The 230,686-nt window shown below is 40.4% G+C and carries 179 protein-coding genes (1 of these 179 cut by a window edge); 125 read left to right on the top strand and 54 right to left on the bottom strand.

The window, feature by feature from the left end; all coding sequences use genetic code 11:
• Positions 1-620 precede the first annotated feature (620 nt).
• The 6 genes from pspA (at position 621) to Q4575_RS01715 (ending at position 4,143) form a co-directional block, all read left to right on the top strand.
• On the top strand, positions 621-1,283 hold the full coding sequence (gene pspA, locus Q4575_RS01690; protein ID WP_303521137.1) for a phage shock protein PspA: 663 nt from the start codon (positions 621-623) through the stop codon (positions 1,281-1,283).
• Positions 1,284-1,349: 66 nt separating this feature from the next.
• Entirely contained in the window at positions 1,350-1,556 is a 207-nt protein-coding gene (locus Q4575_RS01695) for a PspC domain-containing protein (RefSeq protein WP_215963216.1), read from the top strand.
• A gap of 12 nt (positions 1,557-1,568) precedes the next feature.
• Complete coding sequence (locus Q4575_RS01700; protein WP_303521138.1) at positions 1,569-1,904, top strand: hypothetical protein; 336 nt, start codon at positions 1,569-1,571, stop codon at positions 1,902-1,904.
• A gap of 57 nt (positions 1,905-1,961) precedes the next feature.
• Positions 1,962-2,411, top strand: a complete 450-nt coding sequence (locus tag Q4575_RS01705; RefSeq protein WP_215963218.1) for a copper chaperone PCu(A)C — start codon at positions 1,962-1,964, stop codon at positions 2,409-2,411.
• 13 nt (positions 2,412-2,424) lie between these two features.
• Positions 2,425-3,402, top strand: a complete 978-nt coding sequence (locus Q4575_RS01710; RefSeq protein WP_215963219.1) for a DUF2333 family protein — start codon at positions 2,425-2,427, stop codon at positions 3,400-3,402.
• A gap of 3 nt (positions 3,403-3,405) precedes the next feature.
• On the top strand, positions 3,406-4,143 hold the full coding sequence (locus Q4575_RS01715) for a TIGR04219 family outer membrane beta-barrel protein (RefSeq protein ID WP_303521139.1): 738 nt from the start codon (positions 3,406-3,408) through the stop codon (positions 4,141-4,143).
• Here the strand turns inward: Q4575_RS01715 and Q4575_RS01720 are convergent.
• A complete protein-coding gene (locus Q4575_RS01720) occupies positions 4,133-5,026 on the bottom strand; it encodes a TIGR03899 family protein (protein WP_215963221.1) in 894 nt (297 codons plus the stop codon). The two genes, Q4575_RS01715 and Q4575_RS01720, sit on opposite strands and share 11 nt — an antisense overlap.
• 160 nt (positions 5,027-5,186) lie before the next feature.
• Between Q4575_RS01720 and Q4575_RS01725 the strand changes: the two genes are divergently transcribed.
• The gene (locus Q4575_RS01725) at positions 5,187-7,439 is read left to right on the top strand and encodes an EAL domain-containing protein (RefSeq protein ID WP_303521140.1); all 2,253 of its coding nucleotides are present in this window, start codon (positions 5,187-5,189) and stop codon (positions 7,437-7,439) included.
• 133 nt (positions 7,440-7,572) lie between these two features.
• On the opposite strand, the gene uvrA is transcribed toward Q4575_RS01725, so the two are convergent.
• Positions 7,573-10,407: an excinuclease ABC subunit UvrA gene (uvrA, locus tag Q4575_RS01730; protein WP_215963223.1), complete on the bottom strand. Its 2,835-nt coding sequence runs from the start codon at positions 10,405-10,407 to the stop codon at positions 7,573-7,575.
• 327 nt (positions 10,408-10,734) lie between these two features.
• On the opposite strand from uvrA, the gene xdp1 reads away from it, so the two are divergent.
• The 5 genes from xdp1 to Q4575_RS01755 all read left to right on the top strand — a co-directional run bounded on the left by xdp1 (position 10,735) and on the right by Q4575_RS01755 (position 19,049).
• Complete coding sequence (gene xdp1 / locus Q4575_RS01735; RefSeq protein WP_303521141.1) at positions 10,735-11,583, top strand: exosortase-dependent surface protein XDP1; 849 nt, start codon at positions 10,735-10,737, stop codon at positions 11,581-11,583.
• A 109-nt stretch (positions 11,584-11,692) separates the two neighbouring features.
• Complete coding sequence (prsT, locus tag Q4575_RS01740) at positions 11,693-14,476, top strand: XrtA/PEP-CTERM system TPR-repeat protein PrsT (RefSeq protein ID WP_215963225.1); 2,784 nt, start codon at positions 11,693-11,695, stop codon at positions 14,474-14,476.
• A gap of 201 nt (positions 14,477-14,677) precedes the next feature.
• Positions 14,678-16,045 carry an MFS transporter gene (locus Q4575_RS01745; RefSeq protein WP_303521142.1) on the top strand — a complete coding sequence of 456 codons (1,368 nt, stop codon included), beginning with the start codon at positions 14,678-14,680 and terminating at the stop codon, positions 16,043-16,045.
• A gap of 17 nt (positions 16,046-16,062) precedes the next feature.
• Entirely contained in the window at positions 16,063-16,689 is a 627-nt protein-coding gene (ssb, locus tag Q4575_RS01750) for a single-stranded DNA-binding protein (protein WP_252736739.1), read from the top strand.
• 476 nt (positions 16,690-17,165) lie between these two features.
• Entirely contained in the window at positions 17,166-19,049 is a 1,884-nt protein-coding gene (locus Q4575_RS01755) for an EAL domain-containing protein (RefSeq protein WP_303521143.1), read from the top strand.
• Here the strand turns inward: Q4575_RS01755 and Q4575_RS01760 are convergent.
• Positions 18,976-19,914, bottom strand: a complete 939-nt coding sequence (locus Q4575_RS01760) for a 1-aminocyclopropane-1-carboxylate deaminase/D-cysteine desulfhydrase (protein ID WP_303521144.1) — start codon at positions 19,912-19,914, stop codon at positions 18,976-18,978. The genes Q4575_RS01755 and Q4575_RS01760 overlap by 74 nt on opposite strands.
• A gap of 71 nt (positions 19,915-19,985) precedes the next feature.
• On the opposite strand from Q4575_RS01760, the gene Q4575_RS01765 reads away from it, so the two are divergent.
• The 43 genes from Q4575_RS01765 (at position 19,986) to alr (ending at position 66,808) form a co-directional block, all read left to right on the top strand.
• Complete coding sequence (locus Q4575_RS01765; RefSeq protein ID WP_303521145.1) at positions 19,986-20,942, top strand: hypothetical protein; 957 nt, start codon at positions 19,986-19,988, stop codon at positions 20,940-20,942.
• The gene (locus Q4575_RS01770; RefSeq protein ID WP_303521146.1) at positions 20,939-21,550 is read left to right on the top strand and encodes a PilN domain-containing protein; all 612 of its coding nucleotides are present in this window, start codon (positions 20,939-20,941) and stop codon (positions 21,548-21,550) included. Before Q4575_RS01765 ends, Q4575_RS01770 begins: the two co-directional genes overlap by 4 nt.
• Complete coding sequence (gspM, locus tag Q4575_RS01775) at positions 21,550-22,209, top strand: type II secretion system protein GspM (RefSeq protein WP_215963231.1); 660 nt, start codon at positions 21,550-21,552, stop codon at positions 22,207-22,209. Before Q4575_RS01770 ends, gspM begins: the two co-directional genes overlap by 1 nt.
• A 7-nt stretch (positions 22,210-22,216) precedes the next feature.
• The gene (locus Q4575_RS01780; RefSeq protein WP_303521147.1) at positions 22,217-22,525 is read left to right on the top strand and encodes a hypothetical protein; all 309 of its coding nucleotides are present in this window, start codon (positions 22,217-22,219) and stop codon (positions 22,523-22,525) included.
• Positions 22,518-24,206 carry a pilus (MSHA type) biogenesis protein MshL gene (gene mshL, locus Q4575_RS01785; protein WP_303521148.1) on the top strand — a complete coding sequence of 563 codons (1,689 nt, stop codon included), beginning with the start codon at positions 22,518-22,520 and terminating at the stop codon, positions 24,204-24,206. The genes Q4575_RS01780 and mshL overlap by 8 nt, the downstream gene beginning before the upstream one ends.
• A gap of 2 nt (positions 24,207-24,208) precedes the next feature.
• On the top strand, positions 24,209-25,123 hold the full coding sequence (locus tag Q4575_RS01790; protein WP_215963234.1) for an ExeA family protein: 915 nt from the start codon (positions 24,209-24,211) through the stop codon (positions 25,121-25,123).
• The gene (locus Q4575_RS01795; RefSeq protein WP_303521149.1) at positions 25,123-26,367 is read left to right on the top strand and encodes a lipopolysaccharide assembly protein LapB; all 1,245 of its coding nucleotides are present in this window, start codon (positions 25,123-25,125) and stop codon (positions 26,365-26,367) included. Before Q4575_RS01790 ends, Q4575_RS01795 begins: the two co-directional genes overlap by 1 nt.
• Before the next feature lie 3 nt (positions 26,368-26,370).
• Entirely contained in the window at positions 26,371-28,098 is a 1,728-nt protein-coding gene (locus Q4575_RS01800; protein WP_303521150.1) for a GspE/PulE family protein, read from the top strand.
• A gap of 15 nt (positions 28,099-28,113) precedes the next feature.
• Positions 28,114-29,331 carry a type II secretion system F family protein gene (locus Q4575_RS01805; protein WP_215963237.1) on the top strand — a complete coding sequence of 406 codons (1,218 nt, stop codon included), beginning with the start codon at positions 28,114-28,116 and terminating at the stop codon, positions 29,329-29,331.
• A 3-nt stretch (positions 29,332-29,334) separates the two neighbouring features.
• Positions 29,335-29,856: a hypothetical protein gene (locus Q4575_RS01810; protein WP_303521152.1), complete on the top strand. Its 522-nt coding sequence runs from the start codon at positions 29,335-29,337 to the stop codon at positions 29,854-29,856.
• 101 nt (positions 29,857-29,957) lie between these two features.
• Positions 29,958-30,518 carry a prepilin-type N-terminal cleavage/methylation domain-containing protein gene (locus tag Q4575_RS01815; protein WP_272180987.1) on the top strand — a complete coding sequence of 187 codons (561 nt, stop codon included), beginning with the start codon at positions 29,958-29,960 and terminating at the stop codon, positions 30,516-30,518.
• A gap of 24 nt (positions 30,519-30,542) precedes the next feature.
• A complete protein-coding gene (locus Q4575_RS01820; RefSeq protein WP_215963240.1) occupies positions 30,543-31,058 on the top strand; it encodes a prepilin-type N-terminal cleavage/methylation domain-containing protein in 516 nt (171 codons plus the stop codon).
• 46 nt (positions 31,059-31,104) lie between these two features.
• Positions 31,105-31,602: a prepilin-type N-terminal cleavage/methylation domain-containing protein gene (locus Q4575_RS01825; protein WP_215963241.1), complete on the top strand. Its 498-nt coding sequence runs from the start codon at positions 31,105-31,107 to the stop codon at positions 31,600-31,602.
• Positions 31,589-32,179, top strand: coding sequence for a prepilin-type N-terminal cleavage/methylation domain-containing protein (locus Q4575_RS01830; RefSeq protein WP_303521153.1), 591 nt, complete (start codon positions 31,589-31,591; stop codon positions 32,177-32,179). Before Q4575_RS01825 ends, Q4575_RS01830 begins: the two co-directional genes overlap by 14 nt.
• Positions 32,179-33,012 carry a type II secretion system protein gene (locus Q4575_RS01835; protein WP_303521154.1) on the top strand — a complete coding sequence of 278 codons (834 nt, stop codon included), beginning with the start codon at positions 32,179-32,181 and terminating at the stop codon, positions 33,010-33,012. The genes Q4575_RS01830 and Q4575_RS01835 overlap by 1 nt, the downstream gene beginning before the upstream one ends.
• Complete coding sequence (locus tag Q4575_RS01840; RefSeq protein WP_303521155.1) at positions 33,002-33,502, top strand: MSHA biogenesis protein MshP; 501 nt, start codon at positions 33,002-33,004, stop codon at positions 33,500-33,502. The genes Q4575_RS01835 and Q4575_RS01840 overlap by 11 nt, the downstream gene beginning before the upstream one ends.
• Positions 33,503-33,516: 14 nt before the next feature.
• A complete protein-coding gene (locus tag Q4575_RS01845; protein WP_303521156.1) occupies positions 33,517-39,441 on the top strand; it encodes a DUF6701 domain-containing protein in 5,925 nt (1,974 codons plus the stop codon).
• Positions 39,442-39,601: 160 nt separating this feature from the next.
• Positions 39,602-40,645: a rod shape-determining protein gene (locus Q4575_RS01850; RefSeq protein ID WP_215963245.1), complete on the top strand. Its 1,044-nt coding sequence runs from the start codon at positions 39,602-39,604 to the stop codon at positions 40,643-40,645.
• Between the two features lie 67 nt (positions 40,646-40,712).
• Complete coding sequence (gene mreC, locus Q4575_RS01855) at positions 40,713-41,555, top strand: rod shape-determining protein MreC (RefSeq protein ID WP_303521157.1); 843 nt, start codon at positions 40,713-40,715, stop codon at positions 41,553-41,555.
• Positions 41,552-42,040 carry a rod shape-determining protein MreD gene (gene mreD, locus Q4575_RS01860; RefSeq protein WP_215963247.1) on the top strand — a complete coding sequence of 163 codons (489 nt, stop codon included), beginning with the start codon at positions 41,552-41,554 and terminating at the stop codon, positions 42,038-42,040. Before mreC ends, mreD begins: the two co-directional genes overlap by 4 nt.
• Positions 42,037-42,606 carry a nucleoside triphosphate pyrophosphatase gene (locus Q4575_RS01865; RefSeq protein ID WP_303521275.1) on the top strand — a complete coding sequence of 190 codons (570 nt, stop codon included), beginning with the start codon at positions 42,037-42,039 and terminating at the stop codon, positions 42,604-42,606. The genes mreD and Q4575_RS01865 overlap by 4 nt, the downstream gene beginning before the upstream one ends.
• Positions 42,603-44,075 (top strand): ribonuclease G, encoded by a 1,473-nt coding sequence (gene rng / locus Q4575_RS01870; protein ID WP_215963248.1) that lies wholly within the window; start codon positions 42,603-42,605, stop codon positions 44,073-44,075. The genes Q4575_RS01865 and rng overlap by 4 nt, the downstream gene beginning before the upstream one ends.
• Before the next feature lie 58 nt (positions 44,076-44,133).
• Complete coding sequence (gene tsaE / locus Q4575_RS01875; protein ID WP_303521276.1) at positions 44,134-44,601, top strand: tRNA (adenosine(37)-N6)-threonylcarbamoyltransferase complex ATPase subunit type 1 TsaE; 468 nt, start codon at positions 44,134-44,136, stop codon at positions 44,599-44,601.
• An 80-nt stretch (positions 44,602-44,681) separates the two neighbouring features.
• Positions 44,682-45,932, top strand: a complete 1,251-nt coding sequence (locus tag Q4575_RS01880; protein ID WP_303521159.1) for an N-acetylmuramoyl-L-alanine amidase — start codon at positions 44,682-44,684, stop codon at positions 45,930-45,932.
• 9 nt (positions 45,933-45,941) lie between these two features.
• Positions 45,942-48,032: a DNA mismatch repair endonuclease MutL gene (mutL, locus tag Q4575_RS01885; RefSeq protein WP_303521160.1), complete on the top strand. Its 2,091-nt coding sequence runs from the start codon at positions 45,942-45,944 to the stop codon at positions 48,030-48,032.
• Position 48,033: 1 nt separating this feature from the next.
• On the top strand, positions 48,034-48,966 hold the full coding sequence (gene miaA / locus Q4575_RS01890) for a tRNA (adenosine(37)-N6)-dimethylallyltransferase MiaA (RefSeq protein ID WP_303521161.1): 933 nt from the start codon (positions 48,034-48,036) through the stop codon (positions 48,964-48,966).
• A gap of 233 nt (positions 48,967-49,199) precedes the next feature.
• Positions 49,200-49,448, top strand: a complete 249-nt coding sequence (hfq, locus tag Q4575_RS01895; protein ID WP_215963252.1) for an RNA chaperone Hfq — start codon at positions 49,200-49,202, stop codon at positions 49,446-49,448.
• A gap of 108 nt (positions 49,449-49,556) precedes the next feature.
• Positions 49,557-50,846 carry a ribosome rescue GTPase HflX gene (hflX, locus tag Q4575_RS01900; RefSeq protein ID WP_303521162.1) on the top strand — a complete coding sequence of 430 codons (1,290 nt, stop codon included), beginning with the start codon at positions 49,557-49,559 and terminating at the stop codon, positions 50,844-50,846.
• Between the two features lie 101 nt (positions 50,847-50,947).
• A complete protein-coding gene (gene hflK / locus Q4575_RS01905) occupies positions 50,948-52,099 on the top strand; it encodes an FtsH protease activity modulator HflK (protein WP_215963254.1) in 1,152 nt (383 codons plus the stop codon).
• A 2-nt stretch (positions 52,100-52,101) separates the two neighbouring features.
• Positions 52,102-52,977, top strand: coding sequence for a protease modulator HflC (gene hflC / locus Q4575_RS01910; RefSeq protein WP_215963255.1), 876 nt, complete (start codon positions 52,102-52,104; stop codon positions 52,975-52,977).
• A gap of 100 nt (positions 52,978-53,077) precedes the next feature.
• Positions 53,078-53,260, top strand: coding sequence for a DUF2065 domain-containing protein (locus tag Q4575_RS01915; protein ID WP_215963256.1), 183 nt, complete (start codon positions 53,078-53,080; stop codon positions 53,258-53,260).
• A 126-nt stretch (positions 53,261-53,386) separates the two neighbouring features.
• Positions 53,387-54,682, top strand: a complete 1,296-nt coding sequence (locus tag Q4575_RS01920) for an adenylosuccinate synthase (protein ID WP_215963257.1) — start codon at positions 53,387-53,389, stop codon at positions 54,680-54,682.
• Positions 54,683-54,918: 236 nt separating this feature from the next.
• Positions 54,919-55,554: a hypothetical protein gene (locus tag Q4575_RS01925; protein ID WP_303521164.1), complete on the top strand. Its 636-nt coding sequence runs from the start codon at positions 54,919-54,921 to the stop codon at positions 55,552-55,554.
• Positions 55,555-55,691: 137 nt separating this feature from the next.
• Positions 55,692-57,038 (top strand): S41 family peptidase, encoded by a 1,347-nt coding sequence (locus tag Q4575_RS01930; RefSeq protein WP_215963259.1) that lies wholly within the window; start codon positions 55,692-55,694, stop codon positions 57,036-57,038.
• Between the two features lie 78 nt (positions 57,039-57,116).
• Complete coding sequence (locus Q4575_RS01935; RefSeq protein WP_215963260.1) at positions 57,117-57,734, top strand: tetratricopeptide repeat protein; 618 nt, start codon at positions 57,117-57,119, stop codon at positions 57,732-57,734.
• A gap of 141 nt (positions 57,735-57,875) precedes the next feature.
• Positions 57,876-60,422, top strand: coding sequence for a ribonuclease R (gene rnr, locus Q4575_RS01940; protein WP_303521166.1), 2,547 nt, complete (start codon positions 57,876-57,878; stop codon positions 60,420-60,422).
• Positions 60,423-60,434: 12 nt separating this feature from the next.
• Positions 60,435-61,187 carry a 23S rRNA (guanosine(2251)-2'-O)-methyltransferase RlmB gene (gene rlmB, locus Q4575_RS01945; RefSeq protein WP_303521167.1) on the top strand — a complete coding sequence of 251 codons (753 nt, stop codon included), beginning with the start codon at positions 60,435-60,437 and terminating at the stop codon, positions 61,185-61,187.
• Between the two features lie 157 nt (positions 61,188-61,344).
• Positions 61,345-61,875 carry a TlpA disulfide reductase family protein gene (locus tag Q4575_RS01950; protein ID WP_303521169.1) on the top strand — a complete coding sequence of 177 codons (531 nt, stop codon included), beginning with the start codon at positions 61,345-61,347 and terminating at the stop codon, positions 61,873-61,875.
• 186 nt (positions 61,876-62,061) lie between these two features.
• On the top strand, positions 62,062-62,691 hold the full coding sequence (locus tag Q4575_RS01955; protein WP_303521170.1) for an RNA polymerase sigma factor: 630 nt from the start codon (positions 62,062-62,064) through the stop codon (positions 62,689-62,691).
• Positions 62,691-63,203, top strand: a complete 513-nt coding sequence (locus Q4575_RS01960; RefSeq protein ID WP_303521171.1) for a hypothetical protein — start codon at positions 62,691-62,693, stop codon at positions 63,201-63,203. Before Q4575_RS01955 ends, Q4575_RS01960 begins: the two co-directional genes overlap by 1 nt.
• 23 nt (positions 63,204-63,226) lie before the next feature.
• Positions 63,227-64,171, top strand: a complete 945-nt coding sequence (locus Q4575_RS01965; RefSeq protein WP_215963265.1) for a DUF4097 family beta strand repeat-containing protein — start codon at positions 63,227-63,229, stop codon at positions 64,169-64,171.
• A 156-nt stretch (positions 64,172-64,327) separates the two neighbouring features.
• Complete coding sequence (gene dnaB / locus Q4575_RS01970; RefSeq protein WP_215963266.1) at positions 64,328-65,728, top strand: replicative DNA helicase; 1,401 nt, start codon at positions 64,328-64,330, stop codon at positions 65,726-65,728.
• Between the two features lie 3 nt (positions 65,729-65,731).
• A complete protein-coding gene (alr, locus tag Q4575_RS01975; protein WP_303521172.1) occupies positions 65,732-66,808 on the top strand; it encodes an alanine racemase in 1,077 nt (358 codons plus the stop codon).
• Between the two features lie 70 nt (positions 66,809-66,878).
• Here the strand turns inward: alr and Q4575_RS01980 are convergent, their stop codons facing one another.
• Positions 66,879-67,328, bottom strand: coding sequence for an Lrp/AsnC family transcriptional regulator (locus Q4575_RS01980; protein ID WP_303521173.1), 450 nt, complete (start codon positions 67,326-67,328; stop codon positions 66,879-66,881).
• Positions 67,329-67,468: 140 nt separating this feature from the next.
• Here Q4575_RS01980 and Q4575_RS01985 point away from each other — a divergent pair, with 140 nt between their 5' ends.
• A complete protein-coding gene (locus Q4575_RS01985; protein ID WP_215963269.1) occupies positions 67,469-68,059 on the top strand; it encodes a LysE family translocator in 591 nt (196 codons plus the stop codon).
• Between the two features lie 60 nt (positions 68,060-68,119).
• Here Q4575_RS01985 and Q4575_RS01990 read toward each other — a convergent pair whose 3' ends face one another.
• Positions 68,120-69,139: a LacI family DNA-binding transcriptional regulator gene (locus Q4575_RS01990; protein WP_215963270.1), complete on the bottom strand. Its 1,020-nt coding sequence runs from the start codon at positions 69,137-69,139 to the stop codon at positions 68,120-68,122.
• Positions 69,140-69,440: 301 nt separating this feature from the next.
• On the opposite strand from Q4575_RS01990, the gene Q4575_RS01995 reads away from it, so the two are divergent.
• Together Q4575_RS01995 and Q4575_RS02000 are read left to right on the top strand one after the other, a co-directional pair.
• Entirely contained in the window at positions 69,441-72,191 is a 2,751-nt protein-coding gene (locus Q4575_RS01995) for a TonB-dependent receptor (protein WP_215963271.1), read from the top strand.
• Positions 72,192-72,269: 78 nt separating this feature from the next.
• Positions 72,270-73,823 carry a tryptophan halogenase family protein gene (locus tag Q4575_RS02000; RefSeq protein ID WP_303521174.1) on the top strand — a complete coding sequence of 518 codons (1,554 nt, stop codon included), beginning with the start codon at positions 72,270-72,272 and terminating at the stop codon, positions 73,821-73,823.
• 83 nt (positions 73,824-73,906) lie between these two features.
• Here Q4575_RS02000 and Q4575_RS02005 read toward each other — a convergent pair whose 3' ends face one another.
• Both Q4575_RS02005 and Q4575_RS02010 read right to left on the bottom strand, forming a co-directional pair.
• Positions 73,907-75,586 carry a CRTAC1 family protein gene (locus Q4575_RS02005; RefSeq protein WP_303521175.1) on the bottom strand — a complete coding sequence of 560 codons (1,680 nt, stop codon included), beginning with the start codon at positions 75,584-75,586 and terminating at the stop codon, positions 73,907-73,909.
• Entirely contained in the window at positions 75,587-77,563 is a 1,977-nt protein-coding gene (locus tag Q4575_RS02010; protein WP_303521176.1) for a vanadium-dependent haloperoxidase, read from the bottom strand.
• A 413-nt stretch (positions 77,564-77,976) separates the two neighbouring features.
• On the opposite strand from Q4575_RS02010, the gene Q4575_RS02015 reads away from it, so the two are divergent.
• From Q4575_RS02015 to Q4575_RS02055, 9 genes are all read left to right on the top strand, one after another.
• Entirely contained in the window at positions 77,977-80,625 is a 2,649-nt protein-coding gene (locus tag Q4575_RS02015) for a family 20 glycosylhydrolase (RefSeq protein ID WP_303521177.1), read from the top strand.
• A 529-nt stretch (positions 80,626-81,154) separates the two neighbouring features.
• Positions 81,155-82,051: a BadF/BadG/BcrA/BcrD ATPase family protein gene (locus Q4575_RS02020; protein ID WP_215963275.1), complete on the top strand. Its 897-nt coding sequence runs from the start codon at positions 81,155-81,157 to the stop codon at positions 82,049-82,051.
• A gap of 35 nt (positions 82,052-82,086) precedes the next feature.
• Positions 82,087-83,088: a glucosamine-6-phosphate deaminase NagB-II gene (gene nagB-II / locus Q4575_RS02025; protein WP_272180952.1), complete on the top strand. Its 1,002-nt coding sequence runs from the start codon at positions 82,087-82,089 to the stop codon at positions 83,086-83,088.
• Positions 83,089-83,163: 75 nt separating this feature from the next.
• The gene (nagA, locus tag Q4575_RS02030) at positions 83,164-84,288 is read left to right on the top strand and encodes an N-acetylglucosamine-6-phosphate deacetylase (protein ID WP_215963277.1); all 1,125 of its coding nucleotides are present in this window, start codon (positions 83,164-83,166) and stop codon (positions 84,286-84,288) included.
• Between the two features lie 86 nt (positions 84,289-84,374).
• The gene (locus Q4575_RS02035) at positions 84,375-85,694 is read left to right on the top strand and encodes a sugar MFS transporter (RefSeq protein ID WP_303521178.1); all 1,320 of its coding nucleotides are present in this window, start codon (positions 84,375-84,377) and stop codon (positions 85,692-85,694) included.
• Between the two features lie 71 nt (positions 85,695-85,765).
• A complete protein-coding gene (acs, locus tag Q4575_RS02040) occupies positions 85,766-87,724 on the top strand; it encodes an acetate--CoA ligase (RefSeq protein ID WP_215963278.1) in 1,959 nt (652 codons plus the stop codon).
• A 120-nt stretch (positions 87,725-87,844) separates the two neighbouring features.
• Positions 87,845-88,783 carry a D-2-hydroxyacid dehydrogenase gene (locus Q4575_RS02045; RefSeq protein WP_303521179.1) on the top strand — a complete coding sequence of 313 codons (939 nt, stop codon included), beginning with the start codon at positions 87,845-87,847 and terminating at the stop codon, positions 88,781-88,783.
• A gap of 598 nt (positions 88,784-89,381) precedes the next feature.
• Positions 89,382-90,098, top strand: coding sequence for a hypothetical protein (locus Q4575_RS02050; protein ID WP_303521180.1), 717 nt, complete (start codon positions 89,382-89,384; stop codon positions 90,096-90,098).
• Positions 90,099-90,486: 388 nt separating this feature from the next.
• Positions 90,487-91,146 (top strand): transporter substrate-binding domain-containing protein, encoded by a 660-nt coding sequence (locus Q4575_RS02055; RefSeq protein ID WP_303521181.1) that lies wholly within the window; start codon positions 90,487-90,489, stop codon positions 91,144-91,146.
• Between the two features lie 8 nt (positions 91,147-91,154).
• Here the strand turns inward: Q4575_RS02055 and Q4575_RS02060 are convergent, their stop codons facing one another.
• The 4 genes from Q4575_RS02060 to Q4575_RS02075 all read right to left on the bottom strand — a co-directional run bounded on the left by Q4575_RS02060 (position 91,155) and on the right by Q4575_RS02075 (position 96,673).
• The gene (locus Q4575_RS02060) at positions 91,155-91,580 is read right to left on the bottom strand and encodes a secondary thiamine-phosphate synthase enzyme YjbQ (protein WP_303521182.1); all 426 of its coding nucleotides are present in this window, start codon (positions 91,578-91,580) and stop codon (positions 91,155-91,157) included.
• A 5-nt stretch (positions 91,581-91,585) separates the two neighbouring features.
• Positions 91,586-95,164, bottom strand: a complete 3,579-nt coding sequence (locus tag Q4575_RS02065; RefSeq protein ID WP_303521183.1) for a hypothetical protein — start codon at positions 95,162-95,164, stop codon at positions 91,586-91,588.
• A 50-nt stretch (positions 95,165-95,214) separates the two neighbouring features.
• Positions 95,215-95,691, bottom strand: coding sequence for a chemotaxis protein CheX (locus tag Q4575_RS02070; RefSeq protein ID WP_215963284.1), 477 nt, complete (start codon positions 95,689-95,691; stop codon positions 95,215-95,217).
• Between the two features lie 103 nt (positions 95,692-95,794).
• Complete coding sequence (locus Q4575_RS02075) at positions 95,795-96,673, bottom strand: sensor domain-containing diguanylate cyclase (RefSeq protein WP_215963285.1); 879 nt, start codon at positions 96,671-96,673, stop codon at positions 95,795-95,797.
• A 262-nt stretch (positions 96,674-96,935) separates the two neighbouring features.
• Between Q4575_RS02075 and typA the strand changes: the two genes are divergently transcribed.
• The 3 genes from typA to Q4575_RS02090 all read left to right on the top strand — a co-directional run bounded on the left by typA (position 96,936) and on the right by Q4575_RS02090 (position 100,192).
• A complete protein-coding gene (gene typA / locus Q4575_RS02080; RefSeq protein ID WP_215963286.1) occupies positions 96,936-98,774 on the top strand; it encodes a translational GTPase TypA in 1,839 nt (612 codons plus the stop codon).
• A 114-nt stretch (positions 98,775-98,888) separates the two neighbouring features.
• Positions 98,889-99,407, top strand: coding sequence for a hypothetical protein (locus tag Q4575_RS02085; protein WP_215963287.1), 519 nt, complete (start codon positions 98,889-98,891; stop codon positions 99,405-99,407).
• Positions 99,407-100,192: an ABC transporter substrate-binding protein gene (locus Q4575_RS02090; protein ID WP_303521184.1), complete on the top strand. Its 786-nt coding sequence runs from the start codon at positions 99,407-99,409 to the stop codon at positions 100,190-100,192. The genes Q4575_RS02085 and Q4575_RS02090 overlap by 1 nt, the downstream gene beginning before the upstream one ends.
• Before the next feature lie 110 nt (positions 100,193-100,302).
• Here Q4575_RS02090 and Q4575_RS02095 read toward each other — a convergent pair whose 3' ends face one another.
• From Q4575_RS02095 to coaBC, 3 genes are all read right to left on the bottom strand, one after another.
• Positions 100,303-101,622: a Xaa-Pro peptidase family protein gene (locus Q4575_RS02095; RefSeq protein ID WP_303521185.1), complete on the bottom strand. Its 1,320-nt coding sequence runs from the start codon at positions 101,620-101,622 to the stop codon at positions 100,303-100,305.
• Positions 101,623-101,882: 260 nt separating this feature from the next.
• Positions 101,883-102,467, bottom strand: a complete 585-nt coding sequence (slmA, locus tag Q4575_RS02100) for a nucleoid occlusion factor SlmA (RefSeq protein ID WP_215963289.1) — start codon at positions 102,465-102,467, stop codon at positions 101,883-101,885.
• A gap of 27 nt (positions 102,468-102,494) precedes the next feature.
• Positions 102,495-103,706: a bifunctional phosphopantothenoylcysteine decarboxylase/phosphopantothenate--cysteine ligase CoaBC gene (gene coaBC, locus Q4575_RS02105; protein ID WP_215963290.1), complete on the bottom strand. Its 1,212-nt coding sequence runs from the start codon at positions 103,704-103,706 to the stop codon at positions 102,495-102,497.
• A gap of 131 nt (positions 103,707-103,837) precedes the next feature.
• On the opposite strand from coaBC, the gene radC reads away from it, so the two are divergent.
• On the top strand, positions 103,838-104,506 hold the full coding sequence (gene radC / locus Q4575_RS02110) for a DNA repair protein RadC (protein WP_215963291.1): 669 nt from the start codon (positions 103,838-103,840) through the stop codon (positions 104,504-104,506).
• 102 nt (positions 104,507-104,608) lie between these two features.
• Here radC and Q4575_RS02115 read toward each other — a convergent pair whose 3' ends face one another.
• Together Q4575_RS02115 and Q4575_RS02120 are read right to left on the bottom strand one after the other, a co-directional pair.
• Positions 104,609-105,034 carry a DUF6691 family protein gene (locus tag Q4575_RS02115; protein WP_215963292.1) on the bottom strand — a complete coding sequence of 142 codons (426 nt, stop codon included), beginning with the start codon at positions 105,032-105,034 and terminating at the stop codon, positions 104,609-104,611.
• Positions 105,035-105,460, bottom strand: a complete 426-nt coding sequence (locus Q4575_RS02120) for a YeeE/YedE family protein (RefSeq protein ID WP_215963293.1) — start codon at positions 105,458-105,460, stop codon at positions 105,035-105,037.
• Positions 105,461-105,687: 227 nt separating this feature from the next.
• Between Q4575_RS02120 and Q4575_RS02125 the strand changes: the two genes are divergently transcribed.
• The 8 genes from Q4575_RS02125 (at position 105,688) to Q4575_RS02160 (ending at position 111,959) form a co-directional block, all read left to right on the top strand.
• Entirely contained in the window at positions 105,688-106,686 is a 999-nt protein-coding gene (locus tag Q4575_RS02125) for a hypothetical protein (protein ID WP_303521186.1), read from the top strand.
• A 104-nt stretch (positions 106,687-106,790) separates the two neighbouring features.
• Positions 106,791-107,876, top strand: a complete 1,086-nt coding sequence (locus tag Q4575_RS02130) for a CDP-glycerol glycerophosphotransferase family protein (protein ID WP_303521187.1) — start codon at positions 106,791-106,793, stop codon at positions 107,874-107,876.
• Positions 107,873-108,280, top strand: coding sequence for an adenylyltransferase/cytidyltransferase family protein (locus tag Q4575_RS02135; protein WP_215963296.1), 408 nt, complete (start codon positions 107,873-107,875; stop codon positions 108,278-108,280). The genes Q4575_RS02130 and Q4575_RS02135 overlap by 4 nt, the downstream gene beginning before the upstream one ends.
• Before the next feature lie 384 nt (positions 108,281-108,664).
• On the top strand, positions 108,665-108,901 hold the full coding sequence (gene rpmB, locus Q4575_RS02140) for a 50S ribosomal protein L28 (protein ID WP_215963297.1): 237 nt from the start codon (positions 108,665-108,667) through the stop codon (positions 108,899-108,901).
• Positions 108,902-108,912: 11 nt separating this feature from the next.
• Positions 108,913-109,068 (top strand): 50S ribosomal protein L33, encoded by a 156-nt coding sequence (rpmG, locus tag Q4575_RS02145; protein WP_105050859.1) that lies wholly within the window; start codon positions 108,913-108,915, stop codon positions 109,066-109,068.
• Positions 109,069-109,223: 155 nt separating this feature from the next.
• Positions 109,224-109,721: a hypothetical protein gene (locus Q4575_RS02150; protein WP_215963298.1), complete on the top strand. Its 498-nt coding sequence runs from the start codon at positions 109,224-109,226 to the stop codon at positions 109,719-109,721.
• A 5-nt stretch (positions 109,722-109,726) separates the two neighbouring features.
• Positions 109,727-110,536: a bifunctional DNA-formamidopyrimidine glycosylase/DNA-(apurinic or apyrimidinic site) lyase gene (mutM, locus tag Q4575_RS02155; protein ID WP_272180930.1), complete on the top strand. Its 810-nt coding sequence runs from the start codon at positions 109,727-109,729 to the stop codon at positions 110,534-110,536.
• Positions 110,537-110,588: 52 nt separating this feature from the next.
• Positions 110,589-111,959, top strand: coding sequence for an aldehyde dehydrogenase family protein (locus tag Q4575_RS02160; protein WP_303521189.1), 1,371 nt, complete (start codon positions 110,589-110,591; stop codon positions 111,957-111,959).
• Here Q4575_RS02160 and Q4575_RS02165 read toward each other — a convergent pair.
• A complete protein-coding gene (locus tag Q4575_RS02165) occupies positions 111,954-112,247 on the bottom strand; it encodes a hypothetical protein (RefSeq protein WP_303521191.1) in 294 nt (97 codons plus the stop codon). The two genes, Q4575_RS02160 and Q4575_RS02165, sit on opposite strands and share 6 nt — an antisense overlap.
• 452 nt (positions 112,248-112,699) lie before the next feature.
• Between Q4575_RS02165 and Q4575_RS02170 the strand changes: the two genes are divergently transcribed.
• Entirely contained in the window at positions 112,700-115,021 is a 2,322-nt protein-coding gene (locus Q4575_RS02170) for an ATP-binding protein (RefSeq protein WP_303521192.1), read from the top strand.
• Positions 115,008-116,177: an extracellular solute-binding protein gene (locus tag Q4575_RS02175; protein WP_303521193.1), complete on the top strand. Its 1,170-nt coding sequence runs from the start codon at positions 115,008-115,010 to the stop codon at positions 116,175-116,177. Before Q4575_RS02170 ends, Q4575_RS02175 begins: the two co-directional genes overlap by 14 nt.
• Positions 116,178-116,282: 105 nt before the next feature.
• Here the strand turns inward: Q4575_RS02175 and Q4575_RS02180 are convergent, their stop codons facing one another.
• Together Q4575_RS02180 and Q4575_RS02185 are read right to left on the bottom strand one after the other, a co-directional pair.
• A complete protein-coding gene (locus Q4575_RS02180) occupies positions 116,283-117,638 on the bottom strand; it encodes a sodium:alanine symporter family protein (protein ID WP_303521194.1) in 1,356 nt (451 codons plus the stop codon).
• 4 nt (positions 117,639-117,642) lie between these two features.
• On the bottom strand, positions 117,643-118,788 hold the full coding sequence (locus tag Q4575_RS02185; RefSeq protein WP_303521195.1) for an MFS transporter: 1,146 nt from the start codon (positions 118,786-118,788) through the stop codon (positions 117,643-117,645).
• 213 nt (positions 118,789-119,001) lie between these two features.
• Between Q4575_RS02185 and Q4575_RS02190 the strand changes: the two genes are divergently transcribed.
• Both Q4575_RS02190 and Q4575_RS02195 read left to right on the top strand, forming a co-directional pair.
• Complete coding sequence (locus tag Q4575_RS02190) at positions 119,002-119,541, top strand: DUF3016 domain-containing protein (RefSeq protein WP_303521196.1); 540 nt, start codon at positions 119,002-119,004, stop codon at positions 119,539-119,541.
• A gap of 169 nt (positions 119,542-119,710) precedes the next feature.
• Positions 119,711-120,325, top strand: coding sequence for a dUTP diphosphatase (locus Q4575_RS02195; RefSeq protein ID WP_303521197.1), 615 nt, complete (start codon positions 119,711-119,713; stop codon positions 120,323-120,325).
• A 68-nt stretch (positions 120,326-120,393) separates the two neighbouring features.
• Here Q4575_RS02195 and Q4575_RS02200 read toward each other — a convergent pair whose 3' ends face one another.
• Positions 120,394-120,702 carry a prephenate dehydrogenase gene (locus tag Q4575_RS02200; RefSeq protein ID WP_303521199.1) on the bottom strand — a complete coding sequence of 103 codons (309 nt, stop codon included), beginning with the start codon at positions 120,700-120,702 and terminating at the stop codon, positions 120,394-120,396.
• Between the two features lie 114 nt (positions 120,703-120,816).
• On the opposite strand from Q4575_RS02200, the gene Q4575_RS02205 reads away from it, so the two are divergent.
• Positions 120,817-121,026, top strand: coding sequence for a hypothetical protein (locus tag Q4575_RS02205; protein ID WP_215963309.1), 210 nt, complete (start codon positions 120,817-120,819; stop codon positions 121,024-121,026).
• Between the two features lie 8 nt (positions 121,027-121,034).
• Here the strand turns inward: Q4575_RS02205 and epmB are convergent, their stop codons facing one another.
• Complete coding sequence (gene epmB, locus Q4575_RS02210) at positions 121,035-122,042, bottom strand: EF-P beta-lysylation protein EpmB (protein WP_215963310.1); 1,008 nt, start codon at positions 122,040-122,042, stop codon at positions 121,035-121,037.
• Between the two features lie 39 nt (positions 122,043-122,081).
• Here epmB and efp point away from each other — a divergent pair, with 39 nt between their 5' ends.
• Complete coding sequence (gene efp / locus Q4575_RS02215) at positions 122,082-122,651, top strand: elongation factor P (protein WP_215963441.1); 570 nt, start codon at positions 122,082-122,084, stop codon at positions 122,649-122,651.
• A 50-nt stretch (positions 122,652-122,701) separates the two neighbouring features.
• Complete coding sequence (gene epmA / locus Q4575_RS02220; protein WP_303521200.1) at positions 122,702-123,670, top strand: elongation factor P--(R)-beta-lysine ligase; 969 nt, start codon at positions 122,702-122,704, stop codon at positions 123,668-123,670.
• 70 nt (positions 123,671-123,740) lie between these two features.
• Here the strand turns inward: epmA and Q4575_RS02225 are convergent, their stop codons facing one another.
• From Q4575_RS02225 to rsgA, 4 genes are read right to left on the bottom strand one after another with little or no spacing between them, the layout of a single operon-like run.
• Positions 123,741-124,454, bottom strand: a complete 714-nt coding sequence (locus tag Q4575_RS02225) for a glycerophosphodiester phosphodiesterase family protein (protein ID WP_303521201.1) — start codon at positions 124,452-124,454, stop codon at positions 123,741-123,743.
• Positions 124,455-124,463: 9 nt separating this feature from the next.
• A complete protein-coding gene (locus Q4575_RS02230; protein WP_303521202.1) occupies positions 124,464-125,351 on the bottom strand; it encodes a DMT family transporter in 888 nt (295 codons plus the stop codon).
• A gap of 24 nt (positions 125,352-125,375) precedes the next feature.
• Positions 125,376-126,239, bottom strand: a complete 864-nt coding sequence (asd, locus tag Q4575_RS02235; RefSeq protein WP_215963314.1) for an archaetidylserine decarboxylase — start codon at positions 126,237-126,239, stop codon at positions 125,376-125,378.
• Positions 126,240-126,277: 38 nt separating this feature from the next.
• Entirely contained in the window at positions 126,278-127,333 is a 1,056-nt protein-coding gene (gene rsgA, locus Q4575_RS02240; RefSeq protein WP_215963315.1) for a small ribosomal subunit biogenesis GTPase RsgA, read from the bottom strand.
• 113 nt (positions 127,334-127,446) lie between these two features.
• Between rsgA and orn the strand changes: the two genes are divergently transcribed.
• Both orn and Q4575_RS02250 read left to right on the top strand, forming a co-directional pair.
• Entirely contained in the window at positions 127,447-127,992 is a 546-nt protein-coding gene (orn, locus tag Q4575_RS02245) for an oligoribonuclease (protein ID WP_215963316.1), read from the top strand.
• 112 nt (positions 127,993-128,104) lie between these two features.
• The gene (locus tag Q4575_RS02250) at positions 128,105-128,986 is read left to right on the top strand and encodes a sulfite exporter TauE/SafE family protein (protein ID WP_215963317.1); all 882 of its coding nucleotides are present in this window, start codon (positions 128,105-128,107) and stop codon (positions 128,984-128,986) included.
• 108 nt (positions 128,987-129,094) lie between these two features.
• Here the strand turns inward: Q4575_RS02250 and Q4575_RS02255 are convergent, their stop codons facing one another.
• Positions 129,095-130,633, bottom strand: coding sequence for a DUF3369 domain-containing protein (locus Q4575_RS02255; RefSeq protein WP_303521203.1), 1,539 nt, complete (start codon positions 130,631-130,633; stop codon positions 129,095-129,097).
• A 78-nt stretch (positions 130,634-130,711) separates the two neighbouring features.
• Positions 130,712-131,092 carry a DUF2721 domain-containing protein gene (locus tag Q4575_RS02260; RefSeq protein WP_215963442.1) on the bottom strand — a complete coding sequence of 127 codons (381 nt, stop codon included), beginning with the start codon at positions 131,090-131,092 and terminating at the stop codon, positions 130,712-130,714.
• A 230-nt stretch (positions 131,093-131,322) separates the two neighbouring features.
• Between Q4575_RS02260 and Q4575_RS02265 the strand changes: the two genes are divergently transcribed.
• Both Q4575_RS02265 and Q4575_RS02270 read left to right on the top strand, forming a co-directional pair.
• Complete coding sequence (locus tag Q4575_RS02265) at positions 131,323-135,966, top strand: hypothetical protein (RefSeq protein ID WP_303521204.1); 4,644 nt, start codon at positions 131,323-131,325, stop codon at positions 135,964-135,966.
• Positions 135,967-135,979: 13 nt separating this feature from the next.
• Complete coding sequence (locus Q4575_RS02270) at positions 135,980-136,597, top strand: YjaG family protein (RefSeq protein WP_303521205.1); 618 nt, start codon at positions 135,980-135,982, stop codon at positions 136,595-136,597.
• A 105-nt stretch (positions 136,598-136,702) separates the two neighbouring features.
• On the opposite strand, the gene Q4575_RS02275 is transcribed toward Q4575_RS02270, so the two are convergent.
• Both Q4575_RS02275 and rsmD read right to left on the bottom strand, forming a co-directional pair.
• The gene (locus Q4575_RS02275) at positions 136,703-137,506 is read right to left on the bottom strand and encodes a DUF481 domain-containing protein (protein WP_303521206.1); all 804 of its coding nucleotides are present in this window, start codon (positions 137,504-137,506) and stop codon (positions 136,703-136,705) included.
• A 105-nt stretch (positions 137,507-137,611) separates the two neighbouring features.
• The gene (gene rsmD / locus Q4575_RS02280; RefSeq protein ID WP_272180901.1) at positions 137,612-138,247 is read right to left on the bottom strand and encodes a 16S rRNA (guanine(966)-N(2))-methyltransferase RsmD; all 636 of its coding nucleotides are present in this window, start codon (positions 138,245-138,247) and stop codon (positions 137,612-137,614) included.
• 115 nt (positions 138,248-138,362) lie between these two features.
• Here rsmD and ftsY point away from each other — a divergent pair, with 115 nt between their 5' ends.
• From ftsY to Q4575_RS02305, 5 genes are all read left to right on the top strand, one after another.
• The gene (ftsY, locus tag Q4575_RS02285) at positions 138,363-139,763 is read left to right on the top strand and encodes a signal recognition particle-docking protein FtsY (RefSeq protein ID WP_303521207.1); all 1,401 of its coding nucleotides are present in this window, start codon (positions 138,363-138,365) and stop codon (positions 139,761-139,763) included.
• 140 nt (positions 139,764-139,903) lie between these two features.
• Positions 139,904-140,590, top strand: coding sequence for a cell division ATP-binding protein FtsE (gene ftsE, locus Q4575_RS02290; RefSeq protein WP_215963324.1), 687 nt, complete (start codon positions 139,904-139,906; stop codon positions 140,588-140,590).
• 1 nt (position 140,591) lies between these two features.
• Positions 140,592-141,578, top strand: a complete 987-nt coding sequence (ftsX, locus tag Q4575_RS02295) for a permease-like cell division protein FtsX (RefSeq protein ID WP_272180899.1) — start codon at positions 140,592-140,594, stop codon at positions 141,576-141,578.
• Positions 141,579-142,020: 442 nt separating this feature from the next.
• A complete protein-coding gene (rpoH, locus tag Q4575_RS02300) occupies positions 142,021-142,887 on the top strand; it encodes an RNA polymerase sigma factor RpoH (protein WP_215963326.1) in 867 nt (288 codons plus the stop codon).
• Positions 142,888-143,054: 167 nt separating this feature from the next.
• Entirely contained in the window at positions 143,055-143,876 is an 822-nt protein-coding gene (locus Q4575_RS02305) for a DUF2797 domain-containing protein (protein WP_215963327.1), read from the top strand.
• A gap of 47 nt (positions 143,877-143,923) precedes the next feature.
• Here Q4575_RS02305 and Q4575_RS02310 read toward each other — a convergent pair whose 3' ends face one another.
• On the bottom strand, positions 143,924-144,727 hold the full coding sequence (locus tag Q4575_RS02310; protein WP_252738701.1) for a divergent polysaccharide deacetylase family protein: 804 nt from the start codon (positions 144,725-144,727) through the stop codon (positions 143,924-143,926).
• 279 nt (positions 144,728-145,006) lie between these two features.
• Between Q4575_RS02310 and Q4575_RS02315 the strand changes: the two genes are divergently transcribed.
• On the top strand, positions 145,007-145,540 hold the full coding sequence (locus Q4575_RS02315; protein ID WP_303521209.1) for a DUF1569 domain-containing protein: 534 nt from the start codon (positions 145,007-145,009) through the stop codon (positions 145,538-145,540).
• A gap of 19 nt (positions 145,541-145,559) precedes the next feature.
• Here Q4575_RS02315 and Q4575_RS02320 read toward each other — a convergent pair whose 3' ends face one another.
• On the bottom strand, positions 145,560-146,708 hold the full coding sequence (locus tag Q4575_RS02320; protein WP_272180895.1) for a murein hydrolase activator EnvC: 1,149 nt from the start codon (positions 146,706-146,708) through the stop codon (positions 145,560-145,562).
• Positions 146,709-146,805: 97 nt separating this feature from the next.
• Positions 146,806-148,335 carry a 2,3-bisphosphoglycerate-independent phosphoglycerate mutase gene (gpmM, locus tag Q4575_RS02325; protein ID WP_303521210.1) on the bottom strand — a complete coding sequence of 510 codons (1,530 nt, stop codon included), beginning with the start codon at positions 148,333-148,335 and terminating at the stop codon, positions 146,806-146,808.
• 216 nt (positions 148,336-148,551) lie between these two features.
• Here gpmM and Q4575_RS02330 point away from each other — a divergent pair, with 216 nt between their 5' ends.
• The 4 genes from Q4575_RS02330 to gpsA are packed head-to-tail and all read left to right on the top strand — an operon-like array spanning position 148,552 to position 150,815.
• Positions 148,552-148,983, top strand: coding sequence for a rhodanese-like domain-containing protein (locus Q4575_RS02330; RefSeq protein ID WP_215963331.1), 432 nt, complete (start codon positions 148,552-148,554; stop codon positions 148,981-148,983).
• Positions 148,984-148,996: 13 nt separating this feature from the next.
• Positions 148,997-149,254, top strand: coding sequence for a glutaredoxin 3 (gene grxC / locus Q4575_RS02335; protein ID WP_215963332.1), 258 nt, complete (start codon positions 148,997-148,999; stop codon positions 149,252-149,254).
• A gap of 15 nt (positions 149,255-149,269) precedes the next feature.
• Entirely contained in the window at positions 149,270-149,773 is a 504-nt protein-coding gene (gene secB, locus Q4575_RS02340) for a protein-export chaperone SecB (RefSeq protein ID WP_215963333.1), read from the top strand.
• Positions 149,774-149,804: 31 nt separating this feature from the next.
• Positions 149,805-150,815 (top strand): NAD(P)H-dependent glycerol-3-phosphate dehydrogenase, encoded by a 1,011-nt coding sequence (gene gpsA / locus Q4575_RS02345; RefSeq protein ID WP_215963444.1) that lies wholly within the window; start codon positions 149,805-149,807, stop codon positions 150,813-150,815.
• An 84-nt stretch (positions 150,816-150,899) separates the two neighbouring features.
• Here gpsA and Q4575_RS02350 read toward each other — a convergent pair whose 3' ends face one another.
• From Q4575_RS02350 to Q4575_RS02375, 6 genes are all read right to left on the bottom strand, one after another.
• On the bottom strand, positions 150,900-152,528 hold the full coding sequence (locus Q4575_RS02350; protein ID WP_303521215.1) for an HD domain-containing phosphohydrolase: 1,629 nt from the start codon (positions 152,526-152,528) through the stop codon (positions 150,900-150,902).
• A 104-nt stretch (positions 152,529-152,632) separates the two neighbouring features.
• Positions 152,633-153,460, bottom strand: coding sequence for an MBL fold metallo-hydrolase (locus tag Q4575_RS02355; RefSeq protein ID WP_215963335.1), 828 nt, complete (start codon positions 153,458-153,460; stop codon positions 152,633-152,635).
• Between the two features lie 7 nt (positions 153,461-153,467).
• The gene (locus tag Q4575_RS02360; RefSeq protein ID WP_303521217.1) at positions 153,468-169,817 is read right to left on the bottom strand and encodes an Ig-like domain-containing protein; all 16,350 of its coding nucleotides are present in this window, start codon (positions 169,815-169,817) and stop codon (positions 153,468-153,470) included.
• Positions 169,818-169,844: 27 nt separating this feature from the next.
• On the bottom strand, positions 169,845-171,125 hold the full coding sequence (locus Q4575_RS02365) for a FecR family protein (RefSeq protein WP_303521218.1): 1,281 nt from the start codon (positions 171,123-171,125) through the stop codon (positions 169,845-169,847).
• Positions 171,126-171,134: 9 nt separating this feature from the next.
• Positions 171,135-172,505 (bottom strand): surface lipoprotein assembly modifier, encoded by a 1,371-nt coding sequence (locus Q4575_RS02370; protein WP_303521219.1) that lies wholly within the window; start codon positions 172,503-172,505, stop codon positions 171,135-171,137.
• A gap of 49 nt (positions 172,506-172,554) precedes the next feature.
• A complete protein-coding gene (locus Q4575_RS02375; RefSeq protein WP_215963339.1) occupies positions 172,555-173,382 on the bottom strand; it encodes an MBL fold metallo-hydrolase in 828 nt (275 codons plus the stop codon).
• 266 nt (positions 173,383-173,648) lie between these two features.
• Between Q4575_RS02375 and Q4575_RS02380 the strand changes: the two genes are divergently transcribed.
• On the top strand, positions 173,649-175,532 hold the full coding sequence (locus Q4575_RS02380; protein WP_303521220.1) for a methyl-accepting chemotaxis protein: 1,884 nt from the start codon (positions 173,649-173,651) through the stop codon (positions 175,530-175,532).
• Positions 175,533-175,617: 85 nt separating this feature from the next.
• Here Q4575_RS02380 and Q4575_RS02385 read toward each other — a convergent pair whose 3' ends face one another.
• Positions 175,618-177,816 carry a malate synthase G gene (locus Q4575_RS02385; RefSeq protein WP_215963341.1) on the bottom strand — a complete coding sequence of 733 codons (2,199 nt, stop codon included), beginning with the start codon at positions 177,814-177,816 and terminating at the stop codon, positions 175,618-175,620.
• Between the two features lie 156 nt (positions 177,817-177,972).
• Entirely contained in the window at positions 177,973-178,908 is a 936-nt protein-coding gene (locus Q4575_RS02390; RefSeq protein ID WP_215963342.1) for a LysR family transcriptional regulator, read from the bottom strand.
• A gap of 150 nt (positions 178,909-179,058) precedes the next feature.
• Between Q4575_RS02390 and Q4575_RS02395 the strand changes: the two genes are divergently transcribed.
• The 8 genes from Q4575_RS02395 to Q4575_RS02430 all read left to right on the top strand — a co-directional run bounded on the left by Q4575_RS02395 (position 179,059) and on the right by Q4575_RS02430 (position 189,456).
• Positions 179,059-180,654, top strand: coding sequence for an isocitrate lyase (locus Q4575_RS02395; protein WP_215963343.1), 1,596 nt, complete (start codon positions 179,059-179,061; stop codon positions 180,652-180,654).
• A gap of 152 nt (positions 180,655-180,806) precedes the next feature.
• On the top strand, positions 180,807-181,214 hold the full coding sequence (locus Q4575_RS02400) for a VOC family protein (RefSeq protein WP_303521221.1): 408 nt from the start codon (positions 180,807-180,809) through the stop codon (positions 181,212-181,214).
• Between the two features lie 134 nt (positions 181,215-181,348).
• Complete coding sequence (locus tag Q4575_RS02405) at positions 181,349-183,055, top strand: lysophospholipid acyltransferase family protein (RefSeq protein ID WP_215963345.1); 1,707 nt, start codon at positions 181,349-181,351, stop codon at positions 183,053-183,055.
• Between the two features lie 62 nt (positions 183,056-183,117).
• Positions 183,118-183,948, top strand: a complete 831-nt coding sequence (locus Q4575_RS02410; RefSeq protein WP_215963346.1) for a UDP-2,3-diacylglucosamine diphosphatase — start codon at positions 183,118-183,120, stop codon at positions 183,946-183,948.
• Positions 183,949-184,146: 198 nt separating this feature from the next.
• Positions 184,147-186,237, top strand: a complete 2,091-nt coding sequence (gene ppk1 / locus Q4575_RS02415) for a polyphosphate kinase 1 (protein WP_252736730.1) — start codon at positions 184,147-184,149, stop codon at positions 186,235-186,237.
• Entirely contained in the window at positions 186,230-187,759 is a 1,530-nt protein-coding gene (locus Q4575_RS02420) for an exopolyphosphatase (protein ID WP_303521222.1), read from the top strand. The genes ppk1 and Q4575_RS02420 overlap by 8 nt, the downstream gene beginning before the upstream one ends.
• A gap of 105 nt (positions 187,760-187,864) precedes the next feature.
• Positions 187,865-188,398, top strand: coding sequence for a phosphatase PAP2 family protein (locus Q4575_RS02425; protein WP_215963348.1), 534 nt, complete (start codon positions 187,865-187,867; stop codon positions 188,396-188,398).
• Positions 188,399-188,412: 14 nt separating this feature from the next.
• The gene (locus Q4575_RS02430) at positions 188,413-189,456 is read left to right on the top strand and encodes an MJ1255/VC2487 family glycosyltransferase (protein ID WP_303521223.1); all 1,044 of its coding nucleotides are present in this window, start codon (positions 188,413-188,415) and stop codon (positions 189,454-189,456) included.
• Between the two features lie 48 nt (positions 189,457-189,504).
• On the opposite strand, the gene thpR is transcribed toward Q4575_RS02430, so the two are convergent.
• The gene (gene thpR, locus Q4575_RS02435; protein WP_215963350.1) at positions 189,505-190,056 is read right to left on the bottom strand and encodes an RNA 2',3'-cyclic phosphodiesterase; all 552 of its coding nucleotides are present in this window, start codon (positions 190,054-190,056) and stop codon (positions 189,505-189,507) included.
• 67 nt (positions 190,057-190,123) lie between these two features.
• On the opposite strand from thpR, the gene hrpB reads away from it, so the two are divergent.
• On the top strand, positions 190,124-192,586 hold the full coding sequence (gene hrpB / locus Q4575_RS02440) for an ATP-dependent helicase HrpB (protein ID WP_303521224.1): 2,463 nt from the start codon (positions 190,124-190,126) through the stop codon (positions 192,584-192,586).
• A gap of 89 nt (positions 192,587-192,675) precedes the next feature.
• On the opposite strand, the gene Q4575_RS02445 is transcribed toward hrpB, so the two are convergent.
• Complete coding sequence (locus Q4575_RS02445; RefSeq protein WP_303521225.1) at positions 192,676-194,751, bottom strand: trypsin-like serine protease; 2,076 nt, start codon at positions 194,749-194,751, stop codon at positions 192,676-192,678.
• A 435-nt stretch (positions 194,752-195,186) separates the two neighbouring features.
• On the opposite strand from Q4575_RS02445, the gene mrcB reads away from it, so the two are divergent.
• Positions 195,187-197,451 (top strand): penicillin-binding protein 1B, encoded by a 2,265-nt coding sequence (gene mrcB, locus Q4575_RS02450; protein ID WP_303521226.1) that lies wholly within the window; start codon positions 195,187-195,189, stop codon positions 197,449-197,451.
• A gap of 68 nt (positions 197,452-197,519) precedes the next feature.
• On the opposite strand, the gene hemL is transcribed toward mrcB, so the two are convergent.
• The 4 genes from hemL to Q4575_RS02470 form a co-directional block, all read right to left on the bottom strand.
• Positions 197,520-198,800, bottom strand: coding sequence for a glutamate-1-semialdehyde 2,1-aminomutase (gene hemL, locus Q4575_RS02455; protein ID WP_215963354.1), 1,281 nt, complete (start codon positions 198,798-198,800; stop codon positions 197,520-197,522).
• A gap of 30 nt (positions 198,801-198,830) precedes the next feature.
• Positions 198,831-199,835 carry an aspartate carbamoyltransferase gene (locus Q4575_RS02460; protein WP_303521228.1) on the bottom strand — a complete coding sequence of 335 codons (1,005 nt, stop codon included), beginning with the start codon at positions 199,833-199,835 and terminating at the stop codon, positions 198,831-198,833.
• Between the two features lie 81 nt (positions 199,836-199,916).
• Positions 199,917-200,345 (bottom strand): protoporphyrinogen oxidase HemJ, encoded by a 429-nt coding sequence (hemJ, locus tag Q4575_RS02465; RefSeq protein WP_215963356.1) that lies wholly within the window; start codon positions 200,343-200,345, stop codon positions 199,917-199,919.
• On the bottom strand, positions 200,342-202,033 hold the full coding sequence (locus Q4575_RS02470) for a chloride channel protein (RefSeq protein WP_303521229.1): 1,692 nt from the start codon (positions 202,031-202,033) through the stop codon (positions 200,342-200,344). Before Q4575_RS02470 ends, hemJ begins: the two co-directional genes overlap by 4 nt.
• A gap of 136 nt (positions 202,034-202,169) precedes the next feature.
• Here Q4575_RS02470 and Q4575_RS02475 point away from each other — a divergent pair, with 136 nt between their 5' ends.
• Complete coding sequence (locus tag Q4575_RS02475; RefSeq protein WP_215963358.1) at positions 202,170-202,886, top strand: DUF6776 family protein; 717 nt, start codon at positions 202,170-202,172, stop codon at positions 202,884-202,886.
• On the opposite strand, the gene Q4575_RS02480 is transcribed toward Q4575_RS02475, so the two are convergent.
• Together Q4575_RS02480 and Q4575_RS02485 are read right to left on the bottom strand one after the other, a co-directional pair.
• Complete coding sequence (locus Q4575_RS02480) at positions 202,875-205,535, bottom strand: tetratricopeptide repeat protein (RefSeq protein ID WP_303521230.1); 2,661 nt, start codon at positions 205,533-205,535, stop codon at positions 202,875-202,877. The genes Q4575_RS02475 and Q4575_RS02480 overlap by 12 nt on opposite strands.
• An 86-nt stretch (positions 205,536-205,621) precedes the next feature.
• Positions 205,622-208,372, bottom strand: coding sequence for a calcium-binding protein (locus Q4575_RS02485; protein ID WP_303521231.1), 2,751 nt, complete (start codon positions 208,370-208,372; stop codon positions 205,622-205,624).
• 391 nt (positions 208,373-208,763) lie between these two features.
• Between Q4575_RS02485 and erpA the strand changes: the two genes are divergently transcribed.
• The 3 genes from erpA to Q4575_RS02500 all read left to right on the top strand — a co-directional run bounded on the left by erpA (position 208,764) and on the right by Q4575_RS02500 (position 213,514).
• The gene (erpA, locus tag Q4575_RS02490; RefSeq protein ID WP_215963446.1) at positions 208,764-209,129 is read left to right on the top strand and encodes an iron-sulfur cluster insertion protein ErpA; all 366 of its coding nucleotides are present in this window, start codon (positions 208,764-208,766) and stop codon (positions 209,127-209,129) included.
• A 145-nt stretch (positions 209,130-209,274) separates the two neighbouring features.
• A complete protein-coding gene (locus Q4575_RS02495; RefSeq protein WP_303521233.1) occupies positions 209,275-210,363 on the top strand; it encodes an efflux RND transporter periplasmic adaptor subunit in 1,089 nt (362 codons plus the stop codon).
• A gap of 13 nt (positions 210,364-210,376) precedes the next feature.
• The gene (locus Q4575_RS02500) at positions 210,377-213,514 is read left to right on the top strand and encodes an efflux RND transporter permease subunit (RefSeq protein WP_303521234.1); all 3,138 of its coding nucleotides are present in this window, start codon (positions 210,377-210,379) and stop codon (positions 213,512-213,514) included.
• A gap of 381 nt (positions 213,515-213,895) precedes the next feature.
• Here the strand turns inward: Q4575_RS02500 and Q4575_RS02510 are convergent, their stop codons facing one another.
• From Q4575_RS02510 to Q4575_RS02520, 3 genes are all read right to left on the bottom strand, one after another.
• A complete protein-coding gene (locus Q4575_RS02510; RefSeq protein WP_368392616.1) occupies positions 213,896-215,227 on the bottom strand; it encodes an MFS transporter in 1,332 nt (443 codons plus the stop codon).
• A 79-nt stretch (positions 215,228-215,306) separates the two neighbouring features.
• Positions 215,307-215,630, bottom strand: a complete 324-nt coding sequence (locus Q4575_RS02515) for a hypothetical protein (protein ID WP_215963364.1) — start codon at positions 215,628-215,630, stop codon at positions 215,307-215,309.
• 89 nt (positions 215,631-215,719) lie between these two features.
• The gene (locus tag Q4575_RS02520) at positions 215,720-216,280 is read right to left on the bottom strand and encodes a peptidylprolyl isomerase (protein ID WP_252736747.1); all 561 of its coding nucleotides are present in this window, start codon (positions 216,278-216,280) and stop codon (positions 215,720-215,722) included.
• Positions 216,281-216,883: 603 nt separating this feature from the next.
• Here Q4575_RS02520 and Q4575_RS02525 point away from each other — a divergent pair.
• A complete protein-coding gene (locus Q4575_RS02525; protein WP_303521237.1) occupies positions 216,884-218,974 on the top strand; it encodes a hypothetical protein in 2,091 nt (696 codons plus the stop codon).
• A gap of 77 nt (positions 218,975-219,051) precedes the next feature.
• On the opposite strand, the gene Q4575_RS02530 is transcribed toward Q4575_RS02525, so the two are convergent.
• Entirely contained in the window at positions 219,052-219,600 is a 549-nt protein-coding gene (locus Q4575_RS02530; RefSeq protein WP_215963367.1) for a YajG family lipoprotein, read from the bottom strand.
• Between the two features lies 1 nt (position 219,601).
• Positions 219,602-220,762: a methyltransferase gene (locus Q4575_RS02535; protein WP_303521238.1), complete on the bottom strand. Its 1,161-nt coding sequence runs from the start codon at positions 220,760-220,762 to the stop codon at positions 219,602-219,604.
• A gap of 63 nt (positions 220,763-220,825) precedes the next feature.
• Here Q4575_RS02535 and Q4575_RS02540 point away from each other — a divergent pair, with 63 nt between their 5' ends.
• A complete protein-coding gene (locus Q4575_RS02540) occupies positions 220,826-221,437 on the top strand; it encodes an alpha-ketoglutarate-dependent dioxygenase AlkB (protein ID WP_303521239.1) in 612 nt (203 codons plus the stop codon).
• A 102-nt stretch (positions 221,438-221,539) separates the two neighbouring features.
• Entirely contained in the window at positions 221,540-221,854 is a 315-nt protein-coding gene (locus Q4575_RS02545) for a BolA family transcriptional regulator (RefSeq protein ID WP_215963370.1), read from the top strand.
• 104 nt (positions 221,855-221,958) lie between these two features.
• Here the strand turns inward: Q4575_RS02545 and Q4575_RS02550 are convergent, their stop codons facing one another.
• Positions 221,959-222,402: a hypothetical protein gene (locus Q4575_RS02550; RefSeq protein WP_215963371.1), complete on the bottom strand. Its 444-nt coding sequence runs from the start codon at positions 222,400-222,402 to the stop codon at positions 221,959-221,961.
• A 347-nt stretch (positions 222,403-222,749) separates the two neighbouring features.
• Here Q4575_RS02550 and Q4575_RS02555 point away from each other — a divergent pair, with 347 nt between their 5' ends.
• The 7 genes from Q4575_RS02555 to Q4575_RS02585 all read left to right on the top strand — a co-directional run.
• Positions 222,750-223,301 carry a TRAP transporter small permease subunit gene (locus tag Q4575_RS02555; protein WP_303521241.1) on the top strand — a complete coding sequence of 184 codons (552 nt, stop codon included), beginning with the start codon at positions 222,750-222,752 and terminating at the stop codon, positions 223,299-223,301.
• A gap of 2 nt (positions 223,302-223,303) precedes the next feature.
• Positions 223,304-224,668: a TRAP transporter large permease subunit gene (locus tag Q4575_RS02560; protein WP_303521242.1), complete on the top strand. Its 1,365-nt coding sequence runs from the start codon at positions 223,304-223,306 to the stop codon at positions 224,666-224,668.
• A gap of 20 nt (positions 224,669-224,688) precedes the next feature.
• The gene (locus Q4575_RS02565; protein ID WP_215963373.1) at positions 224,689-225,786 is read left to right on the top strand and encodes a TRAP transporter substrate-binding protein; all 1,098 of its coding nucleotides are present in this window, start codon (positions 224,689-224,691) and stop codon (positions 225,784-225,786) included.
• 113 nt (positions 225,787-225,899) lie between these two features.
• Positions 225,900-227,090 carry an enoyl-ACP reductase FabV gene (fabV, locus tag Q4575_RS02570; protein WP_215963374.1) on the top strand — a complete coding sequence of 397 codons (1,191 nt, stop codon included), beginning with the start codon at positions 225,900-225,902 and terminating at the stop codon, positions 227,088-227,090.
• A 356-nt stretch (positions 227,091-227,446) separates the two neighbouring features.
• Complete coding sequence (locus tag Q4575_RS02575) at positions 227,447-228,787, top strand: Na(+)-translocating NADH-quinone reductase subunit A (protein WP_215963375.1); 1,341 nt, start codon at positions 227,447-227,449, stop codon at positions 228,785-228,787.
• 2 nt (positions 228,788-228,789) lie between these two features.
• Complete coding sequence (locus Q4575_RS02580; protein WP_303521243.1) at positions 228,790-229,992, top strand: NADH:ubiquinone reductase (Na(+)-transporting) subunit B; 1,203 nt, start codon at positions 228,790-228,792, stop codon at positions 229,990-229,992.
• Positions 229,985-230,686: the 5' portion of a Na(+)-translocating NADH-quinone reductase subunit C gene (locus Q4575_RS02585; protein ID WP_215963377.1), read on the top strand. The gene runs 63 nt beyond the window's last position; only the first 702 of its 765 coding nucleotides appear in the window; it begins with the start codon at positions 229,985-229,987; its stop codon lies beyond the right edge, outside the window. The genes Q4575_RS02580 and Q4575_RS02585 overlap by 8 nt, the downstream gene beginning before the upstream one ends.

Below are 230,686 nucleotides of genomic sequence, written 5' to 3' on the forward strand. Positions count from 1 at the left end.
CAAAAATCCAAAAATCCAAAAATCCAAAAATCCAAAAATCCAAAAATCCAAAAATCCAAAAATCCAAAAATCCAAAATTCTATAGCGTACGAAATCAACCCTAGTTAATTATTAGGATTAGTATTATTTAATGTCTTATTAAGTTATCGATTTCGGTCGACTATCCCCACCTATTAGCGGCTGATCAACAACTTAGCGCCTCTACTTGTAATATCCATTTCCGCTGTTTCGCATATTTTTGATCCATCGTTAGAGCTGGTCTACCTAACCATTTATTTCCAGAGGAAGGTCTGTTTTCGCGATAAATTTGCGGAGCATATTATCCAATTGTTTGCCGCAGGTTTATAAAACGTTAATCACACTTTATTAACGTAAAAATGCCTCAGTTCTTTGCAATAAATGTGTTGGTCAATTGCGCTATATAGGTGGTTAATTTAGCCACTATATGCAGTTGTTAAAATTGTGATAATAGGAGGATTCTTTAAATAATAAATAAAAACAATAACTTATGTGTTGGCACGATGATTGGAATAAGAACAGAGTAGTTAAACAAATAAATTGTTAAAAACACAAAACAAAAACTGCTTAGCAGAATATTTGAGTATCAATAGGAGGCCGTCATGGGCGTTATCACTCGATTTGTAGACATAGTAAATTCAAACTTAAATTCAGCATTAGATAGTGCAGAAAAACCTGAAAAGATGTTACGTATGATCATCCAGGAAATGGAAGAAGCATTGGTTGATATACGTTGTCAGGCAGCGCAGTTTATTGCAGAGAAAAAAGTGATGGAACGTAAAATCACTAAGTTAACTTCTCAAAGCACAGACTGGCATCACAAAGCCGAACTTGCGGTAAATAAAGAGCGTGAAGATCTTGCACGCCAGGCACTCATTGCTAAATCTGAATGTGAAAATGAAATTTCAGAAATTCAAGCGCAGCTAAATGTTGTTGAAACAAGCCTTGCCGCCATTACTAACGACGCTTCTTCGTTACAGACTAAATTGTCAGAAGCAAAACAGAAACAAAACACACTAATGAAACGTGAACAAGCAGCAGTCGTTCAATTGCATACACGTCGTCAAATAGACAGCAGTAAGCTAGAAAGTGTCAGCCAACGTTACGAGCAGTTACATCAGAAAATTGAAAACCTAGAAAGCCAAGTGGAAGCTTACGATGTTACTTCTAATCCGTCACTTGAAGAGCAATTTAGAAAACTTGAAGCGGACTCAAAAGTAGAAACTGAATTACAAGAACTTAAAGCAAAAGTTGCAAACGGCTAATCTTAAAATTAACTATTTATTGGTGAGCGACCAACTAAAAGTCGCTCCAATTATCGGAGAAATATCATGAAATCAGAATATCTAGGTAAACCTTTGGCGAAAGATTATTTAAATCGTAAATTGTCGGGTGTATGTGCGGGAATCGCTGCACATTATGGTCAACCGACGTGGTTAGTTCGGGCGGCAACAATTGGGTTTGGTTTGTTTTTCCCCGCAGCTGCAATCTTTGGTTATTTGTTGGCGGTTATTTTGATGCCAACAAAACGTTATTAGGAGGCCATAGTCATGAAATCATTAATGAAAGTAATTTTGGTATTTTTAGCATTGAGTATATTTTGGCATATGAGCCCATTTAGCAATGGCCATATTACTTACAGTGGTGATATTGAAGGATTTGACTGGCTAATCTCAAATGCGTTGATAGTTGGCGTGGTCTTTTTTGCCGCCGCTTTAGTGTTAGTTTTATTTATAAGTGTATTCAGTGCTGTGATTTTCTTTGCGGGCTTGGTTTGTGCAACTATGCTATTTGTTGGAGTGTCATTTTTCTGGCCAATAATTTTGGTCGCAATGGTGTTGTATTGGATTTTTTCTGACTCAAATGAACCTGCATATAATAAATGAGGTCCAAATTAAATTTGGATCGGGTAAGATAGACAAATCTCATTATTGGAGGTTTGTATGTCGTTAAAAATATGGAAAATTGTGGCACTTAGTGCGGCAATTCTTTGGAGTAATATTAGCTTTGGTCATCACTTAGTTATGGTTGAACCTGTAATTAGAGCCGCGATTCCTGGGATGCCAAGCACAGCAGGATTCTTTTCATTAACCAATAGCTCTGATACAGATGAATATTTGATTAATGCAAGCTCCACAATATCCGAAAGAGTCGAGTTTCATAACCACATTATGAATGGCGACAACATGCGAATGGTAAAAGTGGATCAAATCCTGCTTCCTGCTAATGACTCAATTAAATTTGAAAGCGGTGGAATGCACTTAATGTTTATAAACTTAACTAATTATCCAAAAGCCGGTTCGAAAGTAGACGTTGAATTTACCACCAGTTCAGGTCGAAAGTTTCAAATTACGTTTTCGGTAAAGTCGATACTTGACGAACATAAACACTAAAAAGGCGAATTTTATGTATAAATGGATAGCGACCGCTGTCGGGACTGTCTCGTTGCTAATGTTAGTGTTAGCACAGTATTGGAGTTTTATGCCCGACGTATTTAACGTGCAACATCGCGCAGTTGAAGAGGCCAAAAAACTTAATGTTGAGGTTGTAACCGGTTTTACAACAACGCATACATTAATCGAAGTGACGAACACGCTTTTACATAAACCAGGTGGGTACTTGTCTAATGACATCATGCCGCCAAGTGTCATGCTGGATAATATGCCAGCGTTCGAATTTGGTGCATTGGAAATGGTTCGTGATCTGGCCTTGTCATTGCGTAAAGATTTTAGTCGCTCTCAGTCACAGTCTCTAGAAAACCCATATCTTAAAATTGCACAACCGCAGTTTAATATAGACCATAGATCTTGGGCGTGGCCAAGTGCTGAGTCGGAATATGGAAAAGCAGTTGAAGCCCTTATTAGTTACCGAAACTCACTTGCTGATAAAAGTCAGAATACCGCGCAGTTTTATGCCCGGGCAGATAATCTAAGAGAGTGGCTTAATGAAGTTGAAAAACGCTTAGGTAGTTTGAGTCAACGACTCAGTGCAAGTGTAGGCCAGGAGCGTTCAAATACCGACTTAGCCGGTGAACAGTCTGCAAAACAGTCAACATCTGCGCCTTCGACTATGCAAGTGAAAACCAGTTGGTGGAAAATAGATGATGTGTTTTATGAAACGCGAGGCGCAAGTTGGGCTTTATTACATTTTTTGAAAGCCATAGAAGTTGATTTTGCCGAAACACTACGAAAAAAAGGTGCAACGACAAGCCTTAAACAAATCATTCGGGAATTAGAGTCGAGTCAAGAAGCCATATGGAGTCCGATGGTTTTGAACGGCAGCGGTTTTGGTTTATTAGCCAATCATTCATTAGTAATGGCCAATTATATTTCCCGGGCAAATGCCGCGATCATTGATTTGAACAAGTTGTTGATACAGGGGTAACCAATGAACAGCAAATGGCTAGCAATTTTATTGATGATGGCAAGTTGTGGTGCATTTGCTGATACCTTGGGTGTTAAATTTGGGCTACAACATTGGCAGGCGGATAATACGGGTTACGTTGGCGAAGCTGATGATGCCGTTTTGAGTTGGAGTAGCGATTCACAAAACCAAATCCGAATTTACGGTAGCATAGAACATCCGATATTTTTAATTCCAAATGTGAAGATGGGTTACTCAAAATTTGATTTTGAAGACATCGCGTTACTCGATCAAACGTATCGTTTGGGCGGCCAACTATATAGTATTGCAAGTGAATTGAACTATGGCGGCGAATATGAAATTGTCGATTTTATTTCTTATTATGAAATTGTCGACAGAGACATATTGAGCTTTGATTTGGGCGTCAATTTTCGATTTCAAGATACGGAATATCAGGTTGCAGACGTAAATTCCGGTGCTAACTCCCAAACGAGCGTGTCCTCAATTGAACCTTTATTTTATGCTAAATTGACAAGTAGTTTGCCGTTAATGGGTTTGTTCTCCTATTTTGAATATCAAACAGGAGATAAAAACCATGATTACGAAACAGCGATTGGCTATCAATTTTCAGAAAATATGTTGGCAGCCATTACCGTCTATATCGGTTATAAAGACCAACAGATATCTTATCAATATGAAGACGGAATCGTAGCAAAAGCAGAATGGAATTCTGTATTTGTCTCACTCGAATCTAGCTTTTAACATTAACCTCAGATTGAAAATCAACTAGCCCTCTGAAATCTGAAATCAAGGTTTTTAGATAGTTGTTATCTTTGTCTGAGGCGACTAATTTACTTAATTCATAGCCCGTTTGGGTAAATTTGTAATAGGTAAATATCACTTCTTTTTGCTGTATTGTCATACCAATAGATTGGCCATGGTAATTTAACTGGATTTTGTCGTTAAATGAATATGGTGCAGACTCAATCTCTTGAGTATAAAGCAAGCCCAACTCACCGAGCGTCATTAATTGGGGATACGAAAGTCCAAATTTGTTGAGGTTTATCACCATTCGATTAGAACCGCTAAATATCGACATCAACGTTGGTTTTTTATAAATTCCAGTTAAAATTTTAGCGCCTTTTTCCTCCCCAATACGACACGCTAAAGACACCGAACGATAAAATGTCATTGCCTCATTACTGCTGATCTCAGAAAGTGTTTTAAGACTACGGAATGAAAAAGTACCGACCTGACTTAACTCTACAGCCAAAATTTTCGCCCACAGCTCTTGTTTGGTTGAAGAAAAACTCGACTTTGCAAATTCAGTAAATTTCATTAACCAATCTAAGTCTAAGCGTTCAAATTGGGCATCTTGATTGACATACTCAAGTGCCAAACTAAAAATTTGCTCTAGATTATTTTGTTGACGAGAGAGCAGAATTTGCTCACGTTTGTGCCCGCGTTGCAACAAATTGGACTCTGGATTTTTAATATAAATTTGGTCGCCCGCATTGGTTGTACGGATTGCTTTATGCTCTAGCTGCGGTTCAGCTTCAGGCACAAGTGCAAATTCGATCCCGGTTGTTTGTTTTAACAACGCAAGGTATTTAGTGCGACTTGGATGCAACGCTTGGTTAGCCATGATATTCCTTTAACAAAGTTTCACTTATAGTTAAGAAAATTTAATACAATGTCAAAAAGATAAAATTTAATTTAGGATGGTTTTAATTAAAAATACTATCTACACTTGTTATAACAAGTAATTTTTTACTTACGGGTTTGGGAAATGGAATAGGACATTCGTGAATAGACATGCAACCAATATGGTAGAAGACGATACATTTATTTTCGCTGACAACGAAAATGAACCAGACTTTGCGGATGAAGCTAAAGTTACAGGCTCATGGAAAATATTAATTGTTGATGACGAACCTGAGATCCATAAAATAACTGAATTGGCTTTAGCCAATACCTTAGTTGGCAATTGCCGATTGGAATTTTTACATGCGTATTCAGGAAAAGAGGCATTAGACATTCTCACAACTGTAAAAGATATCGCTGTTATTTTACTTGATGTGGTTATGGAATCTGACGATGCTGGATTAATGGCTGTCAGAAAAATTCGAGAAAATTTAAAACTGACGGATGTCAGAATTATTCTACGAACAGGACAACCGGGTTATGCTCCAGAAGAGAGCGTGATCATGGAATACGATATTAACGATTACAAAACCAAGACTGAGCTTACGCGAAATAAGCTTTTAACGTCTGTTTTCTCTGCTATACGGTCTTTTCAGCAATTATCAGTCATAAGCCAATCCAGAAACTTTTTAGAACAAATTAACACGCTAAATCAAGAGTTAATATCCACAGAGCAGTTTCAAGAATTTACCGACTTACTTGTTGGTAATTCAAATAAGTTGTTTGCCGGCGGAACCGACGCAGCACTGTTATTAAACTATTCAAAAGACAAAAAGTTTGTGCCGGAGGATGGTTTTTGGGTCAATCGTGGAATTGGTGCTTACCAACAATATACAGATATGCGCTTTGAATGTGTCATGAGTGAAAATGTGGTTCATTTAATTAGCAAAGCAATTAAAACCAGCGGTCACGTTTTTGAAGATGATATTGAAATTATTTATATCGAAGCGAAGTCCTGCACGGCTATTTTGGTTTTAAATAACTCGATTGTTGAAACAATATCAGCGGCTTTACTGCAAACCTATTGTGCAAACGTTGGTTCGTCGTTAGACAACTCTATTCTCATTAAACAAGTTAGTCAGGTCGCTTACCAAGATCGATTAACGGGCTTAGCAAACCGCTCGCGTTTTATCCAATTGCTCGATCTGTACACAAAAAACAGGTTGTCAGGGGATAGGGTGATGTTGCTAGATATTGACCACTTTTCTGATATCAATGATGGACTTGGTCAAGAGGCGGGCAACGCCTTGTTATTATGTGTGACAGAGCGATTAAAAAATTCATTGGACCCAAGTGTGACTATTGCACGGATCGGGGCCGATATATTTGGATTTATTGGAACTACAAAAACATTAGATACCAATGTTGTTTTGCCCCTGTTTAATCAATCTTTTCAAGCCGAAGAGCATCTAATCCCTATCAATGCGACTTTGGGGATTTGCGATAAATTGAATGGCGGAAAAAATGGTTTATCGGTACTAAAACATACAAACATTGCACTAAACAAAGCGAAAAAAGACACTCAATCTCGGTATCGGTTTTATGAAACCGAAATGGAAGATGAAACAAGTTGGCGACTCGGTATGATCCGCAGTTTAGTTAATGACTTTAATCACGGTAAATTACAGGTTTGGTATCAACCGCAATTAAATGTTAAAACTGGCCGATTTGATGGCATGGAGGCGTTATTACGTTGGCCAAATAGCGATGGTGGATTTATTTCACCACTGATTTTTATTCCACTCGCTGAATATTCCGGCCTTATCGTTGAATTAGGTATGTGGGTGCTAGAACAGTCTTGTGAGCAAGTTAAAAAACTTGAGCAACTCGGGCTTACTGGATTGCGTGTTGCGGTGAATATATCGATGCCTCAATTCCGTAATTCTAATTTTGTTCAAAACGTCATTGAGACCGCCAAAAAATACGACGTTGACCCAGAGCAAATTGAATTAGAGATCACCGAAAGTGTTGTTATGGATGATCCAAAACTGGTGATCATTGCGCTTGAAGAGCTTAAAAAGAATAAGTTTGCGATTGCGATCGACGATTTTGGAACAGGATTTTCGTCGCTAAGTTATTTACAACAGTTGCCGTTGGATAGAATTAAAGTTGATAGAGAGTTTATTAAAGATATCGGCGAGGGTGGCGATGGCATTATTGCTGAGACTGTTATCACACTAAGTCAAAAGTTAGGTAAAGAAACTGTCGCAGAAGGGATTGAGACACAATTCCAGTTGGACTTTATTCGTAATTTAAATTGTGATGTTTCTCAAGGCTATTTCCACGCGAAGCCGATGCCCGCTGAGCAATTAGAGACATTTTTACTTGGACAACAGCCGGACGTCGAACCGTAGTGACAAGTTCAGACCATATTATAACTATTAATTGTCCCGACGAAGACGTGTGAGCACATTTTAGGATGGGACAAAAATAACAAAAAAGGGTTAATTGTTAATTAACCCTTTTTGTTTGCTTAAAACCAGAAACTTATATGGTTTTGCCAACCAAAAGTTCTTTTAAGTATTTAGCTGTATGAGAGGTTGTATTTTCACATACTTCTTCAGGCGTACCGGCGACCAAAATCTCACCGCCACCTGAACCCCCTTCAGGACCCAAATCGACAATCCAGTCCGCTGTTTTCACAACATCCAAATTGTGCTCGATAATCACCAGTGTATTACCGTGATCCCGCAGACGATGCAAGACGGTTAGTAGTTGCTCAATATCGTAAAAGTGCAAGCCAGTTGTAGGTTCATCAAGAATATACAGCGTTTGACCTGTATCTCTTTTGGACAACTCTTTTGCGAGTTTCACTCGTTGGGCTTCACCACCAGATAATGTTGTCGCTGACTGACCTAAACGGATGTAGCTTAAACCAACGTCCATAAGTGTTTGCAGTTTTCTCGAAATCGCTGGGATCGCATCGAAAAATTCTCTGGCGTCTTCAACCGTCATATCGAGAACTTGATGAATATTTTTGTTTTTGTAAGTTACTTCCAGGGTTTCACGGTTATAACGTTGGCTTTTACAAACATCACAAGGTACATACACATCCGGTAAAAAATGCATTTCCACTTTGATCATGCCGTCACCCTGACAGGCTTCACAACGACCACCTTTAACATTGAAACTAAAGCGACCCGCTTTGTAACCGCGGGAGCGTGCTTCCTGCGTACCGGCAAACATGTCACGTATATTGGTAAAAATACCAGTGTATGTTGCTGGATTAGATCTTGGTGTTCGACCAATTGGACTTTGGTCAATGTCGATGACTTTGTCTAGCTGATCCATACCTGTAATATCGCGATACGGACTTGGTTCAGAGGTAGTTGCGTTATTGAGTTCACGATGCGCAATTGGGTATAACGTACTATTTATTAACGTTGATTTACCTGAACCTGACACACCCGTTACACAAGTCATTAAGCCGAGAGGGATTTCTATCGTCACATCTTTTAAGTTGTTGCCAGTCGCACCGGATAGCGTCAACATCTTTTTGCGGTCGATTGGCGTTCTGGTTTTAGGGACTGCGATTTCCCGAGCGCCAGAAAGGTATTCACCCGTTAATGAACCCGGTGTGTTTTCAACTTCATCAGGCGTACCCTGGGCGATGATTTCGCCACCGTGAACTCCAGCGCCTGGGCCGATGTCGATAACATGGTCAGCTGCTCGAATGGCGTCTTCATCGTGTTCTACAACAATTACTGTGTTTCCTAAGTCTCTTAAGTGCACTAAAGTTTGCAATAGACGATCGTTGTCTCGTTGATGCAAACCTATGGAAGGTTCATCAAGTACATACATGACGCCCACTAAGCCAGCACCTATTTGACTGGCGAGTCTTATTCGCTGAGCTTCACCGCCTGACAGGGTCTCTGCGCTTCTCGAAATAGATAAATAATTGAGTCCAACATTGACTAGAAACCCGAGTCGTTGGCAGATCTCTTTTAGGATTTTTTCAGCGATTTGGGCTTTTTGGCCAGTCAGTTCCATGTTTTGGAAAAACTCGCTCGCTTCACCAATCGACATATCTGAAATTGTTGGCAAGTTAACGCCAGTAACAAAGACATTTCTCGCTTCTTCACGAAGTCGGCTACCATCACATGAAGGGCAATGCTGAGTACTAATATACTTAGTAAGTTCTTCACGCACAGAATTAGATTCTGTTTCGCGATAACGCCTTTCCATATTAGTTAATATGCCTTCAAAAGGATGATTTCTAACAACTACATCGCCTCTGTCGTTCATATATTTAAATTCGATTGGCTGTTGGCCACTGCCATTTAAGATCACGTGGCGATGGTCGTCTGACAATTCTGAAAATGGTAATGACAAGTCGATTTTGTAGTGGTCAGCAAGTGACTTAAGCATTTGGAAATAGTAGAAGTTACGTTTATCCCAACCGCGTATTGCACCGCCTATTAGACTTAGTTCACTATTAATAACGACTTTTTCTTGGTCGAAAAACTGCTTAACACCAAGTCCATCACAGCTTGAACATGCCCCAGCAGGGTTATTAAACGAGAACATCCGAGGTTCTAATTCTTGCATGGAGTAGCCACATTTAGGGCAAGCAAAGTTTGCGCTAAATGTGAGCTCTTCTTTATCTTCATCCATGTAAGCGACTTGGACATTGCCACTACTGAGTTCTAAACACGTTTCTATCGACTCGGCAAGGCGTTGTTGAATATCGTCGCGGACTTTTAAACGGTCTACAACGACCTCAATGGTATGCTTTTTGTGAAGTTCTAAATCTGGAGGATCGGATAAGTCACATACTTCACCGTCGATACGCGCACGAATAAAGCCTTGAGCCGCTAAGTTTTCTAGTGTCTTAACGTGCTCACCCTTACGGTCTCTAACAATAGGAGCTAACAGCATGATTTTGCTGCCTTCAGGCAACGCTAGAATGCGGTCGACCATTTGCGAAACGGTTTGTGCTTCTAGTTTTTCGCCGTGAGTAGGACATGTTGGCGTCCCTATGCGTGCAAAGAGCAGTCTTAGGTAGTCGTAAATTTCGGTAATTGTACCTACGGTTGAGCGTGGGTTATGAGACGTTGATTTTTGTTCAATTGATATTGCTGGACTAAGGCCTTCTATATGATCAACGTCAGGCTTTTCCATTAATGACAAAAACTGACGAGCATAGGCTGATAAAGACTCAACGTAACGTCGTTGGCCCTCGGCATACAATGTATCAAAAGCTAGAGATGATTTTCCTGAACCGGATAGTCCAGTGATGACAATGAGTTTGTCGCGTGGAATCGTTAAAGAAACATCTTTTAGATTGTGGGTTCTCGCACCCCTAACTTCTATTTTATCCATATTACCGTCATAACCTCATAATTTGACCGGTCAGTATGCCATCATTTGGTGAATAATTTAATAACAATGCTCGTTTTCTTAAACTTAAATAGGAAAGACCGTCGAGCTTTTGTATAGTGACTGTAAAATAAGTAACTAGTTAATGACAATTTTAGCCATTAGGTTAAAATGGCTAAAAATTTAAGTGTCTATATTTTTTACAGTTCAAATTGGTTGACCATTAAAGTTGTTGTAAAACAATAATTTAAATGTTGGCTTGTATATTGCTTTACCAGTGTAGACGAAATTAATTTAAACTCGGTTTTAGTAGAGTTGAAGGAAGTACATATGTTAAGAACATTGGCAATTATCGCGGCGATCACAGCGTCGGCAAATGCTACAGCAACATCGACTAGTATCGATTGGGATTTGCAATCATCAAACATAACTACAGATGGTACATGGGTAGCTGGCTCTAATAGTAGCACTTGGAACGATGCAGAATCGATTGCACTTACTAGTGATGGCGTCGAAGTTGTTGTTACTGGTTGGTCCGATTCAGAAGGTGATACTAGCGCATCAAACAGTAAAGAGTATTACGACCAAATAGTGGAGCAAGGTGATCTTTATTATTGGGGTGATAGTAACGGTTGGGGTGTTGTGAACGGTGATGAAAATTCAAACTCTGTGCCTGATCATTCAATTGATAACTACAGCAGCAGTTTAATGTATTCTGACCAAGACATGGTATTGCTGTCGTTTTCAGAAGCAGTAAGTTTAGAAGGTATTAGTGTCGGTTGGTATAGCGATGGTCAAAACAACATTCTTGATGTTGGTGCAGTTGCAATTTCTTCTCAAGATGTAGCCAATATGTCAAATGGCACGTCAACTTGGGATGATATCTACAGCGAAGTTGATATGTCTACTATTTCAAAACAAGGTTCAAGTAATTATTATGCTTTGGATAGTGATGCTGGTTCTTCTACCTTTTGGTTGGTCGGACTTTACAACGAGATGGAAAATTGTGATTACGACGCATTCAAATTGATGGGTGTAACGGCAAAAACAAGTAACGGCGGCGGTGGTACACCACCAGTTGACGTACCTGAGCCTTCTTCAATTGCAATATTCGCACTTGGTTTAGCCTTTATCGTTAGACAGAAAAAATTATCATCGAAATTTAAATTAAACTTCTAAATTTAAATTTTGTTTAAAATAAAAAAAGATGGCCTTTGCCATCTTTTTTGTTTTCTTTTACAGTAAAATTAATTCTCTTTCTCTAAGTTAAGCAACAGAGGCTTCTACGATGTTTCACCGTGCCCTAATTTCTGCATCGATTTCATTTTTACTTTTATTTTCATTCGCCGCTAAAGCGGCAAATAGTTATTATGAGCAAGCTGTTCAAGCATTTTATGAAGAGAAATATGAATCCAGCTTTATCTATCTAAAAAATGCCTTAGATGCGCAACCAGACAACTTGCCTGCAAAGATATTAATGGGAAAGATTTTTTTAAGGCGTGGCTATTTCAACGAAGCAATTAAGCAATTTGAAGAATCATTAGCCTATAAAGCCGACATTAATTTAATATTATCTGATTACGCCACGGCACTAAACTTTGCCAAACGTTACAAAGAGGTTTTAGTGTTTGCCGATGGTTACAAGCTAAATGATAGCTCGGCATATGAGCTTTATATCAATAAAGCGATAGCGTACCAAAATCTAGATTTAACCGTATTGAGTCGTAAGTCCTATCAAAACGCCATTGCTTTGAATGCTAAAGACACTCGGGCATTAAATAGCTTAGCGTCTTTAGAATCTTCATTGGGGAATATTGAAGAAGCGCAAAAACTAATTTCACGTTCACTGATTATCAATCCAAACGACCATCGTACCTACCACCTTCAAGGCCAAATTAGAATGTCAAAAAACGACTATCAAGGAGCGATAGAGTCGTACAATAAAGCTTTAAATTATGTAAATAATGACCCCGTGGTTCAACGTTCAATTATCTCTGCATTTATAAAAGTGGGTAGAATTGATGACGCCGAAAAAATGATCAATGATATTTTGGCCGTAACCCCTGAAGACCCACATATTATGTTGCTTTCAAGTTGGATGATGTCAATTAGAAAACAAGATGAACAATCGGCTTCAATGTTAGAATCGTTGTCTAATACCACCTCAATGATCCCGGAAGACGAGTTTATTAATAAACCATCTCTCATTTTTGTCACTGCCTTGTCTTCATATTTACAAGGTAATATAGAGCAAGCGTCAAAAGAACTTAGCAAATACTTAAATCTTGCACCTGGTGATTTACGCGCTATTTCGATGTTGACTAACGTTTATCTTAAACAAGACAAATCTCGCGAAGCAACTTATCTACTTGAGCGCCACGAATCCGCTGTGATCAGTGATTTGAAACTAGCCATACGTTTGGTCGATTTATATTTAAGTAATGGTCAAAAATTTGAAGCTGAGATGTTGTTAGAGAAACTTGAACTTGAATACCCAAATGAACTCGATGTTACGTTGCGTTTAGTCTCTATTTACAACCAATCTGGTCGTTCTGGACAGGCTAGGTTGCTGATTGAAAGAGTTAAAAATGACAAGTCTGATATTCGATTAGACATAGCTCGTGGCCTTATGTTCCTGCAAAACGGTGATATTCCTCAAGCATATGACGTTGTTGAAAAGTTATCTGAGCAATTTCCAGATAATTTTGATCTACAAAATTTTAAATCTGCGGTATTAATTAAGCAAAATAAAGCAGCCGAAGCGCAAAAAATTATTGTGAAGTTACTCGAAACTCGCCCTGATTTTTTTGAAGCTCGCTTTAACTTAGCAACAACCCACAAGATGTTGGGTCGTTTTGATGTTGCAAAAAATATTTTAGAAGAACTTCATGCAGAGCGTTCGACGCATGCAGACGTTAAATATATGTTGGCTCAAATATATGCTGAATACAAAAACTTCGACCAAGCAATACCTTTGTTGGTCACTGTTCAGGCCAAAAAAACAGGACGGTTGAGTCAAGAGTTGTTGTACGACATTTACTTTGAGCAAAAAGAATATCAATCGGCCTATAAAGTGATTAAAGAGTTATCTGCGTCATATATGTTTAACCCGCCATATTTGTTTAAACAGGTGGCTGTATTAGACAAGCTTGGCAAAAAAGACGAAGCAGCTAAACAGTTAGGCATATTATATGGATTGGCGGAAGGCAAACCTAAGATGATTTATGACGTTGCTGTGTTACAACGTCAGGTCGGCGATTTTGAAGGTGCTGGGAAGTCTATCGCTAAGCTTAAAAGTTTAATTCCTAATAACCTTAGAGTTAATATAGAGTCGATTCGACTTGAGTTAGATAAACAAGAAATACAACAAGCTCAGCTAGCAGCGGAAAAACTGTATAAAGAAGTGAAAAACGAACCTAATGTTCTTTTATTATTAGGTGATATTGCCAGCACTAGACGCGATACTCCTAAAGCGTTTGACTATTATTGGCAGGCAATAGAAATAAACCCAGAGTTTAATTTAGCATTGTTAAATTTGTATCAAATCGCCAAAGAAAATTATAAAGCGGCTGAATTTGAGACCTTGGTTAAAGCATCTATCCCCACGTACCCTAAACAAGTTTGGCGTATTAGGTTGTTAGCCGATCACTATATGAACTTGAATAAATTTCAATCGGCAAAACCGCTATACCAGAAGTTAATGGATTTAGGTCACTATAAAGATGATGCCTTTCTACTAAATAATATGGCAATGATAAATATGGATTCATCGTTGGAAACTGCCATGGAGTTTGCCCGTAAAGCGTTTGACTTAAATGATTCAAATGCATCTATTAAAGACACGTTAGGGTGGGGCTTTTATCACCAAGCACGTTATGATGCCGCACTCGAAATGTTAAGAAGTGCCCATGCTATGGATTCTAATAACGCGACTATTCGTTATCATCTAGCACAGGTACTTATAAAACTTGAACGTACCGCGGAGGCCAAACGAGAGCTAGATGCAGCTTTGTCTAACGGCGAAAAAGAAATTTGGTTTGCTCAAGCCAAGCAGATCCGAAGCCAACTCTAAGCTAAGATTTGGTTGTTGCTTGTAAATCAACACAACCTTCGGTTCTTCTGATCATGCACACTTCAACTATTCTTTTTTGTAGTTGAAGTCGTTATGTTTGATTTATCCGAAAAACTAGACCTCAAACACCTTTTTTAATATTGGTTTACCAGTATACTGTGCGGTCTGTCAAAGTTTGGAACATTCTTTTAAGTTAACAACATGCAGTCTACCCGTTTAAATAATTTAGAAAAAAGAGCTGCCGTCTCTTTAGCTCTCATATTCTCCATGAGAATGTTGGGCTTGTTCATGCTAATGCCTATATTAGCCATATATGGACAAGAACTGTCAGGTGTAACGCCTATGTGGATTGGTTTAGCCATTGGCGCCTATGGTTTAACCCAGGCACTTTTTCAAATACCAATGGGTTGGCTTTCAGATCGTTATGGACGTCGAAGAATAATTGTATTGGGTCTAATTATCTTTGCCATTGGTAGTATAATTGCTGGCTTAGCCGAAAGCATTGAAATGGTTACTTTTGGTAGAGCAATTCAAGGGATGGGAGCAATTGCCAGTGCGGTATTGGCGCTAGCATCAGATGTTACTCGTGAAGAACAAAGGCCAAAGGTTATGGCTGTTATTGGCATGTGTATCGGCATGAGCTTTGCTGCGGCATTAGTTTTAGGCCCTATGGTGGCAAAATCATTTGGTTTAGCCGGTGTTTTTAACCTGACGGCTATTATGGCGGTTGTCGGCATTATAATTGTGTTAACTATCGTCCCTGTTTCTTATACTCGTGGGCACAGCGGTGAAGTGACAGCGACCTCTAGCCGATTAATTTCGATGTTATGCCATCCACAACTTATTAGACTTGATTTTGGCGTCTTGATATTACACATGATGATGACATCATTGTTTATCGCTTTACCTGTGTTGTTAACCGACGCAGGCTTAGCCATTGATAATCATTGGCAAATTTATCTTCCAGTGTTGTTTTTATCATTTGTTTTTATGGTACCGATGATCATTATCGCTGCCAAAAAGTCTTTAGAAAAAGTGATGTTTTTAGCAGCTATAGGCATGTTAATTATTGCCTTAAGCGCTATGGTTTTAACACAGTCGTTTTGGCCGCTTATTTTAACGTTGTTTTTATTTTTTATTGGTTTCAATTTTTTGGAAGCAAGTTTACCAGCGCATGTCGCACGATTGTCGCCAGCTGGACAAAAAGGCAGTGCGATGGGAGTCTATTCAAGCAGTCAATTTTTTGGTGCTTTTTTAGGTGGAATAACAGGCGGTTACCTCGTACAAAATTTTGGCTTCAGTTATTTGTTTGCGGCAAATGCCGTACTTGCGTTACTATGGCTGATTATCGCATCCTCTATGGTATTACCGGCAAGTTCGAAACGAGTTTCAATCCCAATCGAACCTGTTGACGGTGGTCAATGGCAACAATTAATTGATAACATTAGTGATTGCTCAGGTGTTATGGAAGCGACCTTAGTTGAAGACGAACATCGAATTTATCTTAAAGTAGAAAAATCTAATTACGACAGGGATTCTGTCGACAGATTAATACGTGAATTTATTTAGTTTGCAGGAGAAATATTATGGCTCGCGGAGTCAATAAAGTAATTTTAATTGGTACTTTGGGTGCAGATCCTGAAGTAAGATTTATGCCGAATGGCAACGCGGTTGCAAATATTAGTTTAGCAACAAACGAAAGTTGGAAAGACAAAAATACCGGTCAAATGCAGGAAAAAACTGAATGGCACCGTATTGTTGTTTTTGGCAAACTTGCTGAAGTTGCAGGCGAATATTTACGTAAAGGCTCACAGGCTTACTTTGAAGGGAAACTTCAAACGCGTAAATGGCAAGATCAAGCGACTGGTCAAGATAAATTCACCACAGAAGTTGTGGTTGATTTTGGCGGACAAATGCAAATGTTAGGTGGTCGTAACGATGGTCAAAGCGCACCAGCGGGGAACTTCCAAAAGCCAGCACAGCAACCTGGTGGATTCCAGCAAGCTGCGCCTCAACAAGCCCAACAGCCTCAGCAGCAGGCACAGCAACCTATGCAACAACAAGCTCCGGCGCAAGGTGGATACCAACAGTCTCCACAAGGTGGTTTCCAACCACAACAGCGTCAAGCTCAACAAGGTGGATTTCAGCCGCAACAAGCACCGGCAGCGCCACCTGAACCTAGCATGGACTTTGATGACGACATTCCGTTCTAATTCAAGACAAAATTTAGAATGTTGAAAAGTTACATTGAAAGCCGCTACTAAGCGGCTTTTTATTTTGTTGAAAAAAATGAATTGGACCTTCAATCTTAATTTTTGATTCTGGTATAAAGCGTAAAGAGTACCTTCGAATTATTAATCCAATAAAGCCACGCAGAGCTAATTTTTAATTACGTTCCAGTTCTTTCGTCATCCTTTGCTAGGATTGATAAGGCAGTAAAATCAATAGATTTAAAACAATAAATAGCCGGTCTAATTATTTGGTATTTTATTAAAATTAATAAAAATCAAAGGGTTCAATCTTAATGTACGAAGGACTTCAATATTTGGCGTCCGGATCTGAAGGTGTTATGTCAATATTGAGGTACTTTAAACAATATTTTTTTTTGTATTCTTAAAGCAGAACGCTTGCCAAACGCGTTATAGCCTATTAGATTGAATGGCATAATAAAAATAATTAGCGCAGGGATATGCAACTTTCACGGACTATTTATCGAAGCTTAATGCGTTCAGCTATCGTATTAGTATTCTCGATATTTTTGTTATTCAATATTGTCATTATCGTTGACGGTGAGTCCGATCTTGCTGAGCAAGTGCAAGCTCAAAGTACCTTTTTAGCTAACCTAACACCTTCCGAAATTAAATCTGCTCCCGCTCTGTTTGACACGATATTAGCTTGGCGTTTAACCGATGATTATGGCGAAGTTCTCGCTACAAAATCGGTGGATTTTAGTTGGTATCCAGAAAATATAGAGTTCGAATCCGATTACGGCACCATTTATTTATCTCACGAATCACTCCTCGCAGCTATTTTATTTGAGTTGGCACTCGCTAACTCCGTTCTGCTTGTTCTATTAATGATTAATTTGGCGAGCAGCCATAGAAAAGTTTATGGCGCGTGGCATGTATTTATGCAACTGGAAGCTTGGGCGAATCGATACACTAAAAGTGGCGACTTTCGTTTTTTTGTTAAAAATACGGATTACAATTTAGTAAATACCGTACGGACCTTACATCAAAATAAACAAGACGCTCAGCAAGGTGGCAATAAAGTTGATCATTCAATAAGAAGCCAAACCTTTTTGGATAACGCGACTGGTTTAGGTAATCGGCTTTATTTTGAACAAAGATTAGAGTCATTATTACAGCAAGAAGATGAAGCATATGGAGCCGTGTTAATTGTGCAATTTGGCGCACTCGACGACTTCGAAGATGACGAAGGTGAGTTTGATTTACTGCTATCCCAATACTCCGGAATTTTGAAACAATACGTGGATGACACTCAGCAAAGTCTGGTATCGCGTATTAGTCACTCAGATTTTGCAATTTTATTGCCATTTGTTGATATTAAAGAAGTTGAACGTGTCGCCATGAATATTCTACGAATGGGACAAAAAATAGAACTGCCTGAAAAGTATGATAAAAATGCAATCTGTCATATTGGAGCGGATTTGTTCACTGTGCGAGATTCGTCGTTTCAAATTTTGGCTGAAGCCGACATGGCTTTGCGTGCAGCTCAGCTACATGGTCCATCAGGCTGGTTTGTGTATGAAACGGATTCGCTGCCACAGTCCGATATTAAGGGCTCTGTGCGGTGGCGTACCGCTATCGAAAATGCAATTACAAACAACAAATTTAAATTGTACTTTCAACCTGTTTCCGATTATGACAGGCATGTTCATCACTTCGAGGTGTTTGTCCGCATGGAGGATGACAAACAAGGGTTGATTAATGCACAGGTATTTTTACCTATGGCTCGTAAGAGTGGTTTGATCCCTGAAGTCGACAAGCAAATGTTAACCTTGTTAATTGAAACGTTAAAAACCGACGTAACTCATATGATCTCGGTGAATATTCACATTGATAGTTGGTTAAATAGAAAATTTGTAAATTGGCTAATATCGTTTGTTAAAGCTAATCGTAACGTAATTGACCATATAATATTTGAAATTTCTGAGTTTGAGTTGGCTCAAAATGCTAAAAAGCTAACCACAATATTTGCCGCATTAAATCGTTACAATGCCAGAATTATGGTCGATCAAGTGGGGCTATACGTTCTTGATACAAGCTACGTAAATTACATTAAGTTGGATTATGTCAAATTGCACCAGAGCATTGTCAATAACATACATGACCGCCCAGAAAATCAAATGTTTATACGGAGTTTGCTTGCAATTACCAATCAAAAATCCTTAACAATGTTTGCTGTAGGCGTAGAAAAACATGAAGAAATTAGAGTGTTACAGCGTTTAGGGATTTCTGGGATCCAGGGTCACTATGTTAGTTCGCCGTTGCTTCAATTACCGAAATCCAATCAGATGCTGAAATTTTCTGGCGATAAATTAAACCACTAATCCCTTGTAATCCTCCGGTATGAATCACCAAAATTTTCTCGTCATCTGGAATATTTAGATACTCTCGATGTAAACAAAGGTTAAACAATAGTTTTCCTGTATAAATAGGTTCGACAGGAATACCTGTTTGTGTAAAAAAATCGAGACAAAATTCCGCAAGTTCTGGGGTTACTTTTCCGTATTTACCACTTATTGGGTTGTATTTGAGCGTCAATCGATTGCCATATTTCTTGGTTAAATTAGTTATTAAAGTGTCGTCTCTAACAACTGCTACGCCAATACCGTTATGGGGTAAGTTGTCCATTAAACCACTGACGGTACCGCCGGAACCTACGGCTACAGCAAATCGGTCGAATTCACATTGCTGGCTAATTTCATCCGCCAGTTCTTTTAAGCCTGCGCCAGCGGCTTCATTGCTGCCGCCTTCAGGAACAAATAGATAATCTGGGTATTGCACCTTTAAAGACGTTATGAAGCCGGGGTCGTTGCGTAAACGGTATTCTTGTCGCGTCAACTTGATTAGCGTCATACCGCGATCTTTTGCTAAACGCAAAGTTGGGTTTTTGCTATCAATGTGATCTGTTCGAATAAAGCCAATGGTTGGAAATTCGGCCTGGTGGCCGAGAGCAGAGAGCGCCGCAATATGATTAGAAAAAGCGCCCCCAAAGCTCGCAATCCCTGCAAAATTGGCATTTTGTGCTAGATTTAAGTTGTATTTCAACTTTCGCCATTTGTTGCCAGAAACAAGGGGGTGAATTAAATCATCACGTTTGACCAAAAAAGTAAGTTTTTTTTTGTCGCTCCGTTGATAAGATACTTGTTGTACAGGAGTAACCGGTTGAAAATTAAAAAAATCAGTATTCATAGATGATTAGTGTTGAAGTTGAATAGCGTAACAGGATACATTACAAGGCTATGACGGAGTAACAAAAATAAATGAAATCAATGCTTCCAGCCTTTTTGCAAAAGTTGTTAAATCGTAAATCGAATGGCCTACATGTTGGGATTGCCATCCATAAAGAAGTTGTGCGCGTTGTTATGTTGGAACAAGGCGAAAAAGGAATGCTTTTAAATAAGCATTTTGATGTTGCTTACTCGTCTGAAGATCAACTACCAAATGTACTAGAAACCATTATAAAAGAAAATGATATCGTCTCTGGGTCAATCTCCATCGTATTACCGAGTCATCGTTCTCAAAGTACCCAGATAGAAATTACTGAGTTGCCTGAGCAAGATATTCAAGAAGCATTGCCCTGGAAGCTTAAAGATTTAATTTCGATTCCGCCTCTTGATATGGTGTGTGACTATATAGATATGCCGCTGCAACCTTTTGGGCAAACACCAAAAGCACAAATAATTGCAACATCGCGAAGCTACCTAGAAAAAATATTAGAGCCATTTCATGATGCTGGCGCGAATGTCCTAGAAATATTCACTGAACAATTTGCGGTAGCAAAGTTGCAAAGAAGTGAAAATACAGCGCAGTTAGTTTTTTTACAGCACGCTAAAAGTGATGCCATTATTTTAATATTAAAAAACCAACAAATTTGTTTTGCTCGTAAAATTCGTGGTGCAGAAGCACTCAATACAATGACGCCAGAGCAAATTCAGATGGGCGGCACAGATAATGTGGCAGTTGAAATTCAACGTTCTATTGATTATTACGAAGGTCAGCTAAAGCAGCCCCCGATTAAAAATGTATTTATAGCGATAGACAGCGCCAATATTCAAGCCATTGTCGATGCATTAGATTTAAGTTTACCGGTTAAAAGTAAACCCTTTTCATTTGATGAAATAGCTAATAATTTACAACTGAGTCTTAAGTTTATCCCGGCATTAGGTGCTGCAATGTCGACCGTAGTCGAACGTCATGAAGAGGACGTTTCAGAATGAAGATAACGATTAATCTATACCAAGATTCGCTTAGACCACAAAAAAATTATTTTACGTTAACAAATGTGCTTATTGCCAGTGCGGCATCACTTTTGATTATGCTGAGTTGGGCCGGTTCTATTTATTTGAAGAATTTAGATGTGATAACTGCGGCAGATAAAGTGAATATGGAATTAGGTTATGTTGAGCAGGAACTTGCCAATTACCAGCAAGCATTAATCAAGCATAATGATTCCGCAACATTTACGTCACAAAAAATAAAATTTGAGCGCGAATACCAAGTTAAGAATATTTTGTTAAGCAAAATAATGCACAAACAATCCGGCAAGGGTGTCAATTTTTATCACGTTATGAAAGATTTAACGGAACATCATGATCACGAAATTTGGTTAACAGATTTTATGTTTAATGAAAATGACGTGGTATTTAACGGATTCACCACACATTCAAATGCTGTTACACGTTGGCTGACATTTTTACAAACTACAGAATCATTTAAAGATAGAGAATTTAGTCATTTAAGGATTGCGGCAGTTGATGAACAGTTGTTGGGGTTTGAGGCTGCAACGTCAGCTGGACTAATAACTCCTGAAGAAGGGCGTGAATAATGTCGAAATGGCAAGAGTACAGTGACAAGTTTTTAGAACTTTCTCAGCGTGAAAAAATAATCATTTCAGGGTGTGGCGTATTTTTAACGGCTTATTTGGTTTTTATATTGCTGATCGAATCTCAAGTGGCTGTACTGAATAAAAGTCAAAGTGCTCTGTTAAAACATAACGCAAGTTTAGCTAATGTTCGGGCGCAGATTGAAGAAGTTAAACAAGCGCTAAAAAACGATCCTAACGACCAAGTAAAAAAAGATATTGAACGACTAAAAGCGCAACTTGATGACGTTAATCGCAAGCTAGATAAAACTTTGGTCGATTATGTAGCACCGAAAGAAATGGCAAAGGAACTTACAAGTTTGTTAAGTACCTCTAGTGATGTTCGAATAATTGGTGTAACGATTTTAGCACCTGAAAAAATTGATATTGATGTAAAAGATATAGAACAATCTGACGCCTTACCTGAATATTATCGACATGGGTTTGAAGTTGTTGTTTCTGGTGAGTATTTCAACCTAATGAATCTTGTTAAAAAAATATTGTCTCAGAACAATAAGTTCTCAGTCACTAATCTCGACTATCATGTAACGACCCATCCTACGGCGGACATGACATTATCCTTGGTAACCGTGAGCGACAGTAAAAATGTTATTCGATTATAAGAAATATTTGGTCATCATAATTATCAGTATTTTTCCAAACACTGTGTTTTCTGACACAGTGCATGATCCCACTGCACCAAAGATATTTGGTAACGTGGATTCTGCAGGTACATTTAATCGCGCGACCGCAGCAGTTGAAGAAGAGTTGACCTTGCAGGGAATTGTAAATAAAAAAGACACCCGTATGGCTATTATTAGTGGCCAATTGCACCGCGTCGGTGAAATGGTTAATGGGTATAAAATCAGCCAAGTTAATAACAATAACGTGGTTTTGACAAAATCAGGGTCACAAAAAAGACTATATGTTTATGAATAATATTATGCCGAAATTTAATGTAATTTTATCAGTGGCGATAGCGACTAGTTTGTTAGCTAGTTGTAGTTTAACGCCTACACCTGAAAGATCAGAAGAAGTTCATGAAGTTTTTGACGAAACTAAAAATGCGCCTTTAGTGATCCCAGACTCGGTTAATGCTGATCTTATGGCATCAAACTCAAATTCGGTTGAAATGGCTGTCATAGAAGAGCGTTTTAACGTTTCAGCAAACAACGTCCCCGTTAAACCATTTTTGCAAGGTTTAGTCGAAGACTCACCTTACAGTGTGGCTTTTCATTCAGGGGTTGAAGCAAATGTGAGTCTTGATTTAAAAGACGTCACAATAAATGAAGTAATGAACGTATTAACAAGTCTTTATCCACTTGACGTTCAATATCACGGCAAAGTAATCCAAATTTTTCCAGCCAAAATTAAAACAGAAACATTAGCAATAAATTACCTAATGCTTAAACGTTTTGGCATGACCTCTACAAGTATTAATTCCGGCGGCATTGTTCAACAAAATGGCCAAAATGGCCAAAACGGTCAAAGCGGCCAAAGCAGTCAGAGCGGCCAAAATTTTGGTAGTAGCAATAGCAATAGTAATCAAGGAAGCACACAATCTGGCTCGAGTAGCATGAATAACATGGGACAAAGTGCGGGCTCGAACATTCAAACTACGTCAGAGAGCGATTTTTGGCAAGAGCTTGAAGACACTTTGAAAATGATTATGAGTGCAAGTAGCGATGACGACAACGCCGTTGTTATTAGTCCTCAATCGGGTTTGATTACCGTCCGTGGTTTTCCATCTGAAATCATGGCAGTGAAAAACTTTGTGAAGCTTTCCGAAGAAAGTTTAACTCGGCAGGTTGTGCTAGAAGCCAAAATAGTTGAAGTCGCATTAGATGATAACTATAAGCAAGGTATTAACTGGCAAAATGTTTTAGCGGATAAAAATGGGACTGATTTTGCGTTTAATACGTCTTCAAGTGGTTCATTTGGTGATGAAATCTCTGCGGCATTAGGCGGAGTTACAAGCTTAACCATTAATAATGTCGACTTTGGCGGTGTTGTGAGTTTGCTTAAAACTCAAGGTAATGTGCAAGTTCTATCGTCACCGCGTGTTACAGCGACAAATAATCAAAAAGCGGTTATTAAAGTGGGTGAGGACGAGTATTTCGTAACAGACGTTTCAAATACAACCGTTACTGGTACTGCGACGTCAAGTACACCAGAAATTAACTTAGAACCATTCTTCTCGGGAATTGCGCTGGATGTAACGCCACAAATTAGTGAACAGGGTGACGTGATATTGCATGTGCATCCGTCAGTAACAGAAATTGCTGAACAGCAAAAGGTCGTCACGCTTAATGAAGAGCAATATGTGTTGCCATTAGCGAAAAGTAACATTCGTGAATCAGATACGGTAATTCGGGCCAAAAGCGGTGAAATTGTTGTTATCGGTGGCCTGATGCAATCGGCTAAAACAGATGAAGAGTCTCGAGTACCATTTTTAGGTGCCATACCATTTTTAGGTAATTTGTTTAAATCGAAACAAGATTCAGAACGTAAGAAAGAGTTGGTCATTTTAATCAGACCAACGGTTGTTGGAACCGGTACATGGAAGGAACAAATGCAACGCAGTGCGGATGTGCTGAATCGTTGGTATGGTGACAAATAAACATGTATTTGTACCACTTTGGGATGCGAGAACTGCCGTTTTCGCTTACCCCTAATACAAATTTTTATTTTGGCCTCCCGAGCCATAATGAAGCAATGCAAGTTTTGATGACCGCATTAAAGACTGGCGAAGGCTTTATCAAAGTGACGGGCGAAGTAGGGACGGGTAAAACGTTGCTTTGTAGAAAACTTCTTAATGAAATGCCAGATGCATTTGAAGTTGCCTACCTACCAAACCCATGTCTCTCACCTGAAGAAATCCGTTATGCATTTGCAAGCGAGTTGGGGATTAAAGGGCTAACCCGAATTAACCAACAACAATTAAGTCAGAAGATTCAATTGAAACTGGTTGAGTTAAATCAGCAAGGGAAGGGAGTTGTGCTTGTTATTGATGAGGCACAAACCATCCCGTGGGAAAGTTTTGAAGCTTTGAGATTGTTTACCAATCTGGAAACTGAGTCAAGAAAACTAGTGCAGGTCGTTTTGTTTGGCCAACCGGAACTTGATGAGATGTTGGCGTCTGAACGTTTAAGACAACTTCGTCAGAGAATTACTTTTTCATATAAATTACGCAGTTTAAATATCGATGAAATGAACGCTTATGTAAAGCATCGGATGGTTATGGCTGGTTATCAAGGGGCGAATGTTTTCACACCGAATGCCCTGAAAGCCGTATTCAAATACAGTACAGGTGTACCAAGATTGGCCAATATTATTTGTCATAAGGCACTAATGTTAACTTATGGTGAAGGGGATCATAGCGTCGACAAAAAGCATATTGTTGCCGCCGCAAATGATACTGACGGCGTTATTAAATCGTCGAGACGAAATGTCTGGTTGTTGGTATTTAGCGTTTTACTGTCATGCATTGCAGCAGTTGCGATTTGGCAAGCGCCATATTTGCAAGGAGCAAATTGATGAGTGTAATTAATAAGATGTTAAAAGATTTAGATCAGCGCCAATCCGAGGCTCCTGATGAAAATCAATCCAATATAAACCGAAACTATGTGCCAGTTGTAAAATCAAAAACGAATTGGTTGCTAGTGGTCATGTGCTTAATTTTGGTTGCTTTAGTGGTCATCGGTTGGAAGTTAAGTTTTTCAAATAATGAAAGCCAACCAGCATCAAATAACTATCCTGCGACTGGAGTGTCTCAAAACGAGCAATCTAGTCTTAAAATAACTGCGCTCAAAGCCCCAGTTAAAAACGAACAATTGACCGCTCAAAGCGAAATTAACCGCGTACAAAGTAGCCCTGCATTAGATTCAGAACAAAGAAGTAAAGCTGAGGCTGAACTTAGCAATCAATTGTCGAATATTGTGCAAGAGCAAGAACTTATGGAAACCAAAGTTTCCAACCCTATAACATCAAGTCAAACGGCAACTGAACAAGAACCTGCACCGGTTAAAAAGCTTGCGTCAGCCGAGGCTAAAGTTGTTGAGAATAACCGAAAAGAACAACTACCTGAGACAACCTCCGTGGCTTCAATTCGTCAGGATAGTGCGCAAGCGAGTGAACAGTCAAACGCAGTAGACGAACCTTCAAACATAAACGAATCTAGCTTTGTCATAGAGCGTACAAATGTGTCGTTAACACCTGAACAGCGTGTCGAGAAGCTACTTGTTTCGGCTAAAAAGTCATTTGATAAAGGTTATATCAGCGAAGGTATTACACAGCTTGAACAGCTATTGAAGATGTCTGACGGACACATAGAAGCTCGTAGTTTGTTAGCTGGTGCTTGGTATGGTCGAGGTGAATCTAACCGTGCTATTTCTATTCTTAACAATGGCTTACAACGCTACCCCAATATCGAATTGTGGCGCTTAACGGCAGCGAAGATCTTCTTTAAAGAAAATAACGCTGCGGGAGCTTTGTCGTATCTTGATGTACAAATAAACGATGCGTCTATTGAGTTTTTAACGATGAAAGGCAGTCTCGGGCGTCAACTACAGCAGTTTGATAAAGCCGAGCAGGCGTATTTACAACTTATCGAATTACAGCCTAAAAAAGGCAACTGGTGGTTAGGGCTAGCCATAGCGCAAGACAGTCAAGGTAAGTTTGAACAAGCGTTAGAAAGTTATACAACATTATTGCAGTTAGGCGGCGTATCAAAAGATTCGATGACCTTCGCCAAACAACGCAGCACGGAATTGAAGGGTTAAATCATGGCAGCTCCAAAACTCAAAAAACGACTAGGTGATTTACTTGTCGATGAAGACATAATCACCGAAGCGCAATTGATGTCGGCCTTATCGGCGCAAAAAGAGACTGGCCGTAAGTTAGGTACCGTATTAATTGAGTCGGGGATTATCAGTGAAGAGCAGTTGCTACGCTTTTTGGCGCAACAGCTAAACCTGCCTTTCCTAAATATATCTGATGTTCAAATTGATGAGAAACTCGCTAGTGAATTATCCGAAGTTCATGCTAGACGACTACGCGCAATTATTTTAGAAAGTTCGGACCAACATATCACTGTAGGTATGTCTGACCCAGCGGATTTAGCGGCAATCGAGCAACTAGATAGTTTGATTGGTGAAAAACGATTAGAAATAGTCGTGGTAAGAGAAAGCCAAATTTTAGCGGCATTTGACGGCCTATATCGCCGAACAAAAGAAATTGAACAATTTGCGCATCAGCTTCAGGCAGAATACGAGGAAAGTGCTGATTTTGACTTCGCCACAATCGATGGTGATGGCGAAGGCGATACTGTAGTTGCGAAACTTTTACGGTCTCTGTTTGAGGATGCTGTTCAAGTTAGAGCGTCGGATATACATATCGAACCTGATAAAAATTGCCTTCGAATTAGAACTCGTGTTGATGGTATTTTACAAGAAAGCATACTCGGTGAAGTTAATATTGCGCCGGCACTGGTACTTCGTTTGAAGTTGGTGGCTGGCTTGGATATTTCAGAAAAACGTATACCGCAGGATGGTCGTTTTCATATCAAAGTAAAAGGCCACGAGATCGACGTTCGTATTTCAACGATGCCTATCCAACACGGTGAATCGGTTGTAATGCGTTTATTGGATCAAAGTGCGGGTTTGTTGACGTTAGAAACAACAGGTATGCCAGCGAAAATTTTGGCAAAAGTGCGAAAGCTAGTAAAAAGTCCCAACGGTATGTTTTTAGTCACGGGACCAACGGGTTCTGGTAAAACAACAACGTTATATGGTTGCTTAAGTGAATTAAATACCTCGTCTAGTAAGATTATTACGGTTGAAGATCCGGTGGAATATCAGTTACCTCGGATTAACCAAGTACAAATTAATACTAAAATTGACCTGTCATTTTCTCGAGTGCTAAGAACCGCGTTACGTCAAGATCCAGATGTCATAATGGTTGGTGAAATACGAGACCAAGAAACCGCTGAAATTGGCTTGCGGGCTGCATTAACCGGTCACATGGTTTTATCTACGCTCCATACTAATGATGCGATATCAACCGCGCTGCGATTGATTGATATGGGAGCGGCTCCTTATTTGGTGGCAAGTTCGCTGCGTGCGGTATTGGCTCAACGATTAATTAGAAGAATATGCAACGCCTGTAAAGTGGAATATAAACCAGAGCCACAGGAAATTATTTGGGTATCCAATATTGCTAAACAAGATAAAAACAATGTTGTTTTTCATCATGGTAAAGGCTGTCAAACGTGTAATGGTACAGGCTACAAAGGGCGTATCGGTGTATATGAGTTGCTGGAAATGACTAATGAAGATTTGATTGGCGCGTTAAGAAATGGCGATACGGAATTATTTTCGTCAATAGCGAAGTCAATGCCAGGTTATCAAACACTTGGGCAAGCGACATTAGAATATGCTGAACAAGGTATCACAACGATAAAAGAAGTCCTTCGGATTTCTGATGTTGTTTCCGATACTGTGACGTATAACTAAAGGGTGCTGAAGTAGATGCCGTTTTTTCTTTATCAAGCTCGGGATGCAAAGGGTAAACTGACCAAAGGTCAGGTCGAAGCCCCTAATGAAAGTGCTGCGGCTGAAGTCTTGGTAGCACGGCAGGAGATCCCACTAAAAATTACGTTAACAGATGAAGCGGGTTCACAAGTAGATTTTCTTGAGGGAATTTTAAACCGGATTAATACTCAGCATCTGGTGGTGTTTTCTCGGCAAATGTATTCGTTGACTAAAGCTGGTATTCCAATGATCAGAGCGATTGTTGGTTTAGCTGATAGTTCGCAAAACCCTGTATTGAAAAAGACATTACGAGATATCGCACAGCAACTTGAACGCGGAAGATCATTATCCGCAGCATTTTCAAGTCATCACAAAGTATTCCCTAGGTTAGCTGTCAGTATTGTTCATGTGGGGGAAAATACGGGTCGTTTGGAAGAGGCATTTTTACAGTTAGCTGAATATTTTGAACGAGATGAAGAAACTCGAAAACGCATTAAATCGGCGATGAATTATCCGACAACCGTTCTGATTGTTATCTGTATTGCCATGGTTGTTCTAAATATGTTGGTTATACCGCAGTTCGCAGAGATGTTTTTAAAACTGGGATCAGATCTACCGTTTACCACCAAGTTATTGATGAGCTCGTCCAGCTTTTTTGTAAATTATTGGCAATTGTTGTTAGTGGCTGTTGTGTCAGCGATATTGGGCTTTAGAGCTTACAAAGACACAGAAAAAGGTAAATTAAATTGGGATAGAATTAAATTAAAAATCCCATTTGTTGGCTCAATTATTGAAAGGAGTTTACTAGGTCGTTATGCCCGTAGCTTTTCAATGATTTTAAACTCAGGTGTGCCTATGACTACGGGGTTAACTTTAGTCGCCGAGGCTGTTGATAATAAGTATATGGAAAAACGAATTATCGAAATGAGAAAAAATATTGAACGTGGTGATTCATTGTTAAGGTCTTCTGTAGCGAGCGAGTTGTTTTCACCGCTTGTGTTGCAAATGGTTGCAGTTGGTGAAGAAACCGGCCGAGTGGACGAGTTGCTTAAAGAAGCAGCTGATTATTATGAACGCGAAGTCGATTTCGATTTAAAGAGTTTAACCGCCAAAATAGAACCCGTATTAATCTCATTTGTAGCGGTAATGGTCGGTGTATTAGCGCTTGGTATATTTACCCCAATGTGGGATATGATGGGTGCGTTTAAAGGATAGTTAATGTTTCGACAACAATACACGGACAACGATGCAATTAATGGGCATACGCTCACCAAGTTTGTTGTTTCGGCGGTATTGGTGTCAGGTTTAGTTTTTGGCGGACTAAAGGCATTTAATTTAATCATCAGTGATACTGAATTGTTAACGTTAGAGTTAAAACAAGAGCGGCTGGAAAGAGCCTTAGCTTATATCCATCAACAGTGGAACCAACGTGGACAACCGCGGCAGCTAACGCTCAAGTTTCAATTTAGCACTGGAGAACTCTATAACTGGGTGGTGAATGTGAATAAATTTGGGTGGCCTGTGGTTATTGGCGACTCTAAAGGTGATGTAGTAAAAAATTTAGATTGTGACAACATTTGGCGATTTTTAGTGTTGGAACAAACAAATGAACCGGTAGATTTAGACGGAGTGCAAGTTTTGCAATCTCGAAATAAATGCCAATTTGAAAAGAAATTAAGCAAACAACGATTATGGAAAGTCGAATACAACACTGAAAACGGACGTTTGCTCAATAATTGATTATTATTTGAAAAATAAACGTAAAATTCGCAGTTTTATAGTTTTCAAACACGTCTTTTTTTATATAGACTAAAATTATCGTGATTAGAGGTTAATTAAAAATGAAAAAACAACAAGGCTTTACCATAATTGAATTGATTATTGTAATAGTAATCATTGGTTTACTAGGCGCAAATGCACTGCCTCGTTTCTTAGGGGCGACAGATGACGCAAAAGATGCATCTGTAGAGGGGGTTGCAGGTGGATTTGCAAGTGCCGTTGGACTTGTTCGTGCCGAATGGGAGCTAGCTGGTCGTCCAAGCGGCGATACGAATGTTGTATATGACACCGTATCAATTGATGTTAATGATTTGGGTTATCCGGTAGCAACTGCTAATGTTACTACACAGGGTGATGATTTAACGGTCGCGAATTGCATTCAAGTTTTTAATGCAATTTTACAACAGCCGCCTACACACATTGCTTTGGGTAGTAGCTATTCAAGTGAGCGTTATCTTGTTAACGCGGGGAGTGCAACTACTCAAGATTGTATTTTTGCATTAGCAAATGGCACAAGTATCGAGTCTGGTGACACTGTTGCAGCAAGTCATTTTACAGCAACTGGTGTTCAGGGTTTTTATTATGACGCAGACGCTGGTCAAATTAGTATTTTTGAAAATTAGGCAATAAAAGGTTAGGAATTAAAGATGAAAAATAAAGCAAACCAAGCTGGTTTTACGTTAATTGAGTTAATCATAGTCATTGTGATTTTAGGTATTTTAGCGGTTACAGCTTCGCCTAAATTTTTAGACATTCAAGGTGATGCGCGTAAATCGACATTACAAGGAATGGCGGGATCATTAAAAGGTGCAGTAAATATAGTGTATTCTAAAGCACTTGTAGCTGGCGAAGCGATTGCAAAAGACCAAACATTAACGAGTAATACTGCTATTACCGTTGATTTTGGTTATCCACAAGCGGACGCAGCGACAATTAAAGCTATGCTTGATTTAGCCAGTACCGATTGGGAAGTTGGCGTTACATCAGCAGCAGCCACCAATACAACGTTGCGTATTTACCCAGTTGGTCAGTATGACGGCCTTGCAACAGGCGAAGATACGTTGATCACTACTAATACGGACCTTGGGTGCTACGTTCAGTATGTAATGACAGAAACAGCAACAAGCGTACCTGCTATCACAGTAGTTGATACGGACTGTTAATTGTCTATCAATTGACTAAAGCGTTAAAACCAGTAAGTAGAAAAACATGACAACACAAAGAGGTTTTACTCTCGTTGAACTCGTGATTGTCATTGTTGTCTTAGCAATACTCGCGGTATCTGTGATACCGCGTCTTACCTCCATATCGGGTTATGAACAAACGGCTCAGCGCGATGAAACCATTGGTTTGCTGCGCAATGTTCAACAACGAGCAATGCAAAATACCCAATCAAATTATCCGACTTGCCACCGCGTACTATTTTTGGCGACCGAGTTAGGTTTGGCGGCACAACAAATTGGTGGTGAATGTGATACTGGCTTAGCTTCAAGTTCTGGTGCTATTGACGACTTTAATCTCGTTAGTGGGCTTGAAAGTTACACGGCTCTCAATGCGGGGGGCGACAGTATTTCGTCGTTAGATTTTAATTCAATGGGAGTGCCTAGCGTTAATACGGGGAGTTGTGCGCCAGGAGGTTGCCGCATTAATTTTGGGGCCGATGCTGTTTGTATTGAATCGGAAGGATATATACGTGTTTGCCCGTAAACTCAGATTAGCTGACTCGATGGTAAGTTCCAAGCTGAACTCGGCTAAAGGCTTTACACTTATCGAGCTAATTATAGGCATAGTACTACTCGCTTATGCCTTAGTTTTTTTGACATCCGCGTTATTCCCACAGGCAAAAAAAAGCACAGACCCATGGTTTCAAGTACGCTCTGCAGAACTTGCACAATCTTTTGTTAATGAAATTTTGGCCCGACGGTTTGATGAAAACTCACCGCTTTCTGGAAACGATCCAAGGTGTGACGAAGCAGGCGGCACGGCTTGTATCTCAGATTTACCCGATTGCTCGTTAGCCAATGTGTGGACTGAAGAGAGTAGCCGATTATCCTACGATGATGTAGACGATTTTCATTGCTTTAGTGCATCGGGTGATGAGATTACCAATATAAAGAATGTAAAGCTAGTAGACGTTTATAAGCAATTTACAGTTTTGGTTGAAGTTCGATATGCGGGACTTGATATTGGACTTGCCGCACGTGAAGCAAAAAAAATTGTGGTCACAGTTACACCTCCCTCCGGTGGTCCAATTCAATATGCTGCTTATAAGGCCAATTATTAATGATTGGGCCTAAGTGGGTTACGCCAAAACAAAAAAATATTAGCGGATTTACGCTAATCGAACTCGTCGCCGTAATTGTAATTTTGGGGATTCTCGGTACCGCTACGGCAAAATTTTTGGTGTTTGGCACACAGGTATACGTAGACTCTACAACTCGACAAAGTACCTTAAGTCAGGCTCGGTTTGTGGTAGAACGTTTAACCAGAGAAATACGAGATTCAATACCAAACAGCATTAGGATTACGGCAGATAAGCGATGTGTGGAATTTATACCTATTAAAGCATCCGGTACCTATCGAACGGATTTTGATGCGGTATCACCTGCGTCATTTGCGCCACAAAGTGGTACTAAAGCTGACGTGATTAGCTTTAATGGTGAGTATGACTCCGGTGACCGATTTTATATATATGGATTAAAAGCCAATCACCTTTACCGCGATACAGATCGATATAGTGTTATAGATAATGTGACAGGGACAGCGCCTGAGCTCACAGTGGAATTTACAGAGAGTGACTCGTTTGCCCAGAAATCTCCTATTGAACGTTATTATACTGCGGATCATTCCGTTATTTATTGCATAAACAATAGCAATTTATATCGATTAAAAATTAATACAATACGTGCTGGTCAGCGCGATTATTATACTGTGAGTTTGTTAGGCGTTTTAATGGCAGAGGGCATTACTAATTCTCTTCCTGGAGAAGCTCCATTTAATTATAGTTCAGGAGTTTTGTATAGAAACTCTGTTTTTAATCTATACTTAGAATTTGCAGCAAACCAAAACGAAAATATGTTTTTTAACCAAGAGGTGCATATTCCTAATGTACCCTAATCGTAGTGTTAATATGTTTACCCAAAAGTTTGGCTTAGCGGGTAAGCAACTCGGCAGTTCTTTGATAATTGCAGTGTTTATCATCGTTGTAATGTCACTTTTAGCGGCATCATTGAGCCGCAATATTTCGTCAAGCAGTGCGCAAGTAAATAACGAGGTTTTAGGCACAAGAGCACTATTTGCAGCGGAGTCTGGAAATGAAAAAGCGCTCGCTCAAATTTTTCCAACGGCAACGGGAGCAGTTTCAAGTTGCGTAGCAAGTCAGCAAATGTATTTAACGACGATTGGATTTGGTCAATGTACAGTGATTTCGACCTGTACTACCCAAATTTCCGGCGGCGTCAGCTATTATTATGTATCTAGTACAGGGGCCTGTAAGGCAGGCATGTCTGGAAATAATAGTTCTCCAAATAGTACCGATGCACTATGTTTGTCGAGTGATAAAGTATGCGTCAGCAGAACCGTAGATGTTGAAGCTAAAGCGTTTTAATACGGCGAGGTAGTATGTTGAAATTTGTCAGAATCGTATGTGCTTTAATGTTATCTTTAGTGTCGTTAGACGCTATGGCCGGTCGCGCCGTAAACTCAGTTAAACTCAATGGGCAGACGACATTAACTGTTACCGCAGGCGATACGGTTACGGTTGACGTTAATGTTACGACGAATAACAACTGGTTTGGCAACCAATGGCAGTCGTCAATATTCACCTTTAATGGTTCATCTTATTGCGTTGATACTGCTGACGTCGGTAGTAATCAAAATGCGACGCGTAGCTTTAATTTTACCGCGCCATCCACGGCTGGAACCTATAACATAACTGTTTCAGCACATCGATATAGTGACTGTTCTTGGGGATTTTGGTCCTTAAATGGCAGTATAACTGCGAGTGCAGTTCTGATCGTCGAAGCTGGTAACCAGCCTCCATCGGACATAACACTGAGTAATGATCAGGTGTATGTCGGCAATGCGACAACATCGGCCAATATTGGATCATTCACGAGTACAGACGCTGATAGCATCGCGTCGTTTGTTTACAGTTTTGTCGATGCTGGTACTGCAACCGATGCAGGTAGTTGTAGTTCTAGTTCAGATAATAGTCGTTTTAATCTCATAGGGGCTTATTTACAAGTGGGCTCCGCACCTCTAGCAGTTGGTAATTACAATATTTGTGTTCAAAGCTCTGATACCTCTGGCGCAACCTATAAAGAACAATTTACTATCCAGTCAACTAACCAAGCCCCATCGGCGATTAGCATTAATAATAGCACTGTGTCTAAGTCAGGCGCAGTAAGTGGCGCCCCTGTTGGAACGTTTAATTCTACCGATCCGGATAATTCTACACCTTATACTTATACATTAGTCGGAACATCGCAGTCGACTACTGCAGGTTCGTGCAGTACTTCAAATGGAAATAGTGAATTTACTATAAGTGGCGGTGCTTTAATTCTAGCCACAAATCCAGCTGTGGGAAATTATCAAATTTGTGTTCAAAGCAAAGACAACTATGGGGCGTCCTTTAAACAGAATTTAACCATATCTATTACTAATTTGCCGCCAACAGCAATTTCAATTAGCAATTCGAGTGTCGCAAAACCCGACGTTGCCGTGAATTCAACAATCGGCACTTTATCGGTCACAGATAATGATGGTGGTACGCCTGTAACGTACGCTTTAGTAAATGCCACTGCGTCAACCACGTCAGGGACATGTGCAACAGCGAGCGGTAATAGCCAGTTTTCAATAAATGGCACCGAATTACGTTTTGCCCAAAACTCAGTCGCGGGAACGTACGCAGCTTGTGTCAAAGCAACGGACTCTTATGGTGCTTCTTTTAAACAGGTTTTGAATATATCAGTCACTAATGAAACTCCAACAGATATTAGTCTAGATAACTCGACAATCGAAGTCGGGAATACTGGTGTTGGTGCGACCGTAGGGTTATTGACGACAACAGATGCAGATACTAACGATTCATTCACATATTCTCTTATTTCTAGTGGCGCTTCTACTAATGGCGGTTCCTGTTCAGCTAGCAGCGGTAATAGTTATTTCCAAATCGACAATGATGGTCTCGAAACCCAATCTAATCTAACTTCAGGTGACTACGTTGTTTGTGTCCAAACGCAGGACATAGCAGGCAAAAAATTTAAAAAGTCATTTACGATTACGGTAGACGAAACTATTACAGCGACTTATTTAGACAAGTTTGATACCCAAAGTTACGGTAACAATGACGGCGATCTACCATGGGCTAGTGATTGGATTGAAAGCGGAGACGATGGGGATGACGAATTTGGAGACATTTTAATTACCGGCAACCAACTATTGGTGAGTAATAACAGCAACAGTATTCGTCGTGCTGTTGACTTAAGCAGTTATGGAACAGCAACCATTAGTTTTGATTTTCGTTTAGAGGATACTGTGGGTGGTGGCGAATCATTTGATTTGGATATCTCTCATAACGGCAGTACTTGGACAACTTTAAAATCGTTTTCAGATGATGACGCAGACGGGTCATTTAGTATAAATATTGATGACTATTTAACTGCAGACACTCAAGTGCGCATTAATACCCAGTCAAATATGGAAAGTACCGATCATTTTTATATCAACAACTTTGCGATAAATGCATCCGGCACACCTGTTGTTCCAGAACATTCCTATTTGGATCTTTTTAATACTGCTGCATATAACAATAATGACGGGCAATTAAATTGGGCAACCGACTGGGAAGAAACCGGGGACGACAATGATGCTACGGACGGTAACATTCAGATTATAGGGTCTGAGTTATTGGTATCAAATGCAAATACGTCTATTACCCGTACATTAGATTTAACCAATGCTGAAACGGCAGTATTGAGTTTTGACTATCGACTAGAAGACACAGTGGAAACTGGCGAGTCCTTTGATTTAGAAGTCTCTACCGATGGAATAATTTGGACATTACTTAAAGCATTTAATTCGTCAACTCCAGGTGGCAGTTATAGCGTTGACTTAAACGATTATAGAGAAATTAAAACGGAACTAAGAATAAGCACCAAAGCGATTATGGAGCCGACAGATAAGTTTTATATCGATACTTTTGCAGTGGATGTAACAGTCAAAGTAGATGCGTGTTACAACGTGTGGCCTAGCCCAGTAAATAAATCCTCAACCAGTTATTTTAATATTACTCAGGATATGGAAAATGCGACGGATAATTTTTCTGTTGAATTACCTGTGCTTACAACTTCTTTACCAACTGGAACCTTGGTTTACGACAATTTCGAAGTTAATGGTTCAACAGTAGACTTTGCTGGAACTGACCCTGTGATAATTTATGCTAACAATGTCACTATTACTGGCGGTGCATTAAATTTAGACTCACCAAACCCACTTATTATTGTCGCTTTAAACAACCTCGATTTAACGGGTAGCGTCATCCAGGGGGCGATATATACAAAAGACCCATTAGCTGCGATTACTGGAACAGCGATATTTGGCGCGATCACCGGCACAGAAAATATAAATTACATCTATGATAATTCCGATGACACGGTAAACAATCTGTTTTACGACCCATATTATTTCGAGGAAGCTAGCTTAAATGAAGAGTGCGAAATTTTGCCTCAAAGCTGCCCTGATACAACGAGCTATACTGAGATTTTCAGTGATGACTTTAGTACCACAAACGATAATTGGCAGGCGATAACATTCGATAAATCAGGGGCAAACGCAGTTAACCTTTGGCCAGGTGAAACTATCTATTCATCAAGTAACGAAGAACAAGATGTTTTATTTAATATTAGCGGCGGAAAAATTAACATCGCCGGTGGGGTATCGTCTGGCGGCGACAACGAATATGGCGTGATCTTACATGATGTTAGTAACGAAGGGTTTGATCCAACCTCTATTGATAGCTATACAGTTGAAGCTTCACTCACATCAAATTCAAGTGGCACCACCAATAACGACGCGGGCTTAGTATTTGGATATGAAGACCATGATAATTTTTATTTAATCAGATGGACTAAATTTGCACAGGGGTATGCGACGGATACGACTTTCCCTGGTACTCATCGTTCACTTGATTTGCTCAAAGTCGTTGATGGTGTAACGACAATTTTGACGGCAGATTCTTTTTACGATGTTGATGACATTGATATAAAGGTAACGGTAAATGCAGCTGGAATTTCTATTTGTGTCAATGGCATTTCCACGTTGTTTGCCGCAGCCGAACGTCCGGTGTTAGGCGATGTCGGTTTCTTTTCTTACGACAACGATGTTGGCGTGAGTTTTGATGATTTTGTAGTTAAATGTCTAGATTGTGAAGCCAATGTAATTGACCATTACCGTATTGAACACGATGGCAATGGTTTAACGTGTTTAGCCGATACGGTGAAAGTTAAAGCCTGTAAAGACGCAAGTTGCAGTGAGCTTGTCGTTACAGATGTTATCGGTAATATTATTTCTTCAGGCACGCAAGGCACAACAGGCCTTTCATTTGATAATGGGGTGCAGCAACTCAATTTGACGCAAACCAATTCTGGAACGATAAGTTTGTCACTCAGTGGAATGTCACCGGCAGCCACTAATGATATGCAATGTTTAAATACCAGTGATTCTACAGCGAGCTGTAATATGGTGTTTGCTGACTCCGGGTATCTAGTTTCTATCCCCGATTTTGTAGCGGGTTCGATAACGTATGCCCAGTCTAACGGCGGCACATTGGCAAGCGTACAAGCGATAAAGGCGGATGACGCAGGGACAACTTGTGTTCCGGCCTATACCGGCAATCAATCTGTAAATGTGTCATTTAATTATGTTTCGCCAAACACAGGGACTCAAGCATTAGGGTTCTCCACTGACGACAGCAGTTACACCCCGCTTACAGCCGGTGTGGCGTCAAATAGTACATTAAACTTTAGCAATGCTAATGCGACCGCCGAATTTTATTTGGCTTATCCGGATGCTGGGCAGTTAAACCTAACATTTACCGATCCGAATGGTGTTCTTGTTGCTGGAAGTGTTGCAACGGGGAACGATTCATTTGTGATTCGCCCGGCTGAATTACAGATAAAGATGCAAGACAGCAGTGGAACTGATCTCGCTGGTGGTACTTATATGGCTGGGCGGCCATTTAATTTGGCCATTCAAGCGGTGAACCTTGATGGTACGATTACACCTAATTATCAAGCTTCTGCACTGGAAATTAATCCACTTATGTTAGGACCAAGTGTGTCTTCTGGCGCCAATCCAAGTCCTTTCTTCTATGGCAGTTTGGTCTCTACAACAGCAGGAAACTCTGATAATTGGACAGGCATTTCGACAACATTCAGTAATGGTGTTTACTCAAGTAATGTTGCTTCCTTTGATGAGGTTGGTGAGTTTACGTTAAATGCCCGAGACACCTATTTGGGGACTGAAATATCAGCGGCATCGACGGTATCAGCAGGACGTTTTACCCCAGCGTATTTCTCGATTATAGAAACCGAAGCTGGTGATATTGGTGACACTCATACTGCGGGTACAAACGAATTTTCATATATTGGCGAGACGTTAAGTTATGCCACGAATCCGACTTATCAAGTCGTCGCTAGAAGCTACAAAGATGTCACTGTCTTGAATTACGACGGCGGTTACAATCAATTTTCAGGAGCAAACGAGTTTGACTTAACCCTTAGGAAATACACTGACAACGGCACCTCTGGGTTATTTGATGGCGGTTCCTTAAATGCTATTACCGTAACTGACGCAACAGATTGGGATGGTGTCTTTGAATTTTCTCTTGATGATTCGTTTAGCTTTGACAAAACGGCGACTCCAATAAACAAGTTTGATGTTGATTTAGCACTCGAGTTACTGGCCAGTGATTTGACGGATGCAGACGGTATTGGATATGACTCCGATGGCAGTGTAAATGGTATTGCGTATGAAGATTATGATGTGGCTAATATCATAGGCGCCGAAGTCCGCTACGGAAGGGTGAAAACCGAAAACAATTATGGCCCTGAAACCGAAGTGTTAGATTGGACTGCAAGCGTTGAAGAATATGATGAAAGTACAGGGTGGACAACAAACCTGGATGATATCGAAACCATATTTTTAGAGACGTTTGTCACCATCGATGGTTTAAATGACTTTGATGTCGAAACGGCTTCAACTCAATATACGTTGGACGATTCGACTGGTAAAACATATATTGTTGGCCATTCGGGCGTAAGCTCCGTAACGCCTAATTTGGGTGAAGTTATTTTGTCATTTGCGGCACCAGGTGATGGGTTAGTAGGCGGGATTAATATTGGCATAGATTTAAGTACCGACTTGCCTTGGTTGCAGTTCGATTGGGACGGTGATGGTACATTAGATACAAGTGTTCCTACAACGTCCGTTGTATTTGGACGATACCGTGGAAATGACCGAATTATCTATCGTCGAGAACGATAATTACAGTAGACTTGTTATTTATAGAAAAAAAAGGCCGATTTAGGTCTTTTTTTTATAGTTTTATCGTAATTGCCCGAATCCCCGCTTGCTCAGATACAGCGGGTTAGGTAAAGTTACCCGTTGTTTAAAAAATTCAAGTTTCTGAAGGAATAAAAGCGCCATGTTTAAGAGTTTGCGCGGTATGTTTTCAAACGATCTGTCGATCGACCTTGGTACGGCAAATACGTTAATTTATGTAAAAGATCAGGGTATTGTTCTAAACGAACCTTCGGTTGTAGCAATTCGTCAGGAACGAGCTGGTGGACCAAAAAGTGTCGCATCAGTGGGGACCGAAGCAAAACGAATGTTAGGTCGTACGCCTGGAAATATTAAAGCAATCCGTCCTATGAAAGACGGTGTTATTGCCGATTTTTATGTTACCGAAAAAATGCTACAACACTTTATCAAACAAGTGCACAGCAATAACTTTTTACGCCCGTCTCCGCGTGTTTTGGTTTGTGTGCCATGTGGCGCGACACAAGTTGAGCAACGTGCGATAAAAGAGTCGGCACTAGGTGCTGGGGCTCGTGAAGTATTTTTAATTGAAGAACCAATGGCCGCGGCAATCGGTGCAGGTTTACCTGTTTCTGAAGCAACGGGTTCAATGGTTGTTGATATTGGTGGTGGTACAACAGAAGTTGCAATTATCTCGCTTAACGGTGTTGTCTATTCTTCTTCAGTTCGCATCGGTGGTGACCGCTTTGATGAAGCAATTATCAATTATGTTCGACGCAATTTCGGAAGCTTAATTGGTGAAGCAACCGCTGAACGGATCAAGCAAGAAATTGGTTTTGCGTATCCATCGAGTGATGTTAAAGAACTAGAAGTTCGAGGTCGTAACTTAGCGGAAGGTGTACCTCGTTCATTTACGCTTAATTCCAATGAAATACTTGAAGCATTACAAGAACCGTTGTCAGGAATTGTGAGCGCGGTAATGGTTGCTTTAGAACAGTCACCGCCAGAATTAGCGTCTGATATTTCAGAACGCGGTATGGTATTAACCGGTGGTGGTGCACTTTTACGTGACCTAGACCGCTTGTTAATGGAAGAAACCGGGATCCCAGTTATCATTGCTGACGATCCACTAACGTGTGTTGCACGTGGTGGTGGTAAAGCACTAGAGATGATCGATGTTCACGGTGGAGATGTATTTAGCTACGATTAATCGTAGCGGTGCTTTTTAGTTATAAATAGACGGCAGTTTCCACTGCCGTTTTAGTTTAAGTAGGGTTATGAATCCAATATTCGGTGCTGGGCCATCATTATCATTAAGAATGTTATTTGCATTGATATTTAGTGTCATTGCAATGGTTGCTGATACCCGCACTGAGGGCTCTAAACAGATCAGGAGCTTTTTGATTACTGTGGTATCGCCAATTCAATATTTGGCGTCTCTGCCTGAAAGCACAATTGATAGCTTTGCTACCCATTTGGCAAGTAAAAACTCGTTGCTTGAAGAAAATCAAAAACTACGAAAATTACAACTTCTGCAAAATCAAAAGTTACAGCAATACGAAATGCTGAAAACTGAAAATGACAAACTCCGATCGCTATTAAAAACAAATCTACGCAGTGACTCCCGCAAACAAGTTGCCGAAATTATTTCTGTTGCAAGTCATCCATTTGCTCATAATGTTGTTATCGACAAGGGGTTGACTGACGATGTTTTTATAGGGCAACCGGTATTAGACGACTTAGGGGTGGTTGGACAAATTACCTCAGTTGGAAATACCACGTCGCGGGTTATTTTGATTACCGATCAAACGCACGCTATCCCAATTCGAGTTTTGCGTAACGATATTCGTGGAATACTTACCGGTTCAGGCAACTTAACTAAAATGGAATTGTCTAATTTATCGCACAATACCGATGTAAAGGTAGGTGATAAGTTAATTACTTCTGGTCTTGGCGGGGTTTTTCCTGATGGTTATCCTGTTGCCGAAATTACCCAAATATCACCAGATGTTACTAAGCCATTTATGCAAGTCGTGGCACGTCCAATCGCGCAGGTGGACCGTCTTAAACACGTATTACTGCTATGGCAAGATACAAATGATCGGGAAAGTGACCAATGACACGCGTATTTCGCTCCGCTTGGTGGTATATATCATTAAGTATTTTAGCGGCTATTATTTTAAGCATTATGCCACTCCCACTAGCCATTAAGTCATTTCGACCAGATTGGCTTGCGCTTGTGTTGTTATATTGGACAATCGCTTTACCGCATCGAGTTAACATAGGTACGGCCTGGGTTGTTGGTTTTTTACTGGATATTTTACTCGGTACTGTGCTCGGCGTACATGCGCTGGCACTCTCTGTGGTTGTTTTCGTGACGGCGAGTAATTTTCAAAAACTGCGAAACTTTTCTGTTTGGCAACAAGCCATATTAATTGGTGTGTTTTTAGTTCTGTATCACATTATTATTTTTTGGTTAAATCGATTCCTATTGGACGTACATCTGTCGGCAGAGCAAATGTATCCAGTGATCACAAGCTCGCTATTTTGGCTTTGGCTATTTCCAGTATTGCGTGGCTATCGCCGTAAATTTAGAGTTAGATAAAAATGCGAATCGTATTAGCAAGTCAGTCGCCTAGGCGTAAACAATTATTAGCCTATATCGTTGACGATTTTGACATCGCCGCAGCCGACATTGATGAAACGCCCTACAAGAATGAATTGCCAATTGACTACGTTACTCGCTTAGCTAAGAGTAAAGCGGTAAAAGTTCAAGAGTTAGGGAATATCGATGATATTGTTATCGGGTCTGATACGGCGGTTGTATGTGACAATGAAATTTTAGGTAAACCTGTCGACTTAAATGACAGTTTACAAATTTTACAAAAACTGTCGGGTCGTACACATCAAGTAATGACCAGTTTTTGCATTATAAAAAATCAGCAAGTCGTAACGGAAGTTGTAACAACCGACGTGCTGTTTAAAACTTTAACCGACGACGAAATAATTCGTTATTGGCAAACTCAAGAACCCGTTGATAAAGCAGGTTCATATGCGATTCAAGGCATTGGTGGTAAGTTTGTAACCCGTATTTCTGGCAGTGTTTCGGCTGTCATTGGATTACCACTCGTTGAATTAGAACACGCATTGCAGGAAATATTAGACCAATGAGCATTGAACTTTTAATAAATGTTACCCCGAGTGAAACACGAGTCGGCCAGGTAGAAAATGGCATGCTGCAAGAATTGCATTTAGAACGCCAAAGTACAGTGGGCATTGTTGGCAACATTTATTTAGGTAAGGTAAGTCGTGTTTTACCGGGTATGCAAGCCGCGTTTGTGGATATAGGATTAGAAAAAGCTGCCTTTTTGCACGCGTCGGACATCATCACCTACGACGACGAAAAAGACCAAATTAAATCTCATTTAACAACGACACGAGACATTATTGAATTGGTTCGTGAAGGCCAAAAAATTATTGTGCAAGTGGTTAAAGACCCACTCGGAACCAAAGGGGCACGGCTAACGACAGATATTACGTTGCCGTCTCGTTATTTGGTATTTATGCCTGACGCAAAACATGTAGGTGTCTCGCAACGTATAGAAAAAGACGAAGAACGATTACGCTTAAAAACCATTGTTGAATCTCATTATGAAGAAGGGAACGGTGGTTTTATTGTTCGCACGGCCGCTGAGGGTGCCCATGCAGATGAACTTGCACAGGACGCCGTTTTTCTTAAAAAGCTGTGGGGCAAGATCATCAAAAAGAAAAAGAAGACTCGCCACCAGTCAGTACTGCATGAAGATTTGAGTTTAGCATTTAGGGTGATTAGAGATTTTATCGCCAATGAACTAGAGCGAGTACGAGTCGACTCAAAATTAATGTTTGGCGAACTCAGGGCGTTTACCGATGAATTTTGTCCAGAGATCACCGACAAGTTAGAATATTATCCGGGTGAACGTCCTATTTTCGATATGTTTGATGTCGAATCTGAAATCAAACGAGCGTTGGATAAAAAGGTCGAATTAAAATCAGGTGGATATTTGATCATTGACCAAACTGAAGCGATGACAACAATTGATGTTAATACAGGGGCGTTTGTTGGTCATCGCAGTTTAGAAGATACAATTTTTAATACCAACAGCGAAGCGACTCAAGCGATTGCTCGGCAATTAAGATTGAGAAATCTTGGCGGCATCATTATTATCGATTTTATCGACATGGAAAGCGAAGACCATCGCCGCCGTGTTTTGCACAGTTTAGAAGTTGCTTTATCTAAAGACCGTTCTAAAACCAATATTAATGGCTTCTCCGCGCTTGGATTAGTTGAAATGACGCGTAAACGTACACGTGAAAGCCTTGAACATGTGCTTTGTGGTGAATGCCCAGCATGTAATGGTCGTGGTTATGTGAAAACCGTAGAGACGATTTGTGCTGAATTATTACGCGAAATAGTGCGCGTAAATCGCGCTTATGACGCCGATAAGTTTGTTGTTTATGCTTCGCCAACGGTAGCAGAGTCACTGGTTAATGATGAATATCATAACCTTGCGGAGCTTGAAGTTTTTATTGGCAAACAGATTAAAGTTAAAACTGAGTCGTTATATAATCAAGATCAGTTTGACGTAGTAATGATGTAACGGTAATTAACGTTAATTAAACTACGATGTAAGTGTTTACTATTGGTCGATACAAGTGATAAAAATATATTCAGAAATTTTACCTGATCAAGATGCAACTGTTGTTATGGGCTGTCGACTGGCAAAGTCATTAACGAGCTCAACAATTATATTTTTGCATGGCGACTTGGGAGCAGGAAAAACGACATTTAGTCGTGGTGTCATTCAAGGGTTAGGGCATAACGGCAATGTAAAGAGTCCAACTTATACCTTGGTTGAACCTTATGAGTTATCGGGATTGAATGCGTATCACTTTGACTTATATCGCCTGTCGGAGCCAGAAGAGCTCGAATATATGGGATTTCGGGATTATTTGAATGATCACGCCGTATGTTTAATCGAGTGGCCAGAAAAGGGCGCAGGTTTACTGCCTAAACCAGATCTAGTTATTGAATTGCAATACGCAGAACAACAACGCGAAGTGACATTCAAGGCCGGTACTGAGTTAGGTGAGACAATTTTACAACGATTGAAAGACGAGATTTAAACAACACTATGCAGCTTGTGAAAAGTTTTCAAATAATGAAAAACCTAGTCATTACTATTTTGGTGATTGGGAGCGCTTGCGTGTCTGCTGCAATAGATGTCAAAAATGTTCGAGTATGGCCGTCTCCAGATTCTACTCGCGTGGTACTAGACTTATCTAAACCTGTTGAATACAGCTATTTTACTTTGAACAACCCTGAACGACTGGTTATTGATTTGCATGATACAAAAATCAGTGCAGTGTTAACTGATCTTGCAAAAGATACCAATCTGTTAAATACAGTGCGTACCAGTACACCTAAAAAGAAAGGTGATGCTCGTTTAGTGCTCGACTTAAATAAAAAAGTTGAAGCCATGATTTTTGCCTTAAAACCAACCGCGCCATATAGCGACCGGCTGGTTATTGATTTAGTTGATTCCGTGGCGAAAGTGGCGCACACCAAAAAACAATTCAAAACTGACCGAGACATTGTTATTGCGATTGATGCAGGTCATGGTGGTGAAGATCCAGGCTCAATAGGCGGTCGAGGCAACTATGAAAAACGAGTTACATTAGGTATTGCGAAAAAATTAGAAGATTTAATTACCAAAGAGCCCGGAATGCGGGCCGTAATGACGCGTACGGGCGATTATTATTTAAGCGTCCATAAACGAACTGAAAAGGCGCGAGACTCTGATGCCGACCTTTTAATTTCAATTCACGCCGATGCATTCACTTCGCCAGAACCAAATGGTGCATCTGTCTGGGTTCTTAATTTACGACGGGCTAATTCAGAAATAGGTAAGTGGTTAGAGCAAAAAGAGAAGCATTCACAATTATTAGGTGGTGCGGCGGAAGTCATTAAAAATACGACGTCGGAGCGATATTTAGCGCGAACGTTACTTGATATGTCGATGGATCATTCGATGGATCAAGCGCATGGTGTGGCCAATAGCGTTTTAAGTGAATTAAAGTCGATTACAAAATTGCACAAACGCTCGCCACAGGCGGCAAGTTTAGGGGTGCTTAAATCACCTGATATTCCAAGCATATTAGTTGAAACAGGGTTTATTTCTAATCTAAAAGAAGAAAAACTGTTAACGAATGGCTGGCATCAATCAAGATTAGCTAATTCTATTTTCAAAGCAGTGCGTGGTTATTTTAAACATAATCCACCAGACGGCACATTATTCGCGCGGACTAAAGATCTTAAACACAAAGTAAAAAGTGGCGAGTCTTTGTCGTTAGTAGCACAAAGTTATAATGTTTCTATTTCATCGATTAAAAAAGCCAATAAACTTAAGTCAAATATGATCCGTGTGGGTCAAGTTTTGTCCATTCCGCAATCATAAGTCTGATCCATGCCTATTCAAATATTACCACCGCAATTAGCTAACCAAATTGCGGCTGGCGAAGTTGTCGAACGTCCCGCGTCAGTTGTAAAAGAGTTAGTTGAAAACGCGTTAGATGCTGGCGCCACTAAAGTGGAAGTGGAAATAGATCGTGGCGGTCAGAAACGCATTTTGATCCGTGATAATGGTAAAGGCATTGTCAAAGACGAACTTGCATTGGCATTGTCACGACATGCAACAAGCAAGATTAGCTGCCTTGACGACTTGGAAGCAATTCACAGTTTGGGTTTTAGAGGCGAAGCGTTAGCCTCTATTAGCTCGGTTTCTCGGTTGACTTTAACATCTAAACCACAAAGTCAAAACGAAGCCTGGGCAGCAAGTGCTGAAGGTCTAAACATGGCCGTGGCGGTTAAACCTGCGGCACATCCAAATGGCACCAGTATTGAAGTGCTAGATCTCTTTTTTAATACGCCTGCACGTCGCAAATTTCTTCGAGCTGACAAAACTGAATTTAACCATATTGAATTGTTAATAAAACGAATCGCGATGAGTCGGCCTGAGATTAGTTTTGTACTCAAACATAATGGTAAAACAATTAAACGATACCGAGGACAAGGTAACGAGTCTGATTGGCAACAACAAATGTCGGGTCGGTTGGCCGAAGTCATTAACCAAAGGTTTGTAGATCAATGTCAGTATGGATATTTGCAGTATGATGACGTTGAAATATCGGTTTGGGTTAATCAACCTGAGCTTTGCGCAGGTGTTAACCCATCGCAATATGCGTTTGTAAATGGCCGTATGATGCGCGACAAATTGTTGCAACATGCAATACGCCAAGGTTATGGCGATTCGTTGCATTCGGAGCAACAGCCGGAATATGTCATTACGGTAAATTTGCCAGCGACTGATGTTGACGTGAATGTACATCCAGCCAAACATGAGGTTAGGTTCCACCATTCGCGTCTTATTCATGATCTGGTTGTGCGCACAGTGCAGGAAGCAATTGAACATTTTTACCAGTTACCTGAAACGGGTAAGGGTGACGGAACAAAATTGGAAGGCGGGTTGGGATCTGCCCCTGATGATTATCAAAAAGCATTTGAGCAGACTGAAATTCAAAAATCGTGTTTGACTTCACTTGATGATCAACCCCAGTCAGCTGAAGGCTCTTTATTTAGAAGAGACGCTGACGGCTTTTTGCTTAAAAGAGACGCTGACGGCTCTTTGCTTAAAAGAGACGCTGAAGGCTCTTTACCGAGTGAGGCTGAAGGCTCTTTGTTTACAGGAGCAGCGGAAGGCTCTGAACAAAGAAACGAGAGTGATGGAGAGTTGCCGGTTGGGGATGAAGCAATTAGGCGAGTAAATGAGCGTGCAGACAACGAATATGCACCTACTGCGCAAAAACCTAGAATGAACCATGGTCATTCAGTGCAAATTTCTAATCGTCAGCGCCAGGCATTTGATAATTTTGCGAATTCTGTGGACGAGCTAACCGCAGATACCGATGCGCATCATCAGCAAGTTCCGACGTCAGAACGTGGACTAAGAGACAGTGTTGCCGAGATTAATACGCCTACCAACAACCTACTGTCCATTTGTTATATCGAACAAGACAGGTATGTCTATTTTATTTGGCAAAATACCTTCTATTTGTTTGATATGTTATCGACGATGAAGCTAAATCCAGCAACGCCAATCAATCTGACACCAGCACCTTTATTGGTGCCGGTTCGATTAAAGCTAACAAAAGACGAACTACAATGGTGTTCGCAGCATATTGAACAGCTTAAAAACAGTGGCTTTGAAACAAAATTACACGGGCAATACATTATCATTAAGCAAGTGCCAAGTGTCTTACGGTCCTCGGAAGTCGGTCGAACATTGCCTCGTTTTTTTGAAAATTTAATGGCAACGGAAACGTTAACCGAGACGATACTTGTAAATATCTTAAAACAAACCAGTGCGCAGCCAATTTCAGGTGAACAGATCCGTACAACATTTAATGAATATATTAAAAACGGGAGTCTTGATGTCAATGTGCTACAACATTCAGCTAAACTCTCTGCTTCTGCAATATTAACCAAATTAGTGAATTAAAATGAGCCAGTCAGTGCAATATCCGGTCATAACGATAATGGGGCCAACAGCCTCGGGCAAAACCGATTTAGCGATGGAATTAGCCGATCGTATTAATGGCCAGCTGATAAGTGTGGATTCGGCCCTCATTTATAAAGACATGGATATTGGAACAGCCAAGCCAACGGCCGAAGAATTAGCTCGGCATCCTCATCAGTTAATCAGCTTTTTAGATCCATTAGAGACTTATTCAGCTGCTGACTTTTGTCGAGATGCATTGAAGGAAATTGAGTCGGCATACCAAAATGGTAAAACGCCAATTTTAGTGGGCGGCACTATGATGTATTACAAATCTCTGATTGACGGAATATCGACATTACCTGTCGCCCAAGCCGAAACCCGAGCTGAGATTGAGCAATTGGCAAGTAAAATTGGTTGGGAAGGTGTGCATCAAAAGTTAGCTGAAATTGATCCAGAATCCGCTTTACGTATTCATCCTAATGACCCGCAGCGTATTAACCGAGCCTATGAGATTTATCTAATTAGTGGTGAAACGATGACGGCATTAATGAAAAAAGAAAAAAAGCCGATACCGTATAAAGTAAAGCAGTTTGCTTTTATGTGTGAAGACAAAACATTGCTCCATCATCGAATTGAACAACGATTTCTGAACATGGTAGAACAAGGTTTTGAACAAGAAGTTAGGTCGCTTTATGAACGAGGCGATTTGCATTTAGACTTACCTTCCATGCGTTGCGTTGGCTATCGACAAATGTGGGAATATTTTGACGGCAAACATGACTGGGATGAAATGATTTTCAGGGGCGTTGTAGCGACTCGTCAATTGGCTAAGAGGCAACTCACGTGGTTACGAAGCTGGCCCGATGTGACGCACCTAAGCATAGGTAAAGAAAAAGAAAACTTGCATCGAATGATAAACTCGCTAAGCTTATAAGTAGATAGGAAGATATTGCTTAAATTATGAAGTAATGGTTGAAATTTGATCGATTTACTTGAATTTAAAGTTATTACCCCAATAATATTGTGGTAACTTGCATAAGCAACACCCGATAACGTGATATTAAGGAAAAATAGACGTTGGCGATGACAAGGGGTTGCATAGAACATGACATTAAACATGTTCTACATTTTGTATAAAAATAACAGAATAACAATAAGGAATGAACAATGGCTAAGGGGCAATCTTTACAAGACCCGTTTTTAAATGCGTTACGACGTGAGCGTATTCCTGTATCAATTTATCTTGTAAATGGGATTAAATTGCAGGGCCAAGTGGAGTCTTTTGATCAGTTTGTGATTTTACTTAAAAATACCTTAAGTCAAATGGTCTACAAACACGCAATATCAACGATAGTGCCTGCTCGTCCTTTCCAGACAAATCCACACTACCAAGGTAGTGGAGAAGACGCAGAATAAATGCCTATCCAGGGCTTACGCCTACACGGGTAAATTAATGCATACCATAAAGGAAATATGTCATACGATGTATTTCCTTTTTGTGTTTTTTAAAAACAGGAAATACATTTGTTTGATAGATATGAAGGCGGTGAACAAGCAATCCTTGTTCACGTGAACTTTTCCAATGAAAACGACCGAGAAGACTTAGAAGAACTTGGTCTATTAGTGTCATCTGCCGGCGTTTCTTCGTTAGGCGTTATAACAACAACGCGACGCTCACCAGACGCAAAATATTATGTTGGCACCGGCAAAGCGCAAGAAATAGCTGATGCGGTGCAACGTGACGGCGCTGATATCGTAATTTTTAACCACGCCTTATCGCCTTCCCAAGAAAGAAACCTTGAAGCGTTGTTTAAGTGCCGAGTTTTAGATCGCACAGGACTTATTCTCGATATTTTTGCTCAACGAGCAAGAACACACGAAGGTAAATTGCAGGTCGAACTTGCACAACTACGTCATATTTCTACAAGGCTTATTCGCGGTTGGACTCATTTAGAGCGCCAAAAAGGTGGTATTGGTCTTCGTGGTCCTGGTGAAACGCAGTTAGAAACTGACAGACGACTACTACGTGCTCGTATAACGCACATTCTGGGACGGTTAGAAAAAGTATCAAAGCAGCGCGAACAGGGTAGACGTTCACGTAAAAAAGCAGAGGTGCCGACAGTGTCATTAGTTGGTTATACCAATGCCGGTAAATCAACATTATTTAACGCGGTAACAAATGCCGAGGTGTATGCCGCTGACCAATTGTTTGCGACATTAGATCCAACCCTACGAAAAATAGAAGTTGAAGACGTAGGCGAAGTTATTTTAGCTGATACGGTTGGCTTTATACGCCATCTACCACACGATCTCGTTGCCGCATTTAAAGCAACATTAACAGAAACTCGCGAGTCTGATTTACAGTTGCACGTAGTTGATGTTGCAGATGCCCGCCGTGCTGATAATATGGAGCAGGTTCAAGAAGTATTGAAAGAAATCGACGCTGATCATATTCCGCAATTGCTGGTATTTAATAAAGTCGATTTGTTAGAAGATATTCGACCACATATTGAACGCGATGATGAAGGCAAGCCAATCTCAGTTTGGTTGTCTGCACAGAATAAATTGGGGTTAGACCTGTTATTCGACGCAATGTCTGAGCTGTTGGGCCTTTCTATGTTGGATATCACTTTGTGTATTCCACCATCAGAGGGTAAGTTAAGAGCGGCACTTTATGCACTTAATGGTATATTAGATGAAAAAATAAATGATAAGGGTGAATGGGTGCTACAAGTACGTATCACCACTGTCGATCATCAAAAGTTAAATAAACAAATGAGCTATGCCATTGAAAAATGGCAACTGGATGACTAAATAGAGTTATGTTTGTGTCATTCACTGATATTCGTCTTTAACTACACGTTATGATGCGAATTTAATAATTTATTGATTACTAATAGGTACTGGAGAAAGGTATGGCCTGGAACGAGCCGGGAAAAAACGACAACGATCCGTGGAAAAATCGCGGTGGGAAAGATCAGGGTCCTCCTGATTTGGATGAACTTTTCAAAGATTTAGGCAACCGTTTTAACGGCATGTTTGGTGGTAAATCCTCCAATCAAGGTGGTAAAGCACAGAGCCCATTTGGATTTGGACTTATTGCGATTGTGGCTTTAGGTATTTGGGCACTTTCTGGTATTTATACCATTAAAGAAGCTGAAAAAGGCGTGGTTTTAACGTTTGGTGAATACACCGGGTTAGTTGATCCAGGTATTCAGTGGAAGATGACCTTTATTCAAGAAGTTATTCCTGTGAATGTACAAACTATTCGTACAATTCCAGCGTCAGGCTTTATGTTAACGAAAGACGAAAACGTCGTTCAAGTAGATATGGAAGTTCAATATAAGGTTATTGATCCGAAATTTTACTTATTCTCTACTCCTGATCCTGACTCAAGTTTACGTCAAGCTACAGATAGTGCGTTACGACTGGTAATTGGCCATTCAAACATGGATGCCATCTTAACAGCTGGTCGTGAAACAGTTCGTCGCAACACTTGGGATGAATTAAACACAGTTATTGAACCATACAAACTCGGTGTCAGCGTTGTTGACGTCAACTTTAAAGATGCACGCCCACCAGAACAGGTGAAAGATGCATTTGATGATGCTATCGCTGCGCAGGAAGATGAGATTCGTTATATCAACGAAGCTAAAGCTTATGCTAGTGAAGTTGAGCCAAGTGCTCGTGGTCGAGTTAACCGAATGGGTCAAGAAGCTGAGGCATACAAACAAGGCAAAATTTTATCAGCACAGGGTCAAGTTGCTAAGTTTGAGCAGTTACTTCCAGAATACAAAGCGTCTCCTGAAGTGACTCGTAATCGTCTTTACCTAGAAACGATGGAACAAGTGTATGCAAATACATCTAAAGTTTTAGTCGATACAAAAGGCAGTGGCAACATGTTGTATTTGCCACTGGATAAAATTATGCAGCAGCAAAACATTCAGACTCCTGTGATGTCTAATCGTCCAGAAGATGGCTATAACGCGGGCTCTTCAAGTCCAACTAATCAGCCACAACCGTCCCGTTCGGGCCGTGGCGACAGATTTAATGGAGGCGGGAACTAGATATGAAAAACTTTAGTATTGTAGCCCTAATATTTATTGGTCTTATGTCCTTCTCTTCACTATTTGTTGTGAAAGAAGGTCAAAGAGCTATTGTTATTCAGTTTGGTAAAGTTGAGCGTGATGCTTCTGGTACCACATTGGTGAAAGAGCCTGGTTTGCACTTCAAACTGCCGTTTGTTGAAAAAGTACGAATGATAGATGCTCGTATTCAAACGCTGGACGATGTGCCAGACCGTTTTGTAACAGCAGAGAAAAAAGACTTAATAGTTGATTCATTTATCAAATATCGTGTTTCTGACTTTGCAACGTACTACCTTTCTACCGGTGGCGTTAAAGCAAATGCAGAACAGTTACTTAAGCAAAAAGTAAACAACGCGTTAAGAACTGAATTTGGTACTCGTACAATTAAAGAGATTGTTTCTGGTGAACGCACAGAGCTTATGGAAGCTGCTATTATTGCCGCTAAAAGTTCTAGTGATTTAGGTTTGGAAGTATTGGATGTTCGTGTAAAACAAATCAATCTACCACTTGAAGTCAGTAACTATATTTTTGAACGTATGAGAACAGAACGATTAAAAGTAGCTAAAGCTCACCGCTCAGAGGGTCGTGAACAAGCTGAAATTATTCGAGCTGATGTCGATGCAAGAATTACCATTATGATTGCAGAAGCAGAGAAAAATTCGCAGACTTTACGTGGTGAAGGTGATGCACAAGCAGCACGCGTATATGCTGATGCGTTTAGCAAAAACGCGGAATTTTTTAGTTTCGTTCGTAGTTTAGACGCGTATCGAAATAGCTTTAATAGTCGTCAAGATATTATGGTTATCGAACCAGACAGCGATTTCTTCAAATATATGAAATCAACCTCAGGTAAATAACCTTACCACTAGTTAAAGGGCCCTACGGGGCCTTTTTTGTTGGTACCGTATAAATACATGAAATTTTGGTATTTATGCCACGTAATGTAGTGAGATAAAAATGCAGATAGAATGGTTAACCGTAATTGGACTTGTATTAATAGTTGAAGGAATGATGCCGTTATTGTTCCCAAAAATATGGCAAAACTACATTAGAAAGTTAGCAGATGAACCAATAAGTGGCATCCGATTTGTTGGTGGTGTGTTGTTTGTACTTGGAATCGTGCTTTTAATGTTTCGTTAAGTTTAATTTTTATCTAATAAATTCAGATATTTAATAAACAATGTGAATCTTTTTTGCCAAATCGGGTGATCTTTACCCCGCAATTTTGATAGAATCCCCGCCTAATTTTTTCTGAGTGAAAATGAAATGGGCAAAAACGTTGTAGTTTTAGGCACCCAATGGGGTGACGAAGGTAAAGGTAAAGTAGTTGATTTACTAACTGACAAGGCTGATTACGTTGTACGTTATCAAGGTGGCCACAATGCGGGTCACACGTTAGTAATAGACGGTGAGAAAACAGTACTGCATTTAATCCCTTCTGGGGTATTACGCGATGGCGTAAAATGTATTATTGGTAATGGCGTTGTATTATCTCCAGACGCTTTGATGACTGAAATCAAAATGTTGGAAGAAAGAGGCGTTCCTGTTAAAGAGCGTTTACTTATCTCTGAAGCTTGCCCGCTTATCCTTCCATATCATATCGCTCTAGACCAAGCCCGTGAAATCGCACGTGGTAATAAAGCAATCGGCACAACCGGCCGTGGCATTGGGCCAGCTTATGAAGACAAAGTAGCACGTCGTGGCCTACGTGTTGGCGATTTGTTTAATCCAGAGCAATTTAAAGAAAAACTAAAAGAAGTTCTTGAGTACCATAACTTCTCATTAGTTAATTATTACAAAGTTGACCCTGTCGATTTTGATAAGACATTTAATGATGCTATGGCAATTGCCGACATACTTAAAGCTATGGTTGTTGATGTAACGTCGTTATTAGACGCTGCACGCCTTGCTGGTGAGTCAATCTTGTTTGAAGGTGCCCAAGGTACACTTCTTGACATTGACCACGGTACATATCCGTATGTGACGTCTTCAAACACAACTGTTGGTGGTGTTGCAACTGGTGCAGGTTTTGGTCCGTGTTACTTAGACTATGTACTTGGTATTGTAAAAGCATACACAACACGCGTTGGTTCAGGCCCATTCCCAACAGAACTTGATTGTGAAGTTGGCCAACACTTAGGCATTAAAGGTCATGAGTTTGGCGCTACAACAGGCCGTAAACGCCGCACAGGTTGGTTTGACGCCGTTGCAATGAAACGTGCAGTGCAAATTAACTCAATTACAGGTTTCTGCTTAACAAAACTTGATGTACTTGATGGTCTAGAAGAAATAAAAATCTGTATAGGTTATCAATTAGCAGATGGTTCAGTTGTTGACGTTCCACCTATGGCCGCTGAAGGGTATGATGCTGTTGTGCCTTTATATGAAAGTGTTCCAGGTTGGTCTGAAAACTCTTTTGGCGTTACAACTTTTGAAGGTTTGCCACAAGCTGCGCAAAACTACATTAAACGTTTAGAAGAAATCACTGGCGTGCCAATGGATATCATATCTACTGGTCCTGACAGAAATGAAACAATGATTTTACGTAACCCGTTTTCGTAAGTAGAATTGTTTTTAAGAACCGCCATCATGGCGGTTTTTTTGTATTTACTAAGTGTCGATAAATTTTACACTTGGCTTTTTTTATATTTTCGGTAATACTTATATTGTTGTATTTAAAGAGTTTGTTTTTGTTGGCTCATTAATTGCTTTGTTATTGATATATTAAAACTACATTCGACGAATGATAGTTGTTTATTCAACATGGATTGTTCATTTCCTAATTTAGAGGTTGTTGTATGAAAATTTTGTCAATCGCAATGTTGCTTTGCATTTTAGTCACGGGTAAAGCCCAGGCTGTTCCAATTGTTGAATTTATCGACAATGGTAGAACTACGATTACTAACATCGAAGGTCAAATGACCGAATGGTTAGATTTAACAGAAACGCTAGACATAAGCTTCAATGACATCACCGCTGACCTAGCGGACTCAGTTTTAGATGACACGTTAAGCGAAACTTCAGAGTTTTCGACTGGCTGGCGCTACGCACAAATGTTTGAAATTCAAATTATGGCATTTAACTTTTTTGCTGATATTTCAGGCACACCTATTTTAAACGAAAGTAATATGTTTGATTTTATCCAATTATTTGGCAACACGTTAGATGACGTAGGCAATGGTGCACTCGCTACAATGGGTATGTCGGGAACTGATGTTGCTGGTGTGCCAGGTGAAATAGAAGCTGTCCAGTTTATTGGTGGCGCTGCACCTGAAATGGTTGATTGGGTTTGGGACAAAGATACGCCTTTAGCTGGTGGTAGTTGGTTAATTCGCGACTATACGCCGGTATTTGCTGCAGTATCTGCACCAGCGTCTATTGCATTGTTTGTATTTGGTTTGATGGGTATTCATTACCGTAGAAAAAACGCCTAAATTTATTAGAGTTAAAATAAAGCCACCGGAAGGTGGCTTTTTTGTTTACAGCATTCGCGAAATTTCTTTCTATAATTAGATGTACTCCTAGGTTTTTTTCGATAATCTAATGATGAATTAGTTTAAGGATAAAATACATGTACATAAAATCCCTCTTTGTCGCTCTTATAAGTATTAGCTTATCCGGTTGTTTGGAAACTGACGATGACGTTACTTATGGTCAGTGTTCAGCACCGGATGCCAACAATCGATTATATGACTTTCTGGACGATGAATATTTTTGGTATGGCGATTTAGCACAGTCGTTTAACCCTGAAAAGCATTCTGATATCAAAGAAGCACTTGCGAGTCTTCGCGTTCCTCAAGACCGATTTAGCTTTGCAATGACTACAGCAGAATATGACGATTATCAAAAGTCAGTGTTCTTTGGCTATGGCTTTTCTCATTCGGCCACAGAAAATAATGATGGTCTTAAGATCAGATATGTTTTTGAAGAGGGTTCGGCAGCGCAGAATGGTCTTCGTCGCGGTGATACCATCGTTGGCGTCGAAGGTGTTGATATGGCGACAATATTGTCTCAGGTTGCAGCAGGCACAACGACGTTGAATACCGTATTTGGCCCTAATGAAGCAGGGCATACTATTGATGTTGAAATTTTAAAACCAGACGGCTCAATAATAGATACTCAGTTTAGTAAAGGCTCGATAACGGCCAATACTGTAATGGCGACTCAGGTTAAAGATGTCACTATCGCAGGCGAAGCTAAGAAAGTTGGATATCTCGTTTTCGATTCGTTTGATTCTCGATCTGAACAGGAGCTTAACGTCGCGTTTGATGAGTTTGCTGATCAAAACATCGACGAAATGATATTAGACGTTAGATACAACGGCGGCGGTTTAATCCGTGTCGCAAAGCAATTGAGTACTCAAATCGCGGGAGATGAAGTTGAGAATGAAGTTTTTGTAAAGTACGTTCACAATGATAAACAATCGAGTCGCGACCAAACGTCGTACTTTAGTTTAGGGGCCGGCTTTGAAAAAATGAATCTCGACAGAGTTATTGTGTTAACCACTGGTGGCAGTTGTTCAGCGAGTGAATTAGTTATCAATGCGTTAGACCCATTCGTAGAAGTTGTCATCGTAGGCGAAAATACCTGTGGTAAACCAGTTGGTATGTATCCAGAAGAAATATGCGACCATGTGGTTTTTGCAATTAACTTCCAAACTCAGAACGCAGTAGGCTTTGGTGACTACTTTGATGGTCTGAGTGTTGACTGCCCAGTGAATGATGTCGTTACAGGGGATTGGGGTGTTGATTCTGATCCATTGTTGGCAGAAGGGCTATATTACCTTGCCAATGACAGTTGTAGTGCGAGTGCCGTAGCGTCGCCTCAAAATCGAAATGGCGGGGCAAAAGCTAAATTTATTCCTTCTCCACCCGTCGACTTTTCCAAAGGGCCGATTAAAGCCAAAAACTTACTTTAGGGAATGGCCTAGTACTTGCTTTCAATTAACCAATAAATCGGTTAATTGAAAGCAACACTACAATTTGGTCTGGCGCACATGAAATATATTCTGACACTACTGCTTGTTTTTTCTGCTTATAGTTTTTCTTATAACGAGAATAAATTGAAAGTCGTGCAAATTTATACTCAAGATGAATTGTTAGCTTTAATAAAAGAAAACAAGCATTTAGATAAAGTAAAAGCCGATCGGTGCCAGTTAAATCGAGATATTGAAGACCATGCAGTAAAACTCCATATACCGGCTTATGAATTTCTTTATGGGGACATGCTCGCGTGGGGAGTTTGCATTGAAAAAGACGCAGAGCTGGGAATTTATTATATTCGTAAGTCGGCAAAACAAGGCCTAGTTGCGGCAATAGAACAGATGGGACGCTATTATCATGAAGGCATATTTGTTCAAAAGGACATCGATAAAGCTCACACGTTAATATTTCGAGCCGCGGAATTAGGAAACCTCAATGCGCAAATGAGGTTGGTACAAATGCATTTAGATGGGGTTGGTAGCCCATATGATTACGAACAAAGTTATAAGTGGCTACATCACGCTATAATTGAAGACTCAACCACCCACCAAAAAGTGGCCACCTTGTTGGCTAAACTCGCAAAACTGATGCATCCTAAAGCGTTAAAGAGGGCGAAACACACGCCAATTTAACGTATTTGTTCAGGCGTTCATTTTATTAAACGTTATTTATAAAAAAAATTGACAAAAACGATAGTTATTAACTTGTTTGTCTTCATATGGTGTTAAACTAACGACTTAACATTATTTTTTAATTTTTATAAGTGAAACTGAATGCCAAAATTTGACCCGAATCACGATCGGGAAGTTGCTAAATACGGAACCCCTATCGCGAGCCGCGAATTTATCTTAGAACAAATCGAAAAGAACGACTCCCCCCTTTCGTATGGCGAATTATTGAAAATTTGTCAGGTCTCCAGCGATGATTTAAAAGTTGCCTTAAAAAGGCGCCTCAGAGCGATGGAACGTGACGGCCAGTTATTATTTACAAAGTTTAAAAAATACGCGATCCCCGATCAGAAAGATTTTATTGTCGGTCAAGTGATTGGTCACCGCGATGGTTTTGGTTTTTTACAACCTGAAAACGCTAAGAATAACCGCAGCGACTGGTATATAAGCCACAGCCAGATGCGGAGCTATATCCATGGCGATATCGTAAGAGCGCAATCATTAGGCGAATTTAAAGGCAAAACCGAAGCCCGCATTGTTGACTTAGTCACAGCTCGTTCAGCGCCGCTAATAGGCCGTTATTTTGTTGAGTCTGGTGTGCAATCTGTAGTACCAGATGACAGTCGTATTAAACACGAAATCATTATCCCGAAAGGATCAGAAAACGGTGCTCGACATGGCCAGATGGTTATTGTCGAAATAGAATCGCGTCCAAATAGATCATCAAGTGCAACTGGTTCAATTAGAGAAGTTTTAGGCGAGCATATGGCGCCAGGAATGGAAATTGATATCGCGCTACGTAATTATGAAATTCCATTTGAATGGTCTGACACAATTGTCAACTTGGCTAAAAAACTGTCACCAGAAGTTTCAGAACAAGACAAGTTAGGCCGCGTTGATCTGCGTAATTTACCGTTAGTCACTATTGATGGTGAAGATTCCCGTGACTTTGATGACGCGGTTTATTGTGAGCGTAAAAAATCCGGTGGGTGGCGTCTATATGTTGCCATAGCCGACGTTTCTCATTACGTAAAACATAACTCAGCATTGGACAGAGAAGCTATCGATAGAGGAAATTCTGTATATTTCCCATCGCAAGTTATCCCAATGTTACCAGAGGCACTATCAAACGGATTATGTTCATTAAATCCACAAGTTGACCGTTTGTGTTTAGTGGCTGAGATGACAGTCGCCGATAGTGGTAAATTATCAGGCTTTAAATTTTACGAAGCTGTCATGCATTCCCATGCCCGACTAACGTATACCAAAGTGGCCGCTATCTTAGCTGGTGATGCGACTATGATTGACCGTTATCAAGCGGTCTATCCGCATTTGATGGATTTATTTGATCTTTACAAAGCGCTTAAACTTAGACGTGCTGAACGTGGTGCTTTTGAATTTGATACTATCGAAGCTAAGTTTATTTTTAACGCCAATAAAAAAATTGATTCGGTTGAAACTGTTGAGCGTAATGACGCCCATAAATTGATCGAAGAATGTATGATTTTAGCCAACGTAGCGACAGCTAAGTTCCTAGAAAAAAATGATGCAGGCGCGCTATTTAGGGTACATGACAAACCCGACCCAACAAAACTTGCTAGTTTTCGAGCATTTTTAGCAGAACTTGGTGGCGAACTGACATTTAGTGATCAACCTACACCTAAAGAACTCAGCGATCAGGTTAATCCATTTTTGAATCGTCCAGATTCAGAACTTATTCAAACCATGATGATCAGGTCAATGCGCCAAGCGGTATATCAGCCTGACAACATCGGTCACTTTGGTTTAGCGTTAGACGGCTATGCGCATTTTACATCGCCAATTCGTCGTTACCCAGACTTAATCGTCCATCGTGCAATTAAAGGCGTTTTGCATAAACAAGGTGAAAAAACGTCTGGTCACTACGTTTATTCCAGCGAAGAATTAGAGCATTTAGGTGAACAGTGTTCAAAGACCGAACGTCGTGCTGATGAAGCAACACGAGACGTAGAGTCTTGGTTGAAATGTGAATTTATGCAGGACCACATTGACCGCGAATACGAAGGCATTATTGCTTCTGTCACCTCATTTGGCGTGTTTGTCAGACTTAAAGAATTGCATATTGAAGGCCTGGTTCACATCACTGGATTAGGAAACGACTACTTTAATTATGACCAAGGACGCCATGTTTTAGTGGGTGAACGAACACGTCAGGTATTCAAACTCGGTGATGAGTTAGACGTACGAGTTCGTTCGGTAGACTTAGATGGAAGACAGATTGATTTTGAGTTGGCTGATTTGCCACGGGGCTCATCGCGTGACAGGTTGGCAGGAAAATCACGTAAACCGCAGGCTAAAAATACTCGCCCAACGGGCAAAGGCAGTAGTGACAAAGACCGCAAAGAACCGTCTAAACCTAGACGCAGTGGTTCAATTAGAGAACGTTTGAAACGTGGTGACGTGCCTGGCGATATACAATCTGAAGTGGCCCAAAAAGAAGGGACATCTAAGGGGAAAAATTCTGCGGACGGCGCGGTTGGTCAAAATAAAAAACCAACAACAAAACCAAAAGCAACAAAGAAAAAACACGCTAAGAAAAAAGCCAGCACGAGTAAACCTAAAACGCGTGCAGCTAAGCGAATTGCCGCCAAAAAAGCTAAAAAAAGTCAATAAGAGAAGTAAGATATGAGTTCAGAAATCGCCTACGGCATCCATTCCATTAGCGCCATAATGGCCAATGAGCCAGAGCGCCTAATTGAAGTATATGCGTTAAAAGATCGTAAAGATGACCGTATGGCACCACTGATTAGCCAAGCTCATTCCCTTGGGGTATCTGTTCAATATATGTCGCGTAAAGTATTAGACGATAAAAGTGACGGCGAACAGCATCAAGGTATTATTGCTCGTGTTAAAGCAGCTAAACAAAAAGACGAAGCCGATCTGTCAGATCTATTAGCCAGATTGAACCAACAAAACATTGCTCCATTATTGTTAATTCTTGACGGGGTAACTGACCCACATAATTTGGGTGCTGTTCTCCGTACCGCTGATGCCGCGGGTGTTCATGGCGTTATTGTTCCTAAAGATAGGTCGGCGAAATTGACAGGTACAGCGCGTAAAGTTGCATGTGGCGCAGCTGAAGTTATGCCATTATTTGTCGTTACAAATCTAGCTCGTAGTTTAAAGTCTTTACAAAATGAAGGTGTTTGGATTGTTGGTACTGCGGGTGAAGCTGAGCAAGACGTATTTCAAAAATCTATGACTGGCCCGTTGGCTTTAGTTATGGGGGCTGAGGGTACTGGAATGCGTCGACTTACACGAGAAAACTGTGACGACTTAGTTAAAATACCGATGGCAGGTTCTGTCTCAAGTTTAAATGTTTCAGTTGCAACGGGTGTCATTTTGTTTGAAACCGTACGCCAACGAACATTAGCATAACGCTTAATAAGAAACCTTGGTTAGCTAAATAGCAATCGTATTTATTTGTATAATCACGAATTAATACTCCAATATTTTTTCATCATGTATTTGTAACATATAGGCCGTTTTAGAGGTCTATATCAACAACGCGTTGTATTAGGAAATGTCAGCCCAAATGAAACATATTATTCTCACAACTCTACTGCTTATTTGTTGTTTTTCGCTTTACGCTGATGAACCCGAGCTTGACGAAGACGGTAATCCGATTATTTTACCAGACCTAGCCTCGCCTTGGTCTTTATCGAATGGTCAAGGTTTAGAGGTTGATTCTGAGGACTTAAAGGGTAAACCTTATGTCTTGCATTTTTGGGCCACTTGGTGTCCTTATTGTAAAAAATTGCAACCAGGTTTAGATGTCATTTCTAAGGGGTATGTGGACAAAGGTATTCCAACTTACGCGGTGAGTTTTTGGGAAAATCCAAGAGCAAAGCCTGTTAAAGAAATGAAAAGTCGAGGCTTAACCTTGCCGGTACTAATTGAAGGTGATGCCGTGGCTAAGCAATTTAGCGTTATGGGTACACCAACGACAATATTTATTAATGGTGAAGGTGAAATTGTATACGTACATATGTTATCGAATCCAAACGATCCACAAATTAGAGTCGCCTACGAATCACTTCTCAAATCCATGGCAATAGACGATTAACACAAAGGAGCGAAAGCGCCTTTTTTGTTAACGATAAGCAGCGCTTTTCAATCTTTTGGTTTACCGAAACTAGCTCGCTATTACGGGCTTTTTGACAAAATAAATAATTCTCCTTTAAACCTTTTTCTATTCCCCTGATACTAAGTAAATAACAACACAGTAGTTCAACAATAAAAGAAGAATATTTTGGTTGGAAACGTAATTTCGCCTCAGCAATTTCAACAGGTTGATGTCAATCGTGTCGACGATGATGCACAGCTTGTCGTTTTGCTTAAACAAGGCAACCAAAATGCACTTAAACAACTTTACGATAAATACATAAATCGAACCTACGCCTTAAGTTTACGATTGTCAGGTGACCGTGAGATTGCAGAAGATATTACTCAGGAAGTTTACGTGCAGGTTTGGCAGAAAATTCACAACTTTCGTGGCGATAGCAAATTCTCAACATGGCTACAGTCGGTGACCAGTAATGTTGCTATTTCTCATATGCGAAAACAAAAGCCGTGGTGGCGCAGCTGGTTTGGTTCAGACGAAAAAAACCAACAGGCCCTCGATGCTCAGGAAATATCTGACGATTATTCGGATTATGATCTGAGCCGCAGTGGTCTAGATAAACATATTGCTAGTCTGCCAGAACAAGCTCGAGTGGTATTTGTGCTGTTCGCTATTGAAGGCTGGCGACACGAAGAAATTAGCAAAGAGCTAGGGATCGCTGTTGGTAGCAGTAAAGCGCAATATCACAGAGCCAAGCAATTGCTGCAGAAGCAACTATTGGCAGAAGACGAACAATCACAAACGAGGGGAGGGCATTAATGATGACATCTAAAGACAAACAATTTGATGACCTAATCAGCGATTTGGAACCAGAATTGGCACCAAAACGAGATTTGTGGGCTGGTATTGAGCAAGCCATTACAAATGTGCCACAGCAAACAACAAGTGAACTAAGTAGCTCGACAATTAAATCAACTCCGTGGCTTAAAGTTGCGGCTATGTTTGCTCCAGTGGCGCTAGTCACTGGGCTTTGGTTAGGATTGCCGAAAGGTATCGATCAACAAATTGAAGAACCGAGTTGGTTAACACCGGTTTCGGCCAGTTTTGAATTGCAAAAACAGCAACTGTTGCAACGGGTCAGTAATACCAATGTGGTCTCGCCAAACTGGCGTTCATCACTTACCGAATTGGAGTTGGCGGAAAAGGCCTTGAAAAAAGCCCTTATTCATCAACCAGAAGACGCAGTGTTGATGAAAATGTTAACCCAGATCCATCAACAACAATTGGCATTGATCAGTAAGTCGCATCAATCCAAATTTACACAAATTTAATGAAACGTTAACAAGGTATATTTATGAAAAACTTATTAGTCATAACCGCGCTGCTTGTTTTGTCCATCGGTCAGGTTGCCGCGGGTGAAAAAGTAGACAAGGTATTAACGACGACTGAAAACGGGAAAGTCTTAATTGATGTGCAATCAGGTAAAGTGACAATTAAAACGTGGGATAAAAACGAAGTTAAGGTTGTTGGTGAGCTGGATAAGGACGCAGAGGGTTATCAGTTTGAAAATAATGAAAATGGACGAGTTGTTTTTAAGGTTCATATGCCAAGCCAAAAATGGAACAACTGGAAAGAAGAAGGCTCAAAATTGGTGTTTTGGATACCCGTTAAAAACGGCGTTAAATTTGAAGGTGTCACTGTTGATGTCAAAGTGGCAAATGTATTAGGCGGCGCTCGGATAAACACAGTGAACGGTTATATTGATGCTTCAAAATTAGAAGGCCGAATTGCATTAGGCACAGTCAATGGCGATATCAAATCGGAAGGATTAAAGGGCAATATTAATTTGAATTCGGTTAATGGTGAAATTGACGATTCTGGTAGCGAAGGTGACTTGGAAATTGAAACCGTGAACGGCGATATTAATACCAACAGTAAAGTTAACGAGCTAAAAATCACCAATGTTAATGGTGATATGGACTTGGACTTAAAGTCCATCAAAGAAATTGAGATAAGTACCGTGAACGGTGACATCAATTTGCGAGCTGATCTTTCTAACATCAAAACGTTATTTATCACTTCAGTCGGTGGCGATACTGACCTTAAATTTGGTGGCGATATTTCTGCGGAATTTAGAATTGAAGCCCACTCTGGCGGTGATATTGAAAATAACTTAAGCGGAGATAAAGTAAGAAAAGACAAATATGGTCCGGGAGAGTCACTCCGTTTTACACTAGGTAGTGGTAAAGCTGAAGTTGAAATTAATACTGTAAACGGCGACATTCGCATCGGAAAATAGAGCAAGTTACACTTTTGAAGTTGTCCCATTAGGGGCGAAGTAACTCGCCCCATTTTTGATCTTAAATCACTAACATAAGTTGCTATCAAGCGTCTAAATCCCTAGAATAGTATGCCTAAATTACCCCTCGTAATGTCTCAACCAGCAGAGTATTAAATGGCGAAATCGTCTTATAAACCGACCAGAGAACAACAAGCTCAAGTGGACTCGTTAAAAGTCCCACCGCATTCTATTGAGGCCGAACAATCGGTTTTAGGTGGTTTGATGCTGGACAATAATGCGTGGGATAGAGTCGCAGAAAAAGTCGTAAAAGGTGATTTCTATTTAAAGCAACATAGAGATATTTTTGCAGCGATGGCCATGTTGATGATCCAGAATCATCCTATTGACTTAATCACGGTATCTGAAGCTTTAGAAAAAGATAAAAAACTTGAAGGCGTTGGTGGCTTTTCTTATTTAGGGGAAATTGCCAAAAATACACCGAGTGCAGCAAACATTGTAGCTTATGCTGCAATTGTTCGAGAAAGAGCGGTTGTCCGTGAACTTATCGGCACAGCCAATGAAATGGCCGACGCGTGTTATAACCCCGAAGGGCGGAGCAGTGAAGAACTATTGGACTTTGCTGAATCCCGGGTTTTCAAAATCGCCGAGCAGCGTGAAAATAAAAATGACGGACCTAAAGACCTACAATCAATATTAACTTCTACCGTTGATAAGATTGAAGAACTTATGCGTACCGACAACGACGGTATCACGGGCTTAACAAGTGGCTTCACCGATCTCGATAAAATGACCAGCGGTTTTCAACCATCTGATCTGATTATCGTGGCCGCTCGACCTTCAATGGGTAAAACCACGTTTGCTATGAATTTAGTTGAAACGGCAGCACTTACCTCAGATTACCCAGCACTTGTATTTAGCTTAGAGATGCCGTCTGACTCAATAATGATGAGAATGCTGGCGTCGCTAGGTCGAATCGATCAAACTAAAGTTCGTACCGGTAACTTAGACGATGACGATTGGGCTCGATTGGCTAGTACACTTGGTATTATGCAGGAAAAAGGTAAGCTTTATATTGATGACTCATCGGGATTAACGCCTACCGAGGTTCGTTCTAGAGCGCGTCGTATCGCCCGGGAACACGGTGGCCTATCCATGATAATGATCGATTACCTTCAGCTGATGCGATCCCCTGAATTTAAAGATAATCGAACCTTGGAAATTGCCGATATTTCTGCGTCATTAAAAGCTTTAGCAAAAGAATTGAACATTCCGGTTATTGCCCTAGCACAGCTTAACCGTGGATTGGAGCAACGAGCAGACAAACGCCCAATCAACTCAGACTTACGTGAGTCTGGCTCAATAGAGCAAGATGCTGACTTAATCATGTTTATTTATCGTGATGAAGTTTATCACGAAGACTCAGCGGACAAAGGTACGGCAGAGATTATTATTGGTAAACACCGTAATGGTCCAATTGGGCGAATTAGGTTAACAACTCAACTGCATTATTCTCGATTCGATAATTATGCTGGCAATGCTTTCATAGACGACTAAATCATGTATCAGCCAACAGTAGACATTAACTTGTCTGCGCTAAACCACAATTTAACGCAGATCAAAAAGCGGGTAAAACACGCTAACGTACTAGCTATGGTAAAAGCTGACGGTTATGGTCATGGCATTGTGCCGGTTGCCCAAAGTTTAGCCGCAGCGAATGCATTTGGTGTTGCGCGGGCGAGCGAAGCAAAAGAGTTGGTTGATGCCCAAATAAATAAACCTGTAGTGTTGGTTGAAGGGTGTTTTGATCTAGACGAATATCAATGGGCGTTGCAAAGTGGGGTACAAGTCGCTATCCATACTCCAGTGCAGCTAGAACAATTTTTAAGTTTAAAAACATCAAAGCGGATAACCGTTTGGTTAAAATTAGACACTGGTATGCATCGACTTGGATTTAGTCCAACACAATTTAAGACCGCTTTTCAACAATTAGAACAGTGCCAACATTGTGTCGATATTATCTCAATGACGCACTTTGCCTGCGCTGACGACTTAGAGAATCCACTAAACGAGATGCAGCTCAGCGAGTTTGAACAAACCTGTTCAGGACTTGAAGGACAGCAGTCAGTCGCAAATTCAGCATTGATCTTGTCTCGTCCTGATAAAATTAAAGACTGGGTTCGTCCCGGTATTGCGCTTTACGGCTCATCGCCTATTGAAGGCAGTCAATCTCAAGATTTTGACCTTCGCCCCGTAATGACATTCAAGGCTAATATCATTGCGATTAATGCTATTCCAAAGGGACATACCGTTGGATATGGTTGTGGTTGGACTGCAGATAAAGATAGCACGATAGCCGTGGTGGCCGTTGGATATGGAGATGGTTATCCACGACATGCTCAAAATGGCACACCAGTGTTAATCAATAACCAAAAAGCGCCTTTAGTTGGTCGCGTTTCCATGGACATGATTACTGTCGATATTAGTGAGTTAACCAATGTAAATATTGGTGATTCTGTCGTCTTGTGGGGGGAGGGATTACCAGCAGAAGAAATTGCCATCTGTGCGTCTACTATTAGCTATACCTTGTTTTGCGGTATCACTCGACGAGTAAAACGTAATTATATCAGCGCCTAAACTGGTTAAAATAGTGAATGTCAGTGTCACTGAAAAATGACGTTTTGACTCCGAATTAATCTTAAATCAGTTATTGTCTTTCATCTTTAGGAGAGTCCATTACCACATGTGTACTTATTGTTGCGACCTGTGGCAAATCCCCAAGTACGTCAGTGTGAAACGTCTTATAACTCACTAAATCTTGAGTTTCGACTCTCAGTAAATATTCAAAAGCCCCAGTGACATTATGGCACTCTAATACTTCGGTAGAGCCTGATATTGCCTGTTCAAAGGCTTGTTGTGCGTCTTTAGTGTGAGTCTTTAATCCAACGGTGACATAGGCTACAAAGCCAATCCCTAAACGCTGATTATTTAACACAGCTCGATATGACTGAATAACGCCGGACTGCTCCAACTCCTGAACTCGACGTAAACAGGCGGAAGGAGATAAACCCACTTTTTCTGCAAGTTGAATATTGGCGATCCGGCCGTCGGATTTTAACTCGCGCAATATTTGTTGGTTGTATCGGTCTAATTTCATGATTAATTGCAATTTATCTTTTATACAAACAATAAACGCAATTTAATTCGATTGGAAGCGCAGTAAACTACTAATTCAGAATCACTTGAACAGAACGAAGCTGAGCAAGTGAAAAACGTCCTAATTTAAATGGAGCTCAAATGGAAACGTTAATGACGTTGGCACTTTTTGCGTTTGTTTCGTCAATCACCCCAGGTCCCAACAACTTGATGTTATTAAGTTCAGGAGTGAACTTTGGCTGGCGCAGAACATTACCACATATGATAGGTGTCGCCAGTGGTTTTACTTTAATGGTGTTTTTGGTGGGGATTGGTGTAATTCAACTGTTTGACATGGTGCCGCAAAGCTATGTTGTTCTAAAATGGTTTTGTATTGTCTATTTGTCTTATCTTGCTGTAAAAATCGCGCGTTCTGGTAATGCTGTCGCGAGAGAAAGTGGTAGTGTTAAGCCAATGACCTTTATGCAAGCTGTCTTATTCCAATGGGTTAATCCAAAAGCCTGGACCATGGCGTTAAGTGCAATTAGTGTTTATGCGCCCGAACGAGACTTAATATCTGTAATCTGGGTGTCATTAATTTTTGCGGCCATTAATTTGCCGTCGATTACGGTTTGGGTCGTTGTTGGAGACCGACTTCAACAATTTTTGACTAGCGCTGTCAAATTGAAAGTGTTTAATTACTCGATGGCGACATTACTGATATTGTCTTTGTTCCCAGTCATTATGGAATAAGGCGTAGCGGGAGTTTTAATGTTAAAAAAGGCGTCTATCAGACGCCTTTTTTATGCGATGCTATTTAGGACTAAACGCCGTTGTTGAATCTCTAACCAGTAAAGTTGGATTAAACTCAATAACATCTTCAATAACTTGGTTTCGGATCTGCTTAAGTAACAATTCAGTTGCGGATTTTGCAATCAAGGATGTCGGCTGCTCTGCTGTTGTTAGCTTAGGCCAAGTTTGTCTAGAGAATGGACTGTTTTCGAATCCAACAATAGAAATTTGGTTCGGAATATCGATACCTTCTAATCGACACGCAAATAATGCACCGGCTGCGATTTCATCGTTACTTGCGAAGATGGCGGTTGGCATTTTTTTCAACGTGAGCAGTTGTTTAGCTCCATTTACACCTGATTCGAATGAGTATTCACCGTCGACAATAAAATTCGGTTTGACCGAGATCCCACGTTGTTTTAAGGCTTGTTGATAACCTTCTAAACGTTCATGACTCGACTTATGTTCAGGGTCACCACAAATAAACGCAATATCGTTATGTCCTAAATCAATTAAGTACTCAGTGATAGATAAACTTGCCGCTCGGTCATTAACATAAACGCATTGGTTTGCTTGCTCTAATGAGCCTTTTCCTGAAATGACTCGAACAAACTTCACGCCTTTTTTTTGAAGTTCGAAAATTAGCTTTTGATTTTCTGAAAGAGGAGGCGTCAATACCAAACCATCAAGGTTTGAGCGTGCTACTAAGCGTAAAATCTCTTGAATTATATTAGGTGCGTGGGCGTCACAGGGGTGGATCAGCAATTCAAAGTTTTGTTCACGACAAACATCCAAAATACCATTTTGCATATCGATTATGTAATACGCATTAGGGTTGTCGTATATAAAGCCTATCTCAAACGATTGAGTGCTAGCTAAGCTACGGGCCGCTTGACTCGGACGGTAGTTTAACTCTGCCATTGCTGCTTGTACTTTGTCTTTAGTGGCCTGGCGGACACCTTGTTCGTTATTAATGACACGCGAAACAGTCTTGATTGACACGCTTGCTTTTTCCGCAACTTCGCTAATAGTTATTTTCATTAAGTGATTCCTCTGATTGCAAGCTAAGACTAGCACAGTGGAGTCTGACAACGATAGCCAATTTTGATGTTTTATTGTTCATTTATTTGGTTTTTGATTGAAAGTGTAAATATTTTATAAAACTTAAATGATAATAAATACAAACAGATGTGGTTTTTTGTGGTAAAAAAATGAACTATTTTTTGTAAATACGATTGCCTTTTAAATAATCTTGTATTAGTTTAATGACAACGCTGTCATTTTAAATAAAAGTTAGTGTACTAAAAAAACAACAACAATATTGATGAGCTTGGGAGCCATTATGAAAAATTCTCGTCTTAAACTATCCGCATTAGCGTTGGCAATCGCTAGTTCACTTACTGCTACAGCAGTTACAGCCGCAGAAGCTGATGAACAAGTAAAAGCTGACGACGATGTTGAAGTTATTCAAATACGTGGTATTCGTGCCAGTACTAAGAAAAACTTAAATCAAAAACGTTTTGCAATGGCAATTGTAGATACAATCACACCGGAAGATATCGGTAAATTCCCTGATAAAAACGTTGCAGATACGTTATCTCGAATTCCTGGTGTAACGATTAGCCGTGACTTTGGTGAAGGCGAAGGCGTAACAATTCGTGGTTTTACCCCTAATCAAAACGTAACATTATTGAATGGTCAAGGTGTTGGTACTGCTCAGTGGTTTGTACTAAACAATACTGGCCGTAACTTCAACTTTGAAATGTTAGCATCAGAAATGGTTGGTGGCCTTGAAGTTTACAAATCGCCACAAGCCGATATCGAAGAAGGTGCGCTTGGTGGTACGGTAATCGTTAATACTCGCAAACCATTAGAAATGGAGTCAGGCACAATCGCTGGTTCTGTCGATATGCAGTACTCTGAACTTCCTGACGAATGGGATCCAAGTGCTTCAATCGTAACCGCTTGGTTAAATGAAGACGAAACATTTGGTATTAACGTTTCAGCGGCAATACAAAACAGAACAGTAGAACGTCATTCTCAAGAGTCTGATTTTGGTTGGTTTGGCCCTGGTATTGCGAGAATCGCGGTTACACCACCTAAAAATGACACGCCACAAGAACAAGGCTCAACTCCTTGGGGTGTAGGTTCTGCGGTATTTAAACAAGACCGCGAACGTGTAAACTTTGATATGACGGCTCAATGGATGCTTTCCGATCAACTTGATGTAAGTGTTCATTACTTATTTTCTGAAATGGAAGCGTCAAACGTAAACTCAAATATGATTGGTATTCCTTTCCGTGGTATCGCTGTAGGTGATGATTATGCTCGCGAAGGTACAACATCTGGTGGTTATTTAACGCATCTTGAATATTACGGCGATCCGGCTCAAGGTGGATGGGTACCTCAGTTCTTAGCTTACGATAATATCTATCGTGATGGTTCAAAAATGGGTACTCAGGTACTTGATTTTGAAGTGAACTACGAAGCTGATTTTGGTCAAGTGCATTTCCAAGCCGGTACAACAACGGGTAAAGGCGATATTTATGACTTCTTTACTGAATTCTGGGCAGATCCACTAGATTCTCGCGCTGGTATTATCTTTGATAATCCAAATCCTTCATCACATGGTCCTGCGATTGACTTCGAACGGGCAAACCCTTGGATGTCTAACCCAACAGACCAAATGTACTTAGGTGGTATTTTCAACCAGTACAATGAAGTTACCGACTCAGAAAATTACGCACAAGTTGACGTAACGATGGATCTAGAATTAGGTCTAATCAATCAAGTTAAATTTGGCGGTAAAATTAAAGACCGTAGTTTTGAACAAGAGCGTCATCAAGACAACTTGTCTAACCTTGCTGGTTGGGGTGCAGGTAGTTTAGGCCCTGTGTCTGATTTTTGGTCAGGAGACCTACTTAACATTGAACATGCGGGTAACTCGTTACAAAGCCAGACGTATTTTGATCCAGACCGCTCTAAAATGTTTGACGCTTTGTATGCTCAACCTGCTTGTACATCTGCGTTAGTTGATGCAGGTACAACATGTTTGAATCGCGATCAATTCCAACCGTTAGCTTCGTTTAACATTGAAGAAACAATCACTTCATTGTACGCCATGGCAAACTTTGAAGGTGATAATTTCCGTGGTAACTTCGGTGTTCGTTATGTTAGCACTGATGCGACTTCAAACGGTTATGACGCGTCAGCAACAGCTGTTGCCATAGATAATAGTTACAGCAACTTATTACCAAGTGTTAATGTTACTTATACTTTGTCTGACGATTTATTGTTACGTGCTGCGGCATCTAAAACAATATCTCGACCTTCGCCTTTCTCTATGGCACCTGCATTTAACTTAACGCCTGAAACAGGTCGTGGTGATGCTGGTAACCCAGATTTAAAACCGACTAAAGCGACGTCGTATGACTTAGGTATGGAATATTACTTCACTGAATCATCGTTGTTGGCTGCAACGTATTTCTATAAAGATATTACTGACTTCCAATTCAACAATGTCATCCAAAAAGAAATCAACGGTGTTCAATACAACCAATTGAATAGCCCAGATAACGGTGACAGCTCTAGTTATTCAGGTTTTGAACTACAAGTCCAACATATTTTCGATAATGGGTTTGGTGGTTTTGCTAACTATACGTTTGTTGACGCATCGGAAGGTAAATATACATCTGCTGAAGTCGACGGTGATGGTAACGTAACTATGGTTGATGGTAGCGTTCAGTTCCCAGACGTTTCTGAAAATGCATATAACTTAGGTGTGTTCTACGAAACGGATACATATAGCGCACGTTTGAACTACAACTACCGTAGTGAGTATTTCACAACGCAAACTGAATTTGGTCCAACATTCCGTGACGCAACTAGTCAAATGGATGCGCAAATCAGCTATGACGTTTCAGAAAACATCACAGTTAAATTTGAAGTGGTTAATTTGACGGACGAGTCATTTAACAACTACTTAATTAATGACGGTGATGTGGCTGGCTATCAGTACACAGGTACAAAAGTTGTATCGACTGAAAGCCAAAATGGTCGTCGCTTCTACGTTGGTGCAAACTTCAAATTTTAATTTGAATTAATACCAACTCCAACATAGCATTAAAGGCCAATCACTTGATTGGCCTTTTCATTTTTATGAGGTAGTACCTTGGATCCTAAATCTATTTTAATTTGTGGTGGTGGCACGGCGGGCTGGATGGCGGCAAATATGTTTCAGCATCGTTGGCCAAAAACACATATAACCTTAATAGAATCAGATAATGTCGGGATCATTGGCGTTGGCGAGGGTTCGACACCTTATTTAAAACACTTTTTCGCCCAACTTGGCATTAAAGACAGTGATTGGATGCCTCAATGTAATGCGACTTATAAGGTTGGAATAAGTTTTCCAAACTGGTCCACACGCAAAGGGCATGAACAATATTTTCATCCATTTTTTTCAGAGCTGGACATTGAGCCTGGCGAACCATTTTTTCATAACGCTAAATTGCAAAGATCAGGTGTAGAGGCGAATGCCCACCCAGATCATTATTTTGTCACAGCCCAAATGGCACGTGATTGTTCTGCGCCAATCTCTAATAAATACCCCGACCTAAATATTGATTATGGTTACCATTTTGACTCTGGATTATTGGGCGAATATCTAAAAAAACGCGCCATTGGTCTTGGGTTAACACATATCGTAGCCGATATTGAAAACGTCAATGTAGATGATAATTTGTATATCAATTCTGTTCAGTCTAATGCGGGAAGTCATACTGCTGAGGTCTATGTCGACTGCACAGGGTTCCGAAGTTTATTAATGCAACAGGCATTGGCAGAACCTTTTATATCCTATGAAGACAACCTGTTTAATGATTCTGCAATTGCCATAGCGACAGATTTGAACCTCGATGAGCCTATCACACCCCAGACTCGCTCAAGCGCGCTGACATGTGGTTGGGCGTGGCAAATACCGTTGACCAATCGTTATGGTAACGGTTATGTTTATAGCTCCAAATACATTTCAGACGACGATGCAGAACAAGAACTTCGAGCACACTTAGGCATTGAAGATAAACCCGAGATAAAAGCTCGCCGCCTAAAAATGAAAATTGGCCGAATAGAACATCATTGGAAAGGCAATTGTCTGGCAGTGGGATTGTCTCAAGGCTTTATCGAACCGCTTGAGGCTACTGCACTGATGTTAGTGCAATACACCATAGATAATTTTATCGAACATTATGTGCATATTGAACATAACTCCCCTAACAAACAACGTAATCATTTAGCCGCGCAAGAGAGCTTTAACAGCAATGTTAATAAAATGATGGAAGGTATTCGAGATTACATTGTGACTCACTACGTAACAAATACTCGTGACGACTCTGCGTACTGGGCAGATTGCCGTAATGCATTGAAATCCAAGCGATTAGAACGACTGTTGAAGGTGTGGGATGACAATGGTGACTTCGAGTCAGTTTTAAACGAGTTAGATGATGGTCTCGTTTATCTAAGACCATCTTGGTATGTTTTACTTATGGGGGTGGGTCGATTTACAACTAAATTAGAGCAAGTTGCGCCTGCAGCGAAACCCGTATTGGACTATAAAAATTCCCGTGGTTATTGTGAGCAATTAGTGGCAGATGTTTTTCCGCAACACAACCAGTATTTACAATCCATATATGGCGACAAGTGGCCAGATAAAATGTCATTAATCTAATGACGTTTTTCAGTTAGGGGCTTAAGCCCCTACCATCCAGATTCTAGTGCCTATTACCTATTACCTATTACGTAGCACCTAGATTACTGATTAGTTATAACAAGAACTTGTCCGAGGTTAACGCCTTTTTGCTGGGTTATAGAGCCGTCAGGCCAAGTAACGTCGATAATAACTTGGCCATTGTATTGACCAAAACCAAAGTGCAGTTCGTTGGCGTTTTGTGACACAAAATTATTGTCCAGTCTGACTTCTTTAGTTTGAACTAGGTTGTCAGTCGTAGTTACTTGAACCCGAGCACCAATCGCTGCGGTATTAGGGTTTTTACCCTTTAATCTAATTTTAAGATAACTATGACCTGTGGTCAGTTGATTTTTGTAGTACTTTGCCGGGCCTTGATTATTGGATATGACAATGTCGATATCTCCGTCGTTATCCATGTCGTTACAGCTTAATCCTCGCCCTTGATTTGTGTCATTAACACCAGAAACTGCTGCGATATCGCTAAACGTATTATCACCATTATTGATAAACAGTCGTGATTCATCTTGTTGAAACATTGAAAATAACTGTCCATTTTGACCCCAACCATTTACATGATAAATATCGGGCAAACCATCGTTATTAAAGTCAGCAATACACGCACCCCAACCCCAGCCGCCGTCAGCAACTTTTCTACTTGCCGACGCATTGGCAAAGTTACCTGTACCGTCGTTTAAATATAAGGTATTGCCGCGGTAACCTGCAGTTGGGTTTTTGTCCTCGCCGTCGTATTCCCGTTCAGCAATACTCGTGACATACCAGTCCATGTCGCCGTCATTATCGATATCGGCAATTGCTGAACCCATTCCAAACTGGTCGATTAACGCGTCACTAATAATTTGATTAAATGTGCCGTTGTCATTGCGAAACAGTTTGGTTAAGCCGTAATCTGAGACCAGTAGTAGGTCAAAATCACCGTCATTGTCGATGTCGGACAAACTTGGCACAAATGAAGAATCTTCTTCGCCATCAGGATTAGACTCAGTATCAAATTGGTTAAAATAGGCGTCGTTAAGTCCCATAGAATTACTGATATCAACAAACTTAATGTCGCCGACATTAGAGTCGTTACGCCAAATTAACTCTAGACTGTCACCGTCATCGATATCGTGTCCCCAGTGACTCATAAATAAGTCTAAATCACCGTCAAAATCGATATCGCCCGCTGTTACTGAAACCGTGTTGGGCGCAGTTAATATCAATCCGGTTTCAGTCGTAACATCTTTAAACTGACCATTGCCGATGTTTTGAAATACAAATATAGGGTCGTAATCAACTGAACCGATAAATAGGTCGAGCAAGCCGTCACCGTCAAAATCAGCAAACACGGGGCCACTGCCTTTGACACCTTCAATGGCGACACCTGCGGTTTCAGCCACATCGACAAAACTGCCATTGCCTTGATTTTGATAAAGTTTGTTGGTGCCTGATTCACCGGCAATTAAGTAAAAATCTAAGTCGCCGTCATTATCATAGTCTTCCGTTGCGACCCCTGCAGCAAACATTGAGGGCATCGTTGGATTAGAACCAAATCGATTAGCATGAAATAGTGAAATCCCCGTCGTTGATGTGGCATCAGAAAAGGAAAGTACAACAGTTTGTTGTTTGTCTTCTTCAACAACTGGCTTGTTATTTGTAGATGAAGAATCACTTCCACCACAGCCAGATAAGGCAAGTATTGTAAAAATGATTATAGGACTAAACAGTAACTGGTTTTTCATCATTTAGTTTCCGTTAAACATCGATTGCACTTTATTGAATGCCTCAGGACCAATTTTCATACCCATTCTACGGCCAGGTAAATCATCTGCTGGTGGATGAATTCCACCCCAAATGCGAGATAAACTGCACTGATCCGAAGCATCTTGATAAGTTGCCCATTGAAGAGTCATGTCTGCACTTGGGCCTTGTTCAAACACTAAAAAGTCATTAGCCTTAATTTTGAATTCGCTCATCCCGCCCGGGAAATATTCACTTCCCGTGACTAAGGTCATTAACTCTGCTGCTGCTCTTGAAAATGTTGAATGGCCTGACACATAACCGGCAAATGGTGGTGTAACAAATGATGGACGTTGATATGACCACCAGTGTTCCGCCAATATCCATTGCGCACCAGCTTGATCGGTTGCCGGCGATTCAATATAAGCCGGTCCGCGCCATGCATACAATTTGATTTTACCAATGTGTTCGTTGTTGTCGCCTGCAAGTGGATCACCAGCATTTACCAATTCAATGTGATTAGGTACTAAAGGTAGTCCATTTTTGTGATAAGAAGGTAGCAAAGGGTCGGTACTTTGGCCTAAGTCGGCCATTGCTCTAATTGCTGACACTGGACGAATATAGTCATACCAGCCTTTTACACCCCAAGCAGTAACAGCAGCGTCGTGCATGGTTCCACCCATTGCAAAGTAGGTCTTTATATCCCACTCCAAATTACCCAAAATGTCGCCTTCTCCAGCCCAGCGCTTTTCCATAAGTGGGTGGTCACTTACTGAGTTTAGAATGACAAACCAATGACCCGGAGGGGTTTCAGATTTTGGCCCGTCCGCCCAAAACTCTGCCAATACTCGTGCGTAATCGCCTCTTGGTACAAGTTGTTCTTCATATTCCTTGCCAGTTGCTGGGTTAATGGAATAACCCTGACTTGCGTCACCTCCATCAACCAATGAGTAAAATTGGTCAAAGTCTTCAAAATTTTCTGGAAATGAGTTTATGTTCCCTAAGCTACGCGGAGAAATATCCCACATAACATCATCACTTTGATCTAAATGTCCTGACCAAATCGCAACTAGAGCAAAGCCCCATTTGTACTCGTCGGATAATTCGTTATCAATTAGTGGCGGTGAACCCGGGTCGTGGAATACTTGGTAATCAAATCCGTCTCGCTGGAAAACTTGCTTGTCGTTTTCAGATAATGAAAATGGCACGACTTGCCCCCATTCAGCGCCTAAAAAATCTGGAATGTCGGTGACTAAATTCCCCGATTGGTCGATAAAATTCTCCAATGCAATTCGTTGCCAACGATTTAAGTCTGTAATGTCCGGGTTACCAGCGAGTTCGTAATTTAATTTTATGTCGGCATTGACTGGTTTGTAGACAGTGTTTGCGTAGTCATTTTGTTCGTTAGAGCCGTCAGTTAAACCAAACTCGATATAGCAATTTGCAATGTAATTACCAAGCGCAGCCGCTGGGTCTGTGGCATTTTGATAATCGATGGATGTAAATGTTGAATCAAAACCGAGCTCAACCATAAGTTCCTCAGCTTGATGTAGAGTAAAACCAGCACCAGGGGACGTCGCAAAACGATGCTTCAACAGGCTAAATGTGGCGTAACTTATGGTTTTTTCTTGAGCCGGTAAGGTATCGACTGGCACATCAAAATCGGTTTTATTGCAGTTATAGCCATTGAGTGATTGGCCAAAAAGCAGTGGTGTCTCAGTTTTTCTGTATGCGGTCCAACTGTCATACATCGCTGATGAAATGTGAAATAGGTTTCTGGCATGAACCGTTGGGCGGGCATAATCGTTGCGAATGGCATCGAGCACGACTTCATTCCATAATCTAGCAACAGAATGGCCGTCACGTTCAGCAGTCAGTTCAACTTCCTGGATGACTTTAGGATCATCACTGTTGGTACATGCTGTAATAACATAAGCGAGAATTAACGTGGTTATTAGCTTAAGGCTATATTTGTTTTTCATACTACTATACCCAAAATGTATTTATTCAGAGACGCTAATCGCCTCAGGTATACAACGCGGAGTTAATATAAAAGCCGTAGCTTGACTTTCTTTACTAACTTATCCATCAAACAGAGAATGCGTTGCGACAATAGACAGCGTTGTCATTGGTGGTTCATAAATTACGCTTGTTTGACAAAATATCAACCAGTTTTTGATGGTTTTGTTCTCTCTCTTGCTTGGTGTTATGTGTTTGTGACTGAATTTAAACAATTTATTATGAATTTGATATTAGCTAAATAAATATTAATGACAGCGTTGTCTATATTTGGTATGTTCAATTTTAATGCGATGATATTTGCAGCGTTAGCTGCGACATTTTGCGAATTCAGGGTCAGTGTTTCGCAAAGCTGAACGACTTTTACTGGGTATTTATGATGAAAAACGTTTTACATTCTGCGATTATTTTAATAGCAACCTTAGCAGGTGCGACTGGCTGTGATTCTAATTCAATGTCCGCTTCGTCCGGAGCATCAGTTGGTTCTGAGCCCATTAGTGCAAAAAAGTTTGCTGCAATTTTGGATGTGAAAACTCGAGTCATTACAAATCGTTCTACAGATGAGTGTGATAAAACCAAAGTAGATGGCCTATGTTATCAAGCCGAGCTTGTATTGACCTCTCCGGAATCGTTTATTGAACGTAACTGGCAAATTAAATTCAGTAATATGTCACCTGTCCAACAAGACTCCAGCGAGTTGTTTGACATTGTTCATATTAACGGTGATCTCCACAAACTAGTCCCAACCGAAAAGTTTTCTGGCTTTAAAGCTGGTGAAGTTTACGTTATTCCGTTTCAAGCTGGCTTTTGGGCATTATCTCAAACGGACCGTATGCCGAATTACTATTTGGTTGATAGCACGGATAATGCCTTTCTCATCGAGAGTACGGTTCCTAAAGTTGATGTGGAAACTGGATTGGAAATACTGCCCCACGTTGTGCCTTTAAGTTTGGACGATAAACATTTTAAGCGTACACCAGCCGATAATACGTCACCTGCGACTGCTGAATGGCTGTTTCAAGAAAATAACCAGTTTTATGAAAACGTTGATGTGACGTATTCAATTTTACCAACCCCTAAATCTATTAAAGCCCCGCGTATGGCAGGTAACCTCGATCTCACACGTGGCATTGCGATCGAGGTTAATGGAATTGAACTCAGTGGTATCGAAGCGGCAATTGAGCGACTGGCTTATTTGGGTGTTGAGCAAGCCGAAGACGGGCTTAAAGTTGTTCTAACAAAAGCCGCAGGCTTATCTCTAGAGGGATACCAATTGGCAACAACGCGAAGTGGAATTGAAATAGTTGCTTCTACAGAAGTTGGTGCATTCTACGGCTTGCAATCTATTGCGAGTTTACTCGACCCAAATTCCCTGACGGTGCCATTTATTGTGATTGAAGATGAGCCTAGATTTGAGTTCCGGGGGATGCATATCGATGTTTCTCGAAACTTTAAATCAAAAGAATTTATTCTTTCGGTGTTAGATCAGATGGCCGCGTATAAATTGAATAAATTTCATTTTCATTTGGCGGACGACGAAGGTTGGCGAGTCGCTATCCCTGGATTACCGGAGCTTACCGATGTTGGCGCATTTCGTTGTCATGAAGCAACGGAGAAAAATTGTTTGTTGCCTCAATTAGGAGTAGGGCCAAATCGTGATTCGAAGATGAATGGATATTATAGCTTTGAAGACTATAAAGAAATACTGGCTTATGCGGCTAAACGACATATTCAAGTCATTCCATCAATGGACATGCCAGGCCATTCTCGAGCTGCAATAAAGTCAATGGCAGTGCGTTATTCAAACCTTGCTAAACAGGGCAAGTTAGAGCAAGCAAAACAGTATTTGTTACATGACATAGAAGATACAACTCAGTATGAGTCAATCCAATTTTATAACGACAATACGCTTAATGCGTGCATGGATTCGTCGTATGACTTTATTGGAAAAGTAGTTGATGAACTGCAAATTATGCACGCTGAAGCAGGTAATCCATTAACTAAATACCATATTGGTGCTGACGAAACTGCCGGAGCTTGGGTAGAGTCAAGTGCGTGTGAAGCCTTACTAAAAAACAATGTGATGGGCATTTCCGAAGCAGAAGATATCGCAGCTTATTTTGTCGAGCGAGTCTCTCAACTGTTGGCTAAGCGTAATATTGAAGCGGCGGGCTGGAACGATGGTATGGGTCATACCAACGCAAGGCGAATGCCAGAAGTGGTGCAATCAAACGCGTGGACACCATTATTTTGGGGCGGACATAGTGCGGCGCATGAACAGGCTAATCGTGGATGGCAACTCGTTGTGTCATCGCCAGATGCTCTTTATTTCGATTTCCCATATGAAGCAGATGCCAATGAACGTGGTTATTACTGGGCTGCGCGTCGCCTCAATTCCCGAAAAGTGTTTAGCATGATGCCAGAAAACTTACCCGCTCATGCCGAGTATTGGTTGGATAGAGAAGAAAACCCCTATGTCGCAGACGATACAAAAAAACTGAACGATGATGGCACGATAAAACAGCAGCCAATGGGCAAAGAATTTAAATTTTACGGTATGCAGGGGCAGTTGTGGTCGGAGACCGTACGTACCGACAACCAGGCGTCTTACATGATATTTCCACGGCTATATGCACTTGCGGAACGAGCATGGCATAAAGCCAATTGGGAACTTGATTACAATTATCAAGGTGCGGTATACGGACCTGATACAAATCACTTTACCAAAGATAAGCGACTTTCCCAGGGTAAAGACTGGATCAGGTTTTCAAACCACATCGGCAAAAAAACGCTTAGTAAAGCTGACAGCGTTGGACTTTTTTATCGATTGCCAACGCCAGGTGCTGTAATTCAGGATGGTCAATTGCTTGTAAATACTATGTATTTTGGCTTACCGGTCGAATATAGGACGGAACAAAGTGACTGGCAGTTATATTCTGGTCCTACCGTTGTTAGCGGGTTAGTAGAAGTTAGAACAACAACACTAGATGGTAGCCGAAAAGGCCGATCAATAGCCGTTCGTTAGAACATTAGAGCTAGGTAAATGCAGTGACTTATTGCACTGCATTTACCTATAAAGCCTATTTTATTTGCGTTCTATGCGTATCGTCGGGTTGTGTTTAGTTTTGCTTTGAACCAAAAAAATCGAATAAAATGGTGTTCAAAATTGTCTCATTTCCAGTTTTATACTGTTTGATATTTCTTAATTATTTTAAATGAAAGACTAATGCACTTAGCTGTGAATGGTTTTGTCACCTAATTTCTGCACTCATTTCAGACTCAAATATCCAAGTTTTCCATATTTCCATCTATTTAATTAGGTAGAAAAATTTACTATTTTATAATGACATATAGTTTTTTATAAAAAATTACACGAATCTTTCTTGATCTTATTTATTGTTGTGATAACTTAAATGACAGCGCTGTCATTTATGGCTGGGCAATAAAATTTCCATATTGGGTTTTATTGCTAGCAAAGTGTTATTTCATGTTGTGGTGAAGTTTGCTCAGGGATGAGCGTTTTTTTAACAAAAATAGAATTTGTTGGATTGAAGATGAGTAAAGATAAATATAATAACAAACAGCTTTATTTAGGTGTCGACGGCGGCGGAAGTAAATGTCGAGCTGTTCTTTATTCGGAACAAGACGGTGTTATAGGTGATGCTATATCTGGTCCAGCAAATGCGCTTCGTGGTGTTGCTCAGGCTCAGAAACATATTGTAGAAGCTACAGATGCAGCACTGGCTCAAGCCGGTTTGCCTGCAGAATATAAATCAAACCTAATCGCAGGTATCGGACTTGCTGGCCTCAATTTAGAAGCTTGCATGAATGAAATGAAACTGTGGGCATCTCCTTTTAAAAATACTTTTTACACCACTGATTTACATATTGCTTGTATCGGCGCTCACGGTGGCGAAGATGGCGCAGTAATGATTATAGGTACAGGTTCGAGTGCATTGGTGTCTGAAAATAACGAATTATTTGAACTTGGGGGTCACGGATTCCCAGTTGGCGACGCTGGTAGCGGTGCATGGTTAGGTTTTAAGTCAATTGAGTTGACCTTAAGAGTGATGGAAGGTTTGGTGAAAACAAGTGATTTTATCGACGAAATAGTATCGATTTATAAAATAAACAAAGCTGTAGATCTTGCTCAACTTGTCTCTGGGTATAGCCCAACCGATTTTGGTAAGTTAGCGCCTGTTGTTGTTAAACATGCCCTACAGAAAGATGCTCATGCGTTGGCAATTATGCAAGCCGGGGCTCAATATCTTTCACAGCTTGCAAAGAAATTACTGGATGGCAGAGACGTAAAACTGTCATTGATTGGGGGGTTGTCACCCCTTGTAGAAAAATATTTAGACGCTGATGTTGTTGCCAAGTTAACTCCGGCAAAACAGCCACCGGAAATAGGTGCGGTATTTTTTGCACAGCAACAAATTAAAGCGCTTTAACCAGCATTACATTTACCTAACGTAGGAATAAAAATATGTTAACAAATACCATTATGGAACGAGAAGCAAGAGAAGCACCTGCTCGCATTCAACAGCAATTAGAGAAAAACAAAGCTGTAGTTGAAAAACTAGGTGAAACGCTACGTGCCCTTGCGCCAAAATTTGTTTTCATGGTTGGCCGTGGTTCCTCTGATCACGCAGGTGTTTTTGGTAAATATTTGATTGAAGTTGAAACTGGAACACCAGTAGTGGCCGCAGCCCCTTCGGTCAAAAGTGTTTATGGTTCAACAGTTAGTTTAGCCGGTAGCGCTGTAATTGTTATTTCGCAATCGGGTCGCAGCCCAGACATTTTATCTCAGGCTGAATTGGCTAAAGCTCAAGGTGCACTTTGTATCGCACTTGTTAATGATCAAACTTCGCCATTGGCTGAGTTGGCAGATGTTGTCGTCCCACTTAATGTTGGTGAAGAAAAAGCTGTTGCAGCAACCAAAAGTTACCTTGCAACCTTAAGTGCCTTTTTACAGATAGTGGCGCATTGGAAAAACGACCCAGCATTAATTGCTGCTGTGGACGAATTACCTGCTGTTCTTGCAAAAACAGTTGATGAACCAGTGCAACTCAAGCCAGAATCTTTGACTAATGTTGACCACTTGGTTGTTATGGGGCGTGGTTTTGGTTATGCCTTGTCACGTGAAGTTGCATTAAAACTAAAAGAAGTATGCGGTATTCAGGCTGAGTCATTTTCATCGGCAGAATTTTTGCACGGTCCGGTGACATTAGTTGAGGGCGGGTTAGACATTATCAGCTTAGATATCGATGATGAGTCAAAACAAAGCCATGACGAACAAATTAACGAAGTGAAAAAACGTGGTGCAACTGTGTCTCACATTTCACAAACAAGTAATACTATTCCAAATCGAATTGCGCCGTTGACTATTTTACAGCGATTTTATATTGATGTAGCGAATGTCGCTGTGAGTCGTGGTGTTGACCCAGACGCACCGGCTGGCTTAAACAAAGTCACAAAAACGCTATAGATAGAAGGTGTTTGGTTTATTAAGACTTAATAAACCAAACAGGCTAAGATAACTTTTTTAAATGTGGGCGTAGCTATGTTATTAACAGCAGACAAAATATTTGATGGTAATCAATTTCTTAGTGATAAAACGTTAGAAGTTGAGGATGGCAAAATCGTGGCAATTCACGATGGGGTTTTACCACAGACTCAAATATTGACAGGAACATTAACTGCTGGTTTTATCGATTATCATGTGAATGGTGGTGGCGGTAAATTATTTAACTTTGAGCCCACAATAGAGACGTTAAAAGCTATGGTAGCAGCGCATGCCAAGTTTGGTACTACTGCTATGGTTCCTACCTTAATTACTGATACTGCAGAGGTTATGATTCAGGCGGCAGATGCGACGGCAGAGGCCATAGCCAATTCCCTACCTGGCGTCCTTGGCGTGCATTATGAAGGCCCACATTTGTCTATCCCTAAAAAGGGTGTGCATGAAGAAAGCTTAGTTCGACCAATTGGTGATGTCGAACGCGAGCTGTTTTCTAGACAAGATTTGGGCGTAAAAATTATCACCCTAGCGCCTGAAAACGTATCAGACGAAGACATTCAGTTTTTAGTTTCAACCAAGAATAAAGTTTCTCTTGGGCACAGCAATGCGACCTTTGCGCGAGCCAAAGAAGGGGTAGTGCTTGGTGCCGATGGTTTTACCCATTTATTTAATGCCATGTCCCCATTTACGAGCCGCGAGCCAGGTGTGTTGGGAGCAGCGTTACAAAGCGATGCAGCCTGGTGTGGCATTATTATTGATGGGCATCATATGCATTATGGTTCAGCGCAAGTGGCTTATGCAGCTAAGCCCAAGGGAAAACTTTTACTGGTCACGGACGCTATGTCTACCGTTGGAAGTGACCAACAGGGCTTTGAATTTTTTGGTGTGGAGGTCATTCGCGACGGCGATAAACTTGCGACGCCGGAAGGCACATTGGCCGGCTCAGCACTTGATATGATTACAGCGGTCAAAAATGCGGTTGTGCATTGCAATATTCCACTATCTGAAGCGCTCAATATGGCGTCATTATATCCGGCAGAATACCTTGGTGTCGCCGACACTATGGGCAGCATAGAAATCGGTAAAAACGCCGACCTAACGCTTTATACCGACGACTTTAACGTTACCAAAACGTGGATCTTAGGCGAGTTAGTCCATACGAATTAATTTAATATAATCCTCACTATGTGGGGATTTTTGTATAACAAAAAAATAACTATAACTACAAATAAAAGCAAAATTGGGAGAGTCATATGACTTCAATATCAACCACGCAACCGGCTACGGATGCAAAATCGAACTTTATGCCGATGGTTATTATCGGTGTGTTGTTTTTTATCTTTGGCTTCGTCACTTGGTTAAATGGCTCTTTAATCCCATTTTTAAAAATAATATGTGAGCTAAATGAGTTTCAGGCCTTATTAGTGACATTTGCGTTTTACATTGCGTATACCGTGATGGCCTTTCCAATGTCATTATTATTGGATAAAACGGGTTATAAAAATGGTATGGCACTTGGTTTAGCCGTCATGGTTGTGGGGGCGTTATTGTTTATTCCGGCAGCTAAAACGGGTCATTATTTTGTGTTTCTAACGGCATTGTTTGTTTTGGGTTCCGGTTTAACTATTTTGCAAACTGCCTCTAATCCTTATGTTGTTAAAATTGGCCCAGAAAGCAGCGCTGCAATGCGTATAAGTATTATGGGTCTTATTAACAAAGCAGCCGGTGTTTTGGCTCCAATGTTATTCACGGCGCTCGTTTTGTCAGGGATGGGAGATTATTCTGAAACACATATTGCTTCTTTAGATGCGGCGTCTCGTGCGGCAAAAATTGACGAGTTGTCTAACGCGCTTATCGTGCCTTATATCGGTATGGCAATCGCTTTATCTTTGCTTGTTGCCTTTGTTAAGTTTTCAAACTTGCCAGAACTTGAGCTCGAAGATGATGCAGAGGATGATAGTGCCCATAACATTATGTCTTTTCCACATACGGTTCTAGGTGCCGTGGCTATATTCTTTTATGTCGGTATCGAAGTTATCGCAGGCGACACAATTGGTTTATATGGTCAGGCGTTGAACGTCGAAAATTTTGCCAGCCTCACTTCTTATACTATGGTCTTTATGGTTATTGGGTATGTTATTGGTGCTACATGTATTCCGCGTTATATTAGTCAACAACAAGCCTTACTGGGTTCTGCAATAGCAGGGATGTTGTGTTTGGTTGGCGTACTAACTGCGTCGGTTGAAAGCCATGCAATATCTAGTGTTTTGTGGGGTTGGAGCGGTATAGCAACGATCCCTGATAGCGTAACGTTTGTTGCTATGCTTGGTCTGGCTCATGCTTTAGTTTGGCCAGCGGTGTGGCCGCTTGCTCTTAATGGATTAGGCAAGTATACAGCGCAGGGTTCAGCACTTATGATAATGGGTATAGCAGGTGGTGCGATTCTACCTTTGGCGTTTGGTCAGATCGCCCATGTAACAGAAGAGACTAGCTTAGGTTATTTAGTTGGTTTCATCTGCTATGGTTACCTTCTATATTATGGATTGATTGGACATAAAAAAAGAAGTTGGTAATACCAACTCGTTAAATAGCTAGCCAGTAGGCTAGCTACCGATAGGGTTTAACAAAAATAAGAGAGAGGGACATGACAGATATATTCCAAGTTCCAGCGCATTATGAAGCACATACTTTGCTTAATAATGATGAGTATTTAGCCATGTATCAGGAGTCGATCAAAAATCCTGATAGTTTCTGGCAAGAACAAGCGCAAAATCTAGATTGGAGCAAGCCGTTTACTAAGGTCAAAAATACCAGTTTTGCGAAAGGCAATGTTGATATTAAATGGTTTGAAGATGGAGAGTTAAACGTAAGTTACAACTGTATCGACCGCCATTTAGCAACCCGTGCCAATGACACCGCTATTATTTGGGAGAGTGATGATGGCGAAGCATCAGAGTATATCTCATTTCAGAAACTCCACGACGAAGTTGCAAAAATTGCGAATGGCCTAAAAAAACTAGGGATAGAAAAAGGCGACCGAGTTGCTATTTATATGCCGATGATCCCAGAAGCGGCTTACGCGATGTTAGCCTGTGCGCGGATTGGCGCAGTCCATTCTGTCATTTTCGCTGGTTTTTCTCCCCATGCAATTGCTGACCGCATAAATGATTGCCAATCGAAGGTAATTATAACCGCTGATGAAGGTTTCCGCGGTGGAAGTTTGATCCCACTTAAAGCCAATGTCGATGAAGCCTTAGAGCGTCCAGACACTGCTTGTTTAGAATCGGTTGTTTGTTTTAAATATACTGGCCAAGACATTGCGTGGCATGACGGAACAACAAGTCGTGCTGGCAAAGATATTTGGTGGCATGAGTTAACAGCAGATTGTGAAGCTGTTTGCGAACCCACTGCAATGAATGCTGAAGATCCACTATTCATATTGTATACCTCTGGCTCGACGGGCAAACCCAAAGGTGTTTTACATACCACCGGCGGATATTTAGTCTACGCAGCGTTAACGCATAAATATGTTTTTGATTGTAAACCTGGTGATATTTATTGGTGCGGTGCAGATGTAGGCTGGGTAACTGGTCACAGTTATTTAATCTACGGACCATTAGCCAATGGCGTAACCACACTTGTTTTTGAAGGGATCCCTGTATACCCAAATGTTTCTCGATTAAGTGAGATCGTTGATAAGCATAAGGTTGATGTGTTGTATACCGCACCAACAGCTATCAGAGCATTGATGGCAAAGGGTGATGCGGTAATTGCTGGAACTCATCGAAAATCCCTTAGATTATTAGGCTCGGTCGGTGAACCAATTAATCCAGAAGCATGGAGTTGGTATCACAAAACAATTGGCAATGAAAACTGCCCAATAGTTGATACGTGGTGGCAAACGGAAACCGGTGGCATCTTAATTACCCCTTTACCTGGGGCAACAGACTTAAAACCGGGTTCTGCTACGCGGCCATTTTTTGGCGTCCAACCTGCGTTAGTGAGTAATGAAGGCGAAATTGTTGAAGGAGCAACCGAAGGCAATTTAGTTATGTTAGACAGTTGGCCGGGTCAGGCTCGTACGTTATTTGGTGATCACGAACGTTTTGAGCAAACGTACTTCTCTACCTATGAAGGCATGTATTTTTCTGGTGACGGTGCACGCCGTGATGAAGATGGGTATTACTGGATCACAGGTCGAGTTGACGATGTTTTAAATGTATCTGGCCATCGATTAGGTACTGCTGAAATTGAAAGCTCGTTGGTTGCACATGCTGCAACGGCAGAAGCGGCTGTTGTTGGGTATCCACACGACATAAAAGGTCAGGGAATTTATGTATATTTAATTCCAAAAGACGGCGTTGAAGTTACAGACGAACTGACTAAAGAAGTGCGCGATTGGGTTGCTAAAGACTTAAGTCCAATAGCCAAACCAGACGTAATTCAATGGACAGACGGTTTACCTAAGACGCGTTCTGGTAAAATAATGCGTCGAATTTTGCGCAAAATTGCGGCAAATGAACACGATAGTTTAGGTGACACCAGTACTTTGGCTGACCCGAGTGTGGTGCCACGTTTAATCGAAAATAGAAAAGGTAAATAGTAGCGCTTAGCGACTGGTTACAAATTTAAATGAAACCCGCTTTTTGCGGGTTTTTTTATGCGAGACAGAATCGAAGTGGTATAACTGAACGATTGATATCTTTCATAATTGGAGAAAAACGTGAAAGGGGTATTTTTAGATTCAGCAACATTAGGCCCAGATATAGACATATCTGAACTAAAATCTTTACCTGTAGATTGGCAGTTTTTTTCATTCACATCAAACGAAGAGGTGCTTGAACGAAGCCTTGGAGCCGACATTATAATAACCAATAAAGTCGTTATAGATGCCGAACTTATTGGTAAATTGCCGACGCTAAAATTAATTTGCGTGGCTGCAACCGGTATGAACAATATCGATATGGTCGCAGCAGATAAAAATAATATCACTGTAAAAAACGTCACCAATTACGCCGGTAATTCAGTAGCTCAAGTTGTTTTTGCTAGTGTTATGCAATTACTTACCAATACACTTAATTACAATGCAATAGTGGCAGAGGGTAAATGGAGCCAGAGTCGCAGTTTTTGTTTATTTGATTTTCCTATCACGGAACTGACTGGAAAAACCCTTGGGTTAGTAGGGTATGGAACGCTTGCAAAGACTGTAGAGAATATTGCTCGGGCATTTGATATGGAAATCCTCATAAGTGAACACAAAGGCTTAGATAAGGTTAGAGAAGGCCGCACAGCCTTCAATGATGTTATTGCAAAGTCTGATATCATTAGTCTGCATTGCCCGTTAACAACAGAAACTGAAAATTTAATTGCGGTTACTGAATTTGAATTAATGAAGTCCAGTGCAATTATTGTTAATACAGCTCGAGGCGGCATAGTAAATGAAGCCGACTTAATGGCAGCGTTAACTAATAACGTTATAGGTGGCGCTATTGTCGATGTGATCAGACAGGAACCACCTGATATAAATTATCCACTTGTTAACTTTACCCATCCCAATCTAATTATTACACCTCATATTGCTTGGGCAAGTAAGGAAGCTAGACAAAGACTGACAAATCAATTAGCCCAAAATGTTCAACAATTTATAGTTGAACCTTTTTAATGTGATGTTAATAAAATTGAAACTAAACTGTGAGTGTATTTTCTAGTATAAAAAATAAAGCAGTTTTCCAGTGTTTCGTTCATTTTATTTCTTCTGAATAGAAATTAAGGGCAAATAAAATAGGGCCGATATCAACCTGGCTAAAATGATTTGTAGTATTCAAATACTACAAATCTACACAAAATGCTTATAAATCCCAAACGCCTCTTGAATGCTTCTCTTATGAATGTGTCGGTATTTTTTACATAAAAAGACAGGTTTTAGTCATATGAAAGAATTTTTCTAATTTATAATATTGGGATTTTCTTAGTCTGGCCTCTAAAGCTATGGCTTGTAGCGGTTTTAGGTACTAATTCTTTGAAATTAATTTGAGCGCTAAACACTTTCCAACCTAATGTTTGTCGGCTTTTTTTACAGCCAATATTTGTGGCATTACCAATTGCTTGTTTTTTGCTCGTGTTTTTGTGTTTTATATGTTTAACCTGCTGTTATTTAAAGTTAATTTAATGTTGGTTTGGTTTTTGCTCTATCCGAGTACAAGTGATTTTTATCAAGTAGATATAAAGATTACATAATTGTCGTAAAAATGGAGAGTAAAATGAATACAAAATCTAAAATGTTAAACAAATGGATGCTTGGGGCTGCTTTGTCAGTGACGACTCTATTTTCAAACGCAAGTGTAATAACAGATTATGATACTTTGATCACCGGTGCAGATATGACTGGCCTTAAAGTCACATTAAATACATCAGGTGGCACTGAAACTTTAGATTGGGCAATGTTAACGAATACTTTGAATCCAGTGACTGGTGGAGGCTTAACACCGGCACAAGAAAATATCGTAGCTAGTGAAGGATTAAGTGGTGGCGTTTCTGGTTCTGACTGGTCACTAGTACAGCAAGGTTTTACTGGTGGTGATTTTGATTTACCAAATATTTATGGCTTGTGGACTTTTGTTTATAGCGGAAGTGATATATTAGAGTCACTTGTACTAGATGCGTTTGGTACAGATTTAGTTTTTGATACCCAGTTAACTTCAGCATTTGCACCAAATAACAGTGGTGTAGGACGTGAGTTTGTAGCTTTTGAAGCGGCATTAAATGGGATTTCTACAGATGTTTCAGCGACATACTTAGATCAAGTTGCTAGTGATGAATTGTATCGTAAGGTGTCAATTGACTTTAATCAACAAGCTCCAGAGTTTTCATTTTTGATTGACGTAGATAAAGCAGTTAACGTTTCAGAACCGTCTATGTTACTTGTGTTTTTATCTGGTTTAGCATTAGTTGTGCGTCGTAAATACAACGCTAAATAATATAAGTCTAACGACTCGTTACGAGTGATAGACTTATAAATTTATACTTCCCTTATTGAGGAAGATATTAAAAAGGCAGTAATTTTCGAATTACTGCCTTTTTTCGTATTAGTCATGGAAGTCGCCATTGAACTAGCCATAGGTTGCGGGTTTGCCCAGACAGTGGCTTTGAATACGTAATTCATCTGTCATCAATCGAATTGCCGTTGGATTTGTTTTGCGTTAGCCGCCATAGCGGATTGTATTTTTCAGATACGGTCGTTTTAATTAAGTGACAACTTTCTTGTTTGTTTATTCACAGCCTAAAAATTAGCTACCCCATTCGATATAACAGTGTGTTAGGTTAGTACTATTATAGGGTACGCCGCCTACTGGGATAAGTAATTACATGACCAAAGTATTTGTATTGTTTTTCATCTTTGTGCTGAGCTTCAAGCTGACGGTATCTGCTGAGTCGTTTCGTGTTTTTTATTCGTCTCTGCCACCCTATGAGCAAATTAGTAGTGACGGTGAAGCTGAGGGCTTAGGGATAGATAAGATCCAATCTTATTTTAATCTTTACGGGCATATTGTCGATTTTAAATATAACTCGATGGCGAGGGGGATTGCGGCGCTACACAGTGGTCGTGTTGATTTTTCGACTGCAGCTCAACCTAATGAGGCATTAACTGAGGCTTTTTGGATTAGCGAAAAACCACTGTATTATATTAATGTTGGCGTTTTTCGACGTGAAGTGGTTGCTGAAATTGTTAGCTTTGATGAATTAGCCAAGTTATCAACGGTTTCATTGAAAGACAGTAATTTTTACTTTCTTAATATCCCTGAATTTACCGAATCAACAAACCATTACAAAGTGGATGACTTTGCCGTTGCTTCTAAATTGATCCGAACAGATCGCTTTGACTACTTTTTGAGTTATTACAACCCACAAAAGCACAGTGAAAATATCGATTTAGAATTTGATCAGCTAAAATCAGTTCCCGTTTTTTTGATTTTGTCTAAGCAACATCCAAATGCTAAACAATTAAAACCGCTACTAAATTTGTGATCTCAAACTTAACTCCCAACATAAGTCGCTATTATCCGACGACTGCCGCCATGGTCGCGATGCTCACCTAAATATACTCCCTGCCACGTCCCTAATAACAAACGGCCTTGGTTTACAGGTATCGAAACCGAACTGCCCAATGTGGACGCTTTAATATGGGCTGGCATATCATCTGAACCTTCATAGGTGTGTCGATAATACGGTGCGTTTTCAGGTACGAACTTATTAAAATGTGACTCCATATCAACTCTTACGGTAGGGTCGGCATTTTCGTTTATTGTTATTGATGCGCTAGAATGCTGGATAAACAAATGCAAAATACCAATTTGACTTTGGGTCAGTTTAGGTAATTGAACAAGGATTTCATCGTCAATCAGATGAAATCCACGTTTGCGAGGCTTTAATGTGATTTGAGTTTGCCAATTACTGCTCATCTCGTTTATTTGATCCAATACATGACGTCGTTTGTAGATAGCTGGATCTCTAACTTGTCATTTTTTAATCGTGTTTTAAGACCGTGTGGCGTTGGCTTTCCGACTAATGCGGCACTAGACCAAACAAGAAGCCCAGTGTGAGAGATCTTTCTAATTTGATATTTATTGTCATCATCCCACACGCTAGAATCTGTCCCTTGCTGTGTCGTAATAATTAATGACTGCTCTGATGTGGTGCTTAAATCAACAGCCATGTCTAAAACAACAAACGGAAGTTCAATACGTTTAATCTCGCTTAATGTGCTGTTGTCAGTATCGTAAATGACTATTTTTTTACCTTCGGTATTCCAATAATGAGTCGATACGATACAAGCTAATTCTAATTCAGGGTCAGTATCAAAATTTATCATTTCAAGTCGACCACAATTTTCAGTTATGAAGCTTTGCTCGGATAACGCACCATCAACAAGTTTCATAACGCTTAATTTGTCACCGTGAGAAACATAGAAATAAGCCGTATCTTTGTAATCTAATTCAAAATCATTGAGCCCATTATTGAACGTATAATTCGCGATGAATAATTGATTTTCAATGTCTATTGCCTTTAGGCTTGTACCGTCCATGTAAACTGCGTCTGGATAGTCATCATTATTTAAGTCGAAGGCCCGAATTATCCCGATATCTGAATCGTAATCACCATTTAATGACCAAATTTCCGAGTAGTCGTTAAGTTGTAATGCCGAAAATGAGCCATCGTAAAGCGCAGTGGAAGGTAGAAATATATCGCCAATACCATCTTTATTAAAATCGGTAGCAATAGCATAACGGCTTCTATCCCAATTCGAAGAAATCTCCTCACTGAGTTGAAACTCGCCGGTATCAGTCATTTCTAATACTCTGCTGCCATCGTATCCACTACCCGTTTCTGGGATAAAAAATATCGCCCTGTCATTATTACCATCGGTTGATGCCCAGCCTGCACTGCTATAACTATCTAATTGTATTGTTCGGGTCCAGTTATCTACCGTTGCTATCCCGTCTTCGATGTCCGCAATAACCAATACGTCTTCACCGCTTGAGCTTTGTCCAGAACCCCACAGTACTTCCAATTTTCCGTCGTTGTCTGCGTCACCGATAGCTATTGATTTTGAGCCATGTTCCTGCATGTCGACCGACCACTTTTTAACTAGGGCATTATTTACAAAGTCGTAAGCCGTAATTGACCCCCACTGGCAATCTCCAATGATCAACTCATCTGCCATATCATCGTCGATGTTTGCAGTTGTTATACTACACGTATTAAAATTGTCGAAACTAAACAGTTGCGACTTGTTCACGGCTGAATAGAGGGCGATTGCTCCCCAGCTGTCAGCGCCAGCAATTTCATCAATTCCGTCACCATTGTAATCACCCGTTGACACGATGGAACTTCCAAATTTGTTACTGCTAAGCCATTCATTTAAATACGTCTTCCCGTCATAGACTAAGCCGTTACTCAACACAATTTCTAACTGGTCGTCTTCATCGGTATTGGCAATTGAAAAGTCCATAGAGTCAAGAGCATCAGTACTAAACAAAGTCACATGCGGGGTAAGAAGTGGGGCAACTATAAGTTTTGTGCTGTTAGAATAATTGCTATCACTAATGAGATAGATGAGCTCCAACGAACCGTCAGCATTTAAATCGGCAATGTCGATACTTGATATATAACCTTCAGTTTCTAATAGGGCGATTGCGTGGCTTGTAAGACCATTTATTAAACTGATCCCACGTTCGGTAGCCACCAATATCTCCAGTTCAACATCATCATCATATTGCACGGGGATGACTTGATTTATATTGCCAGCTGTTGGCAACGCATAGGGATAAAGCCAGCTATGCTTAAATTCGCCATTTATACTTTTAAGTAAATATACGGACTTTCTAGAATTTGTTGTCAAGATTCTTTTGTTACCGTCGCCGCTAAAATCACCTACCCACATTGATTTATTGGTGCTAGGAATATCAAAAGAAGCGCTTGCAATTGGCAATGGTTTATCAGCTGTTACCGTTATTGATTGGCTGAATTGTTGTGAATTTGCCTCTTCGTTTACAAATCCAAACACAAAGTCGACTTCTTGACTTGAGAACATCATGTCCCCCGCCACATTCCAACTTACAGTACCATTCTCATCTATAGTAGCCCCCTCAGGTGCTGAAATAAGTGAGGCGGCAACTCCGTTACTTTCCTTAAAGTCGGGGTCTTGTACCACTGCACTAAACTGTAGATAATCACCGGTTTTAGCAGCGTTTGGCAGGTTACTTACTTGTAAAATTGCTGGTGAATCTTGTATTTCAAAGGAAGTTCTACCCCCCTCGATGATATTGACGCCATCCGACACAACCATGCTGACTTCGACTGAATCACCATAAATCGCCGTAAATGCGGGTAAAGTATTTGAGGTATTATTCTCAACAACTTGGCCGTTTATGTACCAACGATATGAAAGTGTTAGTTCGCTTTCTGGGGTATCCGGGTCTGAAAAATAACCCTGTTCTGCCACGATATCTGATGTTGTAAATAGATTCCAATAATCATAAACATTAGGGGAATTAACACTTGGAGGCAGTGAAAGTAAGTCTATAGGGGCTAGTGTTTTTTCGCTGAGGTCAGCATACATTAATTCATCATTAGAGCCAAAGTAAGCGCCGGTTTCATATATGTTGTCATTATTGGCATCTTCGAGATATTTGATGTGATCATACGAAAATTCGATTTTGATGGTTTTATCGGCTTCAAAGGTGATGGTTCTATATACATTAGTTTCGTTATTATTAAGCAACGCAAATTGCGTCTTCCCATATTCACCATCATATAAAGTGCCTGAATATGTATGTGAAAAGGAATCTAGTTGATCATTTATTTCTGACTCAATTTCAATTATGTATTGGTTATTATTTGAGTCGGATACTAAAAGTTTTGAAGAAACAGTATAGGTGAGTTCATACGGGTTATCTTGTTCTATGCGGGAAGAAAAGACGTAACCTGTGTAAGAATAAGACTCATCATCACGAGACCAACGGAAGTTATCAAAGTAAAATCCTGCGACCTCATAGATGCTATTACTAATTTCACTGGCGACATTACCGTTAAGTACTGGGGAATAGTAATCCTGTTTGCAGTCAATAAATTGCATACTAATATTGCCAGTTTGATCGCTACTCAACTTACCTGAATAGGCAATCGAACCACCATAATTACAGGCAAAAGAAATGTCAATATTGCCATTTGCGTCTGCTCTTGGCGCGACTGAATCGACATTAAAATCAGGTAGAGATGAGCCATTATCACCAAAAGTTGATACATAAGCTCTTTGAACACTCTCTAAATTTAAAACGGCAGTGTCTGTTTTGCCTTTATAGCGAATATCGATTAATGAATTAACATGGGCCTGTAATTCTGCCTTTGAATAGGCGCTGGCATTCATTATGACATCGTTAGTTGCTTCTTTGGTGTCGTCCGAAGTTGATTTTTCGTCTGAACTGCAACCTGATAAGGTAAGTAATAAAGTCGTTGTGAGGTAATAAAGCGAGCGGAATTTCATGCTTCTTCCTTAAGCCTTTGAAAGCCGCTTTAGAGCGGCTGCTTTTAAAGTTAGCCTTGTTCTAATACATCAAAAGAGACTTCAATATAGGCATTGCCGTCGTCTGATGTGAATGGAATGATTAACGTTGTGCTTTCGCATTTGTGGTTAATTGTATGATCTTTTCCTGAGACGACCACTGGCGTGGCCATGTCGAATTCATAGCCTTTTTCAGCAAGAATTTGTTTTGCACCGCCGGTAACCATATTTGTTATTTCACCAACCATGTCTGTTACTTCTTCGTCGATTGAATCTGGACGTTCGCCTAACATGCGTTCCATGATGGCCAGCGCTAAACCAGCCTCAAAAGTAACTGATAATGAACCTCGAGTTTGTGGCGACGCCATACCGATTAGGCCAGAAACATCACCACGAGAGATTTGCTGTTTCTTTAAAGCTGGTTTGCCTGGGGTAAGTTTTGTCATTGCCATTGTTTCAAGTACGTTCATCAGTGAACTTAAAAATGGGTTAATAAATTCTACATTCATATTTGTTTGGCTATATTTAGGTTATGTTCCATAAATGGAAATTTTAGTTCAAAAAGTACGTTACCACATTATTATTTAAATTTAGACCAATGATTGTATTTTCCTAGATTTTTGCATTTTTGCAGCTATACATTCGTTGGTCGGCAATTTCAAATAGCGCTTCTTTGCTTGTCGCTACATCAGGGTATATCGCAACACCGATACTCATCCCCAAACTAATTTTGTTACCAGAAATATCAAATGGCTTGGAAATAACCGCCTCAATTTTATTTTGAATAATTGAAATGATTTGTTCATCAAGAAGAGGTGTGATCAAAATTGCAAATTCGTCACCGCCATATCTAGCAAGGATATCTTCATCTCTAACTAATTTATTTAAGCGATTGGCGACTTGGTACAATATTTTGTCACCCACGGCGTGACCATAGGTGTCATTTACTTGTTTAAAACCGTCTAAGTCACAAAACATCAATGCGAAGCGGTCTGAGCGACGGGCGGTGCTTTTTGTTAATTTAGAAAGTTTGTTCTCTAAAAATAATCGGTTTGGAATGTTTGTTAGTGCATCGGTATTTGCTGACTTTGACAAAAGACCTTCGGCACGTTTGAATTCCGTTACATCTTTTGCCATCACAATCATGCCCACGACTTCGCCGGTGGTTTTCGATATATGCGGCAAATACGTTGTATACATATAGCAAGGGCTGTTGGCCTTTTTAGGCATAAGCCAGGCTTGATAATTTACTGGGACTGCCTCTAACCAACATTTATCTAAATTTGGTTTGATTACCTGTTCGTACGTTTCTGTATCAAATACACTTTGTGGTCGGTTACCAATTAATTCTTTGGATTCAAAGCCATAAAAATTGGAGTAACTTTTACTCACAAATTCATATTTGTTTTCTTTGTCAAGGTAAGCGAAGAGATCTAGGCTATAATCCATTACCGTCGATATAACTTCATTAAAAAAAGACAGTTTGCTCATTACCACTCCATTCCCGGGTGCTAAGTGTCATTAATTTATAAACATTTATTAAATTTTAGCGCGCAATAATGACACTTTTTTTAGGGTTTTTGCAATAAAAACGCAAAAAATAACCAATATCGTTACCAACTTTGCTCGAAGGTAGGTACAATGCGCGCAAAATTTCGCACATATTTTATGTGTTAGCAAGTTGAAGCGCTCTTTGTTTTATCAGTTTTGCCTTTACTTGTAATTACAGTTGAATATTTAAGGATTCAAATAAATGACAGATGAAAACCGTAAAGGTTTAAGAAACGTTGCAATCATTGCACACGTTGACCACGGTAAAACGACATTGGTTGACAAATTGTTAGCCCAGTCTGGCACATTAGATTCACGCGTTAACGCTGAAGAGCGTGTAATGGACTCGAATGACATCGAGAAAGAGCGTGGGATCACAATCCTTGCTAAAAATACAGCTATCGATTGGCAGGACTATCGCGTAAATATCGTAGACACTCCAGGACACGCTGACTTCGGTGGTGAAGTTGAACGTGTCATGTCGATGGTTGACTCAGTATTGCTTATCGTTGATGCGCAAGAAGGGCCAATGCCGCAAACTCGTTTTGTAACGCAAAAAGCGTTCGCACAGGGTTTGAAGCCAATTTTAGTTATCAATAAAATTGATAAGCCAGGTTCTCGTCCTGATTGGGTTATGGACCAAGTATTCGACTTGTTCGATAACTTAGGCGCAACTGATGAACAGTTGGACTTTAAAGTTGTTTACGCATCTGCGCTTAACGGTTGGGCTTCTCATGAAGAAGGCGTAACTGGCACAGACATGACGCCGTTATTTGAAACTATCATTGATCAAGTTCCTGAACCTGATGCAGATGTTGATGGCCCTTTCCAAATGCAGATCTCTCAGCTTGATTACAGCTCGTACTTAGGTGTAATTGGTATCGGTCGTGTTAAACGCGGTACGGTTAAGCCTAACCAACAAGTGACAATTCAAACAGCCGCAGGTCCTGTACATAACGGTAAAGTAGGTAAAGTATTTGGTTACTTAGGTCTAGACCGTTATGAAGCTGATAGTGCCCATGCTGGTGATATCATTGCGATTACAGGTCTTGGCGAACTTAAAATTTCTGACACTATTTGTTGTCCATCAGAAGTTGAAGGTCTACCTTTGTTGTCTGTTGACGAACCAACAGTAACAATGACTTTCCAAGTAAACACATCTCCATTTGCTGGTAAAGAAGGTAAATTTGTTACTTCTCGTAACATCAAAGAGCGTTTGGACAAAGAACTTGTACATAACGTTGCGTTACGTGTTGAACAACTCGCCGACGCCGACAAATTCAAAGTATCTGGCCGTGGTGAATTACACTTAGGTATTTTAATTGAAAACATGCGTCGTGAAGGATTCGAGTTAGCAGTATCTCGCCCTGAAGTAATCATGCGTGAAGTTAACGGTGAAACCCAAGAACCTTATGAAACAGTGACTATTGATGTTGAAGAACAGCATCAGGGTTCTATCATGGAAAAAATGGGTATCCGTAAAGCGGAACTTACTGATATGGCTCCAGATGGAAAAGGCCGTATTCGTATGGACTTCATCATGCCTAGTCGTGGTTTAATCGGATTCCAAACTGAATTTATGACGTTAACGTCTGGTTCTGGTTTGATCTACCATACATTCTACGAATATGGTCCACACAAAGGTGGCGAAATCGGTCAGCGTCTTAACGGTGTTCTTATTGCTAACGCAACTGGTAAAGCACTTACAAATGCAATCTTTAACTTGCAATCACGTGGCCGCATGATGATTGGACACGCTACTGATATCTATGAAGGTCAAGTAGTTGGTATCCATAGCCGTGACAATGACTTAACAGTTAACGTTCTTAAAGGTAAGCAGTTAACAAACGTACGTTCATCTGGTACAGATGAAGCGCAAACGTTAACACCGCATATCGTTATGACACTAGAACAAGCTCTTGAGTTTATCGACGACGATGAATTAGTAGAAGTGACACCGCTAAGCATTCGTATCCGTAAGAAATTCCTTACTGAAAACGAACGTAAGCGTAATTCACGTGTTAAACCAAACGACATTTAGTCGCACGGTTTAAATTAAAAGGCTCTTAGGAGCCTTTTTTTTCGACCTGCGTTTATATTTATCATTTCGACTATAAGTCATTTGATTAGTCGAAGGCTTACTATTGAGAAAAACATGTTAGCAAGTGGTTTTGGTCATGTATCACCTAAGTGGGTTTTGCACATCGCGAATCGTCCAGACTTACCTGAATTTCACCACGATGATTTTCGAGTACTAGCGGAAGGTGAAGTTGCGAGCATTATCCAAAATACGTCTAATCACTGGCGTAAAGTGTTTTCAATTATGGCGAAAATATCCTTTGCTTTGTATGACACCGGTTGCGAAAGTTGGCAGCAATATCGTGATACTAAACTGTTAACAGGTGCAGGGTTTGAGGCTTTGAACTATTTGCACTATGCTAAAGAAGGTGCTGATAATTATTTTTCGATTGTAGCGGGGTTCCAATACGCAGCAACTCAATTGAATCTGGATAAATTAATTACCCACCAAAGCACCAGTAAGCTGTTACGAATTGAAGGACGTGATTGCATCGTAACCCCGTATTTTGATTGGCGTCAGTTAAATAATGAATTACTCGATAAGTTGATTGGTGTTATGTCGTCATCAATGCTTAAGAATACAGTAGATAAATAATGGTTCGAATTAGAAATAGCCTTTTAGCGGTTGCGTTGTACCTTTTCAGTTATGGCGTTAATGCCTTTGATACATTGCCTAAAGTGATTAAATTAGCGACAACAAACTGGTGTCCCTACGCCTGTGAAAACTTAAATTCATCACAAGGTATGGTATATGAGTATGTCCAATATATTGGTGAACAACTAGGAACACGCATTGAAATTGAATTTTTACCTTGGTCTAGAGCGGTTAAATCGGTTGAGTCTGGGGTTTATGACGGGTTGCTTAGTGCAATTAAAACGGAAGCCCCAAGTCTAAAATTCACTACAACGCCGACGATGGAATACCAAGTTTGCTTTTTTAATCGTATGGAAGATGTTTCGAAATACCATGGAATTGATTCGTTAAAAAGTAAGCGGCTTGGGGCCATCGCAAGTTATGGCTATGGCGAGCCTATTGATAGTTATATTGCGGAAACAGAAAACACAGAAAGAGTGATAAAACTAACTGGATCAGCTGGCGTATCACGCTTGATCTCATTATTGAACAAAAAACGTATCGACTTATTTTTAGAAGATAAAAACGTGCTGGTATGGAACATTAAGAACCAAAGTCGATTTAAACGTAACCAGTTAAAAGAAGCCGGGTGCTTGCCAAAAACGCCATTTTTTATCGCCGTTAATCCAAAGTTGATCTGGGCCGATAGTTTTATTGATGCGTTAAATACCTCACTCAAGCTAATGGCAAATAAACAATATTTGAATAACGAAATTAAACCCAAATACCTGCGACTAAGACATTAGTAAGTCGATGGACCTCTTGAACAAGTAGTACGCGGATAAATAGGCGTAAATCCTGATTGAATTTACTTAACTAATTATCCACGTTAATTATGTTATGGCTTTTATAAGAGCTATTTATCCGATGAAATTAAGATTAACTCCTGCTGCGGAGGAATTAGGTATTCAGCCCCTTGCTCGGTAATTACTGCCATTTCTTCCACTGAAACTGTTTTAAATGTCCCATCAGCTCTTTTCCAACTATGAAAGCCATCAAACGCAAAGACCATACCTACCTTTAATCGCTTTAATGCTGTGGGCCTAATCGTTTCACTGCGGGCTCCACTTAAACTTGGTCCGGTGTCGTGGGCAACATAACCAACAGGGTGGCCTGTACTCCACATGACATATTCCGAACCGGTTTCATTCATTATTTTAGTTTGTGCTTGATCTACTTCAAGTCCAGTGACCCCAGGTTTCATGGCGGCAAATGCGGCAAATCCGCCGTCTCGTCCGCTGTCCCAATAATGCTGAATGTTTTTAGGTGGTTTTGTTGTACCTGGTTCAAGTACATAGGCAAAGCGTTGTATGTCGCTCACCCATCTGTCGTGGAGTTTAACGCCAAAATCTATTTGAATCATGTCTCCAGGCATGATGACTTTGTTTGTTGGGTGAGAATGTCCTCGGTCAGGTCCAGAATTGACATTCGGGTTTTGATCCGGTGCCCATCCGTCTTTAACGCCATGTTGAGCCATTTTTTGTTTCAAAAATCTCGCGACATCTGCGTCTGTTGTTTTACCCGGAATCACCATTTGGTACGCCTCAATTTGCCAAATAGATGCCAAACGAGCCGCTTCTTTCATAATCTCGACTTCTTCTGGCAATTTTACTGATAACCATTCATAAACAACATCGTCAGAACTCACTAAGCGCTTTGTAAACTCTTCGCCTAGGGCTTTAGTGAGTCGACTATATTGGGAGTAGCTCAAGCCATCGGCTTGGGCGTTTGAGTTAGACATATTAATTGCAATTTTACCGAACCCTTGATCGTGGATAAAGTTCGCAGCACTGTCGATGGCCTGCTGACCACGAGGGACAGGGATTACTTTCTGATGGATCTTTAAGTCAGCCAAAGCGGTGGCTTCACTTGATGGCGAAAATACCAGCGAATGAAAAACGCCATTTCGATTATAAAAAAGGTAAGCGGCTTCACCACCTGCATTTTCACAGCCGATATGGTCGGCGAGTGGATCATTATTATTTTCCCGGCACAAAACCAGCCACAAATCTACGTTTGCTGCTGTTAATGCGGCGGGTAGCAGTGTGCTGATCCGAGTTTTTCTAATTTCAGGCCAGGGTGATTGTGATTGTGCCGTACTCATAAAACTTGATAATGCCAACAGACCAACAACGAGTGGTCCACATAAAGCGCTCAATTTACTAACTTTTTTCAATTGGAGGTCCTCAAATAAAAATACGGAAAATCCGTTATGGAGATGAGGTTCACACTACGACATCAAACAAATTGCGTCTATTAGCGCAAGTTGGTTAACAGCAAAATCAAGACGAAATGAAGTTAGGGGAAAAATAACAAATGAAAATGGGGGAATTTTGTAATTAAGGGGCGAACTCATATTTGGATATGAAGTCCACCACTTACTTTATTCGCGCTAATCTAAACAGTGATAAAAAGAGCGCTAACATAGTTTGGGGGTTACCAGAATAACTTCCAACCCGCCCATTGAACATCAAAACCTTCCATTGGGCTACGTTTAAACCCCGATCGAACAAATTGATTCATTTTACCTTCGGTATAGGCAAGTAACATATTTGCAAGTGCGGCGTCATCAATTGGAAAAGACTTACCTTCACGTAACTTTCGTTCGCGTAGAACTTGTTTTAATTGGGTTTCTAACTTTTCAAATAAGGTCGCTACTCGTTCACGCAGACGATCATGCTCTCCCATCAAAGCATCTCCAGTTAAGATTGAAGTTATGCCCCTGTTCATTTCAGCAAACCCCAAAATTAGTTTTAAGATATTTGAAACGCGCCCTTCGGTTGTTTTATCTTTTTCTAGGATGATATTGATACGCGACAACAAAGTGCCTTCAATAAATTCAATTAACCCTTCAAACATCCGAGCTTTGCTAGGAAAGTGTCTATATAGCGCTGCTTCCGATACGCCAACTTTTTCGGCGAGTTTTGCCGTCGTAATTCTTTGACCAGAGTGACTTTCCAACATTTCTGCTAAACATTGCAGTATCTGTTCCTTACGATTCCCTTTTTTTGCGGCAGGCATAGTTTTCCCCAGCTCATTTATTATTAGTTAATTTGACGGTAATAGAGTCGAAATGATCTGCATTAGCTCATCTCCTAACTCACTTTTTGTATTAAGAGGTAAGTCCTTACTACCGCCAGCATAGAATACTTTAAGCGCATTTTGATCTGAATTAAAGCCTTGTCCGGAGATAGATACATCATTTGCACAGATCATGTCCAATTTTTTACGATTCATCTTGTCTATGGCGTACTGTTCAATATTTTGCGTTTCTGCAGCAAACCCTACAACAAAAGGGCGATTAGACTCTAGTTGCGCCACACTAGCGACAATGTCTGGGTTTTGGATAAGCGAGATAGTCAAACTGTCATCGCCTGACTTTTTTAACTTGTGATCTGATTGCTCAGCGACTCGATAATCAGCTACAGCAGCACAAGCAATAAAGACATCAGTATGTTCAGCAAGAGACATCACCATGGCATGCATATCGACAGCGCTTTCAACATCATGTCGCATAACACCATTTGGTGTGGCTAAATTAACTGGGCCTGCGACCAAAGTTACATCGGCACCTAACTTGGCGGCAGCTTCGGCAATGGCAAAGCCCATTTTACCACTGCTGTGGTTTGATATATATCGAACCGGATCAATTGCTTCTCTAGTTGGGCCCGCTGTTATTACAACGGCTTTACCTTTGAGTATTTGTTCTGCAGGCGTTAAGAAGTTAACAACATGTTCGACTATCTGCATAGGTTCAATCATTCGACCATGACCAATATCACCACAGGCTTGTTCACCACTGGCAGGGCCCCATATATGAACGCCTCTGTTGGCCAGTAACGCTAAGTTACTTTGAGTCGCAGCATGAGCATACATCTGCTGATTCATTGCCGGACAAATCGCGACAGGGGCTGGAGTGGCTAAAAGCAGAGTAGATGCTAAGTCCCCGGCAAGTCCCGCTGCCATTTTGGCTATGACGTCAGCGCTGGCAGGCGCAACAACAATTAAGTCGGCCCATTTTGCGAATTCAATATGGCCCATGGCCGCTTCTGCATTGGTATCGAGTAGATCTTCAGCGACGGGTTCGCCACTAACAGCTTGCAAAGTTAACGGCGTAATAAATGCTTTGGCACCAGAGGTCATAACAACTTTAACCTGAGCGCCTTGCTCTTTTACCCGTCGAACAAACTCGGGGGTTTTATAAGCAGCAATGCCACCTGTAACTATGAGTAAAATATTTTTATTTAATAACTGGACCATGCCGCCTAGCCAATCTGGTATAAGTATAAAGTTTGATGGCACATACCTTATCTTCTTTCTGTGATTTTCACCATAGAGGAGTGACAAAATTGTGCCTTAATACTGCTAAATTATAAGGGAAGGAAAATAACATGGATGATTGTGTTAGTGAGTATTTACCTCGGGAAAAGTTGTTGAATAATGGTGCACATTCGCTGTCGGATGTTGAATTGTTAGCGATATTCCTGCGAGTAGGAATTGCTGGGAAACCAGTATTGACTCTTGCTCATGACCTGCTTAAAGAGTTTGGAACATTACGCCATCTAATGTCAGTTGAGTGTAGTCAAATGTGTAAAATTAAGGGGCTTGGTCCTGCTAAGTTTGTGCAATTACAAGCGGCTCTTGAGATGTCTAAGCGTTATTTAAAAGAAGTCATGTTTGAGAAACCACTTATGGATTCTCCAAATGCAGTACGTGATTATTTGCATCAGTTGTTAAGCGATGAGCCTTATGAGCAGTTTTGGTTAGTACATCTAGACAATCAACATCGGGTGCTAAATGCAGAAGTGCTATTTAAAGGCACTATTGATGCGGCAGCGGTTTACCCAAGAGTGGTTATAGACTCAATTATAAAGAATAAAACTGCAGCGGTTATTTTCGCCCATAACCACCCATCAGGGATTTGTGAACCAAGCCACTCGGACATTCAACTAACTAAAAGGCTTAAAGAAATTTTACAAATGATTGATGTGCGAACGCTCGATCACTTTGTAGTAGGTCACAATACGGTAACGTCATTTGCAGAACGTGGTCTGTTGTAGCGCTACTTAACTCAAGATTTAGTGTGCATGTTATGAATTAAATAGAGCTAGGTAGCCAGCATTCTGCAATCTCGGATTTCTAGGCAGTTTCCAAAATTATACTTAAGTGAATTTTCTGGCAATCCACGAACCTACGAGCATAGCGACAACGAACACAAAGGTTTGCCAATAACCATAAATGAGTGACGCTATTGCAGGTCCTGGGCAATAACCTACAATTGCCCAGCCTGCGCCAAACATTGCGGCACCGGTTAATAATTTAGAGTCGATATCTTTGCTTGTTGGGATTTCAAACTTGTCGTGAAAAATTGGTTTGTCGTTTTTTAGGACAAAGCGAAATGCGACGAAAGACACAATTAATGCGCCAGCCATTACAAAACCAAGAGTAATATCCCACTCGCCAAATAAGTCTAAAAATGACTGAACTTTTACCGTATTTGTCATGCCCGAGATTGCCAGACCTGCGCCAAATAGGCTACCGGCGATAATTGCAAATAAGTTTATTTTACTAAGCCATTTATTGTTCATCTATATAACACCCCATATGTGTCGCAAAACAAAAACGGTGATAAACCCAATCGCCATAAATGTAATTGTCGCAATAATTGAACGGGGAGACTTTCTAGCAATTCCACAGATACCGTGACCACTTGTGCAGCCGTTTCCGAGCTGCGTACCGAACCCAACCAAAAGTCCGGCAATTATTAGCAAGTAGATATTGTCAGTTGGTGCTGCTGGAATTGCGATTGGCGTTAGCAAATGAATTAAAAAAGCACCTGAGACTAAACCAAGAATAAACGTAATCCGCCACTTTTTATCAGTTATCTGAGGCATAAAAAGTGAAAATGTAATACCGCAGATGCCTGCAATTCTGCCAAGTGTATATAGCAATAGCGTTGCGGATAAGCCAATTAAGCCACCACCTACTAAGGCCAATAGATAGATATGTTCCATCGCTTTGTTCTCGTGTTCTATAATTGATAAATTAGAGTTAATTACTGCATAGTCTAAATCATATTGACGCCTTAAGATTGTAATTTAAGGCAATACGGTAAAATTACTGTGAAAACGGAGCGTAAAAATTTATCATTGGTGCATCAAACCTATCTGCATGGCATGTTATGACGTCAAAAACTTTACTTTTTGTTCCTGTATCTTCTAAAAAAGGTATAGGAGAGTATATGCGTTCCAATATTATTGCATCGCATTTCAAAAGTTTACACAGCGACGTTGATATCCATTTTGTTTTAAGTGAACAAGCCCCTTATAAACATGACTGTCAGTTTCCTGTTCATTTGACACCATCGTCGCCCACCAACTGTACCGACGAAGTTAATCAAATCATTGATAAACTAAAGCCTGACATCGTTATTTTTGACGCGGCAGGACGGGGTCAGCAAATGAAGCATGCAATGAATACGGGCGCTAAAGTTGTTTTTATTAGCCAACACCCAAAAAAGCGAGCAAAAGGGCTTATGTTAAGTCGTTTGCCTTTTATTACTCAACATTGGATAGCACAACCTGAATTTGCCATGCCTGCACTGAGTATATGGGAAAGAGTCAAACTCGCGTTATATCGAAAGCCTTTGCCCACTTATCTTGGTTGCCTATATCAGCAACCGAGTTTAACAGAAGAAAAAACGACTTTAGCGTCGTTTGGATTAGATGAAAATGACTACGTTTTGTTGAGTGCAGGCTCTGGAGGCCATACGCTGGATGGTCAGCCTGCGTCAGTTGTCTTTAGCGATATCGCAATCAAAGTCAGTAGAGAGTTGAAGCTTAAATGTATTGTGGTACTCGGGTCTAGTTTTACCGGTACAGTTCCCGCTAATACAGCATCTGTTTATTTTGTTAAAAAGTTGGAAAATAATAGTTTTATCGCGCTTTTGGCCAATTGTCGGTTTGCGTTATTAAGTGGTGGCGGTTCGTTATTACAAGGCATTTCGATGAAAAAAATGGTGGTAACGACACCGGTTGCTAAAGATCAACCTGCTAGGATCCGCGCCTGTGAGAAAGAACAATTAGTCTTAAGTGCAGAGCCTAATAGTCGGGATATTTATGCGGCGGTACAGCAAATTTTACAGCCAGAAACCAATTTAGCCCTTAACAACGCTCTTACTAAATGCTCATTAACAAACGGCATTGGACAAACTGAAAAGTTACTTTCGGGTCTTCTATAGAAGGTGTCGTGAATAAAATCCTCCGACTATTAATGAGTACCTTCTAAACCTGAATTGCATTACAATTTAATCATACGCGAAATTAAAATTAACAAGAGTTTTATATGAATGTCATATTTGATGTATTGCACCTCTATTACTTGCCTCAATATTTACCTGTTTTAAAAACGTTGCAAGCGGCAAGTGCAGATGTTCATTTTGTATTTTACAAACAGGGTGATGAGCCGCTAAATCAAGTGTGTCGAGAAGTGATAGAGCAAGAAAAATTAACGGCGACTTGGGTGGATGATTGGGAGGAAGCATTGGCTTTTTACCTATCTCAAAAAGCCGACTGGTTAATTTTTGGTAATAAAGTCGCTAATTTAGATGAACTTCACGCGGTAAGTAAGACAGTGATGATGCAACATGGCATTGGGCCTAAGCGTTGCTATTATCAAAATTCAGAATCACCTACAACCGTACGTTTTATCGAAGGTCAGCATAGACTAAAACGTTTGTTGGATTTATATCCTGACGGTAGCTTTATCGATACCGGTTATGCCAAGCTAGATCCCTTATTCCAACAGTTAGAAAATTCGATGACACTTGAGTCGTTAGGACTTGACCCATCGAAAAAAACGATATTATACGCGCCAACATTTTACCCAAGTTCTATTGAGTGTTTTTCAAAAAAGTTTGCTAAAGAATTCGCTGATTTTAACATTATTCTAAAACCTCACTTTTTTAGCTTAACTAAGAAAAAATACCATAAACAACGAAAACTGTTAGAAAATTGGGCGACACATGACAATGTGTATCTAGCCACTGTAAGCGACTATAACCTTATCCCATTTATGGCAATATCTGACTTAATGTTATCAGACGCATCATCAGCGATATTTGAGTTCGCAGCTTTAGGTAAACCTGTGGTTTGGTGTGATTTTTACAAATTACGTTGGAGTTATCGTGGCATATTTAAATATCGATTTGACCGAAGAATAGACGAAGATATCCAGTATTTTAATCAAGTTGCTTATCGAGCTGCGGATTATAGCGAACTTGTTGTAACTGTTCGTACTGCGGTAGATGCCGGTGCTAAGGCTGGTACAGCCGATGTAATCGAAAAGTTAGCAGGCAGTATCGATGGCCATTGTTCAAATCGAATTGTTGAGTATTTATTAGCTAATACAAAGTCAGGGAGTGACTCATGAAAAAAGTAATTACTTTTGGAACCTTTGATGTGTTTCACGCAGGTCATGTAAAAATCCTAGAACGGGCAAAATCGCTCGGCGATTATCTTATCGTTGGTGTGTCATCAGATGCATTAAACAAAAGTAAAAAAGATCGTTTCCCAATTTATTCACAAGCCGACAGATTACATATCGTTGAGTCTCTAAGATGTGTTGATGCTGTATTTGTCGAAGAATCTCTAGATTTAAAAGCAACCTACATCAAAATGTTTGATGCTGACGTCCTGGTTATGGGAGACGATTGGAAAGGAAAATTTGATCACTTTAGTGATATTTGCGAAGTCACGTATTTCGAACGAACACCGTCTATTTCAACAACCGAAATTATAGAAGTGGTGCGAAGCGGGGTATATGAGAAAAATTAGGCTTGGCTAATTTATCTATGGCTTTTATTTACTCGATATCGATCGCATTAAACAGAAAAGATCATTAATTGAACATTTAAAATTGTCGATTTACAATACGGTTTCAAGGGCAAAATTTTGCACCAAAAGTTTCGCATAATTCACAATGTATGTAACGACCAAATTGAACCGCTTTAATTTAAATTTGGGGGATAAATGCTAAAAACAGTGATTCTGCGTCATATTCGTACAAATATAGCGTGTTTAGTCTAAAATTCTCAAGAATCGCTTGATCTTCTCAACCAAAAACTGTATAAATTGCGCCCTTTCGAATGCCCGGACAAATTAATTGGCCAATAGGGCTAATTAGATTGACGTCAGAATTTTTGTTTTGGAGTAAATGACATGGCTAAAGTTTGCCAAGTAACAGGTAAGCGCCCAACGGTTGGTAACAATCGTTCACATGCGCGTAACGCTACTCGACGTCGTTTCTTGCCTAACCTACAAACTCACCGTTTTTGGGTTGAAAGCGAGAAGCGCTTCGTTAAATTACGTTTATCTACTAAAGGTATGCGTATTATTGATAAAAAAGGTATTGATACAGTGCTTGCAGATATGCGTGCAGCTGGTCAAAAAATCTAAGGAACTAAATCATGCGTGATAAAATTCGTTTAGTTTCAACGGCTGGAACTGGTTATTTTTATACTACTGATAAAAATAAAAAGCTAATGCCTGAAAAGATGGAAATCAAAAAATTTGATCCAAAGATCCGTAAGCACGTGATCTTCAAAGAAGCTAAAATTAAGTAAGCTTTTTGAATTCTATTGAAACTTTTGCAAAAGTTTAAAAACCCAATCATTGATTGGGTTTTTTTATGCCTGAAATCTCCGTAAATGATTCAGCTCTTTCTCCTAAAGCTCATTTCTTGTAATCTAGCTACAACTTCCTTTTTGATATGAAAAGCATGCGTATAAAACTGTCACGAATGGGCTGGAATAACGTCCTCATCTTTGCATCAATGTTTATGATCTTGTTATTTAATTATTCCCATCGAATGATGACACAAGGGCATGAAAGCGGAGAAACTAATACTTTGGTGGGCGCGAATACGATTATTCAAAGCATCGATTTTAATGGCATTAAAATCGAACGTTTAGGCGCAACATGGCGCTCGGTCAGTACGATTGAGCTCACTAAGCCTTTAAATACGGATTTAATTGTTGAAACATGGACGCAACAGCCTTTTGTTGCATTGCAATCGCCCCCTTTAATGTTAGACACCACTGAAATATATCTTGTGGTTGTCTGGGCCGCTGGTGAGTCGAGTGGTTGGGTCTATGAGTTCGCAGTGGATAAAGTTGAGCAGACGACTTATGTGAAAAATCACCAGCAAAATACTTGGTTCTATGTTGAACCAGCATCATTAACGCATTTAATACCTGAATCCTTGTTAGAGTTGTAATAGTCATGCCTGAGTTACCGGAAGTTGAAGTCAGTCGCATGGGGATAGAACCCCATGTATTGGATCAAAAAGTCGTTGCAGTTGTTATTCGTAACAAACAGCTACGCTGGCCAATACCTGATGAGGTTCATTTACTCGTAGGTTCGCCAATAACAGCGGTTACTCGTCGGGCTAAGTATCTGATGTTAGAAAGTGAAAAAGGCTCAGCCATTTTACACTTAGGTATGTCTGGCAAATTGCGGATCATTGATAAGGCGGTTCCAGTTGAAAAGCATGACCACGTTGACATCGAATTTGAAAATGGTTTAGTTTTACGGTTAAACGACCCAAGACGGTTTGGTGCTTTTTTGTGGCAGGAGGCAGGCCAGCAACATTCGTTATTGTTGAAACTTGGTCCAGAGCCTTTAACAGACGAATTTGATGACAAAAGATTATTCGAAAAATCCCGCAACAAAACGGGGCCAGTAAAAAACTTTATTATGGATAATCATGTAGTTGTTGGTGTTGGTAATATTTACGCCAATGAAAGCTTGTTTAAAGCTGGGATAGATCCTCGACGACCGGCAGGAAAAATATCAAAAAAGCGTTATCAGTTATTGACCGAAAAGATTAAAGAGACGCTTGCTTTAGCTATTAAACAAGGCGGGACTACATTAAAAGATTTTACTCAAAGTGATGGTAATCCAGGTTACTTTGCGCAGGAGTTATTGGTTTACGGTCGGGGTGGAAAGGCTTGTACTAACTGCGAATCGACATTACTTGAAGTAAAAATTGGTCAACGAGCGACTGTGTTTTGTAAAGGTTGCCAACGTTAATATTTCACGATATGGTCGGAGCAGTTAACTAATATAGATACAAGTGAATACCATGGAATTTATTTCACAACTCAACCATACATTTAATTTAGGTGTGACAAAGCCTATTGGCTGGCGTAAAGGCCAACTTCTTGCCCTAAAACGACTTATGGTCGAAAATGAAAATGCGATTTATCGAGCGCTAAAAGCGGATCTCAACAAATCACAAACTGAAGCCCATGCGTCTGAATTCTCATACGTGCTAAATGACATCAAATACTTTATCAAACACCTTAAGTCTTTGAGTAAACCACGGGCAATAGGTACGCCTATGCTAACCCAACCTGGCCGCTCTTATTTGGTTCCTGAACCCTATGGCACAGTGTTAATTATGGGCGCGTGGAACTATCCAATCCAACTTGTATTAAGTCCGATGATAGCAGCAATCAGTGCTGGGAATTGTGTGGTACTAAAACCGTCAGAACTCGCTATGAACGTTTCAAATTTAATTGCTGAGCTCATCCCCAAATATATGGATAAATCCGCTGTAGCTGTTTATGAGGGTGGGATAGAAGCGACTACGGCGTTATTGCAGCAGCGTTTCGATTACATAATGTACACCGGAAGTGAAACCGTAGGTAAAATCGTTATGCGCGCAGCAAGTGAGCATTTAACCCCGGTGGCATTAGAGTTAGGTGGTAAGAGTCCGTGTATCGTCGATGACAAAACTAATATGTCGGTGACAGCAGACCGTATCATTTGGGCCAAGTATTTAAATGCCGGGCAGACGTGTATCGCCCCAGATTATATTTTGGTGACTAAAAAAACACGACCGCTATTAATCGAAGCCCTCAAAAAGAGTGTAGTAAAGCAATATGGTGAAGATCCTAAACGATCGAATGATTTCGGGCGCATTGTAAACGACAGGCACTTTGCAAGAATATCGGGCTATTTGGCGGCGCAAAATGAAAATGTCGTATTTGGTGGGGAAAGTGATTCAAAAGATAATTACATTTCACCGACATTCGTATTAAATCCCGACTTAATGAGTGATCTGATGGTGGAAGAAATTTTCGGCCCAGTGTTGCCTATTGTTGAAGTTGATTCGATGCAGGAAGCCAAAGACTTTGTTAATCAACGCGAGAAACCATTAGCCTTGTATTTGTTCAGCCAAGACAACCAAACAGTTGAAATGATTAAGCAGCAGACAAGCTCAGGTACACTTTGTATCAATGATGCTGTCATCTTTATGGTGAATCATGAAATGCCGTTTGGTGGCGTCGGGAATTCAGGTATGGGCTGTTATCATGGCAAATGGGGATTTGATACATTTAGTCATATCAAGCCTGTGATGCATAGGAGTTTTTTTGCTGACATGCCAATCAGATATGCACCATTTACAAAATTAAAATCAATGATGTTAAAACTGGCAACCAAATTATAATTTAGGCTTGTCGGATACGACAGAAGTTGTGATGTCGGCGAGGTCCTCGCGGAAACCACTGTATTGGCAATAGACGCTGTCATCAAATTTAGCGATGACATTAGATGTGCAATACTTGTGGGCGACATCACTGTCGATATAAATAAGATCTCCAGCATTACACGGGTGCGGACTTTTACGCACGTAAACACTCGCACAGCGCGTGTACTGTGGTTTATATGCTTGTGGATCCCATTTGTTTGTCATTCGTTCGTATTGAAAAATCGCAATGATCGAAAAAACAAACATTAGGCAGATGTAAAAAACAAATTTATACATGGTTACCTAGTTCAAATGGAGCTAAGGAAGTAAATCTTCCACACTCCTAAGACTCATATTTAAAAGTGAAATTGTAAAGCATTCCCCATAATCTCGACAATTGGGAATTGGCATAAAATTAATGCTAGAGGGAATAAAATACATCGAATCTCTTCCCCCCACTTAACTAATTTTAGCGTAAATAACAGGCCATAAAAAAGTCTGAGGAAATGCAGGTTTTCGACTAAAATTGGTTAATGTAACGTCAATTTAACACATACTGGTTCTACTTCAAAATTAGCTATTTAAGTATATGTGCGTTTAGATTAAGGCAAATGAATCACTTTTGTTTTATATTAAAACTATTTAGTAGTGACGACTTATTAAGCAGTGATAAGTAAATTGTTGATTAATCAGGGATAGAACACGCCAAAAGGAGATAATTGGCTGTAATTAAGTCGATAGAAAATTACCGTCGATTATTCGGCATTCGATGTGGTTATTTTAGGGAACTTCATTTGTCAGATTTACAATCTAAGCCTCGTTTTTTAACGGTACTGTCGATATCAATATTATTATTTGTATTTATACCGGTTACTTTTTCAGCGGTTTATTTTATTAATAATACCTATCAAGATGCGTTAGTTCGGGCACAAAACAATGTTGATTTAGAAGCTAAAACGACGGCCCTTGAAGTTAAAAATAAGCTAGCGACGTTACATTACGAACTACTCACGTTTAGTCAAAGCCCAGTTATGGGTGAAGTTGCCGTTAATCTGCTGTACTCACAGTTTGTGGTAAAACAGTTGCAAAAATTGGTGCAACGCAACACTTTAATCACTGGCGCCTTTATCGCAGATGGTTCGGATTTTATTGTTGAAGGGTATCCCTACGAGATTCTACGTATAGGCACTGGTGAATTTCAGAAAATGACCAATAAACTAATATCCATTGCGGTTGATGATAATACCTCTAAGTTATTAATATTGGATCATCAGACCCTTACAACGGACTATATGGAGTTACTCAATGACGGCGCTAACATCTTATTTTATTTACCTTTAAAGAAAAAAGTCGACTCTTTAGTAAGCCCATTAAAAGTCACTGCTGGTTTATTTGTTTTAATTGACACCGATAAATTAACGACCGCAAAATTATCATCTGATGGGCTGCCAGATATAATAGAAATGGATATCGGTGGAAGAAAAGTCATGGCCGATGAAAAGCAAACCGGTGTTGATTATCTGGTGGCTAATACCTCAACTGATCTCACGTTATCGCATTTCGATAAAGAAGAACCACATCAACTCAACCTGACTTATTATAGCGCTACGAGTCATTACACAACAGACATCGAGTCTGCTGTCATAAATACATTAATATTTATGCTCATCATGTTAATTGTTGTTTTGCTCGCCTTAGCATTTTTCGCTTCTCATATTACCGGACCGCTACGTCATCTACTTGATTTTAGTCGCCGGTTGTCTAAAGGCAATTATACCGAATTTGACTACGATGCAAATTATCAAGAGTTTAATGAACTCATCAGCCATTTAAACGGTATGGCGACCACGATTCAAAAGCAGTTGTCAGGATTGGAAAAAGAAAAAGAAAATGCCGAGGCGTCAGAGAAGATAAAAGCTCGCTTTTTAGCAAATATGAGTCACGAAATCCGAACACCACTCAACGGGATCTTAGGGTTACTTAATATGCTAGATAAGCATGAGCTGGATCACCAAGCTAAAGATTGGGTAACAGCCTCGTTATCAACGTCAAACTTATTGCTTCATATCGTTAACGACATACTCGATTTTTCTAAACTAGAAGAAGACAAAGTAGAAATAGAAAGTACAACCTTTTCAGTTAGGGAAATCGTGGCGTCGGTTATCAATCCGCATGAAAGCTTAATCGAAGATAAAGGGCTTAGTTTAACCATTAATTTTGAACATAATATGCGTGAGTTTTGGATTGGCGACCCGATGAGGATCAGTCAGGTTCTATTAAACCTTATTTCCAATGCGACAAAGTTTACCAATGTTGGTGGCATTAGACTCAATGTATCAGCAATATTTATACATCACCAATGGTTTCTCGAATTGGAGATCGTCGATACTGGCATTGGGATCTCGGCGGAACAACAAAGTAAACTGTTTCAGTCATTCCAACAAGCCGATATTTCGACCACTAGAAAGTTTGGTGGTACAGGCTTAGGGCTGTCTATTGCACATAAACTTGTTCATTTAATGGGGGGCGAGATCAGCGTTAAAAGTGAAGTCGGTAAAGGTACCACTTTTAAAGTATCAGTGGCTGTACTCGAAACACAGCAAAAAGAACAGTCTGAAGATATACATGTTTACGTGCCAGATTTAACTCATATCACTATTTTAGTCGCAGAAGACAATAAAATTAATCAGTTGATTATTAGCCATATATTAAAACCGACAATGGTGAAACTTGTTATTGTCGAAGATGGTAAACAAGCAGTAGAAGCTTGTAAAACGCAAAATTTCGATATCATTCTTATGGATGTTCAAATGCCTATAATGGATGGGTTACAGGCAACTGTAGCGCTTAGAAAACAAGGTTTTGAAATGCCCATTATTATGCAAACCGCCAACGTATTAGTGGATGAAATCGATTCATATTTGAAAAGTGGCGCCACCGCTCATATCGCCAAGCCTATCGTTGACTCTGTGCTTTATAAAACGATACAGCATTGTTTAACCCCAGAGTTATTCGAGGGACAAATCTTTGAACAAGAGTAGATGTCTAGGTTTTATATTATTGTTGACGAGTCACTTTACGCTTTACAGTGAAGAACTTACCGTTGCCTTTACGCAAGAAACTTATGATTTAACATCAATGTTTAATCGTTTTTCTAAGCAAACGGGTACTCAAATCAGAATTGCGACGTTAGGTTCAGAGGATTTGAAAGTTGAACTGTTACAACGAGCCGGCGAAAACATGTTGCCGGACGCCATTGTTGTCCCAGCCGATTACATAGGACTAGAAGAGATAAAATATAGCCCAATCCCCGCCTCATTAAATCATCCAGATACAAATAAAAGTTTGATAAACGGGCTAAGACTTGACGGCAGACAAGTCGCTATCCCGATAATTGCCGGTAATCATTTGGTCTTATATTTTAATAAAACTCATATTGCCGACCCAGCTAAAGAGTGGCGTGAGTTGATTGAGCAAAGATCTATATTAACAACAGGGACAAGCTTGATTGGTTGGAGCTATAACGAGATGTATTGGTTTTTACCATTTTTGACGGCATTTGGGGAGCCACCATTAGTGAACCAAAAAATCCAACTAAATACACAGGGCATGAAAAACGCATTGTCATATTATTGGTCGTTTTCGCAGCAAAATGTTGTGGATGAGAAATGCGATTACCAGTGTACTTTTGACCGATTTTCCGACGGTAATATGGCCTATATGATTAACGGCGTATGGGCCAGCGGAAAATTGATAAAAAATATGGGGGACAATGTTGGGATTGCTGAATTGCCCCACATCGAAAATAAAATCATGCGGCCTTATTATTCTGCTTACGTTATTGCCTTTCCAAACAACTCATTATCGTCAAACAAGGCAGCAATTTTGAAAAAGCTTGCGATGTTTTTTCAATCGCACGAAACCCAAACACTGTTGTGGTCAGAGATACATGCATTGCCGGTCAATCAAGTCGTTAGCAAAGAAATCTATAACAATGCGAATAGCAATGAAAAGGCCATATTTAAGCAATTGGAACATGCTATTCCGTTGCCAACAACACGGGAGATGGCCATAGCTTGGGCGGCAATGGGGAAAGGGATCGGACGTTATCGTGCGGGTATCCTTGATTTAGAACAGGTGGCCGACTATATGCAACATGTGGCGGACAAATCGCTCAAAGAACTCGATGAGAATTAGCCAATTCAGAAGGCAACTAAACGTATAAAGGCTAACAAGATATAAAAACGACGAGTGATGTTAAGTCTCTCGTCGTTGATATAAATTACTACTGTCTAACGGCAATCAATTAGCTAATTTTTTGAAATAGATATTGGCAGCCGCTTTTACTTTGGGCGCTAATATGAAGGCTGACAACATTGTCGGAATTGCCATTAACCCGTACATTCCCATCATGAAATTAAAGACGACATCGAGCGTCACAATACAACCGACAATGATCATAAACAAATAAAACCACTTGTAGTATTTTCGGCTAGATTCACCCCACAAAAAGACAAAGCATTTTTCACCATAATACCAATAGGTAAACATAGTGCTCGCGGCTAAGAAAAGTATTTGAATTGCCAACAAGATTTGACCAGTTAAGCCTAATTCTTGGCCAAAGACCTGCATTGTTAGTTCAACCCCTTTGACTCCTTCAACGCCCTGCCACATGCCCGACGCTAATATGACAAGAGCGGTACAAGTACAAATGATAAGTGTGTCGACAATTGGACCTAACATGCCAACAAGGCCTTCACGGATCGGTTCGTTGGTTTTTGCTGCACCGTGGGCCATGACTTCAGTGCCGATACCAGCTTCATTAGAAAATACGCCCCGGGAAACGCCAATGATAATCACGCCTATAATGCCACCAGAGATAGCCTTAGGGTTAAATGCTTCGGTAAAAATAGACCCGATGAGTGCTGGGATTTCACCAATATGGTTAAATAACACAGCAAGCGTCATTAGCAGATAAGTAATAGCCATTGTTGGGACAAGTCGACTCGTGACATATGCAACACGTTGTAGGCCACCGAGAATAACACCCGCAACAAGTGTAGTGACAATCGCAGCCATTATATAATTAAACATTTCAGGAGAAGAAATCCAGTTTTCTGGGATTAACTCCTCACGGAATGCAGCAGTAAGCTGATTGGCTTGAAACGACGGAATTGTGCCGAACAAACCGGCAAAGGCGAATAGCATAGCCAGTGGTTTCCAGTTTTTTCCTAGACCTTCCATGATGACATACATTGGTCCGCCTTGAAGTTCACCATTTGCATCCTTTTGACGAAACATAACGCCCAACGAACAGGTAAAAAACTTGGTCGAAACACCCAGTAACGCTGTTAACCACATCCAAAATACGGCACCGGGACCACCGGCTGTAATGGCTAATGCAACACCGGATATATTGCCCATGCCAACGGTACCCGCTAGTGCCGCAGATAAGGCTTGAGAATGGGTAAGTTGTCCGTCTTCAGAGTCTTTGTCGTGTTTGCCCGTCAATAGGCTTATGCCGTGGCCAATATAACGAAATGGCACTAATCGTGAGTAAAGTGAAAAGAATAATCCACCGCCGACTAATAAAATAATGAGAGGTGGCCCCCAAACAAAATTGACAAATGCCGCGGTGATTTCTGATAAAAAGTCCATTGAACTAACCTTCTTGGATTTTGAGACTACGTTGCCACCAAATAATGACAAATAACGTGATTAATAACAGTGGTAAACACAAACTTAACATGGTCGTCCAACCAAACTGTTGGATGATCCAACCCGCTGAAAGTGACGCAATTGCTTGGCAACTAAACATAATTAAGTCGTTAAACCCTTGGATTTTAAATTTTTCCTCTGGCTTATAACTCATCGGTAATAATGCTGTTGCAGTTACAAACAGGAAGTTCCAACCAATGCCTAGTAGGACCAAAGCGAGCCAGTAATGTACGTATTGTTGGCCAATGAATCCGATGGTTAAGCAAACTAAAAAGGCCAATAAACCAGCAAATAATACATTTTTGTGGCCAAACTTACGGATTAATATTCCAGTAAAAAAAGACGGTAAATACATAGCGATTATATGTGACTGAATAACCCACTTAGTTTCTGCCAAATCAAAGTGATGATGCACGTGCATGCTTATTGGGGTTGCCGTCATAATAAAGCTCATGACACTAAAACCCACCGTTCCTGACAGTATTGCGACGACAAATATTGGTTGTTTTATTATTTCACTTAATGCACGACCTTGGTAACGACCGACTGTTTTTACAGCCGCAGGAGCATTAAAAAATTGGATAAAAATGAGGGATAATGAAAATAACACAGTTAGGCCAATAAATGAGCCTACATACTCAGTGCTAAACCAGTCTTTACCAACAAAGGCAATTTCGGGGCCTAAAAATGCCGCAAATAAACCAGCAATTAGCAGTACCGAAACGGCCAAACCGCTGTGCTGTTCATCAACCGATTCCATGGCTGCGAATCTGAATTGCTGTGCGCTAGCGATAAGCCCACCATATAGCAGGACACTCAAGCAAAATAGCCAAAAACTTTGAATATAAATTGCATAAGCACTAAATAACGTATTGGCTATCCCCCACAAAATAGCGAGTTGAAATCCTCTTTTTCGACCGACGGATGCTAATATTTTGACGACAGGCAACATAAATAAAGCGGTACCAACGATCATAAAGGCAATGGGCAATGTCGCGAATTTTTCATCAGGTGCGAGCTTAATGCCAATAAAACCCCCAACAAACACAACAACAGGGCCAATAGAACCTATTAGTGATTGAGCGCACATTAACATCCAAACATTACGATTTAGGTGGCTGAAATTAGAAAAAAAAGATGGCAATTTGGAACTCTTGTGCTTGAATTGATTCTAATAGAATATACAAATCAAAACCGTCTGTCCGCAAATAATCGGACTAGCATTCCATTTAAAGCATAAGTAAATAGCGAATTATGCATTTTACTGTTTGTTATCATGGTCACTTTAAAAAGGAGAGACACAATGAAATTAGGATTGCTGATAATTTTTTTCCTGACTCTGCCCACTGCAGCTTACTTTGACGAAAATGCCAAGAATGTGAATGTTACGTGGCATCAACCTGCTAAATATACCGATGTTCGAGGCACCAACGAGTCAAAAGCTCGGTTTCAAAAAAGGGTATTTAATCAACTAGAAAAACACATTGTTAAGCTCGCTGCGTCTTTGCCTAAAGACATTCAATTGGATATGACCATTACGGATGTTAATTTGGCGGGCGATGTTCAATTTAACTTTTCGATGAACCGAGAGATCCGCATCGTAAAAAGTATTTATTGGCCTAAGATCGCCTTTGACTTTAAAATTACCCAAAGCGACAAGCTACTCGATCAAGGTTCCGTTGTTATAAAAGATATGTCGTTTATGCACCGAGGCGGACTATTGAGAAGTTCATCTGATTCATTTAAATATGACAAGCGACTGCTTACAAATTGGTTTAACAATGAGTTGCAACAAAAAGTCACAAATTTTGGAAAGATCAATTCTGCAGTTATGTCTGAGTGAGTGCATAAATATGAATGCGCGAAGTGAATGTTTAGCTTAATCTCGTGTCGTTAATTTACGTCAAGCGGCTAATGATAAGTGATAATGGTGCTGTGAATTTTCTTCAACATATGATTGAAGCTCTGTTATTATACCGCACAATTATCCTCTGAACCGAACGTGTAGGCTTATGAAACAACAAATTTTAACCATGTTGCAAATGCAAGATGACATGAACACGAAAGTGCATCCTCAGTGGCGCGAGCAGGGTTTTGCTTGGCACCGTGCAATTTGGGTTGAATTAGCAGAAATGTTAGATCATTACGGTTGGAAATGGTGGAAACATCAATCCCCAGATATTGAACAAGTACACTTAGAACTCATCGATATTTTTCATTTTGGTTTGAGCGCGCGTCTAGTTACCGGCCAATCTGTGTCTGAGATTGCAGACGAAATTGCGGCGGAGTTATTAACGCCGAAACCAGCAGATTCGTTTGCTGAGACAATAGAAGCAATGGTTGCAAGCACGTTGGCGACTAAAAGCTTCGATGTACTGACGTTTGCCGGATTAATGCAACAGACTGACTTGAGCTTTGAAGAATTGTTCCGCCATTATGTAGGGAAAAATGTACTCAACTTTTTCCGTCAAGATCACGGATATAAAACAGGTGAGTACATAAAAATTTGGAACGGCAAGGAAGACAATGAGGTATTGATGGACGTTTTGCGTGCGACTGATGCCACTGCTGAAGACTTTAAAGATAAAGTGTATAACGGATTAAAAGCGGCTTACCCAGCTTCATAATTGATGATAAATAATCATAAAAAATGCGCCACTAGGCGCATTTTTTGTTTCCAAAGTCGCAAAGCGACTTAAACCACAGCTTTAAACTCAGCTAAGGTTTTATGCAGTAAATGCAGTTGTTTTACAACCGTCTCCAATTCATCTTGATGACTGGTTAAGTCCCCAGATTCTTTTAGATGTAAAATTTTAGCCGCGGTTTCTTCTAGATAAGGCATGAATTTATTCGCTTTAATTGAAAATAAATCCTCCTGTTTAAAAATGTGCCCAAACTTTCCATGACCTTGTTTTTTAAGGTCATTTATACGAATGTCTGCATCAACAGCTTTACGGTATAACGATTTTAAATTCTCTTCTAAGCTCGAGATAATATTTTCCACTCAAGTACTCTTTGTTTTGTCCGATAAATCAATATGGCTAGTTTACACTTTTTAATCTTATTAGTTGAGGTTATAAATAAAATTAGCTTGTTCCATTAATATAGGTGTTCATTTATGAATTTATCTCCAATGGGGCCAGGTACGCCAATCTCGGGTGCGATGGAAGGTGGTGAAGCATTAAGCGCCAATTTGGCTAAGAGTGCGCAAGAACTCGAAGGCAAAGCGGTATTAGCTTTACTTTCTGCGTCTGCCCAAGTTAGTACTCAGGCATCTGTGGGTAGCACGGGTAGTGTTATCGGCCAGCACATTAACATTAAAGTGTAGGTCAATTTTTAATAGGGGAGAACAGGTGTCTTGCTTGTTTCTCCTCCTATTTCCCGCACAAGTTTTGGTACTAAAAATCCAGGTAATTCAGCTAACATACCTCGATATATTTGTTTAACTTCATCCTCAGGGACATCAAAATGTGCCGCGCCGACGACTTTATCTAACAGGTGCAAATAATACGGCAGGATATCAACATCGTATAACCGTTCGCTTAATTCCACCTGTTGTTTAATCGTATTGTTAATCCCTTTTAATATGACGGCCTGATTAAACAAATGAATGCCTTGGATTCTTAGCTGGTGGCATTTTCCTGCTAACATATCGCTGATCTCGTTTTGATGATTGATATGAAAAACAATGGACGACTTAAGCCTAGTTTTACTTAGAATTGCTATTAACTTTTCTGTTATTCTATTTGGCATAACTACAGGTAAACGGGTATGAAGTCGTAGTCGTTTGATGTGTTTTATCAATTCAAGTTGCTCGACAAACCAAGCGATGTGCTCGTCTTTTGCCATTAATGGGTCGCCGCCACTTAGTATCACTTCATTTATTTCTGGGTGCGATTCGATATACGCTAAATGTTGCAGTAATTGCTGTTTGTTAACTTGGTTCTCTTCGTATGGGAAGTCGCGTCTAAAACAATACCGGCAATTAACCGCACAACCGCTTTTAAAGATAATCAAAACCCTAGAGCGGTATTTATGTAGGAGGCCAGGAGTCGAATTGTTCTGTTCTAACAAGGGATCCGAAGTAAAACCGTCTACTTGTTTAAATTCACTTTTACGTGGTAACACCTGTAATAATAAGGGATCGGTAGGGTTGTTTTTTTGCATAAGTTCAGCGAAAAAGCGCGGAACACGCATCGGAAATAGTTTTCTAGCGTCAATGTCAGCAGCAAAATCTAAAGGGTCAAGAGACAAAAAATTAAGTAGTGCTAGTGGATCACTGAAACTTTGCTTCAATTCTTTTTGCCATAGGGACTCTACAGAGCGCTCAGCTTGATGTATCATTCGTCTCACTTTCATTTAGGTAATTATTCAGAGGGTGAAATGGCAACATTTAGCACCAACCAATTTAAAGCTGGCCTTAAGTTAATGATTGACGGCGAGCCTTGCAACATTTTAGAGAATGAAATCGTAAAGCCGGGCAAAGGCCAAGCGTTTAACCGCGTTAAGATCCGTAAACTGGTCAGCGGTAAAGTTCTAGAAAAAACCTTCAAATCAGGCGAATCTGTTGAAGGCGCTGATGTCATGGATACTGACTTAGCGTATCTATATACAGATGGCGAATTTTGGCATTTCATGAACAACGAAACATTTGAACAGATCGCTGCCGATGAAAAAGCGGTAGCTGACTGTGTAAAATGGTTAGTAGAAGGTGATGTTTGTACTATCACTTTATGGAATGGTAACCCAATTGCCGTATTGTCACCAAATTTTGTTGAACTTGAAATCACGGAAACGGATCCAGGTCTAAAAGGTGATACGGCCGGAACGGGTGGTAAACCTGCAACATTATCTACCGGTGCCGTTGTCCGCGTTCCACTATTTGTGCAAATTGGCGAAGTTATTCGTGTAGATACACGTAATGGCGAATACGTCGGTCGCGCGCAAAAGTAAACTTTAAGCGGCCTGTCACCTGTGACAGGCCGAATTTATTACGGTTTAAAATGAATTGGCAACCTACTGCAACCCATTCCACTTTAATAAAAAGAGCCAAGTTTATCGCTCAGATAAGAGCGTTTTTTACCAGCCGCAATGTACTTGAAGTTGAGACTCCGTTACTGAGTCGAAATACCATCACAGATCTCCATTTAGACCCATTTGAAACACATTTTGAATATGCAGCAGAAGAACGTTTAGCGCGACTTTATTTGCAAACCTCACCTGAATTTCATATGAAACGATTGTTAGCGGCGGGCAGTGGTCCTATATTCCAGATATGCAAAGCGTTTCGAAACGAAGCTGCGGGAACTTTGCATAACCCAGAATTTACGATGTTGGAATGGTATAGACTCGGATTTGACGACCACCAACTTATGTCTGAATTAGACGAGTTGGTTCAGTTACTACTAAATACCAAGCCAGCGTTGAAGCTTTCTTACCAAAGCGTATTTCAGCGTTTGATTAAAATTGACCCTTTGACCATCACGTTAGAGCAATTAAAACAAACCATAACCACTTACTCACAAGATGACTGGTTACAGCAAGAATCAAGTCGAGACACACTTCTACAGTGGTTGTTTAGCATGGTCATTGAACCACAATTAGGTGACGACATAACACCCTGTTTTGTCTTTGACTTTCCCGCTACACAGGCAGCTTTAGCAAAGATTAATCAAACCAATACCCAGGTTGCACATCGGTTTGAGTTGTATTTCAAAGGTATTGAGTTGGCTAATGGGTATTTTGAACTCCAAGACAGTAAAGAACAACAATGCCGATTTATCTCTGATAATAGACAGCGTGAAATCGAAGGCAAACCTCAACGCGGTGCCGATCAGTTTTTATTGGCTGCGTTAGACAGTGGATTGCCAAGTTGTGCTGGGGTTGCGTTAGGTGTTGACCGATTATTTATGTTGGCGGCGCAGTTACCGACAATAAGCCAAGCCTTATCTTTTGACATTTCCAATGCTTAGATACCTGTTTATAAAGATATCGGAGTTGAGGAACCAATAGACGTACTAAAAATTCGACCCACTTATGTGATTAATCAAGCGCTACTTGGCGAAGTGCGGAATTAGATATCTGGCGCGGGTTATTGGCAAAAATACCATCTACATTCATTTCATAAAGCCAGTCTATTTCTTCTTCTTGATCAACGGTAAACACATAGATATGAACACCGAGTTGCTGATAGCGGCGAATTAGTACTTCGGAGATATTGTCCATATCTAAATGAACACTATAGATTGGAAAATCCGGAAGCAGCAGGTCGTCGCCGGCGGGATGAGTACCGAGCAAAAGGCCTAGTTTGATAAAGGAGCTCAGTTTGGCAAAGTCGGCTAAATATTGATGATTAAAAGACGAGATAATAATTAGGTTCAAGTCAAACTGAGACTGCTCACAACCTTCAAGTAGCTGCCGATAAAACAACTCTATATTGTGGATGTTTTTGAGTTCTATATTTAGAATCAATCCTGAATTGGCTAAGGCGGCCAAAGTCCAAGCTAAGGTCGGCAGCGGTTTGTCATCTTTACCATTAAGTTGTGCTAAGTCGCTTGCGGTTAAGTCAACAGTACGTTTATTGAGACCAAGTATCCGTGTCATCCATCGGTCATGAAAAACGACAAATTGATCGTCGACAGTTTGATACAAATCGATTTCAATGCCGTCCATACCGTCACGACTACATTGTTGTATTGCCGTTTGACTGTTTTCTGGGTAAATAGCGGATTCACCGCGGTGTGCAAAGACCTTCATGTAAACCTCTTACACTTTTGACTTTTTATGACCTTGTGTCGTTTCAAATATGGCGGCGGAAATAATGATTAAGCCACCAATGAGTGTCATCATGTTTGGAACTTCAGCTAAAATAAACATCGACAATATTACGCCATATAATGGTTGTAAGCAGGCCACTAATCCGGCCGTTTTGGCTCCTGTTACATTGATAGAAGAGGCAAACAAAACATGTGCCATAGCCGAAAAGAAGATGGCAAAAACAATAAGCAATTGAATATTGTTCATTTCAAGTTCAAGTGGGGTTGTGTCACTAAACGGCAGGAATATGATGGCCGTTACTAAAAACTGATAAAACATCCCTTGAGTCCCGGAATAGCCTTTAAAGTGATGTTGAATACCAATATTCCTAAGTGCAAAACACAAAGCTGAAAACAAACCCGCTAAAACGCCGACCACAAACTGATCATCTACAACGACAGAATCTAACCAAATATTAGGAAACAATAGACTAATCGCAAATAAAACTAAGACACTGATTATAATGTCTGTTTTTGACGGTCGTCGACCGTAGATAAGTGGTTCTAAAATGACAACCATCACGGGGTAAGTAAACATAGAAATCATACCGATAGCGACAGTGGTGTATTGAATACTAATGAAGTAGGTTAACCAATGCAGAGCTGCCAAAATACCTAAAATGACGGCAACCAAATAGTCCTTTTTATTGTTTAGTTTTAACGTTGACTTTGTGACCCACAGAAATAGACCAAGACATACCGCAGTAAATAAACCGCGGTATGCGATAATGTCGAGCGCAGATAAATCGATTAATTTCGCGAATAACCCTGATACACCTAATAACGCTACTCCGAGGTGCAATTGCAACATCGGAGATATACTAAAATTTGATTTCAAAAACGTTGCTCGCGTTTAATTTGGTTATTTTATGTTAGCGAAGTGCTCACCCATACGCGTAACTGTTTCGTTAGTTACCGACTCTAAAAACTCAACTTTGTCTTTAGGGAATAAACAAACCACAGTGGAGCCGAGCTTAAATCGACCCATTTCTTCACCTTTTTCAAGGGTGATCACATTGTCGCCTTCACTTGGATATTGCCAGCGATTTACGCTTTTTCCTCTAGGCGGTGTAATTTCACCAGCCCATACAGTTTCAATACTTCGCACAATCGTTGCGCCAACTAAAACCATTGCCATTGGGCCAATTTCAGTTTCAAACACTGCAACGACACGTTCGTTTCTTGCAAATAGATTTGGCACATTTGCCGCTGTTAGCGGATTTACAGAAAAAGCATCACCAGGAACATAAACCATATCAGTTAATGTACCTGTAAGGGGCATGTGTAAACGATGGTAGTCGCTTGGTGCCAAATAAATAGTGGCAAATATACCGTCGTCGAACTTGTCAGCTAAATCCTGATCGCCGCCGAGCAATTCTAACGTCGTATAATAATGATGTTTGGCTTGAACGAGTGTACCGTCTTTTATTGGCCCTAATTGACTAACCTTGCCATCAACAGGGTGTGCTACTGTCTTCTCACCTTCAACAATTGGACGAACGCCAGGTGCCAGTGCACGGGTAAAGAAATCGTTAAACGTCTTGTATTCTGACGGATCAGGTTGAGCCGCTTCGTTCATATCAATATCGTATGCCTTAATAAAGCCTTTTATCAGACCTGTGGATAAAATGCCTAACTTAGCTTTCGCTAAGAATCCAACAAGTTTAGACACTCCATGTTTTGGAAGGGCGTATTGAAAAGCGATTTTTAAATTATCTAAATTCACGTTAAAACCTATTTACTTGTAAGGGGTTTGTAATAAACCTATTTTGATTCTTTTGACTGATGACGCAAGGTAATATCTGTTACGGTTTGTAAAATTTTCAAATAACTTTGATATCTTGTGTCACTGACTAAGCCATCGGCTATTGCTTTTTGCAATGCACAGCCTGGATCTTTTTGGTGTTTGCAGTCTCGAAATTTACATTGATGGAGGTAAGGTCGAAATTCGACAAACCCATGTAATATTTGTTCATTCTCTAAGTGCCACATAGCAAATTCGCGTACACCCGGTGAATCAATAATTGAACCACCATTTTCTAATCGATAAAGTCTAGAGGCCGTTGTTGTATGTACGCCCAAACGACTGTTGTCAGAGACTTGTTTAGTTTCGATATCTACTGACGGCAAGATAGCGTTAACAATAGACGACTTACCGACACCCGACTGACCAACAAAAACGCTAGTTTTATCAACGAGTAGAGATTTTATTTGTTCGATACCTTGCTCAAGCTTGGCTGATAATACAACCACCTTATAGCCAATTGACTCATACATATGCTGAATATCGGCAACTAACTCTCGGTTAGTGTCGTCAATTAAGTCGAGTTTATTTATAAGGAGCACTGGCGTAATGTCGAGTTGTTCTACTGCAATCAAGTAACGGTCAATAATATTGGGTGCTAAATCTGGCAATAACGCAGCAACAATTAGAATTTGGTCAATATTTGCAGCGACAGGCTTTAAACCGTCGTAAAAATCGGGACGAACAAATTCACTTTCCCTTGGTTCAACAGCTTCGATGATCCCGGCAAAGTCAGAGTCGCTTTGATTATAAGGCCGCCAAATAACTTTGTCGCCACAGACTAAGGACCCAGCAGTGCGGCGAATATGGCATTTAACATTTTCTCCAGCCGGATTTTCAACATCTGCATGTTGTCCATAGCGAGTTATAACTTGACCAAATGTTTGCGGGCCTAACAAGTTATCTTCAAGAAAATCATCGTCTTCTTGGGGTTTTTTGGCTTTCGCAATACGCTTATTATGGTTGTCTCGAATTCTTCTTGATTGAGAATGCGATAATTTCTTTTGTTTTGCCACTTTTGCTCTATGATTTAATTATAAAAACTTGTGAAAGTAATGAAAAACATTAACAATGTGATGTATCTTATACGTAAGTAAGCGTGATCAAAAGGATTGAGTAGGGCCTTTGTATGACATTTAGTGAAAATAATCTAATTTGGATTGATTTAGAAATGACAGGATTGGAACCTCGCACTGATAAAGTGCTAGAGGTAGCGACGATTGTCACTGATAGTGACTTAAATATCTTAGCTGAAGGTCCTGAAATTGCGATTCATCAACCGGATGAAGTGTTAGACAACATGGATGAATGGTGCATTGCACAGCATGGTAAGTCAGGATTAACTGACCGTTGCCGTAAAAGTACTGTGTCAGAGCAGCAAGCGTGTGAAATTACCATCGACTTTTTGAAAGATTTTGTACCCGCAGGGAAATCACCTATGTGCGGTAACAGTATCTGTCAAGACAGACGTTTTATGCATGTACATATGTTGACGTTGGAAGAGTTTTTCCATTATCGAAATATTGATGTCAGTACAATTAAAGAATTGTCTCGTCGCTGGAAACCTGAACTTGTAGATAACTACAAGAAAAAAGGATTCCACTTAGCGCTTGAAGATATTCGTGAAAGCATCGAAGAGTTAAAGCGTTATAAAGAAAAGTTTTTTGTCCTTTAGCGGTTTTTGAATGCAGTTAAAAGCTACACTTAGTGTGGCTTTTTTTATGTCTACTGTTCAGTAATTCTAAACGCTTGCATTTAAATTCGGTTTGAATAGAATCAATGCACTTATGATAACCAAGTATGTTCCTTTGTTTGATCTAATTAAATCTTCACCCATGCGGTTTGTCTTCCTTTTTCTGCTGTGTTTTTCAGTATTTTCGTTGACGTTTGATGATTATTCTCCATTTGCTTTGTTGGGCATGATAGGGGCGTTATTTGCCAATGTAACGGGCGCTGGTGGTGGGGTTGTTTTTATTCCAGCTTTCCAGAACTTAGGTTTATCTGAATCTCAATCAGTTGCGACCAGTTTTGCTATTCAATGTTTTGGGATGACAACGGGAGCGATTGTTTGGCTTAAGCATGTAAGAGTAGATATTCACCAACACCGTGATTGGCAATTACTGGTACCATTTTTAGCTGTTTGTGTGCCTACCAGTATGGTTGGACTGTGGTCTGTTTATCTTTTTGATATTCAACCTCCTGCATCCTTGACGCAGTTTTTTGCTTGGTTCTCTGTCATGTTGGGTTCGGCTTTATTTATTACCATTTATTTGAAGTATAAAAAACATCAACAAGAGCAACTTACGGCTATTGGCCATAAATCGGATTTGCTTATACTTGCGCTAATTAGTTTTATTGGTGGCGTTATTACGGCGTTTTTATCTGTTGGTGTTGGTGAGTTTGTGGCGTTTTATCTCATCCTCAGAGGTTACAGAGTGACACTCGCTGTTGCCGTTGCCGTTGTATTATCTGCGACCACGGTTTGGGCTGGGGTTGGTCATCATATCGCCAATGGCAATATTTATTATGAAGTACTATGGTATGCCGGGCCGGGCGCGGTGATTGGCGGTATCGTTGCAAAAATGGTCGCAACAAGGCTACCAGTGCTGCAACTCAAATTACTCTTTGCCGGCTGGGTTTTTGTCGTCGGTTGTATTGAATTTGTGTAATACGATTTACTCGTTGTTGTAGGTAGCTTTTAGAAAAGTTGCTGTAAAACAACAGACAAATGTACAGTGATCTGCCTGTTATATTACTGACTAAAAATTAGTTGTTTATTATTCTTCCATGGAATCAGGAAAAGCGTCGCGAATTGCAATAAATTCATCGACATGTTCGAGTAAGATATCAACCAGCTTCGGTTCAAATTGCTTACCACGCTCTTCTTTTAACAGATTAAGCACTTTGTCCAGTGGCCAAGCCGGTTTATAACAACGTTCAGATGCTAATGCGTCAAACACGTCAGCAATGGCCGTGATTCTGCCAGCAATTTCGATGTTTTCTTTGGCGAGTCCTGCCGGATACCCCTTTCCGTCCCAACGTTCATGGTGTTGTTGGGCGATTATGGCACCTAATTGCAATATCTCGTTTTGCGATTGGGTCAAAATATCAAAGCCAAGCTGCGCATGGGTTTGCATAATTGCCCATTCTTCGGGATCCAATTTTGCCGGTTTATTTAGAATACTATCGGGGATCCCAATTTTTCCAACGTCGTGCAATGGCGAAGCCATTTTTAGTTGTTCGGCTTGTTTTGCTGGTAACCCATAATAAATCGCCAACATATAGCTGAAATTCGCGACCCGTTTAACATGACTTCCCGTTTCTTTCGAACGCTTCTCTACTGCTTCACCTAGTATATAACTAAGTTCTTTTTGCGAATGTTCAACGACTTCACGCATTCGAATATTGTCATAGGCCACGGCAATATTATTGGTAAAAAACTCCAAAATATTGTGATCAGTATCGGTTAAGTCGTGATCGTGACTGACATAGAGTAAATTTTCCAAGCCACTATTATTTACAAAATAGCCGACAAAATGATCCTTTTCGCGAATTGATGATTGTGTCGCATGGGCTTTTTCAAGCAGAGCTCTGATACCGGGTGGCATAGGCGTTTCGTCGTGAATTGTTGCTCTTGATTGCACGCCACTTAGGGCCAATAATCTAAAATCGACTGCCTTTTTAGGGTTGTTGAGTGCAGCACAACACATTATTTTTGAATGATTTAATCCCATTACATTAGCAACTTGGTCTAAAACAGCCGATGCAAATTCGGTCAAGGATGAGCAATCTAAAAAATTTATAGTCGCAGATATTATGCGTTCTAATCCGAGCTTGTGGTGTTCGATAGTTTGAATATCTCGATAAGATCGCAATGTCGCGAACATCAAAGTTTTCATTTTGCTGGCAGTGAGCTCGGTTTTGTTTTTGTAATCGTTGATGTCGTAATCTTTTATAACGGTATCTTCTGGCGCTTCGCCAGGCTGACCTGTCCGCAAGACGAGTCTCATAGTGTGGTTATTTACCACGTCACGTATAAATTTGATTAACTTTAATCCAGCGTCGTTTGTTTCCATAACGACGTCAATGAAACCGACTGCAATGTCGGACTGTTCTAATATTATTTTTTCAGCTTCCGCAGCGGAATAAGCATGGAGCAGTTCAAGCCCTTGACCGTCAAGTTCAAAACCCATTAAAACCAATTTTGTTACATTATGAATATCAGGCTCGTCATCAACAATAAGCACCTTCCAAGGCCTTTTATTAGATGCTTCATCATCGTTGATCGTTTCGTCTGCAAATAAAAAATCGTTCACTAATTTCTACCCTGATGTTGTTTTAAAACACGTTTGTTGGAGGCAAAATATCGCTTTCGCTTTTATAAATGTAGTCGTTTACTCCATAGATTCCAGTTCTATTTCAATTGCTTTTGTACTAATTCGAACTTCATACAATGAGATAATCAAAGACATCATTAAGGTGAATAAACTGAGGCCAAAAATCACAGTGCCAATTTGGGACATCTCCAAAAACAAAAGGAACATGGCAACAGTGCACAATAAAAAGCTGAGTACTCCAGCCGTTTGCATCGCCCTGATCAACAGTAAACGCATGCGTAAATTAGATATTTGCCGTTTAACTACTTGCTCTAATCCCTTGTTATTACGTTGATTTAGTTCTCGAATTAGCTGGGCCAAAACCAAAAACCGATTGGTGTAAGCAAGCAGTAAAAGTGAGATTGCAGGGAACAGCAAAGCTGGGGTCGTGATATTCATTATGATCATTTGCGAATACTTATCGTTGTGGAATTTAAATAATACGCATATGCATGCTTAATTATCAATTATATGGCATTAAAAAGTGTTTATATTTTAATGGTTTTATTGTTATTGTGTAGAGTGTAAATTTTACAAAATATTTAGCACTGATAGTTACTTAAAAAATAGTCTAAACTATTATTATTTAAACTCAGTTGTCGTTCCAATTTTAATTAGGGGTTAGGAAATTGTCGCAAAAGAAGCCTGTTCAAAATCCATTTGAGGATTTAACATTTGAACAGTTTGTAGCCTTAGATGAAAGAGCTTTTATTAAAGTTCGATCTAGTATCGCATCGCTTCTAGACGAGTTAACCGAATCTCAAACTCAACTTCAAAGTCAGCTTGAAGATGTGGAAGCAGAAAAGCAAGAAATTGAAGACGCTTTACTATCATTATCACAGCAACTCACCGACCAAGAATCTCATGATGAAGTTACTTTTTCGGCGACTGAAATTTCCACCGATATCCAAACTTTGCAAAAACGTCTAGCTAAAGCTGAACAAGAAGCCGAATATTACTCGGAACAATTATTTGCAAAAGACCTTTCACTGAGCCAGTTAACAACCCAAATTGGTGACTTAAACGACCAGCTTGAAGAGTTGTCACCTAAAGCAGACGATGACAGTGAAAATCGTTTGGAGAGTCTGACCGCGCAACTTAACTTAACTAAAGAAGAGCTTGCCGAACGCAACGCAGAACTTAATTCGCTGCGCCAGTCTTATCAGCAGGACGCTGACAAATACGCTTCTTTGGAGCAGCAATTAAATTCAGCACAGACGTCTGAACGAGATTCAGAATCGGATTTTCAATCTCAAATATCTCAATTGCATTCACAACTCAGTGGTGAACAAGCCGCTAAAATCGAATTGCAAAAACAATACGATGAGTTGCAACAACAATGTGAAGAAAAAGCTCTGAATATTGATGAATTGCAGGCAGAGGTTAATCAAAGTCAAATTGATTTAGCGTCTTTAACACAGCAGGTGGCTCAATTAGAAATTGAAGTCGCAGAAGGCGCAAAAAGCCATGTAGACGATAAAACTGCTTACTTAAGTGAAATTCGAGAACTTAAAGATCTACTGGACCGTAAAGAAAAGCAGCGCCTCACATTTGAAAGTAATCTCAATGATGATGCCAAGCAATTTTCGCAATTAACGTCACAAATTGACCAATTGAAGAGTCAGTTAGCTGAACTTGAACATTCTAAATTGCAGCAAGACGAAGAGCTAAAACAACTTCATGGAGACAATGCTAATCTCCAACTTGAACGCGATACAAATATTGCCGGCCTTAGTGCCCTTCAGTCTGAGCATGCAAAACAACGTAACGAGTTTGAACAATTAAAAAACGAATTGGCTAACAGCAGCCAAAGCGAAATTGAAAAAAGTGAACTTATTCAATCCTTGGAACTTCAACTTAGTTCTTTAAGCGACACTAAAACTCAGCTTGAGACGACAATTAGTGAACAAGCTGAACGGCTCGAAATCCTTGAAGCACGAAGTATCGAGCTGACAGAAATCAAATTGCAGTCGCAGCATACTAAGTCAAATCTTGATGATCTGAGCAGCGAACTAAGATTTGCAAAATCTCAACACCAAGAAGACGTCAAAAAGCTTGAAGACAACTTTAGTGTTGAGCTTGAAAAGCAATTAAACGAACAAAGGCTGCTACTCGAACAAGATTTTCAAGAGGACAAAGTCACCTCAATTGACAAAGTTCAAGCGGAGCAAAATACCCGTTACGGTGAGTTAGAAAGCCAATTTAATGATGCGCAAAGCGATATTGTTAAGCTTCAAACTGAGGCGGCAGCACAACTTGAAGCATTTGAATCGGCTAAAAAAGATGCCGAAGAAAATACAAATAAAGTTAAGCAGACCTACGATAGGCAAATCGCGGATTTAGAGCGTGAACTTCAAGTTAAAGAATCTCAAATATTAGAACTCAGCGAGCAAAGCAATACGTTAGCTGCTCAACAAAGTGCAACTCAAGGCGAATTAGCAAGTCGCATTGAAAGTGAACAAAGTAAGATTGAACAACTTGAGCAACAGGCTAAGTCATTAGCAGAATTGGATGAAGTTAAATCTGAACAAGGCAAACAACTTGAGTTTCTAACGAGTGAAAAAAGTGAACTCGAGCTCGAGTTATCCTCATTGCAAGAACAGTTGGCTAGTGCTGAGTCAACCAGTGCTTTAGCTAAAAGTAACCATGAGTCAGAAATTAAGGCCATTAATTCTCAAGTAGATGACTTACAGCAACAGATCACTAAATTGACAGCCGATGCCACTGAATTAGAAGAGCGACGAGCTTTAGTTCAGCAGCAGCTTGAAGCAACAACTCATGACCTGAGCACAAAGCAAAATGAAGTTGACGCTCTAGCGGAAAAACTCGCGGAGCAAGTCGCAGAAAATAGCCAAGTTAATGCTGAGTTAGCGGATTTAAAAGAGTCACATTCTGAGCAAGTAACAAGCCTTGAAGCAGAAAAAGCGCAGCAACTTGTTCAGCTTAATGCCGTTGAAACAGAATTAGAATTAAAAGCACAAACGATTGATCAAGTTACGGCGCAAGTTGAGGATTTAAATCAGACTTTAGAGGTTAATGTTGCAGCTCATAAAGAGGCCCAGGCACAAATAACTACGGAAAATGCCATTTTGCAGCACCAACTTCACATTGTTGAAGCGAAACGAGATGAATTTGAAAGTCATATTGAAACCCTCGAATCTCGTATAGTTGAATTGCAAAATGAGCAAACTGAATTACATCAAGCGCTAGAGCAAATTAAAGACGAAAAGCGCGAGCAGTTTAGTCAACAACAACTCGCCCACTCGGATCTGTCGGATGAACTTATTGGAGTTCAAAATCAGTTAAATAAAACCAGTAAAGAACGTGATTTATTAGCTCAGCAATACGAATCATTGCAAAAGCAACGTGATGATTTGAGCGGTATATTAGATGAAACTCGCGACGCAAATAGTGACGCGTTCCAGCGTCTAACGAAACAAAATAACGAGTTACAGGCCCAACTTGAAGTAACCTATTCTGATATTCAACAACGCGAAACTGAAATTGAAACGCTTAAAGAATCGTTGACTGAAAGTGAGAATACGCAATCCGTTCTCGCTGAGATCATTAGTAAATCAGACAGTAAATATACAGCGATGCGAAATGAATTTGAGCGGGCTGAATTAAATTTTGAGGTTGAGATTTCCAAAGTCAATGCAGCCTTAGAAACTGCAAACGTTGAGTACCAAGCCTTACTCACTGATAAAGCGCAATTGGAAAATGAAATCCAACAGTTGTCTGATAAAAACAGCCAACTAGAACTGAATTTACAAACAGAAAAAGATCAGCTCGCCGAGACAAAACAGACCTTAGAGCAACAAGCAAACTTGTTGCAATCACAGCTCGACGAGAAAATAGCTGAACTAAATTTACAAATTCAAAACTTTGAGCAACTCGAACTGCAATCACAAGCTAAAACGGCCGAGTTTGACGCGTTTAGACTGACTGTTGAAGAAGAGAAAAAGATACATCAGCAAGTTATTGAAAGTTGGGAAAGCAAGCTTACCCAGGAGCAAAATCGTTTTGCAGAGCAAGCTAAGGAAGTTGCAAGACTGGACACTGAGCTTAATGCACGGTTTGAATTCCAAGATCAGCTTATTGCCGAGAATGACCAACTCACGTTACAAATTGACAATTTGCAAGAACAAGCCAAAACGTTTGCAGATTCAGCGTTAAAAACTGAACAGGCATTACGACATGATATTGCAGAACTAAAAATTGAGATTGATAATTCTCAACAAGCTGATAGTGATCAAATCGATCATTTAATGCGTGAGAATCGTCGCTTCCAGCAGTTACTAAAAACCGCGGAAACCGAAAATCAAGAACAACTTGATGATAAAGAACGACTGCAAAGTGAACTCTTTAAAGCTCAGCAGGAAGTTGCTCGATTAGCCTCATCGCAGGCTGACAGTGACAATTCAAATGACGAACAAATAATTATGTTACAAGAGGCAAATGTTGATCTCAGTAACTTAGTTAAACTTGCAAATAATAACGATGAAAAACAACGTGAAGACATTAAGCGACTAACTGAAGAATTGTTGTCAGCTAAAAAGTTAACAACGGAGCTGCAAGAACAAGTAGACCTAAACCACAGTCTCGATGAGCAGGAAGTTAAAGTACTTAAACAGGCTAAACGTGAAGCTGAGCAGCGGAGTGACGAATTACAAAAAGACGCAGTGAAGCTAGAGCAAGCGAATGAAGCCGCGGATAAGAAGATCCATATGTTGCAAGCTCAACTAAGCTCAATACAGAGCTTTAGTAATGAGCAATCGGATCAGCTATTCCAAACCAATATTGAACTGACTGAAATGATCGAGGCATTAAAAGGTACGAATAGTCGCCTGAAGATGGAACACGACCAATTAAAAGTTCGATTAGAAGATTCACTAGGTCAATTGTCTCATGTTGATGAAGAGTTTGTCGCAACGCAGTCTGAGTTAACTCAAACGAAAGCCGATTTAACAAAGCAGCAGCGTCGTTCGCAAATATTGATGGAGCAACTTAATGTTGCTAATGAAGAAGAACAAAAAGCAAAATCGAAACTCAAAGAATTAACCATGCAGCGCATAACGTTAAACTCTGAAAAATCCGCAGCGGATGTTGAGCAAGCGCGTGAGGTGATTAAACAACTTCGTTCTGAAAATAACGATTTGCAATTAGAATTAACTGAAAAAGTAGGTGCATTGGAAACCCAAGTGACGGAATATCGGTTAAAATTCAATTTTGCCCAACAGCAACTCGAGGCTTTACAGAAGCCGAAGCCATAATGAGAGGAACATTTTGTCTAAATTAACCAACGACAAACCGAAAACCAACAACTTCCAACGTATTCGAGAGTTAGGTTACAAGCAACAAGGCATCATATCTTTGATGTTAATTGAACGCATGAAACCTAATTATTATCTATTTGCCCACGTAACCGATTTTCCTCAAGAACATAATCTCGACAACATGATTAATAGTTTGTGGGAGCGTTTGTTGGTGAAGGGGGCAAAAGTCAGCTTGTCGGCAATGGAAGATAAAATAGAATTGCTGACACCGGACGAACATGAATTTGATATGTATGGTGTTTATCCAGCGTTGTATTTTTGTACCGCTGTTTTATCGTACATCAATGGCTTACAAAGTGAAGATGACTTAGATCCGGTTGCTGTAGCAAAAATATCTCAAGGATGTATTGTGCACCTTATTGAATATCAAGCCGACACCGAACTTGATAATGACGCCGTTCGCGAACATGAGCTGATGCAAAATGAAATGGCATTTTTAAGCAGTGCCATCGATTTTGTTGAAAGCCTGCCTTTGAAACAGCTTGATGCAAAATCGATTCGCCAAAAAGCAATTGAATTTGCCCTTGCCGATGGTGTTACTAATATTGGTATCGAGTTCGAGGTCTAAAGGCCATTGGATTATAGGCGCTCAAAGCAACACTCTGAAACGAGAGCTTAGAAAGGCAAAATAAAAGAGGGTTATTCAAACCCTCTTTTTTTAATGAGTAAAAAACTAAAACTCGAATTCAAATCCTGCACGGTAGCTGATGTCTGTTTTTTCTACATCTAAAACAGGCTGACTGTTATGTTCAATCAAAACACCAAATTTAAGATATAAATTTTCAGTTAATGCCGAATTAATCGAAAACTTATTAAAGGCCCGCCAGTCGCCAAACTCTTCTATATTTGGTTGGTAATACAGGGTATTCGCCAAGTTTGCATATTTACTTAATGGTTTTGCAAATACCCAATAAAGATTGGCACGGGTTTGGGTAAAGTTGGTTGGATCATCATTTACTAAGTACTTTTCGTGCTCGTTAAACAACCCGGCTCCAAAAGCGTGGGTTTTATGGAATTCTTGGCGATAGGATATCCCTAATAAATTTCTCGATTCAAGTGAACGAAAATCGTCAAAGTTACTTTGAGTAAATAGCTCAAACGACTTCTCTTTAGCAAAGTAGTAATTGTATCTAAAGTGCAAAAACGAGCTGTTGGCGCTTTCTGCACCATTACTTTTTGCATATTCACGTGAAGCCATTATAAATCCAAAATGTTTATCATGACGCTGTGAGTGGTAAAGACCGAACTCAAAATTTTCGGTGTCTGAGTTACCACTTTTTCCGGATAAATCTAAAGACAGATTGGTAAATAGGGTTTTATCTTGCGAACGTTGTCGAAGTGATTCGGTCTCATCAATCGCCATAGTATGTGCGCTGAAGGTGAATAAAAACAAAGCAGTAAGGTCTTTACTATTTAAGGTTGTAAGGGGTTTTGCTTTGCTGAAATTTGAATAAAACGATTGGCATTGTTGAAGCATAGGTAATTTAATTCTTATTAATTTTGACTATTTATATTGAATGAATGTCAGTCCGTTGAGTCTCTTCGTGTTTTACAGGGGTTTTACAGATGTTGTTCTGTAAACTCAAGCGTCGTTACCAATAAATCGATATAAAGTGGCAGAGACTTGTCCCGCGGATTTATTTTTAATTTGTTCAAATTGTTCAGACCACGCATTTGTCGTCAAGTCAAAATCAGATGTCGTTTCCTGTTCGATATAAACTAAAGCTCCTGTAGCAATGAGTTTGTGGTCAATCAAGTACGGTACAACTTTGTCCATGAAACCTTTGTTAAAAGGGGGATCAATAAAAATAAGGTCAAACTGAAAATTTAAAATTTGCTGCTGCGTAAAAAAGTCACCCTGCAAAACGGTAATTTGTTGTTGCGCACCGAGAAGTTTGACATTGCTCGTTAACTGGGATGCCGCGGTTTTATCTTTTTCAATGCAATACACCTGCTTTGCGTGACGTGAAGCAGCCTCGAATCCAAGAGAACCTGCGCCAGCAAAACAATCGAGAACTAAAGCGTCACGAGTGTGGGTCATCAGCCAGTTAAAAACGGTTTCTTTTAACCTATCTGTTGTTGGGCGTAAGCCCTCTTTGTCGTGAACTTTTAATTTTCGTCCCCGCCATTGGCCACCAATAATTCTGATCTCACCTGATTGTGCTGATTTTGACCTTTGATTTTTGCCACGTTTTGCTGAGTTAGTCGTTGGTTTCAAAGTTTTACCTCAATTTTGGGGTTGAAATTCATCAGGTGGTTATTATTTAGTTTGTTTTAAGATAATATACGCGCCAATTATCCCGCGCCTAACACATCATTTAAAGGTTTTTTTAATGGCTAAAAAGTCTGGTTTTTTATCTTGGTTTAAAAAAGGTGCTCAGGAACCTCAGAAACAACCTGAAAATACGGAACAGAGCCAGCTTGTAGAGTCGGACAGTACAACTGAAATTGGCGAAAAATCAAACCAAGAGAAGGATGTTGTCGGGTCTGAAACAACCCCTTCTAACAACGGAGCTTTGCAAGAAGCAAATGTTGATGCTGATGAAGCGGGATCAAGTATTGTCGAAGATATCGCACCAATCACACCTTCATCGGAAGAATTTGCCGTTGCAGAAACTGGTATTGACGAGCCAGTCGCTACTGACAATAGCGAAGTCGCATCAACTGAGCCCAGTATACCTGAAGAAGATCAGGACACGAGGACTGAAACAAGCGAAGTAACAGATGATGCGACATTGGTTGATGATGTTGATGCTGAAGCTGCTGAGGCGACAGAAAATGACAACGAGAGCACGCCAGCTGAGCCAAAAATAGGTTTCTTCGAACGTCTAAAACGAGGTTTAAGTAAAACACGTCAGCAAATCGGTGGTGGCTTTTTATCTTTATTTAAAGGCAAACAAATTGATGATGACCTTTATGAAGAGCTAGAAACTCAATTATTAATGGCTGATGTTGGGATGGATACCACGGTTAAGTTGATTAACCGACTGACTGAACACGCAGACCGAAAGCAGTTAAAAGATGCAGATGCGCTGTACGGTTTATTAAAATCTGAAATGTCAGACATATTGAAAAAATCTGATGCGCCATTAGTTGTTGATAACGACGATGGACCATTTGTCATTTTAATGGTTGGTGTTAATGGGGTTGGTAAAACAACTACTATCGGCAAAATGGCCAAACAGTTTCAGCAACAAGGCAAGTCTGTCATGTTGGCTGCAGGTGATACGTTCAGAGCGGCAGCTGTTGAGCAATTGCAAGTATGGGGTGACCGTAACAACGTGCCGGTTATTGCACAGCATACTGGAGCTGACAGTGCGTCAGTTATTTTTGACGCTTACCAAGCTGCGAAGGCGCGTAAAGCCGATGTGCTTATTGCAGACACTGCGGGTCGATTGCAGAATAAAGATAACTTAATGCAAGAGCTTGAAAAAATTGTACGAGTGTTGAAAAAACTTGATGCCAATATTCCACACGAAATCATGTTAACTATTGATGCAACAACTGGCCAAAACGCCATAAGCCAAACTAAATTATTTAATCAAGCGGTTGGTCTAACGGGTATATCATTAACGAAACTCGACGGCACTGCCAAAGGTGGCGTTATCTTTGCGGTTGCAGAACAATTTGAAATTCCAATCCGCTATATCGGGGTTGGTGAAGGAATTGAAGATTTACGAACCTTTGAGCATCAATCTTTTATTGATGCCTTGTTTGATGAAAGTGAAAATTAATACTGAATTTATTCAAGTGTAGGTAAAACAGCGAAAATACCAAAAGCCCATTCAAGTAATGGGCTTTTATCTATCCTGACCTTGGGGTAATCTATGACCAGTTCAAAAACAATAATAAAGAATGAAGGGAAGTAGCGCTAATGATCCGATTTGAGCAGGTCAGTAAAACCTATCCTGGTGGGTTTCGAGCTCTTGAAAAAGTATCGTTTCATCTTGAGCGTGGAGAAATGGCGTTTCTCACAGGCCACTCCGGAGCGGGTAAAAGTACGCTATTAAAACTGATCAGCATGATTGAACGACCTTCAATCGGTAATGTCTTTATTAATGACAAAAATTTAAATCTCATTACTCCGAACCAAGTGCCTTACGCGCGCCGTGACATTGGTATGATTTTTCAAAATCATCGACTGTTACAAGAACACACCGTATTTGACAATGTTGCTTTGCCATTAGTTATCGAAGGTTATACCCAAGGTGAAATAGCGAAACGGGTTCACGCTGCTTTGGATAAAGTTGGTTTATTAGATAAAGCCAAATGTTTCCCGAAAATCCTGTCTGGCGGCGAGCAACAAAGAGTTGGTATTGCGCGCGCTGTCGTAAATAAACCACCTTTGTTATTGGCCGATGAGCCAACAGGAAATTTAGACCCTGAGTTATCAAAAGAAATCATCAATGTATTTGAGCAATTTAATGATGTGGGTGTTTCAGTATTAATTGCTACCCATGATTTAGGATTGATTGCCCGTATGCGTTATCGCACATTAAGTTTAAAACAAGGTCGAATGACCAATGATGGCTTATCTGCTGAAAACGGTTTGGGGATGTAAAATGAGCATTTTATTTAGTTCTGAACAAAAGGGTGCAACAAAACGCGGTGTTAACCCGCTGCAACGTTTTGTATACTTTTGGATTAATAACCTTAGACAAATTGTAACGAGTTTAGGTGAGATTTGGCGTACCCCAGTCGCCTCTGTTATGACGATATTAGTCATGGGGTTAAGTTTAACGCTTCCTGCTACTTTGCACATCATAGTCAAAAATGTTCAATCTATTAATGTTGAATGGGACAGTGCCTCTGAGATCAGTTTATTTTTAAACGAAGGATTGTCAGAGCAACAAATTGCCAGCGCCATTAGACGAATTAGTGCCTATGACGAAGTGGATGAACTTAGATACATTAGTAAAAATGACGCTATTGAAGAGTTTAAAACGCTTTCAGGTTTTGGTCAGGCGTTGTCATATTTAGAATCTAATCCACTGCCAGCGTCATTTGTAATCACGCCTACAGCCCGTTTTCGTCAAGCTGAAAGTGCTAAAAACCTATTACTTAAACTGCAGAAAGAACGCGAAGTTGATTTTGGTAAACTTGATATAGATTGGTTAACGCGACTCAACGCCATTGTTAATATGTTGCAGGAGTCCGTAATTACCGTTGCCATTTTATTATTGGTATCTGTGGTGTTAATCATCGGCAATACGATTAGGCTATCGATAATCTCTAGACGAGAAGAAATAGAAGTAATGAAACTGGTAGGGGCGACGGAAGCATTTATCCAGCGACCTTTTGTCTATACCGGTTTGTGGTACGGACTGATGGGCGGCTTTATAGCGTTTATCGTTGTAAACTTTGTTGTCTGGTGGATGCAATCTGCTTTAGTCGAAATCTCTGGCTTGTATGTCAACGACTTTGAAATTGAGGGCCTATCATTTGCCGAGTTCGGTTGGTTAATGGCAATAGCTTCGTTTTTAGGATTCTCAGGCGCTTTCTGGTCTGTGCATCGTCATATTAAAGAAATTGAACCAAACATTGATTAAGCATTCTTTTACGTAAAAATTGCCGTGATGCCTCAAACGGTTGAGCGGCAGGACTCAATGCTCTATGCGCTAGCAGTCGACAACGCAGGCTCCTCATTGTTCTACTTTTATACTCAGATAGTCACGGTTGTTGTTGACTAATAACTATCCGCAATCAGCAAGACGTTTCTTGTCAAAAAGTACAGCACTTAATTTAGCGCTAAAGCGTAACAAAGTGTTTCAATCTGCGTTTTTTTGAACAATATTCTTCAAATATTTTGATTTACCAGCTGGTTTTTCCGCAAAATTTCATTTTATCTATCTGTATTTAAAGGTTATTTCTAAATCTTATATTAGGCTTATAGCCATAGATCTAATCGATCTATAAATAGCGAAAAATAAATTAGCACTCTATCAGCTTGAGTGCTAAGATGCCTTTCAGTTAATTAAAGGAGGTTTAAATATGAGCCGAAAAAATCAATCAATGGCATTGGCGATAACGCCTCAAAGCGGCAGCATTGAGTCTTATGTTTCTTACGTGACAAGCATTGATATGTTAGCTGCTCAGGAAGAGAGAGAACTGGCATTCAAACTATATGAAAACGAAGATTTGGAATCTGCGCGCAAACTTATCATGTCGCACCTTCGTTTTGTTGTACATATTGCACGAAGCTATTCAGGTTACGGTTTACCTCAAGCGGATTTAATCCAAGAAGGTAATATCGGCCTTATGAAAGCGGTAAAACGTTTCAACCCTGAGGTTGGCGTACGTTTAGTTTCTTTTGCAGTACATTGGATTAAAGCTGAAATCCACGAATTTGTATTAAAAAATTGGCGCATCGTTAAAGTTGCGACAACGAAAGCACAACGTAAATTATTCTTTAACTTACGTAAGTCGAAAAAACGTCTTGGCTGGTTTAGCAACGAGGAAGTTTCAACTGTTGCAGAAACTTTAGGCGTGTCAGAAAAAGAAGTGTTAGAGATGGAATCTCGCATGAGTAATTACGACATGGCGTTTGATATCGGTAATGATGAAGATGATTCTGATTCTGCAGCGTATTCACCGTCAATGTATTTACAGACAAATAATTCTGACTTAGCGGCAAACGTTGAAAAAGAACAGTACGTTGAACATACTAACAACCGTTTGATGTCTGCAATTAAAACATTAGACGACCGTAGTCAGGATATATTGCACAGCCGTTGGTTAGACGATAACAACAAAACAACGTTGCAAGAGTTGGCTGACAAATACGGTGTTTCTGCTGAACGTGTTCGTCAGTTAGAAAAAAATGCAATGAAAAAAGTTCAAGCGTTGTTAGTTGCTTAAAGCGGTTACGCGATTAGCAGTTTATAGCACCTCAACTGTTGTAATTAGAACCAGCCAATGTGGCTGGTTTTTTTTTGCCCTGAGAATTGCATTATGAATTACGTTGGTCTGGCTGCCAATTCGCTTTATACTTCTAATAATTAACGTAAACACTAAGAACATCATTTATGTTGGGACACCTCAAAAAAATGCGTGCAAGTCTAGACACGCAAACAAATCAAGTAACTTATTTATTGCCAGTAGGCGATGAAGAACTACCGTTAAATGACTTTATTGGTAAGTCATTAACACTTACTCATACCGGCAATATTAATTGCAGCAGTTGCGGAAAAAAGACGAAAAAGAGTTTCTCTCAAGGACATTGTTTTCCGTGTATGAGGAAACTTGCGTCATGCGATATGTGCATCATGAAACCGGAAACCTGCCACCACGCCGAAGGCACATGCCGAGAGCCTCAATGGGGTGAAGAGAATTGCATGATCCCACATTATGTTTATCTAGCGAATACCTCAGGGTTAAAAGTGGGTATAACACGCCATACCCAAATACCAACAAGGTGGATTGATCAGGGCGCAACACAGGCGATTCCGTTGTTTAAAGTTAAGACCCGTTTACAGTCTGGTTTAGTGGAGATCGCGTTAGCGGAATTTATCGCTGATAAAACCAATTGGCGAGCAATGTTGAAGGGCGAAAATCCAGAACTCGATTTAAAACAAAAAGCCCTAGAGTTAGTGCCACAAATATCGGAACGACTTGACGAAATTAGACTAAAATTTGGTGAAGACTCGGTAGAATTATTGGATCAGGAATTGGTCACGATTGATTATCCAGTGACGCAATACCCAACCAAAATAGCCTCACACAACTTTGACAAAAATGTTGAAGTCAACGGCGTGTTACTGGGAATTAAGGGGCAATACCTTATTTTTGATACCGGCGTGATTAATGTTCGAAAATTTACGTCATATGAAATTGAAGTGAGTTATTAAGGCGTCTTTTATGGGATCGGCGCACTAATTAAACTTTTTATTGTGAATTAGTGTGTTGCGTCTTTGGTTGCAAGGGCAGGGGCTTTTAATATGTCAGCTTCGTCATCTTTAACCAAAAACACAGGAACTGTTGTCGGTTTTAGTAATGTCGAAAGCGGCACCAATTCTATCCCTTCCTTCTCCAATCGTTTAAGTTGACTTTTTAGTACTTGATACGTCTCTGGGTAAGGGTGCCCAATGGCAATTGCTGAACCGTGTTGTTTAGCGATTTTTATTAATTTATTAAACTGCCGTTCAATGGCAATTTTATTACGGTGATGATCCAAAAATATATTTCTGTTTAGAGACGACACACCGTACTCTTTTGCGACTTTCTCAATTTTGCTGTATTTAGTGGTTTTGCTATCCAAAAAAAACATATTGTGTTGACGTAATAATTCCATGGTCCAACCCATAGGTTTTTCCTGTTGAGTTAACAAACTCCCCATGTGGTTATTGACTCCAACAGCAAATGGAATATCTTCAAGAGCCGCCAACAGTGTTCGTTGATAAAGCTGTTTTGACATTGATTGAGTCAAAGCTCCTGGTCCAAGCAACTCATTGTGAGTATTGGCTTGCATGGGTAAGTGAATAATGACGTCGCGATGATTATTACTGGCGTGTTTGGCGTAGGCATAACCAAGTGGGGTGTGTGGCAAAACGGCATACGTAAGCTGTCCGCTTAATTCAAGCAGTTTTCTGTCGCTCTGTTTATATCCTATATCGTCAATGACAATGGCCACCTGGCCAGCATGAGCTGTAGAAAAAACAAAGCTCAAGATCAAGACGAACCAACACGTAATTTGGTTCAAGTTAGCGTACGACTCTTATTATTGTGTTTTATTATTTTTGATAACGAATCAATCGTTATTCTTAATTGACAATTATTATAACCGAGCGGCAATTGGTTGCACTCTTTTACGGCAATTATATTGAATGTTTTTTCTGGATCAAAAGCCGACTATTGATCGATTTAAGCGGTTCAGGCTTTAGCGAGGGCAACTCCACGTATAAACTTATCAATGAACTTGAGTGAAACTGTAATACACTCCCATAAACGGTGTTCGTATTTTAATTTTGAAGGAAGTCACATGAATCGTCGGCAATTTATTAAAGGCTCAATCGTCACTTCAGGAATTGCCATTTCAGGTATCGTAGGCTTAAATTTATTTATTAACAAGGTAAGTAAGGACAAACTTACAACTGAATATGCACTTACGGTTATAGACCGTTTGTCGAGACAAGAGTTGAGTTCGAGCGGGGTCTGGGAACCGTATCAAATATTTATGCATTGTGCTCAGAGTGTCGAGTATTCAATGACAAAATTTCCAGTTCACAAGTCGAGAGTGTTTAAAGAAACAATAGGTAAGCTGGCTTTTTCCGCTTTTGAGCATAAAGGTCAAATGACGCATAGCCTTAGTGAGCCAATTCCTGGAGCACCCAAAATAGCAAAGCATAAAAGTGCGCAAGTTGCGCTGACGTATCTTAGAAATACATTAGTCGCTTTTGATCAATATCAAGGCCAATTAGCCCCGCATTTTGCGTATGGTGCATTAACTAAACGTGAATTTGAAATGGCGCATATCATGCACCTCAACAACCATCTAGATGAGATTATTAGTTAATTTAACAATAGTGGCGGCATTAACGACACCAGCGAGCAGGATTTACGGTTTCGCCCTTGTAACGAATCTCAAAATATAGTCCAGCGGATTGCTGGCCGCCACTTTGACCGACAAGTGCGATGGGTTCATTTTGTTCAACATAGTCACCGGCTTGTTTTAACAGGGCTTGGTTATGCCCGTATAAACTCATATAGCCTTTACCGTGGTCTACAACAGCTACCCAACCAAAACCCTTTAACCAGTCTGCGTATAGAACAATACCGTCTGCGATTACATTGACTCTATTGCCTAAATTACCGTCAATAACAACGCCTTTCCAACGCAATGCACCGCTTCTACGTTGACCAAACTTACGAACTAAACGACCGCGAGTTGGCCATTTGAGTTTGCGTTTCAAATTATACAAACCGATTAAGTTTTCAGGATCGCGTTCTGCATTTCTTTTGGCGCGGGCAATCGCGTTTGTGAGTCGCTCTTGGTCGAGTTGTAATTGTTCGAGTTTTTGTTTGTCGGTTTTAATATTTGAGCGCAGTTTGTTTAACGCTGCTTTACGTTCCATTTGGGAACTGAGAAGTTGTTTTTTGTCGTTTAATTGATCTGCTTTACTAATGGCAAGTTGTTCTTTTTGGGCAATAAGTTGTTCTTCAACTTCGGTCAGTCGTGTAAATACGGCTTGAATTTCGTCAAGTTGTGCAACCCGTGCGTCATTAATTTTACGGTAGTAAGTAATAAGGCGTTCCAATTGTGCCGGATCGTCCTGATTAAGAAGTAGCTTAGTGTAGTCATGTTTACCACTTAAGTAAGCTGTTTTAATTAGCTCACCGAGTACTTTTTGCTGCAATTTTTTCTGTTTTAGTAGTTCAGATTGTTCTTTGTCTAGGTTTCTTATTTTAGTTTGTGTTGCAGAGATTTGTCGTTCGGTTTGCGCAAGATTAAGTGCAAGTTCTGCAACTTTGAGTTCGGCGGCTTGAAACTGAGTTTCAATATTGGATTCTTTTTTAATTTGTTGTTCAAGCAGTAAACGCTGTTGCTTGATATTGTCCTGTACAAGTTTTAACCGTGCGGTTTCTTTGCTCACGGCATCTTCGGCATACGCAGGTAATGCGAAGTACAATAGCGAAAATACGCAAATCATCCAACCAAAGGCAACATTTTTGAACGATGTCATATTAACTGTGCAGTCCACAAAAATAAAAAGGGGCAATAAGCCCCTATCTAATCAATTTGTTGGAAATTAATCAACTAACAATGTGTTAGGTGATGATTTAGTCAACCAACATGAGCGGTTTGCCTGTCATTTCTGCAGGTTGTTCCATGCCCATTAATTTAAGAATCGTTGGCGCAACGTCGCTTAATTTACCGTTAGGCACAACTTGCGCATCTCGACCAACATAAATGAAGGGTACTGGCTCACTAGTATGTGCAGTATGGGCTTGACCAGTTGTTGCATTAGTCATCAATTCAGCATTGCCGTGGTCAGCAGTGATAAGACATTCACCACCGACAGATTCTAGAGCATCAACCACACGACCAATACAGTGGTCAACCGCTTCACACGCTTTAACAGCGGCTTCGTACACACCCGTATGACCAACCATATCGCCATTTGGATAGTTAACAACGATGAAGTCAAACTCTTGAGATTTGATAGCTGCGACAAGTTTGTCCGTCAATAACTCAGAGTTCATCTCTGGTTGTAAGTCATAAGTAGCAACCTGCGGCGAAGGAATAAGTTCGCGTTTTTCACCAACATATAAATCTTCGCGACCACCAGAGAAGAAAAACGTCACGTGGGCAAACTTTTCAGTTTCCGAAATGCGCAACTGTGTTTTATCGTGTTTTTCAAACCATTCACCCATAACATTAGTCAACTCAACCTTTGGAAAGGCAACGTTGGCGTCAATATCAGCAGCAAATTGCGTTAATGTCACAAAGTCTGCAAGATTAGGAATGGCAGTACGATTAAAACCTGTAAATTCTTTTTCAGTGAATGTTCGTGTGATTTCACGTGCGCGGTCGGCTCGGAAGTTCATAAATACTACAGAGTCGCCATCACTTATTGGCGCTGCTGTACCAATAATGGTCGGCTTAACAAACTCGTCGTTTTCATTACGTTCGTAGGCGGCTTTAAGGCCTTCGACTGCCGTTGAAGCTGTAAATTCACCATCACCTAGTGTCAATAAATTATAGGCCGCTTCAACTCGATCCCAACGATTGTCGCGGTCCATTGCATAATAACGACCAATTAGTGACGCGACTTTACCTTGACCAGATTGAGCAAAATGAGCTTCAAATTTGGCTAATGCATTTTCAGCACTTCGTGGTGGCGTATCACGACCATCTAAGAATGCATGGACATAAACTTTATTACAACCTTTCTGCTCGGCAAGTTTAACCATTGCTAAAATATGGTCATCATGGCTGTGAACCCCACCTGGTGACATCAAACCCATAACATGTACAGCTTTGTCATTAGCGACGGCTTTATCAACGGCAGCAACTAGCGCTGGGTTTTCATTAAATGTGCCGTCGTCTATTGCCTTTGTGATCTTGGTGAAGTCTTGATAAACAATACGTCCAGCGCCTAGGTTAACGTGGCCAACTTCAGAGTTACCCATTTGACCGTCAGGTAAACCAACATCTAAACCGCTGCCAGAAATTAACGTGCTAGGTTTGTTTTTCCATAGTGCGTCTAAAATAGGAGTATTGGCATTAGCAATGGCGTTATTAGTGGTATCTTCACGATATCCCCAACCATCCATAATCACTAAAACGAAAGGTTTTTTATTTGACATAGGAGCTTCACTTTTAGGCTGAATTCATTTTTTAGTGCCTTTATTCTAACCTGTTTTTAATTAAGTTTTTATAACAAATTGTAATTTGCGGTTATGAAAAGTATGAACCTGATAGGGTGGAGCAAAATGAAATATAACTTTCATTCTATAAGCTTTTGGTTTCTTGCTTTGAAATAGGTATAATCGCGCGACTTTTGAAATAAATGGATGGGTACAATGACACAATTTATCGAATTTCTCGGTAACCATTATATGATGACAATGGCCTGGGCAATTTTATTTGTCATGTTGGTGTCTAGTTTTGTGAGTGGCGCAATGTCACCAATCAAAGTGATTGGTACACAAGACTTAACTATGATGGTAAATCGTTCAAATGGCGTAGTGGTGGATGTTCGCCCACAGGCAGACTTTGCAAAGGGTCATATCACTGATGCGCTTAACTTAACGTTGGACAAAATTACTTCAGAGCAATTTGGTTCTCTTGAAAAACGTAAGTCGGACCCCATAGTTGTAGTATGTAATGCTGGGGTTTCTGCAAAAAGTGCAGCACGTTTGCTTAGCAAAGCTGGATTTGAGCAAGTCACTGTTTTACAGGGCGGCATGCAAACTTGGACAGGCGCTAATTTACCTGTCGTTAAGAAAAAATAGTGAAATCGAATTAATGGCTCAAATTGACATTTATACGAAGGCGTATTGCCCGTTTTGTTCTCGAGCTTTAGCTTTGTTAAAAGCGAAGAACGTTGAATTTAATGAAATAAAAATAGATCAAAACCCAGAGCTTCGCACGCCAATGATTGAACGTGCAAAAGGTGGGTATACCGTGCCTCAAATCTTCATCGGCGATTACCATGTCGGTGGTTGTGACGATTTGATGGCGTTAGAGCGAGCAAACAAACTCGACAATCTTTTAATAAAATAATTACTGGAATAAACCATGGCTGAAGAAAACCAAGCACCTGCTGCAGATCAAGCTGCACCACAATTTTCGATTCAACGTATCTATGTTAAAGATTTGTCGTTTGAAACACCTAACTCACCAGCTATCTTCACTAAAGAGTGGAAGCCAGACGTAAAATTAGATCTTGATAACCGTAGCGTTAAAATTGAAGAAGGTGTTTTTGAAGTAACATTATCTGTTACCGTAACCGCGACTGTTGAAGGTCAAACTGCATTTTTATGTGAAGTACAGCAAGCTGGTGTTTTTGTTATCGGTAACATGCCAGAAGCACAAACTGCACACATGTTAGGCGCGTTCTGCCCAAATACACTTTTCCCTTATGCTCGTGAAACAGTTTCTAACTTAGTTAATCGCGGTACTTTCCCTGCGCTAAACTTAGCACCAGTAAACTTTGATGCGTTATTTGCTCAATATGTACAGCAAGCACAAGCTAAAGCGACTGCTGAAGCGGCTGGCGAAGGTCAAAAACTAGACGCGTAATTGCTTCGTTGGATTTAAGTCTGGGAATATGATGACAGCTGCTAAACGATATAAAATTGCAGTGTTAGGCGCCGGTTCTTATGGAACGGCCCTAGCATTTTGTTTTGCTCGCAATGGTCACGATGTGATCATGTGGGGTAGGGATAAAACTCAAATTGAACAAATGCAAAACTCGCGGGAAAACGCAAAGTATTTACCTGGTGCAACTTTTCCTGAATCGTTAGATGTTACCGATGATCTCGAATTAGCGGTTAAACAGGCTGACATTCATCTTGTTGTCGTGCCGAGTCATGTATTCTCAGATTTATTAATTCAGATAAAACCTTGGTTACCTTCGAATGCCAAAATTTGTTGGGCTACCAAAGGGTTAGACCCAGAGTCGGGTCGACTTTTACAAGACGTTGCTCGAGATGTGTTAGGAAGTGAACCGTCACTTGCTGTTTTATCCGGCCCTACCTTTGCAAAAGAAATGGTTGCAGGTTTACCAACAGCAATTTCTTTGTCATCTGAAGATCAAGAGTTTTGTCAAAAACTCAGCGACTATTTACATTGTGAACGTAAGTTTCGGGTGTATATCAATGCTGACTTTACCGCGGTTCAGCTAGGCGGAGCGGTGAAAAATGTTATCGCTATTGGTGCTGGAATGGCCGATGGTATTGGTTTTGGCGCAAATGCACGTACCGCATTAATTACCCGCGGATTAGCGGAGATGATGCGTTTAGGCGTCGCGTTAGGCGCTGAGTCAAAGTCCTTTATGGGGATGGCTGGCCTTGGCGACTTGGTCTTGACTTGTACCGATAACCAATCACGTAATCGTCGCTTTGGCTTGGCTTTAGGTGAAGGAAAAAGTGTTGATGATGCCATGACTGAAATTGGTCAGGTTGTTGAAGGTTATAGAAATACCAAAGAAGTGTATATGCTAGCCAAACGTAATAATGTTGAAATGCCTATCACTGAGCAAATTTTTCAAGTGTTATACGAAGACAAACCTGCCGCTCAGGCTGCTATGGCTTTATTAGCGCGGGATCCAAAATCTGAATAGTGTGAGTCTTGAGAGGGAAAGTACGTTTTAGGAACTAGAGGTATTTATTAAAAGTATCTTAACGATTAAAAAATCGCTACGGGCTTAACTATATTCTCGGTCTTTTGGTAAGACATAACCTGGGATCTTTGTCACATCAACTTCATCTATCTGTTCTTTACTAATGAACTGGTATGCATAGTCTAAATAGACTTCCTGGTCGACAAACGCATCAAATAAATCTGGGTCAATATGTTGGTCTAGTTTCATAAAGCCCATAATACGCAAACACTCGCTAAGCTTTTTAGGTTCTTTATAGGGTCTATCTGCCGCAGTTAATGCTTCAAAAATATCAGCGATAGCCATCATTCTGGCAGGGACCGACATTTCGTCTCGCTTGAGCTTTCTTGGGTAACCCGTACCGTCCATTTTTTCGTGATGGCCAGCCGCATACTCGGTGACATTGCGAAGATGTTTAGGGAAGGGCAGAGACTCTAGCATGTCGATGGTGACGACCATATGATTGTTAATGATTTCACGTTCTTCAGGTGTCAATGTACCCTTTGCGATAGCAAGGTTATAAATCTCGTTTTCAGTTAACAAGGGCTGGCGAACACCACCTATGGTCACGGTATGTTTCGCTGCAATATCACTCACCCGTTGTTGGTCGTCAGGGCGCATAAATTCGCCACCGATATTGGCTTTACATAAAAACTCTCTGTCGTCGTCTAGTTCGCTCAGTATGGCAGGTAGATTTTGTTCTAGTTCGGTAACATCCAGACCATTTTTTAAACCGTCGATGATTTTAGCTTGATGGGCGACGAGTATTTCGTTTTTCGCCAGTTCAATACGGCATTCAACTAGACCGATCCTGTCGTAAATAGTTTCTAGCTTTGTGGCTTTATCCATTACATATTCTGGGGTCGCAATCTTTCCGCAGTCGTGCAACCAACCGGCAACTGATAATTCGTATTTGTCTTTTTCATCTAAATAGAAATCAGCAAGCGGCCCAACGTTTTGTCGGCAAACACCTTCTGCAACCATCATCGTAAGTTCAGGTACACGGTTACAGTGTCCGCCAGTATATGGGGATTTTTCATCGATCGCGCGGGCTATTAGGCGTGTTAAAGATTGGAAAAGCTCTTCCATGCCATCGATTAACTGTCTGTTGGTAAGCGCGACTGCCGCCATTGACACAAGCGATCGAATGATGTGTTCTAAGTGCGGTTCGAAACCAATGATATTGTCGCCATCTTGAGCATTAATTAATTGGATTACTCCAATCATTTCCTGCTCATGATTTTTCATAGGAATAGTTAGGACCGATTTTGTTCGGTAACCCGTTTTTTCATCCATGTTACGTGCGCCACTCATATCGTAGTCGCCCGTATTGTAGGCGTCTTCAATATTAATAACGGTGTCGGAAACTACAGCATAGGCAACAAGAGCATTGTGATTTGGTTCACCATCGATATACATCGGAATGTCAGGAAATGGGATATTAGTCCCTGATGTACCGCCCATATACATACCTAATGTGTCATTCATTAGGGTTTCAAATTTTAGGGTCTTTTGTTCTGTAATTGAATAAATGGTACCACCATCTGCATTAGACAACTCTTTAGCGCTAACTAATATGTGTTCTAATAGCTTGGTTGTATCTTGCTCTGTTGAGAGCTCAACACCAATATTAATTAGATGGTCTAATGCCGATTGACTAAAGTCAGTACTCATTAAGTTCTCAATTCCCAAAAGCTTTTGAAGCTATTTTGTTGTTACAGGCTAAATTATAGTGATATTTCTAGAGTTAAACTACTAATTTACTTATTGCTGTTTGTTTAAAGCTCGATACATTGACCTTCTTTTGCAAAAAAAATGTCATTATCAAGCTTCATATTGTCTATTTTTTGTTGCCATTGATCAATTTCATCATCGGTTCTATCCGGATCATGACTATAAAACGCGAGCATTTTAATATTCGCACATTTTGCTAAATCGACGACTTCGGAAATTAGTGAGTGACCCCAGCCATGTTTAAGTGGCATATCTTTTTCGATGTATTGACCATCGTGGATAACTAAGTCTACACCTAATAGAAACTCTTTCCATTCATATGCGGATGTCGCCATCTTATTGGGGGGATTTAATTCGTTGTCAGTAACATAAGCAACCCGCTTAGAGCCATGTTCGACGATATAGGCAGCACCACCATTTGGGTGATTAATTTCTCGACGGTGAACACGAAAGCCGTTTATGGTTACTGGTTGTTGTTCCCACGATGTATCTTTGAATTCAAAATTTGCTTTTAATTCGTGTTCTTCGAGAGGGAAGTAGCTACCATTCATTTGCTCTATTGCGGCACGAGGTTGGTTTGGATTGGTCTTTGCTGGATAGATATAAATATTTCGCCCAGCCTGATAAAGAGGCTTAAAAAAAGGAAAGCCTTGGATATGGTCATGATGATTGTGTGACAGCAACAAATAAATGTCGTCGTGATTTTTCACCATTTCATCACCCAGTACTCTAATACCGGTACCGGCATCTAGAATAAGTTTTCGACCATCTTCCGATTCAACTAAAACACAGGCGGTATTGCCACCGTATTTAAGAGTGCTTTTGCCAGGCGTTGGGCAGGAGCCCCGTGTTCCGTAAAATGTTACTTTCATATAGAGATTAAGCTCCTGGCTCAAATAAGTCATAGGCTAGGGGAGAGTCATCGACGATTTCGTTAAACTTCATAATGGTCGTATTAGTTTGTCCTTCTAGCCCATTTGTTAGGCCGTGGATTATTAAAGAACCATCGATATAGTTGTCGATTTGTATTTTTTCGAAGGTGAATACATCACAAATATCTATTTCCGTTGTTGGTAAACCAGCATAGTCACAAGCGGCTCGGCCAGCAGGAATAAAGAAACCAGGGTAATTCAAACCACCAAATAGATTATCATAAGCACCCGTGTAGCCAGACATTTTAGCAACAAAGCCATATACATCATAGGCATCAACAGACCCTACAATATAAATATTATCAAGGTCGTCAACAGCCATATCATTAATGAAGTAATTTAGTGGTGCGCCTGATCCAATATTGCTCAAAGGTTTTAAAAGAAGGTAATCATCATAGTCTGCGCTCTCACCCTCTTCTATATAAGTATCGAAGGTAATATCTACTTGATAAATACCGCCTCCACTATGCGTGAGTTTTACCAAATAAGCTTCATTATAATAGTCATCATTGGCAGCAAGAACGAGAGAGTCATCACTTAGCTTAACCATCGTTCTTGTTTCAAAGCCGTTGCTGTTCGTCATATATAGCTCTAGGGCATGGTTATTATCTTCGTCCCCGTCAAATGTGGTTAAAAGTGTCCCATCTTGCTGAACGTTAATGGCAAAGGCATCTAACTGACTTTCACTACTGTAGTAATACGCTGTGCCTACAGCAATGACATCACCCATGCCATCAGCATCATCGTCATCTAAGATTATAGCGGCTGTTAGGTAGTCGTCCTCATCAACCTCAAATACGTCAAATACCGAACTATATACTTCTGATATCATCGTAGGGTCAGACACATCATACTTAACAATGTAAGAGTCTTGGGATTCAGAGACGCTGTCTATGACTTTACCGTAAATGATTATTTCTTCTGTATTTGGATTGTAGTTACTATGAACTGACTCAATAATACCGAAGTCAACTAAACCGGTAGTTGTTGAGGTTTCAATTGAATTTAAAACCGTACCAGACATATTCGTTCTTTCAATCGAAACAGAATACACTTCACTTGAATCATCAATTATCGCTTTGATAACCGCTAAACTTCCATCGCTTAACTCAATGATGCCGCCTGAAAGTTCCGCATAATAATCATCGTCACTGCCATCATGGTGAATTACCCCCAAATAGCGGTTACCTATTAAGCTCTGGTTTTGTAAACCATTAGACAGATAATGTTGGTGTAAACTAAAGCCTTGATAACTTGATCCGGAGCCACTATTGAAACGAGTCGATGTCGTAAAGATGTCGCCACCGCTAGTCAACAATGCACTAGCAATATTTTGCGTACTGACCGGACTAAAGTCATAAACAAAACTGGTCTCATCTATTTTCAGTGACAGGTCTGTATCTACCTCTGGGGTGTACTCGACTAGATAGGTTTCTAATTCTATTGTTTCGCCAGGTAATTCACGTGAGGATATTAATGTTAATTTATCTGTCCCATCAGTTAAGTCCTGTAAAACTACGGCATGCACACCGGAGACAGAACCAGAAGTCTGGGTGAGGTCAAGAGCACTTAAAATAGAACTAAGTGAACTTAGGATGCCGGTCGGTTCGTATTGACTCATCGTCAAGCCAAATGAATTACCGCCGCCAATTGAGGTTTTTGTCAAAAACGCAATATTACCTGCGCTATCTTGGCTTATTGAAATGACAGGGTCGTCGTCTCCTGAGCCATCGATATCTCGCATTGCAATTCCGTTACCGTCAAAACTTGTGTCGTAGTTAAGAGTGTCAGCTGACAGCCTTACAATTAATGCATCTTCTTCACTTGAACCACCACCGCCGCTTAAACAGTTCGTACTACCGCCAATTAACAGAGTGCTACTATCGGGTTGCATCAATGAGTACGCTTTATCGTTAGTTGATGACAATAAACAGCTTAACGCTGTGCCAGCTAAGTTGATGTTTTTCGAATCAAGACTAACCAAAGACGTATCATACTCAACGACATCAATTGAAGTGCTTGTTAAGTTATTGGTAATTTCAATTATATTACCACTGCTATTTTCACCAAGCACAACAGGTTCAAAACTATATTCATCTTCAGCAATTGCATTTGAATAGCTACCGTCGACTGTAAATATTGATTCGATAACCATCTCGTTGCCATTACTTTCTGAAAGAGCATATATTTCAGTACCGGCCGAATGTACTAACACATCGACGGCTTTAGAAGGTGAAGAAGGGGTTGATAGCACGTATTTGCCATCGCTACTAAATGAACTATCTAGTTGACCAGAGGCATCTAAACGTATCACCATAGCGTCAATATATGAACCATCGTCTTGAGTACCTGCAAGGTAAACTCTACCAGTGTCATCAATTTTTATGTCAGCCACCGTAAATGCATTAGGTGAATCTTCAAACATCTCTACGTTATAGTCTTGCAAATTATTGGGGTCTATGAACTTAATACCATTAACGCCAAAGCTTACGTCGTAATAACCGTTGCTATTCAACTTACTTACAATAATGGTTGTGTTATCAGATGATTGAAGCGCTAAATAACGATTGCCAGAGGCGTCTTGAACGGCATCGACTAAGTATTCACTGTAACTGTCGGCAAAGGTATTAAAGCTTTGAATACCCGTATTATTAAAGGTTGTGTCCAATGCCAGTTCGATATTTTCGACCACATCCTCTAATGTCACCGCGATGTTCTGGGTTGTCACTAAGCCAGAACCAGCTTCAGTCGCTTCAATGGCAACGATAAATATATTGTCTGCGTCACTGTCATCTAGTGCTTCAAAATTCGGTAACGAAGAGAATGTTAGCTCGCCTGTCGATGAATTGATTGCAAAAAATTCGCCGTCCGAACTTTCCGCAGCTTTTGCATAAGTTACTGTATCGGATTCTGGGTCTGTCGCAGAAACCGTCATAATAGTGTAATCATTTTCATCAACGGTCACGCTATTTGCCGTATTGAAAACGGCAGGCTCATTTAAATTATTAATAGTGGCAACAAAATCAACTGTATGAGATAGAGCGCCAGTACCATCGTCAGTTACCGTTACTGAGAATTCGAAGGTTCCATCAACACCATTATCAATTGCAGTTTCAAAATCAGGCAAAGTATTAAAGCTAACAACACCTGTTGCACTGTCTATCGACAATAATGAAGCGTCCGTACCTGTAAGGCTATAAGTTAGTGTATCGCTAGAGTCATCATCGTCGGCGTCAACATCAACAACGGTGAGTTGATTCTCATCGGGATAAATTAAATCGCTAGTTGAAATAACAGGCGCTTCGTTAATGTTATTTAACGTTACGGCCATAGCAACGGAGTCCTGCAAACTGCCTGAATCGGTTACAGTAACTACAAAATCATAGATACCATCTGCGCCAGAATCGACTGGTGTTTCAAAATTAGGTGCATTTGCAAAACTTATTAGCCCTGTTGAACTGTTAATCGTTAATAATCCCGCATCAGTACCGCTGATGGTATAAGTCAGTGTATCTTCAGAGTCAACATCAGTCGCATCGACGTCAAAAGCAACTAATTGATTTTCATCGGCATCACCGCTTGATGTGGTAGAAATCACAGGAGCTTCATTAACGTTTGCTATGGAATATTCAAAAGAAATACTGTCAGATAAGTTGCCATCGCCACTGTCGGTGGCTGTTACGGTAAATTCGTAGATGCCATCAGCGCCATTGTCTATCGCAGCTTCGAAGTTTGGTTGGGTATTAAAAGTTACAACACCAGTGCTGCTATTAATGCTGAGAAGGGCTGCATCTGTCCCTGATAAGCTATACGTTATTGAGTCGCTGCTATCTTGATCGTAGGCACCGACAGTGACGATTGAGGATTGATTTTCAGCCGCGATACCAAATGTTTGCTGGTTGGATATGACCGGTGGCTCATTTAGATTCAACAGCGTTACAAGTATAGTTTGGGTAGCACTTAGGTTAGTCTCACTGCTGTCTTCAGCTATTACAATAACTTCAAAAACATTATCATAATTAGAATCTGACGGCATGTCATAGTCTTTCGCTTCGTTAAATGTAAGCACACCGGTTGTAGAGTCTATGTTGAATTTATCCGAATCAGCACCGCTTTCACTAAAGTAATAAGTAATCGTATCTGCGCTGTCATCGTCTGCGGCTACGACAGTAGTAACTAAGGTCGCGTTTTCAAAAACAGAAATTGTATCTGTTGATGTAAAGACCGGCGCTTCTTGAGCATTAACTACGGAAATTGAAATCGGTTCTGAAGAGGACTCGGAATTAGCGTTGTCGTCCGTCACTACAATATTAAATTCGTATACATTGTCACCATTGCTATCACCAGGGGCCTCATAGTTAGGTTCATTGGTAAAGCTTACCGTTCCTGCATTACTATCAATTGTAAATAGAGCAGCATCTGTTCCTGACAATGAGAAAGTTATGGTATCACCTTCTTCGTCAGTTGCGGTTGCCGTAAATAAACTTGTTGAGTTCTCTAAGACATTCATGCTGCCGTAATTAATCGACATTTCGTTGATAATTGGTGCGTCATTAATATCGTAAACAACAACGTTAACGTTATCTAACCAACCTGCATCATCGCCGCCATAGGTGCCGCCGTGATTTTTGGAATATACCCATTCAACATCATGTGTTCCTTCTGTTAGCGTAAATTGGTATTGAGTCCAATCTTGCTCGCCACTGATTGACGTTATGAGAACACCGTCAACATATAAGCTTAATAAGTCGACACCGCTTTCAGAGGAAACTTTCCAATCGAAAGTTAGTAGGCCTCCGTCGATACTGCCGTTTACCGTTGTTTCTATCGCTGATATTTGATTACCACCTATGACACCAGAACGCAGTGCAGATCCACCGGATGTAAATTCGTCTGATTGGTCAAACCAATATGCGTCCGTGTTGGTAAAGGCGGCTGTCATCGGGTAGTCACTGTATTCAACAAATGGTGCAAAATCATCCGCCGCACTCAACGTGTCGTCGTAAGGATAAGCGTCAGAGCCGTCTAATACACCGTCGTTGTCGTCGTCCGGGTCAATGGAATTGATTAGGCCATCGCCGTCCGGATCTTCTAAAAAGTCCATAATTGAATTTTCGTCACTGTCTTCAGCATCATGAATACTGACCCCGTTATTGAATAGGGTGAGTAAAACTGCATTTCCTGCTGGATTCGTGCCTGCAATATCGGCGTGCAACGACTGTAGGTTTACGAATGTTAGTAATGGTGAAAGGTCGGTCACACTAGTGTTGTTGATATTAAGTTCAATTAACGTACTTGAACTATTTGCAAGTGAAGACATTGCATTGTCATCAAACGATGTACTTGCTGTGAAAAAGCTAACAAGTTGAAAATTTGATAGTCCAACAAAATCTGTTGTAGGAGTGTCAGAAATATTAAGATAATTTAAATTAGACATACTAGATAGTAAGCTTAAATCTGAAAAGCTAGTGTTTTGTACTTCTAGTGTCTGCAAGTTGAAATTATTTAAGCTACTCCAATCAGAAACCCCCGTTTGGTAAAGTTTGAGGTGTTCCATTTGGGTCATAGATGCTAACAATGACAAATCTGAAAAACTTGTTTCCGCTGCGGAAAAATGCGTTAACGAAAAGTTAGTCATTCCTGACCAATCTGAAATATTGTTTGACGTCAATAAAAGCGTTTGCAAATTTGCCATGTGAGTAATTTCAGATAAGTCATTTAAATTACTAAAATCTAAATTTAAATAATTTAAATTTAGATCAGTTAAAAATGACCAATCTGCAAGCGTAACATTGTAAAGCGTTAGCGTCGTTAGGTTTGAATTGCTTGTGAGAAGGCTCCAGTCCGGAATATCGATTGAGTCAAATGCGCTAAATTCAGATAAATCTAAATTAGGGAGTTCTGACCAATCTGATGCACTAGATATTTGCAAGGATTGTAAGTTATCAAATAACGCTAAGTCATCTAATGTAGTAACTGTGTCACAGTTGAAATAACTCACATCCAACATTCGAGTCGTCGAACCGTCGTAAAGACCGTTAAGACAGGTTTGCACTGTACTATCGGTATAGCTGATGTTATTAAGAAGTGAGTTTACTTCAACCGTAATTGTAAAGGTCTGAGTGACAGGGGCCGCGCCGTCTTCTCCGCCATCGGCAACTTCAATGATTACTTCACCAGATGTCGTTACACTATCTCCAGGAGTCCACGTTACGTAACCTGACGAGTTTACTGCCATGCCAGCAGGGCCTTGGACTATCGTAAATGTAAAGTCTGTGGATTGATCAAAGTCGTCAACATCAATTACCGATATTTGATAATCCCAGGTTATCGCTTCTGTGGCTGATGTGTCCGGAGTCGAGTTAATACTTGGCCCGTCATTCACAGGAGTAATATCAATGGTTAGCGTAGCATTATCGTATTGATTGTATTCATCGGCAACGATATAGCTCACAGTATCTTGGTAATTATTGTCGACAGCTGGGGTGTAATCGATAGTTGTGCCATCGGTTGTAACATCACCATACACCGCGCTGACACCAATAATTCGCAGATTTCCAGTGCTACCTTTACTGTCTAGATCATTCGATAATACATCGATATCATTTAGCGCCACTTCTTCAATTGCAGTCGCCGTATCATCGGTTAAATAAAGCGGATCGTTAATTTGATAGTGGTTTATACGCGGAGAAATAAGCTGATAATAGGTCGCTATTCCTTCATTTTCAGATGGTAATAAGTCAATAAATTGTTCAGATTCGACCACCCACAAAGTGCGGTTGACAAGATCTATATTGATAACTTGCCACGTTCGTTCGCGCAGTATTAAACAGGTTTGATCAACTTCAGGGTCACAAAATATATAACTACTTATGAATTCATCGTAGTAGCCTTTGAGGCTGATTTCACCTTCGAATTCTGACCATGTCCAATCTGTTTGGTTAAGATTAATTGAGTCACCATTTTTATACGCGCTATCTCTTACGACTTCGCTCTCTCCGTCTGGTGCTCCTATTGCTGCTGAACTTAATAACCTAAATGAGAATAAGTCGTCTGCAAGCAATTGGCCATTTTCGTCAAAACTAGCAGGTGCTGCTGTGACAAACGAGCTCAATAACTTTTTGTCGCTAACAAAATTAAGAATGTCAGAAGTACTAACTGTATTGTCTTTCGCAAAGTAACTTAATGCCGCGTAGCTGTTACCGTCAATCGTATTAGTGGCTTCTACAAGAACAACCCTATGCTCTGAACTTTCGCTAAGTGGTGTAAGCGTATAGTTTTCAAAGTTAGGGTCGAAATCTATCTGGACAGTAATTACGCCGTCACTATCAATTTGCCAATCGAAACCGGCTGACAAATTACCGATATAGCCCGTTGCTCCGTCGCTATAGAAGTCGCTGGCATAATGAGTGCGGTTAAAGACATTATTGAGTTCTTCAAATCGTGGTAAGTACCAGGTTTCGTCCGATAAGTCCGCTGTACCATAAGTGCCAACGGTTGTTTTATCATATAAACGAGAACTTGATGGATCGCCATACTGATAATACGTAGCCCCAGCAAAGTCAGTCATCGGTGCTAATACATAGCGCGTTTGAGTCTCGATATCTACATCAAAATAGAGTTCAACATTGTCGGTGATTTGGATGACTTTGGACGTCGTTGACACGGTGATAGCAAAGGTTTGATACTCATCTTCTGTCGTCTCAACAAAATTATCGTATTCAGTTTGTGTGATTAAATTGTAATCCAACAGACTGCTTGCAGTAACTTCTTCAGGGTACTCAGTTGGGTTAACCATAGTAATAGTGATTACATCGTCGGCTTCGGTCCAAGTAAATTCTTGCTCACCCGTTAGGTCAATCACTTTACCTGTGTTGTTTAGTCGTTCAAAGTAATAGATATCACCGGAAGAAAAACGAGGGTGAACACCAATACTCTGCTGTACGTAACCATCTTTACTTATAGGGAATGCTTGTACTAATTCAAATGACAATGGCAGTTGGTCAAAGTTATTAGGTAAGTTAGTACCAACACGATCCGCAGAAATTTTCGCAGAATCTGATAAGTCATACATATCTACAATGTGCAACTCATCTCCAAGAACGGCTCCAAATTGAGTATCACTGCTGCTGTATGACAATGACAAATCAAACGAACCATCAATTTCGGATTCAACCGGATAATACCTACTGTTTTTAATCTCAAAAAGTAGGTCAACATTGGTCACGGCAATTTGCCACTCGTTAGATTCACCAACATCGGTAATAACAATATCATCGGAGTTGTTTGCATCAATGTCTAGAGTACCAACTAATGGTTTTGGAGTGATAGTGATGGTGACGGTTGCCGCTTCGCTTTGCAGTTGCCCATCTGAAATAACATAACTTATTGTATCGCTTGTTGCGTTGTCTATTGGCGTATAGGTTAACGTATTGTCAGTTTCGATAACCACATTACCGGATACAGCTGTGGCAGAATATACGGTCAATGCATCGCCGTCAGCATCGGTGTCATTTATTAATACGTCGAAGTTTTGGGTACTGTAATTTACGACTGTTGCATCGTCATCAACCGCGACTGGGGCATCATTGACCGGCGTAATTGTAATATCGACATTGGCGCTACTGCTTAATTCGCCATCACTTAAATCGTAAATAAAACTATCGGCAATCGTTTCATCACCGCTATGTACGTAGGTAATCGTGCCATCACCATTAACGGTAACAGTGCCCGACGTCGGGTGCTGATTTATTGAAACAATGAGATCATTTTGCGAACTCTCTGCATCACTGTCGTTAACTTTAACATTAATTGTTGTGCTGCTTGCTTCGTTTAAGCTCGCTGTATCATCTACTGCAACTGGTGTGTCATTGGTTAAGGTAATAACAAAATCTATTGTTGAACTAACATTCACAGTGCCATCTGTCGCAATGTAAGTGGTTGAATCTGTGGTGGTTTCTGATCCATTGTGAGTGTATTGCAATGTGCCATCGCCATTTTGAGTCAAGGTACCGTTTGTTGTTGCCTCAAAACTCACTATGGTCAATGTATCACCGTCAATATCAACGTCGTTTGCTAATGGGTTTAGGGCAATCGAGTCACCTTCATTTAAAGTAAATATATCGGAATAGGCATTTGGTTCATCGTTAACAGGGGTTACGGTTAACACGACTTTCGCTGTACCTAGGTTGTTTAAACTATCTAGGACGACGTATTGAATCATATCTTCGCCGTTAAAGTTTGGCGATGTAGAATAATCAAGTTGACCAGACATATCTAAAGATGTCATGCCTGCAAACGCAGTCGCGCCGACAAGTTGCATTTCAGTTGCCGCATTTTGACTATCTAAATCATTAGTTAACACATCTATATTTGCAGCAAATTCTTCTTCATTTACCGTAAGAGCATCGTCTACCGGATTGGCGGCTGGTGAAATTGTGTAATACGTTAAAAACTCAACAAGTACATCATAAGTTGGGGCTGGTTCTTCTAGCAATATCGAGTCAAAGTCTAGAACTTGCATAGATTCAACGACCCACAAACGATTAGTTTCAGGGTCGTAGGCTTTAACATTTAATTCGTTAATAAGAACTTCGTAACAACCGCTGTCGCTCTTCGGATCGCAATATTGCAGGCCTTGTTCAGTATCAAAATATTGCACTAAATACAGAGCGTCATTCTCAATTTGTGCAGCCCAGTTAGTGACACTACTGCTATCGGAATAGCTCATAATTCCGGTGGATTCAACCATGCCAACGGGTGCATTTTGTGCGCTTATACTGCTGATGATATGCGCATTTAGGTATTTAGTTTGTAATTGACCGTCGCCATCAAAACTATCTAACTGACTGTTACTGCGACCATCTAGCAATACGTTATTTGTTAGCAAGTTAGTTAAATCTAAAGACGATAAGTCTTGCTCTTTTACAATATAACCAATTGCAGAAAGGGTTTGATCTGAGGTTGTGCCACTAATAAGTACTTCATAAGCGCTATCATCAAAGGTTACCTTAGTGAAGGTATAAGAATCGCCGTTTTCAATATTGACTTCCAATTCTGACGATTCATTAATGCTCCAATTGAAATTGAGACCCAGGTCAACTAATGAGCCGGAACCATTTACATCAAAAAATGCATTAATTGCTGTTTGTTCGTAATCTGATTTCGACAAGTCAAACAAAGGTAAAACAACATTTCCGGATAAATTAGAAAATGTATAAGTACCGATAGTTGGACGACGATATAGGCGATATGATTTGTCTTCTTCATTTACTTGAACACTGCCGCTACCAAGTTCTGACGGCAAATTGTATATCGCCTCAAAGCTCTCGATGACGTCTAAGTAAAGTGCACGGTTTTTGACCAGAGACAAAGTTAAGCTGGTGGTTTCTATCGAAACCGTAACCTCAGCGTCACTCGAACCATTGTTGGCAACATAAGTGTCATAGGTTGTTTGGTCAATCGCATTTAATTCTAAAAGTTCGTCAATACTTACCGTTTCTTCGTCAACTTTTGGGCTCGTCAAAGTGATTGACAAATCATTTCCATTTAACGCCCAAGTAAACTCTTCTTGACCGTTATCATAAGTATAGCTACCTGTTTTAACCCCAAAAGTGTCGTCAAATGTTATTGATGCACCACTGACTTCAAGCGGATTAACGGCAATTCGTTGGAATGCATTTTTACCCGAATAAGTCGGTTTACTTAGGATGAATTCGCCTAAGAGGTCTACGTCAGTTAATAACGTCGTTAAGTCTGTACCGTTAAAGTCAATTTGCAAAGAGGCCATGGTATCCAATAACGGGATTGTCACGTAATAAAGCATCTCATCTATGACGATGCCAAAATTATGATCCGATTGATCAGACAGTGTTGTGTAAATTGACGTGTTGTCACTTTCTAATTCGAATGGGTACTGCTTGTTGTCAATAATCTCAAAAGCAGACTCAACATGATTTGCGATGGCAAAGCTCCATGCATCATTATCGCTATCATATGTGACAGCAATATCATCTACTTGGTCGCCATTGATGTCATGTTGTCCCGCTAAAGAAAGCGGGGTCACAGTCACTTGGATTTGTGCAACAGTCTCTAAACCTTGCTCGTCACTCACTGTGTAGCTGACAATGTCCGACGTTATATCGGCATTTGGTATATAAACTAGATAAGCCCCTTCAACGATAGATACAGAGCCATTCTCAGCACTTGCGTTTACAATCGAAAGTGCATCTTCTTCTGGATCCGAGTCGTTTTCTAACGCGTATATTTCAACTGAGTCATAATTTACAACGCTCGCTACATCGTCTACAGCAATGGGAGCTTCGTTCTCATTGGTAATTGATACATCAAGATCGTAGCTGTCGGTTAAGCCCGCAAGGTCCGTTACCGATACATTTAGTGAATAAAGCGGGGTTGTTTCAAAATCGAACGTGGCATTGGCAATAATACTTATTTCACCGGTTTGGGCGTCGATTGCAAAGCTAGATGAGCCTGTTAACGTCCAAGTTAAGGTATCTGGCGCGTCAACGTCTAGAGCATCAAACGTTATGAAGGACGTTGCAGATTCAGGCGAGAATGACTCAAGTAATGGATCGATTAACATCGTATGACTTGTGATTTCAGGTGCTTCATTGACGTTTACCAACGTAATGGCTAAATCAAAATCAGTGCTGAGGTTTGACGCGTCGGAAACCGTAATAACGGTATCAAATGACGGTGACGTTTCAAAATCAACAGAGGCTTGATTGTCGATGGTAATAGCGCCGGTATTTGGGTCGATACTAAATGCATCGCCACCATTAGCTAACGCAAAGGTAAATTCGGTTTCGTTGTCACCGTCAGTGACGACCGGCGTATAAATAAGTGTGCCTGAACTGATATTTTCATTAATGCTAACGGCAGAATCGCTTGTGATCATTGGCGGTTCATTTTCGTTTGTAACACTGACTTGGATATCATAGCTGTCGCTTAATCCGGCTTGGTCAGTAGCAGTAACACTTAAGGTATAAAGTGGGGTTGTTTCAAAATCGAACGCGGCATTGGCAATAATACTTATTTCACCAGTTAGCGCGTCGATAGAGAACTGACTCGAACCGGTTAACGTCCAAGTTAAGGTATCTGGCGCGTCAACGTCTAGAGCATCAAACGTTATGAAGGACGTTGCAGATTCAGGCGAGAATGACTCAAGTAATGGATCGATTAACATTGTATGACTGGTGATTTCAGGTGCTTCATTGACGTTTACTAACGTGATGGCCAAATCAAAATCAGTGCTGAGGTTTGACGCGTCGGAAACCGTAATAACGGTATCAAATGACGGTGACGTTTCAAAATCAACAGACGCTTGGTTGTCGATGGTAATAGCACCGGTATTTGGGTCGATACTAAATGCATCGCCACCATTAGCTAACGCAAAAGTAAATTCGGTTTCGTTGTCACCGTCAGTGACGACCGGCGTATAAATAAGTGTGCCTGAACTGATATTTTCATTAATGCTAACCGTAGAATCGCTTGTGATCATTGGCGGTTCATTTTCGTTTGTAACACTGACTTGGATATCATAGCTGTCGCTTAATCCGGCTTGGTCAGTAGCAGTAACACTTAAGGTATAAAGTGGGGTTGTTTCAAAATCGAACACGGCATTGGCAATAATACTTATTTCACCAGTTTGGGCGTCGATTGCAAAGTTAGAAGAGCCTGTTAACGTCCAAGTTAAGGTATCCGATAGATCGTGCTCTGTTGCTTCAATCGTAATAAAGGCCGTTGCTTGCGGTTCGGAAAATGATTCGACAAGGCTTTCGATTAGCAGCGTGTGGCTTGATATTGATGGAGCTTCGTTCACATCAAGCAATGAAATTGTAAATGCAAAGTCGTTACTGAGCGAAGAGCTGTCAGTTACAGTGATGACGGTATTAAAGGTCGGTGTTGTTTCAAAATCAACAGACGCTTGGTTGTCGATGGTAATGGCACCGGTATTTGGGTCAATACTAAATGCATCGCCACCATTAGCTAACGCAAAGGTAAATTCGGTTTCGTTGTCACCGTCAGTGACGAACGGCGTATAAATAAGTGTGCCTGAACTGATATTTTCATTAATGCTAACGGCAGAATCGCTTGTGATCATTGGCGGTTCATTTGCGTTTGCAACACTGACTTGGATATCATAGCTGTCGCTTAATCCGGCTTGGTCAGTAGCAGTAACACTTAAGGTATAAAGTGGGGTTGTTTCAAAATCGAACACGGCATTGGCAATAATACTTATTTCACCAGTTTGGGCGTCGATTGCAAAGTTAGAAGAGCCTGTTAACGTCCAAGTTAAGGTATCCGATAGATCGTGCTCTGTTGCTTCAATCGTAATAAAGGCCGTTGCTTGCGGTTCGGAAAATGATTCGACAAGGCTTTCGATGAGCAGCGTGTGGCTTGATATTGATGGAGCTTCGTTCACATCAAGCAATGAAATTGTAAATGCAAAGTCGTTACTGAGCGAAGTGCTGTCAGTCACAGTGATGACGGTATTAAAGGTCGGTGACGTTTCAAAATCAACAGAGGCTTGGTTGTCGATGGTAATAGCACCGGTATTTGGGTCAATACTAAATGCATCGCCACCATTAGCTAACGTAAAGGTAAATTCGGTTTCGTTGTCACCGTCAAAAACGATTGGGGAATAGATTAATGTTCCAGCAGCTAAATGTTCATCTATCGTTAACGCTGAGTTACTGGTAATCATTGGTGCTTCAGGCACATCAATGATTGAAACTGTAATATTTTGACTCGCAGTTACGCCCAGCGGATCTTCTGCAATAACTGAAATTTGATAACTTGAGATTTGTTCAAAATTGACTGGTGCAACTAAGGTGACTTGACCTGAATTTTGATCAATAGCAAACGTATTTGAATCGTCGCTTAGGGTGAATGTGCTATTTTCAACGTCTTCATCCTCGATTAATACCGCGATGACAAGGCTGTTAATAGTCGCGTTTTCAGACAAAGTAACTTGTTCAGAGGAAATAAAGAGTGGCGCTTGGTTGCTAAGATTTACACGAACCGGCAAATTAACTTCAAATTCACCATCTTCAAAATCAAAAACTAACAGTAAGTTGTCGATGCCGTCAAAACCAATTTCTGGAATGTATTGCACAACCCCGTTACTGAAGGTTGCTGTACCGTTACTTGCACTTACGGTATTCAACGTAGCGTTGTTTGGTAGTTGATCTGAAATGTCCGCCAATGCGATTTCAATTGGCGTTATATCTTCGGTTGTTGCGATTACATCTACGACATTAATCGAAACGGTTGTTATTGAACTAAGTAAACTACCGTCACTTACGCGGTAGCTAAAACTGTCTGTCCCAACAAAATCTGAATTGGCGGTGTAGCTAAAACTCCCATTTTCCGCCATTACCACTTCGCCAAAACTTGGCTGGGTAACACTCGATAAATCAACATTGATATTATCGCCGTCAATGTCGGTGTCATTTGCCAATACACCAAAACTTCTATGCACCTGCGATGTCGTATCATTGGTTAGTTTATAGCTGTCGTTTAAAGCTGTTGGAATGTCATTTTGCGCCACAACTGTTAATTCTACGGTAGCAGAAGTTGCATTATCTTTTTCATCAGCAAGTTGATACTGAAAAGTATCTAAACCAAAAAAGTTGGGATTTGGTTGGTAACTAAATGTGCCGTCGGAAGCGAGTAGCAAAGTACCGTTTTGAGTAGTTTGCATCAGTGTGAGAATAATTTCACTCATCGCGGTGTCTTCATCAAAGTCATTGTTTGTAATTGAATTTTCTGAACTAACAACAAGTAATGAGTCTTCGTTTAACTGAAACTGATCGTTTACCGTAATCGGCGGGTAACCGTTAAAATCTGGGGTGGTGACTTCGACAATTGCTTGGCTAGTTGCGCCAGAAGGGTCGGTAATAGTGTAACCAAAGCGGTCATAATTAACGAAGTTTTCAGCAGGAGTATATTCAAATGTACCGTTTGAAAATAACTGCACGGTACCAAAGGCTGGTAAGTTTGTTGAATCAATTGCAACGGTAAGAGTGTCACCGTCAACGTCGTTATCATTGGCTAACACACCACTTTCAGAGGATGTAAAAGGCAAACTTGTCATGATGATATTATCGTCAAGTGCCGTTGGCGCGTCATTTACCGGAGTAACCGTAATAGTGACCGATGCTTCACTTGTTTGGTTGTTTTCATTAAAAATGGCGTAAGTAAATAGATCTGTACCGGTAAAGTTGTTATTAGGTACATAGCTAAAACTACCGTCACTGTTGATGGTGACTTGGCCATTACTAGGATTGTTAACCGCTATCGTGTTGGCCAAAATTACACCATCATCAAATACGGTATCATTCGTCATAAAGTTGCCATTTAATGTGGCGTCTTCAACAACGGTAAAAGCGTCATTCACAGCAATTGGGGCTGTGGTGATGACATCACCTTCTAATAACAAGGTATTGCTGTATGCACTTTCACCCGTACCGTCGATTCCGGTTACTAAGATATAATAGGAATTTCCAATGGGTTTTTCAGTTAAGCTTGCAGAATTAGTAGTTAATGATAATTTGGCGTCACCGCCCTCTAGTTCAACGTAATTTTGGCCTGTTAAACCAAATTCAGTGGTGACATACACGTTGTATCGAAGGACATTGGCATTGACATCCCAATTGACATTGAGCGTGTCTGTAGTTTCGTCGATGCTTGCTGCAACGCCAGTAATGACTTTGCTTTGCCAATTAATGTTGACTGTTGCAACTTGTTGTAAGTTATCTGCGACGTCTTCAACCCAAAGTTGCAGACTATTTTCTCCTGACTGCCATCCAAATAAATGAGGGCTAATACCATTAACCATAGTTGAAACTGCAGTTCCGCAATTTTCTTCACAAACCACTAAAACATCACTTGTACCTGAGAAACCAAGTAGGACACGTTTAATACCATCGGTATCTTCTGCCGTTACCGAAACTGTAACATTGCCAGTAAATAAGTCGCCAGCGAGAGGGTACTTAAAGTTACCCGTAGCATTTAGCAAAGCGGCATTGTAGGTCAAAGCAGAATTGACGTTTTGTCCACCAATTTTTGCTACAGGCGAAAAAGTGATGCGGTTTAAAGTTGTGGCATTAATTGCCATTTCGGCAGGCGTTAAATCTGAGGCACTATCGGCAGTTGAATGAGAACTCTCATCCGTATTGTCACTTGTATTTTCACCACCACCGCAGGACATTACAATCAGGCAGAGGCCTACCATTGTCGAGGTGTGTATTAGTCGTTTTAGAAAAACTATCATTTTACTGCCCGTGTTAAATTTATTTTGCTACTTTATGGTGAAAGTACCCTTGACATTAATGTCAGGATTGGCAATTTCTTCCAGCGTAAAATCACCAATTATTGAGTCTAATCCGTCAAGAAAGTCTACTTCTATATCGCCATCGGCTAAGTTGTCACCATGGGAGGCATAGGTTATATCTAGGTCAATTTCATCAATATTTATGACACCATCAAAAGTCGCAAACCATTCGCCACCAGCGTCGTCAAAAGACATATTGCCTTCAGGGACTGTGCCTTTGTCAAAGTCGATGGTCATTGCAACTTGGAAGTTACTTACAGGACCTACCGATGATTCTAACGAAGAATTAGCAAGTTGGTTATAGGTGAAATCCCCTGTTCGTTCTGCTAAAAGCTCTTCAATAGGTGTGGTATCTAAGGAGTTAAAATCGTCTGTTGCTAAAAATGATTCGTCTTCAATCAGATTATCTGCATCCTCTTCAACTGTAGTTGCCACTTCTTGTGCTTGTTCAACTTCAGAATCGATTTCTGCTTCATCTTCAGCATCGGTGTTTTCTTCGGAGTCGGAATCAGCCTCAACCGTAATTGACGCAACGACAGTAGTGGTTGCTACCGTGCTACTTGTACTCTCTTCTTGGGTTTCTTCTTCTTCTTCCTCTTCTTCATTCTGATCGATATCGTCGGCTTCCGTTGTCATGCCGGTTTCAAATGTTTGAGGGGGTTCGATAAATGTGGTTACTTTGCCCTGAGGATCAATACTGGCGTAGGAGTAGCCTTCATTCTGTCCGAGGGATAAAGTGCTACCCGACTGATCACCAGAGGTAATGTCTAAATCCACCGCTCCGTCCCATACAGCAACCCAAATTGTGCCGCCAACGATTTCTACTTCATAGTGAGTTCCGCGAATACCGATACTGCCCACAGGGGTTTTTAATTTGTAATCACCGCTTTCAGCTTTAATTGAACCGGTAACTGAACGTAGGCCACCTTTCACAAGTTCCATAACAACCGAACCACGACCATTGTCGTCGCTAAACTTGTAGTCGGAGATAAGGAGTTCACTATTTTCTTTTAATGCAATCATGCCGCCGTCGGTCATACGTAACTGAGCTTTTGCATTAGCACCTGTTGAAACGACATCGCTGCTATAAATCGGCGAACGGCGTTTTAATTTTCTGGTATCTGCACCGGAAGACGAAATAGCGCTTACCTCACCACGAGTTACGAGAGTCTTTCCCGCTGCGGTTTGGGCTTGGCTGTTTGATATAAACATTAAGCCTGATAATAATAGTACTGAACGAATTAACATGTACGTCTCCTAAAATCGATATTGCCAACTGCCGGCCACTTCCAAGCGGTCGTAACTAAATAGCTCTACATTACTCTCTTTGTTCTGTACATTTATCGAGAGCTTTAATTGTAGCTTATCTGATGAATTAAACAGCAGCTGTGAAGATAAGGCAGTCATTACCTCATCTCTTATTTCTTTAAATAGTGGGTGCTCGTCGTCATACTTGTGGTTTTCAACCATGATATAACTGTTGCTAACTAAGGTATTGGTGATTGGCCAAGTAACTTGGTATGTAACACCCATAGTGTCTTTACTATTGTAATTACTTGCTTGATCGTCGGTAACATCTTGTTGCCAATGTCCAATTATGGTGTGCAGTAGCTTTGTTTTGTATTGGAACGAACCGCTAATTTTGGTTCGTGTCATGTCAAGCTGGGGATTAACATCATTGGCTATTTTTGAATAGTTACCGCCTAAACGATAACTGGTTTTGCGACTGGTGTTCTTCTGAAAAAATAACGAAATACCATTCTCTGTGCGGTAAGGCCCTATTTCTTTTTCAACATTGCCCGTTAAGTCTTCAACACTTGTGGCTTGTTCAACTTCACGCCACAGTGGCCGAGAAAAACCTGCGACTGATACTTTTCCACGCAACAATTCTTGCTCATAGGCGAGATTAAACCCAGCTTGAAAACGTTGATATTGAGTTTGTTGTGCATAGCCAAAATAGCTTGCCAATACATCAATTTTTAACCATTGATATTGGCTGATAGGGTGCTGATATCCTGCCATATAATTTACAGAATAACTCAAGTCACGTGTTGCTCTTGAAGTGTCAAATAATTGAATCTCGCCGATATTAGGTAATGTAATCGTTTTTTGGTCTGTACCGCTATTTACGTTGTTATCATATGCAATACTTGACGATACTTGCTGATACCAGGTTAAATTACGATTGACTAAAATTCTTTCAACACGGTTATGTAAAGCTTCTGTTTTTTCGCGTTGTGTTTGGGTTAACGGGCGTGTTAATAGGCGCTCTAACTCGGCGGCTGCGGCATGAAGGTTATCTACTTTTAGATAACTAGAGGCTAAATAGTAGCGACTCAAATAAGAACCTGGTTTGGTTAATAAAACCCGTTCAAAAGCAAAAACTGCTTCTTGATATTTTTCACTGCCGTAGGCCGCTAAACCAACTAATAAATCAAATTCAGGGTCACCACCGTATTCAAAGGTTTGGTCGTCACCATATTGATATGCAGCAATATAATCTTTGGCTTTTAATAATGAATTAAGTTGTTTTATCACTTCGGTAAAAGAGGGCTGTTCCGCATGTAGTTGTGCAGTCATCCCTAAAGCAGCGATTAAACAATATATCCTTGCCATACTTTTTAACATTTTAAACCTAGAATTATTTTCAATTAGTTACCAAATTTGATTGAGCCTTTTATAAAGTCAGGCTCCTCCCTTCTTTTGCAAAAAAGAAACTATAAGGTGGTTTCTCACCGAGTATTCTTGCCGTTAAATCATCAAGCTGATCATCTGTTCTTAGTGGGTCGTGGCTAAATAAACACAATAGCTTAACGTTAGCCAACTCTGCTAAGTTTAGTGTTTCATCAATGGATGAATGACCCCAACCAAGTTTATCATTCATTTCATGTGCTAAATATTGTGCATCATGAATTAACATATCTGAGTCTTCGCAAAATTTAACCCAATCTTGGACACCATGTTTATTATGACTTTCAGGGGCTAATAACTCGTTGTCAGTCGCGTATATTAACAGCTTATTGTCACAAAATATCCTAAAGGCTGTGCCACCGTCCGGATGATTCATTTTCATCGACTGAATATGAAAGTCACCAATGTCGTATCCTTCTGAAAAATCTGTCTTTTTTATCGTAATTGTCGAAGGCACTTGATGATATTTAACCGGGAAATAACTTTTGGACATTTGGTCTAATATCGCCGTATCGTGCTGAGTATCGGTTTGACCGGGGTAAATGGTGATTTGACTGTTCTTTTTAAAGACAGGCGAGAAAAACGGAAATCCCTGTATATGGTCCCAGTGATGGTGACTCAACAAAATATTGATTGGCAGTGGGTAATCGCTAAATTCACAACTGGCGATCCGTAAACCTGTGCCCGCATCTAATATTAGCTTTTGGCCATTATTACTTTCCAGTACGGTGCAAGGCGTATTGCCTCCATAGCGGCTGGTTTCCTTTCCTGGCGTTGGAACCGAACCCCGAACACCATAAAACGTAACTTTCATTAGATAACTACCCCTATAATAAGTATGATTTTTATACGCCAAAGCCGCTGATATTACAATTGAATAACGCCATATATGCTTGAACTTTCCTATAAAACTAGTTTTTTTGTTAGGTGAACTAGAAAGATCGGTAATATTTGTTATACCTAAATGAAGTTGCACTAAATTGAATTAGGACATCATTTCTATTAATGACTGACTAAAATAGTCCGATAAAGCTTAACTAACACCATCCTAAATCATAAACTTTATAGAAAGGCTTCTATATGAACTTATTGACAAATTTAACTATTAGAGCGCGCCTGCAGGTAAACGCAGTCGTGATTGCTCTGGCTTTACTTACGCTATTTGCTTTGATGCTGATTAACCTAACTAAAATGAATGATTTGGGACAAGCGCTAGTAAAGGTGGAGTCGCTAAATTCTCAAGTATTAATGTTACGTCGAAATGAAAAAGATTTTCTCGCGAGAAAAGAGCTTAAATACGTCGATTTGTTTACTAAGAATTCTGCTCTTTTATCAAAACAAATTGCAGAACTAGGTGTTATGACCTCTGATTTGGGTATTAAAGCATCCGAACTAGACACCTTTGCTCAAATATCTGAGCTCTACACGAAGCAGTTTGTCGAAGTGAGTCAGTTTCAACAGAAAGTCGGCTTGGATTCAAAAGATGGATTATATGGCGAACTACGAAATGCTGTGCATGATGTCGAGGATATTTTAAAGAGTAATCAGACTCATAGATTATTGGTTGATATGTTGCAATTACGCCGAACAGAAAAAGACTTTATGTTACGTCGAGATGCCAAGTACCTTACGGTATTTGACGAACAAATGACGCATTTTTATAAAGACATAGATAATGCCGATCTAACGGGCGACACCGCAACCCGAATTAAAGCGTCTTTGGATATCTATAAAGAAAAATTTTTAAACCTAGCGAAAGCGGAAAAAGCGATTGGTTTAAACGCGCAGTCTGGCCTTTTAGGTCAACTGCGTGGGACGATAACGCAAACTGAAGACAGCTTGAGTGCGATTAAAAGCAAACTTGAAACTAGCCTAGAGCAGGCAATTAGTACCGCAACGATTACGGCTATTATCGTCTTTATCGGCGCTATGATTTTTGTCATGGTAGTTGTTTATTACACGAGTCAGAGCATTATTAGTCCAATATTGGCGGTTAGAAATGCAATCTCTCATATACGAACTAAAAAAGATCTTACCTGGCTTGTTAAAACAAAAGGTAAAGACGAACTGGTTGAGTTAGGTGAGGATGTTAATACGCTTATAAGTGATTTTAAACATTTAATTTACAACGTAAATAAGGCGTTAACTACATTGGATAATGCCACGGTAGAACTTGCTGAGAATGCCCAAGATACTTTAGATGGGATGGAAAAGCAGTTCCAAGAAAGTGATATGGTCGCGACATCGGGCGCCGAAATGCAGGCAACAGTTTCAGATATTCATCAAAATACCCAATTAGCCACAGCGACCGCAAATAAAACCGGAGAATTAGCTGATAGTGGCTCGAACGAGGTTGAACAGACGTCGAAAAATATTAACGAACTGGCCAGTCAGTTACAGGAAGCCTTATCACAAATTGAAAAACTAGAACAAGACAGTCAATCAATTGGTACTGTTTCAGACGCTATCCGGGGGATTGCTGAGCAAACAAACTTATTGGCGTTGAATGCAGCGATTGAAGCTGCGCGTGCTGGAGAACAAGGTCGGGGTTTTGCTGTGGTTGCCGATGAAGTTAGAAACCTTGCGATGCGTACACAAGAGTCCACAAGTGAAATTGAAACTATCATTAATTCTTTGCAGATGAGTACTCAGACTATCGTTGCTGTTGTGACACAGTGCCATAAATACGGAATTGAATGTTCAGAGCAAGCTAACCGTGCGGGTGAGTCGCTTAAGTTAATTTCAAGTCACGTGCAGGAAGTGGTGGATATGAATAGTCAAATTTCCAATTCACTGCAGGAGCAAGATGAAGTCGCGACAGAAATGAGTAAACACGTTATTCAAATACGAGATATTGCCGAACGCAGTCAAATGAGTGCAGCGACGAATGCTGAAGCAAGCCAAGATATTGCTAAGCAAGCAGCAATATTACATGAAGAAATTGAGCGATATAAAGTGTCTTAGTGAGCTCAAGGGCAGGTATATTAAATGAATAAAATGGGGCCACAGTGGCCCCATTTTAGTGTTAGCGATTGGTCATTTACTATGCTTAACCAGCCATTTGTGCGGGTGTAGCTTGCGCTTGTTTTTTGGCTAATCGAGCTTGATGCAACAAAGGTTCAGTATAACCACTTGGTTGTGTTGTTCCCTCTAATACAAGATTTAATGCAGCATTAAAAGCTATGGACGAGTCAAAATGAGGCGCCATAGAAACATAACTTTTGTCATTGTGGTTTTGTTTGTCTACGATTACCGCCATCTTTTTGAAAATGTCGACTACCTGTTGTTTATTGCATAAGCCGTGATGTAGCCAGTTGGTGATATGTTGGCTTGATATACGACATGTCGCCCGATCTTCCATTAAGCCCACATTATTAATGTCTGGCACTTTAGAACAACCAACTCCTTGGTCAACCCACCGAACCACATAACCGAGAATTCCCTGAGCATTATTTTCGATTTCAGCGGTGATCTCTGTTTGTGTAAGCTGTTCTTCATCTTGCAACAAAGGTATTTGCAGGATCTGATCAATATTTGACTTACAGCGTGTCAGTAGCGACTCCTGAACCGACCCAACATTGATTTTGTGATAATGCAATGCATGTAACGTGGCTGCCGTTGGTGAAGGCACCCACGCTGTTGTTGCTCCAGCTTGAGGGTGGGCTAGTTTGGCAACCATCATGGCTTGCATATGATCTGGGATAGGCCACATACCTTTGCCGATCTGAGCTGCGTGGTGAAACCCAGTTGCTAATCCGTAGGCCACATTTGATTGTTCGTAAGCATCTAGCCAAGGTTCAGTTTTAATTTGAGCTTTTGGTAAAAATGGGCCCGCCAACATGCTGGTATGAATCTCATCACCTGTACGGTCTAAAAATCCAGTATTGATAAAGACTACTCGTTCAGCCGCTTCGGCTATACATGCCTTCAAATTCAAAGAGGTTCGACGTTCTTCGTCCATAATTCCCATTTTTATGGTATGGCGAGGAACGTCGATTAGGTCTTCTATGTCGTCAAATAATTGATTTGCAAATGCGACTTCTTCTGGGCCATGCATTTTGGGCTTAACGATATATATTGACCCTTTTTGCGAATTTTTGATTGTGGCATCAACAGGTTTAAGCAAATCGATTTTACCAATTAAGCTAGTAATTACGCCATCCAAAATGCCTTCAGGCATTTCTTTTTGGTTATATAAGACTGCAGGGGTTGTCATTAAGTGGCCAACATTGCGGACAAACATCAATGAACGACCACTTAAACTAAGTGAATTGCCATTGTTACCAATAAATTGCAGATCTGGATTCATTTTGCGGAGGATTGACTTACCCCCTTTATTTACTTCAGTTGATAAATCCCCCTGCATTAACCCAAGCCAGTTTTTATAAACTTGCACCTTGTCTTCGCCATCAACAGCTGCAACTGAATCTTCACAGTCCATTATTGTACTGATTGCCGACTCAACTTTGATGTCTTTGATATGGGCTAAATCGGTTTTACCTATAATATGGGTATCGTCGATTTCGATGTAGAAATGCAAATTGTTATGTTTAAACAAAAGATGGGTTGGTGCATGAGGCAGGCCACGGTATCCCGCAAATAGCGTTGGGGTTTCTAGTGGTGCAATTTGACCGGCAACCTTAAGTTTTAGTTGACCTAGTTCAATGTCAAAACCTAAAACATCTTCCCAACTTGCGCCAGATATTGGCACTATGTCATTTAAAAAGGCTCTACCATAGGCAATAACCTGTTCTCCGCGAATTGGATTGTAATGTGCGCCAGGTTCTGACCCCGTATCATGAGGAATAACGTCTGTACCATAAAGTGCATCATATAAACTTCCCCATCGAGCATTTACTGCATTTAGGGCATATCGCGCATTCATTACGGGCACAACAAGTTGTGGACCGGCAATTTCCGACAACTCATTGTCGACGTTTTTCGGGCTGATAGTAACGCCATCTGGCTCTGGTAACAGATAGCCTATGTCACTTAAAAAGCGTTTATATTCCGAAAATTCAAATGTTGGGTTTGATTGATGATACGCATCAATTTGGCTTTGCAATGTTTCACGCTTATCTAACAAGGCCTCATTTGTGGATATATGTTTGCCTAGTAGCTGCTCAAAACCCGTCCAAAATGCATCTGGTTGTAACCCCAAGTGTTTTAATACGGAGTTGTTTACGAATTGATACAAAGCTTCGTCAATCGATAGATTGTTAAATTGAATGTGTTCTACGTCCTGCATAATATAAGACCCCAACGGAAATTTAGATAACAATTGATATTAAATGGAAATGCCTATATTTAAACAGTTTAGTGTTTTGATGTTTGTCATTCACGCTATGAATAATGGTGCTAAGGTATTTCTTTTAAACAAGTTTATGGCTCCAAAATGACCAAATTACTGTTTGGCACCTACATCTACGATAAGGCGTCTTAACCAAATATGCCCAACATCGTGGTGCAATAGTGGAGACCAGGCCATCTTTAAGGCTATTGGCGGAATGTCAAATGGCGGGTCCATCACGCATATCATGGGGTTATCGGCATAAAGCTCGGTTGCTTTGGTTGGTAACGTTGCAATTAATTGCTGTTCTTTGGCAAGCCACATGGCCATGTGGTAATGCCGTGTAAACACGCTGATGTCTCTTTTTTTATCTAGCTTTGCCAACTCTACGTCAACCCAACCAAGCTTTTGAACTTCGTTTGGATCAATACCTACACCAACGCCAAAGCCGGTTTTGCTCACCCAAACGTGCTTTGAACTTAAGTATTTATCTAAGTCAAAATCGGGCAAACATGGATGGTCGTTGCTTACCATGCAAGAGAAAGTATCGTACCAAATTACTTTTTGGTGGAATGACAACGGCAACTCTTCGAACCGGTTGATCGCCATGTCTACTTTACCAAGTTCTACATCGTGAAAGCTCACATCCGAAGGCGTTACAATATCTAAAGTGAGGCTAGGAGCCTTTGTTCTAAGCTCGCCAAGCACTTTAGCAAGCAATGTTGTTTCGGCGTAATCACTGGCCATGATTCGAAAAGTGCGATTTGAAGTTAGCGGATCAAACTCGGTTTCAGGTTGAATTGTCGCTTCAAGCTTAGACAGTACATCACGGACCACAGGTTGTAACTGCAATGCCCGGGCTGTAGGCATCATGCCCTCTGAGGTGCGAACAAGTATTGGATCTGAAAACAAATCCCTAAGTCTTTTTAAGCCATTGCTCATCGCAGGTTGAGTGATTGAAAGTTGATCTGCCGAGCGAGTTACGTTTTTCTCTCGTAATAATACATCCAGATATACCAATAAATTGAGATCGATTTTACTAATATTCATGCTGTGAATTCCGTAAATGAGATTTATCTATTTGATGAATCCTAGTGCAATACCCTAGAGTTGTCATCAACAAATGCAAACAAGTTTTGTTTTATCTCGACAAACCTTGTTGAGTTTCAATTATTAAAATAACAACTCGAGGAATCGACTATGTCTGTTTACACAAATGAAATTGAACTATTAGAAGCCATCCGTAGCCAGAATGGCGAAAGCTGGAGCGCGATTAACCCAGAGCACGCAGCAAGAATGCGTACGCAGAATAAATTCAAGACTGGATTGGACATCGCCAAATATACAGCCGCAATTATGCGCCAAGACATGGCAAATTATGACGCAGATTCAAGTCAATACACTCAATCGTTAGGTTGCTGGCATGGATTTATCGGCCAACAAAAAATGATCTCTATTAAGAAACATTTCAATAGCACTGACCGTCGTTACCTTTACCTATCAGGTTGGATGGTAGCAGCACTTCGTTCAGAGTTTGGGCCATTACCTGATCAATCGATGCATGAGAAAACCTCTGTATCGTCGCTAATTGAAGAGCTTTATACCTTTTTACGCCAAGCCGATGCTCGTGAAATGGGTGGCATCTTCCGTGAAATAGATAAAGCGCGTGAAGCGGGAGACCAAGTGCTAGAACAAAAATTGCAAAATGAGATTGATAATCACCAAACGCACATCGTACCAATTATTGCCGATATCGATGCTGGTTTTGGTAATGCCGAAGCAACTTATTTACTCGCTAAAAAGATGATTGAAGCGGGAGCGTGTTGTATTCAGATTGAAAACCAAGTTTCAGATGAGAAACAGTGTGGTCACCAAGATGGTAAGGTCACAGTGCCCCATGAAGATTTCCTAGCAAAAATTAGAGCGGTACGTTACGCATTTTTAGAACTGGGTGTTGATGATGGTGTTATTGTCGCCCGCACAGATTCATTAGGTGCAGGTTTAACAAAACAAATCGCAGTAACAAATACACCGGGTGATTTAGGTGATCAGTACAATAGCTTCTTAGACTGCGAAGAAGTTTCTGTTGCCGATATGAAAAATGGTGATGTGGTGTTAAATCGTGATGGCAAGTTGTTGCGTCCTAAGCGTTTGGCTTCAAACTTATTCCAGTTTAAACCGGGAACTGGTGAAGACCGTTGCGTTCTAGATTCAATTACATCACTACAAAACGGCGCTGATCTGTTGTGGATTGAAACAGAGAAACCGCATATTGGTCAAATTGGTGGAATGATCAACCGAATCAGAGAAGTCGTTCCAAATGCGAAATTGGTTTATAACAACAGTCCATCGTTTAACTGGACACTAAACTTCCGCGAACAGGTGTTTGATGCCTGGGTTGAAGAAGGGAAAGATGTAACAGGTTACGAGCGTGCAGATTTAATGAGTGCAATTTATGATGCAACAGAATTGGCAAAAGAAGCTGATGAAAAGATCAGAACGTTCCAAGCTGACGCAGCCAAAGAAGCGGGTATCTTCCACCATTTGATTACGCTACCAACGTACCACACTGCTGCATTGTCTACTGATAATCTAGCCAAGGAATACTTTGGTGACCAGGGCATGTTAGGTTATGTAGAAAATGTTCAGCGTAAAGAAATCCGTCAAGGTATAGCGTGTGTTAAACACCAAAACATGGCCGGCTCGGATATGGGTGATGACCATAAAGAATACTTTGCCGGTGATGCAGCACTTAAAGCTGCAGGTGACGACAATACAATGAATCAATTTGGCTAATCTGGTTTCCCAACCAATAATCATTTTGTCATGAGTTTAAAGTCAGCATTCGCTGACTTTTTTTTGTTTAAAATTTATTATTAGCTCGCTTTATCGTTAAAATTAAAACCAACTATACTCAAAACATCCCACTGCAAATCGAGCAACTTAATATGGCACTTAATATCATTGGGATTGATCATATTGTACTTCGTACCAATAACTTGTCGGGTCTTGTTTCATTTTATTCTGACATTTTAAACTGCCCAATTGAGCGTGATAGAACAGAAGAATTGGGCTTAATACAATTGCGTGCGGGTCATTCGTTAATTGATATTATCGATATATCAGGCGAGCTTGGTCGAGAAGGTGGTGGTGCGCCATGTAAACCCGTTAATCTCGATCATTTTTGCTTAACTGTAGCTGACGCTACAATAGAGCAAATCAGTCAACATATAAAAACACACTCCCAGTCTCCTCCGCAGTTTGAGGTTCGGTATGGCGCGGGCGGATATGGCCCCTCCATTTATATTCAGGACCCTGATGGCAATACTGTAGAGCTAAGAGCCACCAGTGATTAGCAGTATAAATCTGCCGCGATAATCTGCGTTATATTTCAATTTGACAACTTTCATCTCGTTGCAATGTTACGGTCACGGAACTGTCATTTTGGCAGACTACATTGACCAGGTAATGTAGTTATGGAATGTAATATATGATTTCGGTAGAAAATGTCGTTGCGGAAAATTTCCCAGCAATTGAGTCAGGTAGCCCGTTTTTAAAGAACTCGTTTTTGCGTTTTTTAAGGTTTATCTTCCACGAATCTGAATTCCAACGTTTTGAACAAACTTATCCACATCTCGTCGGTGTTGATTTTGTCGAACAAGCACTAGAATTTTTCGAATTTGGGTTTATCACCAAAGATCGTGAATTAAGGCATATCCCTTCGACAGGCAAAGTTGTGGCAATTGCCAATCATCCAATCGGCAGCTTAGACGGATTGGTTTTACTTAAAATGTTTTGCAATATTCGAAGAGATGTAAAAGTGGTTGCCAACGACATTTTGTGGGCGATAAAACCGCTGCGACCTTTATTGCTTCCGGTAAATAACATGGGCAATAAAACTGCCAAAGAAAACATGAAAGCGATTGAAAATCACCTTGTCGATGGTGGCGCATTGTTAATCTTTCCCGCTGGTGAAGTGTCACGAATGTCAGCAACAGGTGTTAAAGACGGTAAATGGAAAAACGGCTTTTTACGATTTGCTAAAAAAACACAAGCGCCAATTTTGCCCATTCATATTGATGGCAAAAACTCTGCGTTCTTTTATGGTTTGTCGATGCTGGCAAAACCGGTGTCAACGCTGTGGCTAGTTCACGAAATGTTTAAAAAACATGACCAAGAACTTAGAGTGAGAATTGGAAAACCAATAAGTTACGCTACCTATACTAATATTCCTGTTGAGAACAAACAGCTCGTTAAGTTGTTCAAGAAACATTTATACAAATTATCAAAGAAAAAAACCTTACCCATTTTTTCTGAGCAATTAGAAAGTATGGCCCACCCCGAAGATCGAAAACAGCTGAAGTCAGCACTCAAGCTAAGTGAGCTTATTGGCACAACCAGTGATGGTAAATTGATCTACAACTTTACTCACGACAGTGATTCGTCGGTTATGCGTGAATTGGGACGGCTTAGAGAGCTTACATTTAGAGCGGTCGGTGAAGGTACAGGCTTAAGAAGAGACATCGACAAATACGACAATATCTACGACCACATTATTTTATGGGATGACGAAGAGCTCGAAATTGTAGGTTCATACCGAATGGCACCAACCAAACGTGTTAAGGAGTTTCACTCCCACATTGGTTTATACACAGATACGCTGTTTGATTTAAGCCACTTAACGGATGAAATAGTACAACGTGGGCTAGAGCTAGGACGAAGCTTTGTGCAACCCAAATATTGGGGCAAACGTAGTTTAGATTATTTGTGGCAGGGCATTGGTGCTTATTTGGCGAAACACCCTGATATTCGATATTTATTGGGGGCCGTCAGTGTCAGCAATGACTTAAATATGGAAGCAAAAACCAGCTTGATCCGATTTTATCAGGCCTATTTTGGCAGTCGTGGACCAATTGTTTATGCCAAAACACCATTTTTGTTACCAACCGATAGCGGCCTTCACTTTAATGGAGATGACTATCAAACCGAATTTACCTTACTAAAACAAAAAATGAAAGATGAAAACACTAGTGTTCCAACGTTATATAAACAATATTCAGAACTGTGTGACGACGGCGGAACCCAGTTTTGTAGCTATAACGTTGACCCAGACTTTTCAGACTGTATTGATGGATTTGTGCTGGTGGACATTGAAAAAATGAAACCCCAAAAGCGGAAACGCTATCTGCAGAGTTAAGCGTGAGAAATAAGTCTGTAGGAATAACTTTGTAGATAATCAGGATAACGAAAGGATCTGTTATGAGCCAAGCCAATTATATTGCCAAGAATCATCACCGCACCATTTGGTTGTCGGATATTCACTTAGGATGCCGTGATTGCAAAGCGGAATTTTTACTAAACTTTCTACATGACAACACCGCTGATAGAATATTTTTGGTCGGCGATATTGTGGATTTTTGGGCGTTGCAACGTCGAGTTTACTGGCCAGAAACGCATAATCAAATACTTAATCTGATATTGCAACGGGCGCAGGAAGGCGTCGACGTTTTTTATCTACCAGGTAATCATGACGAACTCATGAAGCCTTATGTTAAACAACTTTTTGGTAATGTGCAGATACATTCTGAGTTTATTCATACCACAGTCACGGGCAAAAAATTATTGATGTTACATGGCGATAAATATGACTCCGAGGTGTGTTTTGGTAAGTTTCATGCCAAATTGGGTGATGCCTTATATGATGTTTTGCTGTGGTTAAACCGGCAATGCCATGCAGTCCGAAAACGTTTAGGATTACCTTATTGGTCAATGGCGTCTTACATTAAAACGAAGGTTAAAAAGGCCAATGAAGCAATCCGTAGGTACCGTGACGCCGCGATAGCTGACGCCAAACGACAGGATGTTGATGGCATAGTGTGTGGTCATATCCATTATCCTCAAATGGAAATGGTTGACGGCACTTTGTATTGTAATGACGGTGACTGGATTGAAAACTGTACCACCATGATAGAAAGTCAATCAGGGAACTTAAAGCTGCTTCGATGGAAAGATGGTGAAAATAAAACTGAAGTATTGAGCCAAATGAACTGGGGTGAGCGGCTGTCAAAACTAGACGAAGCTGCGGCGTAATATCGAGGTTATAGCAGACGTAAAGAATACGTATTTACGCCACTGTTTTGGTCATAAATTGTTCATAAAGTTTTATGTCTGTCATACAAATTTCACATTTCTGAATTATAGTTAATATTATGGCGGCATATCTTGTCGCTTTCATTTCTTTTATAGAATCATAGGTTTATTACCGATTGGTATGATGTAGGACAGTCGATGAATGTAAGCATTGATAAAGAACAGAAGTATTTTCCTAAAGAGCTGAGTTGGTTAGCGTTTAATGCACGCGTACTGCAAGAAGCTGCAGATAAAAATAATCCAGTTATTGAGCGTATTCGATTTTTGGGGATCTATTCGAGCAATATGGACGAGTTTTATCGTGTTCGTGTCGCCAATGTCCGAAGGAAAATCATTATATTTAATAACAGTGCCGATCTTGATGCTGCTGCCGACACGGAACTACTGATGGCGCAAATCCAGCGACAAGTAGCGGAATTAGGCGCAAAATTTGAAATCGTATTTCAGCAAATTGTTAAAGAGCTTAAAAAAAACCACATCTGTCTAATTGAGCAACCTCAAATTAACGACAAACAACGTCATTGGCTAAAAGGTTTTTTTGATAACAAAATACTGCGCCATATTGCGCCCATTATGATTGAAAAAAAGGTCGATCTGGTTGGCCGACTAAATGATTCCTCGGCCTATTATTACGTCGCAATTCATCGTAATGACAAACCGACCAAATATGCCACGTTGGAAATACCCACCGACAAGATGTCACGCTTCGTCATCCTGCCGCAGGAAAAAGGAGACAAAGACAAACGCATTATCTTGTTAGACGATGTCATACAGCTATTTATTGAGTCTATTTTTCGAGGGTTTATTAAGTTTGATCAAATAGAGTCCTATTCATTTAAAATGACCCGAGACTCTGAATATTCCATTAATGATGACATAGTCGATTCCTACGTAGAAAAGATGTCTGACAGCATGAAGCAACGTCTAATTGCCGAGCCTGTGCGGGTTATCTACGACGGCGCAATGCCGCCGGAAATGGTAAAAAGTTTAAAAAAGCATCTTAAACATTCATCGTATGACAATCTAATTGCTGGTGGGCGTATTCGCAACGTATCTGACTTTATTGGATTCCCCAATATAGGTCGTAAAAATTTAGAAAACCCACCACTACCAGCGATTACAAGTAAGCAGTTTAGTTGTTTTGATACGGTGTTTGACGCAATTTCCCACGCCGATATTTTATTGTATTACCCATATCACCGCTTTTTACACTTCACTGAGTTTGTCCGCCAGGCGGCGTTTGACCCTTTTGTAAAGCATATTCGTATTACTATGTACCGCATTGCGCCAAATTCTCGAATCGTCAGTTCGCTCATTGATGCCGTGGATAATGGTAAAATGGTCACCGTAGTCATGGAACTGCGTGCTCGATTTGATGAAGAGGCGAATATTGCATGGGCAAAAACCATGACAGATGCCGGTGTGCGTGTCGTATTTGGTAATCCCTCATTTAAAATCCACACTAAGGTATGCGTGATCAGCCGCGAAGAAAAAGCACAGCTTGTTCATTACACTCATATTGGTACCGGTAATTTTAATGAAAAAACGGCTAAGGTTTATACCGATTTTAGTTTATTTACCAAACGTGAAGACCTCTCATTAGAAGCAATATCGGTATTTGAACTCATTCAATTACCTTACCGCCAACAAAAATTTCGCCATTTAATGGTTTCACCAATCAATTCTAAAGAAAAAATATTGGCTTTGATTGATCAAGAAATTATAAATGCACAGGCGGGCAAAGTTGGCGCGGTCACATTTAAAGTGAATAACTTGGTAGACAACGACATTATCGATCGACTTTATCTAGCCAGTGAAAATAATGTCAAAGTACGTGGAATTGTGCGTGGTATGTGTGCCCTGCGGCCCGGAATTAAGGGGTTGAGTGACAACATTCAAATTATTAGCGTGGTTGACCGGTTTTTAGAGCACCCTAGAGTCATGTTGTTTCATAATGACGGCGACCAAAAAACGTATATATCATCGGCAGATTGGATGTTGCGCAATATGCGTGATCGAATTGAAGTCGGCTGTCCGATTTATGACCCCGTTTTGCAAGAACGCATTAAATATTTGCTCGAATTGCAATTTAAGGACACGTTAAAGGCCCGAGTTATCGACAAAAACCAAGTAAATGGGTATGTTAGGCGAGGAAACCGAAAAAACCTTCGATCACAGATCGAAGCCTATCATTACTTGAAGCACTTGGAAAAAATCGATAATGACTGAAATAACAACGGCATTTGATGAACTGGATCTCCGTAACTCGACTAAAATAGCCGTTTTAGACATAGGCTCAAACAGTTTTCATCTGGTTGTCGTACGTATTATTTCAGGCACGGTACAGGTACTGCACAAAGTAAAACAAAAAGTACGTTTAGCAGAAGGGCTATCAGAAGAGTGTTATTTATCTGAAGAAGCGATTCGTCGTGGTCTTGATACGCTCAAAATGATGGAAAAGAGCATTAGTGGCTTTGATCCAGATTCGGTTCGAATTGTTGGTACTTACACACTTCGTAAAGCACGTAATGCATATAAATTTATAAAAGCAGCGCGGAAAATAATTCCTTATCCGGTAGAAATTATTTCTGGGCAGGAAGAAGCTCGCTTAATTTTTAATGGTGTTGCTCACACACACCAATTACCACAAAATTCACTCATTGTTGATATTGGCGGTGGTTCGACAGAATTTGCGTTAGGAAAAAATCAAACACCTCAAATATTGAGAAGTTTGGATATGGGCTGTGTCAGTTATACTCAACGTTTTTTTGTTGATGGCAAGATTACCCATAGTAACTTTTCAAAAGCAATAACGGCTGCTCAACAACAACTTGAAAAAATTGAAGATAAGTTGTTAAAGGCGACGTGGCAACAAACGCTAGGTACGTCAGGCTCAATTGAAAGTATTATTACTAGTGCGGATAATAATGTTGATTTAGATGATTTTGAATTGACCCTGGAACACTTGGAAAAGTTGCGCGCATATTGCGAGCAAGTTGGTGAAATAGACGCTTTGCAACTTGGTGAAGTTAACGACCAACGTATACAAGTTTACCCCGCTGGGTTGGCGATATTAACGGCTATATTTATTAGTTTAGGTGTCGATAAATTAAGTTTTTCAAATTCAGCGCTGCGTGAGGGGGTCATCTATGAAATGGACGACTCTTTACACCACGATGATATTCGAGAGCATTCTATTCAAAGCTTAGCAACACGGTATGATGTTGACATCGAGCAAGCAAATTTAGTGTTAAACACGTGTTTTAATTTGTTTAAACAAGCCAAAGAAGATTGGTCATTAAATACCAAACGAGTTAAAGATTTACTCGGGTGGTCGGCACTTTTACACGAAATTGGATTACACATTCACTCGCGCGGTGTCCAAAAACATTCAGCTTATATTTTACAGCATGCTGACCTACATGGCTTTAATGCTGAACAACAAACCTTCCTGTCGCTATTGACGCGCTTTCACCGTAAAAAAATCCGCTTAGCGGAGTTACCAGAACTAACTCAATTTCGACAAATTGAATTACTGCAATGTATGATTATTTTACGTTTGTCCGTGCTCTTAAATATTAAGCGACAAGCAAACTTTATCCCCGACATCAAATTTGAAGTCGATGATCACAGTATGTTTTTAACTTTCCCAAAAGGGTGGTTGGCGGACCACCCTGTAATAGCAGCAGACTTGAAAATGGAACAAGTGTATCTGGCTAATATTGGCTTCAAACTCAAATTTGGCGAATAACGTTCTGATGTCACAAAGTTGTCGCGCGGTGTTCACATAATCGACATTTAAATTTTCTAATCTAATCACACTTGAAACCTTTTATACCTTAGTAAGGGGTACAGCATGGCAAGTGTAATTAGAGATGGAAAGCTTCAACAATTAGATACATTTTTGTTTTATAAGTGTCATCTATTATCGAACAACCCGATTAAAAACCTCAGTGTCTGGGTTTCACGCACTGGTGACGGCTATTTGTACTTCGCGATAGCACTGTTGATCTTGTGGGCTGGAACGCCGCATGGAGAATCGTTTTTTTATACGGCACTCGCCGCTTTTGCAATTGAAGTTCCAATTTACATCAGTTTAAAAAACCTCGTAAAACGAAACAGACCTTTTAATAAATTACAAGCATTTCAATCTCATATAGCACCTTCTGATAAATTTAGTATGCCGTCTGGACATACCGCAGCCGCGTTTGTTTTTGCCTCCATTGTTGCAACGTATTATCCAGAGTTTGCGGTTTTAGCTTATTGTTGGGCGAGTTTAATTGGTTTAGCAAGGGTATTACTTGGGGTGCATTTTCCTGGTGATATTTTAGCTGGTGGTTTGTTGGGTTATGGTTGTGCTCAAGCAGCATTTGTTCTATTGGCAATCTAGGATTAAGGACAAAAATGAGAATATTATACGGCATTCAGGGTACTGGCAATGGCCATATCACAAGAGCAAGAGTTATGGCGAAGGCGCTTGCTGCGCAAAACGTAGATGTAGATTATGTATTTTCGGGCAGACCGCGAGACCAATATTTTGATATGGAGCGATTTGGTCAATATCGTACTTTTGACGGACTGACGTTTAGCCATGATCACGGCAAGATAAATTATTTAAAAACGGCAAGCAATGCCAAACTGTTTGGCTTGATAAAAGACATCCATCAGTTGGATGTCAGTTGCTATGATTTAGTACTTAATGATTTTGAGCCAGTTTCTGCATGGGCAGCAAAAAAGGCGGGTATTGCCGTTATTAACATTAGTCATCAAGCCGTGTTTAACTATGAACAGGTTCCTGCAAAGGGCATGAATTGGATTAATAAGCAGATCCTAAAATATTTTGCACCGGCTGACATTTCCTTAGGTGTGCATTGGTTTCATTTTGGCCAAGCTATTATTCCCCCTTTTATCGAAAGAGAAACACCTACGAGCGCTTTATCTGAAGATATTTTAGTGTATATGCCATTTGAAGAGCTTGATGAGATTAGTGATTTGTTGAACGGCCAACATGATCACAATTTTGTTGTTTACCATCCTTCAATAGAAAAGGATGTTGATACCCGAGCAATTAAATACCGAAAACCGTGTCGTCAGGGATTTTTACGAGACTTAGAGTCATGCGCTGGTGTTATTGCGAATGCCGGGTTTGAACTCTCTAGCGAAGCACTGTGCGTGGGTAAAAAGTTATTGCTAAAACCACTAGATGGCCAATTTGAACAAGCCTCTAACGCTGAAACTTTGAGCTTGTTGGGACTTGCGAATGTGATGACCGGTTTAGATGACGCCGTTTTGGAAACTTGGTTGCAACAGGAATCGAAAGACGCAATTAATTATCCGAGTGATCCAACCCCCCTTATTGATTGGCTATTGGCAGGCGACTACAAAAATCCAGAAAAGTTATGCCAAAGTTTATGGCAACCAATATTAATGCCTCAATTTGTAAGGTGATCGCTGTTTTAATTGAGGTGCAATGGGAAGTTTTGCACCTCGAAGCCGTTAAAGCGTATAAGACAATCGTTTGATATAGCTAGGTGGCTTACCAAATGTTGAACTTGAAACTGATTCAAATAAATGGAATTGGTCAAAACGCAGTTTTAATTTTGGCGTTTGTACATCTATCGGCGTGTTTTCGAGGTGCTTGCGACATAAACTAATATGTGGACGGTATTCGCTATGGTGTTGTGGCAAAGATAACTTGTTGTTAACCGATCTGCAGCGTTTTGCTAAAGTCATGAGCGTGTCCGTTTTGGTCACTCCGAGATATAACACCTGTGGTTTCAAAAATGTACCAAGCTCTGCTATTTCGGCTGTTACTAAGCTTCTTGAAAACTCATTCGACTCTGATACTTTTTGCAGCAATAAGTCCAAGGATTCCATTTTACTAGCTGGAATATGCCCCAAAAATGACAGGGTAATATGGTAGTTTTCCATTGGTACTGGCTTGCCAGGCAAAAAGCTTAAATGAGTTTCACGCCAATGATTTATTGCAAGTTTTGTTGTTTTATCGAGCTCTAATCCGATAAACATTCGACTCTGACCTTGTGACATAAAATTCCTTAAATGTTTGCCATTGGGGTATAATAGCGCAACTTTTTTTCCTGTAATCTGATCATTGATGTTACCTGTAGATGCCATATTTAACCAATTACAATTACGATTAGCGGAGTCAAATCGAGTAATATTACAAGCGCCCCCTGGGGCGGGTAAATCAACTCGGTTGCCGCTACTTTTGTTAGAAAGTGGCCACTACACCACCGGTAACCAGATTGTTATTTTAGAACCTCGTCGAGTTGCAGCGCGTCAAATTGCGTCTTTTCTGGCGCAGCAGCTTGGCGAGTCAATTGGCGAAACCATCGGCCTTGCAATGCGAGGCGAGAATAAATCGAGTAGCCAAACCATAATTACCATAGTGACCGACGGTGTAATGGTTAGAAAAATTCAACGCGATCCTGAATTATCAGGTATTGGATTGATTATTTTCGATGAATTCCACGAACGCGCTTTGCAAACCGATTTGGCGTTAGCGTTAAGCATTGACGCTCAGGAGTTAAACGAAGCGTTGCGACTTATGATTATGTCAGCGACCATAGATTTAGCGACTTTATCGACCGAACTAAACGCTCCAATCGTAGAGTCCAAAGGGCGTCAGTTTCCAGTAACGATTGAGTATGTTGGCGCCAGTTTATTGCCAAGCCATGACGAAATCGTAAAGGCTATTCTCCATGCTGCTAATAATCACAGTTCGTCAATTCTGGTATTTCTTGCGGGTGTTAACGACATCACCAAAATATCGGGATTGCTTGCGCCTCATTTAGATCAAAACACTCACTGCTTGCAACTGCATGGGCGTTTATCGATAGCGGAACAAAACAAAGCGATAGAGCCCTGTGTTGCCGGAACCCGTAAAATAGTATTAGCTACCAATGTGGCGCAAACCAGTTTGACCATTGAAGGGGTTGATGTTGTGGTGGATGCCGGCAATGAAAAGCTGGTGTATAGCCAGCCTAAGTCGGGTATCGAACAATTAATCACTCAACCTACCTCAATTGCTTCTGCGGAACAGCGGGCTGGTCGTGCTGGCCGATTAGCACCAGGGTTTTGTTATCGGTTAGGCTCAAAAGAAAACTTTGAGCGACGACGCAGATTTGATGTTGCTGAAATCGAACGAGTTGACCTTGCTCAATTGATGTTAGAAGTTTTTCTTTGGGGCACAACAATAGACCAGCTATTTTGGTTAACAAAACCCGAAACACCACGAGTCGCACGTGCCTGTGAATTGTTGGCTTCCCTAGGTTATCTAAAACAAGTAGACAGTAAGTGGCAACTGACGGCACTGGCCAAGCAGTATCAAAAAGTGAGTACCGACATTCGAAGTTTTCGAATGATCCAATTTGCTCAGGACAATCAAACAACAATAGATGATACGCGCATAGTGCCAACGGCATGTTTGCTCGCTGCATTATTAGAAGAACGTTCGCTGGCTCAATCTGGTGACGTGCACAATTCACTGCTTAAGCTGTCATCTTATCAATGGCAACAGTTGTTAACTGGAGCAAACAGAATAAGCTCGCGACTTGCAATCAAGCCGATTTCCCGTGGTGATTTAGCGGAAGAGCATATCGGCCTTTTATTGTGTGTGGCATTTCCTGATCAAATCGCTAAAAAAACAGCTAAACGCTGGAAGTTAAGCGGGGGTAGTGCCGTTGAGTTTCATCAGCGTGAAGTCGAACCCGTCGCTGAATTAGTGGTTGTTGCCAGTATCAATGCATCTAAATATGGCAATTATGTTGGCCATTATACAAGGGTGAACTTGGTCGATATTGAGTCATTTTTTCCGAGTATTATCGATACCGTTGATGAACTTACATGGTCAGAGTCAAAACAAAAACCGTCTAAATTACAGCAGACTAAAATTGGTCAACTTATCCTAAATTCAAATCCTGTTGCCGTTAATTTGGAACAGTCTGAATGGCAAAATTTGTGGCTAAATTACATTAAAGATAATGGTTTAGGGGTCTTAGGTTGGAATAGTGACAACATTGTCAATTTAAGAAACCGATTTATCTTAGCGACTCGATATGGCAGAGACGAGGATTGGCCAAGTTGGCGGGAAGAAGTTTTAATAGCGGAGTTGCCCAACTGGTTAGCGCCATATTTATCTGATGTGCGTTCGTTAAAACAGCTTAAAAATATCGACTTGCATCAAATTTTATTGAGCACAATTGATTGGCAAAAGCAGCAAGCGCTAAATCATTTATGCCCAGTTCGATACCTCACACCTGCCGGACATGAACGTAAACTCGATTATTTAGGGGATATCCCCAAATTGTCTGTAAAACTACAAGAGATGTTTGGGACGCCGACTAATCCCGCGATTTGTGACGGTAAACAGCCAATTTTGATTGAGCTATTATCGCCCGCCAAACGACCATTACAAGTTACTCAAGACTTAAATCATTTTTGGCAAAATGCTTATCAGGACGTCAAAAAAGAAATGAAAGGTAGGTACCCTAAACATCCTTGGCCGGATAACCCAGTGGAATTTCAAGCAACAACTAAAGTTAAAAGTCGCCTATAATTATTTTGGTGTGCCGTATTTGGCTGTATTGCGGGAATGAAAAAAGCCAGCGGAATTCGCTGGCTTTTTACGGTTAACTAAATTTAGATTCAGAATTTTCTGCGTCTAATTGCAACCAAAGCTGGCAACATAATTAACATAAAGGCGCCAAATCCAAGTGCACTGCGTTCACGAGCATTTTTATTGGTTGTGCCGGTACCCGTTGGCGTTGTCGGGTTAGTCACATTTGTTGCGTCAAAAACCACATTTTTCAAGTAACCAGTATCTTCAAACTCCATCGTGTAGGGGTCTTTCTCATATACCCAAGCAATAAAGTTAATACCTTCACCTAATTCAAGTTCAACGGTTGTGAAGTCTACTTCACCTGAAATAAAGTCGTACAATTCGCCATTTAGATAAATGTAAAGGGCATCATAAGGTGATTCAGGGTCGTCAACATTTTCTTCAGATGAAACTGACCATTCAAAAGAGAACTTACCTTCGCCAGTAACTTGTGCAAGCAAAACACTTTTTTGTAAATTGTCGATCGTTCCGCTACGGACACCATCATCTGTTGGGTTTTCACTCCAAATGGCGTCACCACCTGTGAACCAAGCAACATCGCCATTTGCGGTAAATTCAGTGCCAATGTTATTGGAAGCGTTAATTGAAATCGCTGTTACTTTTGTTCTTGTTGTGGTGATACTTGCATCATCAGCTGTCACGTTAATATAGGTATCTAAATTACGCGCTCCTGAAGAGCTAACAGTAACAAGAGCGTCACATGATGCACCCGGCGCTAAATTAGCACAATCAGATGAATCAATTTCATAATTTGAGCTTTCTGCAGTTAACGTCAATGTTGTCGATACAGCGCTATTGTTTGAAACTGAAATATAGGTACTTAAAGCTGTTGCTGAAGGAATATAACCTAAGTTTAAGTTTTGCTGCATGGCAATACCTTCAGTAATACCATTTATCCAAGGTAAAAACTCAGATACACGAGCATAGACACCAGGATAACCCTGAGCGGCGCAACCGATCCCCCAGCTCACAACACCAATTTGTTGGAATTCACCGTTAGAATCGACGACAAGTGGACCACCACTGTCACCTTGGCAAGAGCCTTTGCCACCATCATATGTACCGGCACAAATCATAACTGGAGCGATACCCATTTCTTCAGCGGTAACGTCTTCTGTAATACCTTGTTGCTCTGCCATCATGTCGGCGCATTGTTGGTTGCTAAATAACGTTAGGTCAACTTGATGTAAAACATCTGGGAAATCCGATGTAGGACCGGCGCCCGCTGCATATCCTTCACGACCGCCCCAGCCCATAACGGTTACCATAGAATTATCAGTTACTGCCTGGCTTGTAGTTGTACCTGAACCAAGTGAAACTGTAGGTGTTGAGACTGGCTCTACTAATTCGATTAATGCAACGTCGTTTACGAGAGCTTCGTCATCGTATTCGCCATGCATATAAATGTTCTTAATTTCTAACGCATTTTCTGCACCGTCACTAAGGTCATATTCACCAACGTTCACTTTTAAAAATTCTGAATTTGGACCATCGACACAGTGAGATGCTGTTAACACCCAACGGTCGCCAATTAAGCTGCCGCCACAGGTAGAAGATTGGATTAATTCAGCAGAAGTTGCTACTTCAATAGATGCCGTAGTTCCCACTTTATCTAGTAACAATTCACCGTCTGTTTGAATTACAGAAACAACAGGGATAGTACCTGCAAAGTCGTCCCCTAACGTACCGCTGATAATGCCGTCTTCATTATTATAAATAATAACGCCAACGCCGCCGCCGCTTTCACAGTTAAGGGCTTTTTCAGAAAAGTTAATTTCACCACGTTGGATAAGACAAATTTGTCCTTCGGCATCACATTCTGCATCACCTAGGCCGCAACTCATAAGTAAACCAGTTACTGTGCCACCTGGAGAGCCAGTAAATGAATCTGACGTGTAAGATACGCTATCTACTTCAAGCGATGTAGAGAGTACTTCATAAGTATAAACAAGCGCTGTTATCCAAGGCCATGCATCTTGTTCGGCTTCTACTCCACCAACTATGCGTTTACCTATGCTCGGTTTAAATTCGTTATCAGAAGCGATAACATTCGAAGTAGCCAAACTAAATAAAGCGAGTAAGGCAATTAAGTTAAATTTCATTCATGGATCCTTTGTTATTCGGCGACAAAAAACTCGATTGTGGTCTGATGTCTTTTTTCTTAGACGGCAATTTGCCCAGATCTGGTATTGGTTTGCAAATTAAATTGTCAATTTAACCTTAGTGTAAAATCAGTAAATTGTTTATAAAGAGTTACAAAGGAATGTTGATTGGTAAACATTCATATAAAAAAACAAAACCCAATTTGAATTGAAATTTCTTTTAACCATAAGAAGTTTAGGGCTTTTTTATCTTGACCTCGTTTCTGACAAAAAAATGAAGCGGTGTTTTATTAATCTAATATTCCCTATTGTTATAACTTATGCTGTTCGTATTTGTGTTTTTTCTCTATTTGCCAATTTGAATTTGTAATTTCATTGGTTAATCGTTTTAATAGCCGTTGACAATAACGGCGAGTATTTAAATTAATAGTGTCTATGAATCCATCGACTGACCCAAATCAAATATTAAAGCTATGGTTTTTTCGTTTTGTAAAAACTGGGTTGTTTTTGTCTATCGTTTTGGCGTTTTATTTAGTTTATTTAGATGCTTGGGTTCAAGAGCGGATGGCCGGACCGAAGTGGCAAACACCGGTTAAAGTTTTTGCCCGTCCACTCAATTTGTACCCACATTATTTTCTCCCTAAAAAAGAACTCATTGAAGAATTAGAATTACTGGGTTATCAACAAACTAAGGCGTTGATTAAGCCTGGGCAATTCAGTGTTAAAACTAACTATGTTGAAATATATCGCCGTCATTTTGTTTACGCTGAGGGTGAACTTGATGCAAAAAAGATTAGAGTAGGGTTTGAAAAAGACCGTATCGCACAAGTCGCTAGTTTTGTTGATACAACTTGGCAAGTGACACCAATTGAGCTACTTGACCCTGTACTAATATCTCGTCAAACCCACGGAACTAACGAAGATCGTGATATTGTCGACCTATCCTTGGTCCCAGAATGGATGGTTGATACGTTACTTGTTGTCGAAGATCGTAATTTTTATCATCATTATGGGGTATCACCTAGTGCCATTGCCCGGGCATTGTGGGCGAATTTAATGGCCGGTCGAAAAGTGCAAGGTGGCAGCACGTTGACTCAGCAACTGGCCAAAAATTTACTGCTTAATGACAACCGCAAAACTTACTTAAGAAAAATAAAAGAAGCGTTTATTGCGCTGATTTTGGATTATCGATTTAGTAAGGACGCTATTTTAGAGGCGTATTTTAACGAAATATATTTAGGTCAGGATGGTGGCAGAGCCATCCACGGGTTTGCGCTAGCCAGCAAATATTACTTCAACAAATTATTAGTAAATTTGAGCCCTGAACAGTTTGCATTGTTGACGGCTATGGTCAAAGGACCCTCTTATTATAGTCCGACAAAACATGCTGACCGGACAAGACAGCGTCGTGATCTTGTTTTGCAATTGATGGTATCTGAAAATGTCATTACTCGAGACGAGTATCAGCTATATGTCAGTTCTCCAATGGAAGTTGATTTGCAAAAAAGGCAGGGTAAAAGTCGTTTTCCTTCGTATATTCAGTTAGTTGAACGTGAATTAAAAGCCTTGGATTTGCAGTATCAAAATGAACGAGGATTATTGGTTTTTACGGGTTTAGATCCAGTACTTCAAAAAAACTATCAGAAGCATTTTGGTCAATCAGTTAAAAAGCTACAGACCACTCATAAGCTTAAAGACGTCAATGGCGCTGTGGTTAGTATCAGTTTAGAAGACGGCAGTATAAGCGCATTAATTGGTGACAAAAATCCACATGCTTATGGATTTAATCGAGCTTTGGATGCCAATCGAAATATCGGTTCGTTGATTAAACCTGCAGTGTATTTGGCTGGTTTACGTAGTGGCAAGTTTCATTTGGGCAGTCAATTATCCAATATGCCAATCTCGATGGAAAATAAACAAGGCCAAACCTGGCAGCCTGAAAACTACGATAAAAAAAGCTCCGAAACTATCATGTTACATGATGCATTGAGTCAGTCGGTTAATTTGGCAACCGTGCATTTAGGGATGGATGTTGGCTTGAATAAGATAATCGATACGTTACATGATTTAGGGGTAAATCGAAACATACCTCACTACCCAAGTTTAATGCTAGGGGCCATTTCAATGTCACCAGTTGAAGTTGCAAGCATGTTTTTACCGATTGCTAATTTCGGACAAAAACAGGCTGTTTCAGCGATAACAAAGGTGACAGATAAGACGGGTTTTGTTTTGTGGCAGAAAGATGTAGAGCGAAAACAGGTGGTAGATTATGCGTCGAGTTATGAGCTTGGATTTGCATTAAATAGCGTGACAAAAACAGGCACGGCTATGCGACTAGGTAAATATTATCCTAAGGTTAGTTATGGTGGAAAGACAGGTACGACTGACGACTTAAGGGATAGTTGGTTTGTTGGTTTTGATCAAAACAAGGTTACGTCTATATGGGTTGGTAAAGATGACAACTCGCCGGTGGAGTTAACCGGAAGTCGAGGCGCTTTGTCGATATTTATTGCGCTACAACAAGCAAGACAGGCCGAGAGTGTATTAAAGCCGCAACCTAACGATATTGAAATGCGATTTGTTGATAAAACAAATGGCGAGATCCTGTCCGGTGAGTGTGGTGAAAATATTGCTTTGCCAATTAATACCAACAAAATTGGCCTAGTAACAGAATGCCCATCTATTTTTGATTGGTTTTAATCAGTAAAAATTCAGTGGGTATGAGCACAACCCACTGAATCTTTAGATACTTTGATGACGCTGAGTTGTTAAAGTTGACTAAACGCTTCACCAACAGCTGCAATAGTTTTATCTAACTGAGCTTGAGTGTGGGCAATAGATACAAAGCCAGCTTCAAATGCTGACGGCGCCAAATACACGCCATTGTCCAAACATAGATGGAAAAACTTTTTAAATCGTTCTGCGTCACACAATTTTACGTCAGCAAATGATTCAACTTTTTCAGCATCGGTAAAAAACAAACCAAACATGCCGCCAACTTGGGAAGTTGTAAGGGGTATCCCATGTTTAATAGCTTGTTGCTTAATGCCATCTAACAAATAGGTCGTTTTGTCAGCTAACGCCTGATGAAATCCTTCAACTTCCAATTCTTTTAATGCGGCTAATCCGGCTGCCATTGCGACAGGGTTCCCCGATAATGTCCCGGCTTGATAGACTGGACCGTCTGGTGCTAAATGCGCCATAATCTCGCGTTTACCACCAAAAGCGCCAACTGGCATACCGCCTCCAATGACTTTACCAAGGGTTGTTAAATCAGGTACAACATTAAACAATGTTTGTGCACTGCCTTTGTGGACCCTAAACCCAGTCATTACTTCATCAAAAATCAGCACGGCTTCATATTCGTCACAGATGTCACGTAAACCTTGTAAAAATCCGTCTTTTGGTGGAATGCAATTCATATTACCGGCAACAGGTTCGACAATAATACAGGCGATGTCAGAGCCATGTTCTTTAAACAAAGCACGTACAGAATCTAAATTATTAAACTCTGCGGTTAATGTATGTTCAGCGACAACTTTAGGCACACCCGGAGAACTTGGAACGCCCATTGTGAGCGCGCCAGAACCGGCATTAACCAGTAACGAGTCTGCATGGCCGTGGTAACAACCTTCAAATTTAAGTAATTTGTCTTTGCCAGTAAAACCACGAGCTAAACGAATTGCACTCATTGTCGCTTCAGTACCTGAGTTAACCATCCGCACTTTTTCAACGTTTGGTAGAAACTCTGTTACTTTTTCTGCCATAGTCACTTCGATCTCTGTGGGTGCACCAAAGCTCAAACCATTTTCAACGGCAGTTAAAACAGCTTGTTTAATTGCGGGGTGATTGTGACCTAAGATCATTGGGCCCCAAGAGCCTACGTAGTCAATGTATTCATTGCCATCGACATCCCAAGCTAATGCGCCGTCAGCTTTGGCAAAAAAGATTGGTGTGCCGCCAACGCCGTTAAATGCACGAACCGGTGAGTTCACCCCACCTGGGATATGAGATTTAGCTTGTTCAAATAATTCTGAAGATCGAGTCATAATGGATTCTGCTATTTTGATTACGTGGAGTTATTTCGACGATACCCAAGGTACGTCACACTGATATTTATCAACTTTTTCTGCAACCCCTAGGGTCATTGCAAAAAGGGCCATACGTATTAATACGCCGTTGTCAGCCTGGCGGAAAATCGCCAAATTAGGATTTTGATTTAAATCGTTATCGAGTTCATTTGCGTCTGAACGCGAATCTCTAGGCAGAGGATGCATGATAACCGTATTCGATTTGCAATATTTAGTATAAATCTCATTGTTTAACCTAAATTGACCACGGTATTTATTCGCTTCATCTTGAGATTCAAATCGCTCTTCCTGAATGCGCGTTTGGTAAACGATATCTGCATCGATATTTTGTTCCATTTTATCGCTAATTGTCACCTTGTGACCTGCATTTTCAAGGGCACTAACGACATAATCTGGCATTGCTAATTCTGAGGGGGACACTAAGTTCAAGTGAATGTTTTTGTACATAGCTAGAAGTTTTGAAAGAGAATGGACCGTACGACCATTTTTTAAGTCACCGACCATAGCGATGTGCATGCCATCTATTTTTTGTTCAAAAGCGGCTAGTTCTTTGTCTATTGTGTAAAGGTCTAACAGCGCTTGAGTCGGGTGTTCATTTGCCCCGTCGCCGCCGTTTATAACCGGGACTCGACTGCCCTCTGCAAATTCAGCAACAGAACCCGTATCTGGGTGACGCATTGCGATGACATCACTATAACTACTCACGACACGGGCAGTATCGTATAGTGATTCGCCTTTTGCTAAGGCCGAAGATTGCATGCCAGTGGTTTCGCGAACTTCACCACCGAGTAAATTAAATGCACAGCCAAAACTCACACGAGTTCGAGTTGAAGGCTCAAAAAACAAATTACCTAATATCGCACCTTCCAGTACCTTAGTACGAACTTTACGGTGAGCGTAAGGCTCCATTTTCTGGGCAATGTTAAAGATATATTCTAAATCTTCTCGTTCGAATTGATTGACCGATAAGATGTGTTGTCCGGTGAAGTTCATATCTTTTTTACTCGTTGGCTGTAAATTGGCGGGATTTTAACAAAGTTCAACCTAAGACAATAGCGAAATTAGCGCCTAATACTAAAATGGTTTTACGACGGCTAAAACAATAATTGCTAGTAGGATCAGGACTGGGACTTCATTAAAAAAGCGATAAAACTTAGAACTCTTTTGATTACGGTCGTGCTTAAAGTCGGCTAAGAGTTTGAAGCAATATCCGTGGTAAATGTAGAGCAAACTGACGAGTAATAACTTGGCGTGTAACCAATGGGCTGATTTGAACCACGCTAAGCCATATTGAAAAATGAGTATTACCCCAAAAATGAATGTCAAAATGGCAAACGGCGTTACAAAATATAGCAATCGTCGTTCCATAACCTTAAACGTATCTGACGTTACTTGGTGTTGATTTTCTGCGTGGTATACAAACAATCGTGGGAGGTAAAAAATTCCTGCGAACCAGGCAACCATAAAAAAGATATGAAAAGCTTTAAACCACAAAATACTCATATCAACGCATTCCTCTTCATCAAAATTAAATGTAATTGCTCCCAGGTCACTATGCCCACGACTTTTTCGCCGCTAATTGAGGTGACTAAAGTAGCGCCGTCGCGTTGATCTTGAAGTAATTCATAGACATGGGCGAGGGTAGAGCGAGTATCGATGGTTTGCATTGGGATGTATTTTACTTTGTCCTGTTTTTTAGAAAAGGACGAATCGAACTCCGCAAGAGAATAGTCGACACCTAAGTCGTGGCGTATAGCGACAACAAGGGATTGCTCAGGCTCGAGTTCACGAATATGGAATCTGACATCTTGCTCATTGACATAATCGATAATTTTTAGATTGCGGTTCAGTTCAGCTAAAACTCCAATCTTTTCAAGCTCATTTGTGGCAGGAGGGGTCTGATACATCAAGCCTTGGAAGTCGAGTTGCTGAAGGAAGATAGATCGATTTTTTAAAAATTGCGCACTTGTCACATAAGCCATAACGATGACTATAATAGCCGGTGTTATGGCACCGGGGTTGGCGGTAAGTTCCATTACAGAAACCAATGCGGCCAATGGGGCGTGTAAAGTCGCTGCCATTAGGCCCGCCATACCAAGTACGGCATAGGTACTCATATATTGGGTGGTAGGGTCTAACGTTATGACCACATTAGCGATGAGCAAACCAATTAACACGCCGATACCAAATATAGGGCCAATGATGCCACCGGGGATACCTAAGCCTATCGCCACCCAAGTTAAGATCACTTTGGAAACGAGCAGTATGACAATTAAGTTTAAATTTGTAGGGTCGACCATCGCTTGATATATGGCGCTTGTACCGTCACCAAATGATTCAGGAATAAAGTATCCAAAGATGGCGGTAATAGTGCCAGCGAGTAGCAGTCGAGGGAACATAGAAACATATCTAAACGCTTTAATGACTCGCATTAAGTTACGATTAAATACAAACGCAACTGCGCCCAATGTCAGTCCTAAAATGATTAACCAAGGATAGTGATAGGACGGTAATATAAATACGCTCAAAAATTCAAATTCAGCTTGGGTGCCAAAGACGGCTTGGGTAATTAGAGAACCTGCTGCCGATGCCAACATGACGGGAATAAAAATATGAATTTTGTATTCACGCAACACCACTTCCATGACGAATATAACCGCCGCGAGAGGCGTGTTAAAAGAGGCTGATATACCAGCGGCGATACCACAAGCTGAAAGTGTTCTAACTGAATTGTGTGGAAGTCGTAACCATTGGCCAAACCAACTGGCGCCGGTTGCCCCTATGTGAACCGCCGGACCTTCTCGTCCAACGGTAAAACCACTTGATAATGCGAGTACGCCACCGACAAATTGGTTGGCAAAATTCCAAAACGGGATATTACCATAATGGGCTTTAATTCGATGTAATACAAAAGGGATCCCTAAACGATAATGCTTGTAGCCTGTGAAGTCGGCAAAAATGGCAATGAGCAAAGCCGCAAAAATAGGTAAGGTCGGAACGATATATTCGAGGATGTCGTCAAATGGTCCTCCAGGATTAAAAAACGACTGGATCCACTCGATAGTTAGGCGAAAAAGAACAATAAGAACAGCCGCTGAGCACCCACCAATCAGTCCCAGTATACTAAGCTGGATACTGGTCCTCGGGTAAGCCAGTCGTCTTCGAAGAGCGAAAAGACTGTTTGAAAGCATGTTTTATCCGTAATTAATAACGACACTGTTGTCTTTATTTGGGAGTAAAGTATGCCCTTAAAGGAAAACAGCGCTAGTCAAACGATGAGACAAAAGTGTAACATAAAGTCATGACATATAATCAAATTTATCTTTTATGAATGCGTGGTGGAGTTTCGAAAGTATTAAGAACCGTTTAGGTCGCTTTCAGTTTTTATTATTACTCATCGTTATATTGGCGGCGGTATTTTATGCCGGTTTTCAATTGAGTGGGCAAATTGTTATTTGGCAGAAAAATCAGTTAAATACACAACAGCAAAGACTTACAGGGCTGTATGAGGAGTTAGACCAGAAGATCAGGCAAATAAACTACCTTACAGTTGAAATGGAAGTCGAGCAAAATGCTGCAGTGCAGATGAAACAAGAATTGTTGGGATTAAAAGAAGAATCGCTGCAACTCAGAACTGAGCTCAACTTTTATCAGAAAGTGCTCGCACCTGAGCTGGTCGCAGACGGTTTGGCTATTGAACAGTTTGACATAGAATCGACGAATCGAATTAATCACTACAAATTTAAGTTCGCATTAGTGCAAACGGATACACGCAAGCGAAATGCCAAAGGGTATATTAAATTAAATATAGTAGGCATTGAAGATGGACAAACTAGAACGTTGGATTTAGCTAAAATGTCAAATCTAGCATCTGAGCAATTACGTTTTAGTTTCCACTATTTTCAATATTTTGAAGGTGAGTTTGAGCTCAAAGAAGGGTTCATTCCAGAAGACATTGAAATCAAAGTGGTTCAGCCCAAAACAAAATGGCAGCCATATAAATCGTTTAATGAAAAGTTGGAATGGCCTGAACTAAGCTCCTAATTCCTTTAGTAATAATCTCATATCTTCAGTTGGCGTAGCGAACCGTTTTAATGTTTGCACTGCCTTCTGAACCTCGCCCAACGTTTTTAAAATACGAGCGTAATTAATAACGACTTGGGGATTCTTTGGTTGTTGCAAATAAGCTTGTTCTGCAAATACAAGGGCGTTTTTAGGCTTGTTGGTAGACAAGTATAACCATGCCAAATTATTTGATATTTGCCAGTGTTGTAAGATAAAACGACGAGATTGGGGGACATCAAGTATCGCAATTGCGGCTTTTGGGGCATTTTGAATTAGCCAATTAGATACCATCGCCCGGGCATTGTGATCATTGGGTGATTGTCGGAAGTAATGATGCGCAATGATAACAAGATGGTCAAAGTGACCTTGTTGTTTTGCCGCGGTCGCTAATTCAATCATCGCACTTCGTGTAGGGTATTGATTAAAATAGTTCGCCACTTTTAGCAGACCATCTGACGTTTTACCCTGTTCAATTAACAATTTACCTTTTAACCACATTAGAGCGGGTAATGGTGGTTTTTCACTTAATTGTGTAATTAAAAACTCTGCAGTTGCTAAATCACCGGTATAAAGCAATGCATTTGCCTTAGCGTATTGAATGTTATTGCTCGATTTTGAATGGGATTCAAGCCAAGAGATATAGGTCAAGATTAGATCGTATTGGCGCTGATCTTCAATTAGTGAAATGACATAAAGGTATGTTTCTTCGGCAGGAAAACGATTAGAGAAAAGATACAAGTCATCCTTTAAATCCAATTGGTTAGTGGCAATTTGGGCACGGAGCCATATCTGCCAAATTTCCAAAGTCCAATCGGTAATTTCGATATTTGACTTTATTAATTCGCGAAGTTTGTCGTACTGACCATCTTGATATAGATATTGAGTTATCGCTATGATCGCTGGCGTGGCATCGCCGTTGAAATTTATACTGGCCATTAATTGCTTGGTACTAATCGCATTGTTATCGCTTGCTTTGAGTTTCAATAATCCGGTTATGGCATTCTCATGATTAGGTTTTAATTGTAGCGCCTGTTCAAAATAGTGTTTTGCCGTTGAACTATCTTTATCGTCAAGGGCTTTATATCCTAGGTGAAGTAAAGCAGGAACATTTTTGGGTTGCAGTTGCAATGAATGGCGTAGCCATTTTGCAGCTAGGTCGAATTGCTTGTTTTGCTGGTGTAAAAGTGCGATGACATTCACGGCTAGTACGTTATTTTTATCATCTAAGTGCCAATCAATCGCTTGTTTCATGGCATCGTCGTATTTACCTTGGTCAGCGAGACTTAAAATATGCGCCATTTTGATCGTGACGTTATCTTTTTGTTCTTGTGCTAATCCCTGAATGATTTCTAAGCCATGCTTATTGCCAGCGTTAAGTTGCAAAATACCTTGTTTGAGTTTAAGCATGGGGTTAGAAACAGGGGCAAATTGTAATTTTTCGAGTATTTCGTTTGCCGTTTGATGCTGTTTTTTCGCTATAAGCTGATCAACAAGTAAATTGCCTAAATGAAATTCGGAATCGGTATCCACGTTAATTTCGTTATATTTTGCAACAGCGTCATTCAGCAACCCTAAATTTAACTGGACCCAACTAAACACTCGCAAAAATCCCTGGTGATTTGCAAACTCATCCTGAAGACGTTCTAAATGGTTAAAAGCCACTTCAAACTGTTCCAAATTCGCAGCCGCAATACCCGCCATTAAAGCATTCGTCGAATTTGCTAGGCCATTTTGGATTGACAATTCGGCATGAAATTTAGTTAATTCAAAATTACTTTGTCGATAGAAAATAAGCGCCTGAAGATGATTGGACAGCGGTTGCTCTGGATTTTGCTTTAAAAGTACCGCAACGTGCTTTTGCATTAGCTCATATTTATCAAGATGTTGTGCTGTTAAGGCTAGCAGGAAGTGTACATAGGTTGCCGTTGGGTTTAGGGTCAGATAGGTACTGTAATCTCGATAGGCGTCGTTGTATTTGGCATTCGACGCATGAATTTGCCCGCGCAATAACCAAGCCGCTTTATAGTCTGGTTCTGACAATATCAGCTTAGAAATTGTTTCAACTGCCGATTGAGGGTCCGTCTCTGAATTGACAAATGCTTGCGTATATTGACCAAGAGGTGATGCTAACGTTTCCGTCGTCAACTGAGATAGAAGAGCTCTGGCATTTTTGGGGTCATTGGATTTTTGGGCGAGTAAAACTTGGTAGAGCGACAATAGTGGATCTGTGTCTACGTTTTTACCGAGGTATTTGGCAATTAAGTCCGCCAAAGAAACTAAGTTGGCCTCCTCAAAATAATACTGTGAAAGTGCTTTAATTGCTTCGACTTGGAAACGCGGGCTATCAGTAATATCGACCCAAAATCTCTCGGCGTTTTCTTGCTTTCCTACGCTATCGTATGATTTGGCTAAAAGGTATTTGGCCTGGTCTAAATCAACATTAGTTTCTGCATTGTAGAGTGATATGACATTTTTTAAGTGGATGATGGCCTGAGCATATTCTTTTTGCTGGAATTTATTTTGGCCCATCTCCAAGTGTTCGTTGGGAGTACGTGTGGGTGAACATGCAGTAAGTAACCCAGAATTAAAAGTTACGAGTAAAACCCAAATGCAAAATTTATTTGCCATACAATAATCAACTTACAATAGGAGTACAAAAAAAGGCGACAGAGTCGCCTTTTATACATCAATTCCAAATATTTGTAAAAATTGGACTAACCGCGTAGCGACTTTCTTCTACGCCATAATAATGCAGCGCCAAATAGACCAACTAGGAATGTTGCATTTGGTTCATGGACATCTGTCGTGCCACCACCGTTGCCGTCACCACCACCATTGTCGCTGACCATATAGCTTAAATTAAACTGCCAACCGTCTGTGCTATTACCTAACCAGTTCCAAGTCCAGCCTTCAACAAGACCTTCAACCCAATCACCAAAGTCAAAAGTGCTAGCATCTTCCACAACTACACCGTCATAAATTAAGTCACCGCTTACTTCGATATACGTAAATGATTCACCTTCGATATCTGACAGATCTAATGGGGCTTGGAATGCAATATCAAAATCAAAAAGCCCAAGGAAAGACAGGTCACCATCAACTATAATTTTGTCATTAATAAAGACACCATTGTCTTCAGCAATCTCCATGGCTAACGTAAGTGCTGTCCATTCAGAGTCACCTTCAAATGTCAGAGTACCCGGACTGTTGCCTGGATTAATTGTGGAGTCTGAAATTTCGGTAGCGCCTTTGAATGTGCCATCACCAGAAATTGTTTGGCCTGCTAAGGTCAGAATAAAATCGTCACCCACTTCGATGATACCGTTGTTGTATATGCGACCCATGTCGTTTACAGAACCGCCACTGGTAAAGGTTCCTGAGATAGAACCATCACCTAAGAAGGTTATTTTTTTGCCTTCGTTATTGGTAATTTTTAGTTTGTTTGTAATTACACTTTCATTTTGAACTTGAATGTCGCCATTGTTAACAAAGTTGTAATTATTACTCAATTCACCATCTATATTGAGGTTTCCGTTTAATGTTGTATCGGTCGTAGTGAGATATTCGCCCTCAATGCCATAATTCGAAAACGTTTCATTATTTATTAGATTGCTAAAACTATAATCGTCTAAGTCAGCAAAGTAATCACCCGTTACGTCACCAGATTCATCAACCGAAGATATTGTTTTAATAGAAGCTTTGTTACCAACCGCTTGATTCGTTAACAAAACACTATTTTGTTCTGAGAAGTTTACTCGTACATCGTTATCGACAAATGTCGCGACAACATTGGCGCTATCAATTGGGCCTGAGACAAACAATGCATCTGAGTTATTTTCAATCGTTGCGCTTGCTTCAACTGAGCTATCCCAAAAGACTTTGTCATCGCCATTTCCGCCGTTGACGAGATCGCCATCGCCAGCAATAAAGGTATCGTCGCCGCCTTCACCAATTAATTCATCAGCACCTTCGCCACCGTCTAAATAGTCGTCACCACTGCCACCTTTCAAAGAGTCGATACCTTTACCGCCATATAAGATGTCATTGTCAGCTAAACCTTTAAGCGTGTCGTTTCCGTCACCGCCATATAAAGTATCGTTGCCGTCATCACCTTCTAATTCATCGTTTCCAGATTCACCGTAAAGGGTATCGTCGCCATCATCGCCACGCAGTCTGTCGTTGTCGTCGCCACCCCAAATATTGTCGTTACCATCACGACCACGAATATTATCTTCGCCAGAATCACCATAAAGGAAATCTGCGCCAGCACCACCGTCAATTACGTCATCGCCAGCATCGCCATGAATTGTATCTATGCCGTCACCACCGTCTATTTCATCATCGTCGTTACCACCGCTAATAATGTCATCGCCAGCATTACCAAAAATAGTGTCTTCACCGTCACCACCGTTAATAATGTCGTTGCCTGCAACACCGGTAACGTCAGGATTTGAATATAAGTCTGCAATGGTATCTGAATTAGCTGTGAAGTCTTCATCGCCATATATGATATCATCACCACCTTGACCATTAATAATGTCAGAGCCATTTCCACCATAGATTTCATTTTCGTTGTCATCACCACTAAGGGTGTCACCAAAAACAGAGCCAATTAAGTCTTCAAATCCAGAAATAGTGTCAAACCCATTCAGGCCTGTATCTTGTGAAGTTTCATCGGCTAAATCAATCATGACGGCATTATCGCTATGCGCATAAGATAACGTATCTGTGCCGGCTCCACCCTCAACAACATCGTTACCTGTACTGCCTTTTACGAAGTCGTTACCGTCACCGGCATCGATAATGTCGTTCCCTGCGCCACCATCTAAAATATTGAGTTTATTATCGCCAATTATTGTATCGTCAAATTCTGAACCTTCGACAAGTTCAATGTTTGTAACGGAATCTGTTTTTGAGTTTGCCGCATTCGTCGCAGAGCCAGTTTGTAAATTTACATCAATGGCATGGCTCAATTCTTCATAGGATAACTTGTCATAGTTGCCTATTCCGCCGTCAATATCATCATTACCGTCACTGCCAATAATCAAATCTTGACCATTGCCACCACTAACAATGTCGTTGCCATTGCCGCCATTAAGCACATCGTCAGCATCTTGACCATATAATTCGTCGTCGCCGTCATCACCAAAAAGGGTATCTTTGCTATTACCACCTTTCAAAATATCGTTGCCATCACCGCCAACTAAGGTATCAGCTCCACCGTCGCCATTAAGTTCATCATCACCGTCATTGCCGTATAAAATGTCTGAGCCGCCTTTACCACTAATGGTATCATTGCCACCTAGACCATTAATTTCATCATCGCCACTATTGCCATTAAGCGTGTCGGCATTCTCAGTTCCATTTACGACGGGATTTGCGGCAGCCAAAGTGGTAGTCGGGAGCAATAACGTCCCAAGCAAAAGAGTTTTGAATACAAATTTCGAGTTTTTAGGTAAGATCACAACAACTATTCCTTACGGATTTCTAACCATTAATACATTTACGAGATACATTACGTTTTATACTAGAAATACTGCAAAAAACATACCTTAAATTTTGAATCCTTTAATAATCAAGGTTATATCCATTCTTACTGAAAAAGTGAAGTTGGTTTGTAAAAAATACTGACACATAATCGGTAATATCATGACACAAACAAGAAAAACTCTTGTTTGTGTCTATGCCTGACTTGGTAAAGCGGATGGTGCCGAATACCGCGCTAATCAGTGGTTTTCCCTCGTCCAATTTAAACTATCTTTATTATGCTTTCTGGTTCTCTTGAATACTTGATTAAATTTGTCAGGTATTAGATAATCAGCGCCCTTAATAACAGAGGTTTTAGTAATGACAGAAATGGTATCCGCAACTGATTTGGCCCAAGACGCACCTGAATTACCAATTCAGTTTTCTGACGCGGCAGCGGCAAAAGTAAAAGTGTTAGTTGAGGAAGAAGAAAATCCTGAATTGAAGCTACGTGTTTATGTAACCGGTGGTGGTTGTTCTGGATTCCAATATGGATTTACTTTTGATGAAGCTGTAAACCCAGGTGACACTGAAGTTGTTAAACAAGGTGTTTCTATGGTGATTGATCCAATGAGCCTACAATATTTAGTTGGCGGTATTGTCGATTACACAGAAGGTTTAGAGGGTTCTCGATTTTTTGTTAACAATCCAAACGCATCGACAACGTGCGGTTGTGGCGCTAGTTTCAGCGTTTAATCTTAATTGTAAAAAAAAGAGACACAAGATATTACAAAAAATGACCAATAAGTTGGTCATTTTTTATTATGTAGCCTATTTTTGTTGAGTTTGTTGCCATAGAATGGGGCCAGCCACTATTCTTTAGTTCAAATTTAGGAAAAATATGAGCGCTACAAATAACGCCCCAGGATTATTCGAAAGAAAGCCTTACATTCTCGCCATGATACTTACTGTCATTCTCGTGGGTTGGATGGCATCAGGTAGCTTGCAAAGTAAAGAAGTCGCTGCCAAAAACGAATCTAAACATGAAACCAAGTTGCCTAAGGTTGAAGTCACTTCATTTGAAGCCTCGTCTATTAGCCGCAGCATCGAGTTGTATGGTCGTACAGAACCCGAACGTAGCCTTAAACTAAGCGCCGAACTTGATGGTCGCGTAGCTGAGATTTTAGTGATTGAAGGGCAAAGCGTTAAGAAGGGGCAGGCAATTGTTAAACTCGCAATCGATGACCGAATTGAACAAATAGAATTTGCCAAAGCGGTCGTTGAACAACGTGAGATTGAATATGCCGGCATGAAGTCTTTATCTGAGAAAGGACTTCAGGGACAATCACTTCTCGCACAGGCCAAAGCCGCTCTAGTCTCTGCAAAAGCCAACCTAAGACAAAGCGAAATCATGCTTGAGAAAAGCACAATTCGCGCTCCATATTCAGGCGTATTGGACGAGCAAAACATTGAGCTAGGCAGTTTTGTAAACAAGGGCCAAGTGATGTTTACTCTGATTGACTTAAATCCACTTATTGTTTCAGCCAATGTAACTGAATCTCATATCGCTAAGTTAGACCTCAATACCAAAGTTGTTGTAAAAATGGTGGATGGGTCTACCGTTAAAGGACGCATGAGCTATCTAGCAAGCGTGTCGGATAAAGGGACCAATACGTTTCCAGTTGAAATCGAAATAGACAATCCTAATCAGCGTTTACGAGCCGGTGTCAGTACCGAAATTTCATTATTGTTTGACAATGAATTAGCAATAAAAGTCACGCCAGCGCTGTTGTCACTTGACCAGTTGGGTAACTTGGGGGTGAAGACGGTAGAAGATGGTGTCGTAAAATTTAATCCCATTGATTTAATTAAAGCAGACAAAGATGGCGTGTGGTTAGGTGGGTTTAAAGCTAAAACTGACGTAATAACGCTTGGGCAAGGATTTGTAAAAATTGGCGACAAAGTCAATGTAAGTTACAAGCAACTATAGGCAGGGACGCAATATGTTAGGTGTTATCGACGCGGCCTTAGACCGCACTCGCACCGTTTTAATGCTCTTCATTTTGTTGATCATTTCCGGTTCAGTAACCTATTCAAACATTCCTAAAGAGTCCAATCCGGATATAACTATTCCTATTATTTACGTTTCGATTGTCCATGACGGCATTTCGCCAGAAGATGCGGAACGAATGTTAATCAGACCAATGGAAAATGAGCTTAGGTCTTTAGAAGGGGTCAAAGAAATGACCTCCAACGCCAGTGAAGGTCATGCCTCTGTTCAACTTGAATTTATCGCCGGTTTTGATTCAAAAGAAGCGCTAGCCGATGTGCGCGACAAAGTGACAATCGCCAAAGCAAAACTGCCATCAGAAACCGAAGAGCCGGTAATCAAGCAAGTGAGTATGGCCGACGAACAGCCTGTGATAACAGTTGTACTTTCAGGGCCGGTGCCGGAACGTGGTTTAGTCACTATTGCTCGGGAACTTAAAGATGTAATTGAAGGACTTAAGGAAGTTTTAGAAGTTGAAGTCGGTGGTGACCGCGAAGATATTGTTGAAATCGTTGTTGACCCACTTTTGATGGAAAGTTACGGCCTTGATCAAGGTGACATCTTTAACTTATTAGATCGAAACAATCGCTTAGTTGCAGCAGGTACATTAGATAATGGCGCAGGTCGATTTGCGGTTAAAGTGCCGTCTGTTTACGAATCAGTAAAAGACGTGTACGACCAACCAATTAAAATTGACGGTGATAAAGTCATAACATTTGGTGACGTTGCTCAAGTCCGCCGCTCTTATAAGGATCCAAATAGTTTTGCTCGTTTAAATGCTCACCCCGCGGTGTCACTAGAAATTAAAAAGCGACCAGGTGAAAACATTATTGAAACCATTGAGAAGGTTAAGGATATTGTTGAGCAGGGAAAAGGGTTATGGCCGGAGCATATCGAAGTTACTTATACCGGCGATCAATCAAAAGATGTTAGGCAGATGTTAAAAGATTTGCAGAACAATGTTCTCTCAGCGGTTATCTTGGTTGTTATTGTAATTATTGCCACACTTGGCAGCCGTTCTGCAATATTAGTTGGTATATCAATACCAGGCTCATTTTTGACGGGTATCCTGGTGATATCTTTAATGGGAATGACGGTCAACATGGTTGTTCTTTTTTCATTAATAATGGCCGTGGGTATGTTAGTTGACGGTGCCATAGTGGTGACCGAATTTGCCGATAGGATGATGAGTGAAGGTAAACCACGTAAAGAGGCATATCGAGTGGCATCTAGGCGAATGGCATGGCCAATTATTGCATCTACAGCAACAACCTTAGCCGCTTTTGCGCCGTTAATATTCTGGCCGGGAATGATGGGTGAGTTTATGAAATACTTACCTATTACACTTATTGCTGTGTTAACAGCCTCGCTGTTTATGGCCCTGATCTTTGTTCCCGCCATTGGTTCACTAATCGGTAAAGTTCGACCATTGAGTGACAAGAAAAAACGTCAATTAATACAAGCTGAAGAAGGTGACATAACCAAGCTAGGTGGCTTTACCGGTCGTTATGTTGGCGTTCTGGCGAAGGCAATCGCGCACCCGTTTAAAACGTTGTTGCTCTCTATTGCGATCTCCATTGCAGTGTTTATGGGTTACGGTGCAAGTGGTTTAGGTGTTGAGTTTTTCCCAAATGTTGAGCCTGTTGGCGCGAATATTACAGTACGTTCCCATGGTGATTTGTCGATTCATGAAAAAGACAAAATCATGCAAAAAATAGAACAGCGTTTGGTGGGCCTCGAAGAAATTGAAACCCTTTATGCGCGTACCGGTGGTAGTGATCAAGTTGGCTACATGCGAATGAATTTAGTTGATTGGCAAGTACGCCGAAAGGCGGACAAAATCATTGCCGATGTTTATTCTTTGACGGAAGATATCGCCGGCGTCGAAATTGAAGTCCGCAAAGATGAAAATGGCCCAAGTGGTGGTAAAGCGTTAGTACTCGAACTAAGTTCACGTTTTCCTGGGGAGCTGTCAGATGCCGTACGCACGATTCGGAAGGCACTCGATGAAACAGAGAAATTTATCAATATAAGTGACACCGCAAATAAGGATGGTATCGAATGGCAATTACTTATCGATAGAAGTAATGCCGCGCGTTTTGGCGCAGACGCCACTTTAGTTGGTAGCTCAATTTCGATGATTACAAATGGTTTAAAAATTGGTGAATACCGCCCAGACGATGTTGATGACGAGTTGGATATTCGAGTTCGTTACCCAGAAGAAAAGCGTGATATCGGCCAATTGCAGTCGGTTCGTGTAAAAACCGCATCAGGTCTCGTTCCTGTGAGTAATTTTGTCGAACAAAAAGCCGTTCCAAAAGTTGATGTTATTCGTCGAGTCGATGGCCGACGCGTTGTGCAAATAGCAGCAGATATGGCACCGGGAGTTTTGCTTAGCCAAGAGCTTCCGATGTTGATGGAACAACTACCCAGCTTAAATTTGAGTAAAACCATTAATATTCAAGTTCGTGGTGAAAATGAAGATCAAGCTGAATCGGAAGGTTTCTTACAAAATGCGTTTTTAGTGGCACTGTTTGTCATGGCGATTATTTTGGTTACTCAGTTCAATAGTTTCTATCAAGCTTTGTTAATTTTAAGCGCTGTTATTTTCTCGACGGTTGGCGTGTTCCTAGGACTGATGATAGTGCAAAAACCGTTTGGTATTGTAATGTCTGGTATCGGTGTTATTTCGTTGGCGGGTATCGTGGTTAATAACAATATTGTATTAATTGATACTTATAATGTTCTGCGTAAAGAGGGCATGCGAGTAGCGGAGGCAATATTAAGAACCGGCGCGCAACGTTTACGTCCAGTTATGCTCACCACAGTGACTACGATTCTAGGGTTAATGCCAATGGTATTAGAGGTTAATATTGACTTATTGGATAGGTTAATGGAATTTGGCGGACCCTCTACCCAATGGTGGTCTCAGTTGTCCCTGGCCGTTGCTGGTGGATTAGCGTTTTCAACCTTATTGACGTTAGTGTTAACGCCTTGCTTACTAATGATGGGCGAGAATATTAAGCTTTGGTATCGTGGTGTTAGGAAGGTAAGGGCTACTGAAATAATAACACCGACTCCTACAACGTAAAGGTATCGCTTGGTATTAAATAGTCTTCAACCCTTATGTAAAAAGAGCAGACAATGTCTGCTCTTTTTTATTTGAGGTGGTGATTTAGTAAATACATCAATCCAAAAAATACTGCCATAACGCCGGTTAAGCCAATAATATAATAAAAGCCCTGCTTACCTTGTTCTATCGTCCAGCCTTTATTTTTTAAATAGAGCCACCAAATAAAACATAAAATAAGTGGCAGTAAAAAAAACAATCTAATCATAATTTTATCGTGAACATCCGTCGATTCGTATTTTGATAGTTAAACACAACTAGTGCCTTTGCATCTACTATTTCGCTCATCGTAGATGAAAATAATGCATGGTTGCATTAGCAATGTCGTATTTTTCGATTAAGTTAACGTTTTGTTGGGACCCAATCTTTTTTAATCAAGTACAAGATACACATAATTGCTGGAATGCCGATAAGAGCGGTCATGGTGAAAAAATGTGTATACCCTAAGCTCTCTAACCAAACACCGGAAAAACCGCCTAAGAACTTAGGCAAGAGTAACATAGCAGAACTTAACCAAGCATATTGGGTTGCGGTAAATTCTTTATTTGTAATAGACGATAAAAAACCAATTAGCGCCGCCATTGCAATTCCCGCACTTAAGTTATCGACAGCAATAACCGTTCCTAGCAATAAAAGTGATGGTTCTGACTGGGACAAATAGATAAACAGGATATTCGTCACAGCAGATAGAATGGCACCGCTTAATAATATTTTTAAAATGCCAAAGCGATTAATTAAACCACCGGCAAAGAATGCCCCAAGCAATGTCATAACGACACCAAATGTTTTCGACATTGCCGCAATATCCTGCTTGGTGTAACCCATGTCGATATAGAACACGTTGGCCATGACACCCATGACAATGTCGGAAATACGATATGTGCAAATTAAAATAAGTAAGATCAAAGTCATCCACTTGAAGCGTTCAAATAGGTCGATAACGGGCTGGATTAAAGAGTAGTACAGCTTTTTAATCCAATTTCTCGGTTGAGGCGTTAAGCTCTCAGTTACTTGTATCTCTTCTGGTTCAGGAGATGATAATGTGGCGACAATGCCCACCAACATGACACAAGCAATAGCAAAATAAGCCCATCGCCAACTTGCATACTGGTAAAGCGTGCTGTCTGTTTGAAAATAGGTAGCAAGCAGTAAAGTGCCAGCGGTTGCAACTATCATCGCTAGGCGGTATCCAACCATATAGGAGGCGGCCATTGCGCCTTGTTGGCGCGTTTCACCAGATTCAATTCGAAAGGCGTCAATGACAATGTCTTGGGTGGCGGAACAAAACGCGACAACGAGCGCTGCTACGGCCATTTGAGCAAGATGACTTTGAGGATCAATCATCCCCATAGAAGCAATTGCCATAACTAGGCAGACTTGGCTTAACAATAGCCAGCTTCTTCTACGCCCAAACAATGGTGCTAAAACTGGGAGTGACCACCTATCGACGACAGGCGCCCATGCCCATTTAAAGGCGTAAACCAATGTAATCCAGCTAAAAAATCCTATACTAGAACGCTGAACACCAGCCTCTTCAAGCCAAATAGACAAGGTACTGAAAACCAACATGATGGGGATGCCAGCTGAAAAACCGAGGAAAAAAACTCGAATGACATTAGCTTGCAAATAAACGGAAAATCCGTTTTTTATGGAGTATAAGAGTGACAAAAACAATCGGCCTTTAGGGAATCAACTAAGCCGATTGTTTCTATATATGTGTGTTAAATCAAGCGCTTTATTAATTTACTCATTTTTATGGGCGGATCCCGCAACAAAAGTCGGGATAACGACCACAACCTCGTAAGTAATTAATACAGGTATCTACTTCAGAGCGAAGTTTAGGGCAACCTTTAATCTCACTTGAATTACTGCACACTAATTGGTGCAACAAGTACCAAAAAGCACTTTCTTTTGGCGTCATTTTGACATCATTAGCAGCCACTTGTGACCATTCCTCTAACGTGTCCCAACAATATAAGTTAACCTCACTTGCTGGTAATGATCCCCAAACAAAGGCATCAGCATAATACGATAATTGCCTTGCTTTGTTGTCGATAAATGTAGCTGCGTTTGCCACTATAACTCTCCCGCTTATTGATATTATTTTTAGGGAATTAACAAGTGGTCTTTATTTGACCACCTCCAAATGATTATAGTGGTTATAAATTATTCTGCCAGTACTTCTATTTTATGAATAATAATCGGTTTATCAGGGAAACTCGGCCAACCCAATTCTGGTGACGTGCCGGTTGTAATAGCTTCTATTTTTTCAAAAATGTCTTCACCTAATGTAACACTACCAAATACGGCGTAACCCCAATTTCGGCCTGGGTCTAGGCTTTTATTGTCCCCTAAGTTGAAAAAGAACTGACTGGTACCCGAATGTGGTGCGTATTGCCGAGCCATTGAAATTGTATATTGCTCGTTTTTTAGGCCATTTCCTGATTCGTTCACAATTGGCGGGTATTCAGTAACACTTTCCATTTCAGTGGTGTAACCACCACCCTGTAGAACAAACTGTGGTTCTAGACGATGGAACTGGGTGTTGTTGTAGCGCTCAGCAACGACATAGCTTAGAAAATTGTTCACCGTAATCGGCGCTTTTGCTCTGTCTAATTCAACAATTAGCTCGCCCATATTAGTGATGAACTTTACCTTGGGGTATAGGTTGTCTGGTTGAATATATTCTCCTCTAGGGGCGGCGGCAACATTTGCTATAGACGCCATAAGAAAAACGCAGACTAAGATTTTTTGGATTGTTTTCATTTATATTTCCTATTACACAGATGCCCCAACAGAGTAACAAAATCAGTGGCTTATACCAATGGATGAAGCATATCCTAGGCGACTGAATTAGCCAATGAACGACCTAGAAATCGCACTAGATTGTTTTTCTATTTAAAAGCGCTTGAGGTTAAGTAAAAGGGTAACAATAAAATATTATGATATTCAAATAGCATTCTACTCGTTTTAAATGCTACTCATGTTTTTCTAAGGTTAGTAATTGTTTTGTGACGTTTTAGTTTATGTAGCTTGTTTTAAGTTGATGATTAATTTAATTTTGTTGAACAATAATTTTAATAACTTTTAGTATCTATTTTATTCGATTACGAAACAGCTTCGTAGTGTATTGAAATACTTAATTTAAATTTTGATAGAAATTACCAAATTAAATAAATGTTAAAAATTGCGCTTTTTAAGCGGAGTTTACAAACACATTTAAATAAAGTAATGTTTTTATTCGATTAAAAATTAAGCAAACCAATAATAAAAATAAATTGTTAAATTATGCAATTCGATGGCGTAGATATAACTAAATTTAAATATCTGATGTGGACGTTAGTATCACGAGCTGGTGATCCTAAGTTGTCGACTTTAGTTCAGCACACCGCAAAAAAAGCGACGTTTTCTGAACGGATGGCAATACTTAAAGGGATTAATCATATTGGTGAGCCCTGCGCACGCGTCTTGGATTTTAGAATTTATTTCTATGAGATGTGTAAGTCTTTCGAATGTAATGGTATTCGTCACTTCCTTGACCCTGAATCAATAGATGTATTTAACGCCCTGCTAGATAAAACAGAGGGCAGATACACACTAGGTGTTTACGAAGAGCTGAGCAATTATGCCAAGCGCCGATATGCTCGCTTACCCGAAAGTGAGAAAGAAACGGGGCCTGCGATTGACACTAAGCTGATCCAATTGAACCGCAGAAAGATCAAAAGCATTAGAGAATGTGGAATAAAACACGACGTTTCTGAAGATGATATCGATATTAATGCGCTAGTAGATAGCATTGAACAGCGGGTGTTAGAGCAACATTATTTAAACAATAACAAATCTGTGTTTTATACCCTTGATAACGGATTAAATAATTTTAAACCGCTCTCGGTATTTTTAAGTGATTCCAATTATACATTTTGGGAGTCGCTACAAATAGATCAGCATTCCTGTGTCGTTAGTGCACTCGTTCTCAAACCGGAGTTTCAAGCGGTTTTATCCCAAAGCCAAAACATTACTAAATTTTATCTCATTAAGAAGTTACTGGTTAACGATCAAACCGATTTTGTCGCAGTGGATTTTACCAAGTTGTCTTTGGTGTTAGCAGAGCACCCAGAATTACAAGACGCGCTCACAAGTGAAGAAGTGCGACTAATTAAAATTGATATTATGTCGACACATATTCGAAGTAATATCGAAGCGCCTTCGGTTTTAAATTCGCAAAATAATATCCGCCTGCAGTCGATCAACAAACCGCCATCTCGAGACGTCACAACATTGTTATCTAGCAGTGACAAATTGCTGTCTGTGAGTGATGTGTCTGATATGTTATGGAACTTAAACTTGTTGAAGCCTTATGCTAAACAAGACAACAGTGAGAGCTTACCTGTTTCACTTCTGCAGTACGTCATAAGACCCCGGATGGCTACTCAAAAAATCAGCGTTGCGGTAAATAATAATAACGACTGCCGAATGGAGGATAGATTCCACTGCAATACTACGTGTATCGTTATTCACCGTAAAACCAAAAAATCATTTGTTGGCAAGACCCTCAACTTCTCAACTAAAGGTTTGGCTGTTAAATTTGACGAGTCGTTAGACTTTAATGCAAACGATGAAGTGCTTGTTACTTTGCCTAGCGTCAGCCGTCGAATGAACCGAACCGTTAAAAACCAAACTTATAGTGTCATTGAAGGCGACGGCACACTGCTGAGATTAAAAGTTGAAGGAGTGGCAAAAGAGCACCAAGGTCGTCAGTTACTTAGCGATTTTCTTCAACGTTATTGCGGTCAACTTAAAGCCAGCGGCAAAACGGAGGACATTTTAGGGTTAACTCAAGCCTTGCGTTCAGTTGTAAGTGCGAACCATGAAAGCATGCCATTTACCTATGTTATGGATAAGCGTACAAGTTTTATTGAACATTTAGGAGTTGGCAACATATCAATTTCTAACTTAGAGAAAAAAGATTATTTTCATGATTTGCAGCGACTTGCATCAAGTAAGATGTTTGCTGAATATGTAAAAAACCTATATTGGCAGTTATCTGACGAAGTGCCCGAAGTCACAGGTTACATATTATTACTGCCTAGTATCACCACCCGCAGTGGCAAACAACATATGTTTTGGGTTGAAGATTTATTAACATTAGAAAAACAAAAGACTGGTTTTGATTTCATCTCCCAATTAGGGAAAGTTACTAAACCAGCCGTTTTGGCTATCCGGTTATGCCAACCAAAACCATTAAATGATAAATATTTTATCGATGAGTACCATCATTTAGAAAGAGTTCACCCGGTTGCTGTTGATGGCCTGTCTTGTGGCGACGATGCAATAATGGCCTACGGTGAAGTTTCAGAAATAACCGAATTATTCAAAATAGAACAACCTGAATTTGAAGAAGAACTGTTGATAGAAATCTGATAACTAACAGTAAACCTAGCCAAACAGCAACAAAAAAGCGACCGTAGTAGATCGCTTTTTAGATCTATAAATTGTTTTTAGTGGCTCAACGCAGCATTAAATTCAGGGTCTTCTAATGTGCGAGACAACAAGGTGTTTGCCATTTTATTAAGATGTATTTCAATCTCTGACTTGTCCATATTGAGTGGACCATCTTGCTTAATTGTTGTTTGGTAGTTTTTAATCCAACTAAATCCATTCTCACCAGTGATTTTCGCTTGCCATTCCATTACAGACTCGGCTTCAAATTGCATAGTTCCCTGCATTACGTAGGTCGCATAATTTAAAATTTCAACAGTGAAATCCAATCGCCCACGGGGATTAACGGTCACTGAGTCGTTTAACCACGTGGTTAATTGCGACTCCAAATTGGGATTAGGAGGGGTATCTACCTTATTAATGACTGCTAATGTTTTATTACTTCTAGAGTCAACAACGGTAGCGCTTTTTACGCTCATCATTGGTTTGTTGATTATCGTATCGGGAAATATCAACATAGGTTGAGATGTTGGCGTTATACACGCAGACAAAAAGCCGATAACGACTGAGGTTAATGTAACGCGAATTACAGTACTTAAAACTGACATCTTATGCCCTCTTTATGCAGTGGTAGATTGAGAATTTTTTATTTTGTGCATGAACTTTAAATCCACCGAACATCTTTTTCAAATAACTTTGATAAGGTAAGTGGTTATTTGCAACAACATATAGCGAGGCACCAGGTTTAAGAGCCAATAATGATTGTCTAAACATCTGCTTAGCAATATGTTCCGTTAATGTGTTTTGCTGATGAAACGGAGGGTTACACAATATTACGTCAACACATTCGGCTTTCTGTTTAGTTAAACAATCATCCTGAATAAAGTCGCATCGCGAGAATTCATCAGGGAATGTTTGGGCAATATTGTGTTTAGCTGACTCAACCGCCATATAAGACTCGTCGACAAAACGCAGTGAAATTGGTGTTTCACTTTGGGTTGTTTGTTTCAAAACAGCAAGACCTAACAGACCATTGCCACAGCCTAAATCAACCACTTTCTGATCCGAGGTAAACGTCGGCAAGTTCTCAGCAAGAAAACGCCCACCTATATCAAGTCCGTCATGACTAAATACGTTAGCATATGCGCCAATTTGAACCCCTTGCTCTGGCCATTCAATGTAATTTAAACGGTCTTCAACAGGAGATATTTCAGGTTCTGATGTACCATTGCTCTTAAGTGTGCCAAATATAAGTCGACTTTTCTTTTTCGCTAAGCTTGTTTTAACGTTGTCGCAATACTTTTCAAAAATACTCATTATTTTTGATGTAACTTGTGTTGTTTTACCACACGCTACGATTTCAACAGCTTTATTGTTTTGTGCTAACAGTTGCAATTGGTCCTGTAAATACGCGACACTTTTAGTGAGTTTTAGAATAACCACATCGCGACTTGGAATTGGCTCAAGACTGTTGCAAAAAATAGGGTCAACAATTTTATTCTCGGCACCATTCTGTATTGTTGCAAGTTCGCTAACACGTGAGTCAGTCACTGAAACTCGATTAAACTGATTAAGTGCAGTGGCGATAGCGCCAAATTGGTCATTTAATATCGTGATGTACTTTTCTGCAGGATAGGTGTTTGCAACGTATTCGATAACAAGTTCGTCAGCGCTGTCCCATGCTTGTAGAGCAGCATCGTGTTGATTCTTTGGGTATCGAAACAACGAGTATTCGCCGGTTGCGCATTGCAGTGTGGTATTGAGTGGCATAGTGGCCCAGTTAATTATGAAGCAATAAAATATGATTGTCCCATTGCTATGAGGTGAAGTAAATTGCAACAGGAACTATTTGACATAAATTCGTTAATAAAAGCTGATTTAGGGGCGTTATCGCCTTGGGTCGAATATCGTCCGAACTGGCTATCGAATCAAAGTGCAGACTTATTCGCTACGTTAAAAGCTAAAGTACAATGGCAGCAACCTAAGATTCATGTCTATAATAAATGGCATATCATACCCAGAATGCAAGCTTGGTATGGAGACGAAGGATTGACCTACCGTTATAGCGGCGTTGACCATCAATCCGTTGGTTGGCCGCAAGCATTGAATACGTTAAAAAATAAATTGATGGAAGATACCGCTTTTAGTTTTAATTCTGTTTTATTGAATCGCTACCGAAACGGTGAAGATAAAATGGGCTGGCATGCTGACAATGAGGCAGAATTAGGTAAAGATCCGGTTGTCGCCATTATTTCACTTGGAGCCGCAAGAGAAATCCAGTTTAAGCAGTTAAAAAGTAAATCGGTTAGTAGCATCTCGCTCGAAGACGGCAGTTTATTATTGATGAAAGCGGGGATGCAGTCTCAATTCCATCATCAAATCCCAGTCAGAAAAAAAGTGTCATCAGAACGGATTAGCTTAACGTTTCGGTTTATAGTGCAGTGAGCTGCAAATAAGACACTATATCCTCTACTCAAAAATTATTATTAATATTCTCTAAACCCGATAGAATACCGGTCACGAAACTAGGATTAACACGATAAAATTATGCAGATCCAAAACAGAATTACAGACAAACTAACAAATGCGTTTTTACCGTTACATTTACAGGTCGAAAACGAAAGCAATAATCATAATGTGCCTGCTGGCAGCGAATCTCATTTTAAAGTGGTAGTTGTGAGTGAGTTATTTGATGGTAAGCGACTGATTCAAAGACATCGTTTAGTTAATGCATGCCTTGCAGAAGAGTTAGCGAATGACATTCATGCTTTAGCAATCCACACATATTCTGAAGCGGAATGGCAGGAAGTAAATGCAGCGCCAGAGTCTCCCGATTGTCTCGGTGGCAGTAAACTGGGTTAGTAAAAGTGGTTAGGTGGTATAAGTTTAGTACGACAAGCGGTTGGGTGCTCGTCTGTACTAAAACTTATACGCATGAACTAATATCTTTAAACATTTAATAATGTTTATGCTTTGTTGTATTTACGAGCAAAGCGTTTGATGTTAATACCGTTGCAGATATAGCTAGTAACTTCTAGGCCACCGGCTTTAATTGCTGCATTGATACCTTCTTCAGCTGCAAGTACGCATATTTGAGATGCATCATCCTGAACTTTGGCTTTAAATACATACTCTACTTGTTCAGCTTCTACTTGTTCAACTTGCGTTTTGAACTTTGCTGCAAAACGACGAATGCTTGTACCATTGCATTCTGTTGAATTGAAAGCGCCGTCGGTATTTAGTCCACTAAAGCGTGCGGCTTTCTTGGCTGCTGAAATTCCCTGTTCTGCGGCGATAACGCATAAATTAGTAACTTGTGTGTCATTTACGGCGACAAATTTATAGTCAGTTGACATTGCAAATGAATTTGCGCTCATTAGTGTGGCTGCTGCTAAAAATAACTTTTTCATAATATTCTCCCAAATAGTAAAGTTATAACTCTTTAAAACTAGAGTTATTATACTAATTAACTTGAGTCTGTAAACTAAATTACGTAATAAAATTACATGATAGTTACTTTATTGATAGATTATTTAAATTAATCTGTGAATTGTGTAATAAAGTTACAAAAAAGATTTTTTAACCCCATAGTTTAATTTTTTTAACTTGTGTGGCATACATAAGCTTAAAGTTGCCTCTTTGCGATGAGTTTAATAAAGTACTGCCGCAATCCTGCTATTTGGTCGCGTTTAACACTAGACGAAGCGGAATTACGCGGTAGAGTCGATAACAAAATAAATAACAAATAGGTGACTCCTTGATTTCCCAAAATCGTATTGCTTTTCAATTTGTAACCCTATGTTATAAATTTTCTAATCTAGTTGGGCGTACTATCGCTTGGCTGACACTTACAATGATGTTGCTCATGACCTCAGTTGTTATCTTGCGCTATGCCTTTAATGTTGGCTCAATTGCCATGCAAGAAGGCGTAATGTATTTGCATGCATTTGTTCTAATGCTTGGCATGGCAACAACCCTAAAAAACGACCAACATGTTCGCGTTGATATTTTTTATCGAAGAATGAGTTCCAAACATAAACAATCTATCAATGTAATTGGACATTGCTTATTTCTAATCCCGACCTGTATTTTTATCTTAATGATGAGTTGGGATTATGTTTTACAATCTTGGCAAGTTAGCGAAGGGTCACAAGAAGCCGGTGGGTTACCGATTGTTTACTTACTTAAGTCACTTTTATTCATTATGCCTTTATTATTAATCCTGCAGGCGTTGGCTGAAGTAGTAGAAATACTTACTAACAAATATGGACCCCAACAAATAACCCAAATCACAGATAAGGAGGCTTAAAGATGGAATGGTTAAGTCTTTTGATGTTTATTATAGTCTGTGTTGTGCTGATGTTTGGTTATCCTGTAGCGTTTTCTTTGGCTGGGACGGCATTGATCTTCGCTGGTTTTGGTGTGTTATTTGATGTTTTTGATGGCTCGTTGTTAAGCGCACTACCTAGTCGGTTGTTTGGCGTGATGACAAATCAAACATTACTTGCCGTTCCGCTATTTGTTTTTATGGGCGTCATGCTCGAAAAATCAAAAATTGCTGAGCAGCTATTGTTAAGTATGACTCAAGTATTTGGCCGTTTACCAGCGGGAATGGGCATTGCTGTTACTTTAGTTGGTGCCCTAATGGCGGCAAGTACCGGAATTGTCGGCGCAACGGTTGTTACGATGGGCTTGTTGGCAATACCTACAATGCTAAAAACAGGCTATAAAGAAAGCTACGCGACGGGCGTTGTTGCAGCTACGGGTACATTAGGTCAAATAATCCCACCATCAATTGCACTCGTACTACTTGGAGACGTTTTATCTAATGGTTATCAACAGGCGCAATTAGCCCAAGGTAACTTCTCACCCGAAACAATTTCAGTAGGGGATCTGTTTGCTGGTGCTATTGTACCAGGGGTGATACTAGTGGGTTTGTATCTATTATATTCAATATGTATTGGCCTTTTTAAGCCGGAATGGACACCAAGGCAAACAGACGTTGAAAAGGTATCAGTGTCGGTACTAATTAGCAGTCTAATCCCGCCGTTAGTGCTGATCTTTTTGGTATTAGGTTCGATTTTATTTGGCGTTGCGACACCAACCGAAGCAGCCGGAATTGGTGCTTGTGGCGCTATGCTCATTGCGATGACAAAACGCAGTTTAACCCTAGGGACGTTAAAAGAGGTAATGGCTTCAACTGTTAGCGTAACGTCAATGGTATTTATGATCCTCATTGGCGCGTCTATATTCTCGCTTGTTTTTCGCGGATTTGGTGGTGAAGAGTTGATCCATAGTTTGTTTCAAAATATGCCTGGTGGCGTATTTGGCGCAATCTTAATCGTGATGGTGGTAATATTTTTACTCGGCTTTATATTAGACTTCATTGAAATTACCTTTGTAGTTGTACCATTAGTTGCTCCGGTTTTGTTTATGATGGGCGTAGATCCAATATGGTTAGGAATAATGATCGCAATAAACCTTCAAACTTCATTTTTAACCCCCCCGTTTGGCTTTGCATTATTCTATTTGCGCGGCGTGACACCAAAATCTATTCCTACCACCGCTATATACAAAGGCGTAATACCCTTTATTATTATGCAAATTTTTATGTTAATTGCCTTGGCGATATGGCCGGAATTAGCAACTGCACTTCCAAACTATATATATGGTTAGAGATAGATAAGGAAAAGTTGATGAAAAAATTAGTAGGAAAATTAATAGGCTTAGCGTTTATATCTATGCTGGCGGTATCTTGCGGTGGCGATAAGCAGTCATCTGGCGATGTTGTTAAAAGCCAAAAAACTTTTAAGTGGAAATTAGTGACAAGTTGGCCTAAAAACTTCCCGGGCCTAGGCACTGCACCAGAAAACTTTGCCAAACTTGTCAATGAGATGAGTGGCGGACGATTAACCGTAAAAGTCTACGGCGCTGGTGAAATTGTCCCTGGCTTTGAAGTTTTTGATGCTGTATCGCAAGGCACAGCGCAAATGGGCCATGCAGCATCGTATTATTGGAAAGGTAAAATGCCTGCAGCACCAATATTTACCGCAATACCATTTGGTTTTAACGCTCAAGAAACGAATGGCTGGTTGCATTATGGTGGTGGCATCGAAATGTGGCGTGAATTATACAAACCATTTGGCGTGATCCCGTTTGCTGGCGGTAATACCGGTGTACAAGCCGCGGGGTGGTTTAAAAAAGAAATAAATAGCGTAGCGGATTTGCAAGGTCTCAAAATTAGGATCCCCGGCCTTGGTGGCGAAGTGATGAAAAAACTTGGTGCGGTACCAGTGGCTTTAACTGGCGGTGAATTATTTACGTCTTTGCAGTCAGGAGCGATTGATGCAACAGAATGGGTTGGACCATATAATGACCTTGCATTTGGGTTTCATAAAGTCGCTGAACATTATTATACCTCTGGGTGGCACGAGCCGGGGGCAATGTTAGAATTTACTGTCAATGAAAAAGCGTATAATGAGTTGCCTAAAGACTTGCAAAAAATAGTGGAAGTGGCGACCCGTGCTATAAATCAAGATATGTTGGATGAATATACGGCACGTAATAATAATGCGATGGAAACGCTAAAAAACAAGCATGGTGTTGTGTTTAAGTCGTTTCCAAATGACGTGATGGCGGCTTTGAAGCAAGCTTCAAATGAAGTGATTGCAGAGCAAGAAGCGAGTGATGAAACGTTCGCTAAAATTATGAAATCATATCGACAATTCCAACTACAAGTCTCTGAATATCATAATTTGTCCGAAGTTGAATATTACAAAAATAGAGAACAATAAGATAAATTGAAAAGAATTGGGCTAGTCTGATCTGTTTTTAGTGAATGAACAGGTAAACTTGCCGCAAATTTTGAATGCTTATCAGCACAATACTCAGATAGGAAATTATAAAGATGGTTATTAAACCGAAAATTCGTGGATTTATTTGCACTAATGCACACCCAGCTGGCTGTGCTGAAAGCGTTAAGCGTCAAATCTCATTTGTAAAAGAGCAAGAGTTTGCTGCGAACGGACCAAAAAATGTATTAGTCATTGGTGCATCAACAGGTTACGGCCTAGCATCGCGAATCGTTTCTACGTTTGGACATGGTGCAAATACATTGGGTATTTTCTTTGAAAAAGAAGGCACTGAAAGAAAAACAGGTTCTGCCGGTTGGTACAACACCGCCGCTTTTCAACAAGCTGCAGATGAGGCTGGTATCTATTCAAAAAGTATTAACGGCGATGCATTTTCTAATGAAATAAAAGCAAAAACGATTGAAACGATCAAAGCTGATATGGGCAAAATCGATTTGGTCGTTTATTCACTTGCCTCTCCACGTCGTACTGATCCAAACACGGGCGAAACATATTCTTCAACACTAAAACCGATTGGTAATAGCGTCACCACTAAAAACTTAAATACGTCTAAACGTATTATTGATGAAGTTTCGGTAGAAGCAGCAAACGAAGATGAAATTGCAAATACAGTTAAAGTCATGGGTGGCGAAGACTGGGAAATGTGGATTAATGCATTAAAAGATGCTGATGTGTTGTCTGAAGGGTTCAAAACAACAGCTTATACCTATATCGGGAAAAAGCTGACTTGGCCAATCTACGGTCATGCAACTATTGGTAAAGCGAAAGAAGATCTAGACCGAGCGGTCACAGCAATCCGCACGCTTACTGAAGATCTTAAAGGTGAAGCTTATGTTTCGTCGCTTAATGCCGTTGTCACCCAAGCGAGTTCGGCAATTCCGATTATGCCACTATATATTTCAGCACTTTTCAAAGTGATGAAAGAAGACGGTACTTACGAAGGCGTAATCCAACAAATTTCTGCATTGTTTAGAGAAAATTTATATGGCGATACACCTCGCTTTGACGATGGTGGTCACTTGTTCCAAAACTACAAAGAGCTTGAAGACTCGGTACAAGAGCGAGTACAGGCGGTGTGGGACAGTGTTGATACCGACACAATTGACGAAATGACTGACTATGTTGGCTACCATCAAGAGTTTTTGCACTTGTTTGGTTTCGACTACGACAACGTTGATTATGATGCCGATATAAACCCAGTGGCAGAAATTGCTAACGTCATCTAACCTTAGAGCCAATTGCTAATTAAAAACCGAGTTTTGACAAAATACTCGGTTTTTTTATGGAATTGGATTTATCCCAATTAAGATATCTATTTGGGATTCTACGTTGAATTTTAACTGAGTGGTTGATTTTTAGCCTACTAATTAGGGTGTTGAGACGCAAATAATGCAAATTTGCGATAGGCAAAAAGGCCGATAAGATGCTACAATTTGCGGCTAAATGATGTAGGTGGGTTACGCTTACAAAAAATAAAGATTTTACGGCATTTGATAGTGCATCGAGTGCTAGGCAGTTAGATAGGAAATTTGATTGCCAAAAAGATTCCATTTCTTCCAACTTAAAATTAGTGCATATGCGTATGATCAACATAAAAAAAGGTTTGGATCTGCCTATTGAAGGCGTTCCACAACAAGCCATCCACGATGGTCCAGCAGTTAAAACTGTTGCTACGCTTGGCGAAGAGTACCATGGCATGCGTCCTACGATGCATGTTAAGGTCGGCGACAGTGTAAAGAAAGGTCAGGTTCTTTTTGTAGATAAAAAGAATGTTGGCGTGAAATTCACTGCCCCTGCAGCCGGTGTAGTCAAGGAAATCAACCGTGGCGAGAAGCGTGTACTTCAATCAGTAGTGATCGAAGTTTCAGGCGACGAGCAAGTCACATTCGCAAAATATGAGCCTAGCGAGCTAGCTTCTATTGAACGTGACAAAGTGGTTGATAATCTAGTCGAATCAGGACAATGGGTTGCGTTACGCACTCGTCCGTTTGACAAGACACCTGCCTTAGACAGCACTCCGTCATCAATCTTTGTTTCAGTAACAGACACTAATCCGCTTGCTGCGGACCCAGCTGTCGTTATTGCAGAGCAACAAGAGCTATTCAATGCGGGTTTAACCGTGTTAAGCCGATTGACTGATGGCAAAATTCACGTATCGAAAAAACCAGGTGCAAACATTACAGCTGAAGCTCCAAATGTTCAATTGCACGAGTTTGGTGGTAAACACCCAGCTGGTTTGGTTGGTACCCAGATGCACTTCATTGATGCAGTTTCTGCAAGCAAAGTTGCTTGGCATGTAAACTATCAAGAAGTGATAGCAATTGGTCACTTGTTTACAACAGGTGAATTAAGCAGTGAGCGTATTATCGCTTTGGCTGGCCCAGTTGTTAAAAATCCTCGTTTGATCCGCACAACTGTGGGCGCATCAACTGCAGATATTACGGCAGGTGAATTAGAGAGTGGTGAAAACCGCATTATCTCTGGTTCAGTGTTAAGTGGTACTTCAGCGATGGGCGTACACGGATATTTGCATCGTTATCATTTGCAAATTTCTGTTATTGCGGAAGGCCGTGAAAAAGAATTTTTGGGTTGGGCTATGCCTGGTTCTAATAAATTCTCGGTTACTCGTGCATTCCTAGGCCATTTAACGCCTAAGAAGCTTTTCAAAATGACAACTACGACAAATGGTTCTGACCGTTCAATGGTGCCAATCGGTAACTATGAACGCATCATGCCTTTAGACGTACTACCAACATTGTTATTACGTGACTTGATCTCTGGCGACACAGATTCAGCACAACAATTGGGTTGTTTGGAATTAGCAGAAGAAGATTTGGCACTTTGTTCATTTGTTTGCCCTGGCAAATATGAATACGGTTCGATTCTTCGTGATTGCTTGACCACGATTGAAAAAGAGGGCTAATCATGGGTCTTAAAAGTTATTTAGAAAAAATTGAACCTAATTTCGAACCAGGTGGAAAATACGAAAAATGGTATGCTCTGTATGAAGCAGCTGCGACTATTTTCTATACGCCTGGTCTTGTTAATAAAGGTCAAACCCACGTTCGTGATAGCGTTGATTTAAAACGTATTATGATCATGGTGTGGTTGGCATTATTCCCAGCCATGTTTTTTGGTATGTTTAATATTGGCCATCAAGCGGCTGATGCTTTAGCTGCCGGATACTCATTACCTGACACATGGCAGTTTGGGCTGTTTGAAGCATTAGGCGGATCACTCGCCGGTGACTCAGGCTCCCTGATGAAAATGTTCTACGGCGCTTGTTTCTTCCTACCTATCTATGCAACGGTTTTCCTTGTTGGTGGGTTCTGGGAAGTTGTATTTGCATCAGTGCGTAAACATGAAGTAAATGAAGGTTTCTTTGTTACTTCAATTTTATTCGCGCTTATCCTTCCAGCGACTATTCCACTTTGGCAAGCGGCACTTGGTATTACCTTTGGTGTTGTTGTTGCAAAAGAAATATTTGGTGGTACGGGTCGAAACTTCTTAAACCCTGCATTAGCGGGTCGTGCGTTTTTGTTCTTCGCTTACCCTGCCGAAATTTCAGGTGATGCAGTTTGGGTTGCCGCTGACGGCTTCTCTGGTGCAACTATGTTAAGTCAAGCAGCCGCTGGTTCGTTGGACTACAATAACATTGCGCTTTGGACTGAAGCATTTTACGGCTACATTGCTGGTTCTGTAGGTGAAACATCAACACTTGCCTTGTTAATTGGTGGTTTGTTTATTATTTATCTTCGAATTGCATCTTGGCGCATTGTTGCCGGTGTTGTAATAGGTACAATTTTAACGGCAACTGCATTTAATGCGATTGATAGTGCGACTAACCCAATGTTTCAAATGCCTTGGCATTGGCACGTTGTTGTTGGTGGTTTTGCACTTGGTGCATTGTTTATGGCAACAGATCCAGTATCGGCGTCATTTACTGATAAAAGTAAATGGGCATACGGCTTGTTAATTGGATTCATGGTTGTAGTTGTTCGAGTTGTGAACCCTGCATTCCCTGAAGGCATGATGTTAGCTATTTTATTCGCTAACTTATTTGCACCATTGTTCGACTACTTTGTGGTTCAAGGTAACGTAAAACGGAGGCTAGCACGCAATGTCTAATAATAAAGAGACTTTTGGCAAAACGGTTGGTTTCGTATTTGCTGTATGTATCGTTTGTGCGGCGCTGGTATCAGTGTCTGCGGTACAACTTAAACCTCGTCAAGTAGCCAACAAGCTACTTGATAAACAAACTCTAGTACTTGAAGCTGCAGGCTTACAAGACAAAGCAGCTGGTAACATTGTTGCAACATATAATAAATATGTAGAAGCTCGTATGATTGACCTAGAGACTGGTAAATTTGTTGAAGGTAATCCTGATTTATTCGAAGAGCGTCGAAATGCACGTGACCCGAAAAAATCTGAAAAACTTGCAAATGACCCTGCAGGTATTAATCGTCAAGCAAACGAAGCTGTTATTTACTTGGTTCATGACGATGCCGGTAAAGTTGCTTCGATTGTATTACCAATTGTAGGTTCAGGTTTATGGGACTTAATGTATGGTTATGTTGGTCTTGAGGCTGACTTAAACACAGTTAAAAATGTTGTTTATTCAGACCATAAAGAAACTCCGGGACTAGGCGCTGAAGTTATGAATCCTAAGTGGAAGGCATTATGGCCTGGCAAAAGGATTTACAACGGTAAAGGTGAGCCTGTGGTTAACTTAGTTAAAGGTGGTGCAGATGCTAATGATGTTCACGGTGTGGACGCGTTATCGGGTGCAACATTAACAAGTAACGGTGTGACTCGTACATTG

The sequence above is a fragment of the Psychrosphaera sp. 1_MG-2023 genome (genome assembly GCF_030548245.1).
GTDB lineage: Bacteria > Pseudomonadota > Gammaproteobacteria > Enterobacterales > Alteromonadaceae > Psychrosphaera > Psychrosphaera algicola.

Excerpts from the sequence above, each read along its gene's own strand:
- pspA (WP_303521137.1), top strand. The coding sequence starts at position 621 with ATGGGCGTTATCACTCGATTTGTAGACATAGTAAATTCAAACTTAAAT.
- Q4575_RS01695 (WP_215963216.1), top strand. The coding sequence starts at position 1,350 with ATGAAATCAGAATATCTAGGTAAACCTTTGGCGAAAGATTATTTAAAT.
- Q4575_RS01700 (WP_303521138.1), top strand. The coding sequence starts at position 1,569 with ATGAAATCATTAATGAAAGTAATTTTGGTATTTTTAGCATTGAGTATA.
- Q4575_RS01705 (WP_215963218.1), top strand. The coding sequence starts at position 1,962 with ATGTCGTTAAAAATATGGAAAATTGTGGCACTTAGTGCGGCAATTCTT.
- Q4575_RS01710 (WP_215963219.1), top strand. The coding sequence starts at position 2,425 with ATGTATAAATGGATAGCGACCGCTGTCGGGACTGTCTCGTTGCTAATG.
- Q4575_RS01715 (WP_303521139.1), top strand. The coding sequence starts at position 3,406 with ATGAACAGCAAATGGCTAGCAATTTTATTGATGATGGCAAGTTGTGGT.
- Q4575_RS01720 (WP_215963221.1), bottom strand. The coding sequence starts at position 5,026 with ATGGCTAACCAAGCGTTGCATCCAAGTCGCACTAAATACCTTGCGTTG.
- uvrA (WP_215963223.1), bottom strand. The coding sequence starts at position 10,407 with ATGGATAAAATAGAAGTTAGGGGTGCGAGAACCCACAATCTAAAAGAT.
- xdp1 (WP_303521141.1), top strand. The coding sequence starts at position 10,735 with ATGTTAAGAACATTGGCAATTATCGCGGCGATCACAGCGTCGGCAAAT.
- prsT (WP_215963225.1), top strand. The coding sequence starts at position 11,693 with ATGTTTCACCGTGCCCTAATTTCTGCATCGATTTCATTTTTACTTTTA.
- Q4575_RS01745 (WP_303521142.1), top strand. The coding sequence starts at position 14,678 with ATGCAGTCTACCCGTTTAAATAATTTAGAAAAAAGAGCTGCCGTCTCT.
- ssb (WP_252736739.1), top strand. The coding sequence starts at position 16,063 with ATGGCTCGCGGAGTCAATAAAGTAATTTTAATTGGTACTTTGGGTGCA.
- Q4575_RS01755 (WP_303521143.1), top strand. The coding sequence starts at position 17,166 with ATGCAACTTTCACGGACTATTTATCGAAGCTTAATGCGTTCAGCTATC.
- Q4575_RS01760 (WP_303521144.1), bottom strand. The coding sequence starts at position 19,914 with ATGAATACTGATTTTTTTAATTTTCAACCGGTTACTCCTGTACAACAA.
- Q4575_RS01765 (WP_303521145.1), top strand. The coding sequence starts at position 19,986 with ATGAAATCAATGCTTCCAGCCTTTTTGCAAAAGTTGTTAAATCGTAAA.
- Q4575_RS01770 (WP_303521146.1), top strand. The coding sequence starts at position 20,939 with ATGAAGATAACGATTAATCTATACCAAGATTCGCTTAGACCACAAAAA.
- gspM (WP_215963231.1), top strand. The coding sequence starts at position 21,550 with ATGTCGAAATGGCAAGAGTACAGTGACAAGTTTTTAGAACTTTCTCAG.
- mshL (WP_303521148.1), top strand. The coding sequence starts at position 22,518 with ATGAATAATATTATGCCGAAATTTAATGTAATTTTATCAGTGGCGATA.
- Q4575_RS01790 (WP_215963234.1), top strand. The coding sequence starts at position 24,209 with ATGTATTTGTACCACTTTGGGATGCGAGAACTGCCGTTTTCGCTTACC.
- Q4575_RS01795 (WP_303521149.1), top strand. The coding sequence starts at position 25,123 with ATGAGTGTAATTAATAAGATGTTAAAAGATTTAGATCAGCGCCAATCC.
- Q4575_RS01800 (WP_303521150.1), top strand. The coding sequence starts at position 26,371 with ATGGCAGCTCCAAAACTCAAAAAACGACTAGGTGATTTACTTGTCGAT.
- Q4575_RS01805 (WP_215963237.1), top strand. The coding sequence starts at position 28,114 with ATGCCGTTTTTTCTTTATCAAGCTCGGGATGCAAAGGGTAAACTGACC.
- Q4575_RS01810 (WP_303521152.1), top strand. The coding sequence starts at position 29,335 with ATGTTTCGACAACAATACACGGACAACGATGCAATTAATGGGCATACG.
- Q4575_RS01815 (WP_272180987.1), top strand. The coding sequence starts at position 29,958 with ATGAAAAAACAACAAGGCTTTACCATAATTGAATTGATTATTGTAATA.
- Q4575_RS01820 (WP_215963240.1), top strand. The coding sequence starts at position 30,543 with ATGAAAAATAAAGCAAACCAAGCTGGTTTTACGTTAATTGAGTTAATC.
- Q4575_RS01825 (WP_215963241.1), top strand. The coding sequence starts at position 31,105 with ATGACAACACAAAGAGGTTTTACTCTCGTTGAACTCGTGATTGTCATT.
- Q4575_RS01835 (WP_303521154.1), top strand. The coding sequence starts at position 32,179 with ATGATTGGGCCTAAGTGGGTTACGCCAAAACAAAAAAATATTAGCGGA.
- Q4575_RS01840 (WP_303521155.1), top strand. The coding sequence starts at position 33,002 with ATGTACCCTAATCGTAGTGTTAATATGTTTACCCAAAAGTTTGGCTTA.
- Q4575_RS01845 (WP_303521156.1), top strand. The coding sequence starts at position 33,517 with ATGTTGAAATTTGTCAGAATCGTATGTGCTTTAATGTTATCTTTAGTG.
- Q4575_RS01850 (WP_215963245.1), top strand. The coding sequence starts at position 39,602 with ATGTTTAAGAGTTTGCGCGGTATGTTTTCAAACGATCTGTCGATCGAC.
- mreC (WP_303521157.1), top strand. The coding sequence starts at position 40,713 with ATGAATCCAATATTCGGTGCTGGGCCATCATTATCATTAAGAATGTTA.
- mreD (WP_215963247.1), top strand. The coding sequence starts at position 41,552 with ATGACACGCGTATTTCGCTCCGCTTGGTGGTATATATCATTAAGTATT.
- rng (WP_215963248.1), top strand. The coding sequence starts at position 42,603 with ATGAGCATTGAACTTTTAATAAATGTTACCCCGAGTGAAACACGAGTC.
- mutL (WP_303521160.1), top strand. The coding sequence starts at position 45,942 with ATGCCTATTCAAATATTACCACCGCAATTAGCTAACCAAATTGCGGCT.
- miaA (WP_303521161.1), top strand. The coding sequence starts at position 48,034 with ATGAGCCAGTCAGTGCAATATCCGGTCATAACGATAATGGGGCCAACA.
- hfq (WP_215963252.1), top strand. The coding sequence starts at position 49,200 with ATGGCTAAGGGGCAATCTTTACAAGACCCGTTTTTAAATGCGTTACGA.
- hflK (WP_215963254.1), top strand. The coding sequence starts at position 50,948 with ATGGCCTGGAACGAGCCGGGAAAAAACGACAACGATCCGTGGAAAAAT.
- hflC (WP_215963255.1), top strand. The coding sequence starts at position 52,102 with ATGAAAAACTTTAGTATTGTAGCCCTAATATTTATTGGTCTTATGTCC.
- Q4575_RS01915 (WP_215963256.1), top strand. The coding sequence starts at position 53,078 with ATGCAGATAGAATGGTTAACCGTAATTGGACTTGTATTAATAGTTGAA.
- Q4575_RS01920 (WP_215963257.1), top strand. The coding sequence starts at position 53,387 with ATGGGCAAAAACGTTGTAGTTTTAGGCACCCAATGGGGTGACGAAGGT.
- Q4575_RS01925 (WP_303521164.1), top strand. The coding sequence starts at position 54,919 with ATGAAAATTTTGTCAATCGCAATGTTGCTTTGCATTTTAGTCACGGGT.
- Q4575_RS01930 (WP_215963259.1), top strand. The coding sequence starts at position 55,692 with ATGTACATAAAATCCCTCTTTGTCGCTCTTATAAGTATTAGCTTATCC.
- Q4575_RS01935 (WP_215963260.1), top strand. The coding sequence starts at position 57,117 with ATGAAATATATTCTGACACTACTGCTTGTTTTTTCTGCTTATAGTTTT.
- rnr (WP_303521166.1), top strand. The coding sequence starts at position 57,876 with ATGCCAAAATTTGACCCGAATCACGATCGGGAAGTTGCTAAATACGGA.
- rlmB (WP_303521167.1), top strand. The coding sequence starts at position 60,435 with ATGAGTTCAGAAATCGCCTACGGCATCCATTCCATTAGCGCCATAATG.
- Q4575_RS01950 (WP_303521169.1), top strand. The coding sequence starts at position 61,345 with ATGAAACATATTATTCTCACAACTCTACTGCTTATTTGTTGTTTTTCG.
- Q4575_RS01960 (WP_303521171.1), top strand. The coding sequence starts at position 62,691 with ATGATGACATCTAAAGACAAACAATTTGATGACCTAATCAGCGATTTG.
- Q4575_RS01965 (WP_215963265.1), top strand. The coding sequence starts at position 63,227 with ATGAAAAACTTATTAGTCATAACCGCGCTGCTTGTTTTGTCCATCGGT.
- dnaB (WP_215963266.1), top strand. The coding sequence starts at position 64,328 with ATGGCGAAATCGTCTTATAAACCGACCAGAGAACAACAAGCTCAAGTG.
- alr (WP_303521172.1), top strand. The coding sequence starts at position 65,732 with ATGTATCAGCCAACAGTAGACATTAACTTGTCTGCGCTAAACCACAAT.
- Q4575_RS01980 (WP_303521173.1), bottom strand. The coding sequence starts at position 67,328 with ATGAAATTAGACCGATACAACCAACAAATATTGCGCGAGTTAAAATCC.
- Q4575_RS01985 (WP_215963269.1), top strand. The coding sequence starts at position 67,469 with ATGGAAACGTTAATGACGTTGGCACTTTTTGCGTTTGTTTCGTCAATC.
- Q4575_RS01990 (WP_215963270.1), bottom strand. The coding sequence starts at position 69,139 with ATGAAAATAACTATTAGCGAAGTTGCGGAAAAAGCAAGCGTGTCAATC.
- Q4575_RS01995 (WP_215963271.1), top strand. The coding sequence starts at position 69,441 with ATGAAAAATTCTCGTCTTAAACTATCCGCATTAGCGTTGGCAATCGCT.
- Q4575_RS02005 (WP_303521175.1), bottom strand. The coding sequence starts at position 75,586 with ATGATGAAAAACCAGTTACTGTTTAGTCCTATAATCATTTTTACAATA.
- Q4575_RS02010 (WP_303521176.1), bottom strand. The coding sequence starts at position 77,563 with ATGAAAAACAAATATAGCCTTAAGCTAATAACCACGTTAATTCTCGCT.
- Q4575_RS02015 (WP_303521177.1), top strand. The coding sequence starts at position 77,977 with ATGATGAAAAACGTTTTACATTCTGCGATTATTTTAATAGCAACCTTA.
- Q4575_RS02020 (WP_215963275.1), top strand. The coding sequence starts at position 81,155 with ATGAGTAAAGATAAATATAATAACAAACAGCTTTATTTAGGTGTCGAC.
- nagB-II (WP_272180952.1), top strand. The coding sequence starts at position 82,087 with ATGTTAACAAATACCATTATGGAACGAGAAGCAAGAGAAGCACCTGCT.
- nagA (WP_215963277.1), top strand. The coding sequence starts at position 83,164 with ATGTTATTAACAGCAGACAAAATATTTGATGGTAATCAATTTCTTAGT.
- Q4575_RS02035 (WP_303521178.1), top strand. The coding sequence starts at position 84,375 with ATGACTTCAATATCAACCACGCAACCGGCTACGGATGCAAAATCGAAC.
- acs (WP_215963278.1), top strand. The coding sequence starts at position 85,766 with ATGACAGATATATTCCAAGTTCCAGCGCATTATGAAGCACATACTTTG.
- Q4575_RS02050 (WP_303521180.1), top strand. The coding sequence starts at position 89,382 with ATGAATACAAAATCTAAAATGTTAAACAAATGGATGCTTGGGGCTGCT.
- Q4575_RS02055 (WP_303521181.1), top strand. The coding sequence starts at position 90,487 with ATGACCAAAGTATTTGTATTGTTTTTCATCTTTGTGCTGAGCTTCAAG.
- Q4575_RS02060 (WP_303521182.1), bottom strand. The coding sequence starts at position 91,580 with ATGAGCAGTAATTGGCAAACTCAAATCACATTAAAGCCTCGCAAACGT.
- Q4575_RS02065 (WP_303521183.1), bottom strand. The coding sequence starts at position 95,164 with ATGAAATTCCGCTCGCTTTATTACCTCACAACGACTTTATTACTTACC.
- Q4575_RS02070 (WP_215963284.1), bottom strand. The coding sequence starts at position 95,691 with ATGAATGTAGAATTTATTAACCCATTTTTAAGTTCACTGATGAACGTA.
- Q4575_RS02075 (WP_215963285.1), bottom strand. The coding sequence starts at position 96,673 with ATGAGCAAACTGTCTTTTTTTAATGAAGTTATATCGACGGTAATGGAT.
- typA (WP_215963286.1), top strand. The coding sequence starts at position 96,936 with ATGACAGATGAAAACCGTAAAGGTTTAAGAAACGTTGCAATCATTGCA.
- Q4575_RS02085 (WP_215963287.1), top strand. The coding sequence starts at position 98,889 with ATGTTAGCAAGTGGTTTTGGTCATGTATCACCTAAGTGGGTTTTGCAC.
- Q4575_RS02090 (WP_303521184.1), top strand. The coding sequence starts at position 99,407 with ATGGTTCGAATTAGAAATAGCCTTTTAGCGGTTGCGTTGTACCTTTTC.
- slmA (WP_215963289.1), bottom strand. The coding sequence starts at position 102,467 with ATGCCTGCCGCAAAAAAAGGGAATCGTAAGGAACAGATACTGCAATGT.
- coaBC (WP_215963290.1), bottom strand. The coding sequence starts at position 103,706 with ATGGTCCAGTTATTAAATAAAAATATTTTACTCATAGTTACAGGTGGC.
- radC (WP_215963291.1), top strand. The coding sequence starts at position 103,838 with ATGGATGATTGTGTTAGTGAGTATTTACCTCGGGAAAAGTTGTTGAAT.
- Q4575_RS02115 (WP_215963292.1), bottom strand. The coding sequence starts at position 105,034 with ATGAACAATAAATGGCTTAGTAAAATAAACTTATTTGCAATTATCGCC.
- Q4575_RS02120 (WP_215963293.1), bottom strand. The coding sequence starts at position 105,460 with ATGGAACATATCTATCTATTGGCCTTAGTAGGTGGTGGCTTAATTGGC.
- Q4575_RS02125 (WP_303521186.1), top strand. The coding sequence starts at position 105,688 with ATGCGTTCCAATATTATTGCATCGCATTTCAAAAGTTTACACAGCGAC.
- Q4575_RS02130 (WP_303521187.1), top strand. The coding sequence starts at position 106,791 with ATGAATGTCATATTTGATGTATTGCACCTCTATTACTTGCCTCAATAT.
- Q4575_RS02135 (WP_215963296.1), top strand. The coding sequence starts at position 107,873 with ATGAAAAAAGTAATTACTTTTGGAACCTTTGATGTGTTTCACGCAGGT.
- rpmB (WP_215963297.1), top strand. The coding sequence starts at position 108,665 with ATGGCTAAAGTTTGCCAAGTAACAGGTAAGCGCCCAACGGTTGGTAAC.
- rpmG (WP_105050859.1), top strand. The coding sequence starts at position 108,913 with ATGCGTGATAAAATTCGTTTAGTTTCAACGGCTGGAACTGGTTATTTT.
- Q4575_RS02150 (WP_215963298.1), top strand. The coding sequence starts at position 109,224 with ATGCGTATAAAACTGTCACGAATGGGCTGGAATAACGTCCTCATCTTT.
- mutM (WP_272180930.1), top strand. The coding sequence starts at position 109,727 with ATGCCTGAGTTACCGGAAGTTGAAGTCAGTCGCATGGGGATAGAACCC.
- Q4575_RS02160 (WP_303521189.1), top strand. The coding sequence starts at position 110,589 with ATGGAATTTATTTCACAACTCAACCATACATTTAATTTAGGTGTGACA.
- Q4575_RS02165 (WP_303521191.1), bottom strand. The coding sequence starts at position 112,247 with ATGTTTGTTTTTTCGATCATTGCGATTTTTCAATACGAACGAATGACA.
- Q4575_RS02180 (WP_303521194.1), bottom strand. The coding sequence starts at position 117,638 with ATGGACTTTTTATCAGAAATCACCGCGGCATTTGTCAATTTTGTTTGG.
- Q4575_RS02185 (WP_303521195.1), bottom strand. The coding sequence starts at position 118,788 with ATGTGCGCTCAATCACTAATAGGTTCTATTGGCCCTGTTGTTGTGTTT.
- Q4575_RS02190 (WP_303521196.1), top strand. The coding sequence starts at position 119,002 with ATGAAATTAGGATTGCTGATAATTTTTTTCCTGACTCTGCCCACTGCA.
- Q4575_RS02195 (WP_303521197.1), top strand. The coding sequence starts at position 119,711 with ATGAAACAACAAATTTTAACCATGTTGCAAATGCAAGATGACATGAAC.
- Q4575_RS02205 (WP_215963309.1), top strand. The coding sequence starts at position 120,817 with ATGAATTTATCTCCAATGGGGCCAGGTACGCCAATCTCGGGTGCGATG.
- epmB (WP_215963310.1), bottom strand. The coding sequence starts at position 122,042 with ATGATACATCAAGCTGAGCGCTCTGTAGAGTCCCTATGGCAAAAAGAA.
- efp (WP_215963441.1), top strand. The coding sequence starts at position 122,082 with ATGGCAACATTTAGCACCAACCAATTTAAAGCTGGCCTTAAGTTAATG.
- epmA (WP_303521200.1), top strand. The coding sequence starts at position 122,702 with ATGAATTGGCAACCTACTGCAACCCATTCCACTTTAATAAAAAGAGCC.
- Q4575_RS02225 (WP_303521201.1), bottom strand. The coding sequence starts at position 124,454 with ATGAAGGTCTTTGCACACCGCGGTGAATCCGCTATTTACCCAGAAAAC.
- orn (WP_215963316.1), top strand. The coding sequence starts at position 127,447 with ATGACATTTAGTGAAAATAATCTAATTTGGATTGATTTAGAAATGACA.
- Q4575_RS02250 (WP_215963317.1), top strand. The coding sequence starts at position 128,105 with ATGATAACCAAGTATGTTCCTTTGTTTGATCTAATTAAATCTTCACCC.
- Q4575_RS02260 (WP_215963442.1), bottom strand. The coding sequence starts at position 131,092 with ATGAATATCACGACCCCAGCTTTGCTGTTCCCTGCAATCTCACTTTTA.
- Q4575_RS02275 (WP_303521206.1), bottom strand. The coding sequence starts at position 137,506 with ATGCTTCAACAATGCCAATCGTTTTATTCAAATTTCAGCAAAGCAAAA.
- ftsY (WP_303521207.1), top strand. The coding sequence starts at position 138,363 with ATGGCTAAAAAGTCTGGTTTTTTATCTTGGTTTAAAAAAGGTGCTCAG.
- ftsE (WP_215963324.1), top strand. The coding sequence starts at position 139,904 with ATGATCCGATTTGAGCAGGTCAGTAAAACCTATCCTGGTGGGTTTCGA.
- ftsX (WP_272180899.1), top strand. The coding sequence starts at position 140,592 with ATGAGCATTTTATTTAGTTCTGAACAAAAGGGTGCAACAAAACGCGGT.
- rpoH (WP_215963326.1), top strand. The coding sequence starts at position 142,021 with ATGAGCCGAAAAAATCAATCAATGGCATTGGCGATAACGCCTCAAAGC.
- Q4575_RS02305 (WP_215963327.1), top strand. The coding sequence starts at position 143,055 with ATGTTGGGACACCTCAAAAAAATGCGTGCAAGTCTAGACACGCAAACA.
- Q4575_RS02315 (WP_303521209.1), top strand. The coding sequence starts at position 145,007 with ATGAATCGTCGGCAATTTATTAAAGGCTCAATCGTCACTTCAGGAATT.
- Q4575_RS02320 (WP_272180895.1), bottom strand. The coding sequence starts at position 146,708 with ATGACATCGTTCAAAAATGTTGCCTTTGGTTGGATGATTTGCGTATTT.
- gpmM (WP_303521210.1), bottom strand. The coding sequence starts at position 148,335 with ATGTCAAATAAAAAACCTTTCGTTTTAGTGATTATGGATGGTTGGGGA.
- Q4575_RS02330 (WP_215963331.1), top strand. The coding sequence starts at position 148,552 with ATGACACAATTTATCGAATTTCTCGGTAACCATTATATGATGACAATG.
- grxC (WP_215963332.1), top strand. The coding sequence starts at position 148,997 with ATGGCTCAAATTGACATTTATACGAAGGCGTATTGCCCGTTTTGTTCT.
- secB (WP_215963333.1), top strand. The coding sequence starts at position 149,270 with ATGGCTGAAGAAAACCAAGCACCTGCTGCAGATCAAGCTGCACCACAA.
- gpsA (WP_215963444.1), top strand. The coding sequence starts at position 149,805 with ATGACAGCTGCTAAACGATATAAAATTGCAGTGTTAGGCGCCGGTTCT.
- Q4575_RS02350 (WP_303521215.1), bottom strand. The coding sequence starts at position 152,528 with ATGAGTACTGACTTTAGTCAATCGGCATTAGACCATCTAATTAATATT.
- Q4575_RS02355 (WP_215963335.1), bottom strand. The coding sequence starts at position 153,460 with ATGAAAGTAACATTTTACGGAACACGGGGCTCCTGCCCAACGCCTGGC.
- Q4575_RS02360 (WP_303521217.1), bottom strand. The coding sequence starts at position 169,817 with ATGATAGTTTTTCTAAAACGACTAATACACACCTCGACAATGGTAGGC.
- Q4575_RS02365 (WP_303521218.1), bottom strand. The coding sequence starts at position 171,125 with ATGTTAATTCGTTCAGTACTATTATTATCAGGCTTAATGTTTATATCA.
- Q4575_RS02370 (WP_303521219.1), bottom strand. The coding sequence starts at position 172,505 with ATGTTAAAAAGTATGGCAAGGATATATTGTTTAATCGCTGCTTTAGGG.
- Q4575_RS02375 (WP_215963339.1), bottom strand. The coding sequence starts at position 173,382 with ATGAAAGTTACGTTTTATGGTGTTCGGGGTTCGGTTCCAACGCCAGGA.
- Q4575_RS02380 (WP_303521220.1), top strand. The coding sequence starts at position 173,649 with ATGAACTTATTGACAAATTTAACTATTAGAGCGCGCCTGCAGGTAAAC.
- Q4575_RS02385 (WP_215963341.1), bottom strand. The coding sequence starts at position 177,816 with ATGCAGGACGTAGAACACATTCAATTTAACAATCTATCGATTGACGAA.
- Q4575_RS02390 (WP_215963342.1), bottom strand. The coding sequence starts at position 178,908 with ATGAATATTAGTAAAATCGATCTCAATTTATTGGTATATCTGGATGTA.
- Q4575_RS02395 (WP_215963343.1), top strand. The coding sequence starts at position 179,059 with ATGTCTGTTTACACAAATGAAATTGAACTATTAGAAGCCATCCGTAGC.
- Q4575_RS02400 (WP_303521221.1), top strand. The coding sequence starts at position 180,807 with ATGGCACTTAATATCATTGGGATTGATCATATTGTACTTCGTACCAAT.
- Q4575_RS02405 (WP_215963345.1), top strand. The coding sequence starts at position 181,349 with ATGATTTCGGTAGAAAATGTCGTTGCGGAAAATTTCCCAGCAATTGAG.
- Q4575_RS02410 (WP_215963346.1), top strand. The coding sequence starts at position 183,118 with ATGAGCCAAGCCAATTATATTGCCAAGAATCATCACCGCACCATTTGG.
- ppk1 (WP_252736730.1), top strand. The coding sequence starts at position 184,147 with ATGAATGTAAGCATTGATAAAGAACAGAAGTATTTTCCTAAAGAGCTG.
- Q4575_RS02420 (WP_303521222.1), top strand. The coding sequence starts at position 186,230 with ATGACTGAAATAACAACGGCATTTGATGAACTGGATCTCCGTAACTCG.
- Q4575_RS02425 (WP_215963348.1), top strand. The coding sequence starts at position 187,865 with ATGGCAAGTGTAATTAGAGATGGAAAGCTTCAACAATTAGATACATTT.
- Q4575_RS02430 (WP_303521223.1), top strand. The coding sequence starts at position 188,413 with ATGAGAATATTATACGGCATTCAGGGTACTGGCAATGGCCATATCACA.
- thpR (WP_215963350.1), bottom strand. The coding sequence starts at position 190,056 with ATGTCACAAGGTCAGAGTCGAATGTTTATCGGATTAGAGCTCGATAAA.
- hrpB (WP_303521224.1), top strand. The coding sequence starts at position 190,124 with ATGTTACCTGTAGATGCCATATTTAACCAATTACAATTACGATTAGCG.
- Q4575_RS02445 (WP_303521225.1), bottom strand. The coding sequence starts at position 194,751 with ATGAAATTTAACTTAATTGCCTTACTCGCTTTATTTAGTTTGGCTACT.
- mrcB (WP_303521226.1), top strand. The coding sequence starts at position 195,187 with ATGAATCCATCGACTGACCCAAATCAAATATTAAAGCTATGGTTTTTT.
- hemL (WP_215963354.1), bottom strand. The coding sequence starts at position 198,800 with ATGACTCGATCTTCAGAATTATTTGAACAAGCTAAATCTCATATCCCA.
- Q4575_RS02460 (WP_303521228.1), bottom strand. The coding sequence starts at position 199,835 with ATGAACTTCACCGGACAACACATCTTATCGGTCAATCAATTCGAACGA.
- hemJ (WP_215963356.1), bottom strand. The coding sequence starts at position 200,345 with ATGAGTATTTTGTGGTTTAAAGCTTTTCATATCTTTTTTATGGTTGCC.
- Q4575_RS02470 (WP_303521229.1), bottom strand. The coding sequence starts at position 202,033 with ATGCTTTCAAACAGTCTTTTCGCTCTTCGAAGACGACTGGCTTACCCG.
- Q4575_RS02475 (WP_215963358.1), top strand. The coding sequence starts at position 202,170 with ATGAATGCGTGGTGGAGTTTCGAAAGTATTAAGAACCGTTTAGGTCGC.
- Q4575_RS02480 (WP_303521230.1), bottom strand. The coding sequence starts at position 205,535 with ATGGCAAATAAATTTTGCATTTGGGTTTTACTCGTAACTTTTAATTCT.
- erpA (WP_215963446.1), top strand. The coding sequence starts at position 208,764 with ATGGTATCCGCAACTGATTTGGCCCAAGACGCACCTGAATTACCAATT.
- Q4575_RS02495 (WP_303521233.1), top strand. The coding sequence starts at position 209,275 with ATGAGCGCTACAAATAACGCCCCAGGATTATTCGAAAGAAAGCCTTAC.
- Q4575_RS02500 (WP_303521234.1), top strand. The coding sequence starts at position 210,377 with ATGTTAGGTGTTATCGACGCGGCCTTAGACCGCACTCGCACCGTTTTA.
- Q4575_RS02520 (WP_252736747.1), bottom strand. The coding sequence starts at position 216,280 with ATGGCGTCTATAGCAAATGTTGCCGCCGCCCCTAGAGGAGAATATATT.
- Q4575_RS02525 (WP_303521237.1), top strand. The coding sequence starts at position 216,884 with ATGTGGACGTTAGTATCACGAGCTGGTGATCCTAAGTTGTCGACTTTA.
- Q4575_RS02530 (WP_215963367.1), bottom strand. The coding sequence starts at position 219,600 with ATGTCAGTTTTAAGTACTGTAATTCGCGTTACATTAACCTCAGTCGTT.
- Q4575_RS02535 (WP_303521238.1), bottom strand. The coding sequence starts at position 220,762 with ATGCCACTCAATACCACACTGCAATGCGCAACCGGCGAATACTCGTTG.
- Q4575_RS02545 (WP_215963370.1), top strand. The coding sequence starts at position 221,540 with ATGCAGATCCAAAACAGAATTACAGACAAACTAACAAATGCGTTTTTA.
- Q4575_RS02550 (WP_215963371.1), bottom strand. The coding sequence starts at position 222,402 with ATGAAAAAGTTATTTTTAGCAGCAGCCACACTAATGAGCGCAAATTCA.
- Q4575_RS02560 (WP_303521242.1), top strand. The coding sequence starts at position 223,304 with ATGGAATGGTTAAGTCTTTTGATGTTTATTATAGTCTGTGTTGTGCTG.
- Q4575_RS02565 (WP_215963373.1), top strand. The coding sequence starts at position 224,689 with ATGAAAAAATTAGTAGGAAAATTAATAGGCTTAGCGTTTATATCTATG.
- fabV (WP_215963374.1), top strand. The coding sequence starts at position 225,900 with ATGGTTATTAAACCGAAAATTCGTGGATTTATTTGCACTAATGCACAC.
- Q4575_RS02575 (WP_215963375.1), top strand. The coding sequence starts at position 227,447 with ATGATCAACATAAAAAAAGGTTTGGATCTGCCTATTGAAGGCGTTCCA.
- Q4575_RS02580 (WP_303521243.1), top strand. The coding sequence starts at position 228,790 with ATGGGTCTTAAAAGTTATTTAGAAAAAATTGAACCTAATTTCGAACCA.